The following is a 230,686-nucleotide window of genomic DNA, read 5'->3' on the forward strand; positions in this document are numbered from 1 at the left end:
ATACAGAAAGATTCCAAGAAAAACTTCACGGCCTTTCCCCGATAGAATATCGGGAAAAGGCCGTGGCATAATACTCTTTTTATTACTGTCTACTTGACAGGGAGATGACCACATTATAGATATGATGTGCCTCTTTTTATTTAGAAACATCTTAAAGTTAAAGTTTTTTAGTTAACTACAAATTTTTGCACTTTCGCATTATAGCTTTGTGCAACAGGAGAAAGATAATTATGACAAGAAAAAAACATATAATCATTATTCATGGAAGATCTACAAAACCACAACAATCTATAAAGCAAACTTTAGTTAATAACGCTCTAATAAATGGAATCCAGCGAATAAATAAAAAAATGGCAAAAGCAATTGAAGTTGGTGATGTAAAAGTAACGGTTGTATACTATGGTGATATTTTAAACCAAATATTGATGGAAAATAGACCGGAATTAAAAAAAGAACTCGTTTGGATTTCAGATAATTGGTATGTTCCAGATAATACTTACAACAAACCCTTACAAAAACTAATAAAAAGACCCCTTGAAAAGCACACAATAGAAGATTATGATCGATTAATTGAAAAACAAGAAATTATAAAATTTGGTGATGATTTAGCTACAATTGCGAGCCCCTTCTTATCTTTAATTGGAATAACTCAAAAAGTAATAAATAAACTCCTTCCAGATTTAGGTTCTTATCTAACTAGCAGGGTAGTAGGGTCGCAAATTCGTGAACGTTTGCAACCAATTTTAAGGGAATCTTTATTAGCAAATGATGATATTGCCTTAATATCACATAGCATGGGATGCATGGTATCTTATGACGTTTTATGGAAGTTTTCAAGGATGAGTGAATATAAAGATTTATGGGAGAAAAAAATTTCATTGTGGATGACATTAGGTAATCCATTAGGCGAGCCTGCAGTGAAAAAAAGTCTCTATGATTCAAACGAACCAAATGATGGAATGTACCCAACTAACATTATGAATTGGATTAATATTCGAGCTGTAGATGATTTTGTAGCACATGATGGTGACATAAAGGATGATTTTCATCAAATGCTTGAGAGAAATCTTATTAGAAGTATTACAGATGAGCCTGAAATCTACACATTTTGGGTAGATGAGAAAGGGAAATGTAACCCCCATAAATTATATGGATATTTGAATCATCCTGTTGTATCAGAAAAAATACTTAATTGGTTACAAAATTAATTGCATAAATCTATTTTATAAATTGCTATAAAATACTTATTATAAGAGCCTAAAATCAGTTCACGCCAGCTAAATAATTAGCCCTTGTAAATAAAATTTATTTTTAAATACAAATAAATTACGGAACAAGTAGTTTACTCCTTTCATTTCCTTTTCTTTAAACTTAGTCCCCATAATGTTATAACCAAGAAAGAAATGTTAGTACAAAAATTTAAACAAAAAGGCATACCTCTAGGTGTGCCTTTTTGTAGTGAACCTTTTATGCTTGTAAATACATATTTAGTTTTGAACTAAATAGAACTGAGCCAACACTGTATAGCACAATACTTGATTCCGGATATATTTGATCTTTCACAAAAGGTAGTACTAAAAAAATCCAGCCGAACGATATTTAAAATCTCTATAAATTGTAAGAGAACTTAACTAAATAACTGTAAGATGAATCAATAAAAAAGAATTTTTTAACTAATACTGAAATGCTATTGTCGCATACTGAATTAGATGTGGAACTTTTCAAAGTGTAGAAAAGAACTATTTATCATTATTTTTATTAATATATAAATAAAACTTTATTCAAATTAATATATATTCGTATCTTAATATAAATTGTGTATATGAATTTAATAATAACTTATAGATAGATTTTTTTTCAGAATAAAATTCTGTTATTTAATTCATAATATAAAAGGTAATTTAAATCGTATAATTGGGAGGATTGAATTTGTCAAATAATGAAGCGCTAGATCATTGCGTGCAAATGAACATAAATGATAATCAATTAATTGAAGCATCTCGTTTAGCAATTCAAGAAAATCCGGATAATGCGCTCGACTCCTATGGAGTGTCAAAGGAAGCCATTGATAATAATGAAATGGCTTTAATAACAGCAAAAAAATGGAAGAGTGGTCGAACTCTACGTGTACGTTTTCTTGATGGGAACACAGTAATACAAGAAAAAGTTAAAAAATATGCTAATGAATGGAGCAGATACGCCAATATTAAATTTTTATTTGGTGATGATTCAAATGCAGAAATACGTATTACATTTCGACATAAGGGATTCTGGTCTTATGTAGGTACTGATAATCTAGGAATTCCTATAAATCAACCTACTATGAGCTTAACCGGTTTAACACCTGCAAGCTCAGAATCACAAATTTCTCGTGTTGTTTTGCATGAATTTGGTCATTGTATAGGTATATCACATGAACAAGCTAGTCCAGGAGCAAATATACCTTGGGATAAACCAGCTGTATATCGATATTATGCAGAGAATAGTGGTTGGTCTAAAGAAATGGTTGACCAGAATGTATTAGCTAAACTCAATCCACAAGGAGTTTCATTTACACCACACGATTCTAAATCAATTATGCAATATCCTGTGCCAAATGAATTAACTATCGGTGATTTTGAAATTGGTTGGAATACTTCTTTATCAGAAATAGATAAAATTTTTATAGGGAAGATGTATCCCTTATAAATTGAGCAAATTTTAGAGAAATATATAGTTACTAAGAGAATGTATCTCAAATTACTATATAAACTCTATTTTAAGTATGAAAACCAGGTTAATAATCATTTAATTTCGATATAAAAAGGATTAGATTTTATGCCTAAAACAGTTAAAGTATGCATTGATAAAATACCACCTAATTTTTCTAAGGAAATAAGTCTTATTGATCAGTATAAGTGGGTACCAGGCCAAACAATAAATGTGTGTTTTTTAGAGGGGCTTCCTGAAGTGAAAGAAAAAGTCAAAAAACATGCAAAAAGATGGGAAGAATTTGCAAATATAAAATTGGAATTTGGAAATAATCCTGACGCAGAAATACGTATAGCATTTGACATGAATGACGGTAGTTGGTCATATATTGGAACCTCCTGTAAGGAAGTGGATAAGAAGGAGCCAACAATGAACTATGGTTGGCTTCAACCAGACACTCCTGAAGTTGAATACTCAAGAGTGGTATTACATGAATTTGGAAATGCCCTGGGGTGTATTCACGAGCATCAAAATCCGAGTGCGAAAATACCTTGGGATAAAAAGCTGTATATACGTATTATATGGGCCCACCAAATAACTGGTCAAAAGAAGATGTTGATAACAACATATTTAATCGATACGATAAAAATATAACGAGTTTCACAGAATTTGATCCAACATCAATAATGCTCTATACGATACCCAATGAGCACACAATTGGAGATTTTGAAGCTATTGGAGGAGTGACATTTTCGGAAAAAGATAAGCAATTTATTCAACAAATGTACCCTTTCTACTTTCTAAATACTTTTGAAGTGAGCTACTACTATTATTATAAGAAAATTAAACAGTATTAGAAAAGATACTCATATTCATACAAATGGTATTAAAAAATGTATATTTGGGAGGACTAACTACATGTCTAATATGCAATTCGAAAATGATTTAATTTTCAATCAGAAATTAATGTCTTTACAACAACAAAATGCTCTGAATCGCTTTATTGAACGCTCAAACAAACGTGAACATCTCAAGAGTGAATTACAGCATAAAAATCCATTGGAAGTAAGCAAACCAGAACGGGCTTCTTTTCGAAAAGCAATTATTAATCCACGAGATGGCTTAGCATTAGAGCGCATTATTGAAGGAAATGATTTATTTCCTATCTCTTACTTTGAAGCAGGACTTAAAGCTGCTAAGTCTGTTTGTAGAATTGAGGTTCGCGATCGTATTGGAAGGGTTCGCGGACATGGTACAGGTTTTCTTGTGTCTCCATCTTTACTCCTTACAAATAATCATGTTTTAGCAGATGAAGATGCTGCGCTTTTTAGTCTTGCACAATTCAATTATGAGTTGGGGTTAGATTTAAAAGAAAGAGAAATTAAAAATTTTCGTTTAGCGCCAAATCGTTTTTTTATAACAGATGAGAAACTTGATTTTACATTAGTTGCAGTAGAAGAAACATCTGCTGACGAAGCGAAATTAAGTGATTTTAATTTTTTACCGCTTTTACCGCATAAAGGAAAGATATTAGTTGGTGAGCACGTATCAATAATTCAGCATCCTTCAGGTGCACCTAAGATGGTAGCGAATAGAGAGAATAAAGTTCAAGATATATTTGATGATTTTATTCATTATGAAACGGATACACAGCCAGGTTCATCTGGATCAGCTGTATTTAATGATGAATGGATGGTTATTGCACTTCATCATTCAGGAGTTCCTGATCCAAAAGATAGTACAAAATATATAGCAAACGAAGGAATACGAATTAGTAGTATTGTACAGTTTGTTATGAATCAGTCTCAAAATCTAAGTGATGATAAGAAGAAATTACTTGACGATTTTTCAAAATCGTGGGAATTAGTTGAAAACACAACTGGAGAGTTAATTTCTGAGGAGTTACCTTTAGAGTGGCACAAAGACTCGACAGGTCATGATACTAAATTTTTAGGTGATAATTATGAAGTTTCACATCCTAAATTACGTCCCGATCTTGAATTAGATATAGCGCTTCTCAAGAATGGAGAAAGAATATTAAACTATACACATTTTTCGATTGTTATGAGTAAAAAACGTCGTTTAGCTTACTATACTGTAGTTAATATTGATGGGAATAATTTGAAAAATGTGGGCCGTGAAGATGACTGGAATTTTGACCCTCGTATTGATAAAAAATATCAGTGCGGTGATGAACTATATATAGATAATGATCTTGATAGAGGACATCTTGTTCGTAGAAGGGATCCTGTGTGGGGAAATTCTGCAGAAGAAGCAAACAAAGATACTTTCTATTTTACAAATGCCTCACCACAACATAAAAAATTAAATCAAGAGACATGGTTGGGTCTAGAGGATTATATCTTGAAAAATGCTAAAAACTTTAACCTTAAAGTAACAGTGTTTACCGGACCAGTATTCCGAAGTGATGATTTGATTTATCGAGGAGTACAAATACCAGCAGAATTTTGGAAGGTAGTTGTAATAGTTAAGCAAGATGGTAATTTATCTGCTACAGCTTATTTACAATCTCAAAAAAATTTAATAGATAATCTGGAATTTGCATATGGCGAATATAAAACATATCAAGTAGCCGTTTCGAAAATTGAAAACTTAACAGGTCTTGATTTCGGTGGGTTAAGAAATCATGATCCACTTAATGAAATAGAATCAACAAATGGTCATATTATTGAAACGTATGAAGATATAAACTTTTAAATTAAAGAATACACTAATCAATTAGAAGGAGCATGTTTTTGAAAGGTATGTCGAAATATGCTCCTTCTACTCGGGGTTCAGCCGAGATACGTGTAAAAACGGGTCATATACTGGTTTTTATTTCCATTTTTTGACCCGTTTATCTTTTATACAGGTATATTCTCTTCTATTGGTTGTGGAATGTTTTGTAAATCAATCACATAATCGCCAAAACGTTTTAAATGTTTCGTCATATATGGGCTTAACATAACCAGATCTTCTCGTGAGAATCGATAACCTTCTCTCTTGAGTTGCCATAAAATCATGGTAATATCAACGGCATTTTGAAAAATGACTGCATTGGCAACGAGATCATTATATTTAATACGTTTTTCTTGTTCTACTGGATCATTTTCAGTAATAATTCCATCCCCACCAAAGAATAACCACTTTGAAAAACCATTATATGCTTCCACTTTATTTGTACTAGCTGTAATTTGCTCTCTTAAATTCATATCTGAGATATATCTAAGAAGAAATATCGTTCGAATGACTCTGCCTAGCTCTCGAAATGCTTGGTACAGTCGATTCTTTTTACTATTACTTCTCAGTTTTCTGAGAAGAGTTGAGGGTAGTATCTTTCCAGCTTTTATAGACAAAACAACTTGAAATAAATCTTGCCAATGAGTCTCAATTAACTTCCAATCGATTACATCACTAAATAAAGGACCTATATGTTTATATTGAATATGTTTGCTTGGTCTAAAAAACTTTAAGTCTTTCCAATTCCGAATTCTAGGCATTAAATTGATTCCTAATAGATAAGAAAGTGCAAAGACGGGGGTAGACTGACCTTGTGTATCAGCATGAATCGTATCGGGTTGGATATCTGACTTGTTTTTTAGCAATCCATCAATAATATAAACAGCTTCCCAAACCCCACAGGGGATAAAATGGCTAAATAAAGCAATATAATTATCCGAAACATGATGATAAGCTATTCCTCCATAGCCCCCATATCTGATATGGTATTCTGACAGTAAGTTTTCTTCATATAAATCGTATTTTGTTCCATCAGCGGCGGCTGTTTTTCCACTCCCCCATAGTTTTGGAAGGCTAAAGAGGTTGTATTGATTTAAAATATCTTGAATTGAGGCATCTAATTTTTGGGCACTGATGTGAGTTAGCAGGAAATAAACATCCAGTTACAGGCATTCCGTATGATTTAGATGGTTTCCCTATTTTTAAACCCGTTTCTGAAGTTAAATTAAAAGAAGCTGATTTTAAAAAATCTAGACCAACACATGATAGAATATGTAGTAAAGCATTATACGAACAAATAATGAAAGACCCTAAGCTAGCTGCAAAATTCACAGAAGAAGAAATAGAGTTATTTAAGCTGGGCGAGGTACCAGAAAATTATACATGGCATCATCATCAAGAAGCAGGACGAATGCAACTTGTGGATTATGAAACACATAGGAAAACAGATCACACTGGTGGATATAAAATTTGGGGAAAAGAAAGCGATAAGTAAGGAGGAGTATATATGACAACGTTACTTGGATTGGAGTAAATAAAAAAAATTACAGATGAAAATATTCAGAAAGTAGAACAATATTTCAATATTAAATTCCCTATGGATTTTGTAGAATGTGTAAAAAAATATGATAGTGGTTATCCAAGACCAAAAATATTTGATGTACCCGGACAGGATGAGAATGTATTTAGTAAGCTATTAACTTTTGATTTAGAAAGTAGAAATTCAATCATTCAAGTTTATGATGATATAAAAGATAGATTAGCAAATAAAGTATATCCCTTTGGTAAGGATTCATTTGGGAATCATCTGTGTTTTGATTACCGTAGCAATCCTGAATCACCAACAGTAGTATTTTGGGAGCATGAGGAGGAAAACATAGAGGAAGCAATATACCCTGTTTGCTCAACATTTACAGAATTGCTTGCTAGTCTACGTGATTTCGAAGAAGATTGAGGGAACTAAAAAACGGTCTAGAATTCTAGACCGTTTTTTTTGATTTACTAATTTTCCAACCATCAGCCGTTTTCTCTAGTTCAATTACGTTAACTTCTATTAAAATCTTTTAATAAATTTGGATTGTCTATATCATAAAACACTAAGTTTATTGCTTTTATATTAACAGTAAAATCTCTAATGTCATGGGTGTTTAAAATTTTTATTTCCTCAATATTGGAATTTATTGTTACATCAATTGAAATTGGAACTATTTTCAAGAAAAGATTTTCGTTATTTTCTTGAATTGCTAAAAAAATATGGTAACGATAACTAGTTTGATTATTATCTTTTTGATAATAGAAAAAGTAAGATTCATTTTCTTGATGTGAAAGGTTTAAAAAAGCGTTAGTTATAGTATTTAACACCCTAGAACGAAAAATATTATTATGTTCTGATAATTCTAGGAGGTTGTTAACAGCGAAATAGATAGTGTCAATCATTTTGCCAACACTAACCCCTTCTTTTTTTATAGTATGATTTATACTATTTGTTACAAAAGTATTGTCGTAAAAATCTGTAATCTCGATAGCTTTTTGAAAATCGAAGCTAAAATCCTCAATATTTAAAGATTTTTGAAATTCCTGTGATAAAGTTAAAACCTTATCTAAATATCTTTGGTCTAATTGGTACACCTCTAAATATGAAATAGCATTCAGAGAAGGTAAAGCCATGGTAATCACTCGATTATAAAACATATCATTCACCCTCCTAATTAATTATCCACACTATACACCTATAATATACCAAAAAAAACCATTTGTGGAATGTAAAAAAGCATTAAATCTTAAATTAAATTAATAAACTTGAATTTCTACAAGTTTTTAATGAAATTTTATTAGATTTGTATACGAAATAAACCTTAATGAAGTGAAAGGTTTATTTCGCTAGCTATTTGATAGTATAAGGATGAGAGGAGGGAATACAAAAATATCAAAATGTAATATTCTTTATTAAATTAATAGGAGGTATATTTAAATGGATTTTCTAAATGAAGAAATTTACGATGTTATTGGAATAGGATTTGGGCCGGCAGGTATTGCGCTATCTGTTGCCATGAAGGATTTTGAAGAGGGAAATCCTTCTGATTATTTAAATTTAAAATGTTTATTTGTAGAGCAAGCCAAGGATTCCACTTGGATGCCGGAAATGTTACTACCGGGAACAGATATTCAACATCATTACCTCAGAGACTTGGCTACACCTCGTAATCCAAGAAGTAGGTATACTTTTCCGATGTATTTAAAGGAAAAAGATAGATTATTTACGTTTGGCCAATTTTCAAGTAATCCTGGAAGAATTGAATGGTCGGATTACGTAAAGTGGGTTGCAGATCAAGTATCAGAAAATACTCTTTATAGACATAAATTTTTAAATGTTGAGCCAATTGTATCATCAGAAACTAAAGCGGTAGAAATGGTTCAAGTTTCCACACAAGATTTAAATACTGGGGCTATAAAAAAATTTAAAGCACGAAATATAGTCTTAAGTACAGGTAGAAGAAAAAACATTCCCGAAATTTGTAAAGAATTTGTTGGCCAGAGAGTATTTCACTCAAGTGGTTATAAAAGTCATATTAAAACAGTTCAAGAAAAACAACCTACATTCGCTGTAATTGGGTCAGGACAAAATGCTATTGAAATTGTATTAGATCTTGCGCAACGATTCCCACAATCAAAAATAACTTCTATTCATCGTGGTATGGGATTTCGACTTTATGATTTAGGTCACTTTAGTAATGAAGTATATTTCCCTTATTTTGCTGATTATTTCTATTCTGTACCAAAACAAAAGAAACAATATTTGTTTGAAAAAATAAAACATACAAACTATTCTGCGGTTGATGCTGATGTAAGTCGTTCTTTATATTGGAAAATCTACGAAGAAGGTATTCAGGGAATAAATAGAATTCAAGTTATTAATAATTCGGAGTTAACTACTATAGCTGAAAAAGATAAATCATTTAAACTGAATGTAACTGATATGTACACACAAGAAAAGTTACAACTTGATGTGGATTATATAATCTTATGTACTGGATTTTATGAAGAAAAATTCCCAAATGGATTACAATCATTAAGTAACTATATTGAATTGGATGAAGATGAGGATTTAATTATTAGTCAAAATTATGAAGTTAAGACTTCCGAGAAATTCACACCTAAAATTTATGTAAATGGTTTAACTGAAAGAACGCATGGAATAAGTGATGCAGCTTCCTTTAGTATGATGGCTGTAAAAGCTGGAAAAATCCAAGAAAGTATACAATCACAATTAAAAAATACTCGAATATTACAGGAGGTAGAATAATTGATGGAAGTCTCTTTACTAAATAATTTTGAACATCTATCTCCAGTATGGCCACACTTTACTCAAATACATGTTGATTATGCAAAAGGTCCATATATATATGATATAAATGGAAAAGAATTTTTAGACTTTACTTCAGGTATAGGAGTTACCAATACTGGACATTGTCATCCGAGAATTGTAAATGCTATAAAACATCAAGCTGAAAAAATGCTACATGCACAAGCTACTATTTTTTATAATACACCCATCACAAAATTATCTCATAAACTTTGCGATTTACTTCCTAGTGAGTTAAACTGCTTTTTCTTTAGTAATAGTGGTAGTGAAGCGGTAGAAAGTGCAATAAAGTTAGCTCGTCATGCGACAAAAAAAACTAATATTATTTGTTTCCAAGGCGGATATCATGGGCGGACTGTAGGAGCAATGGCTGTTACTACAGCAAAAAGCATTTATAGGAAATTTTATCAACCATTAATGCCTGGGGTTATTGTTAGTCCATTTCCTTATGAAATTGGAAATAATTTTGACTCAGATGAATTAACAAAACGATGTTTAAAGGAATTAGAACATATTTTATTAACTCAAACTTCTCCAGAGGAAACTGCTGCAATGATTATAGAACCAATATTAGGAGAAGGTGGATATGTTATTCCGCCAAAGTCTTTTATTCAAGGTTTACGAGAAATTTGTGACAAATATGGAATTCTATTAATTTTTGATGAAATTCAAACTGGATTTGGACGAACAGGTAAATTATTTGCAATGGAGCACTTTGAAGTTACACCAGATATTTTAGTAATTGCAAAAGGTTTGGCATCAGGTTTACCTCTTAGTGGAATTGCTGCATCAAAAGAATTAATGAGTAGATGGATAACTGGTTCTCATGGTGGGACTTATGGTGGAAATATATTAGCAGCTGCAGCTGCAATAGAAACTATCAATGTCTTAAAAGAAGAGGACCTAGTGGAAAATTCAAAAAAAACAGGGGAGATTATACTTAATTATTTAAAAGGTCTTCAGGAAATTTATCCGTTCATTTCGGATGTACGAGGACTTGGTCTTATGATAGCATGTGAGTTTCTAGATCATGAAGGTCTTCCAGATTCAAAAACAGCTAAAAGGATTCGTGAGTTATGTGTTGAGAGGGGATTAATACTCTTGACATGCGGAACACAGGATCATGTTATTCGTTGGATTCCTCCATTAATCATAAATAAGTTACACGTACAAGATGCCGTATCAATATTTTCTTCTGCATTATTACAATATAAGGAAGAGAAAAATGAATAGTCATAGTGATATCTTGATAGTAGGTGGGGGCATAATTGGAGCAAGTATTGCATATTATTTATCTCAAAATCATGTAGGGAAAATAACTCTATGTGAACAATCACGACCACCAGGAATAGGGGCTACCAGTAAATCTGGCGGCCTTCTGAGAATGCATCATACAAACTCGTTTCAAAGTAAACTAGCTTGGAAAAGTTTACAAATTTATTCTAAATGGAATGAAAATATAGGTGGAGATTGCGGTTTTAATAAAACTGGTTTTGCAATGATTGTTAGCCCGGAATTTAAAAACGAAATTACACACAATGTAAGTATGATAAGTGAAATAGGCGTACCTATTAAACTGTTGTCTCCAGAAGAATATAAAGAAATACAACCTGAATCCTCTATTGAAGGAATAGGATTAGTAGCATTTGAACCACATAGTGGTTACGCAGATCCAATAAAAACTACTCATTGTTTTATAAGCAAAGCATTGGAAAATGGAGTGTTATTGAGAGAAGGAGTCCGTATAAACAAATTGATTATCCAAAAAGAAAAAGCGATTGGTGTAGAAACTAACATTGGAAGCTTGTATGCAGATAATATAATAATTGCCAACAATGTGTGGGCAACTGAAATATTAGAGAAACACAACATAAACCTACCTTTACGTTCAAAACAAATTGGCATCTGTTTTTTATCAAGAGTAGATTCCAAAGTTTCAACAAAATTATTAACTCATATTGACGATACTATTGGTACTTATTTTCGTCCGATTTCAGAGAAAGAAATATTAATTGGAATGTTTCATAATCAATGGGATGTAGATCCAAATAATAAAAATAGTGTTCCAACTTTAAAAAATATAGCTTATACACAAAATAAAATAAAGAAACGTCTACCTTTTTTAGAAAATTTCTTTCCTATAGGAGGGCGAGTAAGTTTTGATGGTTATACACCTGATAAGCACCCTATTATTGGGAAGTGTCCCCAGATTGAGAATGTATACTTAGCTGTAGGTTTTAGTGGAGGTGGTTTTAAAATTGCTCCTGCAGTTGGTGAGGCTGTTGCAAAGGAAATACTAACAAAAGAAAAACAACCAGAAATACAACCTTATCAATTGGAACGTTTTTTTGAGAGTAAACTAATAAAAGGAAAATATAGGTATGATTATATGTAATTATGTTCTTTAGTATGAGGAGGTATGTAATGCAAAATATTCGACAAGCGCATCCTTATTATATGTACGAAGAAATTTGTGAACAGGTACGTTATTTGAACAATCTTAATAACTGTTTTATTGATAATGAGCAAATCATAGAAATAGTGAATCAAATAAAATATTGTAGGAGAGTATTTATTACAGGTTGTGGAACTTCGTATCACGTAGCCTTGACAAGTGAATATATTTCCAGAATGATTTTTAAAGATGTAAATCTGATTCGTTCTGTTCCTGCGTTTGAATTAATTCATCATCCATGGAATATAAGTTCAGAAGATGTGGTCATAGCGGTATCACATTCTGGTGAAACAACAATGGTTTTAAAAGCATTAGAAAATGTTCGGGCCGTAAAAGCAAAAACTATTTTAATTACAGGATTCCCAGAAAGCAGTGCTGCACAAAAGGCGGATCATGTAATAAGTAATGGATATCCTTTTGAAAAGTCGTTAGCTCATACAATTAGTTATACAGTAAGTATAGGGGCGATATTAAGTTTGTTTTATGAGTTATCTAAATACTATGGAGTAAAAAATATATCATCTAACATCAAACAGGAATTCGAAAAAATCTCTCAGTTGGTTGAGGAAACAATTTTGTCAATTGATAAAAAAGTTTCAATCTTATCGAGGGAACTACAGCCTGCTAACAATTGGATTTTTGCAGGAACTGGAGTAGGCGAATCTTTAGCAAGAGAGGCCGCATTAAAATTTGTAGAAACTAGCTATTCACCTGCAATTGGCATAGATATAGAACAAGTACTACATGGGTATTTACCTATGTGTAATTCAAATACCGTACTCACTATTATATCACCACCTTTACGTGTTATTAATAGAATTAATGATTTAATAAGAGCAGCAGAAAAGGTTAATAGTAAAATAGTAATTTTCGCTTCACAAGATTTTATAGAAACAGATAAAACTAGAGTAATAAAATTACCATATTGTGAAGATTTGACTAGTGCTTTGGTTGGAATAATTCCCCTTCAATTAATGGCTTATTATGTATCTGTTACAAATGGTTATAATCCTGATTTAATACGTCGAGATCAATCTAAATACATGGAAGCAAGGAGAGTCTATGAATAAATGGTAATTGATAATAATGAACCTAATTTTCATAAATTGTTAATTTTGCCAGAACAGGATAAAAGCCTACCGTCTTTCCGACTCGGATTAAGTGGAAATAAAGGTTTCCATACTTATGAATTATGTTTTGGTAGTCTCTTAGCTATACATGACTGGATAAAAGATAATCCATCACACAAGATAGAATTATTCTGGGAAGATGATAGTATTTCAGGGATTAATGATATCTCAGCAGCTGAGCGCTTAGTCAATAAGGGGGTACAAGCTGTAATTGGGCATCTAAGTAGTACAGAAGCTCTAAGAGCAGCACCTATATATAATGTAAATGATATTTTATATTTAGCGCCAGCTTCTACAGAACTTTCCCTAACAGAGAAAGAATACAATAATGTTCTACGGATTTGTGGAAAAGATAATTATTTAGCCGAAAAAGTTGTGGATTTTATTTTAAATTTTAATTGTACAAATAAGTATGTTTCAATAATATGGGAAGACATTATTCATGGGCGCTCTTTATCGAATCAAGTTGAGAAGTATTTATCCAAGAAAAAGGGGTGCACAATACTAAAGCAAAAATGGGATGTACAAATCAATTTTAATGATTTAAATATAAAAAGATCTAATATCATATTTTTTGCTGGTATCTATCAGAGTGCTCTAGAATTTCTAAGGAAACTAAAAGAGGTAGACTATAGAGGGATAATAATTTTGGGAGATGACTGTTTTATAGATGAATTTGCCAAAGAATTAAAAAATAATAATGAAAATTTATATGTAGTTTCAACAGGAAGAAATAATAATCATAGTTATTACGACACTTTTTCTAAGAATTATAAGAATATAAGTGGTACTCAAGTAGGAGCTTATTCCATAACTAGTTATGTAGCAACAAGTTTATTATTGAGTACATTACCAATTTTACAAAGAAAGGGAATAAAAGAATGTATTAATAGAATGAGTTCTTTATTGAGAACGAAATCTACTTTATTAGGTAATATTCAATTAGATGATAGAGGGGATCTGAAAAATTTCCCATGGGATGTTTATCAAATAAAATCATCTGAATTTATTTCTGTTACCTTAAAAGAAGGGAGTTTTTAAAATGCCTTGGTTTTTTGCCTATGGTATTAGTACGAATCCTGAACAAATGGTTAAAGATATTGGTGGATATAAAAATTACAAAAAAGCTGTTTTAGAAAATTACATCTATACTTTTACAGGTTACCATGAGGATTTTAGAGGGGGAACATCTACAATTATCCCACAACAAGGTGGAGGAGTCTATGGTATAGCGTATCAAATAGAAACGGAACAAATAGATGATCTTATAAAAAATGGACATGGGTATATTTTAAAAGAAAATATAGCAAAAATAGATAATGGTTCTATGCCAGTCTATACACTACAACTTGAAAATCATGCCCCCCTTGCAATGCCATCTAAAGAATATCTAGAAATAGTTAAAAATGGATTGTTGAAAAATTATAAGGAAGACTTTGTTGATTTATATTTGGGCAGAGCACTAAAGCGTGTGCAGAATGAGGGATTAATTGACTACCAACCTGTGTCTAAGGATAGTTTTACAAACGAATATAATTCACAATTTCGCAGATTATTTCCATGGCATGTTACAAAACAACAACCTTTCGGTTCAGCTTGGGCAATAGTAGAACCAGGGGAGCAAACTAACCCACATCATCATGATGAAGAGGAAACCTTTATTGTTCTTAGCGGAAAAGGAATAATTAATGTTGATGGACAAGAAAAGATAGTCGGAAAAGGAGATATTATATATTTTGAGCCATTTTCAACTCATACAATAAAAAATATAGGTGACACGTCTTTAGAATTTTTATGTATTTGGTGGGGGGCATTACTAGAGGCACGATAATTAATAGAATAAGATGTTTATTTTAATTTTTTTCAATAATTTATATTGCTTTTTAGTTTTTTAACAAATAAAAAGTGAGGGATTATAAATGAAAACTTTTATTGTAACCGCAACTCCCCCTACGACTAATGGGGATTTACACATTGGACATTTATCTGGACCATATTTAGCAGCAGATGTGTTTAGTAGATTTCAAAAAATGAAAGGAAATAATGTAATTTACTCAACGAGTGGAGATGATCATCAAACTTATATAGCAACAACAGCTAAAAGAAAAGGATGGACTCCCGAGAAATTAGTAGAATATTATACAAAAAAAGTGCAAGATACTTTAGGTGCCGCATTTATAAATCTCAACATTTTTTCCAATTCTTTAAACAATCAAGAGCATATTAAATTTGTCCAAAGTATTTTTAAGAAATTATACAATAAAGGAGTTTTTGTCGAAAAGCAAAAAGAAATACACTTTTGTAATAATTGCGATCAGTATTTATTTGAATCTTTTATAAAGGGTGAATGTCCATTTTGTAACGAAAAAGCTTCAGGAAACCTCTGTGAAGCCTGTGGTAGAATTAATGATCCAATTGAGCTTATTAATCCGGTTTGTGGTCTGTGTGGGGAAACACCAACAATTAGCAGTTACAAAGGGATGTTTTTTCCATTAGAAAATTACCGAGATCAGCTGGTGGAATATTATAATTCAAGAGTTAGTTGGAGGCCTCATCTCAAGGAATTATGCAATTGGATTGTTTCAAAACCTATTCCTGATTATCCTGTAACATATCCCACTAAATGGGGTATACCAGTACCAATTAAGGGATATACAAACCAGTGTATTAATGTTTGGTTTGAAATGTATCCAGGACATATAGCAACTACAAATAAATGGTTACAATTAAATGATAGTAATTTTTCAGTGGAGAACTTGTGTGAAAATAATGCAACACTTGTACAATTTCTTGGTTATGACAACAGTTTCTTTAATGCAGTTTTGCATGTAGCAACATGTTTTGCAATAGACGAAGGTTATTTATTACCTGAGCACATCATTACCAATGAGTTTTATTTATTAGAGCACGCAAAATTCTCTACAAGTAGAGAGCATGCAATATGGGGCAGTGATTTATTAAAAGAAGTACCGGCAGACTCTTTACGCTATTATGTTTGTCGTACAAATCCGGAACACACCCAAACAAACTTCTCATTAAAAGATTTCAATCAAATTAGAAAAAATGAATTGGAAGATACTTGGTTTAATACAATTAGTACCTTTATTGAAATTATAAAGGAAACTTCCATGGATTTAAGCCTATTTAATGATTTCATTGACCTCAAAGCAAAAGCAACTGTGAGTTGGGCAAAAAAATCTCTAGAATCTTTTTATGATATTAATCACTTTAGTCTGCGGCAGGCTAGCCAAGTATTACACGAATATTTACAAATATGTAAGGATTATTTAGACACCCAAGTAATTCCTGTAAAAGATATAAATATGAAAATTTATTTACAAAGATTAGCCTCTTTAGGGTATATGATTCAAGCATTAATTTATTTTGCCCAACCTATACTTCCAAGTTTTTCGATGACCCTTAAGGAAGCGCTAGGAGTAGATGTATCTTCCAATCAAAATCTTAATTGGGAAAATATCGAAAAAATAAAATTTGATAACACTAATATAAACGTCGTAAAAAATTGGTTCTGTGAAACAAAAAAAGTAATGCAATAAACAAATTAATATTACTTTTAAGTGGGTGGGATAATGAACATACGAATCATGAAATTTGGAGGAACCTCTATAAATACCTTTAGAAAAAGGGAATATATAGTTTCTCTAATTAAGGAAACCATTGAACAAGGCTTTAACCCAGTCATCATTGTCTCCGCAATAGGAAGAATAGGAGATCCTTATTCAACTGATACATTGTTAGAATTTTTAAGAAGCAATAGCGTAAATATAAATGAACATGATCAAGCTTTATTGTTATCTTGCGGAGAAATAATTTCAAGTGTCGTAATTAGTAGTATGTTGAATAGTGCAGGTATAAAATCTATAGCTTTAACAGGCACACGAGCAGGAATTCAAACATCCTCTAAAAAATACATTAATAGCTCTATAACAAAAATCCATACATCTTGTCTTTTAGAAAATATAAAAAAAGGTTACATTCCAGTAATTGCAGGGTTTCAGGGGCACACACCAGAAAAGGAAGTAACAATACTGTCCCGTGGTGGAAGTGATACAACCGCAACAGCTTTAGGATATACATTAGATGCACATGAAATAGACATTTTTACTGATGTAGAAGGAATTATGACTACAGATCCAGCTATTATAAATGAAGCTATGGTTATACCACAGATTTCATATAAAAATGCTTATCTAATGGCTAAGTTTGGGGCTAAAATTATAAATGCAGAATCAATAAAATGGGCAGAGAGGAAAGGGATACCTATCAATATCCGGATGACTTTAACTAAGCAGATAGGTACAAAAATTTCAACTTCTACACAAGATAATATGAGTAAAAACAACGTTTTTGCTATTCAATACAATAATAAAAGTAGAAAAACAGTAAATGTAAATATATTAGGTATTTTTGATGGTAATCATTATCATATAGTGGAGGCAATTAAGAAGACATTGTCATCACATCTAATACCTATATTACAAGTGATTCCAAAAGAAAATGTAATATCAATAAAAATTTCAACAAGCTTTCTATTTAAGACTCTACAATTACTGCATCGCGAATTTATTCAGTACACTTATACCGCTGAAGGTACGAAGAATATATATGTATGAATACTTTTGTAAAAGGTTCAATATGGATGTAGTGAGGTGTTAAATGATTAATAAGCAGATAGTTAAAGAAATAAAAAGTGTTATAGATGTATCCGATTCTTCATTAGTTGCAGCAGAAAAAATTATTCAAACTTATTTATTACCTTTATATGAGCAGAAATGCATGCTTGAAGAAAAAAATGTGAAACAACAACAAACTATTGATAAGCTTCAAACCGCTTCCGTAGTAAATAGAAATAAAGACAAACTATATTTCTATAGATAAACTTATTTTATCCAAATAAAGAACTCTTTTACTTCTTATAAGAAGTAAAAGAGTTCTTTATTGTGTAAAGTGTATAAAAAGTTAATGGTGTAATAGAACTAATAATTTTGATTTATACTAGCCAATTTTCGCATGTAATTTATATACATAAAATAAAGAATTACTACTATTAGTGGTACAAAGAAGTATATACCAAAGAAAGGGATTAATGAAAGACATAAAATTAAAGATATTAAAGCAGCTTTTTTTTGTAGTGTACCTTTTTTGAAAAGTTTAATACCAGCTGCTGATGAAAAAATATATACCATTAAGCCTAATGAATTTGGGATAAATAACAGATCCACATAAGATATTTTTAATGTACTTATTGTTATCACACCTATAGATGCAAAGACGAAAATAAATACTACTACACGAGTGGGGGTTTGAGTACGTTGATTTATTTCAGAAAAATAAGTTGGAAATGCTTTATCACGGCTTAAAGCAAAACCTAGTTGTGTTATGCTAGCAATAAATGCGTTGACGGTACCTAAGCAAATAATAAAAGCTAATATAGCAGTTAAATATTTCGCACCGATTCCTATTGAATCTTGCATTAATAGTGCTAAGGGAGAGAGGTTGCTTTCAAGGTTACCATATGTCTTAGTGCCAATAGTGATTAGGCTTAATAAAATAAACAATATGCCTATAATCCCTGCACTAATAATCGTCCCTTTAATAATATCTTTTTCTGGCTTTACAAACTTATCTGCAAGGTTACATATTGCTTCCCAGCCAAAGAAAGACCATAAACACATTGTCATAGCTGTGCCAATTGAAATTATCCCATTAGGTGCAAATGGTTTAAAGTTAGAATACTCAAACTTATCGAAAGAAGAGTATATTGTTACTAGCAATAAAACAATTAATAATGAGCTCAAAATCAAAGATAATTTACCACTTGTTTGTACACCAAAATAGTTAGAAATTGAACCCATTAATAAGATAAATAATGCTAAACAAGTAATCATACCGTTGGATAGGTTAAAAGCGATTCCTACATAAAAAGCACCAGTTAGAGAGACTATGATTTGTCCTACTGCAGCACAGAAGAAATAAAACCAACCTATTAAATTACCCATATGATTTCCATAAGCCATTCTTACAAAAGTAGCTGCACCACCTGCATCAGGATAAGATCGTGATAAGCAAGCAAAGGTATATGCAAGAGGGAAGCTTAAAATAATTATAAATATCCACGAAATGATTGATGCAGGTCCAGCTATATTAGCAGTACTTGCTGATAAAAATAATACCCCAGAACCCAAAATTGCAGCGATATACAGAGCAATTGCTTGATACAGTGTAATTGATTTATTTCCCATAAAATCACTCCTTTTATAAAAGGGTAACATGATTAATATAAAAAATTCTTTTTAAATTTTGCTATTCAATTCTACAAACTGGGGCGGATAGTACATGTAGCCAACTCTGCGAATAGATAAAAGTAATTTAGGATTTTTAAAATCATCTTCGATCCTTTTCCTGAGCCTACATATATATACATACAATTCGTCTTTAGTAATATAATCATTTGTGCCCCAAGCATATTGTATTAATTCTTCACTGGATATAGGAACTTTCTTATTACATACCAAATAAAATAACAACTTAAATTGAATCCTTGAGAGAGATAATTGTAAACCGTTCTTAATGATAGTCTCTTTCTGAATATCTAATTGTAAGTTAACATCAAGAGTTAAAAGTGCATTGTTATTAATCATAATCAACGACCTCCATCTTCAATATATTTAGTTATCACCATCTGCATACTAATATATCTGTTAATGAAACTTGCTAAGATACCAGAGACAATACGAGGAAAATACCTTTTTTTAAAAATTTTATCATTTATATCCAAAATTTGTTCATTTTTTAGAAAATTCTACAAAATATTTATCGACAAAGCTTTGTAATTATGGAATTACGAGTGAAAGTCGATTTTTGAAAAGGGAGTAAAGATTCTGTAGTTGCAAATCAAAATTGAAGGAATTCTTTTTGAAATAAAACGAATGCTCTTATTGGATTTTTTAGTGAACTCTATTTAAAGTCAAAATTATTGATTTTCACTTTTGGTGTAATTTTCTATATTCATTAGGTGTGTATCCAGTTTTCTTTTTGAATAATGTAGAAAAATATGCTGTATTTTGTATACCTACAGTAAGTCCAATTTCTATTATTGAATAATTGGTTTGCTCAAGATAATACTTAGCCTTTGAAGTTCTGATTTGTTGAATATATTCCATAGGAGTTAATCCTTTAATTCTTTTAAAGGTACGTTGTAAATGGAAGGGGCTTCCATGAGATATAGAGGCCAACTTTTCTAATGTCAAAGGTTCATCAAAGTTCTTATCAATGTAATCTGTAACATATTTTATCCATTCCTCATTAGGTAAATTTAATGCATTTGGTTTACAACGTTTACAAGGGCGAAAATTTTGAGATAATGCTTCTTGTGCATTTTTAAAAATCTTCACATTATCTATTTTAGGAATTTTAGATTTGCATGAGGGACGACAAAAAATACCTGTCGTTTTTACTCCATAATAAAACTTATTGTCATAAGAAGAATCATTATATATAATAGCATGCCACTGCTCGTTGGTAATTTTTTGGGATTTATTTTTTTTGCATAATGGGACAGTTTTTTTATTATTTGGCTCATTTTTCATAAACTCACCTCTATAATTAGTATAACTTTAATAGAATTTTGATGTTAGTTGTTTTTATAAATTAAAGTAACAGGAATATTAGGTCAAGATTTAATAAGATGAGTTGTTACAAAAAAGCTAATAATAAAAAAACTGTCTGAGAATAGTTTTTTTGTTTTTATGTATGGTATACAGTATAAGATTTGTAGGATCATAAATTTATTTCAAAACAGACAGTGAGCCTCTAACACACTTTGGTTTGGAAGAAACGTATGATAAATATAATGCCAATTAAAAATAACAGTCTTATATTATTTGAAGTGCAAACCTGGAGAGAGACCCTTATAGTTAACTATCAAAAGAGAGTTTAAATTCTAATTAAAGTATAATTTAAACTATGTATTTATTACATAATAAAGTTCAAAATGAAGTGGATTTAATATAGATTTTAAATCCACTAAGAATAAATAATAAAAGTTCAGCAATACAAAATTGCTGAACTTTTATTATTTATTCTTTCCTATTCTTCCTAAGCTATCTTTGATAGTTGTTTCTCCAAGCTGTGTATATAATAAGGCCGTATCCTGGCTGGTATGTCCAAGTTGTTGCATCACTTGTAACGAGTCTTTTTCTTCCATATATAACTTATTTGCCAATGTATGTCTTAATTTATGAGGAGACATTTTTTTGCCAAAGGCTTTAGTATATTTTTCTACTATATCTTGGATAGCCCTAACAGAAAGAGGCTGTGCAGTATGTTTATACTTAGATAAGAATACATTTTGTAATTCTTTCCCTGGAGCATATTTGTTATCTCTAATCTCCATATATTTTTCAAGATCATTTAATGCAATTGGGGTAATCCAAACGGAATCTTCTTTGTTTCCTTTTCGGATTACATCAATTAGTCTTTCTTTTAAGTTTATATCTTCCATGCGGAGATCGGCCAATTCACTTACACGAATACCACTACCAAGAAAGAGGGAAAGGATAGCGACATCACGCTCCTTATCTCTTAGGAAATAGAATAACTGATGTTTTGTTAAAGCTTTTTCATGTTCGTACTTAACATAATTCAGAAATTCTTGATCATCATCATTATGGAAAATTTTAGATCTCATACGTTTTGCACGAGCATTTAATGTTTCTTTATCTTTATGTATTTCAATTTTAGCCATTACATTTCTATAAAAATAGCATTCTCCATCTTCATTCTCTGATAGGGAGGTGAGGTACTTAAATAAAGACTTTAAGGCCGAAATTTTTCTGTTAACAGAGGAATTCTGCATGTTTTGTTGTAGTTTTAAAAACCTCATAAAGTTCTCAACATCTTTTTTCTTTAAATTCTCCAAATCAGAGAAGGATATGTCTTTAATGGGCTTAAATTCAATAATTTGTTCAGATAATAGCCAATTAAAGAAGACTCTAAAATCATATACATAATTCAGTAGGGTGGAGGGGGAGGCATCATGCAATTCTTTGTACTCCACAAATTCTTCTATGTAAAAGGGCATTTCATTTAAATTCTCGTATAATTTCTTACGATGTACGGATTTTTGACGTTGTTTGCTGTAATCCATAAAAATCACCTCATATATACTATAACAGAAAATAGGTACGAACACAAGTTCGCATTAAATTCAATTTTTACACAAACTTATTTACATAATTAAATTACGGAATACTAAATCATGCTCAATAGTGAATGGAATAATGTAATTACTCAAATAAAAATTATAGATAATCAAGTGAGAAATTTGTATTTGACCATAAAAATTAGAGCAAAAACTACATATAAATGTATGTAAAATAAAACAAATTTGATATATAAATTCATACAAAAGACCAATACATGAATATAGTTTAAAAGTCTTTATAAAAATATAAATCAGTTTATTTAATCATGATTATAGGGAGTTGATTAAATCAACGTGTGAAAAAATCTTATAAAGTAAAATGTAATTTTATATAAAATTTATTAATGAGTAACTCAAAATTTAATAATTTCTATATAAAATATTAATTATATAGGCACATGCAAACATACGAAAATCTATGCAACTAAGCTTGAAATCCCTAGATACCGTTATTAGATTTTTATTTAACTACTTTATTGTTCGTAAAATTGGTATTTCGTGCGAACTTGTTGTTTTTTAGAATAAATAATCACACCCTTCTATTATTAAACTTCATCGGTCCATTTTTATAACTTAAGCTCATCAATTAACCTTTTCTAATATTATTCATACGTTAATTTTGAAGACAAACAGGATCTCCCATAACTACTTTTATACCTTTTCGTTATTTTTGATGTGCATATATGCTATAGAAAGCGATTAAAATGTAATTAACAACCACCCATAAATAAAAACATCTGCTCACTTATTTTAATTATAAGCAAACGGATGTTTAACAATATATTTATACAAACTTATTATTCATAAATAATATACTCGATTTAAATCTTTCAACAATTTTTCATTAGATGCACTACAACCATGACGTTTATAACTATGATCAAGTTGCGAACCATGCGTATTTTCATCCCAATACATTCTGAAACTTTCGCCATCAACATTTTTCCAGGAAGTTGGTGAGAATCTGTATGTATCTACGAAACCTTTCTATTGATACTCTATTAAAATAGGGTCAAAATTAACTTCTCCTGATGTTTCTATACATGCACGGATACACTGAGTGTTGATAAAACAATGCTTACGCATGCTGTAAAAATTGCAAATAGCATCTTCATATTTAAAAACTCTTTTTTATATCTTTTTATTATTGTAACGATAACAATTTATATACTAGCAGCCCTCCATTTTAATATTATTAAGAAACAATATTAAAATGAAAAATATTCACTATACCTTTATTTCATGTATTCTCACCTCATTCATCTAAATAATGCTACAATACTATACTTCTTTGCTCCTACTTTTACTTTATTATCTCAACTTTCATACTGTGGAACCATATATGTCCCTCACCTTTCAGGGTTAATCCTACAGATAGACGTTTTACATCAATAGGGATATCTACAATTATCGAATATTCTTTCCAACTTTCTTTTTCTTTAATTGGCTCACATTCTAATGATTTCATTTCCCATAAATCATTAGGCTTTTCACCCCTTATCCATAAGTCTGCGTACTCCTGAATAGATTTAGTTCTAATCATTCCTGACAATTTAATTCTTTTCCCTAAATATAAATTTTTATTTAGAAAGCAAAATACTACACCATATCCTTCTATCTTTTGTATCGAATGCAAATAATGTACAAATTTATTTATTCCGTTGATATCAAACGTATTATATAAAAAGTAATTACTAGGTGTCTTACCTCCAAGCATCCATTCGGTCAAAAAATTATCATTCATAATCTCTATCCTCCATATCTATTATACTTACTACTACAATACCATTGACTTCATATATTTTTTTGATTTTTTTTGCTAAAAATCTCCCTTTAAATATAAGCACATTTTCTGTAAGGGAATAATGTTAATCTATCATTTAATTACTATAAAATAATGTTAGTTATGGTAATAACGTCGTAAATCCTAATCTCCCTAAGATTCGCAAGTATCCCGTAGAACTATGAATAATTACATATAAGACAGCAAATGCGTTACGATGAATATTTATAATAAAAAGGTGGAATAACTGATATTTTGTATAAAACATTCATGTATATACTAAAATTAAGATAATCTATTTGATATTAATAAGCGCTCAAAATATAATTCAAAATTCCATGCGGCGCCTTGTGGAATAGAGTGAGATGAAGTATATAACTTAGAAGAAAAACAAGCGGCTACGTTATTGAACTAATCTGATAGAAACGGTTCAATTAGAGCTGTTGAAAGACATAGTTGGACAAAAACACTTTTCTATTAACCCAATTGTTGTTACTTTTTTCTTGATCTAAAACTATGTATTCAATTCCCTTCTTCATAACATAATAAGCGATTGAAAACACTTAGACTTATAGATTGATTCTTTACTTCGTCTAAAAAATAAATATTCCCAACTTGCGTCTCGCCCAAAAGACATTCTGCTAATTCAAAATTATGTATCTTATATGTAATAGTAGCAGTAAGATATGTTTATTGGCTGAAAATAGTGTTATATCTGCTCTTCTATACTCTTTAGTGTTATCTCAAAAATATTGTTAACCATATATAGACGCTTCTTTACTATGTTCAAACAAACTATCTACTGTTGTAGTGACGTATGAAGCTGCGGACTTCTCCTAAGATCACCCACCACTTTCTGTACTAGTAGGAAGTAATTTGTTTAATTCCTACTTATGTTAACTAAAATATTTATTGTTTATATTTTTATATTGTTATATAATATTTCATGTCTTTACTTATATGCGATTAAGATATATCAGAATTGGAAAAAGGGATCTTTCGAGATTCCTTTTTCTATTTAAAATAAAAAGCAGCGGATTCGCTACCTATCCATATTTCTCGCCTCACAGTGATTCCTTTATATTATTTTATTATATCCTCTCCTTTTAAATTCATTTATTTATATGTATAATTGTACGACCACTAACATTTTGAATCGAGGTGACAATCATGAGGAGTTTTGGTTCATTATTGATCTCTACTATCTGTTCAACAATCCTTTTAGTTTGGAATGCCTTTTCTTTCTACACTGGATTCACAGCAGGACATACATACTACTGGGTTAATGGAATCATAGCCTTGGTTTTCCTCCTATTTTTTACCCTAAACATGCGAGATATTATCAAGAAAGACTACAGAACATCAGGAAAATAGGAGTTGATACATATTATAAAAAGACAATAAAGTGAGTAAAATTTGAAACCTCAAACATTTTAACCCCGTTCTAAATTTAGGACGGGGTTAAAATGTAGTTGTATAATTTTTAATCTAAGATTTTTGTAATATTAACAACAAAAAAGACGCCTCCCAGATCACGGTAGTGCCTCCGATAATTGCTATAAGCTTGATCAAACTAATTTATCATCACATTATTTATTTCTTTGTTTCCATACCCCATTAGCTTTACGATAAGTATGCTTGCCATCCATGAAATCAGCCGTTTTACCCGGAATACTATATTTCTTATTCTTTTTCTTAGCCTTTTTCTTCAGCCTTTTCTCTTCTTGAATAGCTTGCAAATCCGCCTTCCATTGTTTCAATAAATCCTTTTCACGTCGCATCTAATTTGTACCCCTTGGATTAAAATGTAAACCAAATAATTAAATTCTACCTATTTATATAGATATCCTCTAATCCAATGTACCAAGTTATATTTTTCTTTTTAAATAGGCTAACAAAATATTAAAATATTCAATATATCGAAGGAGGTTTGTCATGGTCAACTTTCATAAAGATTTACCCCTATTAGGGTTCTTTTTGTTTTTATACAGTTTTATTGGGATCATCTTTTTATTACTATTCCTTAGCGTGTAGTAACAATGCAATGCGTATAAATAGTAGCTACATCTTTAGGCTCAACTCTCAAAAGGGTGAGAGTTGAGCTTTTTATTTATAAGGTTATCCCTGCAGTCCTGCTTATCCACTTTCCGCAGCCCTAAGAACAATCCTTAGCTTTGCATTACACGCCATACTGTTATGCCTCTTAATCCAAATTCAGAAACATTTAATATAAGTGCATTATTATATGTGTTTTCTCTAAACCATCTTAAGGATAATACAGTTTTTTATTTTTTCAATAGTACTTACTAAGTATTTCTGTTAATATTTAATTACCGATATGTGTATCAACCTGCCTGTGCTTCTGTACGGGCTTTTTTTGATGCTTTCACGCTTCGTAATCCCCAGGAACCTGCCTATTAGGTGGGGAATTCTACTAGATTCTCGAATATTAATACAAACAAAGCCTGCCCTATTATCTCTATAAAGACATCATTGCAAACATAATCCCTTATAGCTTCTATAGATTATCAACTTTTTCATAATATTTATCAGAGTTTTTTATATTCATATTTCTGTAACATCTCTATATAAAGTTTTAATATTTTATGTGTTAAACTTAAAACATTCCAAGAAGTCCTTTACTTTTAGAATCGACAATTCTTCAATACCCTTAGTCTTGCCCTGCATCCCCTGCAGGGCTTTTATCATTTAGCTAAAGGTTGATATAGGTAAACTTTTTGTACGTTTCTTCAACCTTATCTGTGCTGTTATTTGCACCTTTAACTCCCCTTCATTTTATATAATTTCATTAATAGTATCGGTGGAATTACATTTTATTAACATTACATTTTTGTTATATTGAGTGATACCTCTACATGTAAGTTATCAGAAATAGCTATGGTATTCGTAAGGATTATTCGATGCCTTACTAAAGAGGCAGAAAAATGTAGAGGTATCAACGATAAACCTTATGTAATTAGTGGAAATAAACAAACTAGTTACGGCGTAATAACAGCTCAATTAAAAAAATATAGATTCATATTCACTTCAGAAGAAGATTTTGAAAACAGAAAAGGATTTGACCTTTAATGCCAAATCCTTTTTATTATTTCGCAGCAAGTTTTTCTTTCACTTTTGCAGGAAGCTCGTCCTGCTGCACTTCTTCCCAAGTGGATTTAGTTTTAAATACGGTACATGAAATTACCAATAATAAGAACCCCCCTCAAATAAGAGCATATTACATTTTCTCATTCTGTGAGATTAATTTAATGATAAAATAAAGTACAAGTATCTATTTTAAAGAACTGGAAAACACAATATTCTGGTGCTGTAGTCGTACATAATTCCATTACAGTGTCGATATAAAATAAAGCATTAAAGCTCTGTTCACAATCTAATGATGCAAAAATGATCAAAGATAAACGTCGCCACTTTTTTTATATAACATCTCATTAAATAATACAACCAACAAATCCGCTACATAAAAAAGAGGGGCGTTTGCCCCTCTTAAAATTGAAATCCAACCTCTTTACTATCACCTTTAGCTTTTCCTTTACTTTGAATAGGTTTAAGATGCTTTTTTATATCCCAACTGTATACTATCTATATTATATGACTTCATAATTTCATAATATCTTGTTTCGTTTGTTGTAGAATTGAAAAATGAATCTCTTCCATCCCTAGTAAGCTGATATTTTCCCTTTTCAGTAAACTCAGCTCGTATTTTATATTTGCCTTCTTCTACCTCAAAATAGTAATGAGCTTGCCCATTTTGTAATCTAGAAACTATTTTTTCCTCAACTATTTCTTCATTTTCATTAATTAAATATAACTTTATTTCACCTATTTCTGGTACAATTGTTTGTTCCTGAGGATCAATCCAACCATCCTCATTTTCATCGAACCAGATATAACCAGAAATAGTCCCTTTCTCTGGATCCCAAACCTTATCCATCTCTTCTGCGAATACTAAATTTTTTGGTAAAAACAATGTGAAAATTAATAATAAAATAGACATACATGTCATACATTTAATTGTTTTCATCGATATCGCCACCCAATCTTATAATATTTAACAAGAATATATAAATATTAATACGATATACAATATACTACAAGACCGGTGTTATTACCCAATGTTTATTATAATTGTATTAACATAAGCGATTTATTAATAAGATAAATATCTAATTTAATGAATTACTAGATAAAAATTAATTCTCGTATGGTAATCCAAACTTTTTCCACTCGAGAAATCCGCCTTTTAAATTAACTACTTCCTTTATACCAGCTTTTTGTAAAATGCTAGCTGCTATAGCGGAACGCAAACCAGTTCGACATTGTAAAACTATTGGACAATCTTTCGGTATAGAATCTATCTTCTCAAATAGATTACCTAACGTAATATGTATTGCATTATGAAGGTGTCCTTCCTCCCACTCTTTTTTACTACGCACATCGATAACCTTAACACTTCTATCTTTTATATGCCGATATAATTCAATTGATGTATTTTCCTTGTAACTTTCTAATATATCAAATTTTTTTATTACTTTTAAAGGTGCAAAAGCAATAATATTATCTAGCCCAATAGATTCAAAGTCCCTAATGACTTCCTCCATTTTAACCTTTTCCTCATCTAGAATTATTAAAGTCTCTGTTTTATAACCTAGTAACCATCCACACCAAGTTGTGAAAGAATTGTTATACGGTATGTTAATTGATTTCTCAATGTGACCAGAAGCAAAACTCTCTACATTCCTTATATCAACTATTTGCTGAACACTCCTCATAACTTCTTGAAGCTCTTCTACTGTATCAATATTAGTAATCTTTCTCTTCTTACGAATTGGAGGACCATACTTATTTAAATGCTTCATTAATGAAAAATACTTTGGAGGCTCTGGCTGTCCCGTCAATAAAGTCGATATAAAATCACTTTCTTCATTACACTGAAATGCCCAATTGAACATCTTTTCATAACCTAATGTAGAAGTTGGAATTGCTCCTAATGCTTTTCCACATGGGCTTCCCGCACCATGTGATGGCCATATTTGTAAATAATCAGGGAGTATTTTTACTTTTTGTATAGAATCAAATAATTGTTTCGCTCCTATTTGTGCAGTATCTTTTATACCAACAGCTGTTTCTAATAAATCAGGCCTTCCTATATCTCCTACAAATATAAAGTCACCTGTGAAAATTCCTATCGGTTTATCATTCGTAAAATTATTTTGACTTGTATCAGTTACTAAAAAAGAGATACTTTCAGGCGTATGCCCTGGGGTGTGAATTACATTAAATTTTATATGACCTACTTTAAACTCTGTACCTTCACTTACTAATTGGTATCGACCTTCATTAAGATATTGATACTTCCAATCACAATCTCCTTCATCAGATACATATAAATTTGCATGATAGAGATTAGAAAGTTCTCTAGACCCAGAAAGAAAATCAGCATGAATATGAGTCTCAGCCGCAGCAATTACTTCCATCCCCTCTTTCTTAGCAAATTCTATATATTGTTCTATATAGCGACTAGGATCAATAACAATTGCTACACCTTCTTTCTGACAACCAACTAAATAGGAAGCATGAGCTAATTTTTCATCATAAAAATATTTTAAAAGCATAACTATTCCCTCCGAATACTTATTTCAAATTACTTTTCAATTTTTACAACTACTCTCTATCTTTCCTTACATAATCCCTTTCAACATTAAATTCCAATACATATATGGCAACATATATCTTTTAAGTAAAAACATACTATACCGTTCTTTCGCTTGATTAAATGGAAACGTTTCTTGTGGCTCGTGTTCATAGTTAAATTCAGCGAGTATAAGACTTTTATATCCTGTAACAATCGGACATGATGTATATCCATCATATTTAGCCTGCAAGTCTCTTCCGTTAAGTACGTCCATAATATTTTGTTTTAAGACAGGTATTTGTTTTCGAATTGCCGCTCCAGTTTTAGAGGTAGGTAAATTAGTACAATCTCCAAGTCCAAAAATATTCTTATACTGTACATGCTGCAAAGTATAAGGGCTTATATCTACCCAGCCCTGATGATCACTTATCTTACTTTCTTTAATAAAGTCAGGTGGTCCCATTGGTGGAACAACATGTATCATACTATATGGTACTATTTCTCTTTTCATGGTTTGCATATCTTCAAAAATTGCCTCTCTCTTTTCAGCAATAATTTCTACTAAGTTTTTATTATAGTTCTTTATAATTTGCTTTCTTTCTAGTACTTGTTCTAAAATATTTGCATATCGTGGAACCTGAAAGATGTTAGTGTTTGCAGAATAAAACATTACTTCACTTCTGTTTCTTACACCAATTTTACAAAAATACTCTTCTGCTAAATACATAATTTTTTGTGGAGCGCCACCGCATTTAATAGGAGTATTGGGGTGGGTAAAAATCGCATTTCCTCCTTTGAATTTTTCGATTTCTCTCCAAGTAGAATCAACATATGTATAAGAATAATTGCTACAAACCCCATTAGTCCCAATAGACTCTTTTAAACCTTTAATACCTTCCCAATTTATTTGTATACCAGCTGCTACAATAAGAATTTCATACTCAAGCAGCATTCCATCATCTAAAAGTATCTTATTTTCTTCCGGAAATAACTTAACAACACTTTTCGGAATCCACGTTGCGCCTTTAGGAATAAATGATTCTTGATCACGCACCGTACTTTCCTTTGAAACAATTCCACCCCCCACTAAACTCCATAGTGGTTGAAAGTAATGTTTTTTTGATGGATCAATAATCGCTATACTTTCTTTAAATAGGGATACATTTCGTAATAAATGTGCAGTAGAAGATAGTCCTGCAGTCCCAGCACCAATTACAATAATTTTATAACTATCTCTGGTCTTCATTTTCCTCTTCCTATCTAAAATTGATTTTTAAATTAACTAATTAGTAGCCGTATTTTCATCGTAGTAACATTATTATAAGTTAAAAACACCGTTGCTTTATCTGATTTAAATGAAAATTTTGTTAATTTTACCAGCAATATTACTATATGCGTAAGTCCACTATGTTACTTCCATATTTTATTTTAAATACTAAAACTATATATTTTTCAATAATAGTCTTTACCTTTTCTTACTCTAATTACAGTTTCTCTCTGCTCTCAAAGCTATCTTTATCTTCTTTTTCGAAGAATACTTTGTAACCTGTAATTCAAATTTAGGAGTTCATATAGTTCGTCCCCAATATATGACTTTATATAATTAGATAAGGGAAATGTAATTTAAATATGGTAAGGTTTTAATATCATGCTAGGTATTGATATTAAAATCAAAAAAAGATTTACTCATTATATGGAAATTACCAAAGTTTCGTATTCCATTAAGTGAAATTATTTAGGTAACCGCGGATAATACGTCAGCTGTTTTTGAAAAAGCTGATTATCCATTAAATACACCAAAAGATATTTTGGATTTAATTTAATCAATCTTGTTTCTAATATAATTATAAAACCTAAAAAAGGGACATGAGCATAGCTTTACTCATTTCCCTTTTTTATACACTCTTTTTCTGTTTTCGTAACGCTTTTGGAATGTATACACAGAAAGGTTCACTTTCCATATAATCTCCTGTCATCGCATATGCTCTAGAACGAGATCCCCCACAAACATATCGAAACTCGCAAACACCACACTTTCCTTTATATCTGTCCGGATTACGAAGGTCTTGAAAAACATGGGAATTTCGATAAATTTCAGCTATTGGTGTTGCTCTAATACTCCCAGCCTTAATTGGCAATAGCCCACTAGGATATACATCTCCAATATGTGAAATAAATACAAAACCGTTTCCATCATTCACCCCCTTTGGAGCACGCCCAAGGCCATTAATTTGTCCTGTCCTCCCATTCATTAATACATCCTGATATTGAATAACCTGATTTGTTTTTTTATTTCCTTTCTTTTTTTCTTGAATAACAACACGTCTATAATGTTGACCAGCTGTTGTTTTAATATCATAAGAAACCTTTTTACTAAGTTGATATAGCCAATGAAATACTTTTTCATGTTGGGCTGGTGAAATCATATCTTTTTCCTTACCACGCCCTATTGGAACTAAGAAAAATATACTCCAGATTACACAATCTAATTCTTCTATTAACATTGCCATTTCTTCAAGTACATCCACATTATAATTAGAAATAACAGTGTTAATTTGAATTGGAAGTTTTAATTCATGCAAATAACGAACCGCATTCATCGTTATTTTAAATGAACCTTCTGTCCCCCTAAAATAGTCATGTATTTCAGCTGTTGGTCCATCTAAACTAAATGCCCATCTAGCAAGTCCTACTGCTTTTGCTTTTTGAATTGTTTCTTTTGTAATGTTTGGAGTAGCACTTGGCGTCATGGATACTCGAATACCTTTTTTCACTGCGTATTCTGCTATATCATATACATCCGGATGCATTAATGGATCTCCACCTGTAAATACAAGCATTGGATTGTCCATTTCATATACATCATCAATTAGTTTTTTTCCTTCTTCAAATGTTAACTCTAGAGGATGACGATGATATTGTGCTTCTGCACGACAATGTAGACATTTTAATTGACATGCTCTTGTTAACTCCCATATCACAATAAACGGGTTTTCATTAAAATCACGATTAATCACAATTAACCCTCCCATCAATTGATATTCTAATTGTAAAGTTATTAATGAATTGATGGTGTGAAGTACATCACAATTAAACTACACCGTTTAGAAGTGAAGAATTCCTTACGGTTAGAAACCTTATCGCTTCATTCTTTAGATTGATACTTGCGTTAATGTCCCTATCATATTGTGTACGACAAGTATTACACATCACTTATGTTCCGTTACTTTTTTCTGTATATAATGATAAAAAATTGTGAAGTTTTACTGCATTATGTAAGACATTTAATATCAAATATATTACTTTTTCTATGAACTAAACGTATTTATAGGACTTTTCTTGATAAACAAAGTGCTTAATTGATTCTTAAGAAGTCATTACCATTACATTTATCTAAAAATTGAAAAAATATGTGTAGATAGATATCATCTTAAATACATATATAATTAACTTTAATTTTCTGACACGATTTCACATTATTCTTAAACTGATTTTTACGTACATTATGAAAAAAATTGTACCGTGTCAATCTTTAAAAGATTATATATCATAACTTTAAGAGAGGAAGGAAAACTATGAAGATGAAAAGAAAAAGCATTATGACAACAGCTCTTGCAGCTATATTAGCTACAGGTGCACTACCTACTACTTCGGTGTTTGCTGCAGAAAAAGAGGTTCCTATTCAACAAAACGAGGCACAAATGAGTATTCAACCTTTTGCACAAAACAATTTGGAAACAGCCGTTCAAGCTGCCTTAAACGGTCCAGAAGTCAAAAAAATCAAAGTATTTGAGCATGAATTTAATGTGAAAGAAATAGAAGTAGTAAATCTAGGTGCAGGAAAAAAATATGTTAAGGGGCAAATTTCTCATCATTTAAGTTTTCGTCCAGATGATCAATTTTATTATGAGTTTACCCTACAAGATGGAAAGGTACTAGATAAACCTGTATTTAGTATTGATAGAGGTGGTTGGACACCATTTGCTGCTCCACTTTTATCAATTCTTGCTGCGTATAATGGAATTCCAGTTAATTCAAATGATTTAAATACACTTGGTCAGCAGATTGGTAAAGTTATAGATGGAAGCTGGGAACATGCAGCCCAATCAATTGCAACTGTAGTTAGTCTAAGTTTTAATGAGTAGGATTTCCCAATTTTTATTAGCATTGTAGAGATCCACTTTTCGTAATTAGCCTTGTTATAAGAGATTCTAAAAAAGCTATTAATAATTTTTTACCACTCAGTCACATTATCTTGATTTGTTTACCACCTTATCATTCATTATATGTCACAAAATAGAAGTCTATTTTAGGCTTCTGTTTTGTTTTTATACAATACGATAAACAGTTGTTTTTTGGAGGCTATACTTCGATTTTTCAAGAATCCGTTTGGCTATTAGGTACAATTCTTTAAAATAAATTATTAAAATCTCAAATAACTTACTCCCCCTATTTTTAAATACAAAAATTTATTATCTTAAGAATGAAAAACAATAAATATAGGAAAAAATCATCTAGCAATTGTTTAAAGGTCAGGAGAGATAAAATGAAGAAAATAAAAATGAGAAATTTCATTAAAATTACCATCCTCACTTGTATTACACTAGCAAATTTAAGTACACCATCTACTATTTTAGCTGATAGTCATTCAGGTTATTCCTATGAATCCAATATAGGATATCAAAATCCAGCGTGGATGTCGAAAATAGAAGATTCTACAAAATTAAGTGAAATATCTATTCCAGGGACTCACGGTACAATGGCTTTACATGGAGCAAGCTTTCTTGATGAAAATTTGACAAGAAATCAAACTATGAGTCTATCCCAACAATTAAATTCAGGAATCCGATATGTAGATATGCGTGTTAAACGTGTAAAAGATTCTTTTGCAATGTATCATGGCATTGTAAATCAAAAAGCTGTGTTTGAAGATGTATTAAAAGAGACAATTCAATTTTTAAAAGATCATCCAACAGAAACAATATTAATGCGCCTAAAAGAAGAAACTACTCCTGAAAGTGGATCTCAATCATTTGAGGAGATATTTTTAAAATATAAAAACGTTAATGCTTCATATTTTTGGAATCCTAATTCCGTACCAACTTCAGATAGACATAACCCTGCTTTAGGAGATACCCGCGGGAAAATTGTAATCTTACAAAACTTTACATCCACTCAATTGCAAGGTATTGATTACGAAGGTTTGGATATACAAGATAAATTTGAAATTGGAAGCGGACCAGACGAAGTATATGCAAAATGGATTGCGATAAAAACCCATCTACAAAATGCAAATACTAATTTTAATAATGGAAAAATTCATCTCAACCATTTTAGTGGTACGGGAGGCGCAGCAGCATTTTTAAATAATGTATATCCTTGGTTTGTTTCAAGCGGAAAAGAGAGCAGAAATACTGATAGTAGTCCTAAATTGATTCAAACGAATTCCACAAATGCATGGAGTGATTTCCCTCGCGATAGAAACGGACAAGTATACTATGGGGGAATGAATACACTTGGGACCGAACTCTTACAACAAGGCATAATTAAACATTCTGGTATCATCGCAGCTGATTTTCCTGGTCCAGGTTTAATTGATAGTATCATTAAATTAAATGGTATACATTCTAATGAAAAAGAAATATTAATTTCGCAGATACCATCTGATTCTAGTCCTTTATCCGGGCAACAAAATCGATCCAGTCAAAACTTTAAAATTGATAGTTTACCTGTAGGTACCAAAGAATTAAAATGGGTTATTGAGCCTTCAAAAAAAGATTACCCTTCTACTATCTCTTTCAATGTAATGATTGATGTTTCCCTTGGAATAGATTCTACTCGTTGGAAAAACATTTCACATGGATCTAGGACTGAAGCTTACACAAATACTAAATATTATATTGCAAGTCCAATGGGTGCCACTAACAAATTCACAGTGAAAATATACGCTATTACAAATTAGAAAAAAGAATCCCAATGAAATTCCATTGGGATTCTTTTTTAATTTCATTTCGTAAACATTAGGATGGGGTTTAAATCTTATTGATTTATCATTTAAATCATAAGATAATTCATATTTGGAACAGCCCTTAATTTTTAAAAGAAAACCCAAAAATGTTAACTACCTTTTCCCACCTGTCACTTATTCAAAAATGGCTTCCAAAGCGATAAGGCAAAAATCCAATTTGAGTCGCCATTTCCTTGATGATCTTGAACTGCTTCATACACTTTTCCCTCATGTACTACTCTATCGCCTTTAGTATATGCTTTTCTTGCATCCCATTTTTCATATGTGGAATCCTCTGACTTTGTTGTTACATTCAAAACATCACTTCTACTAGATTCATTTCCAGCTAAATCAACCGCCGTCACTACATATTTATACGATGTATTAGCCTTCAAATCTTTATCCATAAAGGATGTATTAGCCGCTGTCCCAATTTTATTCATAACCCCAGCGCTTTCTCTATATACAATATAATGGTCAACACTTACATTATCTTCAGACGGACTCCACATCAAATCAACAGTTGTCGCTGTTGTACCCATACTATGTAATCCTTTTGGTTGAGTTGGAGCCTCTATATCTGGGATTGCATGTGTTGTCTTAACCTTTAGTTTTTCACTTTCTTTTGATATGTTTCCAGCAGAGTCTAATGCCTTTATTGTATAGGTATATTCCGTATCTGCTTTTAGTTTTTTATCAATAAAAGTTGTACCTGGTACCGTATCAATTACTTCGCCATTACGTAACACTTGATATTCTTTTACACCTATATTATCAGTAGAGGCCTTCCATGTTATTTCAACACTATTGGCAGAAACTTTAGAGGCATTTAATTCAGTTGGTTGACTTGGAGCTACTGTATCGGGAGTTTCATTATTTACTAGATTTACATCAATTACATTATAAAACGCATTTGACGTATCTGCTACATCCCATACAGCTAAAATAACATGATAACCATTGCGATCAGTTGGTACATTAATTGTATGTGTTAAATTATTTGATGCGGCAGAACCATCATGTTTCACAGTTCCAATTGGTTCTAATTCAGCACGTGTTAATGGTTTATTAGGATCCCATCCCTTTTTTGTAATGTAATAATGCCATTTACTTGTAGGATGTGCAGCTGTATATTTCCATGTAAAGGTATTTGCTCCACCCTTAATCGTGTTTTTGAACCAGCGATTTGATGTTTGTTGGTCAAGAATTCCTCCAAACAGTCCTCCTGCCGAAGCGATTTTTCCATCAATCGGTCCCCCATCTGGGAATCCTTTAGGTGCTTCTAGGCTTTGAGGTTCGTACATTATATTTCCACAATTTAAATTCAATGCTCCATAATTCTGACTACATAAAGCAGCACGGCTACTTGGCTTTTCAACAAATCCATGTGCATAAGCACTTTGAGGAATCATAGTAATAGCCGTTACCCCTGCAGCCAGAACACAAGCACCAATTCCTTTTTTACTTTTTCTTAATCTTTCCAATTTAGATGTTAATTTCAAATTCATTCTTGTCCCCCCAATATATTGTTCTCGCTAATATAATAGCAATATAGGGATAAACGAACAAATCACCAATTAATATATTAATATCTCTCATAAATTGGTACATTTATTATTATTTTTAATCTCCTATAAAAATAAAGTAAATATAATTACGCTATTTTGTAACATTATGTATTTAAAGAAGAATAAAAACTTCGTTTAATTTCACAAAAAATTCAAATATTAAAACAGATAATTAAATCCTGTAGGAAAAATAAATTTTTTATATTACAAAAAAGCAAAAAAAAGTCTGGAAGAAACCGATTATATCCGTTTCTTCCAAACTTTCACTTCTTTTATACCACTCACAAGTCCTTTAACCTTTAACATATACACTTGAGGTTAAAACCCACATAACTAATATAACCTATATGTTGACTAGCTTCTAAATATTAAAATTCATAAATTAATAGTAACAGACCAATTAAAACAAGCCATTTAGCAAACACATATAATATTCTTACTAATTCAATCTAACGCTTAATTACTTATAAAATAACTTAAAGTATCTAGCTTAACTGTATTTTCTTTATTAATACCATTGTCTACCCTGCATTTCCTTACTTTAAACAGATCATCAATAGATTGTTAATGTTTAAGAAAAGATTTGAAAACCCATTTTTCATTATCATATTCTAAAATTTATTATGTTATTTTTATCTAATAAGGCACAGAAACAAAGGGTAAACTTCAGTGTGCTTGAGAAACGTTCTTAGGGTGAAACGTTTAAAGGGTACTTTAGTACTGAGTTTTTATTAAATGTTCCTGTACCTAATATTTAAATTAACGTATGTCAAAATATTTTACAATTCGAGTGTTAAACGTTACATATTTCTACGTAAAATGATACATTTCATCAGCAAGCCTCTCCTAATATTTATGCTAAATATAGAAAATTCAGCTCGTTAGGATTTAATTTTAGAATTCGCATAAAAGCATATAATAGATTTGGCACGTAATTGTCACAAATTAATAGTCTATATACTTTTTTAATCACCTATGAAAACTCTATTACCACTTTATTATTTACTCCTAAACTAAGGTACATCTATACCTACAATTTCTTAAAACTCTTTTAGATAATATTTCAAAAGGGTCGATAGTTTTATTTTTTTTATTTTTTTATTGTACATTTGTGCATTTGATGTTAGGATTATGCCTATTAAAATTGAATCCTAACGATTCTTCTTTATAATTTCCATACTTTAATTGTTAAATAAAAATATAGATTCTGATATATATTCAAAATCAGACCTAAAATGTCTTATTTTACAATGATGTCGTGGCATACCTTTAGAATGGAAAGATATATGCAACAACGTGTTAAGGGGTTACAGGAGGAACAAAAATGAGAGACTTTTTTGATGATAAGTACAAAAATATTGAATTAAAAAGGAGGTTAATTAATTTAATAAGTGAAATTAGCGAATTCAAAGGAAAATTAGCTGCTTATCAGGAACAAAACCCTGACATATTTAATAGTTTAGAAAAAACTATACCACTACATTACATAAAAAATTTCACAACTATTTATGAGGATATAAAAGTTCCTAATAAAAGATTAAAAGAACTTATTTTAGATGATATAGTACCTCAAAATATTTCTGAAGATGCTATTTTTTGCTATTATCAAACACTTTCTTTTGTACATAAAAACTCCTGTACTTTATTAATTAATCCAGCAACTATACAGGAATTACATTTTCAACTAATACATTATATTACCTCTGACAGTGCCAAATGGCGTGAAAAGCCTTTTATTATTCCAGGAGTTCCAGAACATGGAATGCACTTGAATAGTTACCGCATTCTTCCGCATGAACTCATTCCACAGTTTATGGAGCAATTATGTGATCAATACAACTCATTAAATACTAGTAAGGGGCTACATTCACTTTTATTAATAGCTCGTTTTATATTAAATTTTTATTGCATAGTCCCTTTCAATCAAGGTAATAACAGGCTGGCATTTATGTTAATGCAATTGCTGTTAATTAAGAGTGGACATACATTTGTAAAATATGTATGTTTGGATAAATATATTAAGAAAAATGAATCTGATTATTACAATTCGATTTATAAATCTTCGGTCAATTGGTACTGCGAGGAACATAATAATAGCTTTTGGTTAAAAACGTTTTTAACAATTATATTAGAGGCTTACAAAGATCTTCATAACACAGTTCTAGATTCTATATGTAAACATACTAAAGTTGAGAGAATTCAAGATTTTATACTTAAACAAAAACAACCTTTTACTAAGGAGAGTATTCGTAACACTTATCCAGACATTGCAGAAAGTACAATCAGTAAGGCTTTAAATTCCTTGCAAGTGTTTGGCCATATTAAGCTAGTTACAAAGGGAAGAAACGCAAAGTGGATTAAAATTTGACCATACTTTCAATACACCTGAGGTTTAAAAATTCAATTATAATCTTATCATTGAATTTCATTTTAATTTTAAGCTAATATTACTTTTTTTGTTATTTCTAATTCCAACAAAACATTTTATAGGAAAAGGTCCGCTTCCCCCGCCTTTTCCTATAATAAAATGAAATATAAACATAAAATAATTGTCGAAAAAAGTCTTATTTTAATATTTTTTCTTTATTTTCTGGTTGTAAACGCTTCTATTTCGTGTTACCATCTTAATCAAACAATAGATGGTCATAAAAATGAAAGTATTTCTTTCCCTTAGAAACATATAAGCGTACGGTAATATCATGAAAATAAGGCCAAAGGAATATTTGATACCTACCAAAATAATTAATAAGAATTTTGCCGCGTTATTTTTCTGATTATTAAGAAAATACATTTTGTCCCTAAACAAAATTTGTTAGTGCGCAAGATTCAAATACACTAGAACACCCAAATAAATGAAATATCCTTTTTCATTGAGCATTAAGGTATGGAAAAAGAATTCTTCCTACAAAATTCAGATGATTAACTTAAAGGCATCTAAATTACTACCTTAATCGCCATCTATTGTTGATAACATATTTACCAACTATGAAAAAGAGCCTATCAATGGTTCTTTTTTGTTATAATCATTGAAATTTTAATTCTATCTTGAAACTTAGATTTTCACACAAATTACCTCTACTTTTTTCCTCTCAATTATTGAATTAATAATATAGCACATCAAATTTATCAATTCTTACATCCAATTCGATTAAATTAATGAATAAAATTCAATTATATAAAAATAATAACTACAACTAATCGGTATATATTAAAGAGGTGTCAATTTTGTCCTTAAATGAAGAGACCTTAGAAACTAAGACATATAAAACCATTGAAAAGATCGAAACAAATAACCTAAAACAACTTAAAAATACACTAGATAATATCTTTGATATTAGTGAAGATTTGATTGAACATCCTTTGCAATTAAAAACAAACACGAATATTTTACTTTATTATTTTGAAGGCCTTACAGATGGTGTTGCATTAAAAGCCAATGTTGTTACACCATTATTACAAGAAGTAAATGAAGACAGTCAAATTTTTAATTCTAATATTATTGCTACTCATACAAAAATCGTATATACATGGAATGAAATTAAAGAAGGATTACTTGAGGGTCAATGTGTACTGTTTATGGAAGGAGAAAATCGGTCACTTCTAATAAATACAAAAGGCTGGGCAGAGAGAGCCATTCAAGAACCAATTTCAGAAGTTACTATTAAAGGCTCACATGATGGTTTTATTGAGAATGTCACAAAAAATATAGGCCTAATTCGTCGATATATTCCTTCTACAGAGTTAAAAATCAAAAAGCTGACGATTGGAGAACGAGCCACTTCTTTAGTCTATTTAATTTACTTAGGTGATGTAGCAAACGCAGATGTAGTCCAAGAAATAGAAACTAGAATCTGCAAAATCAAAACAGATGCGGTATTAAGTATTGGAGAGCTATCTAATTATACAAAAGATCAAAATTGGACTCCTTTTCCACAGGCTTATTTAAGCGAACGTCCAGACGCCATTTCAAACCATATACTTGATGGGAAAGTAGCAGTGTTAATGGATAGATCCCCTGGTGCTATGGTTGTTCCTATGAATTTGATTGGATTTTTTCAAACCCCAGATGACTATAATATTCATTGGCTCATTGCATCTTTTTTTCGCTTATTACGATTTGCAGGATTTATTATAGCTATTTTTTTACCCGCATTTTATATTGCTATAGTATCCTTTCACTTTGAGATCATTCCTATAGATTTATACACTTCTATTGCAACGTCAAGAGTTAAGGTCCCCTTCTCTCCCTTATTGGAAGCTTTTATAATGGAAATTACACTGGAAATGCTACGTGAAGCTGGTATTCGCTTACCACAACCTATTGGACAAACTATTGGTATTGTTGGAGGGATTGTAATTGGACAGGCGGCTGTTCAAGCTGGACTTGTGAGTAACGTTATGGTTATTATCGTATCTATTACAGCCATTGCATCATTTATTGTTTCTAATTATGATTTATCAAGTTCTATACGCCTTATTCGTTTTCCAATGATGTTATTGGCATACTTTTATGGGGTTGTAGGTATTGTTAGTGGATTAATGCTCTTATTTGCTCATTTTGTTTCACTGACTTCCTATGGTTCACCATACGGATTGCCAATCGCGCCATTTCGGCTTCAAGAGTTAAAAGATTCTTTTGTAAGGTTTCCTATTTCGATGATTACCACCCGCTCGAGTACTGGACAGCCGAAACAAGAAAAGAAAAAAGAAGGTGGTCCGCATGGGGAATCTTAAATTCAAAAATATAACTTTATTCGAATTTATTATTTTCATCCATTCGCTGCAACTTGCATCTGGTATGTTAATTATGCCAAGCCCACTTGCTACTACTGCTGGTACAGATGGCTGGATTTCAATCATTCTTGGATGGATGGTTACTTCTATAATCGGTGTATTTATTATATTAATGTTACAAAAAAATCCCAACAAAAATTTCTCGCAAATCTTAAAAACATACTTTGGTAAATGGCTAGGGACGATTCTTTTTCTTTTATATGCCTGTTATCTATTTTTTGCTGGCTTTAATACTTTACTAAAGGCAACTGATATTGTAAAAGTTTGGATATTCCCTTCCACTCCTGCTTATCAAATCACCATATTATTACTATTACCTTTTATTATTTTAGCTCTGAGTGGGTTAAGGGCTCTTACTAGTTATTCTATGCTTGTTTTCTTCTTCACTACTTGGATGCCACTATTTCTTCTTTTTTCACTAAAGACTAACTACAACCCTTTACACCTACTACCTATTTTTAAAGATGGATTATCCCCTATTATAAAGGCAACAAAAGAAACCATTACACCTTATGCTGGCTTAGAAATTGCATATTATATATACCCGTTCTTACAAAAAAAACAAAAAGCCATAAAAGGGCTACTAATAGCGAATACTGGAACTATGCTTTTCTATCTATATGTGACTATTCTTTCTTATATATACTTTAGTCCAGAGGGGATAAAAGACGTAATCTGGCCAGTATTTCATCTGTTAAAAGGGGTTCGTTTTTCTTTCATGGAAAGATTAGAAATTATATATATCGCTTACTACTTGATTGTATTTTCCACTACAATATATCCGTATTTATTTTTCAGTTTTGAATCTGTGACCATTTCACTTCAAAAAAACGTCCGTAATTGGGCGCTACTTGCTTTTATGTTATTTATAGTTGGTCTATTTATTTTCCTAAATCCCGATGTGGATCAATATTTGTTTATATATTCTCTTATGGATATCTTAAATGTCATTTTCTTTATTCTATTACCAATTATTTTTTTCGTTTACAGTATTCTTTTTACTTGGGTTACTAGGAGGAAACAACTTTGATTCGAAAATGGATATGGGTTTTAATTTGTTGTGTATATATAATTGGTTGTAGTCAAAGAATTCCTCTTGAGAAGGTTTCATTAATCCTGTTAATTGGCTTGGATAGAACTGCTAATGGAGACATAAAAGTTGGAACAAGTATACCACTCTTTCATCATAAGCAGCAAAAAAGTACTATAGAACATTGGACAAAAGCATCAACTGTATATACTGGATTCAGTAAGATAGATACGAAGTTAACAGGCTTTATGACAGCTTCCAAAGCTGAAATCATTTTAATTGGGAAAAAATTAGCGCAAGAAGCAAATTGGTTACAGGAGCTTGATTCTTCTTACCGTGATCCTTACGCTACCATTAATGCTAAAGTAGTACTTGTAGATGGGCCTGCAGAAGAAATTTTTAAAATTTATAAGCCTAGTAAACCATCACTATCATCTTATATAAATGGTGTAATCGAATCCTCAATTCAAAATAACCAATCCGTCTCTTCTACAATTCAGCAATTAATGAGAGAACAAAATGAAGATGGAATGACGCAAACTGTTCCAATTATCAAAAAAACAAAGAATGAAATCGACACAGTAGGAATTGCATTTTTAAATCGAAAAGGGAAATATTTAACTTATATCCCTAAAAAAGATGTTAAATTTTTCAATCTTTTAAATAAGTCAAAAAGTAACGGGCGAATGATACTACACCTTGCACTGCCTCCTAAAAATTCCAACAAAAAAACAAATACTTCTATCTTCGTACAGAACGCGACAAGGAAAGTAGATGTTACTTTTCAAAACGGAAAGTTTGTATTTAATCTCGATATATATGCTAATGTAGCTTTAATAGAAAAAACCAATCCGAATTTAATTAAGGGGTACTATGATAATAAAAAAAATATATATCATTTAAAAAGTGCTATTCAAAAAGAAATTAATAATAATTTACAAAATATATTAAATGAAATACAGCAGAATAAAATTGATCCAATCGGATTATCCCTATATGCAAGAGCTTTTCAATATAAAGAATGGAAAAAAGTAAAAGGAGATTGGTTGCAAGCGTTAGCAGAGGCTAAAATAAATGTAAAGACGCACGTCAAAATAAAAGATACTGGGACCATTAGAAATTAAAATAGACTAGTCTATTTTTCTGCTCAAAAGTCTTTCTAAGTGGTTTTTTTCCTCTTCAATATTTATCATGTAAAAGGTGCTAACTCGAAAAAACTCTTTCCGTTCTTTTAAAAGGCAATAATTTAACTACGCAAATCAAGTACCAGTTTCTAATTTAAAGAGCTGAAGAAATTATAACTCTGGTGCAGTAGATATGCCAGATGCCATTCCAATTGCAATTCCATGATATAACGTCAAAGCCAAAATTCCTAAGTTAAGGAATTTTGGCTTTTTGAGTTCACAAGAATATCTTATTTTTAGCTCTATGTACCTAGCTACAATAAATACATATCAACATTGGAAAAATAAAAAGCAAAGCCTTTTGGCTCCACCAAACCAAAATTCATCTCTCACCTATCGTCGTGCTATGTTCTTCACACGCTTGAGGAAGGAGAATTCTTTCGGGAAATACGTTAAATTATAAGTACATTCGACAACAATCAATTATTTTCTAAAAAACAATTCCACATCTTTATCAACTCATTTTAGAATATTTAAACAATAATTATATATACATTCCCTGCATAAATTATTCATTTTCTTTTATATAACACCTATTTTTTTACTTCTGATAAATTATTAAACATTGGATTATTATACACAACCCCTAAAACATGGGGTATTTTGTAGAATTTTGTCTATCAATATGTATGTACACCCTTTTGTAGTGGATATAGACTGTGAGGTGTAAGGAGATACCTTACAAAATAATAAAAAGGAGATTATAGAATGAGTAGATTAACAAAATTCTCAAAGTTAGCATTTGCAACTTTAATCGCGGGAAGTAGTTTAAGTACCTTTGTTTCGTCGCACAGTGTACAAGCTGACACCTTAGATCCTAATTACCAAGACAATGTAAAATTCATACCACCTTCTAGTGCTAGGCCAGCATTGGAACAAAAAAACACTATTGTTCCCGAATCAAAAGTTATTAAAAATCATTATGTAAAGTACTCTAAAGCACATTTCCAAACTAAAGAAAGTATACCAAAAGAGATTTATTATTCTTCAGAAGGCTTTAAGGGCTATATACAGGCAAGTACCGTTTGGGATATGGGAGATCATTTCGCAACACTATATTCCGGAACCGTTATTCGATGTTAGACTTTTAATCCCTTCTCTCTTAATGCTTATAATGATCAATAGCTCACTGCCAATACTGTAATGTCTATTGTTCATAAAATAAACCACAAAATCTTTCGATTTCATGGTTTATCAAATATAAAGATAATGCTAAACGAATACTCTAACATTACCTTCCCCAAAGTTAATTATAGAGTATTTTCAAAAAAAAGACACTCTTGTAGTGTCTTTTTTATAGTATTTTTAAAGAATCACGCCTACTAACACCTTATTGTTGAGGCTATTCATTTATTTCAATATGATACTTTTCCATCTCGTATATGCAATAGACAATGATAGCTAAACTCCAACTGACACCATAATAATCATGTGTGTAGAAGTCATATCCCGCCTTAATACCTTTCTCTATTACAACAAATGTAAATCCTAAAGCCACCCATTTGTTAATTTTCATCTTAATAAACGTTAAAGAGATAATTATTAAAAATAAAATATTTGTAAGATGATTTATCATTAGCTCATATTTTTGAATGTATACTGCCATCATACAAGCAACGATATTAGTCGCAATGCCAAAGGCAATCATCGCTCCCCAAACCCTGTCCGAAAGTCCCACTCCTGAGTCAGTCCCTTCCTAAACAAAATTCCTTTTCCTTAATTAGTTCCTACACCCTATTCAAGATATGCTAAATTATCCTTGTCTGATGAATATCTATTTATCTTTTCATATAGAGCAAACAAAATCTCGACTCATAATTTTTTCTTTATTAGGCAAACTATGTCTAAGCCGTTTGAACTAGCGGCTTCACTCTTCTGGTAATGGGATAGCACAATTTATTGAATTGACTAACTCATTCAACCCACTAGCACCGGCAGGCAACAAAATAGTTGTCTGCCATTTTTATCATTTTAGCCAAGAAGACTCCTTCCTCAAGGAGCGTGTAGGGGCACAGCCCAGTGAGTAGGTGGGAGATGAATTGGCTTCAAACAAGGGATGGCAGGAGGCCATCTTAATTGTTCGACATACAGAAAGTGTTACTCCACTACCTATCGAATGTACGTTCGGTGTATAATAGTCATATACCGAAATGGAGGTGAATCAAATAATGATCAATAAAGCCTATAAGTTTCGTATCTATCCAAATCAGGCACAAGCAATTCTAATCAACAAAACGATTGGATGTTCTCGCTTTGTATTCAATCATTTCCTATCCTTATGGGATCAAGCATACAAAGAGACAGGAAAAGGCTTGACCTATGGTACATGCTCTGCCAAACTACCTGCCATGAAGAAAGAGCTTGTTTGGCTAAAAGAAGTGGATAGTATTGCGATGCAGTCGTCTGTTCGCAACCTTGCGGATGCGTATACACGCTTTTTCAAAAAACAAAACAGCGCACCGCGCTTTAAATCTAAGAAGAACAACGTACAATCTTATACCACAAAACAAACAAATGAAAACATCACCGTTGTAGGGAACAAAATAAAGTTGCCAAAACTAGGCCTTGTTCGATTTGCCAAAAGTCGCGAAGTAGAGGGGCGTATTGTAAATGCTACGGTTAGACGTAACCCTTCTGGCAGATACTTTGTGTCATTGTTAGTTGAAACTGAAGTACAAGAACTTCCGAAAACAAGTTCTTACATTGGAATAGATGTAGGACTAAAAGATTTCGCTATTTTGTCAGACGGAACACACTATGAAAATCCGAAGTTTTTTCGATCATTAGAAGATAAGTTGACGAAAGCACAGCGTGTGCTTTCTAGAAGAATGAAAGGATCCTCTCGCTGGAATAAACAACGAGTAAAGGTAGCTAGAATTCATGAATACATATCAAATACTAGAAAAGATTACTTGGACAAAATTTCAACTGAAATCATCAAAAACCACGATGTTATCGGTATAGAGGATTTGCAAGTATCGAATATGTTAAAGAATCATAAGTTAGCAAAAGCAATTAGTGAGGTATCTTGGTCGCAATTTCGATCCATGTTAGAATACAAAGCAAAATGGTATGGCAAACAAGTCATTGTCGTATCGAAAACATTTGCTTCCAGCCAATTATGTTCTTGTTGTGGATATCAAAATAAAGGCGTTAAAAATCTAAACCTACGTGAATGGGACTGTCCTTCTTGTCGTACACACCATGATAGGGATATTAACGCAAGTATCAATCTAAAGCATGAAGCGATAAGGCTTCTAACCGCAAGGACTGCGGGGTTAGCCTAATCAATTAGAGTTCGATAGAACTCTTTACTTAGGAATCCCTCACTTCTAAACGAAGTGAAAGTGGTGGGAGTTCAAGTATACTTTTTCTAAATTCATTACGAACCAAGTGTGGGCTGTACTGATTTCAAAAAGAACGGAATTTCATTTTTGAAAATGTAAAAAAGATAAGATCCTGTCTACTGTTGGTATAGGACTTTTTCTTTTCACATATACTATTTTTGAACCTGTTTACCAATACGTGTCCTAATGGTGTCTTGAATTCCTCCTAATAAGGGCTGCAGATACGACTGCATGCCCTTTTTATTTACGTTGCTGCTCTATTTTTCATAAAATAATTAAAAACTAAAAATGGATTATTACATATTTTTTTCTGTTCAGATTATGTTAAAATTTACTTCATAGTCGAATTTTGGTTTCATATCTAATTCAGCAATATGTGAACTGTTTGCCTAAAGAAAAGACACCCAAAAGGTGTCTTTTCTTCTTTTCATCTAAAAAACATTTTTCCTTTTCAGTAAGATCCAATTAGCCCTCTAATCTAAACCTCATCTTTAAAGGCAATTTAATCACGGTACTCAAGCCTTTTCACCTATTTCGATATGCCTATAGTTTAATTTGAAATAATATATTTATTACCTTTTTTAACAAATGAAATCTACTATTAGATTTCTAAATGTATACTGTACTAAGTGCCATTTAACATCATATAAATAGTGTTAACCATGTTAATTGAATATTAGTAATTGTAAGTATAAATATTATCAATTTACTATATATTACATATATGTAAAAATGGATGTATGTTAAGCTTTTTCAAAATCTTTCCCCTAATAAAGATTTGAAGTAGCATTTCATGATTCTCCTTACTGTTAATATGCCTTGAAAAAGAACCCTATAGGGTTCTTTTTCTTCTCATTATAACCTCAGTAAGTCCATACAAAAAGGACTGCTAATTACCTGCAGCCCTTTACACATTAATATACACTTGTATTAAATACTTAACACTTTATTGTATTAGGCATAACACTTTAAAGTTTAGAAGTATACAATAACAAATCGTTCCCAGCTTCCAGCTACATAACTAGTAGCTGTTAATTCTCTACCACCATTTGCTGATATATACCTGCCATTACTGAGTGCTTGTAATACATATATCCTATTGTCTCCACCATTATATAAGATAAACTTTTCCCATGCCCCAATTGATGTACGATCTGCTACTACTCTACCATTTGGCTCAAACGAAACATACTTCCCATTACTTTTGGCTTTTAAAGCGTACGTATATAATTCTCCAGTCGGAATTAATTCGAATTTCTCCCATTCATTAACTGCATTACGATTTGCTGTTACATTTCCCAAAGGCTCAGCAGAAACATATTTTAAATTTGCTGCCTGTATAGCAACTGTCCAACTTCCATTAAATAAATTCACGCCTTTTAATGTAGCTGCTTTTGATAGGTTGGCTGCAGATACATCATTGGATGGTGTAATCATAAATATCATTAAAACCATCGACAACACCATTAAAACTAAATTTTTTGAGACTGTATTACCTCTTGCGCGTGTTATAAACCTTTTCATTCCCATTCCTCCCTTAATATACATAAAACTCATATACATCATACCAAATATGTAAAACATTGTAATATTTGAGAAGATTTATCAACAAATACTCTACTATTCTGTTTCTTTTTTCTCAAATCTATTGCACTTAAACATTTATTAATTCAAAAACATATTTATAAAAAAATGTAGCATTTGATGACAACGAGAGTATATAAAAAAGAGAGCGTATTATTAAATAAAAGCCAAATAGCCGTTCATAATGAACGACTATTTGCATCTAACTAATAATTAGAATGTTCTTCATATTAATCTATTTTGTTTAATCCCGTTGAAGTAACTTGATAGATTCTTTTTTTGCCTATATATTCTTGTTTATTATTCTCAAAGTTAATAAGTGTAGCGCGTGTCTTTTCCTTTACTGCTTCCCCTTCTATATGGGTAAACTCAATGTAATCTCCCACTTTTACCGGAACGGTTTGACTTTCAGCAGTTTGTTGACTATTTCCCACTATATCCTTATTGTATACAACACTACCGGTTGAATTCTTTACTGTAATACTTGCATACGTATTATTAAAGTAAGAATGTGGTACGCCTGCTTCTAAATTCACCTGCATTTTCTCTGTTGTCCTATTATAATCTACTTTTGCGATTTCTCTATCACTATATCCTTTTAAAGACCAACCAAAATGATTTCCATCTAAAACTGTTGTTTCTGGCATTTTTTCTACTTTCTTCAAGCCTTCTTTTGTGACTTCATACATTGCTTCTTTTCCAAAGCTTTCCTGTTTACTGTTGCCTACATTTGTTAAAGTAGCTCTATGCACACCTTCTAAATGTGTCAGCTCAATATAATCTCCTACTTTGACTGGAACCTTTTGTGATTCAGCATTTTGTTGTTTGTTCCCATAAATGTCTTTATTGTATACTACTTTACCTGATGCATTTTGCACTTTAATACTCGCATATGTTTCATTAAAATAATGATGTGGTACGCCTGCCTTTAAATCAATTTGCATTTCTTCTGTCGTTTTATTGAAATTGATTTTTGCAAACTCGAAATCACTAATTCCTTTTAGTGACCATGCAAATTGATTTCCATCTAAAATTGTTGCTTCTGGCATTTTTTCAACTTTCTTCAGACCTTCCTTTGTAACTTGGTATATTACTTTTTTTCCAAAGCTTTCTTGTTTACTGTTGCCTACATTTGTTAAAGTAGCTCTATGCACACCTTCTAAATGTGTCAGCTCAATATAATCTCCTACTTTGACTGGAACCTTTTGTGATTCAGCATTTTGTTGTTTGTTCCCATAAATGTCTTTATTGTACATTACTTTACCTGATGCATTTTGTACTTTAATACTCGCATATGTTTCATTAAAATAATGATGTGGTACGCCTGCTTTTAAATCAATTTGCATTTCTTCTGTTGATTTATTGAAATTGATTTTTGCAAACTCGAAATCACTAATTCCTTTTAGTGACCATGCAAACTGGTTTCCTTCTAAAATATTATTTACATTAGGCATATCTGGTTTAATTGGATTAGAATCCGTACCCTTCCAAATCTCTGCTGTTAAAATCGGATATCCTAATGCAGCTACTTTTTGAATTGTATCGTTATTTGGACGTAATCCCCACTTCTCAAAGAAAGGAATTAAATTTTGTTTGGCTACTTTTGATGCTGAAATCATAAATAGTTGTTTTTTATTTTCATCAGTTTGTGGAAGTTCACTTGAAGGCATATCTCTATACAATTGATGTAATTTAGGATAGAAATCCTCTCCATACGCTAACTGTAGTTGCCAAAGCATAACAAGCTTTACAAAAACATCGCTAATTTCATCATAATTTTTATTCACTTGCTCTAGATATTGAAATGCTTTTGGATAAATTCCACTTTTCTCTAAGTTGGATGGTTGATTAAATGCTTTTTCTACAGAAAGGCTGTATATATTATTTTGTACTTCTGTCATATTATAAAACTTCCAGGGCGATTGTTGTCTCAAATGTCCTGCCTCATGCCAAGGGCCCCAGCCATCTGTTATAAATTTATTAATATCTAACACGTATTGGATTGCATCTCCTACATATGCGGTTCGATAAGAAGTTGCATACATATAATAATCAGGAGAATGATTTTCTTCTACGTAATGAACATAATGTTTATCTACTTGTTCTTCGGATAATCCAGCTACTTTGTCTTGAATTCGAGTAGCTTCATCCATCTTTTTTAAGAGTTGTACAGGATCTGTATTAGAACCCAACAAATATTTCTTAACACGTGCAGGGCTAGCCGTAATTAATACACGTTCTCCTTTTAACTCTACTGCATGTGCATTAGGATACTGGTCCAGCATGTTTATTAAATCTTGTTTCGTATGCTTTCCTAGTTCAAAGAAAGGCGTAGTCGTTCCACCTGTTGTAATTGTTGTTCGAATGCTACCACCTTGCTGTTTATTATAAAAATAAATCAGCCCCCCATTTGGAGATTGGATTGTGTTTACACCAGGTTTTAATGTAAATGATTTTATCTTAGAATCTTCTCTCCAAGAAGCATCATACGAATACGTTCCAATATATACCTGAATATCTTGATTACCTTCTACATTAATCGTTATTTGTTCATTTGGCTTTGCATATAAACCAGTTGGTTCATATGGACTAAATGCCATACTTTTTCTTTCCTGTTGTTTCAGTACCTCAACATCCCCTTTTCCTGGGACTATAAATATTCTATTTTCTGATTTAACTGATTTTTCACTTTGCAGTGATGTCGATAAATTTTTTTGCTGCTCCTTTTGCTCCGCAAAGACATCTGATGAAGAAATCATTCCAGTGGCAAGCATAGTTACTGTAGCAGTAGCTGCAAGTATTTTTCTAGTTTTATGTTTTGAATTATTCCCCATATTTTCTCCCTCATTATTCCTTAGTACTCTTAAGGATTTTTTTCTTCTTCATGTTTTTACAATCTAAACTATTCATACTATTTAAGTTGTGTCTATTACTCTATATTTTTTCATAAGTATCTCCTTTATTTATTATTGTATATAAATGTTATTTGATGACACATTAAATAACAACTTTACGACAAACTCACCGATAACAGCCTATTATGTTTTAATTCTGTATTCTAAACTTACATCCAATTAGAGAAATATATCCAATTGCAGAAATAAGTAAATAAATTACAACATTCAAGGATTGGAATCTCACAAAAAATTCATAAAACTTTTTTCGCTTTAAAGTTTTAGACAATTGCGACCACATTTGTTTGAACCTCCACAATTTTTTTCTAAGCTATTCTCTAAAAAGCTTATTTTTCGTTGTAAATAAACCTGATTGGTACTCTTTATGCAAAAGAAAAGATGGAATCTTTAATTCAACTCCACCTTTTTTCGAAATAAAAAGCATCTAATTCTATTTGAATTAGATGCTTACATTTAGTCCTTAAGCCTAATATTCTAAACTATTTACGCGTTTGTAAATCTTTTTTTATTACATCCCAGAGTGAATTATCTTGAGGCATCGGTTTACCCTCTTCATCCCATTTTATTTTTCCTGTTCCCAATTCATAATTCATCCCTGTCCATGTGTCTTCACGGAATGCATAGAATGATTTATGCCATCCTTTTTGGTTAAAGATAGAAATAAGATCTTGCATGTATTGGGTAGCACCTGGAACAGTACGGTTAATTCCAAACTCCTCTGCAATAATTCGATTAGGTGGTACATGATTTTTCTTAGACCATTGTTGGATTGGCTTCAAAAACTTCTCTAATCCCTGCTTATTCCACATTACAGGTTTCTCTAAGTCTCCTACTTTTACTAATCCTGGATATTGATATTCTTTATTTTTCTTTTCACCTTGACTCGTTAATTCATATGGTTCATACATATGAAATGCGTAAAGCGTTTTTTTATCCTTTACTGGCTTTAAGTATTTAAAGGCCCATGGAGTAGCATATAAACCTGAATCTAAAATAACTGGTGTTTCTTGGTCTACTTCACGAATGGAATTGATCACCTTTTGATAAAATCTGTTTAAATCCGCTGTCGTTCCCTCCACTTTTGCATACCATTTCTCGTAATCTTCCGTCCAAAAATCATTATATCTATTATTTTTAGCTGTTTCTGGATGTGGTTCATTTATAATATTATAACCAACCACCGCGGGGTGATCTTTTAGTTCCAGAGCGAGGTCCTTCCAAAATTGACTTGCTTGTTCTTGATACTTCTCTTCTTCCCATATTCTGTCGTCATTCTTATTATTATTAAATTGGCGCCATCGATCACCAGGTAAAGATAACATTGTAACAACGACTTTCATTCCTTGTGATTGTGCGGCATCTAAATCCGCCTTTAATTTTTCTAGATCTTCCTTTACTAATCCCTGATAGTTATCTGAATTACCTATCAGAAAATCCTTTCCAGAAGTATCTGGTTTATCTTCAAATAGAAAATCTTTATCTTTCGCCCATTTATCAGGTGCTAAACGAACATATTCAATATTAGCTTCTTTTGCACTTTTATAGTTTTCAGGTAATGACGTACTATTCATGAAATTAGTACCCTTTCTTTTCGAATCCCAAAAACTAATTTTTGAATCGCTCTTATGATAAGTATCAGCTCTTACATTCATTTCCTGTACTCCAAAACTCATCATGCCTAATAACGCAGCAATTGGCAAAATTTTTTTCACAACTTTTCCTTCTTTCTCTTTATATTTTACACACATAACTTACCTTTGTTTTGTTACAGGAATATGGCAATTTTTCAAAAATACATTTTAAGTTTATAAAAAGAAAGAGTTAATTAGAAAGTTGCTTTATTTGCTGAAAAACAAAAAAGGAATCCTTTTCGGATTCCTTTTTGCCTTGCACTCTTTTTCAAATAGTGCATTTTTGCACCTACTTTTAGTATACATTACAATTCATACAAAGCAAATGAGAATAAACAGAATTCACATCTTTATTTTCATAAAAAGATGTGAGTTTAGAAATTAATTATACTAGACTCACTTTGGAAAGATTTGTGTTCTTCCACCAATAATCATAAGCTTTTGGCTATACCAAACTGAAATGCACCTACCGCTTTATTATCGCTCTTCACACGGTTAAGGAAGGCGAATTCTTTCGGTAAATTCGTTAAAATGAGCAACTGTTTAAATTATTTATTTACTTCATTCCATAATGACAAAGCAAAAATCCAGTTTGGATCTCCATTCCCTTGATAACTTTGAACTGCCTCGTAAACCTTACCCTCATGAACTACTTTATCCCCTTTTTTATACGCTTTATACTCACCCCATTGTTCATAAGTGTTTTCTTGTCCTTTTGTAGCAATTGTTAAGGCATCACTTTTCATTGATTCATTGCCAGCTGAATCAACAGCAGAAACTACATACTTATATATTGTATTCGCTTGCAAATCTTTGTCCATAAATGAAGTTGTATTAGCAGTGCCTAATTCTTTCATAACACCCCCAACTTCTCTGTAGACAATATAATGATTCACATCTATGTTATCTTCAGACGGACTCCACATTAAGTCGATACTATTCGTAGTGGTTCCCATGCTGTGTAATCCTTTAGGCTGAGTTGGTGCTTCTGTATCTGGTTTTTCCACTGTTGTTTTAACAACTAATGCTTCACTTTCCCTTGATATATTCCCTGCAGCGTCTACTGCTTTTACTGTATACGTATACCCAGTGTTCGGGCTTAATTTTTTATCAACTACACTTGTACCCACTATAGTATTAATTAATTGACCATTACGTAATACTTGATATTCTTTGACCCCTACATTATCGATTGCAGGCTTCCAACTAAGTTCTACACTATTTGAAGTAGCTTTTACGACTTGTACTCCAGATGGCTGAGTTGGCGCTTCTGTATCTGTTTTTTCATTATTTATTAGATTCACATCGATCACATTATAGAAAGCATTTACAGTATCAGCTACATCCCAAACTGCTAATATGACATGATATCCACTGCGATCAGTTGGTACATTGATTTTATGTGATAGATTATTAGATGCTGCAGAACCATCGTGTTTTACAGTTCCTATTGGTTCAAAATCCATTCTTGTTAAAGGTTTATTTGGATTCCATCCTTTTTTTGTAATGTAATAGTGCCACTGACTTGTTGAATGAGGAGCAGTATATTTCCAAGTGAATGTATTCTCCCCGCCCTTAATAGTATTCTTAAACCATCGATCAGCTGTTTGTTGATCAAGAATTCCACCAAATAGACCTCCCGCTGAAGCAATTTTCCCATCAGCTGGCCCGCCTTGCGGGAATCCTTTAGGTGCTTCTAAGCTTTGCGGTTCATACATTATATTTCCACAATTTGAATTCAACGCCCCATAATTTTGACTGCATAAAGCAGCACGGCTACCTGGCTTTTCAACGAACCCATGTGCATAGGCATTTTGAGGAATTAAAGTTGTACCCATAATTCCTACTGCTACTGCAGCGGCACTTAATCCTTTTTTATTTGTAGCCATTTTTTTTAACTGCTTAAAGAATTTTTTGTTCATTTTAATAGTCCCCCTTACTAATTTCTTCACTTTATTAAGAGCATGAATGTAAATGAAAGCTAAATATACATAACTTCATACTCAACTATTCATTTATCTTTATAACATTCAAATAACTTTATAATTAAATTATTACATAATAATTTATTAAGCTTACAAAGAAATTGTGACAGTTATTGGACTTTCTTCAACTACCATCCTTTCTTACTTAAAAATTATACGTTCCATAGCTTGAATTAAAAACTTACACTTCAATATAATATTCTGAAATTCACCCTTTCCAAATTTCATTCTTCAAATGATTATACTTTGATCAACATAGAAAAAAGTTTCCCCTATAATAGGAAACTTTTACTTATAATTTACCTATAGCCCTAAAATTTCTACAATCTGACGAGCTTTAGTATTATCAATATAATAATGCATCTCTAGTCCTTTTCTTTCTGCACGGAGTACAATTCCTCTTAACTTTGCTAAGTGTTGTGAAACAGTGGATTGTGGAAGTTTTAATATTTCTGTTAACTGTGTAACATTGCACATTTTATGATGTATTAATTCACTTATGATTTTTAATCGAACCGGATGCGCCATTACCTTCAATACATCTACATCTTCTTCACGGATTTTAGCTAGATCATTATTAGATATTACTGTTAACATTTCGCATTCTCCTTTATTATTAATTTCTACTTTCCTATTATCCTTATAAGTAATACTTATAGATAATTACAATTTTTCCTGTTGAGAAAATACATTCTACTCAATACAAAAAGACACCTATTCCGAAAACAGTTTTTTACCGTTCCAATGAATTGGTGTCTTATAATTTTTTAACTAGACTCTTTTTATTCATATTATAATTTCTACATAACTTTGAATAATGCTTTCTAAGCAAAAACAATACTTCCACTCCTCGTTTCAAGAAAAATTTAATTGAAATATTTACTTTCTCATATTGCTAAACCTATAAGAACCCTCTACTCATCTCACCTTTTACATCATATATTATTTATTTCTCAACACAAAAACATGGAATAAAAATTCCAATAATAGTAATATAATGGTGCCTTCAGTTGTTAACTGTCATCCCTTTTTTTAATCCCTGTCTTTAAAGACAGGGATTTTAAATTTCCTTAACTAAAACTATCTATTAATTATAAACCTAAAACTTCAATAAGCTGCCACTATAGTAGAGATAGGCTTTCATATTTATTCATTCCCCTTTCATGCAAACATGATATTTTCCGACTCACTTCAATCACATCACGTTTGCGTGAATTGTTAATGAGAAAACCATGAATAAAATATAATTGGGTCATCACAATTGATTTATTTTTCTGAATTTTATTGAAAAATAAATATAATACAATTAAACGAACTGGATACTTTGCTATAATGGTAATATATAACATTAGTAGACTTTTATAGGATGGGGGAATATATAATGATGGTTTCAGCTAAGGGGAATAATGAAATTACAAAGCTATTAAGCGATTGGTATGTTGAAATCCGCTCAAGGCGTATAGGTAATGCACATCAATTAAAAGAAATAATTGATTTTAAGATGCATAATATTGAAGAGGATCAAGATTTATTACTCTACTACTCACTACTAGATTTTAGATACCAATTTGTAATTGATAATTTAAGCGTTTCAAAAAGCAGTTTTGACAAAGTTGAGGCTTTTGATATGCCTACAGATAATTTCTTAGCTTATTATTATCACTTTTTCAAAGGGATTCATGCCTCTACTATTGGCGAATATCAAATTGCAAAGGAGAGTTATGAAAAAGCAGAAAAACTTTTAGACTGCATTCCTGATGAATTGGAAAAAGCGGAATTTTATTATAAAGTTGGAGCTTTCCATTATGACATATATCAAGGGCTATTATCTTATAAAAAAGTATCAGAGGCAAGAGAAATCTTTGCTCAACATGCTGGGTATGAGATCAATGTAGCATTCTGTGATAATCTTATAGGCTTAGTTTGTACTCATTTGAGAGAATGGGAGCTCGCTGAAGAATATTTCACGAAAGCAATGGATATGTTCCAAAAAATAGACGAAGAACAATTTATTTTAATGGTGCGTCAAAATTTAGGGTTAATGTATGCTACTCAAAATCTTTCGCCATTAGCCATTAGATATCTTTCAGAAGTAAATCAAAAAATGCCTAACAATTATAAGGCTCTTTTTATTGAGGCAAGGGAACACATGAAGGAAGGAAATCACTCCGTTGCCAAAGATCTCATAGCAAAGGGATATTCCGTTTGTCAAGAGATTGAAAATATAGAGTATCTACACCATTTTAAAATATTAGATGCAATGAATGGAGGTTTTCCTGCCGAAGCACTTGAAATGACAGTGTTAAAAGGCGTATCATATTTTAAAGAGCAAGAACTTTTCGAATTCATTGAGGAATACGAAGAATATCTTGCTACTGCATTTTATAAAGAGAATAACCATATTAAAGCAAGTCATTATTTCTATTCATGTTCTCAAGCAGGAAAAAAAGTTATTGAGAAGGAGGCATTAAAATGAAAAAGACAATTCTCGGTTTAGTTGGTGTAATTACTATTTTTACTTTAATGTTTGGTGCCCAATCCCCTACAGAAACACATAAAGCTATTGATGTTATTCAATATGCACACGGAAATCATGGTGGTTAAGGTCTTAATTAAACGAGCATAAAATCGCACAATACACTCATAGCCATACTGACGGATATTAAATGAATAAAGGTCTTCACTTCATTGTGAGGGCTTTTTTTTATAAGAACCCCACTTATAACATCTTTAAAATCTACTATATTTAAAAACATTATAATTACACCAAGCCTTTTACATCTATAAGAGAAACTTAAAAAGAGTAAGAGAATATAAATGTATACACAAGAAAACTTTTTATAAAAAATTAATAGAGACACAAAAGTAATAACAAATTTTCTAATTAACGGAGTTAGAATACCTGTAATCATTATTACTGTAGATAAATTTTCAGGGCTGATCCCCAGCAATAGAAATCAACAATTCCCTTATAATCAAGCAATTTCAATAGTTGTTGTATAAACTATCTTAAACTTTAGTGGCTCATTATTAATATATGAGGCACTAAAAAAGGAATCCTTATTAAAAGGATTCACCACAGAAAGATATACATCAATAAAAAGAATTAATTATAATATAAAAATAAAAGAAATATATTGAGAAATATATAAAAAAATTGAATATTCTTTCTTTTTATCGTAAAATCAATATGAGTCAAGTGACAACATCTCTCTAACTCTCCTAAAAGAATCCTTTATGACATGGGGATTCTTTTGCTTTGGACAAAGTATTCTTATTTTAACATTTGCAAAAAAACTCTTCTTAACCAACTACTCAACAAATATAAGTAAGGATTTAGTTTTATGAATATTTTTATGATCTAAGCAACAGGTAATAGACTTCAATATTTGTTAGATGTAAAAATATCCTAAAAAATAAAAAGATGCTCTATCAATACTGTAAGAAGATTTGCTGCTAAACATGCATTTTTTCATTGTACCTTTTATAATCTGAGCTTTTTAACACTAAAGAATTAAGTATAGATTTATAGCCATGAATTCTTCTATTTGTACATATAATATTCTTTATATCTCTCAAAATTTGTTTTTTTTGTTCGTGTTGATGTTATGGGTGATTTTAATGATTTAGATACTGCTACCTGCTTTGGTGTTTGTAATGTGCCCCGTTTCTTAAGTTCTCTATACAAACTACTCACATTGCACCTCAGATTTTTTGCAATAGTTGGATATTCCTCTCCTTGATTAAATAATTGTACTGCTTTTTTACATTTTATGTCCCATTTTTCTTCTGACGTTTGAAATTTTTGAGTTCGTTTTTTAACTCTATTTTTTTCTAAATTAATACCCTCTCTTTCTATTTTACATCGCTTGGAAGAATACTGTTCTGCGTCTGCCTTAAGCCCGGAATGCTCCTCCTGTAAACATATCATTTTTACTTTTTTTGCAATTTCTCTCAAGTTAAAGTCACCTCATTTTGTTTGATAAATTCTACCAGTACTTGATCACCCTATTGTCTGTATCCCCAATCATCGTTTATAAACAGCTATAAATACTCACATTCCCCTTATAATAGTTTTCAATCTAATATTTACGGAAAATTATAATCAATTCTATTTTTACATAATTGGAAACTATAGTAAATTGATAATATTGACACAGAATATTCTAAACCTTAATTCATACTATACACATCAATAAACTAATTATCCCCTTTGCTTAAAAAGTCGAAAATATCGTTTTCTCATAGCAAAGCACTGTATCCCCTATTCAGAGTCATACAAAACAAAATACTTTATCTATTATAGCTATGGCACAAAGAAAAAGAATGCAGACATGTACTGCACTCTTTTTTAGTAACCTCTATATCAATTTTTCACCACAGTCAGCTCCTCCATTATTAGAAGGACTAAACTTTAAGCTTGTGAATTTATCATTCTGCAGTACATCATCTTTTGCAGCTATATTTAACAACACTCTTTCTATCATCCTATTTCGATTTAGAATTAAATACCTAATACTCCGACAATCTGACATGCCTTGGAATTCACAATATGATAATACATCTCTAATCCTCTTCTTTCTGAGCGAAGAATTTTTCCACGCATTTTAGATAAATGCTGAGATACGGTAGATTGAGGAACATCTAATAGCTCTGTTAACTGTGTTACATTACAAATTTTGTGGTGTTCTAGCTCCTTCACAATTTGTAATCTAACTGGATGGGCCATGATTTTTAATAGTTCTATATCCGCCTCTGGAATTTTGTACATTTCATTACTTACTTGCATTGTTGTCATTTTTTATTTTTCCTTTTTTAATTTCTTTATATTTTTTATCTATTTATAGGTATTTTTTGTTTATTCGAGCATATTGTTCATAATCGCTGTATGGTTTATTCTTTTGTCTCTCTCATATTTAATATATAGAAGTATTATGATAGCTAAAAATCCAACAAAAGATAGCATAGGTATCGAGATGAAACCGAATAAATTTAAGTAATCTTTTGTGCAAGAAACTCCTACTGAACAAATCTGCATCTCACTATTAGGAAACGCTTGAATTGTAATTTGATATACAGATAACATTAAACCGATACACGCAAATGGAAATGCATACGTGCTTACGTGCGAATCTTTTCTATATATCCCTACCCCCAATATTAATACTAATGGATACATGGCCATTCTTTGGTACCAGCACAAATCACATGGCGGCAGCTTCATCCATTCACTAAAAAACAAACTAATTAACATTGCACTAGTAGCTATCGTCCAAGCAATTACAATGTAATACTTTTGAATGAACAACATCTTATTTTCGCCTCACCTATTTTTTAAAATACAAAACATTTGCTAGTATATGACTAGTTTATTTCCGTGTTTCGAGTACCCTGTTTCAATAGAAAGTATCCAATCATTGATATCTTCTCAGTCGTATCCCCTCTCTTTTAATTCTAGAGGGAAAAGATTTTCAAAATCACCACGCATTTCGTACATGGTTTCTAATGCTTTTTCTAGCGAACCAAATCTATATACGATGTGTGTATGTGCTTTTTTGTATTTCTTTTCTGCTACAACTAAATATACCTACCGTATTTCTTTCGCTAAAACAAACTTTAAAAATCCAGGTACTTGACTCACCTTTCACACTCCTTTTCGGTTTTCCTTACCAAACTTAAAAGAATATGAGTAAGGAAAACTATTTAGCTTTAATTACTAATTTAATAAATGTCCCGTTTTTTTGCTTTGAAAATACAAGAAAACGCTCATCATCACAATATTTATTACACCAGCTGCAGCACCAATTTTTGAGATAACATACACATATTCATTATTACTAACTCGCAATAGACTCGCGAAAATAAATAAAATTGAAATGATAAAGGATAAGAGCATATTTCTTTTGTTTTCATTCATTCAAAAAACCTCCATTTTGCACAAATATTTGTATTGCAATGGGTTAGGGTGTTAATCTGCATCATTACGGTTATAATGCCAGTTCTTTTCATCTACAAAGCCTTTAATGCTCCATACGCCAACCTTTGATTCTTTTGCTTCGTTTTCTGCTTCTTACATTTCAGATAGAAATGTAGTATTAGGTCTAGAAATATAGGCTATAATCCCATAACCCGACTTGACCATTAATTCGTAGATGTGTATTCCATCGCAAAATACATAAGCCAATTTCCTATGGTATTTGTCTTCTTTTGATCCCCGATCATAAACAAATATTACACTTTTCCCTTCTAGCTGTTTCTTTAAAAAGGAAGATGCTTCTTTTCCCATCTTTTGTGGTGAAATTTTTTGAGATACAGACTCAGAGATATCTAATAACAGTAACCTTACCGTCTGTTTCTGCCCCTTTACGTTTACGTCTATTGTATCTCCGTCTTTTATATGTAATACCTCCCCTTTAACGGTCTCTAAGTCTTTTAATTTCCCCTTATAATCCTCTGGAATATCAACAACACCTTTCCCTTCTACGTGCTGTTGTATTCCGTTTTGTACTGCTTGGGCAGGTCTCGAATCATTTTTTGTTTGCGTCGAATTACTACATGCTGTCATTTGAAATACAAATGATGTTATACAAATAGCCTTAATTCATATTTTCATATCGGAATTTCTTCCTCCTAATCAAAATACGTAAATAGCTACATCTAATAAACAAACGGACTCTCTATTGTATTTACTTCTCGATAATTACAACATAGGCAAAACTCTATCCATTTTGGATAATCATTATAAAGTGCTCTAAATGAGCGTTTCTTACAATTCGGACATATTGACACTATGTTTTTTTCATTCTCTTCCTGACTTTTCAATTTTTCAAAAGAAACATTAGTAGATGCTATATTACTGGTACACAATATACATCCCACTTTTGAGTCTTGAAATCTTAAAAACAAATAAAAAAGGACACACCTATCGCATATGTATGCGTAGGTGTGTCCTTTTGCAAGATAGTTTTAGAAGTATTTTGTTACTTTCATCATATCACACTTCTTATTAATTTTATATATGAAATTTAAGATTTTACGATATTATTTCTTTTTCTCATGTATAAACATAATGCGTTGTTTTTGTATAACATAGCTTAATTTTGCATCAAGTTTTTCTTCATTATTCCTATTTTCAAAACTTGAAATTGTATTGGTCATATTCTTTTCTAATAACCTTTTTTATTTCGTGCTAGTTATTTTCTTTTTCAACATAATGTTATTTTTCTTTTATTTTGGGTAAACAAATATTACGGGTAGAAAAACGAAAAACTTCTCTTATTCTAAAATAATTCCCTTGACACAAAGATACTGTCTCGTACAAGCATTCAACTTAATAAATATGTTTTAGGAAGGTTAGAAAAATGGATATTTTATTAGCGATTTTACCAGCCTTATTTTGGGGAAGTATTGTACTCTTCAACGTTAAACTAGGAGGTGGTCCTTACAGTCAAATACTTGGGACTACCCTTGGCGCTTTAGTTTTTTCTATCGGTGTTTATATTTTTATAAAACCCGTTTTGACGCCCGTGGTGATAATTATCGGGATTATATCTGGCCTATTTTGGGCATTAGGACAAGCCAATCAATTGAAAAGTATTGATTTAATTGGGGTTTCTAAAACAATGCCTATTTCAACAGGGATGCAATTAGTTTCGACTACTTTATTTGGGGTCATTGTATTTCATGAATGGTCAACAACAACATCTGTTGTATTAGGTGTTCTGGCACTTCTTTGTATCATAATCGGAATCGTTCTCACATCTCTCCAAAGCAAAGAGGAGAAAAACGATGAACAAACAGGAAATTTCAAAAAAGGGATTGTGATGTTATTAATTTCAACTCTTGGTTACTTAGTATATGTGGTAATTATCCGCCTATTCGGTATAGACGGATGGTCAGCGTTATTACCACAAGCCATTGGTATGGTGTTAGGTGGAATTCTACTAACCTTTAAGAATCAACCACTTAATAAATATGCGATTCGCAATATTATTCCTTGTTTAATTTGGGCAGCAGGAAATATGTTTTTATTTATTTCCCAGCCGCGTGTAGGGGTGGCAACAAGTTTTTCCCTTTCCCAAATGGGGATTGTGATCTCAACTTTAGGTGGAATTTTTATATTAGGTGAAAAGAAAACAAAACGACAATTTATTGCGATTGTCATTGGAATTATCTTCATTATTGCAGCTGGCATTATGTTAGGAATTGCTAAAGGATAAAAAGGAGGAAAAAATTATGTATACAGATTTAAAAGGGAAAGTTGTTGTTATTACAGGTGCATCCACAGGATTAGGAAGAGCGATGGCAATTCGTTTTGGAGAAGAACAAGCCAAAGTTGTAATTAATTACTATTCAAACGAATCAGAAGCAAATGAAGTAGTACAAGTAGTTAAACAAGCAGGTGGAGAAGCGATTGCAATAAAAGGAGATGTAACAGTTGAATCAGATGTTATCAATCTCGTTCAATCTGCTGTGAAAGAATTTGGTACACTGGATGTCATGATTAATAATGCGGGTATTGAAAATTCAGTACCTTCACATGAAATGCCATTAAGTGATTGGAATAAGGTAATTGCTACGAATTTAACAGGGGCTTTCTTAGGGAGCCGGGAAGCAATTAAATATTTTGTTGAGCATGATATTAAAGGTAGTGTTATTAATATGTCAAGCGTTCACGAGCAAATTCCATGGCCATTATTTGTACACTATGCAGCAAGTAAAGGTGGTGTTAAGCTAATGACAGAAACATTAGCACTAGAATATGCACCAAAAGGAATCCGTGTAAATAATATTGGGCCTGGTGCTATGAATACGCCGATTAATGCTGAAAAATTTGCGGATCCAGAAAAACGTGCCGATGTTGAAAGTATGGTTCCTATGGGATATATCGGAGAACCGAAAGAAATTGCAGCGGTAGCAGCATGGCTTGCTTCTTCACAAGCGAGCTATGTAACAGGTATTACACTGTTTGCTGATGGTGGTATGTCGCTATATCCATCTTTCCAAGCTGGACGTGGTTGATTGATATATAACTAAATTAGTTACTTTCAATATGTTTAAATGCGGCAGTTAGCTTTTTTATTGAATAACTTTTTAATTATTCGTGACATCACATACATTTTGTAAAAAATACACTTTTCTTTCTGTAGAATTATAAGAAAGGATAATGTTATTTTAGGTTTACAATTTCGCTTTAGTTAAATGCAGATGGGTAAAGAAGCCCTATTAAATTTAATATTATAATCAAAACAAAGGTATCCTTTATTATAAGGTATTCCTTTGTTCTGATTATATAGTTATCTATTTTCAATTTCCAAGTAGCCCATTTATATAGTATATTTATAGGTTACCTAGGATAAATTATAATATTATTTGAAATTAGTTTTCCTATAGGCTGTGTATGAGCGGCATCTTTGTATAATTGAACTATAATATCTGTAGTTTCTTTTTCGCGAACATTACCTATTTTTAGTTGTTTTATTGGAATTTTCCAAGAAAAACTTCCAACAGTTGTATCATGTGCTACAGACTCTAGGTCTCTATCTGATAAAGCCGTATCATAATACATGTTACTACAATTTCCTTCTGCCTCTAATTGCATGCCTACGGTTTTATTATTGGGCTTATATTCAGTTTGATCAGTATTTACCCTAGCTTTACAATTGTTACCTGCAGCTGTAACTTTATACCATCCTCCCGATGCAGCTTCAGCATTTCCTGATGTAATGAAAATACAACCAAACATAAAACTCAATCCCATTAAAACTTTCATATATTAGATGCCCTATTTAGTCATTCTTGGATCCGACTTTTACTAATAACCTTAACAAGTGGTTATTTGCATAATTAGACTATTGTATCCAAAATAAAAAAACACTATTCTTCCTTTATATTTCTACAGAGAGAAAGGCGTTTTTCTGGCAGATATTTCTCTAAACTTTTGAGAGAGATGTTAATGCAAGATTGTTATTCCCTATGTTCCTCTATCACCTTATAGTAATCAATTTTTTCTTCAATAAACATTATACTACTCGGAGTATACCGAGTGTATTTTTGTAAATAATAAGATTGTTAAATGTTAAATCGAGGAGGGTTTGTATGCAAGATCGTAAAAAATCTATAAAAAGTCCTGGTTCTGTTATGAAACCAGATTTTTCTGAAACAGATGCACAAAAAGTGAAACAAGAAATTCAAAATGATGTAAGAGCAGGACAAGGAGCAATGACTTCCCGAGAGGCAGGGGCAATGCGAGATTAAGAAAACACTCCTTATTGGTTTTTTCTTCTCTAGAACTTTAACCAGTAAGGAGTTATTCCAGAACTATTTTAGCTTTTTACGTTTATCATTTAGAACCATAATGCGTTTCGTTTGTAAATCATAGGTTATTCTTACATCGAATTTCTCTCCATTAAATCTCTTTTTTTAAACTAAGATTATTTTCTTTCAAATAATGTATTGCATCTTTGTTCACCGCTCGTAAATCTATACCTTGTTTCTCTGCTGCAAATGAACATCCACAATAACACTGACGGAAAACATCATATTCATTACACATTTCAATTGAACGTTGATATCCATTACTTTTCTTGAAATCACTTGGTAAATAACGAGAATCATAATTTTTTTGCACACCGATTCCAAGTTCATTTATTAATTGACTATTTTTATTTTTAGAAAGAGTAATAGCACTCCCGAAGTAATCAAAACCTTTTTCTTGTGCTACCTCAGCTGAACGATCCAATCTTATATCAAAACAAGCTGAACAACGAAGTCCACCTTCTGGCTCTTCTGCCAAACCTTCTTCTTTTACCATTTTAAAAAACACATTTGAACGGTAGTCATCCTCAAGAAATCCTACTGTGTGCCCAGTACGATCATTGAACTTTTCTACAAAAATCTTTTGTTCATTAGAGCGTCGCATATACTCACTTTTCGGATGAATATTCGAATTCGAGAAAAAAATCGTAATCTCTGCATGTTCTGCAAGAAATTCCAATGAAGCAGTACTACAAGGAGCACAGCATGAATGAAGTAACACCTTTGGTCTTTCGTTCCTTGCTTCCCAATCATTAATCATTTTTCTTAATACTTTATCATAATTTATTTTCTGATTCTTCATTTTCTTTAAATACGTTTCTACATCTAACACTTCTTTCACAACTAAACCTCCTGTTTATTTTATCACTTAAATTCATTAATAAAATATATTAATGTATTTATTTATCGATCGTAAAACGGTTCTTATGACCTTTGATGATGGCTAAAATAATATATGTATTCTATTACCTCTATTTCTAAAATAAATCCTTAATCCTTCTTTTTCATCACAAAATCTTTTGGGTTACCTTTTAACTGGTAATACTTCACGTTAAGACGAATAACTACTACGATGATTACCAAAAATCCTATTATATATAACATTGTTCCTTTCTCCGTTTCTTATTGTTTAGCGAACTTATTCTGTAAATACTTCACATGTTTATTTTCAGTATCCTTATCAGTAATATTTGCTTGCAAAATAGTCTGGTAAATATGCTCGACCTCGTCTTTTGTTAATTTCACATCAATATAGGATTCGATACATTTTTTTAGATCGTTATAATATAGGACATGTTTATCTTTAGAATGAACATTTACTCTTTTTAGGCTGCATTTTGGATGAAACGCTGCAATAGAAATACACGGCAGCTGTTGTTCCATCACCCATTCAATTGTTTTCATGTGCTTATAATTTTGTCTAAATGGATTCTGAAAAGAGTGTTTCTTTCTAAAAATACCTTGTGTCCATCTTGCTGCCTTCTCACTTCCATAAATCCGGCCCTCGTAGTTCTTCGTCTCTATAACAAATATACCTGTTTCTGCAATAACAATATGGTCAATTTGAGTTGTATCACCATACTCTGTATGAACCGCCACATCATGTAACACCCAATACCTTTCGTGATCTAATTTTCTTAATATACGTTTTACCATCTTTTCTCCAGCTCTTCCTTTCCATTTTGGAGCATGCTTTTTTACCATAATGTTTATCGGTATCAGAAGCACAATTAGAATTAATTCAAATATTAATACTTTCATAATTTAAGTCCCCTTTTCACATTCTTGTGTTTCTACGCATTAAACGATATACATGGGTTTCTAATCCTAAAATATAATATGAGATACATAAACCTTTTATCACCATCTCTATGAATCCTAATGCTAATGAAACAATGAGTCCGCCCCGAAATTGAAACGGTCTTGTCACCCTCCGATTCACTGGTTTTTCAATCACTCCAAAATTAGCCCAGGTTGGCAAACGCTTTTCTACATTCTTTATAGTGCCCATTAATCCATATTTCAATGACAAAATGAAACATCCAATTAGTAAATATATAATAGAAGAAAAATAGATAGATAAGCCCATAACAATAATTGTGAGCAGCCAACCTATCAAGATAGAATTACGTAAAGCGGTATATTCTGGATTTCTTTTCAAAACAAGCACTCCTATCAAAATAAATTAAGTTATTATTAAATACGAGGTATGAATTTCTAATTTAAATATTATTTTAGTTTCTATCTTCCTCGTCTGTTTTGTAGGCATACCAGCTCTACTACGAGGAGTGTTCATTCTACAAATGGAAATCCTTTACAACAAAAAACGATTAAAAATCGAACGAATTATCCCCTATGTCAGAGGAGATATTTGCAGAATATGAAAGGAAAAATCAGATGGGTAGATAAAAGGTACTGAATGAACATTCAGTACCTTTTGCATCTATATATATTTCTTTACATATTCGCAAATAACCATGGAGCCAGTACGGCTAACATACATAGTAAACAAGATCCCGTTATAACGCGATTAGACCAACGATAATACTCAGGTTGTTTTGTACTCTCATGAATTCTTCGTAAACGAATTCCTGCAATTAACATAAAGGGTGTAAAAATAAGTGCTGTTGCTTTAAACAGGTCTAAAAAATCCGTAAAAATGTTCATAAACGAAAATACATCCGAACTAAATAAGAAATATACACTTAATCTCATTGCCATCATACTAACGAACGAGAAAATCATACTCCCTGTTGCCCATTTCATCCATTGACCATTCTTTGTAATTAACGCCATAACCATGACAATAACACCTAATATGAAAGAGATAGAAAAGATATTTACCCCTACTTTAAAAGCTGGTGCATACATACCCTCAACTTTTTGTATAATTGATGACCCAAATGAATCGTCTTTCTCTGTCGTTTTTGTTCGATTGTTTAATCCTTCGTTAAAAGATGAAGAAACATCATTTCCTTTCAATTCATTAAAATCCACTTTTACAGATGCATGAGCTGTATGTAAAGGTATGAGTACTAGGATCATAAAAACAAATGTACATAAAACTCCAATCATCCCTTTTTCTCGCTTCACAACACATCACCCGCTAATTTTGGCTTAATGCTCTTTAATTTGATTTCATTTCCTTCTGCAACATAACGGAGATCTGCGGAATAATAGATATTGGCTTTTGTATATGCCCCCATAATCGCATTTGCAATTTCTTCTTTTTCTACTGCTACATATGTTTCATTTTCATTATAAAACTCTATTTCAATTCGATTAATATTATTATTTAATACTGTTATATGTAACTCTTTTAAGCTATTCAAACGATTTCCTAAACCACACACTAGCTTAAATACCTTACTCGCAAGTGTAGGTGGCTTAACATACGTCGTATTAAAATGAATCGTTTCATCATCTATAACACCATCTTCCTCGACTGCGCATGTCATAATGAAAGAATGATTTTGTTTTTCAATTTCTTGTAGACTTAACTTGCGATCAATGACATATTTCAGACTTGTTGATAGATTTTCTATATATTCATCCAGTTCAGTATTTGAAATTTTAACCTCTGAGAATTCTGGGAAAATCATGTAAGCGTGCATATTAGAACTACTTTTACTTACACGTAATACCTGTACCTGTTTCTTTTCATAGCGCACCGTTTGTTCCAATTTTTTTACTACATTGTTGCTTATATGATCTATTATCATATTTCATCAGCCTCCAGTAATTTTAATAAAATAATTTTTACAATCTCATGTATATAAAGCATTGCAATATTTTGCTGAGGTCTCGAAACTCATATTTTATGACTAATAATCACTTTAATCTTAAAACATCTTAATATTACAATGACGTACAGTGTTTCATTATAGTTGAATATTCTTATATGGTGAATCGTTCTGTTTCACTCATTTGCATAAAAATAAAAGGCTATTTTATCCTTATACAAATGAGTGAGAACATACTGTATTTCATGCTATTTATCTAAGAAAATTTAACTGGGAAATGGATGTTATACACTCCCTAGTCATCTATTGTTTGATTCAACTAATGTATAGAAAATAGGTGGATTCACCTCAAATTTTATATACATTCATATATTTTCTGGTATTATCCCTCCTTCTGTATAAATCCGATAGCACTTCTTATTAGATATCTTTATAAATAATGTTAATCCTTGTTCTCTTTCTGTCACTTTTGCAGTCCACTTTAACGCTTGTGCCTCTTCTACTTCTGATTTTCACTATTAACAAAAAGCACAATTGTTCAAGTTCTAGAAATGTCATTCATGTTCTCACTTAGCATTTACTTCTCCATCCAAATTCTTTTAGACCGATGTAACAAATAAATTGTAAACACTGACAGACCCTTTTCTAATGTAATTTCCTTTGTGAGAGTAGTAATACGCTCTTACTCCTTACTAATCATCCTGCATTCCCTTGGTCAGCAAGAAACAAGACGTTTCACCAATACATTTCCCCTCTCAATTATTCAAATGAATCGTACTTAAACTAGCCCTTTACGAATTTGTTTTTTTCTTTTTCTTCTATGTATTGAAATTAAATAAAATTTTTCCGCTAAATCATTTTTATATGCATAATCATCTACCAGATTTCTAATTGCAATAAAAAAGGAAGCTCCAAGTATTCATATCACTTAGTTCTTCCTTTTCCCCTGTATAAACTACCATCACATGATTTATATCGTAGTTCTTCATTTGCACTCCCTAATAACTTATCTATATCAATCAATATATCATCCGGCTCTTTAGATTACTCTTTTAGATCTACTAATACTATTCAAACATTATTTTATTTCATTTTGTTATGAATCATAAATAATCCCACCTGCAACTTGAAAACAACATAAAAAGGACTTCTTCAAGTCGATTAAAAATGTGCATAACAAAATAAGCTATATATGCACTAATCGGCTCAAAGAAGCCCTTTCAAAATTGAAACAAGAACACAACTTGCTTCTGCAACTCAACCACAACACATAAGGCGTGGGAATAAACGGAATTCAACAAATAACAATATACCTATATATTATACAATTTAGATTTTTGTATCAAGAATTTTTTTATTATCTTTAGTCATTTGTCAGATGTTATACAATCAATAGCATTATCTAATAAGTTAATTCCAAGATCAAATATTATAATATTAATAGTAATCACCAGTGAAGTTTTACTAATAATGATAAATAAAAGACGCCAACTAGCGTCTTTTATTTACTCTTCCATATTTTGATTTTTCAATAATTCAAATTCCTATCCATGAAATATACTTCTCGTACCATTTAGCTTTTTTAGTTTACACTTTACACTCTTTTTCTTCATCTCACTCTTGTATTTCTTCGTACATACGCTGTCTTTCTTTGTTAAGAGCTCTAACTTGATCGTAATCGTAATCAACCGATCCCCTTTCTCCTGTTCTACGTTGTATTTCTTCGTAAATACGCTGTTGCTCCTTGTAAGCTGCATCCCCCTGATCGTAATCAATTAATTCCTGTTCTTCGCCCCTAATTTGTCTTTTTCGCTCTTCTCTCTTTTGTTGTAGTTGATATCTTCTATATGCCTTCTTATCAGTAATTTTTTCACAGTCGTGCGCTAGCTCCTTCGTTTCGTCATGTCCATGTCCGCAAAAATCGTTTGGAATTATAGCACTAGATTTCTTAACAGATTCAGGATTAGGGTCTTCATGTTCTTTGCTAACCTTCTCATCTTTAACTGCAGTATTGCTAAGACCATCTTGCTCTTTGTTCGTTACATTTCTATTAGAATCAAACTTTATAGTCATCGAACCGTGTCCACCGTGACCTAAATATATATAGATAGAGAACAATTTAGTTGTTTCGCTGGATCCAGGCTTTCCTGCTATCTCTATGACTTTGTCCGCAGGCATTCCAACCTTGATTTGATTATACTGTTCTAGTGATACTGTTGATGCGTCCTCATGTACATCTTTATAATGCGGATATTTGTCATTAATTTCCTCATCTTTATTCTTAGATTCCTCCACTTGTTGTAGCTTTTTTTTCTTCTTAGGTTCTTCTGTATCCTCTTTGACCTTAGGCAGAGTGGACTTCTTCTCTACAATCTTAGGGGGATTAGACTTCTCTTCTTCGACCTTTGCGACTTCTATAGAGTCTTGTTCCTTATATGGCTTGTAATCCCCATCTTCCTTTGCAGAGCAGGCACTGAAAATTGATACAGACGTTGCACTTAATACAAGTAATTTCTTTAATAATTTCGTATTAAATTTCATAATATTATTCCCCCGTTACATATATTAAATTGCCTCCTCATGCTTCCTCCTATAAACGTTATCCTTTTCCTTCGCACATAGACTCACATATAACTTTGCGTAAGCCTCTTCGATATTCATTACAGATCACTTTTTGGCTGTAGTACTTGTACACCCCTATAACATTTCAAGTTGATTAGTGTAACCCACAAGTCAGCATCTTTCTCATTATTCGCACTCTATTTCTATCAAATGTCTTAATTACGTATCTTATGCTGCGGAAAGAATTGTATATTAAATGTACTTCGTTATTTACCTTACTCCATTAATCAACGGCTAAGCGTTCAATTAGTGATATGTAAATTTTTTATCTTTCTATTATATAAATTGCTGCATATTGCATTATTATAATATTATTTTAGCAAATATTGTTAATCTATTCAACGTTGATTTAAAGGTGTTAAAAAACGAATAAGTGGAATTCTTAACGAATAGAGATGAAATTTCGTTTGCTAATTCACGTAATTTTCACACATTAAAACGCTGCATGTTAATATTTGTTATATAATGAAACCAAGCCTTAAGTAAGATAGTTTCCCTGTTACGAGTAATGAGATAGTTTGTTTCACCTTTTTATATTATCTAAAAAAGAACTTGTAGTGATGCCTACAAGTTCTTTTTGCATTTTTTATCATTTTAACCAAGGAGACACCTACCAAAATGAAGGTGAATCAAATGATGATTAATAAAGCCTATAAATTTTGAATCTACCCACATCTAGCACGAGCAATTCTAGGCAACAAAGTTAATGTTATCTCTTTTCTATCAAGCGAAGGTTTTATAGTACCCTCAGAACGAAATTTTGTGCTAACTTTTACCCATCCAGCTCATTTTTTCGTTTTAAAATATTTCAAAATATGGGCTGGATGGGTACGTATAGTGACCTCCACTTAATTATCAGAAAAACCTTAGCCTCTAATTGCATACACGCTAATTACGATGATTTCCCAATTCCAGCACCATAATGAATCTCTCCTTCTCCTCTTTTCATCAGTATTGATAGGTAATAGAGGGACCAGTCACAAAAACAGGTTGTGAAGAAAGTCTTCTTCACAACCTGAGAGTAAGTTATATATCCAAATATGACCTGTTCTTTTAAGTAATTAGTCTTTTATAATCTGTTATAATCGATATAACTAGAGTCATAATAAATCCACTGACCTGTTCCAATTCTTAGCCAACCATTCTTTTCTTCATATACTGTAACTTTTTCGCCTTTACTTGTCTTTCTAACAATAGAATAATTTGTACCTGACCCGCTTCGAACATTTACCCCAATACCATTAATTTGAGCCGTTCCAACTACCTTTTCAACACTGCCATTTTCAATTACTTGTAGCATATTTAGAATGAATGTTGCTGTTTCACCACGAGTTGTTGTTCCTTTAGGGTCGTATTGATTTTCACCCTTACCTTTGACAATACCTAAGCCATACAATCTTTGTACATCTTCTTTATAGCTAATTTGGTCTTTGTCTGAGAATGGTAGGTTTACAACTGGTCCCCATATACCTTTATACTGTAAAGCCTTGTTTACAATAATTGCTGATTCTTCTCTTGTAATAGGTGTGTTTGGGTCAAAATAACCATCTCCTCTACCTTGAATGATACCTGCACTTGCAGTACGTTTAATACCATCTCGTAAAGTTGAATTTGCATCGTTTAGGTCTTTAAATGAAGCATCTCCAGCTGGCAGGTTTAGAGATTTAGAGATTAATTGAGCAAATTCGGCTCTTGTTATTGCTCTATTGGGTGCGAAAACTCCGTTTCCTTCCCCTATCATAATACCCCTTCTATTTAACTCTCGAATAGCTTCTTCATACCAACCTCCTGTAATGTCATCTTTTGGTTGATAAAGATTATTATAATATCCCTCAACGCTATTTACGAATACATCCCATTGCCCATTATTAATCATGTTAGCAGGGCAGATTTTACCGCTCCATTTTTGGTGTTTTACAATGTTATTTAACGGTACACCAGTTTCTTTCATTAAATAAGCTACAAGTTTCTTAGCGTTATCTACTGCTTTACTGTAGTTTCCGTCACTGTTAACTGCGATTTCAATTGCAATAGATTCTCTATTACCTGGACCATCACCGTCTCCTGCGTGCCATCCGTTCTCGTTTAATGGTAGATGTTGATAAATCTCTTTATCGTCTACTGTAAAATGCCACGATGCAGCTCGGTCCGTGTTACCTACTGCTTGGTTATATAGGTATTGAGCATGGTTTCTAGCACCTGCTCCTACACTTGTATTATCAGTCTCATGAATTGTAATATACTTTGGACTCATGTAGTTTTGAGGACGAATATTATCGTTACCTGCTGGAACAATCCATTCAGTGAATGGAACACCGTTTATTGTACTAGAGGTGCTAGGTGATATGGGAGACAGACTACGTTTTGTTCTGTTTGAATTGTTAGGAACAGTTAATGTGCCTGTTTCTTCATGAATACCCTCTGAGCGTTGAAGACTATCTGCTTTCTTATTGTCGACAGTACCTCCACCACGTCCGTCTACCTCTTCAAAACTAGCTTCAATACTTTTTAAAGCCTGTTCATCTGTTGTTTGAATTTGGTCTGTGTTCTCTTGCACTTGAAGGCTTGTAGATTGCTTATTGTTTACTGATTGTTGTTCCTCTGCAAACGATACCAATGGTGAAGATAATACCGTTAATCCTGCCGTGAATGCTACTACTTTTTTATTAAATTTAATGTTCATTTCTAATTTGGTATACCTTACTATTTTAATAGATATACCTTCCTCCTTGTACTTCTTTTAGTGTGAATGTTAGTTTAAATAATGGTAGCCTGAACCTTCAAAATGACGGATTGATTTTACATTTCATATGTCAAACCGACATCTATAAGTCCTACATGAAATGTCAGTACTTTAGAATTATAACACAGCACGGTTGCAATAATTCCAAGACTCTTGCAAGTAATCTCCTAATCTTCGACATGCTGATAGGATGACTCTAAAAAAGGGGCATTATCAGTATGGAAAAGGGAAATTTGTTTAAATGGGGCATTATCACAGCGCTATCAAGCTAAAGTTTTATAGCACCCATAAAGCAAAAAAATGTTATCCTTTCTGTAGAATTATAGGAAGGGATAGCATTTCTTTATGAATCTTTAAATGCTTACGTTTACTGAAGAATTACAGCGGCATATGCCTCCCCAGGTTCTACAAAGGACGAAGCACTTGATTATCAACATGATTGATGGCATCTAGTTTCTCAGGATAAGATTTTAAGAGTTCCTATTTCAAATGGTGAAGATTACACTATAGATGATAAATTTACAACTTCACTCTTATTATTCATCTGCATAGTTTATCATAATGGAATAGCATTCAAAAAATTCCCTAACAATATAAATCCCCCTCTCCAATTCCTTGAATCTGAGCAATCGGTACATCCTTACTGATTTTTTTGTTTTTATCGTCATCCTTTCAAATCATCTTCATATGTTGTATATAGATATCTCCTTTCGAATTGACAATGATGCCTCTTTCAAGTCCTTAATGTACGCCTTACAAAGAGCACTTTTGAAAAGTGCTCTTTGTACTTTGTAATACATTCAATCTATAATAAAGTAATTTTAATGTATGAATAATTTACACCTGCCTCTTTGTATGAATTGGAATTATTTGTACACACTATAATTGGAAGGCTTGAATCATTGTCATTGAAAAATGTTCAGCACTTATGTTCAGCACTTCCGCTCCTTAAGAGAACAGTCTACGCAACTGTTCTCTTTCCTTTTTTAACAAATATAACAGGACAAGCATAGTTAACTATCCTACGATCGATTGCATTGCAACAGTCTCAACGTTTCCTCAACAATTTCTCAATATTTTTCATGGACAATAGCACACTTCCTCACCGTTATTAATATCTTAATATTAAATACTGAAAGGAGGTGCTAAAAAATGACTTGGTTCATTATTTTAGGATTTATGCTTATTTTAAGTATAGGCAGCTTTCATACACATAGTATTCATATCATTTTCAAAATAGATTCAGACATAAAAGCTATGCCAAGTTGGTCTTTCATTAATAAAATAAACTTTCGAACATTTAAAGAATTTTTAAAAAACCCAAACAGGAATAAACTCAAAAGCCTTACCATAGGAGAGCTGTTTATCCCTTTAAGTCTATTCAATAAATTATTTGGAAAAACATTAATTTTTCTACTCCTATTCTTCTATTCTCAATACTTCAATTAAATATAATATGAGTTGAGTAAAAGAATAGCAGTCGCCAACCATAACAAACAACAGACCGTTTATTACAGACGGTCTGTTTTAAAACAAATTGACTATATCAACAGAATAAGGACACTTTAAATATTCATTATATTCTTATTATTAACGAAAAAAATGGTAGTAATAGGTGCATTAGCATATAGCACGAATAGTTTACATGCACCTCAACAATCTTCTTCTAATGGTGGAGATACACCAGCACCACCAATTCCTAGTGTCTCTGTAGAAGTATCTATTAATTAATGTAATACATTTTTCTTAGTTATAAAATCAGAAAATTCATTTTTTACAAAAATGTTGCATACACTGGATAGAATATTGAATCCTTAGTCCGAAACAAATTTGTTTTGGACTATTCACGTTACTATAATTGTACGTAGAATGATAGACTAAAACTTCCACTTAGTCTTGTTCTGTAATTTCTTCTCTTTTTGAAGTAAGGCCTTTAACTTTTTTAAATAATCGATTTCCATACGTAAACATTCATTTTCATCTTTTAATGTCTCTATACCCCCTTCAATAGTTGCATTATTTAACTTTGATCTTGCCTTTTCCATAACTGCCCACCTTTCTTCTTTTTATATGAGAATTCCACGCCTTTTAAATCATATATTTCCCTTTACCTACTAACTATTTCAATAAATTCTTTAACACAAGCAATTCATTTATTTCATTTGTTTTTATTTTATTTCTCAGAATTTCAAATATATCTTTTAAAAAACCCTGGTATTCCATTCATATTTATCTCTCCTAAATAAATCGTAATACATATTATACCCAACAAATTTATAAGCTTTAATCTTATTTTTAACAAAACATTCATAATTTTAAATAGACATAACACTTCATGCTGTCAACTCCCCCTATATGGATAAATATGAATCATCTAATTTATTTGACATTTCAATGACTTATGACAGGAAAATATATACATTTAATTAAACCTAATGTATCTTTGGTTTGTAAGTCTTATTTAGTTGGCCAACTTTTAATACAATTTAATAATTAAAAATAAGGGGGATTTAAAAATGAATCAAGTATTAAGGAAAAGTAAGAAAAAAATGATGTATCTAGTCGGTTCACTTCTAATTTCTCTATCAATGTTTTCAACTACAAGTTTTGCAGCTACAGAAGGTGCTGTAAAAAGTGTTACAAATAGTAATTATACTGGAATTGCAGCTGATATAAACCTACCAAAATCAGTTGTTGTTAAGGATGGATATGTGAATTGGTATTTAGGTATTGGAGCATCTAAAGTTGAAGGTGGTATTTCAAAAACACCAAGTGGATATAAAGTATTTCTTAATTCAGGATATAATGAATCAGGTCAAAACAATAAGTATTGGAACACACAATATGATACATCAATTAAAGATGGTGATCGAGTAAACCTTAAAATAATTAATAACGGCAATGGTACGGTTACTATGTATGTAAATGGAATGCCTAGATATACAAATCAGCCTGTATATGGCTCATTTTCTCAATACGAACCAGTAAAAATGGTTCAGGGCGTTGAAGATACTGGACGTAATTCTTTTAGCCAAGCTAGCTTTTCAAACGTACTTCTAAGAGCAGATACATCTGGATCTATCTACAAGAGTTGGAACAGTTCTATTTCTTCCACATTTTCTAAACATGGTACTTATAGTAACAATTTCACAGTTTATTCTCAAGTACCATTAAGCGCAAGTTTACGCTAAGGTTGTTCTTGTATACGAAATTTTTTAAAAAAGGTAGCTGTACTTTTATACAGCTACCTTTTTCATACTTTAATTGCAAAAAGCGTGTCAAAAATAAAAAGATGAAATTGTAAGTATGTTCACTTCTCAATTCCATCTCTTCTAAGAAATTGTATATTACCAATTCTCTTGTTCCTCACTATTCTACCAAATTAATAGCAACACCTTATGTAGGTATAGATTTATACTATTCTACATTTAAATACATATAATATTACCTATACCTTGTTATTTTCATGTGAAACTAATTCACTATATATCTCTTTCTCTATATTTTTTAAGAGATTTTCCAACCTATTTTTTGTAGCTAGATTAAAATGTGGATTTAATTCTTTTATTATAAATTCAAGTATCTCAAAACTTATGTAATCTCCTAATTCAAGTGAATACTGATCACCCAAGAAAGTTTTTAATTTTTTAGAGATCTCCACTTTATCTTTTTTGGTAATATTTACCCCATCCGATAACAAACCTCTCTTAGATTAGTCTTAAATACTAATTCAAACCGTTTTTATAACATAATAAAAATATTTTGGAATTAATATAAGTCATATAATGAAATTTTTACAAATAAATAAAAAATATACATTATAATCATTAAACAATGTATTATGCATCATAAACATATATTGGCTCGTCATAAAGGCGTAAACATTTTGACCAATTTCCACATAACGTTTCCCATTCACCAGCAGGATATACTTCCGTACGCAATATATGAAGTGGTATACGTAAATTCAATAACCGACCACTAAGCGTCGTACGAGTAACTCCCGCTGGCATTAAAAACTTCGCTTCAATTACCTTTTTCAGTTCCATCAATGAGTATTCTGGATAACTCATCAATATTTCATTTGAATGAGGACAGACCTCAGTATCATTTGAATGACGGCGTACCGTATACTCATGTTGATATAAGCCGACAATACGATGCCATATCTCTAAATGGTTAAATAAATCGCTATTTAGATCCCTTGCATATAAAAATTGTTCTTGTTTATTTGCTTCTGTAATTTTTGCAAGCAAACGTTTATTAGCAATAATCTTATCTGACCAAATTATTGTAGGTTCTTTCTTTAAATTATTTACCCATTCCCCCATTGGTAATAAATGATTCCAAGCACGAATTTTTATTTTTTCATCAGGTACTACCTGTACAGCAACGCGTTTACAACCTAATGCCATCATAGCCTTCATACGATGGGCACCATCAAGTAACAGATAATTACCATCACTAAGCTCAGATACTAAGGGAGGATTCCGTAAAACACCTTCGCTTTCCATTACACGACAAATTTGTTCCAATCGTTTGTGTTCATATGATTCATGAAAGCGAATTTGCTTGGGATGTAAGAGATCTAAGGCCGAAATAATTTCACTCATAAAAACAGCTCCTCAAATAATTACATAAATTCTAAGCTTATCAAATAACTAATTTTCTATAATGATTAGTCGTGTTTACCGATATTTAGCAGCTATTAGACAATTATTTCAAACTGCGCTTTAATAATTTTACTAGTCTTCTAATAAAACACCAATTTCCTTTTCCCTAGCCCTTTGATAGTAATAAGCAGCAATGGCTACATCAAAAATGGCCATACCCATTGGATTAAATAATATTGCTTTGTCATAAGGGAAGTTTTGCAGTGCTCCTCGGATTACAACGTCAGCAATTGATACTGTATCTTCTTTTTGCAAACCTCTTTCAAGGTGCATCCTTTCAACATCAGTTTTTTCACGACAGACTTCTTCCCAATTATCAACAACTAGGGATTTTGTATATTCTAAGATATCAGGGTTAAAATCACGAAGAGAAACATTGAGTAGTAGCGCTCCATCTTTAGGTTTCTTATCAATATAACCTTCTGCAGAAACAGTACAAGTAATAAAAATATCAGCATCATTATAGGCTTCTTCATAAGCATTAACCTTTTGAGTTTTAGAATGAATTTCCTCAGGAATTAATTCGTCTTTAATTCCATTGATATCATATAGGTAAACACTTTCGATTTTATCGCCTAATAGGGCAGTTACCATCTTTAAATGCATCTGACCAATAGGTCCAAATCCAATAATTCCAACTTTAACATTATTTAAATCTCTTAACTTGGCAAACTCTCGAATCATTAACCCTGTAACAGAAGCTGTTCGTATTACACTGACCATTGCTGTATTAAGCGTCGCAAATGGTTTTCCAGTCATAGCATCATTTAATATAGTAACTGAATGGGCACGTTGAATACCTTTCTCAATATTCTTCGGAAAACTAGCTATCCATTTGATTCCTGAAACCTTAAATTCTCCTCCAATATAAGCTGGCATAGCAATAATTCTATTAGCCGAATCATCGAAACGTAAGTATGGCTTAATTGGCTGAGAAAAATCTTCTGAATCAAGACTTTTTACTGCCTTTGAAATGACATTTATTGTTTCTTCCCAATTAACACCCATTTCATTGATATGTTTAGTATTTAAATACATCATAATTGCTTCCTCATTTCTATATCATTTTTATAAAGAAACTAATTGGTCTTCTACTGATTTTTGTGTATTAAGCCATTCTACCCATTCTACGTTGTAAATAGTTGATGTGTAAGCTTGTCCATTATCAGGACACAAGAAAACAACATTAGGTGTATTTTGAACATCCTTATTTTCAAAATACTTTTGGATTGCATAATATGAAGTCCCTGATGATCCACCAGCAAATATTGCATGTTTATTAAATAGCTCATAACAACCTGCAACAGTATGAACCTCCGGTACAATCATTACATCATCAATCAATGCTTTTTTAACCATACCAGGCACCATACTGGCACCAATTCCTGGTATGTACCGTTTACGAGGCTTATCACCAAAAATAATGGACCCTTGACTATCTACCGCAATAATTTTAATATTAGGGAATTTTTCTTTTAATCGTGTAGATACCCCAGCGATAGTTCCTCCAGTACTCACTCCAATGAAGGCATAATCTAACTGTTTAAAATCATTAGATATTTCTCCACCAATTCCTTGATAATGGGCTTCAAAGTTATCAGCATTATTATATTGATTTGTCCAGTATGCATTAGGAATAGTATTTAAAAGTTCTTCCACCTTATTTAAACGCGTTAATAAATAGCCACCTGTTTCATCTCGTTCACCCACTTTAGCTACTTGATAGGAAGTTGCTCTCAAAAAATTCTCATAACTATCATTAATATTTGGATCAATAACTGGTATGAATTTCAGACCAATATACCTACAAAGAGTAGCAAGAGCAACCGCAAAGTTACCAGATGAAGATTCAATAATTGTAGAATTTTCAGTCACTTCACCGCGACTTATTGCTGATTCTAAAATATGGTGAGCAGCACGCACTTTAACACTATTCATTAAATTGTGATATTCTAGTTTTGCATACAGATTAATCTTTTCATGCTCTAATTTAATCATAGGTGTGTTGCCGATTACCCTTTCTAAACTCTCTAATTTCTTGAGCATAATTTGCTTCCTTTCTTGGTTAAAATCTAAAAAAATAATTAAAGATAAATAATTGTAAATGTTCTTTCGAATGTATTTCAAATAGAACTTATACCTGAAAGAAAATAAATACTAGATTCTTTAGTATCGATAAGCTAAGCACCATTCAAGTACTGCCATAGCACTATTTAGCTTGTTTTCGGCCTGGGTAAATACAATACTTTTCGGTCCATCAATAACTGTTGCTGCTACTTCTTCCCCCCGGTGTGCTGGGAGGTCATGCATGAAAGCAGCTTCCGGATATAAAGTCAAAATTCTCTCTGTCACTGCAAATGGATTAAATGCATCTTTCCATAAAGGATCTATTTTGCTTGTCCCTGTTGTTTGCCACCTTGTTGTATATACAACATCCACTTCACTAGGTAACATTTTTATATCATGACATTCAATAACTTTAGCACCAGATAATCGTGCATATTCTTTTGATTTTTCAAGCACACTTGGAGACACTCCATAACCAGCAGGTGTAAAAAGATATAACTCCGTACCTGGAAAACGAGATAAAGAAAGAGCTAGAGCTGCAGCACTGTTATTACCTTCTCCCATATATAAAACCCGTAATCCAGCTATTTCACCAAATTTTTGTTTCATTGTTGTTAAGTCTGTTAGCGCTTGTGTTGGATGTTCTTCCGTACTCATTGCATTAATGACTGCCATACGACTTTGAGATGCCATCTTTTCCATTTCCTTTTGACTATCTGCAGTTCTTGCTACTAGTGCATCCAGCATTCGCGAAAGTACTTGAGTAGTGTCTTCTATAGACTCCCCTGTATTTTCTTGCAAATCATTTGGACCATACGTTACAATTTGTGCACCCATCTTTAATGCTGCAACAGAAAATGCCGATCGAGTTCTAGTCGATGTTTTACGGAAGTAAATCCCAATTATATTTCCCGCTAATATTTGATTAGGTTGCGATTTACCTGTGGCAAACTCTACCCCACGAGTTACAATTTGGTTAATATCACTATCAGTAAGATCCTCAAGAGTAATTAAATGTTTTCGAATAGCCATTATTATATTACCTCCCTTTTGAATAATTGCATGTAACAAAAATGTATTTACATATGTATGTAAATACAAACTACTAAACAGCTAAGGTAAAAATAATAGATTGCAAATATAATTCATGTGGATCCATTACCACACTTTTCTATATTTGTTTTTAAACTAATGTATAGCAGTTGATATATAGCCTATATGAACTCGAATACTATTTTTACTCAGAAATACTTACACATAATTCTATTGTTAGTCTATAATCCTATTTTTTATGATATAGCTCTGCTGAATATATTACACACTACAACGCTAAAAATATACTTAAAATACTGAATTTTCAGCTTTCTCAATTCTTTTATCAATTTTCTGTCAATTTATACTATAATTTTCTTTTTTACACATTCTATACATAAAAATATTTTCTATAAAGATTTCATGCTTTCTATTTTTTTAACATCTTTATTACTATAATTGGAGATTTTCTTCATCTTTAAAATAATGCAACCAAGAATAAAAGCAAAAAATGAAAATATCCCAAAGGTAATATTTATAGTATTTAATGATAAGCTCCAACTAATTAGAAAGGAAACTAGAGCTCCTCCCAAACTTGCTGATGCAATAAATAAACTAGTCACTTCATCAATATTATTTTCCATAATACGGGAAGCTAAAATAAGTGTTATCGGAAAAATGCCAGCTATGACTAAACCAATAATGAAGATTACAGATAAATACATACCTGTACTACGAACAAAGGGGAATAGAAATAAGAGAATTACTAATGTGAAGCAACTAGATGAAATATATATCCAATAATTAAACTTATGAACAAGCTTACCTATAAAAATCCTTCCGATAACTATTGCTAGCCAGAAACAAGATATACTTATTGAACTAATTAATTCATTATTAGTAAGAATCATAATTGTAGATAAAAAATTTGCAAGATTGGTTTCTATACCTGCATATAAGAATGCAAAAAGTGATATAAATAATATAATTTTTACTTTTCCATTTTTAAAGCTAACAGTTAATGGGGATAGTGGTACTTCCTTTTCATTCTTTCGTGGAGAAAGATTATTAAATTTAGCACTCCCAAACAAGTACCAAACTAATAGTGTGAAAATAAGAAATAGCAAGATTCCATATAAAATGAAATACCATGTATAAAATTTTATAAAATAATTGACTAATAAAGGAAACCCAAGTGCTCCAATCCCAAACCATACTTCAAGAATGCTGAATTTAGCAGCACTATTCTTTTCTGCTGAAATAACAAAGGAACCCATAGTAGTTTCTAACAAACCCGCTCCATAACCCAATCCAAATGCAATTACTGCTAAATATGCCCATTCTTTAACAAATATAAAACCTCCTAAAACTACTAGCATTGCTAATATCCCAAATGTTAGAGTTTTAAAATAATAATACTTTTTTACTAAAACAGGCGAACTAAGAACACCAAATAAAAATCCAGTAAATTGAAAAAATATTAATATCCCTAGTTGATTAGGTGTTCTTTCATAATATTGTAGTAACGAAGGAATTAAACTGCCCATACAAACATGTATTACTCCTACAATAAAATAGAACAAGCACCCAAAATAAAATATTAACCGCACCTTTTATCAGCTCCAATTCAAAAGAAAAAGGGATTTGTGTTACAAATTATAAATCCCTCTTTTTACAATAAAACTAAATAGTTGTTACAGATAATTCTTTGTTACGTTTGTTTTTATTGAAGAATAAATCTAATATAATTTGTGAACGTAATCCATCTTCAAATGTTGCAAGTGATTTTTTAGAACCCCCTGCTGCATTAACCCAGCTTATAATTTCCTTTCTAAAAGAATCCGCCCATTCAAAAATCTCGTTTTCCGGATCAACTAATAACGGTAAAGGCAAAAAAATTTCTTGTTTTTCCAACCCATCAAAAGTTATATATTTATTAGGTTCTCTAGAAGAATACTTGTATTCTTTCTTAGTACCTATTACCTCAATACTAAAGCCACAATCTTCAGGGAATGAACTTTTAGACGTTGTAATATTAACAAATACTTTATTGGTTAATTGACCATAAACCTCTGCATAATCATCTACAAATACTTTTTGTTTTTCTTTAACATTTGTTTTAATTTTAGTTCGAACAGTATCCTCTCTAAAATCACTTTCAAATAAAAACCAAAGTAAATCTATTAAATGAATGCCTAAATCCCCCAATGCCCCACTAGTTTTATTACTTTGAATGTCATCCCGCCAAGTAAACAGAGTTCTTTGAATGAAAAGCGCTATTCTTTTTAAAATGTAGCCTTATAACTACTGCCTCTCCTAATTCCCCATTTTGAATTAAGCTCTTCAAAGCCTTAATATAGGACAAGTAACGATAGTTAAACCCCATTGCAGCAACTACATTAGTATCCTTTGCTATTTTCATCATATATTTTGCTTCTTCACAAGAAATTACCATCGGTTTTTCAACTAAAACATGTTTGTTTTTTAATAACGCTTGAACAGCTTGAGGCTTATGACAAAAATTAGGGGAAGATATTATTATCCCATCAACAACTTCAAGTAACTCTTCATAACTATTAAAAACTTCTCCATCATAATCTTTTACTAACTCTCGAGCATTCTCGTAATTAACATCATATACTCCAACTAATTTACAATTATCAATTGTTGATAATGCCCTAGAATGAGCTTTTGCAATACTACCTGCACCTATATTTCCAATATTCATTATATGAACATCCCCTTTAATTAATAATGTGCTTTAGAGTATTTAAAATTCCAATTGAGTATTCATCTTGAGCTAGCATTGCGTGTGTATGTTTAGCCTCTTCCGTTGCATTTTCTACTAAGTAACCATGTCTTACAGCTTGTAACATCCTTAAATCATTTCCACTATCTCCAAAAGCAATTGCATTTGCTTTATCTAGTTTGTACTTATCTAACATAAATTTCACAATTTCATCTTTACCTGTTCCAAGTGGAATAAAATCTACATCATAGCAATTTTCTGGATCACCAGCTAATGGATTACATTTGTTAATATTTACCCCCACTTTGTATAACTTCCCCATTTCTTCTATCTGTTCTAAATTTTTTGAATCAATAGCTTCATTTTGCTCTTCATAATAAAAATTAAATTTGTACTTAGAACTTCCTAATTGTGTCTGAGGTCTTAAAAAAATTTCATATTTTGTTTCAAGTGATTCGATAATTCTTTTAATTTTCGCAGAATCAAACCCTCCCTCTACTATTCTCTCTTCCCAAACTTGATCATCCATAGTAGTCCCATTACTATCAAAGTACGTTATTTCCGTACCTAATCCACTCGCCACAAAATGAGGGAAATATTTAATACCACCTTTTTTCATTTTCTCAACAATTGATTCTAAACTACTTCCAGTTACCCAACCAATGATCAAATCTCCTTTACTTGCGTGTTCATACAAGTATTTTTCTAATAATTCCAAATTACTTCTTCTAAAATTATCCATATTATGAGGATAATAAGTTTCATCAAAATCACAGAACACTATATATTTAGGATTTTTAACCTGTGGTAACCTTTCAAAAACTAAAGACTTTAAAACTTCATTACTTATTGACATTAATTAATCCCTCCAAAACAAAATTTTGTTCCTCTAACAACAAGTTTGGATGTAAAGGTAAAGGTAATATTTCCTTATGAACTTGCTCTGTGTTTAATAAAGTATCCTGTATATAATTTTTCTTTACCAGCTTAGTATTATGTTTATGAGATAATACTGGATAATAAATATCTGTTTCAATGTTATACAACTGGTACAATTTATTTTTCACCTCATCTCTTCTTCCATTTATAATTCTAATCGGAAAAAGATGCCAAACATTATCTTCTGTCATCCTAGGTAGCTTTATTAATTCTCTATCCTCTAATTCTTTTAAATTGCGTATATATCGTTGAGCCAAAGATACTCTCTTTAAATTGTTATACGATAGGAACTTAATTCTCTCTAAATCAATAGCTGCTTGAAGGTTATCAATTTTAGAATTAAAGCCAAAATCTAATACTTTTTTATTTTTTTATCAACTTCAAATCCATGATAACTATATTGATTACAACGAATTGCAAGATTTTCATTATTAGTAACTATTGCACCCGCCTTACCACATACACCAAAGTTTTTATATGGATTAAAACTCAGAATAATAATATCTCCATATTCTCCAAGGTTTGAGGAACCAATAGCCTGACATGCATCTTCAATAATTCTCAACTGATAAACATCTGCAATTTCACGAATTCTTTTCATATCACATTGTTTACCATACAAATGAACAGGTAAAATCCATATTGTTTTTTGGGTTATTGCTTCTTCTATTTTAAGTGGATCAATACAATAACTCTTGTGATCAATATCTACAAATACAGGTTTTGCTCCAATTGCTAACACTGCATTTTCAGTAGCAGCAAAACTATTAGCTGGAATAATCACTTCATCGCCTGGCTGAATACCAATAGATAACAAAGACACCATAAGTGCGTCTGTTCCACTACTTGTTGCAATTACAAACTTCTTGTTTAAATAGTCCCCAATTACTTCTTCTAATTTTTTAGAAAATGGTCCACTTGTGAATTGACCTGTCGGTAAAACCTCTTTTAAAGTTCCTATTATTCCGTCAATTTCACTTTGAGAAATCAGCCGATTAACTGGCATAAATTATATTTTCTGTATATTTTTTCTGCTATAATTGAAAATATCTTTTTCTATATCAATATCTATTTTCAATTTATTTTCTCTAAATAATTTCTCTTTCATTTTGTGATTCGGTAATACATTACTAATTTCAAATTCTTTCTCTTTCGTTTCTCCCTGCAGGCACTTTAATAAAGCTAAATTGTCTTTGCTATGGCCAGAAATTGTAGTAAGAGTTTTCACGTTAAATCACCTCTAAGAAATTATTTTGAAAATCATGAGTAGACTATATTTTATGTTATCGATTACATGTCAACATTTTTTTCGGAGGGATTCTTTATGGTAACAATTAATGAAATAGCTAAATTATGCAATGTTTCAAATGCTACTGTTTCAAGAGTTTTAAATAATCATCCTTATGTAAATCCAGAAAAACGCGAGAAAATAATACAAATAATGAAAGAATTAAACTATACTCCTAGTTCTATCGCTAGAAATCTTAGGGTGAATAAGACACAAACCATCGCTCTATCGATTCCAAATATAGATCATCCTTTTTTCGGAAAATTAGCTAGAGAAATTTCTAAAGAACTTCTAAAACACAATTACAAATCACTGATTTATCAGACTTTTTATGAAAAAAAAATAGAGCTTGAATTACTTTCATTACTAAAGAATAAAGCGGTAGATGGTGTAATTCTCGCATCCTTAGAAAATGATTGGGAAAATATAGAGCATTATTTAGCATATGGCCCAATATTACTTTGTAATGAATATGAGGAAAATGCACCTATTCCGATAATTTGCTATGATGAATTTGAAGCCGGATACAAAGCTGTAAAACATTTAATAAGTAAAGGACACAAAAAGATTGGCTTTTGTTTTGATTCCCTTAATAGTCAAGCACAATTAAAACGCAAACAAGGATATCTGCATGCATTAAAAGAACAACAATTATCTTACAAAAAAAGTTGGTTATTTGGAGATGCAATTACTATTAAAGATGGAATTCGAATCTTTGAGAGGTTAGATAAATTAAAAAATAGACCCACTGCGCTCTTTACTGGAAATGATCAAGTTGCTGCTGGAGTAATTAAAGGTGCTTCTTTAAAAGGATATACTATCCCTACTGACCTTGCCGTTTGCGGTTATGATAATCAATTAATTTGCACAGTTACAACTCCAACAATTAGTACAATTGATATTCCAATCGTTGAGCTAAGTAAACGAACTGTTAGTGAGATACTACTATATATAAATGAAAAGGAATCTATTAAGCGTAAAATTATCGAATATCCAGCAACCTTAATTATTCGTGAATCGACATAAGTAAATGAAAAGCGTCATTTCAAAATTAAATGACGCTTTTCTATAATACCCTAAAATTCCTGCGAATATTTTATGTAATTTTCTGATTTTATTTTCTAAAAAGTTCCTTCAACTATGGGAACACGAGCCATTTTAAACTAAGTAGAAGTCTTTATTTTCGATAAAATAATAACACAAATCAACAAAATCAATTTCAATTATTGATTCTGGAAAACTATCTAAAGAAGCACAACAAGAAAGCTTATAATCTTTACCAATAGTAAACTTTTTATAATAAACCTCATTAGATAGCATGTCACCATAAAATATTGTATTTTTATTAATAACAAAAGAGTTTAAAGGTATAGTTAGTCCTTTCCCTATCCATTTAACAAAGCTTTCTTTTATAGTCCATAATTCATAAAACACATCTAATTGTTGTTCTACATTTAATGAATTTAAATAATTAAATTCTTCCTCAGTAAATATATTTTTAATCATTGTAGTATCTATGGGCCGGACTTTTTCTACATCTATTCCTACTTCTTCCTCATGAATAGCTCCAACAACCCAACTTTCGGAATGTGATATATTAAAATGAAAATTATTTAACTCATCAACATAAGGCTTTCCGTACTCATTGTATTCATATTTAATATCTTTATTTTCTTTTGAGAAGTTTGTAGTAATTAAATATCTTATTAAAATGTCTCCAATTAAGGCGCTATATTGATCGGGCTTTCTTTTATATTTCTGTATTTTCATCTGCTTTTCTTTCGAGACCAAACGTATAAGCTTCTGCATAATATCATGTTCTATATTTCCTGGCACACGTACCTTATATATATTCATTATATCCTTACCACCTAATCCCTTATATAGATACAAAAAACTCACAATGAATAATTCCCATTTATTTTCTAACCTCTTTATGTTTATTATTGAATAGGCTCAAAGAAAAAAGCCTCATAATATGTTATACATGAATTTATGAGACTTTTAGAAAACTAATAGTGTACAATTTCAAATAATATTTCACTTATTTACATGTGCTAATAAGAGCATTTGTTTAAAATTCATTTTTATACTCTTTACCAATTCATGAATATGCGGTTTCTCTAACATACTCAGATGGGAACCTGGCACTTGCAAAGCGTATACTTCCCCTGATGTATATTCATTCCATCTGTTATAATCTACTAGTGGGTGAATGTCATTAATAGATGCATTAAATAGAAAGATATCTGCTTTTATTTTTTGTTTACAATTATATTTTAGGTATGCATATCTATTAGCTATCATTACTTTTAACTTATTCATCATTGGATCTTCAAAATTTTGCTGACAACTATTTTCATTCAATGTAAATTTTTTCAGTAAAGATTCTATTAATTGTTCTTCACTCATTTGCTCAAAACTATTTTTCTCAATCCCTAACTGATCATTGAATTTTTCCAATTCTTCAAATGCATTCTTAATATTTAAACTAAGAATCTCCTTACCTTGTTCAATAGGATGAACATCAAGTAAACCTAGAAAACTAACTTTATCACCTAGTTCTTCTAATTTTCTAGCCATTTCAAATGCAACTATTCCTCCAAAAGACCATCCTAATAAGGTATATGGCCCTTCCTTTTTTACTTGTTTAATCTCTTCTATATATCTTACCGCCATTTCCTCTACAGATAAGTTTGGAAATCTACTATCATCATATCCTATAGATTGTAACCCATATACAGTCTTATCCTCTCCTAATTCTCTAGCCAAATCATAATAGTTTAATATACCCCCGCCTTGCCCATGAACAATGAACCATTGACTATCCTTGTTTGTTCCATTTTGAATTGGAATTAAACACTCACTGTCTATTCCTTTATTCCTACTTATTACATCACTTAATTGTTCAATAGTAGCCTTTTGAAATAATAAACTTAATGGCAGCTGCACATTAAACATTCTCTTGATATTTTCGAATAACTTTAATCCCTTAAGAGAATGACCACCTAATTCAAAGAAATTATCATTTATACCAATATTATTTACGCCTAATATACTACTCCAAATATCAATTAAACTACTATCTATTTCATTTCTTGGTGGTACATAATTACTATTGCTCATTGTATTTAGCTTCGGTAACTTGCTTCTATCTATTTTCCCATTTTGTGTTAATGGTATATTGTGAATTGGTATGAGTTGTTGAGGTATCATATAATGTGGTAACTTTGTTGCCAAATATGCTCTTACCTCTGGAATACTAATATCTTTTTCGGTAACTACGTATGCACATAAATACTTTTCTCCAGCTTCATCTTCTTGATCTATTACTACGGCCGTTTTGATTGTCTCATATTTTAACAAACTCGCTTCTATCTCACCTAGTTCTATTCGATAGCCCCTTATTTTCACTTGATGATCCACTCGGCCCAAGTATTCAATGTTACCATCAGGTAGCCACCTTGCTATATCTCCTGTTTTATATAGTTTCTCACCAGGTTCAAATGGATGATCAATAAATTTATCTGCTGTTAATTCTTTTCGATTGATGTATCCTCTAGCTAACCCTATGCCAGAAATACATATTTCTCCTGGAACACCTATAGGTTGTATCCTGTGAAATGAATCCAATATATAAATTTTAGTATTTAACAATGGCGAACCTATCGGTACGTTTTGTGTTGTAATTTCTTTATCACTCTCATATCGATAAGTTGTACAACAGACTGTAGCCTCTGTAGGTCCGTATCCATTTAATATTTGGAGGTTTCCCCTAAATAGATGATCGTATTTTGCGAGTAATTCTGTTTTAATTGGTTCTACTCCTACAAGTAGCTTATTTAACAATATCTTCTGGTTATCTCTAACAAAATAATCATATATTTCATTTAATAAAGTAGGTGGAATATATGATAATGTAACCTGTTCTTCAAGAATGACTTGTACAAGTTTTGATACATCAAACTTCTCACCTTGATAAATAGTCATTCTTGCGCCATATATCAATGGGACAAATATCTCAAAAATAGTAACATCAAAAGAAATACTACTTGAGAATAGAACGTTATCAGTTATCCCTATATCTTGAGAGAAATCTTCATACATTGCACATAAAAAATTAGTCAAGGATCGATGTTCAATCATTACTCCTTTAGGTTGTCCTGTAGAACCTGATGTATAAATAACATACGCTAAGTTGTGAGGTTCTATCATCATTTGCATGTCTTCTCCTGGTTCTTCTTCAAAAGACATATCCATTAGATCTATTACATTACCTTGGAATTCTATTTCCTTTATAATAGAGTTTTGATGTACTAATACATGTGAACACCCACTGTCTGTCAGCATATATTCCACTCTTTGTTTTGGTAAGTCGGTATCAATTGGTAAATACGCCCCACCTGCTTTTAAGACACCTAATATACCTATAACCATCTCGATGGAGCGTTCCATCATCACACCAACAATGGATTCTCTTTTAACTCCTTGGTCTAATAACCTTCTCGCCAACTGATTAGCTTTTATATTTAATTCATTATATGTAATTCCTTTTTTATTACATACAACGGCTATTTGATTAGGGTTCCGTTTTACTTGTTCTTCAAACATTTTATGCACTAATAAATGATTAGAATTTGAATTCTCTTTTTTGTTAAATTCATTCATAATACAATGTTCTTCTTCTATAGATAACATATTAATATTACGCAATCGTACTCTAGGGTTATTAGTTACTTCCTCAACTATATTTGTAAAATGTACCATTAACCTTTCTATTGTCTCCGCTTTAAATAACTTAGTACTATATTCTACTTTTAAATGAATGTTATTATCTATTTCCGTTGCTACTAATGACAAATCAAATTTTGAAACTGACTGCTTAAACGGATACGGTGTAAATTCTAATTCACCAATAGATATTGGATTCATATCCATGTTTTGAAAAACAAACATGGTATCAAATAATGGATTTCTACTTGTATCCCTATGCAAGTCTAAACCTTCTAATAGTTCTTCAAAAGGATAGTCTTGATTTTCATAAGCTTCTAATGTATTGAGTTTTAATCTACTCAAAAACTCAATAAACTCATCGTCATTTTCTAGATAATTTCTCATTACCAAAGTATTAATAAACATACCAATCATATGATTAGTATCAGAATGAGACCTTCCAGCAATAGGCGAACCTACAATAATGTCTTCTTGACCTGTGTATCTAGATAAAAGTATGTTATAAATGGCCAATAAAATCATATATGGCGTGGTACCAGTTTCAGTTGCTAGCTTATTTACTTTAAAAGTTAAATCTGTTCCCAAATTAAAAGAACAAACATTACCTTTAAAGCTTTGTATAGTCGGTCTTTGAAAATCGGTTGGAAAATTTAAAACCGGGAGTTCTCCTTTTAAAGTTGTTAACCAATAATTCTTTTGTTCACTAATTAGATTCTTATAGTAAGTTCCATTTTGCCACATCACATAGTCTTTGTACTGCACTCTCAATTTTGGAAGTTCATTTCCTTTATACAATTCTACAAACTCTTTTATTAATATCCCCATTGATAAACCATCAGAGATTATATGATGCATATCTACTACAAGGATATGTCTTTCTTCTGCTATCCTTAAAAGCAACACCCTTAATAATGGAGCTTTTGATAAATCAAATGGACTTATAAACTCATGTATTAAATAATCCGCATCTTTTTCATTTACATGAACGTATTTAATATTGAATTCTACATTAGGCTCAATTTTCTGCACTAATTCTCCATCTAAAATTTGAAAAGAAGTTCTTAATATTTCATGTCTTTGCATTAAAGATTGAAATATATTTTCAAACTTATCTTTACAAATATCCCCTTCTACTTTAAGTATTGTGGGCATATTATAAGTTGTATTTGTACCATCTTCGAATTGATCTACTATAAACATTCTCTTTTGTGACGTAGAAGCTAAATAATAATCTTGTTGTTTTATAGGTTCTATGGAAATATAATTACTTTTTTCCATTTCTAATATACATTTTGAAAAATCAATCAAAACAGGAAATTTAAATAGGGTTTTAATAGATAATTGCACATCAAATTCTTTATTAACAATAGAAATTAACTTAGCAGCCTTTAATGAATGACCACCTATCTCAAAAAAGTTATCCTGTATTCCTACCCTTTGAATTCCTAAAACATCTTTCCAAATCTCAACTAATTTTCTTTCTGTAGAATTTGTCGGCTCTATATGACTAGATTTTAAATTATAAATAGGTTGAGGTAATTTTTTTCTATCTATTTTTCCGTTTTGTGTTAACGGTATGTTTTGAATGGGTATGATCTGTTGAGGTATCATATAATATGGTAACTTTGTTGCTAAATATGCTTTTACCTCTGGAATAGAAATATCTTTTTCGGTAACTATATACGCACATAAATACTTTTCTCCACTTTCATCTTCTCGCTGTATTACTACGGCGGTTTTGATTGTCTCATATTTTAACAAACTTGCTTCTATTTCACCTAGTTCTATTCGATATCCCCTTATTTTCACTTGATGATCAACTCGTCCCAAGTATTCTATGTTACCATCAGGTAGCCATCTCGCTATATCTCCTGTTTTATATAGTTTTTCACCAAGTTCAAATGGATGATCAATAAATTTATCTGCTGTTAATTCTTTTCGATTGATGTATCCCCTAGCTAACCCTATGCCGGAAATACATATTTCTCCTGGAACACCTATAGGTTGTAGCCTGTGAAATGAATCCAATATATAAATTTTAGTATTTAACAATGGCGAACCTATTGGTACGTTTTGTGTTGTAATTTCTTTATCCCTCTCATATTGATAAGATGTACAACAGACTGTAGCCTCTGTAGGTCCGTATAAATTTAATATTTGGAGGTTCCCCCTAAATAGATGATCGTATTTTGCGAGTAATTCTGTTTTAATTGGTTCTACTCCCACGAAAAGTTTATTTAACGATATCTTCTGATTCCCCCTTACAAAATAATCATATATTTCATTTAATAAGGTAGGTGGAACATATGCTAACGTGACCTGTTCCTCAAGAATGACTTGTACAAGTTTTGGTACATCAAACTTCTCACCTTGATAAATAGTCATTCTTGCTCCATATACCAATGGGACAAATATTTCAAATATAGTAACATCAAAAGAAATACTACTTGAGAATAGAACATTATCAGTTATCCCTATATTTTGAGAGAAGTCCTCATACATTGCACACAAAAAATTAGTTAAGGAACGATGTTCAATCATTACCCCTTTGGGCTGGCCTGTAGAACCTGATGTATAAATAACATATGCCAAATTTTGAGGTTCCATCGTTATCTGCAAATCTTCTACTTGTTCTTCTTCAAAAGGAATATCCATTAGATTTATTACACTACCTTGGAATGCTACTCCCTTTATAATAGAGTTTTGATATGTTAGTACATGTGAACACCCGCTGTCTGTCAGCATATATTCCACTCTTTGTTTTGGTAAATCGGTATCAATCGGTAAATACGCTCCACCTGCTTTTAAGATACCTAATATGCCTACAATCATCTCAATAGAGCGTTCCATCATCACACCAACAATGGATTCTCTTTTAACTCCTTGGTCTAATAACCTCCTCGCCAACTGATTAGCTTTTATATTTAATTTCTTATATGTAATTTCTTTTCCATTACATACAATCGCTATTTGATTAGGATTCTGTTTTACCTGCTCTTCAAATAATTGAGGAGCTGTTACAGTCTCACAAAGTAATGTTTTATGAACTCTAGTCGTATGATTGAAATCATATAATATTTGATTCTTTTCTGTTTTAGACATTACATCTATATCCATTGCAGATTTATTTGGATCTTTCATTAATATATCTAAAATATTATATAAATGATTAACTATTCTACTAACTAATCCTTCACTATATAAAGTAGAATTGTAATCCACTTGAACCTTTAACTGATCTTCATTTTTCATAAACCTAATAACCATATCAGAGTTTATTTTATCTGTACTCTCATAACAATGAATATCATCTAACATTACTATTGTATTTAATACGGGAAGATTATTACTCTCTCCATCTAGACTTAATAATTGAGTAAGTTTATTAAAAGGAAAATGACAATGTTCATTTGACTCTAAAATTGTTTCTTTAATTTTATATATTATTTCTTTGAAATTATCTTCTTGATTTATTTGAGTACGTAATAATAAAAAGTTGTTTTGAAAAACCGTCTCTTCTTGACCTTGCTTAAAAACTGGCATTCCAATTACTACATCATCCCTATCGGTATATCTACTTAAGAGATATTTCACACCTGATAATAAAATAGTGTACAGTAACATATCAGAATTATTGCTAATTGCTACAGCTCTCTTCGCAATATCCGATGGGAATTGACAATAATAACTTTCTTTAGAAGCCTGAATATTACTTAAAGACAGACAATCACAAGGAAATCTACTTAACTCAACATCACCTGATAACTTGTCTAACCAATATTCTTTTTCTTTTTTAAATTTTTCACTAGATAATAAAACCTGCTGGGTAAATTTATCAAGCATTTTTTCTTCCCACCATTCTCTATGATATTGATACTAAATACTACATATTTAGTGGTTATGTTCCCCATAGACCCATCCGTTTTATCATGAGGGGGCACAATCATACTCGTCATTGGGAGTTTTCTTCCTCGGTAATAAAACTCCCAATGACGACCAATTGGATTGCTACTTTAGCGATAGAAGTTTCAACATAAAGCATAGAAATGCACTTTCCTCTTACTCAGATACATCCCCTTAATTTTTTTACTTCACAGATTTTACCTTATCTAATATTTTCATAATTAACTCGCCGACGATGTCAACTTGATGTAGTAAAAACATATGACCACCATTAACTGTTAGAAAATGAACCTCATTGCCCCATCCTACCCACTTCTTAGCCCCTTTTACTGTATAATTGGAGTCTGTTGTTCCACTAATAATGTACAGAGGCGCTTTCAACAATGTTGTGTCATCATTTATATAATTCTCAATGGCACGAAAGTCTGATCGAATAACTGGAAGGATATAGTTTAAAAGCTCCTGATGTTGTAATACTTCATCCGGTAATCCTCCCAAAGACTTTATATAATCTATAAAGTCTTTATCATCTAAATGATTTGTTTTTCTTCTTATTTCCGGTGGATTCATAGCAGAGATAATAACATTTTTAGGATTTATGCCCTTACTTTCTAAAATTTGAGCCATACGGTGAACTATAATTCCTCCCATGCTATGGCCAAATAATGTAACCTCTCCCTCTAAAATTGGTTGCATCTCCATTAAATATAAATTAACAAGATCATCTATGTTATCAACTAGTGGAGAAAGATTAGGACCATGGCCTGGAGGATCAAATGAAATAAGTTTTATATCTTTCGGTAAATAATTCTTTAAAGGTAAAAAAGAATTCGAATAGCCCCCAGCATAAGGAACACAAACCAAATATTTGTTACTATTCAATCCTGGCGATAAATCTTTCATTAATTTTCTCAAGTGACTTCTCCTTTATTAAATAAAATTTTCATCAAATAGTTGTTTAATCAAACAAATTATCAATTTCTTCATCACTAAGGTTTAAGGTTTCAAAATCTGATGAAGTAAATTCTTTTGTTTGCATTTGACAACAGGATTGGATATATGTCTGTAGTCGTTCTAGATAATCTGAAAATAAATTTTCTACAAAATTCTTTTGAAAATGACTTGTACTAAATGTCACATGAATTTCTAAGCTTTTATTCTTAACCATGGCCACAATATCCAATAATGCAGTAATATGATTATCTTTTGATTGTTCACTGCCACTTTGATAATCAACAATAGTAAACCATCCATCCCCGAGAGAATTATCTATCTCTCCTAAATAGTTAAAACGAATTATATTTTGAGCTAAATCTTTGCAAGAAGGAAACTTCTCTTTAAGAATTCCATATCCAATTCCCTTATTAGGTCTTTTACGAACCTCTTCTTTAACACTCTTTATTTGATTAGCAATATTATGCGAAACTTGTAATACAATAGGATACATCGTTGTAAACCACCCTACTGTACGTGAAATATCAAGATGCTCAAATAATTCCTCTCGACCATGACCTTCTAACTCAAATTTAATTTGATCTTGGTTTGTATATTTACCTAAATTTTCTGTCAACACAGCAAGTAACAACTCCATTGGTTGTGTATTGTAAGGCACATTTGCAGTAGTTAATAGTTTTCTTGTATCATCTGCATTCAATGTAAAGGTAAGAGTAGTACAACTATCAACAGTACTATTTTCTTTTTCTCTATTAATTTGAAAATTATTATCTAGCATGTTATCTATGGATTCCCAATAATCTAATTCAGCACGTACTAAATTAACTCCTCGACTATTTAAAGCTTCAGACCAATCTTGGAAAGAGTTAGTTTTTAATGGTAGCGATGGAACTTCTCCTAAATACAAGCTATTCAAACATCGGTTTGCATCTTCAATTAAAATACGCCAGGACACAGCATCAACAATAAGGTGGTGTGCAGTTAATAATAACAACTGTTGATCATTTGAAAGCTGGAATAAGGCCCCTTTAAATAATGGTCCTACATTCAAATTTAAACTTCCTTTTAACTCTTCACCTTTTATATGAACCTGATTCAAAGCCATTTCAATTGGAATTTCAGACAAATCAAACATGGTAACCTTAGAATCAACAATGGACATATCTTCGTCATAATAGAAGTAATCCTGCTTATCCTCATACCTTAACCGTAACAAATCATGATGATGCATGATCGTATTTAACATCTTATTAACATATTCTTCTTTAACCGGCTTCTTCAAAGACAGTAATACCGATTGATTCCAATGATGCGGGTTCTTAAACTGTTGATCAAGGAACCAACGCATAATAGGAGTAGGCTCTACCTTTCCTGTTACCAATGTTTGTGAGACTGTAACATCTTTTTGTTTAACTAACATTGCTGCCAATTCACTTACAACTGGATAATTTAGTACATCTTTAACTCTAACTTTCCATCCCAGTTCTTGTAATCTAGCGCTCACTTGGATCGCTTTAATAGAATCTCCACCTAAATGATAAAAATTACTATGCAATTCGATTCTATCAGTCTGTAATATTTCCTTGAGAACTTCACTAACCATTCCAGTAACATCTTCATCTACTTCTTCTAAATGAGTATGATTAAAACCGTTATTTAACATCGGATCTGGCAACGCTTGACGATCTACCTTTCCATTAATAGTAAGCGGTAGCTGATCCATATAGATAAAAAATGAAGGAATCATATAACTTGGTAGCATATGCGAAATAAAACTGCGTATTTCTATATTTTGAACACTGTCTTTCAAAACAATGTAAGCAACTAGATGATTTGAATTATCCTCACCTTGCCAATTCACCACTACTACATCTTTAACAGACTTGTGTTGTAACAGTGCATTCTCAACTTCCCCTATTTCAATACGATATCCTTTAACTTTCACTTGAGAATCCATCCGTCCTTGATACTCAATTAATCCATTTGGCAACATGACAGCTAAGTCACCACTTCGATACATCTTCTCACTCGAAATAAATGGATTGGATAAAAAACGTTGCGCTGTTAAATCCGGACGATTTAAATAACCTTTAGCTACCCCATCACCCGATATATAAATTTCTCCTTTTACACCAATAGGAACCGGCTGAAGATTCTTATCCAATAAATATATTTGAACATTATCAGCTGGTGTACCAATTGGTACGGATGCTCTTCGATCTAGATCTGGATCATAACGATGAATCATACATCCAACCACAGTTTCAGTTGGTCCATATTCATTAATTATTTCAACTTTACCGCTAAAAAGATCATATATCTTTTCGGCGACTGAGGTTTTCAAATCCTCTCCACCCACAATCAATCTGCGAAGAGATGAAACTCTTGGGGGTGAATAGTTATTTAACAATGCTAAATGTGAAGGCGTAACTTTCAACACTGTTACTACATTTTCCATGAGTATTTTTGACAAAATAAACTCATCTTCATTATCATGATATATTACTAACAATAAACCACTTATTAAAGGAGTGAATATTGAAGTTACTGTTAAATCAAAAGAAACGGATGAATATAATGCAAAAACATCATTATCACTACTAATATAGTTCTTTTTAGCCCAGGAAATATAGTTAACCAATCCACATTGAGTGATTACAGTTCCTTTAGGATTCCCCGTGGTTCCAGAGGTATAAATTATATATATTGGATCATTTGGTGCATTTACTAGGTTTAGATTGGCATTATCTCCTTCATAAAGTTTCTGATCACATATATTAATTTTCTCACCTAAATATTCTAAATTACCCTCATTTGTATAGTCAGTTAAAAGTAATGTTGTGCCGCTATCATTCAAAATATAACGAATTCGGTCCTCTGGGTAGGAAGGATCTATAGGCAAATATGTACCTCCAGCCTTAATAACTCCCCAAATTGCAATTACTATCTCAAGTGAATGTTTAGCTAGTATACCCACGACTTGACCATTTTTGACTCCTTTTTCTCTTAACTTTCTTGCTAACTGATTAGATTTCTTATTTAATTCAAGATAAGTCATTGATCTATCAGCATGTTGAATTGCTATTTTTTCTGGTGTCTGTTTTACTTGTTCTTCAAATAATTCTTGAATAGTTTTTTCTTTCGGATACACAACAGCTGTATTGTTAAATTTCTCTAACATAAACTTTTGCTCATCATCCGATAACAAAGATAATTCTTTTATCGATTGATCTTCATTACGTAAAACTTGTTCTATTAAAGCTAAAAACCTCTCATGCATACAATTGATTTGATCTTCTTCAAAATCCGCGACTTTATAATCATATTGAATTTCTAAACCTTCATCTGCCCATTCCTTAATAACTAACTGCAATGAATAGGCTTGGTAACCACTGTAAAACTCCACGTTTTCTAAAGAAAATCCATCAATAGTATTTTTAAGTTTTGTATTATAGTAATTCACACTATATTGAAATAAACCATTGTATCCTTTACTAGTCAATTGCAAGTCTTTTACCAATAAGTTATAAGGATAACGCTGGTGAAATAGACATTGTTTTATTTCATGATTTACTCTTTTAATGAAAGATAGAACACTCTCATCTTCATCAACATTTAACCGTAACGGCATTGTGCTAGTAAACATACCTACTATTTTCTTTTCTAGTACACCGGAACGATTTAGTACAGGAGATCCAATGATTATGTCTGATTGATCATACATTTTATGAATATAAATAAGCATAAAGGTTGAAAATAATGTATTCATAGATATTCTATGTTTTTGTATAAAAGACTGTAGAGCAACCGATTTTTCTTTTTCAATTAAAAATATCTTTCGTTTCCCTTCTAGAGAATGAGATGTTTTTGATAAAAAGAAATCTGGCAGATTCATAAATTTCTCATTCCAATAATTCTTATTTTTTACGTATCGAGGGGATTCCAGATATTTCTCCTCTGCTTGTAAATAAGACAGATAAGTAGATTCAACCATATCATTTATATGCTCATCATTCTTTAATTTAGAGTAAAAATCGATAATTTGACTCGTCATAAGTTGGATTGTCCAACCATCAGCTATAATATGATGAAACTTAACAAAATAGGAGCTTTCTACATCACTTATTTTCAAGAGCACAAATTCAAACAGAGGGCCTCCTTCAAGTGGAATTTGTTTTTGAAATTCATCCTGGGCCCATTTTCTAGCTTCTAAACTTGGATTATGATGATTAGAAAAATCAATTAAACGTATTGGTGTAGGTTCAAATGGTGATATATATTGGTGCGGTTCTCCATGTTGTTGAAAAATCCGTAGACGTAAACCATCATTTTTCTTAATGAATAATTGAATTGCTTTTTCTAAAATTGTAAAATTAATTTCCCCATTAATAAGAACCATCCCTCCGATGTTATACATAGATGTGTTTGGATAAATTTGTTCATTATACCAAACTCTTTTTTGTGGATGCGTAAGAGAATGCTTTACAATTGTTTGTTGCATATTTCCACTTCCCCTCTATCCACATCCGTTGGTGTTTCCGGAAATTGTATATTAATATAGTGAGGATAAGGATTTATATTCTCAAGATTATGTTCTAAAATTAATATTCCATTTTCGTTGCTAGTTTCCTTAAATCCAGCTAATCGGTACGTAACAAACATCATACGGTTACGGTCAGTCTGTCGAAACTCAGCCAAAAAGCGTTTACCTGCCTGTTTTGTCCTTTCCATTAGATATGTGAGGAGTATAGTACCAACGCCACGGGACATTACACGACAAGACATGAGAAGAAGTTTTAGGCAGTCGGCTTCCTCCGTCCTTTTTACAAGTGTTAAACCAATCTTCCCATAGGAGCCATATTTGTCTGATAACTCACAAACTAATAATAAATAATCTGGATGATTACGATAATAGTTTAATTCATCATAATCATAGGTAATACCAGTCGAATTTAATTGATTCGTACGTACTGTTAACTCCTCTGCACGCTGCAAATCTTCCTCACGAGCCTCACTAATCACAAAATTCATCCCAAGTGAAGCTAAAAATTCTTCTTTTGGGCCTTCATATTCTTCTTCATCCTTCGTTCTCTTAAGATTTTCTAAATACATCAGTCTTCGACGACGTGAATCTTCTGTAATTCTTTTTGGTTGTAGTCGTGGCAAGTCTAATAACGACTTATATTCATTTACATGTATACACAGAATATCATTATGAACACTCTGTACTTCTTCTAATTCAAAAGGTTGGTCATCAATGAAGGCAAAAGTATCAATACCTATGTTTAAATTTTTTCTAATTTTCTCAATGGAACTAGATTTAGAGTTCCAATGAATCTCTGGATATAAAAAATACTCTTCTATTCCAAATTCCCGTAATTTAGCTATTGCATCTTCGTAATTATTTTTACTAGCAACTGATTGCAGTATTCCACGTCGATCTAATTCACATATAATTTCATAAATTCCAGGTTTTAAAGTAACTGTACCACTCTCTAATAAAACACCATCCCAAATTGTACAATCTAAGTCCCAAACAACACATTTAATTTCCTTACTCATGATAATGCCTCCTTTGTTTTATTCATTTTCACAGTTCCCATCTCCATCACTATAAGCTTATCTGCTAAATGAAAATATTGATCGTCGTGAGTAATAGCAATAATACATTTACCCTTCGCTCGCATTTGAGGTAACAATTCTTCATAAAAGAAGCGTCTATAACCAGGATCTTGATCCGCTGCCCATTCATCAAATAAAAGTATAGGTCGATCTTCCAAATACGTAACCAGCAATGCCAACCTTTTCTTTTGTCCAGTTGATAGTTGCGTAGTAGTAAAACGCCCATTATCAATGCCAACCTTGTCACTCAGTTGGAGAAGTTCTAAATAATGATTGATTTCTGCTTTCATTCCTTCTGTATTAATTCCATATAGCCTATCAAAAACATGAAAATCACTAAGGATAGCTGAATAGTATTGATTCAATTCCTCTGGAGCTATTTCTTTTCCATTTAATAAAACGTTACCTTCATTAGGTTCATATAACCCAGTAATCAGTTTTGATAAAGTAGATTTTCCACTCCCATTACCACCAGCAATAAAGACTATTTCTCCAGAATTAAACTCCATGTCTATTGGACCAATACCAAAACCAGTAAAATCTCCATCTTTATTCTTATACTTATAACTTACATTTTGTAGCTGCAAACAAATTGGCACATCTAAGTACTCTTTTGTTGTCGCGATTTGCTCATTTGCCTTTATATGATCTACACTCTTCACCATTTGTTGAATACGTTGCCAAGAAATACGTACATTTACGAGCTGAGGGATACCGCCCAGTATTTCATTAACTGGACCTGTCATATACAGAAAAACAATTACATAGTTACTTATCGTCTCTTTCGGCATATTAACAAAAATTTCTGGAAATACGAAAACTACAATACCAATAACAAAAATGAATAATAGTTCTCCCAGAACAAACACATTTGCAAATTTAATATCTCCTATCGTTCGTTTAACACGATAGTTATTACAGCTTTCATTCATAACTTCTCGAAAATCGTTTCGTTTTCCAGTATGAAGCCTAAGCTCTTTGAAACCATGCCTTAGATCACCAATCAAACGAAAATATACATTCTGAATATCTCTTGTTTCATTCCAAACTTTATCTGCTTGTCGTCCGATCAGAGAATATACCCCTGCAGTAATAAAGATGATACACAAGGATAGTAAAAAGGCATACATATTCATTACACCAAGATAGAGAAAACAAAATAGTAACGTTAATAAACTTGTTCCAGCAGTAACTAATAGATTGAGAGAACGAGAGATTACTTCCGTATCGTTATTTAATGTCGCCTCTATTCGACCCTTCTCAATCAACTCCAATTTGTAATAAGGAGTCTGTAACAACTTATCTGTTAATTCCATCCTTTTTTCATAAACTAGCTCGTTTGTATACGATACAATGCTAGTTCTAATAATACGTTGTGAAAAGACATACATAACGATTCCAAGTACAAAGTAAAATAACAAGCCATTTTCCAAATTATTCGATCTAACAAACGTTTCATTAATCACAAAAATGAGAAAGGCATTACCAAATCCTGATATTAGCCCCAAAACTATTAATGTCAAAAGCGACTTTCCCTTTTGTCTTGGAAAACACAGATTTAAGAATGTATGGATAACATAGGCCAAACCCACCCCCGCAATTGCATATATTGCAAGTACAACAGTTGAAGGAGCCCAAACTTTTATAAATGCCCACGGAAGCCCTCCAAACAAGAGATTTGGTAGTTGATAGAGTGCATAAATCATTAGCCCATATATCGCAACAACTAATACCATATGTAACCATGTTTTTCCCGTTGGTAATATAAATTTTCTTTTTCTAAAAATAATCTCTCTTATTAAATGAAATAACATGACCAATAACGTTAGTAAACACAAAAATGAGATCACAAATAAGGCTGTTCCTATTTGATCTGTTTTCTTATATTCATCATAGAGTAACGGTTTAACTTCTTTATCTATCATCATATTTAAAAGACTGCTACCGATATAGTAAGTGTAATTACTATTCAGATTTGCTAATACTACGACCCCTATCTGTTCCTCATCACGGAAACCAATATACGATGAATAATTTGGGTTACTTCCACCATGTGAAATTTCCCCTCCACCACTTTGATAGACCTCCCATCCAGCTGCATATGAAGCTCCATTGCTATCTGGGGCAACCTTTCTATTCGCTTTATGAGAATCGTTAATCAATTCCTCCGGAAACATCCTAGGCTTTTCAACCCCAAGCTGTAATTTTAACCATCTTTCCATATCATTTATATTTGAAATAAAATATCCAGCCGGTGTATTCCCCCTATAATTAGGAGCGTCATAGGGTAATGATTGTAAGAAATTACGCTTGTAACCTTGGGCCATGTTATCTAATGGGGCCATCTCACGTCCAGCGTATGTACTCAATAAATCCAACTTTGATAGCACATGATCTTGAACATATCTTTCAAATGATTGATTAGTTGCCTTCTCGATTACTAAGCCTAATAGATCGTAGTTAACCGTAGAATATTCAAAACTGCTACCCGGCTCTCGGTTTAGTCCTATTGGCATAACATTCCTAATCGTTTTCTCAATAGAATCTTTGCCATTGGTTATAGGAATATATCCAATGGCCTTTTCCGGTATTCCACTAGTATGGTGTAATAAGTCATAAAGTGTAATTTCATAAGGTTTGCCTTTATACTCCATTTCAAACCATGAAACATATTTAGTTAAAGAATCACTAAGTTTAATTTTCCCTTCTTTTTCTAGCTGCAATACAGCTAATGCCGTAAAAGCTTTTGAAGTAGAACCTAGCTCGAAAAGAGTCTCATTCGTAACTTGACGTTTTTTGTCTGTATCGGCATAGCCATAATTCTTCTTATAAATCGTTTCATTTCCTTTTACAATTACTACTGAAAGTCCAGGAATACCCGCTTGAGATATTTGTTCTTCTATATGCTTCTGTATTTTCTTCTCATTAAACTGTACCGTTTCCTGTGCTTCCACCTGTCGATAAGGGAGTACTATTAAGGTCATTAAAATGATAAACTTCAACCATATGTTTAACTTCATATTTTTAGCCCTCTTTTAGTTAACTTGGATTAACTTTTCAATTTTCTTTTTAAATGGTTGCACAACATTTTGACCAATACGTTCAATTTCATGCTCACTAATCTGAGAAGTAATAAGAAAATAATTTGCCCCTATTTCCCAAAAATCAGTTAACGTCGAGATGACTTCCTCATAGCTACCAACTATAGAAATTGAATTAGATGGGTTAACTAAACTTAGACCTCCCCAAAGATGATCATCTATCCACATACTATCTTTTGTAATTAAATCTTTGTATCGGCGAAGTCCAACAGAATCTGCATTATCTAAAAATAGCTTAGTCATCCTCTTTAAGGCTGCTGGTGTTCTCTCAAGTAATTCATATGCTTCTTTATATGCTTCTTCCGAAGTCTCACGAGCAATGATGTCTACTAAAATAGCACCTGGAATTTTCTCGCGCCCATATTGCTTAGCGTAATTATTAACTGTTTGATAGTGTTCTCTAAGACTTTTGCGGTCTGTTGCATAAAGTATATAAGCATCACCATACTCTGCAGCTACTCTCATTGCCTCCTCGGAGGACCCCGCTACAAAGTAGCGGGCACTTCGAGAGAGATCTTCCTTTGGATAAATATCACTATTTTCTACTTGATAAAACTCACCTTTATAGCTAGTTACTCCTCGTCTTAATTGTTGTAACAGCTCAATATATTCTTTTGTCCTAGCATATCGAACATGGTGCGGTTCTGGTAATCCATCACGCGCAAGGACAAGCGAGGCACTTCCAGTTACAATGTTAATATCTGCACGATTACCAATTAAACTATTTAAAGTATTCAATGCTTTTGCTGTTACGGTAGGAAGCATCTGGTTTGTATTTTGCGCAACCAAAATCTTTACAAACTCCGTATTCATTCCAATCATAGACGCTGCTATCATTGGATCAACAGATGTTGGTGCAATGGAAACCAATACCGAGTCAAAGTTATTCTTCTCAGCTCTTTTAGCTTGATTAACATATTCCTCTAGAAGTTCTTTTGTTTGTGGTGTTGGAATAACAGGTAATCCCCAGCAAAACTCAACTTTTGACGGAACTACTTCTTTATTAATCATGTTGTTCCCCTCCCTTTACTACTTTCTACTTTTTAAAGCAGATAATGTATTTTTCATAACCGATTTCGCTTTCAATAACTCTTTTTTATTTGTTAAATTGTTATTTACTTCTTGATTACTTAAATATTTAGCAAGAGATTTAATTGACGTATGCTCATAAAGAACAACTATAGGTAAGTCTCGTTTAAAGGCCTCTTTTAATTTCACATTAATACGAACAAGATCTAAAGAACTCATTCCTAGATCGAAGAAATTATCGTAAATTCCTATTTCTTCGATTCCAAACATATCTTTTAATAATTCGTATAATTGTTGTTCAATTTCATTAGTTGGTGGTCTATACGTTGTGGAAACATCTGAACGATTCTGCTTTAATCTATTCTTACTTCCTTTTTCCAATAGTTCATTATAATAGTTGGCACCATTTAAAAGTTTCCAATGTAAATCTATTGGAGAAACCACGACTTGTTGTTGATTTCTATTGATGATACTACGGAATACTTTTAAACCCTCTTCTACAGTTACACCATCATGTAATACACTTTCCATATCCATATTAAATTGCTTTGCCCATATTTCAGCCGACTTAAGTGACATACCCACCTCTTGCCAATCTGGCCAATTAATAGCTACAGTGAACACTCCATCATGAGCCCGCTTATAAAACGCAAATGCATCTAAAAATTCATTCGCTGCATTATAACCACTCTGACCAAATTTCATATGATACGCCACATTACCAATTGATGAACATAATACGAAGAAATCAATTGGTTCATCTTTTAATAAAGCATCGAGTACTAGTGTACCTTTAATTTTCGGAGCTAAAATTTTATTATTAGATTCTTTTTCACGATTCATCATAATACCTAGATAATCAGCGACACCTGCTGCATGAATTACGCCATTAATAGAACCAAAACGAGATTTAGCCTTTTCAATTGCCTGTTTCATATCATCTTGATTGGAAACATCAGAACTTAGGATCATGTATTCTGCACCTTGAGACTCCATTGTCAACAAATCAGAAATAACTCGGCTTACACGCTCGCCTTTATTTTCTAAGTACTGTTCCCATTGATTACGAGGTGGGAACTCTGAGCGGCCAATCAATATAAGTTTGACATTTGGTACTCTATTAGCTAAATCTTTTGCAATTTCAAATCCAATTCCACCAAGTCCACCAGTAATTAAATAAACGCCACCCTCTCGTAATCTATCAATTTCTACATCTTCTTCCTCAAAAGGACTTTGAATAATCGTTTGCGCCCATCGATGACGTCCTCGATAAGCTACAACTATATCAGTAGAATCCACAAAACTCTCCATTAAACCCGCTTCTTCAAACATTTGTTGAGAATCTGTATCCATATCAATGGTACGACATTTTATATTTTGAAACTCAAGATTGCATATTTTTGAAAAGCCTAGAATTGTAGCTTGCTCTGGCTTTAAGTTCAGCTCTGTACCTGTAACTTCAAACATACGGTCAGTAAAAATGTTTAACTGTAATGCTCCCTCATAATTAATTTTCCCAATTGCTTGTGCAATATAAAGTAACGAATAATATCCTTCATCCATTGATCGTTCAATTCTCTCTTGATCGAGAATAACCTCATTAACTGGATTAAAGCTCCAAGCATGTATAATCTTATTTGGTAATAAATCTTTTTGTTCTAATTCTGAAAATAGCATTTCATAATGCATTTTTTGAGATGGACATATCGTATATAAACCGTCGGATTTTTCAGAGAAAACACCACCTGTTTTAACTTCAATTACATCATGACCTTCTCTTTTTAATTTTTCTATCAGTCGATTGAATCGATTTAGATGATCATTGAAAATAAGCCATTTATATTTTTGTTCTTTCTTTATTTGTATAGATTTTAATGTTTTGCGTTCCCAAGAAGGCAAATAAAACCAGTCTTTAATATTAGCCTGTTTATTATGGCCTCTTGTTTCCTGAGTTAAACTCTGAGATTGAGTATTAAAAAATGGATCAGCTTTAAATCGTTTTTTCATGAAAGGATACGTTGGTAAATCTAATAACCTTTTATTCTCACTGCTATTAAAAGTATTCCAATTTATAGTTCCACCTTGCATCCATAACCGTCCCATTTGCTTGCATAAATGCTCGAAGTCATTTGATTTATCCAGAGGATGACGTAACATGTTTAAAGCCAATTGATCTTTACTTCTATTTAAATGTTTTAATACAAAAGTTGATAATGCATTACCTGGGCCAATCTCAAGGCAAATTACATTTTTCAAATGAAAAATTTCAGATAATCCCTTTGAAAATTGAACAGTACTTCGTAGATGCTGTGCCCAATAAGAAGGTGATGTGGCTTGATTTGCTGTAATCATTTCACCTGTAACATTAGATATATAAGGTATTTTAGGACTTGATAATTTTATATTTCCTACAGCTTGCTCAAATGAATCTAGAACTTCATCCATCATTCGAGAATGGAAAGCATGCGAAGTAAATAGACGCGTTGTCTTTACTCCATGATTTAAAAGTAATTCCTCAATTTTATTGATTGAAAGTACAGTACCAGAAATTACTGAATGTTGAGAGGAATTTACAGCTGCTATATCTACATCATCTGTTATATAGGTTTGTAATTCTTCAACAGATAAATTTACACTTAGCATAGCGCCTTCTGGTACGCTATTCATTAACTTCCCTCTAATCATTACTAAATGTAATGCATCTTCATAAGACATTACTTCTGCTAAACAAGCTGCTACAAACTCACCAATACTATGGCCAAACATGACCCTTGGATAAACTCCCCAATTCATTAGAAGCTTGGCTAATGCATATTCAATAGTGAATAGTAGAGGTTGCGTCATTGAAGTTCTATTTAACTGTTCAGTTGCTTTATCCTCTGTCTCCTTTGTAGGATATAAAATATTTTTCATGTCTATTTCTAACCAATTTGAGAGTAAGGCTAAACCTTGATCAACGTGTTCACGAAATACAGGTTCATTTTCATATAAATCTCTACCCATATTGATATACTGTAATCCTTGACCTGAAAAAAGAAAGGCTAAAGGTCTACTCTCCATTGCGTTTGTTTTCTCTAGTCCCGTATCACCAAGTTTTTCTATGGCATCCTCTATTCCATTAGCAACTACAGCAGTTCTATATGGAAATTCACGACGACCTTTTTGTAATGTATAAGCTGTATCAGATAGTGATATCTCTGGATTCTCCTTCAAATGCAATAATAGATCGTTAGTAGCTTTATCTAAGGATTCCTCTGTTTTTGCTGAAACAGTTAATAAGTTACAAGATTGTTTTTCAAAATTCTTAGCATTGTCAGGAACAGACTCTAACACTATATGTGCATTAGTTCCACCCATCCCAAACGAACTAACACCCGCTCTTCTTACCTCTTCTTTCCATGGGATAAGTTCCGTATTTACACGAAACGGATTTTTTCCAAAATCAATGCTAGGGTTTGGGTTATTATAATGAAGGCTCGGCGGAATTTTCTTGTTTTTCAAAGCTAAGACCGTCTTTATAAATCCTCCAACTCCTGCTGCAGCATCTAAATGTCCAATGTTCGTCTTCACTGATCCAATTAAAACTCTACCTGGTTCTTGCTTACCAAAAGCTAACTTCAATGCTTCTACTTCTATAGGATCACCTAGTTGCGTACCAGTACCATGAGTTTCTATATATGAGATTTCTTCAGGCTTAACGCCAGCTATTTCATGAGCCGATTTTATAACAGCAGCTTGTCCATCAACCCCTGGCGCTGTAAATCCAGCCTTATTGGACCCATCATTGTTTACTGCAGCCCCCTTAATAACTCCATGTATTAAATTCCCATCTCGAAGAGCGTCCTCTAACCTTTTCAGTACTACAATACCAGCACCATTTCCACCCACTGTTCCTTGAGCATCCTTATCAAAAGCTCGACAATGACCATCTGGTGAGAAAATCATACCATCTTCATATAAATATCCTGTTTTTGTTGGATAAGTTATACTTACTCCCCCGGCCAAGGCTATGTGGCATCGTCCATCGATAAGATCTGCCCATGCGTTTTGAATAGCAACTAAGGAGGTAGAACAAGCTGTTTGTACTGTAATCGCTGGTCCTTTTAGATTTAATTTATAAGCCAATCGAGTAGCAAAGAAATCTTTTTCGTTTAACAACATTGCTTGGAAATCTTCTAATGTATTAGAAGATTCACTAGCAATAGAACGAAGCCAGTGGAAATTTGGTGATCCTCCAACATAAACTCCTGTATCCATATGAGAAGAATTAACCTCACCTGCTTGTTCTAGTGCTTCCCATGCGCATTCATGAAGTATTCGCAGTTGTGGATCCATCATTTCAGCTTCTTTTAGACTGTAATCAAAAAATTCATTATCAAATGCATCTACATCTTCTAAATACCCTTTAGATTTTATATAATTAGGTTTTTGAATCACTTCTTTTGGTATGCCCATCTCACTAAGTTCTTCATCTGTAAATGTACGAATGGATTCTATCCCTTGTTCTAAATTTGACCAGAATTGCTTAAGATTAGAAGCGCCTGGCATACGAACCGCCATACCAACCACTGCTACATCATTTTTATTCATAGATAAAAGATTTTCTTTCTTAACTTCTTCAGGTTGGTGTTCCATAGCATTATCACTTCTAAAGTAGGAAGCTTGATCATGAACCGTTGGGTATCGGAATAACATAGGCATTGTAAGTTCTTTTTCAAACTTGCTTCGTAAACGAGAGAACAATCGAACCATTTTTAAGGAGTTCCCTCCAACATCAAAGAAATTATCATACAACCCTACTTTTTCTACCCCCAAAACTTCCTTCCAAACATCAGCTACCGTTGTTTCAAGCTCATCTAGTAAATCATTTGGTTGTACTAACTTAGTAGGCTTAGGTAAAGCACGACGATTAACTTTTCCATTCGTAGTTAATGGCATTTCACTTAAAAGTACAAAATACATAGGTATCATATACGAAGGTATTTTGTCAGTAAGATAATAACGTAATTCATTTTGAGATATATCTTGATCAGTTAGTATATAAGCACACAGTTCTTGTTCCTCTCCAAAAGCAATAGATAAAACTACCGCTTCCTTCACATCCGCATGCTGTTGTAAATGATGTTCTATTTCTCCTGTTTCAATTCGATAACCACGTATCTTCACTTGATGATCACTACGACCTATATACTCCATTTCGCCATTTTCAAGAATACGGACTAAATCTCCTGATCTATATAATCTTTCACTTGGATTATAAGGATTCTGTATAAAACGTTCACTGTTTAGTTCAGGACGATTTAGATATCCCCGCGCAACTCCATACCCTCCAACATAAAGTTCCCCTTGCATTCCCTTAGGTGTAGGATTCATATGTTTGTCAAATACATAGCACGAATACGTAGGAAGAGGCACGCCTATAGCACTAAGATTACTGTGCATTTCTTTTTCTCCAATTTCCTTATAAGTAACATGTACTGTCGTCTCAGTTATTCCATACATATTTACTATGACCGTATTAGGTGAACGCTTAAACCAACTTTGCAGTAAACCTGGCTTCAGCATTTCCCCTCCAAATGTAATTAACCTAATTTTAAAAGCAAGTTTAGGCATCTCTTCAACTACTTGTTGAAAAACATAGAATGCAGATGGAGTTTGATTCAATACCGTTACTCCCTCATCTGCAATCAACTGGGCAAGTTTATACGTATCACGGATTGTTTCTTTTGTTGCCAGGACAAGACGTCCACCATAAGTAAGTGATCCAAATATCTCCCAAACTGACATATCAAAACAGAAAGAATGAAATAGTAACCACACATCATCACTAGAGAATTTAAAACTATTTGGTTGATGCATGACAAGTTGTATTACATTACTATGTTCAATCATAACCCCTTTAGGACGTCCTGTTGTTCCAGAAGTATAAATGACATATGCTAAATTATTTGGGGCAACATCTACTCTCTCGAAATCTTGCATAGGTGTCTCATTGAGTTCTTCAATAAAAAGCTTTGTGCTATCAAATTTAACTTTATCCTCAAATAAATTTGAGGTTATTATTACATTCGAACCACTATCTTGAAGAATAAAATCAATTCGTTCCTGAGGATAATCAGGATCAATTGGAACATAAGCCCCACCTGCTTTTAAAATACCAAGTAAAGAGATAATCATATTAAATGAGTAATCCAACATTACAGCTACTGGAGAATCTAAAGTTACACCTTCTTTTAGAAGAGCAAATGCCACTTTATCCGCACGCTCATTCAACTCTCCATAAGTCATCTCACTATTCTCAAATGTAAGTGCCACTCTCTTAGGATGCTTTTCAGCTTGCATCTCAATTAATTGATGAAGTGTTGTGTGTGGGAATGTAGCACTTTGATTTTGACCACCTTGAAGCAAAAACTTTTCTTCTGCCTCATCTAACATTTTAAGAGTTTGTATTGGTTGTCCTTCATCTAAAAGCATTGAATCTAATAGCTGTATAAAATGGTTAGTTATACTGGTAATAATGGATTCATCAAATACATCTTCAGGCCACATCATTGCAAGTTTAATAGAATCGAAACACTCTATTGAGACGGTTAAATCATAGTTGGTCATTTCATTTACTTCATAACCTGAAATTCTTACACTTTCATCAATTTCTTTCAGCTTTTCTATATCAAGAGGATAATTCTCAACTACCATAATAGTGTCAAATGACACGTTTAAATCAACAATTGGAGTCGTTTCATATTCAGTTCTTCTTTGGACATCACTTTGAATTCTTTGTAAAAGATCTGAAACAGTCATTCTCCCATCAGCACTTACACGAAGTGGTGGTGTATTTATAAATAAACCTACCATTTCACTCAGACCGTGCATTGGAATTGAACGCCCAGATACTGTTGTACCGAATATTACGTCCTCTGAATTTTTGTACCTTTGTAATAATAGACCCCAGGCTGTATAGAATAATGTAGCCAATGTTACACCTTGATTACTTGCAAAACTTCGAAATCTATCACTTCGCTCTTTATCTATCTCTTTTACATATGTTTTTGCTTTTTTTAGTTGATTAGAATTTTTATTGGATAAATTTATTTGTTCAATTAATTCATTTAAATATTGTTCCCAAAAAAGCTTTTGTTTTGATTTATCTTGTTTTTGTTGCCATAGTATATATTCTTTAAATTTCTTTTTATTTATAGATGATGGTACATCTCCCTTTATTAACTCTCGATATACCTTAATAAACTCTTGTAAAATAATACTATTACTCCAACCATCAAACAAAATATGATGATGACGTAAAACCATTTCATATTCGCCTTCGTTCAAATGGCACAGTTCGATAGAAAAGGGAACTGTTTGTAAATCAAAGCTTTCTGTATCATTAGATACTTTGCCATCACTATAAATAATGTTCGGAGTATGCTCTTTTAGTATAAGTTGTACAGGTTGTTTAACTTTTTCCCATCGAAAAATTGTACGCAGCATTTCATTTTCCCGCGTTACATAATTCCACGCCTCTTCAAACTTTGGAATATTAATTTTTCCAGTTAAGCAAAGTCGAAGTTCTTCATGATATAGCTTTCCTTCGGGTTCTTTCAAATAATGATAAAGAATACCTTCCTGCACTGGTGTAAGGGCGATTACATCTTCAATATCTTCTTTATGAATCTTTACTGCTTTCCTCATTAACAGAACCTCCTACAAGTGTGGTATGGTGTAAATATTTATCGGAACCTAATAAGGCAAGTGCTTTTCTATCTATCTTTCCGCTATCCGTTAATGGCATTTCATTTACACGTACAAAACTGTTAGGTATCATATAATCTGGTAAAAATAAGCGTAGATATTTTTTTAACCTCTCTAACTCAATATCATTTTCTGACTCATAGAAAGCTATTAACTTAACTACCATCTCAGATTCTTGTCTTACAATTACCGCACATTGTAAAACTCCTTCACAAGACATTAAACACGATTCTATTTCCCCTAACTCAATACGAAGGCCATTAACTTTAACTTGAAAATCAATTCTTCCATGAAACTCAATATTCCCATCCGATCTTATTAAAGCTAAGTCACCGGTTTTATATATACGGGTATCAAGGGAATATTGTACAAACTTTTCTGCCGTTAATTGCGGCCTATTTACATATCCACGTGCTAATCCTATACCTGAGATACATAATTCTCCTATATGGCCTTCCGGAAGTTTATTACCATATTTATCAACAACAAACATCTCAATATTCTTAATTGCTCGCCCTATTGGAACGCTCCCTTCTGTAATCTCATGTGTCGGACAATCATAAGCAGTCACATCAATGGTTGCTTCAGTAGGTCCGTACAGATTAGTAAGAAGTGTACCATTAGAGAAATTTAGCAGCTTGTTAAAACGGTTTACATGTTGAGACAGTAGTGCCTCACCACTAACAAATACTTGTTTCAACGATTTTATTCGGTTAGTTTCACCTGTCACATCAAGATAGTGTAAAAATGCACTTAACATAGATGGTACAAAATGCATAATTGTCACGTCATTACTTTCAGTTGTCTCAATAATAGCCTGTGGAAACTTCTCCATCCCCGGCGCAAGAATACATACTCTGGCTCCAACTATGGCCCACCAGAACATCTCCCATACGGACACATCAAATGTATAAGGGGTCTTTTGTAATATAGTATCCTTTGAACTAATTGGATAAGCCTCTTGCATCCACTCAATTCGATTTATTAAGGCCGAATGCTCAATCATAACACCCTTAGGTTTCCCGGTTGAACCGGAAGTGTATATTACATACACAAGATCAGAGGGTTTGTTAATACACTCTAGATTTTCACCCTTTCCTTCATAGGAAATCGAATCTAAAGCCAACATATCAGCTTTCAAACTATCTTGAAAACGATGTAGGATTTGCTTTTGCGTCAGTATTAATTTAGCACCGCTATCTTCTATAATGAATTGTAATCGTGATGATGGATGATTCGGGGAAAGCGGCAGATATGCTCCGCCCGCTTTTAATATCCCGAAAATTCCGACAACCATTTCGATAGATCGCTCTACCATAATACCTACAACTGTATCTGGTCCAACTCCACCTTCACGTAAAAGACGAGCTAATTGGTTACTTTTTTCATTTAATTCCTTATAGGTTAATGTTTCTTTTTTAAAAATAACAGCAACCTCATCTGGCGTACGGACTACTTGTTCTTCAAACAGCTTTTGTATACATGTACTCATCCGGGTTGTATCACTCCTTTAGTTACAGGTATTTTTTCAATGGCACGTTTCGCTTTTTTAGCAAATCCCTTACCAAGTAATAGCTGATGAATTTGATTACTCCCCTCAACGATCTCCATTGTTTTAGAATCTCTAAAGCACCTTGATATTGAATAATTATCATTACAACCAAGTGCTCCCATAATCTGTACAGCATTCGTTGAATGCCTTGTACCCGAGCGCGATGCAAAATATTTTGCAATCATAATCTTTTCAGTAGCATCAGCTCGATGTTCATTTTTGGCCTTACAAGCTTCTAAACTAAGGAGTATAGAAGCTTCTAAATCTACTCCCATATCTGTAACCATATGTGAAATCATGCCATGATCAATTAGAGAGTTACCAAATGCGCTTCTATGTAATACATGATTCCCACAGATTTCTAAACAAGTACGTAATACACCAAGAGCAGCAAAGGCAATTGAAATACGCCCAAATTCTAAAGCATACGGTGCAAGGTAAGTAAAAGCAAATCCTGGTCTACCAATGATATTTTCTAAAGGTATTTCTACATTATTGAATTCAATTTCTGCCAAATATGCAGCTTTAAATCCAAGCATGTCTCTTATATGAGTAACATTTACACCCACACTATCTTTTGGTACTAAACAGGCAATTGGTTGTTCACCATTTAGTTTTCCAAATACCAAAAACACATCAGCAGCTGCACCAAAAGTGATCCACTTCTTCACTCCATTAAGTATTAATTTATCCCCGTGTTGATCGAAGTTCGTTTTAATCATATTTAAATCTGATCCTGCTCCAGGTTCAGTAAGAGCTAATGCAGCTATTTGATTACCAGATGCAAGTAGTGGTAACCACTGATTTTTTTGATTTTCTGTTCCCCATTTTAAAATCGTTTCTGTTACCATCGTATGGACATTAAATAATCCCGAAAGAGAGACACTACCTCTTGCTATGGCTTCAGTAAATAACCCATACGTTATATAATCCCATTCTAATCCACCATACTCCGCTGGAAGCGTTCCACCTAAATAACCATTTTTAGCACAAGTCTTTATTATGTCTGATGGAATGCCTTGTTCAATCTCCCAACTATTAGCATGAGGTTCTATATATTCACAAACAAAATCCAAAAAATTATGATACATTTTATTTTGAGATGGCTCTAAGTATTGTTTCATGTCCATTACCGAACCATTTGCTTATTTCTTATAAAATTACCAATAGAATTTACAGACTTATAGTTATCCATATCTAAGTCATCCATGGTTACCTTTATGGCAAATTCTTTTTCAAGAAAAGTCATCAATTGGATTGCAAATAAAGAATTAACTAATCCTTCTTCAAAAATCTCAGTATCATCATTAAATTCAATACCTACATGATCTTGAATATACATATGAATAATTTGTTCTAAATTTTTATCTTGCATTTTATACACCCCTATTTGTAATTTTTAATTTTAATAAGCGTAAAAACCTTTACCACTCTTTCTACCACATTCACCTGCATCCACCATCTTTTTAAGTAATGGGCAACATCTAAACTTTGGATCTTGATATTCCTCATAAAGTACATTTAATGAATGTAATACTGTATCTAACCCAATTAAATCTGCTGTTTCTAATGGACCCATTGTGTGTCCAAAGCATTTTTTAAATATATCGTCTACCTGTTTAGGTGTTGCTACACCATCCATTACAACCCAAGCCGATTCATTCATGAATAAGTGGGAGATACGGTTAGAAACAAACCCAGTCTGATCATTAACCACAATTGCATCTTTATCTAATTGTTTGAGGAAAGATTGAGCTTTTTCGACCGTTTCATCTGAAGTTAAATACCCTCTAATAACTTCTATAGATGGTTTCATATATACCGGATTCATAAAATGCATTCCTATTATTTTATCTGGACGCTTTGTTACTCCTCCTACTTTTGTTATTGAGATACAAGACGTATTGACTCCAAAAATTGTATCCTTTTTACATATCTCATCTAATCTTCTATAGATCGGCTCTTTAATTTGCCAGTTTTCTGGAACATTTTCTACTATATAATCACATTCAGCCACTTCATCAAGATTAGTAGAGCTACTTATTAACGAAAGTACTTCTTCCTTATGCATTCTAGGAAATGCTTTATTAATTAGAGGAGCAAAGCGAACTGTCTCTAATATTTTCTCTTCCGCTATTTCTAACTGCTCTTCTGTAACATCAATTAATACCGTTTCTAGACCATGCAGCACTAAATCTACTGCCATGCCGATCCCCATTGTTCCAGCACCTACAATACCAATTTTCTTGAACATTTATCCATCATCGCTCCCTTAATATATTAATAATTTATACCTAAAAACTTTTACATTGAAGAACTCTTTGCAGGTAACGTTTTTGTTCTCTCTCTTTAATCTGTTTTTCAGTAAGTGCTGTTTTCATCATTTGGATTGCTTCTTCTACATCACTTTTCTCCACTGAATACCCCGAATTAATTTTTTCTTCCAATTGACTTTGGACCTTTTGAAATGGGAGTACTACCTTTTTCTGATAATCACTTAAATCTGTATTATAATTTTTTGTACTTACAACTACAGTTAAACACCCTGATATAACTTCTTCATAATCAGATTCTTGTAATGTAAAAGAATTTTTTGTATTTAGGATATCTTTCTCCCTTTCATAATTAAATGTCGATATAGCAGGGTTAATAGCTTGCAGAAGATACTTCAAGACTTCCTTTGGTCCCATTTCAATAGCTTTCATAGACCCTTGATTCATTAGATAGTGAATCATGTCCAACCATTTCACAGGCTTTATTAATTGTAAGTAAAGGTTTTCTCTTATATTTTCTACACCTTTATACATTGAACTATCATGATTCGCTATGACAGGTACTAATGGCTGTTTCATATCTATATTTTCTAGTACACTCTTATATTTTTCAGCAGCAGGTTGCATCATAGGAGAATGAAATGGCCCACTTAATTTAAGGGGGATTGCAATTCCCCCATGCTCTACTACCATTTCACAAGCTAACTGAACCGCAGAGTTTGTACCAGAAATTGATGTTTTATTTGGAGTGTCATAAGCCGATATATATACTTCCTGTCCCTTGGTTAACAATTCTGAACAAATACCTTCAACAATTTCTGGAGGAAGATTGTTAACCCATGCCATAGTTCCATCTATAGTCAATGCATAGCTACTCAAAATCGTACTACGTTCTTGTACTAATTTTAAGGTATCTGAAAATGCAATTGCTCCAGAAGCACATAGAGCTGTATATTCTCCCAAAGAATATCCAATCATTGCCTCTGGTTTATTGCCTATTTCCTGTTCAAAAACTCGAAAAGCTGCCATGCTAGTTGTTACTAAAGCAGTCTGTGAATTTTGTAACTTTTCAAGGTCAGCTTTGTATATCTTCTCCATACAAAGGGAAGCCATGTCTATTTTTAGAGTGTCACTTGCTTCTTCAAATATCTCACGTGCTACAGGGAAGTTTTCATAAAGGTACTTACCCATTCCAGAATAATGGGATCCTACGCCAGGAAACATAAATACAATATTCATCTTTTTATCTCCCTTTTTTTCATCTTAAGCTATCTTCAACTCTATCTAATAAAGCTCGTCCCTCTTCAGTTTTTCTTAAATTCACTAAATCAACTACATAGCGAATATCTGATACATCATTCCATCCTAAATCCAGTGCAAGATTCATATGCTTTAACGAAAGATCGATTCTATCAATTAATGAATAACCACATGAAAGTAAAAAGTGATGCCATGCATTTAAATCTCCTATAGTACGAGCTTTTTGTACAAACTCACTAGCTTTATTAAAATCTGAATAGTATCTTAGTTGATGGTATGCGGTAAAAACGAAATTATCTAATTCGTTATAAGGAAACACATAAGCTGTATAGGTTTGAAGATTTGTGAATCCAACTTTTCCCGCTAGTTTAATAGATGGAATACGAAAATCCTCTGTCTTCCAATGTGGTGTTCTTCCTTGTTTTAAACAGTCATCCAAGAATGCTCTTGCAGCCAACCAAGCATACCCTTTACCTCGCTGGAATAAATCATAAGTATTAATTCCAATTTCCACATCAGTATCTGTTGCAAAAACCGATAAGCAACTAGTTACAACTTGTTCATGTACCATAACTACATAACCAAATCCATTTCGGATGAAATCCTGAGTTGACTCCCAAAAATCAACAATATCATCCCGTACCATTGCGAACTTTTTATCTGATAACATGTCGATTGTAATACGTTCCACCGTTACCTCATCAGGCATATTAGGTTTAGATAACTTATTATAAGACTCCGGATCAAAAGTAAATGTTACTCGAGTGTAAGGTTTAGGAATAAACATTTGCAATTGTTCCTCGACAACCTGTTTCCATTTTGATTCGGGTAATAATTCAACCTGAAAAAAGTCATCCCCTATCTGCTGAGCCTCAGGTGCAATTACTTCTTTAATAAAAGTTGGTAGACTTGAAACAAAATTACTTGTAGGATCACCTAATAAATAAAAAATTTCTTGTTCTGCCCATACAAGTGCACATCTAGGGTTATTAGGATTATCCACATAAATATGTCCCTTATTGTAACCATGAGCTACACCATTAAGTATTGGATGGTTCTTATAATCAACGAGAAGTGGAGATATTTGTTTGAATTCATCCTTTTCTTTTACCAATTCATAAATCATATTCTTAAAAGTCCTCCCTTTTGAGAACAAGTGTGAAGTGCATGCTGCGCAATAATTGGCTGAAGTACCTGCGAGGTACCTTCAATAATTTCTAAAACCTTTGCTTCCCTAAATAAACGCTCAACAGGATATTCTCTTGAAAACCCGTTTCCACCAAACACTTGGACAGCGTCTGTGGCTACCTTCATAGCCATCTTTGAGGCAAAATATTTTGCAATGGTTGTTTCAATTACAGCATCAGTATGTCTATCCTGACGCTTTTTCCCAGCCTCTTGGCATAACGAACGAGCTGCTTTTATATTTACACTTGCTTCTGCTAAAATTGTTTGAATTGCTTCATATTCACATATATATTTATTTCCTTGTTTTCTTCTTCTTGAATAAGCTACCATTGCTTCTAGTGCTTCTTGAGCAATGGCTACTCCCGCCCAGGCAATACTATATCTACCATGATCAAGAGCTGTGTTAACTACATAACTCCATCCACCCCCAATTGGTCCTAACAAATTTTCAGCTGGTACCTTTACATCTTGCAAATGAATCTCAGCTATATGCGAGGAATTACTTGCTAACAGTTTACTCATTTTATTTGTAGAAACACCCGTCATTGACCGTTCAACAATAAAAGCGCTAACTTTTCCCTCACTAGACGCAAAAACTAAAAAACAATCCGCAATGTCAGCAAAAGAAATCCATTTTTTGTGCCCATTAAGAATAAAATGATCATTAACTTGTTTATAGGAAGTTCCAACCGCTTTTGCATCAGAACCAACCTCTGGCTCAGTTAGGGCAAATGAAAATAATAGGTTCCCCTTTGCCATCTCAGGTAACCATTTTCTCTTTTGCTCTTCAGTCCCCCACCTTTTAATTGACTCCCCTACTAAAGATACATGAACTGTAAGTAATTCACGAACCGAATTACAAGCTTTACCAATGATTTCAGTAAGACGACCATAATCTAAAGAATCAAGAGAAAGCCCACCATATTCTTTTGGTATCGTTGCACCCAATACACCATAACTTGAGATTTCTTGTATCACATCATAGGGAAGCTCTTCATTACTTTCAAACTCACTTGCTCGAGGCCGAAGCTTCTTTTCCGCAAACTCATCAACTACTCCCAGAATCTCTTCTGCATTACTCATACTGTGAAATTCCCATTCTTCTTTTTGTTAATTAGATCAACCATATTATTAATAGTAGAAAAGTTAATAATATCAAGTTCATCATTATCTACTACTATATCAAACTCCGTTTCTATGAAATTTAACATTTGCATAGCAAAGAGCGAATTTACATAACCTTTTTCAAATATGTTGTCATCATTAGCAACAATAGTTTCCTCTGCATTAAAAATAATAAGATTTTTTTTAATGTATTGACGTATTTTTTCATGATTATCCATGTAATTACTCCTTCTGAGACCTGGGAAATCAATTAACCTATATCCCAATTAAAATCAGTCTCTATTTTTATTTTTTCTTTCTCCTGAGTCGCAGATAAAACAAGTTCTTTTTCCTCACTTGTTAACATTTGAATATCTTTTAGACTAACATTAGGATGAGTTGTTATTTCTTCTAATAGAAGGTTAAATCGCCGTCCAAATTCTACTATTGTTGATTTATCAAATAAAGATGTAGCATATTCAAAAGTGAATTCATATATATCTTTATTTTCTTCAGCAATAAGAGTTAAATCAAACTTACTTGTTAGTGTATCTGTGTTTGTTTCCGTGCTAATTTCTAATCCATCCACAACTGTATGTTTTTCATCCGAATTTTGTAATACAAACATGACATCAAATAAAGCACTTCGGCTTAAGTCTCTAGAAAGATCTAATTTTTCCACTAATTGATCAAATGGATACACCTGATGTTCGAAAGCTTCTAACGTATCGTTTTTCACTTTTTTCAAGTGATTAATAAAAGATTGATCTGGATTTATTTGATAACGTAATGCAATCGTATTTACAAACAGCCCCATAAGAGGTAACAGATCAGCATGCGGCCTACCTGCAACTGGTGATCCTATAATGACATCCTTTTGTTCCCCATGCTTGTACAGAAAAATAGTGAAGGTAGCCATAAGTAACATAAAAGGTGTCGTATCAGTTTCTAGTGCTATTTTTTTTATTTTCCGAGTAATTTCCTTGTTTACTTGGAAATTATATTGTTCACCCTCAAAACTCTTTACAGGTGGCCGACCTCGATCATATGGTAATTCAAGAACTGGTATATCCCCTGAGAATAATTCTTCCCAGTATTTCTCATGGATATCAAATTCTTTAGAAGATAATAATTTTTGTTCCCACACAGCATAATCTTTATATTGCAAACGATTTTCCGGCAATGTTTCCCCAGCATATAAGGCCTTAAAATTATGCATAAAGATACTTAAAGACACGCCATCTGTTATGATGTGATGAAGGTCAATTACAAGTAAATAACTATTATCTTTTAGCTCCTTTAGTCCAGCCCGCATTAACGGAACCTTAGAAAGATTAAATGGTTGCAACCATTCTTTATAATCTCCCTTTATCATTTCTAGCTCAAATGTTACCTGTTCTAATACTCTCTGTACTAATTGATCCCCCTGCCACTCAAACTGTGTTCTGAGTATTTCATGGCGTTTAATAAGCTTTTCAAAGACTAATTCTATTCTTTTCCGATCCACCGTTCCTTTAAGAATAAAACAACTTGGTACATTGTATGTCATCTGTACCCCATCCATCTCTTGTAATAACATCATTCTTTTTTGAGTCGATGAAACCGGGTATACCTCAGATTCCGGTACTATTTCTATCTCTTGCAACCTATTTTCTTTTGAATTTTTAATAAAATGACTTAAAGTTCTTATTGTTGGATACTCAAAAAGATTTGCTAATGATAATTGCACATTAAATTCTTTCCATATTTTAGCGTTGATTACAGTAGCATGAAGGGAATGACCACCAAGTGCGAAAAAATTATCTTCCACACCAATACAAGGATTACCTATAACTTCTTTCCATATATCAACTAGCTTTCTCTCCATATTATCGAGTGGTTTTACATAATTAGTAGTCTCTTCTATCGATGGAGAAGAATCTATGATTACATTCTTTGTATTACCTTTTATAACAGAAAAAAGAAATGTCATTATTTGTTCAGCTAAATTTTGCTCGTATTCTGCAGCATGGTGAATTTTATCTGAAATGTTTACTATTCCTTCTTTAGTTACTGATTTTGTTAAGTGCATTTTTATCAATGATCCACGAATTACTCCCCAATTGGCAGCTGCTGTCTTCATAGATTCAGCGATAGTTTGGAAGTCCGAGTGATAACGCTCACCAAGAAACGAAAGCATTTTTGAAAACTTCACTCGGCCATCTACAACTTGACCTAAATGTGAGAATAACGGAACATCATTAAAGTCTGAATATCCATCTGTCTCTTTATTTAAATCAAACCTACTTATTAGTTTCGTAGCAAAAAGGTGCATTTGTGAAAAAATATGTTTTTCATCTTTTATATGTTTTATCCAATTTGACAAATCGGTTGTAATCGATTGTATGTCTGTGATTTCATCTTCAGTAACTTTTAAAGTACTTACTTTTTGATAACCCTTATGAAAAAGTTCTGTTGAAAGTTGTGCATTTTTAACCATAAAATATGGATCGGTAATAATTAAACAGTCTTCTTCGGGCTCATATCCTACAATAACAAATGAATGAACAATATGATTTTTTAGATAATTTTCATCCCAAGGAAGCCAGTATGCATTCATGGTTACCACCACAGGAAATCCCGAGTATAATTGTTCTAATATAATTTCAAATCCTTCATCGGATGAATCTGTATCAAATATAGTACTTTTTATACCATGATATTTTTCTAAATCACTTACAAAATAACCAGACTCTGTATATAAACCATCCCCTAGATTTCCATTATCGACAGGAGAAAAACCAAAATCCCATAATCTAGCGTACATTAAATAATGTTTACGCTTAAACCAATTAGCTAACGTAGCAATTACATCATCAATACAATTCTGTTCAGAACTTTTACAAGGCTCAACATCATATAAGATTGAAGAAGTATAATTTCCCATTTACTCACCTCTATATTTTTACCAGCAGGAAAAACTATTGTAATTTGGTTATTTCTCTATACTAAGTTGACAGAGATATGTATATCTTCTTTAAAAAGCTATCAATTATTATTAATGCATTTCATATAAATAATCTTATTTCTCTAATCACTTTTTTATTTTAATCATTCTATAATAGGGAGGAGAATTCCCTAACTCATAGTCACCAGAACAAACACTAACATTCCAGAAAGCTAAGAGGGAAAGCTCCTTTAATCCCACAGTATAGCAAGTGTAAATTTAAACTCTTAAAAGTCGTGTTTACAATATGAAGTAATACTAATTATTTTTCTTTTCTGCTATATAAGCAGCTAGTTGTTTAATATTGCGTTTTGTATATGCGACTAAGTCGTCCGTATTAAGATTCTCGTTTTCTAAAGCAAGATCAAGCTCAATAGCTAGTAGAGAATTTCCTCCTAAGTCAAAGAAATCATCCTCTACACCGACAGCTTCAATCTTCAATATACTTTTCCATATTTCAACCAAACGAGATTCTAACTCATTACTAGGAGACATCATACTCTCCTCCTCATTCTTAGGTAAAGATCTAGGTGAAGGTAAGGAATGTCGATCAACCTTTCCACTTGGTGTTAATGGTATGTTTTCAACTTCAACAAAGAAAGTAGGTATCATATAACTCGGAACTAATTTCGCAAGATGCAATTTCAAATCAGAAATGGATACAGGTGATTTTGCTACGAAATAAGCTACAAGTTTTTTCTGCCCATCTTCATCTTGAATGTCTACTATCACTGCTTCTTTAATTGCATGATGTGAAGATAAAGCATCTAAAATTTCCCCTGGCTCAATTCGATATCCTCTAATTTTTAATTGTTCATCATTTCTACCGAGGAATTCTATATTCCCATCAGGTAACCAGCGTGAAAGATCTCCTGTCCTGTACATTTTCTCCCCTTTTACAAATGGGTCTGGTAAAAACTTTTCTTCAGTTAATCTCATTTGATTTACATATCCTCTTGCAAGCCCTTCTCCCGCAATATACAGCTCTCCTACCGCGCCAATAGGCTGAAGTCTCTGTTTTTGATTAAGTATATAAAGCCTTACATTCGGAATAGGCTTTCCAATAGGAATAGTATTATAGTTTTCACTTTCTTGAAGTGAAAATGTACTTGCGATAACCGTCGCCTCAGTAGGACCATACATATTTTCTATTTGAGTCGATAGTCGATGCTTTTTAAATTTATTAACCACCTCATGTGTCAAAGCTTCACCCGCAAGTAATATATACTTTACTTTATTTAAAACCTGGCAATTTTCATTATTAAGTGTATTTACGAATGCTCTAAACATAGACGGTACAAAATTTAATAATTTTACATCATATTTATCTATAGTTCTTAAAATTGCCCTTGGGTTTCGATGTTCCCCATTTTCCATTATTACTAATTTACTACCTACTATGGTCCACCCAAACAACTCTAAAACAGATACATCAAATATATAAGGCGTCTTCAGTAAATACGTATCTGATTCATCCATAGGATATAAATGAGTCATTGAAAATAAGAAATTCACAATACTACAATGTTCAATCATGACTCCTTTTGGTCTACCTGTAGAACCTGAGGTATATAAAATATAAGCTAAGTTATTTGGTTTTCCAGTAACCTCCAGGTTACTTGTATCACCAACGTACAAATTTTCTTGCTTTAAATCAATAATCTCTCCTACAAATGGAATTTCACCTACGTATTTAGATTCTGTAAGTACAAATTGAGGATTACAATCCTCTAAAATATGTTCCATTCGACGCTTTGGATATTCAGGATCAATTGGTACATATGCAGCTCCAGATTTTAGCGCAGCAAATATAGCTATAATCATTTCTACGGATCTTTCCACAACGATACCAATTTTAGTTTCCTGATCTACACCTTTTTGTCTAAGAATACGAGCAAGCTGATTTGCTCGATTATTGATATACGAATAACTGTACGGTATATCATTTGAAATAACTGCGATTTCTTCTGATTTATTTTCAACCTGATCCTCAAAAAATTGATGAACTAATTTACCCTGAGTAAAATCTAATTTTGTATTATTAAGTTCATTTAACATCCTTGTGGATTCACTTTTACTTAAAACATTAACGTCTTCAATTTTCGCTTCAGGATTAGCTACCATCCACTCTAGCGTATTTATAAAATGCATCATAAACCGCTCTATAGTTTGCGGATAATATAATCCTGTCGCGTATTCCAATTCTAATCGCAGACCCTCTTCTTCCGGAAATACTTCTATACTCATATCTACCTTTGAAGCTTGATGCTTAATTTCGTATGATTTAAATGTAATATCTTTTATTTTTTCTGATGTTCTTCCGATATTCTGCATTACTAACATGACATCAAATACAGGATTTCGATTAGTATGATAAGCCATGTCTAACTTATTTACTAACTCATCAAATGGGTATTCTTGATATTGAAATGCTTCTAGCGCATTTTCTTTTACTTCATTTAAGAATTGAATTATCGTCTTTTCCGCTTTAGGATGATTTCTCATAGGTAGAGTATTTACAAACATACCTATGATAGGCTCAAGATCATGATGAATTCTTCCTGCAATTGGAGAACCTACTATAATATCTTCCTGTTGCGTATACACATGCAATACTATATTTAGTGACGAAAGAAGTACCATATATAAAGTAGCTTCTCTTTCATCCGCAAAGGATTTTAATTTATTAGAAAGTTCAGGTGTTAAATGGAATACTAATCTATCACCTTCAAAAGTTTGATTTAGCCCACGTGGCTTATCGGTTGGGAACATAAGAATTGGTAACTCACCTTTAAACTTCTCTACCCAATACTCTTCAATTTCTTTCAGCCCTTCATCATGTAAACGGTTGGTTTGCCAATTGGCATAATCTTTGTATTGTATTTTAATAGGCTCTAAGGCTTTGCCTGAATATAAATCTATAAACTCTTTTTCTAACTTCGCTAAAGATACTCCATCTGCTATTATGTGATGAAGATCAAATAGTAACAGATATTGATTGAATTCTAATTTCATTAAACCGACGCGCATAAGTGGAGCCCTATCTAACTGAAAAGGACGAACAAATTCCTGTATTAGCTCTTCAATTGTTGATCTATCAGATTTATATAAATGTTCAATTCTAATATCTAAACTATCATGAATAAATTGAACTGGTTCACCTTTAATAAATTGGAATGAAGTTCTTAATGATTCATGACGTTCTACTAATTCTTTGACACATTGTTCTGCCTTTATAAAATCAAACTCACCTTCTATTAACATTGCACCTGGTATATTGTAGGCAGTTCCTATTCCAGCAAAGCGGTTTAATATATATAATCTTTTTTGTGAAGAAGAAGCTTGATAAAATTCTCTATCAGGTACGATCTCAATTTGAGAATAATTTTTCTTCCCTTCATATTTCTCTATATACTCCGCTAATAGCATAATTGTAGGCCTTTGAAACATTTCACGTATAGGTACATCTACACCTAAACGTTTATATATGTGTGAAACAACAGAAGTAATTTGTAATGAATTACCTCCTAATTCGAAAAAGTTATCATTCACACCTATTTTCTCTATTCCAAGTACTACTTTCCATATCTCAGAGAGCATTTGTTCAATTTCATTACGTGGTTCAATAAATAAAGCTGTGGATTGCTCCCAAATTGGATCTGGAAGAGCTTTCCGATCTATTTTACCGTTTGATGAGATTGGAAACTGCTCAATCGGGATGATGTATGCAGGAATCATATAAAAAGGTAAATACTCTCTAAGGAATTGGCGTACCTCTTCTACTTTAGCTGAAGAATTCATAACAACATATGCACATAAAACCGGAGCATCTTCTCCCTCTTTTTTACGTGTAATTACAATAGCTTCACCAATTTCAGGATATCGTAATAGTTGCTTTTCTATTTCTCCCAATTCAATTCGTAATCCACGAATTTTGACTTGATCATCCATACGGCCTAAATATTCAAGATTTCCATCTGGTAACCAGCGTGCCAAATCTCCAGTACGATATACCTTGTCATCTATAATAGAAGAACCCTCTTTGTTGATTTGTATAGGAACAAATTTCTCCATAGTTAACTTAGGTTGATTTAAATAACCTCTTGCTAATCCTTCTCCTGAAATACACAATTCCCCAGGAATTCCAACGGGTTGTAATTGTTGATTATCACCCATAATATAAACTTTTTGATTAGCTAGAGGTCTTCCTATTGGTAATTGATTCATAAATTCTAACTCAGCGTGCTGAACATGATAACATGTAGAATCTACAGTTGTCTCTGTAGGTCCATAAGCATTTGTTAAATTTGGTCGGCAGTTTTCATTAAATAAACCAAGGAACTTCCGTGCTAATTTCGGTGGTAATTCCTCTCCAGCAATAATAAAATGTTTAAATGAATATTCTACCTCTTCATCTATAAAATTAGTTAATAATCGAAGATGCATCGGCGTTCCATCAGCAATATTTATTTGCTTTTCTTGATAAAAATTAATTAACTCCTGCCCATCAGTTCTTGCTTCCTCAGGTACTATAAATAAACTATTTCCTAATAGAAGCGCACCAAACATGTTTTGTACTGAAGCGTCAAACTCAAAAGGTGAAACTAACCCGATTCGCATAGAAGAACTATATTTATCATATATTTCATTTTTTAACCCAAATATTAAATTTACAACACTACGATTTTCAACCATAATTCCTTTAGGATTACCTGTAGTTCCAGAGGTGAAAATAACATATGCCAAATCGTAAGGTGTACTTACTGAAGGGAAACTAATCAACTCTGTTTCAAGTAGTTCATTAAAACTCACCATACTACAATCCTGGATTTGTCTTGTAAAATCTTCACTAATAACCTCTGGTTTTACTATACAAAGTGGAGATTTACATTCTTTTAGCATCGCCTCTATCCGTTTATACGGCAAATATATGTTAATAGGTAAATAAGCAGCCCCACTTTTTAAAATACCTAGCATTGCAATGACTGCATCAATGGATCGATCCATCATAAGACCAACAATGTGTCCTTTTCCAATTCCTTTTTTATGTAGAGAACTGGCAACCAGATCTACCTTTTCTTTTAATTGAGCGTATGTTATTTCTCTTTTGTCATCAGAAACAGCAAGTTTATTTGGATTATGCATGACTTGTTCTTCAAATAACTGTATCACCGTTAAATGATGCGGGTAATCTAACTCAGTTTGATTAAATGTCATTAACTCTCTTATATCATTATCACTAACCCAATCTAAATCTATATGCGGCGTATTCGGTTGTAGTAAAGCTTGCTCTAACAAGTCTATAAAATGATGACCAAATCGCATAACAGTAGATGTTTTGTATAGATGCTCATTAAAATACATATCAACTTCTATACACCCATTTACTTGACGGAAAGAGAATATAATCTCAGCATTGCTCTCACTTAAATAATTTAAATCTTGAATTTCCTCTAGCAAAATTGCAGTACGGAACGGATAATTACGCCCCTCTGGAAGGTAGTTACTCAAAACCGGTTGTAAACTTTCCAATGGGAAATTTTGATGTTCTAAAGCATTAACCATTACTGTACTAACATGCTGGAGAATTTGTCTATATGTCATATGTTCCTCAAGACCATGTCTTAAAACTAACAAAGTATTAATAAGGTTAGTATCACTGTCTTGTTTTAAAACAGGTGTACCAATGCATATATCTTGCAATCTAGTATATTTATTTAACAGCAAGGTAAGTCCAGCAGTAAGAATCATGTGCAACTGAAGATCTGATCCATTTGCTAACTTTAAAATCTTCTCGGACAATTCCTCTTTTAGTTTTATGTTAACATTTGATAAATTCACCTGTTTGTTTGATGTCCGGTAATCATAAGGGAAATGGCAGTCAGCCAGTTCCCCTGATAAGTTTTCTAACCAAAATTCTCTTTCCTTTATTCGTTCATTTGCGGCAATTACTTTATCTTTATTTGCTAATCGTTCAACCATAGTTACTCACTCCTGACAATAATCAATTAAAAGTTAAAATCCCCAAAATCTACTGATACCTTAACTGGTTGCAGTTCTTGAATTTCTTGTTTAAATGAAATATCTTTTAATAAAATTTCAGGATGATCTACAATTTGTTCAAAAATCTCAACATAACGCTCACATAACTTTTGAACCGTGTCCCTAGTATATAAAGAGGTTGCATATTCCATAGTCAGTTCAATTGTATCTTCCAATTCAACCACTCTTAGCAATAAATCCATTTGTGCGCGCTTAAAGTCGTGATCATATGTCCTTAGTTCTAAACCATCGATAAACATATGATCTGCATCCATATTTTGCATAACAAATGAAACATCGAAAAGTGGGTTCCTATTATACGTGCCCTGAAGTCCTAATTGATTAACCAGGTCCTCATATTGACATTTTTGATGTTCAAATGCTTGTAAGACCTGCTCTTTTACTTCAAATAGGAATTGAGTAAACCTTTGTTCAGCTCTTGGATAGTTCCTTATTCCTAACATGTTTACAAATACTCCTATAATATCTTGTAAATCCGCATGCGGGCGACCAGTAATTGGTGAACCAATTACAACATCCTCTTGGCCAGTATATTTACCTAGCAAAATATTATATACAGAGAGCATTAGCGTATATAATGTAGTTTCTTCTTTTGCTAATAAACGCTTAATTTTCTTGGTAACATTTGAATCAATAGTAAAGGATATTTTACTACCTTTCAGATCTAATATTTCAGGTCTTGTATAATCAGTAGGCATATTCAAGACAGGTACACCATCTTTAAATTGCTCTAGCCAATACTGTTCATGTTTGAGAGCAATTTCTTTTTCTTTTTCACTCTGCTGCCATTCTGAGTAATCCTTATACTGTATTTTTAAGTTTGGTAATTTCTCTCCTGAGTAAAGCGCAAATAGATCTCTAACAAAAATATCATAGGAAACTCCATCGGTTACTATATGATGTAAATCAATAATTAAAATATGTTTTTGTTCTTCCAATCTAATTAACCCTACACGGAAATATGGAGCATTATTAAAATTAAATGGGCGAATAAATTCATTAATTATTTGTTCCACTTCAGATTCAAAGCCCTCAATTTGAGTAATATGGAAATCAGCATGATCATGAATAATTTGTACCGGTTTATCATTTTTCATTTCAATAGTAGTTCTAAATATCTCATGACGCTTAATTAATTGAGTGAACGCCTTTTCTAAACGTTCAATGTTTAATTTTCCATTTAAAAGAATAACGGAAGTATCATTATAAGCTGTACTTTCTGGATACAATCGGTGTAATACATAAAATCTCTTCTGAGCTGAAGAAAGCTGATAATGAGATTTAGGTTCAGCTGGAACAATAACATCAAATTCACTCTTATCTGCCCTTGAAATATAATTTGCTAGTTTCTCAATATTTGATAGAGTAAAGAGTTCTTTAATAGGAACTTCAACATTAAACTCTTTATGAATTTTTGAAACAATAGTAATAGCCTTAAGTGAATCTCCACCTAGTTCCAGAAGATCATCATGAACACCAACTTCTGAAACTTTAAATATATTTCTCCAAATTTTTGAAAGCTTTTCTTCTACCTCATTGCGAGGTGCTACATATTCATTCAAGAGTTGTGGTCTAGAATGGTATAACGTAGAATCTAATTCTTCTTCCTTCTCATCATTGAAAGAATTTAATAACACCCATTGATCAATACGCGCTTGCAGTTCCCCTGGAGAATGAATCAGTACTTCCCCTTGTTTCCATGACAGTGCTATATTAAAGGCCTGAACTCCCTCTTCAGGTGTCATAGATAATTCATGTACACTTGCACCTATTTGCATATCTTTTTCTTCATCTTCCCAGTATTTCCAGTCACTCCAATTGACACTTATCCAAGGCAGTTTGGAATAACGATTTATATATTGTGCAAAAACATCCATGTATATATTTGAAGCAGCATATGAAACATAACCTAATCCACCTAAGACCGCTGAAATTGAAGACATTAGAACACAAAAATCTAAGTCTTTATTTCGTAAGCACTCTTCTAAATTGAGAAGACCATAAATTTTTGCAGAAAATTGTTCCTCACAGTCCTCTTTTTCAAGTTCCTGAATCAAATTAAAAGTCTTTCCACCGAGAATACCTGCACCATGAATTACACCATTAATCTTTCCAAATTCTTGTTCTGCCTTATGAATTGCTTCGTATAGTTGTGATTGATCTGTAACATCAGCAGCAAGTACATAAACTTTAGATCCCGTTTCTTCTATCTCTAAAACTTTACGAATTCTGTCCGAATACATCGTATTTTCCTTCAAATGCATATCCCACTCATCACGATTTGGCAGACCTGTACGTGTAAGAAGAACTAAGTTGGCTTGTACAGTTTGAGCCAAGTGTTTCGCAAGAATTGTCCCAATACCTCCGAGTCCTCCTGTAATAAGGTAAACTCCATTTTTTCGTAAAGGCAGTTTCTCTTTAGCTGGCTGTTCTAGTTGTAAAGGCTCGTAAGTTTGAACAAATCTTTTATTTCCTCGATAAGCAATCATCTTATCATTCGTATTTGAAAGGCATTCCCCTACTAATTGATTTATTAACCTGCTCTTCCATTCTTTGTTTAGAGGTAAAACAACATCAACACTTGAACAAGAAAGATAAGAATACTCTTGCGGAACAACTAATGACGTTCCAAGTACAGTTGATTTTTCTGGAATTAATTCTTCATCACCAATCACTTGTTGAACACCATTTGTAATGATTCGAATTGAGATTGAATCAGAGATATTCTTGTCTCCTAGTGCCTGAGTTAAGTAAAAAATTGAATAGAATCCTAAGTTTTGTTTACAATTTACATATTCAATTGAGGCTTGTCTTTCCTCATCCGTAATTCCCCACATATGAACTATTCTTGTAGGTAAACCACATATTTCTTGTACTTCATCCAATAACTTAACGTAATCTGTACGTTCTTCAGGATTTATAATGAAGCGATCGTTATTCTCCTTATTAAAAGCAAAGCCAGTTTCTACTGTAACTACTCTCTGCCCTTTATTTAATAAGTCCTTAACTAGTTCATTACCTAACCCTTCTTGATCTACAAAAACAATCCATGTCTCATTCACATCATGATTTGGTTCAAACAATGTAGAACTTTTCCATTGCGGCGTATAGAACCATTCAGAAATGTTGTTATTCTTACTAATTTTAGATTGCTTACTATTAAGCTTTTGACCTAAATCATACGGATTACCTTGTAATTTATAAGATATTTTATTGAAAGAATACATTGGTAATGGGATACGTCTTCTCTTCTCATCTTTATAAAATTGTTCCCAATCTATAGAAATACCTGTTACCCACATTCGAGTGATGTGACTAAATAAGAAATACATATCTGATACATCTTGTTGAACAGATCGAACCGTATTAAATATTCTTTCATTACCATTTTCATAGTCTAAAAGGCGACTAGTAAGCCTACTAAGATCATTTCCAGGACCAATCTCTATGAATAGACTTGTATTGTCCCTATTCAACTCTTGAATTCCATCAGAGAATCGAACAGTTCCACGCATATGTTTTACCCAATAAACTGGGTTTGTTGCTTCTTCAGGTCGTATCCAAGTACCAGTCAAGTTTGACAAATAAGGTATTTTAGGTTCTCTGAGTGTTAATGTACTCACATAGGAAGCATACTCGTCCAGAATTGAATCTAGTTCATGTGAATGTGCTGCTCCTTCTATCGTTACTCGCATACACATTAAACGCTTTTTCTTTAATTCATTTTCAAAATCCACAATTGCTTCTTCTGTCCCAGAAACTATACAAGCTGGACCATTAACTACCGCTAAAGAAATAGTATGTTGATATTCTTTTTCAAAAGAATTAATTAAATGAATCAATTCCTCTTCTGGAAGTGGAACGCTAAGCATTACCCCTGCAGGAAGACTACTCATTAGCTGTCCTCTTTTTACAACCAATTTAAGTGCATCTTCCAAAGTAAATACTTCTGCTAAACAAGCAGCCACATATTCACCAAAAGAATATCCAATCATTGCTTCAGGTTTAATTCCCCAACCCATTAATAATTTCGCAACTGAGTATTCAAACGCGAAAAGAACTGGTTGACTAAATTCCATTCTTTTTAATTTTTCCGTTGCCTCATCAATACTGAAAGTAGTTGGATATAACACTTCTTTCATGTTTACATTCGTAATTGATTGAAGAATTGCAAAGCATTCATCCATAGCTTCACGGAAAATTGCCTCTTGTTCGTATAATTCTAACCCCATGTTTACATATTGCGATCCGTTCCCAGAAAACAGGAAGTTAATTTTAGGATGTTCCTCTTTTACATTTGCATATTGCACTCTTCTTCCTTCTGGCTGGTTTAATTGTTCAATTCCCTCTTGGGTACTGGAACAAACTAAAGCTCTCCTATGCTTGAATTCCTTACGTCCAATTTGCAATGTATAACTAGCGTCTGCCAAATTCACATGAGGATTCTGTTCAAGGTAATTTCCTAAATTCAAAGTCATACGATCCAAAGCATCTTTCGATTTTGCCGAAATCATTAACATCTGGTATGGTCTACTATTTGAGGTTGCTTCAAGCTTTGGTGCCTCCTCCAAAATAATATGTGCATTTGTACCACCAATACCAAATGAACTAACACCTGCACGTAATGGTTTATTATCCTCTTTCCACTCATTTAATTGTTGATTTACATAAAAAGGTGTCTTTTCAAATCCAATTTGCGTGTTTGGTTTTGTAAAATTCACACTTGGCGGAAGAACCTGATCTTTCATCGCAAAGACCGTTTTAATTAGACCAGCAACACCAGACGCTGCATTTAGATGGCCTACATTTGCTTTAACAGATCCAATTGGTACAGATTGTTTTTCATTAGAGTTAAACACTTCACTAAGCGCCTTGATCTCAATGGTATCTCCTAGTTTAGTAGCAGTTCCGTGTGTTTCAATATAGGAAATGGACTCAGGTTCTACATTTGCTTCATGTTGCGCCATTTTAATAACTTCTACTTGGCCCTCTACACTAGGTGCAGTGTAACCAATTTTCCGATTCCCATCATTATTAATCGCCGTTCCTTTTATTACTGCATGTATAGTATCCCCATCATTTATAGCTTCCTGTAAAGGCTTCAGAACAACAATCCCAACACCGTCTCCAAAAAGCATTCCATTTGCATTTTCATCAAAAGGACGACAATGACCATCTGAAGAAAATAGCATTCCTTCTTGGTAGGTATAACCTGCTTTTTCAGGTTGAGTTAATGTAATTCCTCCAGCTATAGCAATATCACAATGCCCCTGTAATAATGCTTGGCATGCATTATGAATAGCCACCAATGATGTTGAACATCCCGTAAAGATATTCATACTTGGTCCTTTTAGGTTAAATTTGTAAGAAATTTGAGTGCTTAGCGAGTCTTTGTCGTTAAGTAATGAAATTAAAAATTGTCCAGCTGGTTCATTTGCCTCTGAAAGAGTAGATAACACTTGCCAATATAAGTTAGGAGATGCCCCACTATATACACCAATTAGACCCGGGTATGTCTCGATATTATATCCAGCATGTTCAAGGGCAGACCACGCACATTCATGAAATACTCGTAGTTGCGGATCCATTAATGATGCATCTTGAGGTGTATAATCAAAGAATGGAGCATCAAAATTATCAGTTCCCTCTAAATACCCTTTCGCTTTAACATAATTAGGGCTTTTTACTTCCATAGGATTCACACCAGATTCAATTAACTCTTCATCTGTAAAAAATTGAATAGACTCTGTTCCAGACTTTATATTATTCCAGAATTCATTTACATTCTGTGCTCCAGGAAAACGTCCATCTATTCCTATAATTGCAATATCGTTATCTTCTTTCGTTTTTCGATTAAAACGTTTTGTATGTTTAACTTGATTCTTTTGCTTATCTCCACTTAAGTATCTCGCTAAAGAACGAATACTTGGATACTCAAACATAACTCCAATTGAAATCTGTTTTTCTAATCTATTAATTAATCTCTCATGAATTTGAATTATATGAAGTGAAGTTGCACCAAGATCAAAGAAATTTTCATTTACATTTACAGTATCAACACTGTAAAACTCTTTCCAAATTCCTATAATTATTTCCTCTACTTCATCTTGATTTCTGAACTTATCTCCCGTTTTCGTTTGAGTTTCCAATTCAGAAATTCGTTTACGAGAATTCAGATTAATCCATTGATCAAAACGTTTATTTAAATCTCCTGAAGAAATAATTACCTGATTTAAACCACTTAAACCAAGCACACATTGGAATGTTTTTTGTCCTTCCTCAGATGTCATTTCAAGCGCTTCTATACTTTGAGCATTGAATATTTTATTAACCTGTTGAGCTCCCGTATACTGCCAATCTCCCCAGTTAATACTGGTCCATCGATTATTAGATGTATTACTCACTTTGTCTGAAAAACTATCTAAGTAAAGGTTTGCTGCTGAATAGGCTACAAAACCTAATCCACCCAAAATAGGTGAAAGTGATGAAACAAGATAACAAAAATCAAGATCATAATTACTCAATAACTTATCAAGAACTAGCACACCATGTACTTTAGGAAGAAATTGCTCTTCACATTCAATCCTACTTATCTTTTCCATTGGACACTGAGCTGATTTAACACGTAAGACACCTGCTGCATGAATTACCCCATTTATGTGACCAAAATTAGCCTCAGCCTGATGAATCACGTTTCTCATCTGCTCTTCATCAGCTACATCTGCAACAGCTGTCATTACTTTTGCTCCCAATGACTCCAACTTCTGAATATGGTTAATACGTTGACATAATTGTTCATTTTCAATCTGTGATTGAAGAATTTCATCCCATACTTCACGATCAGGAAGAGCTGTTCTACTAACTAATATTAGTTTAGCCTTTACTGTACGCGCCAAATATTCTGCTAATTTAAGGCCTACTCCTCCCATTCCACCAGTAATTAAATAAACCCCTTCCGATCGAATATTCGGAATTTTTGAAGCTAATTCATTTTCATTTATTACTAGCATTTCACTTACTTTTTCATCAGGTATAGGCTCATAGATTCGAATGTAACGAGTGTTATTTCGAATTGCTATTACAGTGTCAATAATGTCCGTTTGAATCTCAGAATATAAGTTTGATATTAATGCTTCTTCATTATCAGACAACATAAAATCTACACTACGGCATCTAATATTTGGATACTCTTGCGGAAATACTTTTATAGGAGCCAAAAGAGTAGATTTTTCTGCAATAATAGACTCGTCTCCTACTACCTTTTGCATATTATTCGTCATAACATTTATATTGATAGGATAAAGTAAATTAAATTTACCAATTGTCTTTGCAAGTGATATTAATGAATAGAATCCAGTATCTAAGGTCTCGATACCTAAATCCTTATTATCCACATTCCATAGGTGAACAATCTCCTCTGGTAAACACTCTTGTTTTTGTAGCTCATTAAATAACTGATAATAATCTTCTTGTTTATTAGGGCATATTGTAAATTCATTTAAACTAATCTTTTTATATGAAGGACCCACACCGACTGTTATAACACGATGTCCATCTCTTTCAAGCTTTTCTTTAAGAGCTAAGCCTATATGCTCATTGTCTAAAAATAACAACCAACTTTTAGTAGATTCTTTAGTTACATCTACAATTTCTTTTTCCATCCAACCTGGAGTATAGAACCACTCAGCTATATTAGAACGTTTCTTTATCGATGTTTCTTCACTATTAGTTATATTTTGCTGTTCAGCTGAATCTATCCAATATCGTTTTTTCTCAAAAGGATAAGTTGGTAAGGCAATACGTAATCTATATTCCTCTTCATACAGTTTACTCCAATTAATTTCTACCCCTAACTCCCACGCTTGTCCCAATACCTCTAACAAGTCGTTCTGTAAAATAATCTGATTATTATTAATTTCAGAATTTAATAACTCTCCAATATGTACAATCACAAAATTAGGATCTACATCCTTAACTTGTGTTAGAAATTCTACTTTTTCTCCATGCGTCCATTCTGTCTGTAACTCTATATAGTTCTCAACTAATGGATTCAGGACATCTTCTGGCTTAAGAGATTTATTATAAATATCTGAAACCATTCCAGCTAAGCCTGTACCAATAATGTTAGAAGGACGTACATCACATTCAATTAATACATCAATAATCGATTGCAAGCAGACGAAGAAGGTTAAATCTTCAACCAAGCTATCATCTGTTCCTTTAAAGAATGCTTCTTTCAATGCTTTTCCAGTATACATTTGGGCATCAGTCATATTACGCTCAAATACTTTTAAGAATAATGGTTCCTTTTGGTATAGTTCTTTTACATTCTCAATAATTGATGAGTATTCGCTAGGTAACACAAATACCAAATCTGGATTTTCTTGCGTTTTTACGTGAAAATCTTTAACTGTTTTTAAATTGTCTATGGCGCTATCTATATCCTTACATAAGACCGCTCTTCTATACGGAAATGATCGACGGCCAGTTTGCAATGTGTATGCTACATCTGCTAATTCAACATCTTTATTAGATTCCAGATATTCAACCATATTCACTGTAGCATTATTTAAAGCTTCTTTTGATCTAGCAGAAAGAACCATTAGTTTTTTCTCTCTAGTAGAAGCAGAACTTTTAACTTTAGGGGCTTCTTCTAATACAATATGAACGTTAGTTCCACCATATCCGAAAGCACTTACACCAGCTCGAAGAAGATCATTATCATCACTTTGCCAATTTACCAAATCAGTATTGATATAAAATGGGCTATCTATAAAATCAATTTTCGAGTTAGGGCGCTTCACATTTAAAGTTGGCGGGAGTTGTTTATGTCTCATAGATAAAACTGTCTTTATAAGTCCGGTCACCCCTGCAGCTGTATCTAAATGACCTACATTACTCTTAACAGAACCAATTGCACAAAAAGATTTCTTGTCCACATCTTGAAACGCTCTCCTTAAAGCCTCTACTTCGATAGAGTCCCCTAATGGCGTTGCCGTCCCATGCGTTTCTATATAACTAATTGTAGAAGGATCAACTTCAGCAAAACTATGAGCTGCTTGAATTACTTCAGCCTGTCCCTCAACACTCGGAGCGGTATAGCCTACTTTTCGACCTCCATCATTATTTGCTGCTGATCCCTTAATTACACCATATATCGTATCCCCATCAGCAATCGCATCTTCTAATCTCTTTAGTATTACCATACCTACACCATCACTAAAAACTGCACCCTGGGCTTCTGCATCAAAAGTACGTACTTTGCCATCCGGTGAACTTGTCATTCCTTCATGGTATTTATAACCATTCTTTTTAGGATACGTTATAGATACTCCACCTGCAGCTGCAATAGAGCATTCTCCAGTTAACAATGATCTACATGCAAGATGAATGCTCAAAAGAGATGTAGAGCATGCTGTATATAATGTAAAACTCGGTCCCTTAAGTCCCAGCTTATAGGATGTAAGCGTTGAAATTGCATCTTTATAGGAAAGAGTACCTGCCTCTGAAAACTCAACCACACTATCACTGTTTAATAATGGCGTGTGCTTCATCCAATTAAAATTAGTAGATGCTCCTACATATAATCCTATTAATCCTTCATAATCAAATGGATTATAGCCTGCCATCTCTAATGCTTCCCATGTCGTTTCCTGTAACATACGGATTTGGGGATCCATTATTTTCGCTTCCCTAGGTGTATAAGCAAAAAAGGATTCATCAAAATATTCTACTTCCTCCAAATACCCTTTTGCTTTCACAAAATTAGGATGTTGTAAAACATCTAAATTAACACCTTCTTTAATTAACTCATCTTCAGTAAATGTAGAAATTGAATCAACACCATTTTTTAGGTTATCCCAGAATTGGTTTATTTCATTTGCACCTGGAAATTTACCTGCCATTCCAATAATCGCTATTTCCAAACCAGTTTTACTATCATCTTGATGCTTCATTTTCACTTTCCTCCTATTTTGTTTAATTCGGATTTTCTATGCTTTACATACTCTTAGCTACAATACTTAGAGCTAATACTCCTATTTCATAAACTTAAGCAAAAGAAAAAACACATGCAATTACCCATAAAGTAGCTAAAGTGATTTACATACCTGACAGAAAACAAAAAATTTTAATTACGATTTCTATTCCTGGATTTCAATGATATTTTGAGCATTCATTTTTCATTCTAAAAACCTAATACTTTGGTAATAATTCTGTTAATATTACACTTTATGTAGTTAGTAACATATTCACAAGAAGTTTTCTTTAAGAAATTAATTTGTAGAGTAATAATTTTGTAGGGGATTTATGTTATAAAATTAAGCATACTTTTTCCAATATCATATAGAAAAAAACAAAAAAGTGACATACAGTGAATATTGAGAAATAAAATTCATTTATTCCATATCTAACCAAAATAGAACGAATTTTCAATTTTAAATTAGATTTTCTTGCATTTATAATTGCATTCTCTATAAATCATCTATGGTGAGCTTTTAAACTTTAAACATAAATGAAATTATATGTGAAATTTTTTAATTTAGATGAGGATCTATACGTGAATCCATTCCAGAGGAATTACATATGCTACAGATTTAATATTCTTCATAAAGTTATATACATAAACTAAATTCCTTCAAACGTTTTAAAAAAATATTGAGTATGAACATCGTTAGTGGAACGCTTCCTACCGAAGGCAAACTTATTTCTAGGATTGCTGACTTACAATTATGCATTGTACGACTCCTAAGACAGACCAAATAAGTTCCATATGCTACAGTACTGTTTATCCTTCCGTTATCTTTCGCTATGCACATACAATATTTTCATCTTATACCCATAACTATTGTCCTGCAGACGCTTTATATTATCTTCAAACCCACTATTTCACTAAACTGTAAAATTAAAACCACCAAATTTCCGAATAAACTGAAAACTAATGAGAAATTGACAAGAAATCTCAATAAGATCTTTTCAATATATCTTAACTTCAATCTCATGGAATCAGGACTCAATAATGATGCTATACAGGGAAATATTCTACTAAATAGAATTACTAAAAGAGATATCTATAGAGAACTCAGATGTTAAAGAGAATGCTTTGGATTTTGCTGAAGAAATAGCACAAAATGTAGAACAAAGTGCAGCTGTAAGACCCTCTCTTCTTAGATAAGCACAAGCGGCTTTAACTGATATTAACTCAATGGTTGCTCATGGCTCCCAAGTTGTAGCTAAGATTGGCCAATTCATTAATATAATGATTGGATTTATTTTATAATTTTCGTTTTTTAAATTCTTTTTTATTGCTAAGAATTTAAGAAATGGTTCTAGTACAAACATATATAATTTTAAAAGCATCCATGCTGGGTGCTTTTTGCTTTACTATGAAATAAGTATCCAATTTGAAATATCACTTTTTGAGAAAATTCAACTACAACAGTAAAACTAATTTCGCATTTTTTTCAATATGTAAAACCCGTCATTAAATAACCAAATAAAAATCTAGTGATATTAGTATGTTTACTTAACATTACTAGGTTCTTTGAGTTTAACATTTTGTATGTTTTGTAAAACTGATTTTTTCTTTGCAATCTTTAAATATTAGTTATTATTAAATTGTAATTAAATCTGCATTAGATAGTGGACTTGAACCTGATATTGATTATTACATGATGAACGGATATTAAGAGATAACCGTTACATTTAGGAAATAGAGGTTTTAGTCATGAAAAAAATTAAAGAAATAATCAAAAAGATACGGGAACATTCGGAGGCAACAATTCAGTTTATTAAATTGTTGAACGCAATAATGGATTTGTTAAAACACTTCCTATAACTTATTTTTATCAAGTAAAAAAGCCCTCAATCCAATTTAATAAACTGCAATTTCATTTGGTAGCATGTTCGCTAAAGCGGGAATTTGGGATGTCGCACGATTTTTTAATGATAGATGCTTTATGCGTTCTAGGTGCTCTACACTTTCTGTAGATAGTAGGTCCTTAATTTCATTAAAATGATTTTTAATCGAAAGTAAACTAATGGCTAAAAGTTTACTTTGGAGTTTTGAATCATTTATAACTAATTTTGTAATAAATTTCTCAATATAGATATACTTAGTAATTACGGATTGAATATTCAAAATTAATAAAAATTTAAGTATTATAAAAATATGATGGTTATTCCTTTTGTTTACTCCTTGTGCTAAAGATAAGATTGTGTCCCGATCTTATCTTTTTTCTTTGTAGATTTTTGATACAAAAAAAGGAATCCTTATAATAAGGATTCTGCGACAGAAAAGAACAAATATATAATAATAAAAAGAATTACTTATATTATAATTTAAAAATAAGACAAATATATTGAGAAAATTCAGAACGGATTGAATATTCCTATACGCTTATATATAATTGATTAAGAGTTGGAGTAGTAATCTGTTATCTGTTCCTTTTTTTGAAGAAGATTGATCTCAATCTTCTATTTTTTTGTTTTTTTCCTCTTCCCTCGAAAAAAGGAAAAAGAATTACTTAAGAATTGTGGAAATTGCTTGCTTGTAGACTAGTTGTTGCTTACCATGAGCAATCATAAGAACGGTGAATTTGTCCATTGCAAGGATCTGCCCACGTACTGGAATGCCATTCTTTAAAAACACAGTAACTTCCCCTTTTTTCCCTTTCAATTGTTCATACATATCTTCTTGTAAGTTATACATGAAATGCGCCCCCTAATTTTATCTACTTATCTTCTAATACTTGCTGCCCCTCATTGTTGTCTATATACAACTATCGTATCACATTTAAATTAAAATACGGATCTAGGAAGAAATTGAGCCGATCCTTTTGAAAATAAAGAAAAGACGCGATAAAGCGCCTCCCATTTGGGTAATTAAGAAGTAAGGTTTCCAAGATAACTGAAAAAATAGAACAGGTGCTTAGATTTCACCAGATTTTTCCGCTGAATGAACATGTATTATTGCATGCTAACGAAAATCCTGCTATTTTCCATTTGGAGGCACCATATCATTTCGAGAAAATTGTACGTTTAGTAACATTCTTGTAACAATTAAGCCCTGTGTCTGTGCAACATACTTTTGGTAAAGGTTTATGGTAATCGTTTTGGGGAACAATCAATTTCTTAAGTTGCTGGCGATGCGGCGGTACCCAAGTACTGACATTCTGACCATGCATTTAACGCAAGAGCAGTCTTTCTTCGTGAGGGATGTGCAAAAACACCCTTCTTCAAATGATTTTGTTAGTTATTCTTTTTAGAATCTTTATTATAAATGCGTTGGCTATAAATGTTTATATACGAGTATGAGAACGTCTTTTTTGTTTTGCCAGTCCCTCAATAATGTGAGCAGTCGGCATATATAATAATTGGGCTGCTGTGGAAGAAGTAATGCCAGCAAACGGATAATTATCTTGATAACAAAATGAATCATATACAATCTCATTCAGTTGAATCGCTTGATATTGTCTTGTCCATAGTTTATTAGAGATTTTATTGGTACATGCTGTGATAATATTTGATTGATTCTCCGCCATTAATGTTAAAGCATGCGAAATGAGCATATTGATGGCACTCATGATTCCTTTTCCCATCCATTTTGGATGACAGGCTCCCATATCAAAATAAATTAAATTTCCCTTAGGTAATTGTAAAAATTCTGCAGATTTTTCTTCTAAATCTGCTAATAGTTGTAAAATGGGTGCGACTGGTGGACATATTTGAATTGCTGTTTGTTTATCGATTAACGGTCTCTCCGCTTTTCGGCATAAAATGACTGCCACCATTTCATCGTCCTTCATCGCTACCCATGACATCTTTTGCTGAATAGCTCGGTCCACCATTTCTTCACATATTTTCTTATAGGAAAATAAGGGAACTTGTATATAACTTACTAATGGTTCATTCTGTACAAAGGCTGTTGCAATCAAATCCGTTACCTCTTGTATATGTTTTTTCTCTAACAACTCAATTTTCATATAGGACTCCTCTTTTCTGTATTCAAGTTGGATAACAACCTATTACAACAGGTATTTGAAGTTCCTTAGGCATTAAGAACCCCCATCGATTTTTTGTTTGATATTATTCAAAACACCGCTGTGTAAATAATTATAAAGCTTTACATTATATACCCATATTGAGAAAAAAGATGAACTTAATTTCTTTATAGGGGGCACGACACACATTCATCAACTTAAGGATTCGGTATAGCTTTAAAATAAAGATTGATTAAAATGGAGTTTTCCTTTATGAATATATAAACAATATTTATAAAAAAATTTAATCATTTTGAGATGAATTATGTTAGACATTATAAACTAGCAAAAATAAGAAGTAGATAGTGCCCCTATCTAAAAAAATGTTTAATTGCTTCAAGTCTTATTTTATGACTGCATTCGTCACAGCAATATTTCCCTTTTGGATTTTCCTTGAACTGCTTATATTTTTCAGTTCCTTCATTTACTAGAAATACACTTTTACAGCAAAAACAAATAACCTCATAAAATATCATGACCTTCCCCCTCATCAGGGTGATATGTTACTTTTGAGTTGTTCGCTCAAAGATTGTAATAAGTTCTTTAGTGTAATCTTTAACGTTTAGATCGGGGTTCATCATTAGCTCGAGGCTAAATCCGTCTATGGCATGCCTGATTGTTAACGCCATCACCCGTAAGGCCGTTTCGGAAAATTCTCGAAACACCCCCTCTTGCATCCCTAAACGTAGAATATTTTTAATGGGAAGAAAAATAGTTTCATCATGGTCTGCTGCAAACCGAAGTTTTCCTTCATCTGTTCTTTCATTTGAAACAATTTCTATAACAGCGAATATATGCTTTCGATGTTTATCTATAAATTTCAGATTCGACTCAATATACGTTTGGAGCATTCCTTCTGGGGTCGTTTGAGCTTCAATTTGCGGACAACTAAAGGACTGGCAAGCTATATAATAATCGATTATAACTTGCTCTAGAAGTTCCTCTTTGTTTGTAAAGTAATAAGAAATAACCCCCTTACTTATTTTTGCACGTTTAGCGATTTGTCCTAAAGAGGCTTTTACATAAAATCTTTTTACATATTTTAACAAAACAATCAGGTAACATTAAGGGTTCCAATTTAAAAATCAAGAATTATTAGTATAAGTTGGTATCATAAATTTCTATAAAATATCGCATTATAAATAATGTGGAAATGAACCTAGTGTTTCTTTTTACGATTTTTTATAGGGGGGACAAAATTGAATATAATTAACTTTTTGATGTCATCATTGAATTATGGGGAAATAATCCAACGAATACTTGGGTTATTAGGAAATAAAAAGAAGAACAATAAAGGATGGATTTGGGCTTCTTTACTAGGATTAGGAACAGTTTTAGGGTTATTGGCAACACGTAATTCAAGTATGATGAAATCTATAAAACATACGTTCCAAGGTTTTCAAAATAAAACAAGATCATTTATTCCATCCAAAGTAAATTTAGCAAATATGGAATTTGCTGATGAAATTACGCCTTACAACCAAGAGAGACATGGTAACCAAACTAATAATCACCACCATTACAAGACAAAAACCCCATCAAAACAACATTAAATAGATAGCCGGTTCTTTATCTTACAGGGAACCGGTACATTTATGTCTAAATGTACAAGCTTCTTTTTGAAGTGGTGATACCTAATAAATCTTTAAAGTAATCATTGATTTATATAAAAACTGCAAATTATCATTATATATTTTTATATCTTTTATAAAAATGAGGATACTACATTATGAAGAAATTTTTAAAGTTTAGCTTGATAGGAATATTAAATACACTTATCACAATGATTAGCTACATAACTTTGGTTAAAGTTGGTATTAATTACCTTACCGCTAACTGTTTTGCTTATTTAATTGGTGTTATTAACAGTTATTATTGGAATAAAAATTGGGTTTTTGAATTCAAAAATAAAGAGATATCATTATTTTTGAAATTCCTAACTGTAAATTTAATTGTATTAATTTTTAACACAATTACCTTATTCATATTAGTTGATAAACTTTTTATCAATAAGTTTATCTCACAACTTTTTTCTATCAATGTTGGCATGATAATGAATTTTTTCCTTCATAAACTTTGGACATTCAACAAACAAAATCATTTGCAATAATTCAACCAATCCCTACTACAAGGAGGATAAAAGCTTGGAGAAACTTATTTCAATTATCGTTCCTATGTATTTTGAAGAAGAAGTAGCACAAGAATGCTATAATTGTTTAAAATCTGTTATGCTACAAAATAATATTAATTATGAATTTATCTTTGTAAATGATGGTAGTACCGATCGGACGATGGAAATTTTAAAAGGTATTTCAGCCGGAGATTCTCGTGCTAAAATCATAAACTTTGCTCGTAATTTTGGACATCAAATAGCTGTAACAGCAGGAATTGATGTTGCTAAAGGTGATGCTATCGTAATCATTGATGCTGATTTACAGGATCCACCTGAAGTCATCCCAGAACTTATCGCAAAATGGGAAGAAGGTTATGAGGTTGTTTACGCGAAAAGAAAACGGCGTGATGGTGAAACTTGGTTTAAACTTGTAACAGCTAAATATTTCTACCGTTTCTTAAATTTCATGTCTGATATTAATATTCCTAAAGATACAGGTGACTTCCGTCTTATTGATTGTAAAGTAGCAGATGTATTCAAACAAATGACAGAACGAAATCGTTTCGTACGTGGAATGATGTCTTGGATTGGATTCCGCCAAACATATATTGAATACGTAAGAAATGAACGTTTTGCGGGTGAAACAAAATATCCCTTAAAGAAAATGATGAGATTTGCCTCAGATGGTATTATTGCATTTTCTACAAAGCCACTAAGAATGGTTATGACTTTAGGTTTAATTTCTGTATTAATTTCTATTGCAGTTTTAATATACTCAGTTATTGTTAAATTTATTGGACAAGACATTCAAACTGGATGGGCTTCTCTTATGGTTGCTATCACATTCTTCAGTGGTGTGCAACTTCTTGGTCTTGGTATTGTCAGTCAATATATTGCTCGTATTTATGACGAAAGTAAGAATCGACCAATCTATGTTGTAAAAGAGACTGTAAATATAGAAGAGGATATAGCTGTAGACGATAAAGACAAATTGAATAAATCTTAAATATACTAAAAAGAATTGTAGCACGTGTATTTCACTGCCATAATTCTTTTCTTTATTTAGATTAAATACTGGCTGCAATCTAGTCTTTCAGCCACTTAACTGTTAAGACTTTTCTTTTTTATAAAAATAATCAACATTAAGAAGTAAATCCATTTCCCTCCGGTATTCTTCCCTCTTTCACACTTAAGTTTATACAAGAAGTTTCTTAATTTATATAAATCACAACATCTTATTAACCCAGGAATAATTTCTTTCGTTTAGGAAATTTTATAAATAAACTTTTTGAAATTTTTCGAGGTGTTTTCAATGTTTTTAAAACAGAATAACAAAGAAATAAAGTTACTGGTTTTTGCAGCAATCATACTCTTTCTTTATTTGTCTCCTTTATTTATTCTTGGAGAAAATGCGCATATTCGTGTTCATGATAATCTTGATTCCAATCTGTCTTGGTATAAGGTTTTGGCAAGGAGCGGAGAGATAATAGGTCCGATTGATGCTACCATTCCACAGGTGATAAACAATCAATTGTCAAGAAACGCATTTAGTACGGAATTTAGTGGTATCGTTTGGTTGTATGCTTTTTTTCCAAATATGGTTGCGTATGCATTGAGTCAAACGATTACAAGAGTGGTTGCATTTATAGGGATGTATGTTCTTTTAAAACAACATTTTTTACCTAGAGAGGAATGGAGGGTCATTGCAGTAGGAGTTTCATTAGCTTTTGCTCTTACTCCTTTCTGGCCGTCAGGAATGCTTAGTACTCTCGGAATGCCTCTTGCACTTTGGGCATTTTTAAATATTCGAAAAGGAGAAAGGTCGTGGAAGAACTATTTCGTACTCACTCTTATTCCTCTATACTCGAGTATTGTTTTAGGTTTTTTCTTTTTTTTAAGCGGAATGGGAGTCCTTTGGTTAGTGGACTTAGTAATAAAAAAAGAATGGAACTTTCGTTTTCTTTTTTCAATTATTTATATGACGCTCATTTACATGATTGTAGAATATCGCTTAGTATCTTCCTTCTTTTTATCTACTGCACCTAACAGTAGAGATGAATATTTTCATGCAAGATTATCGTTATGGCGATCTCTCCGCCTCACATTGAAAAATTTCCTTCTAGGACATACCCATGTCATGACAGTCCATACATTTGTTATTTTACCTGTCATACTTATTGCGTTGTATTTTATCATTACTAAGAAACAATGGAAGCAAGAAAAAGTCTTTGTTTTTTTGTTTTTGTTTAACATAGCTTTGTCAATTTGGTATGCTTTTTGGTTTTATAAAGGTTGGCTTCCATTAACAAAACGTTTTCACATTTTAGATACATTTAATTTTGCACGTTATCATTTTTTACGCCCGTTAGTTATTTATGTTTTATTCGCTCTTGGATTAAAATTTTTATGGTTACAAGGGAAAATATGGAGACACGTTGTAACAGGTTTTGTGATTGCTCAAATTATTTTGTTAAGCTTTTATAATGAGGAAATTATTTTTCAAAATAAACCTTCAGTAAAGGAATTTTTTGCAGAAGAACAATTCCAGAAGATAAAAGAGTATATCGATTTACCTTTGGAGCAGTACCGTGTCGCTAATATTGGTTTACATCCTGCTATCGCTCAGTACAATGGATTCTACACACTTGATACATATAATAATTTTTATCCTCTATCATATAAATATGAATTTCGAAAAATAATCGAGAAGGAACTAGCGAAGAATAAAACGATTCGTACGTATTTTGACGAATGGGGTGGCCGCTGTTATATTTTCACCGATGAACTTGGAAAACACTATATGTTTACAAAAAAATCAAACAAACGCTTAAGAAATGTAGAACTAAATATAGAACACTTCAAAAAAATGGATGGTCGTTACATTTTTTCTGCTGTTCCAATTGAAAATGCAGCAGAGAACAATTTATCTCTTGAAAAAATATTTACATCAAACACATCCGCTTGGAAAATTCATTTATATAAAGCAATATAGATACTTGAAATAGATTGCCTCTCTCGATGTAAATGCCCATAGCCAATAAGCTATTTTTTCATAATGTCCCCAAAAACAACAAAGATGTTTTGGGGATGTTTCATTTCACTAGATTGATAAGCTTGTGGCGGTACCCTAAATAACATACCAAAATACACTTAATTTGGTAATAAACATCAGTTTCATTTGAACTAAACTAGCTTGGGTTCCGTACATAAGAAAATATTGTATCATCATATAACTTAATACCGTAATAATCAAAAACAACATATAAACCAAGCGTATTTATTGTTAATTATTCAACTTCTAGTATCCCAAAAATTAACATGATTACAGTAAAACACACGATATAAACGACTAACTGAATAACAATAAGCAATATAAAACTGATAGGTTATTCGATAGAATTTTCATACCAATCACCACATGCTCCACAAATTCTTCAGCCACAATAGTTTTGCTTTATTTAATACCTATTTTAAATTTAAAGGTTTCAATTTTATCGACTGCCTTGTTATATCCTCCAGCATTTTTTAAAGATTCTCCAATTCTATGACTATTTTTTGTATAAATATCATTTGATAACACATGCATCGCTGTATTACGTAATATCTCCGGAGTAAGGAATTTACGATTTAACTGGACTCCGGCTTCTAATTCTTCTATTCTTTGAGCAATTATAGGCTGATCTCCCATAACAGGAATAACTAGCATAGGAACACCAAAATATAAGCTTTCACTGGAACTATTCATTCCCCCATGTGTAATAAATAGATCAGTATGTTGTAGAATGTCTAATTGAGGAACGTAATTATATAGCTTAAAATTAGAAGGAATATTATTTAATTGACTAATATCATTTTGCTTCCCTACAGCTAATATGACAGTAACCGAGCTATTTCGAAATGCTTCAAAACATGTGCGATAAAAATCGGATTGTTGGTTAAATACTGTTCCCATAGAAATAAAAATCAGCTTGTTTCCCTTTTCCTGTTCTAAGCAAAAAGAATCTACATCTTTACGCTGTGCAATAGAGGGCCCAACAAATATATAAGAATCATCAAATTCTTCGACATTTGGTTGATATAATTTTGATGTATATACAATTGTAATATCCCCTGGGCATGTCATCAAATTTTGTTTTTCATTAAGAGTAATTCCATAAATATCTTCCCATTTTTTAAAAATACGCATAACTTTCTGATATAATGGAGATTTTTTATTCTCTTCTTCGTGATCCTTCATAAGAGCAGATGCTATTTTTTTAGTAATGGCAAATGTTGTACATGAAGAAATTTTAGGTATTTGTAGTACTTCAGCTATAATCCATCCAACAGCGAAATTATTATCATATATAACATAATCGTATTCTTCTTTTTTTACTTCTTCTAAAATTATCCCTATTATTTTATCCATGGATTTCACAATGTATAATAATAGTTCTTGAGGATTTATTTGCCCATTCATTCTTTTTACCATGTCTATTTGTGATATGAAATTTTCATATGGTCGAAACAAAGCTCCTGTATTCTCTATTTTACTTCTATACTCTTCTACGCAATAATAAATAACTTCCTCGCCTCTTTTTATTAGTTCTTCAACAACTGCAATTGTCGGATTAATATGTCCTTCTCCTGGAAAATTAAACATTAGAACTTTTGCCATATTATTGTTCCTCCCCTAAAGTTTAAATAGCTATTCCATTATTACTAATATCAATCATGTACCGATATTTGAAGTAAAGATTTTCTCTTTGAATAAATTTTTACTAAATATCCTTTCTATTCAAGAGTTTTTCTCCTCTCATTTTAATAAAATCACGCGTGCTATTAAATGGAAGAAACAATTAAGAAACAAAGTTGATATAAAAAACCACATAATTCCCCCCTCTATTTATCTCATGTATAATAAAAAATAACTAAGAGTAGGAAGGGCTGAATTATGCACAAATATCAATATTTTTCATCTACCCATCACCAATATAATGGAGGTAAAAGTATTGATTACAGAACTATACACACAAAGATTATATTTAAGAAAAACAGAAGAATCTGATTCATTAAGCTTATTTAAAATATGGTCTGATCCAGATGTTACGAAATTCATTAATATTATTAATTTCACTAATGAGGATCAGGCAAAAGATATGATTAAATTTCTAAATGAGCTGGCTCAAAACAATAAAGCAATACGATTTACTGTTATCGAAGCAAAATCTAATCAAATCATTGGCTCATGTGGTTATAATTTCTTAGATTTTGAAAACTCTAAAACTAAGATCGGCTATGATATTTCAAAAGCATTTTGGGGCAAAGGATATGCACCTGAAGCAATCTCCGCTTTAATAGATTGTGCATTTATTGATTTAAAACTAAACCGCATTGAAGCAAAAGTTGAATCTGAAAATCTAAATTCCATAAGCGTGTTAAAAAAATTAAAATTCACATTAGAAGGAAATCTAAGAAAAAGTGAAAAATCAAATGGAAAATTCATCGATTTAAGTATCTATTCAAAATTAATAACTGATTACTTGTAGTCTCTCCCCCTATACTTCAGTGAAGTATAGGCCCTTTTTATTCCTTAATAAAATTCAAATTGTAAGTCAATAGAAAATTGATTTCGTTTCTAGTTACTAACCTACAACTCATAACTGTTTATAAAGGTACACTTTTATAGGTATATCAAATGCTCTCTATATCTTTGAACACGTAATAATAAAAAGCGAACCAAAGGGTGTACCTTTTGATGCGGTAAGAAATGAGAAATATAGGGAAGTGAAGTTTATGGGGAATTAGATATATAAGATAGAAGGAGGTGGAATTTATAAAAAAAGCCAAAAGAAAAAAGCGTATTGAAGGATGTGTGTTATTTGTAAAATATTTAAATTCCGAGGTAAAATTTTATTAAAGAAGTAAGAGTTTCATATAAACTATTTATTTTATGACATAGGAGGGTTATGCTTATTTTCTTTAATCAGTTAAATAATACGGAACTATATATACTAAATTCAAATCACTTTTTAGACTAGAGAGAAAATAATTATCTACACTCCTGATAGCACTACTCAATTTTTTAGTAGATTAATATTTTGAAAGCAACCTTGAAAAATTTGTAATTCAGAATTAGAATAATAAATAAGGGGTTGTTAACTTTGTTAAATAATTTGATTCTATTTTAACATTTTATTGGAATAAATTAAAATATGAAAGGTGATTTTAATGAATTCAGAGTCGTTTGCGTTTGCGTTAGGAATTGCTATAGTGTTTGGATTATTATATTCCAGTGTCGTAGCTGCTATAATTGGAGGAGCAGCAGGATTTGTGGTCGGAAAATATTTTAAAAAATAAAAGTAATTAATAATAAAATAGCCCTAAAGGGCTATTTTATTATTAATTTTTTTGTTGTTCTATAAAGTATTCCTCTAAACTATTCTTTTTAAATAATCCATTTTGTAACCAATATTTATATTCGAAATGTTCATTATTGTAAGTGGAAATAGTTTGTTTAAGGTATTGAAACAAATTTTCTTGTTGCTCGGTAGGGGATAAGAAAACATTTTTTAAAAGGATTTTTTTTGACAGATTTATAATAATATCAACCTTCCCTTTGTATGAATCTTCCACTGTATTTAAAAACGTTTCTTGCCCAATTATTGTAGCTCCCATAGCAGTAAATACTCTGTTCATATAATTAATAACGTATTTTGCCCCGTTACTTTCCGCAGAAGCCAAAAGTATAATTGGTTTGCCAGATAATTTAAAAATATGAGCCCAATAAGAGATTCTGTCAATTAGATTTTTCATGTCTCCAGAAACATTATGTGAATAAACAGGACTAACTAGAAAAATAAGATCTGCTTCTAGTAACTCATTTTTTATTAAATTAGTATCGTCATTTGTTAAAAAATCAGAGGGACAAATCCCTTGATTGAAACAATTTTTACATCCCGTTGGAGGGTGCACATTATGTGTGAGAGGTGTAATGAGTGTTGTATTAATTCGATGATTCAAACTCCTTTTTAGTTCAGTTAATAAGTTTTCTGTAATTGTAACAGAACGACTGCTGTTATTCCTTGAAGCAACGTAAGCTACTACTTTTTTCATAAAATTCCCTCATTTATAGTTGCGATTTGATTGAAAAGGATAAATTTTAATAATCAGTTTTAGGAAGAGTATAGAATATCCAGACAAACAAACAAATACTCAATCCGATAATTACAAATATATCGGTTATGCTTAACGATAAGCTAGCTATCTTTGTAGGCAAGCTATATATGGGCAACGCCATAATTGCCTCTTTTAATATAGAAGACAGGCCAGGAATATTTAAAATCGCTCCTATGATACTTGGTATAAGTACAATTGTAAAGAATGCAATTATAAGAAGATTCATAGGCTTTTTATAGAAAATAGAAATTAATAAAAATAAAAGTGTGTAAAAAATCCCGAATAAAAAATAATGGAATAATGTGTTGCAAACGATTTGAAAATTGAATCCTTGATGATTTAATATATCATTTATCCAGAGCAAGGATATACATCCGATGCCAAATAGAATTGATATAACAGTTATAATGATTAACCTTGTATAAAGGAACAGATGTCTATTCTGTTTATTCGTAAAAATTAATTGTATAGTTCCATAATATAAATCTATAGAAACGATTTTTACACAAAATATAGCTAATGCAAGAACAGCGATGGTTGAGTAGAGACCAGAAACATTATGGGCATGAAATGGACCATCTAAGGAATAAATAGAATAGACTATTCCCCCCCCGAAAATAAAAGATGCAATAATAGCTAGATAAAGGTATACAGTACTTATATTCCTAAGTAGTTCCAGCCTAATATAGCTTGAAAAGTTCATATTACTCAGCTCCTATATTTTTAAAGTAAAAGTCTTCTAAAGTATCTTTTTTTACATTTATACCTTGAGGATAAATGCTTTTTTCTCCTAACTTTTCTAACAATATGTTTAAATCTTTATCGGTAGTCAATGAAACTGTATTTAATGTCTTTTCTACTAATCCGAAATAGGATAAAATCTTATTTGCCTCGATAATTGTTTCTTGATTAAAAGTAAATTTAATAGTCTTTTCAGGAGTAATTGAGCTAGAATATTCATCTATAATCTGCCCCTTGTTAATTAGATAAACCCGATCGCTAATATCCGCTACATCATCTAAAATATGACTAGATAAGAGAACTCCTATATTTTTTTTCTTTGTTACCCCTTTTATATATTTTAAGATACTTTTAATACCATTAGGATCCATTCCATTAGTTGGTTCATCTAATATTAAATAATTTGGATTGTTTAACAATGCTAAAGCAATTCCCAGTCTTTGCTTCATTCCTAAGGAATAATCCTTTACCTTTTTAGATAAATAATTCTCCATTTGAAGAGAATGTATAATTTCTTCAATATTATTATCTTTATCACTATATAGCTCACTAAAGTATTTCAAATTATAGTAACCATTTTTATTAGGAAAATATTTTGGTTTTTCAATTAAGCTACCTAATTGAGTATATTCTTCTTGAGAAAACTTAATTTCACCACTATATTGTACAATGAGCCCTGAGATGATTTTCATTAATGTAGTTTTCCCTGCCCCGTTAGGGCCAACTAACCCAACTATTTCACCATTTTTAATGTTCATGTTTATAGAGTCTAAGACTCTTTCTCTTTTATTAAAGCTTTTTGATAGATTAGTAATTTCAATGCTCACAAGATATCTTCCCTTCATATAATAATTACTTAAATGTCTAAAGATAATATACATGGGATTTTATTATTCTTATATCTGAGTAAAGTATAAGCGATTCCAAATTTCCCGAGCATAAAGTTGTTAATAGGTAAAGAGTTTTTTATCCCAGATTGATATCCAAACTTAGTAAGGTTATCGATATAATTAGAAAATGTGGAATCAATAAAATGTCTTAAAGTTTCGCATTTTTTATATTTGTTGATTTCTATTAAAATATCTAAGTTACCAAATACTCCATGACATAAGCTACTATCATGATAATCAGAAAATCCATCTTGAAGGGTCTTACGAATGCCACATGTTAAATCTTTGTTTAATAAATTATTTATGCCTAGGTATTGTATTGTTTTCATTCTAGCTAATGAAATACCTGGGGCTCCATGACACCAGTATACTGATTCAGTATTAATAAATTCTCTTAAGTCTGTCCAGTTATTATCAGTAGAATTAAAATGAAGATTTTCTTGTTTAAGGACTTTATAAACTTCAGTACTAATTTTGGCATCATTATTTATTTCATATAATGATGCCAAGGATAATGAAATGCCAGCACGCCCGTGAGCAAGGCCATTTAAGAATTCTGTTTTCTCTTTATAAATGGAAATCATTAATTCAGCGAACTCATGTGCTTTTTTATAGAAAATTTCATCCCCATATGCTCTGTAACAATTTGTTAGAAATACTATCATTCCAGATAACCCACCAATAAAATCTATGTTTAGATCTTTTTTGTATGTTATATTTAAATTTTTTACACCATCTAGTAATTTATTGTAGTACTCAGATTTTTGTGTAGTATTATAAAATCTCGCATATAAATAAAGGTAGGATCCAAGTCCATGAAAGATTGAGTAAGAATCTATTTTACTTAGATCTACGTCAGTAACCAATCCTTTAAGGCCCATTTCAGCATATTGTAAATATTTCTTATTATCACTATAAGAAGCTAATTCCAGTAAGAAAATAAGTAATCCTGCACCATCATATAGGGAATAATTAAGAGGACCTATATAAACTTTTTCGTTATCTGTTACTTCATGTATCATCCATGTACAAGTATCTTTATAGATAATGGCTGTATCAATTAATTCATTTCCAACTTCTTTTAAAATACTATCAATTTCTGTATTTTGAAAACCTAGAACTTGATTTCCGTGAATATTTGCAAGACTACCACCTCCATCAGTGACCATTGACATTTTTATGTAGTATACTTGCTTTTCTTTATCTTTTTTATCCATATTTTTCAATCTGTTAAGAACTAAATCGATAGGTCTGTCTTGAAAATAATCTTTTATCACACTCACTTCATTGCAGTGAAGATTTTTACTTATTAGCGGCTGAGTAAAATAAGGAATATCATGGTTAAATAAAGCTAATATTTCTGATTCAGCTTGTTTTATTTCTGTAAAGGAAGTACCTCTTTTGAATTTGTTAAATAGCATATTTACTGTTTCTGTTTTGCGAAGGTAAGTAGGATGCGTAGAAGCATCTAAAAACTTTGCATATACACTTGTAGCCCTTGGGATATGTCTTACATGAATTTTATTTACTAAATTTGAGTGGCATATTTCTGTAATTTTATGTTTGTTTTTTAAAATACTATCATATCCATGTGAAAATCCATTCTCAATACTGTTGAGAAAATCAAAAGGATTAGCTACTTTATTATGTAACATGACTTTATTATTTTTTTTATTTAGTGGAGATGGCTGCTTTATTAGTCGAATATTATCTGTCCCTGCATCTTCTATAACATAAGATAACCAAATGTTTGATTCGGCTTCTTTAGTAGATAATGCAGAAATATCTACGTCAAATGGTGAAAATTTATAGTTTACTGGTAGAATCATTGTTCCTAAGACGGAGTCAGTTATAGATTCTAAGAAAGTATACATTAAAGATTCTTTTTCTTCATCGGAGTGAATTTTTTTATTAGCGACTATAGTTTCCAAATCAAGTATAAAAGGATATTCTCCAGAGGCCATAATATTTTCATAATGGATATCATCAGTTTTAAGAAGATAAAAAACGGATAAGTATATTCCCATTCTATAATAATAATTTGAAATTTCTTCTTTGTTAGTACATGGTTTGTGAGATATGAAACCTTGCCATCCATAATCATCTACAGTAAATAGCGGGATTTCTGGTATATCAATATTAATATCCTCTTTCAAAACGTTTAAAATATCACAAAACCATTGGTCAGTATATAAATTATGAGGTTTATATACTAATTTTCCACTATTAGTTTGAAGAATGGTTACTGATTTACCTTGATTATGCGAATCTCCATGGCTAAACTCAATACCATGTATAGTGTGAATTTGATTGTCTATATGTTGTTGTAATTTAGATTTGTCATTTGAAAAGCTTTCAAAAATATTTTTAATTAATTGTATTTTGAAGTTGATTTTTTTGTTTATTAATTTGTTTAAATGTTCGTATTTATCTAATATCATTGTAATATAATTAGAATCCTTTAATAATTGTATATAATTTTTGAAGTGGTGGTCTTGGGTATTTGTTTCAGTGCTCTCCTTAGTTAAATGGAATTCATATAATAAAGTTCTGAATGAAATTCTATTCAATTCATATAATAAAGATTTTATGATATCGTTTAGAATTATTTCTTTTTCATTTATTTGTTCACTGTATGTATTGAGTAAGTCTTCAATTGTATCTTCGAGATTCAATAATATTGGTCTATAAAAATCTCCAAAAGTAGTCTCGTATTCTTTTATGTGTTTTTCCACGGTTCTTTTGTACACAGTTTTTCCTCCTAATAAATAGATTGTTTCGATTTTTGAATCGAAACAATCTATTTTATTACTTATTACTTATTGCATGATTTTGAACATGCAGATGTTGGACATGGAGATTGAGCAGTTACAGCAGTGACAGCACTGATAGCAGTAACAATTGCTGGAGTTCCTGCACCGCTACTTTCTCCTGAGAGATGTTCTTCAAGTTCTGATTCAGGAATAAGCCCTGTGATTTTTTCTAATTTTTGTTCTTTTAGCATTATTCATCATTTCCTTTCAAAGTTAAAATAGAATAGGTTAATACATAAATTATCGGTACAATTTTTATGTATCTAAGCTATTTATTGCATGATTTTGAACATGCAGATGTTGGACATGGAGATTGAGCAGTTACAGCAGTGACGGCACTGATAGCAGTAACAATTGCTGGAGTTCCTGCACCGCTACTTTCTCCTGAAAGATGTTCTTCAAGTTCTGATTCAGGGATAAGCCCTGTGATTTTTTCTAATTTTTGTTCTTTTAACATATGTTTCACCTCCTTTCAAGTACGAGAGGATTAATTAATCCATAGAATATTAGTTTTTATTTTATTCACTTTATTAATTAAAGCTAGACCAGCACCGGTAATACCAATCATTAAGCTAAATGAATATGAATGCCTAATTGTATTTTTACTAACTATTTCTTTTAGATATTGTTGGTGTAAACATTCAAATGTTAATTCGACCTGTGAAGAGAGAACAGAATCATTTAATTGATTGGCGCATCTCTCAAGTATAGATAAAGTACCCAAATCACCATGACAATAAGTGATGTTATTACCTAAGGCTTTATCTTTTGTACTATTTATAGCAATTCTGACATAAGTATCATCTATTTCTATTCCGCACTCCATACAAATTAAGAAAGAGAGTAGTATACCAGGAGCTCCATGACACCAACCATTACTAATATCATTATTTTGATTGCTGTTATACCAGTTTTGTTGAACTGGAGAATAGAAATTATTTAATTTATCTCTTAATTCTACAGCGATATTTTTGTATATTGGTTTTTTTGTATTCTTGTATAATAATGCATAGCATGACATAATTCCTGCTATGCCATGAGAGAAACCAGCGTAAATTTTCCCTTGATCTTTAAATACGGGATGTTGATGTAAATGTTTTTCTAGTTCGATAGAAAGGCGAATTAAGTGATTTTTATTCTTAGTAACATGACAATTAGCTGCAATATTTAATAACATGTGAATTGTACCTGTTACGCCACCTATAACATCAAAAGTTTTATCCTTTATGACAAAACTTTTCAATTTATCAATATTATCAAAAAATAAATTTTCAAGTTCAGTATTTCCTAGTAAAATACCGGTCTTATAAAGAGCATAAAGATAACCGGAGGTTCCAGAGAATACTCCTAAAGGGAAAGGTAGTTGGCTATTTTCTTCTAATTCTGTTATAAATTTTCTTATGGGTTCAATTGCCTTATAAGCGGCATCCTTGTATTTCATTTCACCTGTACATGAATATAATTGAGCTAGAAATATTGAAATTCCAGCGTTTCCACTATATAAATCTAAACTTACGAGACCTGGAGACCAGATGTTTTCTTGTTCTCCTTCCAGAGAGGGAGCAATCCAATATCCATTTTCATCCGCGGTAATCATTTCATTAATTAAATGATCGCCGATATTCTTAGCACTTTTCAGATAGGAATGATAATTTATCGTATATTTTGGGTGATTAGATTTTTCTTGTACAAATGAGATTTTAGTACAATCTTCGTGCCCTTTACGTTTATTTAAAAATGACGTTTCAATTAATTTTAGTTGTTTGGAAAGATCCGTTAAGGATAAATTGTTTATCTTTGTTAAACAACGTTCTAAAGGAGTATCATTTAATATGTCCCCGATATCATCACCATTAGAATTATAGATGTTTTTTGTGTTAGTTATTGCAGAAAAATATGGAACATCCATATTTAATAAATCATTATATTCGTGTTTTAAGAAAGGGTGTCCCGATTTAAATCCATCTAAACCAACTCTATGGAATAGTAATTTCTTATAAAAAGAATTTTTACTAAAGATAGGGTATGTTGACATGTCTAATAATTTTGAATAAAACATAGTGCTCTTATTGATGAATCGAATTCTTTTACCAGTAAATAATTGTTGAATTTTACTTACTAATTCTTCTTTATTTTCAATAGCCCATTCATACATGCTTTTGAATCCATCTTGAATGTCTTGAATATAATCATAAGCTTCTAATGTTGTACCATTTAAAACAGGATTATTATGTTTTGGTTCTAATTCTAAATTTCTTAAAGAGAAATCCATGCTTTCTAAATTTTTGTTGTTTAATATCACTGATTTATAGGGAGATATTTGTTTCTTATTAAAACTCACACCGCCTAAATCTGCATATAAATCAGTACCATCAATGGATCTGGTTATTTCTGTTGGCAGAAGTGCAATACTATTTACAGATGTGTGTAAAAATTCTTGAGCCTTTTGAAAACTGCTGTCAAATTCCTCAAAATAATGATTAGGTTTTGGAACAAATAAAGACTCTAAATCGATTAATATTGGATTTTCCCTGTGTGCAATAATATTTTCATAATGGATATCATTTGCATTTAAAATATATAGTATGGCTAGGTACTGCCCAGTCTTTTTGTAAAATTCATTAATTTGCTTTTCTTCAGTACATTCTTTTTGTGAAATGAATTCCATCCACCCATCTGAACTACTAGAAAAAAAGTTAACAGTATTAAATTCAGTTATTCTCTTTGTATTTAGAAACTTCAAAAAATCTTGGAATGCTTGATCCACCTCTAAATTTCTTGGCTTATACATAATTCGTGAATCATCTGAAAAATGAAGTGTACAAACTGTTTTTCCATCTTGATGAGTATCTCCCATTCCTACATCAATAAGAGTAAGTTTTGCATCATTATTTATATGAAATTGATTTAATAGGTTATTCCATTCAGCTTGTGTTCTATGTAAAATGGCTAAAATATTTTTTAAAGTTCTGTTTATGATGATACGTAAGGTGCTTGATAATTGTTGATTATCCTCCAATAAATATTCTATATATTCATCATTTTTTAATAAAACATCATGAAAGTATGCGAACCGCGCTTCTTCTGTTTTTCCAATTAATAATTGTTCATTTTTTAATGTTTTTAATTCATCAATTAAAGTTTTATATGACAGTTCCCATATTCTTGAGATTAGCTGATCGGCAACATTTGTTGTGAAATAGGTATAATCATTTATAATCTTAATTTTCTTTAAATCTTTGAAAAAGAGATTTAAAGGATCGATAACGATAGATTTACAAAATGAACCAAAAGGTAAATCTGATGAAATACCTATATCAATTACATCTTCAGTATTTAGTTTATGAGATTTAAATTTAAATTTATTTTCACTATCATTTTTACTTTGCTTATAGAGTTCATCTATAGTAGTAGATGAAACCCTATAAATTAAATCTTCTAGTTCTTCTTTACTTTGTAATTCAGGATACAACTGCATACAATTGTTCAATTCGTTTTGTTTATTGATTATAGGCATAATCACTTACTCCTTTTTTATTATATAAGTGATAATAGAAGCCACCTTGATTCATTAATTCATGATGAGTCCCAGTCTCTATGATATTCCCACCATCAATAACATATATTTTGTCGGCGTCTATAATAGTTGAAAGTCGATGAGCTATAATAATTACTGTACACTTAATCTTTTTAAAATACTCCATAATATTAAACTCATTCTCTTGATCCAATGAGCTTGTTGCCTCATCTAAAATTAATATTCGTGGTTTATTAATGAGAGCTCTAGCTAAAGAAATACGCTGACGTTGACCACCTGATAAGTTCAAGCCCATATCGCTTATTACCGTGTTATACTGCATAGGCATGTTTTCGATTTCTTTATCAATCATTGCAAGTTTTGCTGCCTCTTGCACATCCTCTAATGTGAATTTTTCATTTCCCATTGTTATATTTTCAAAGATGCTTTTATTGAATAACATAATATCTTGTGGAACAATACCTATTTGTTTATGTAATATGCTTTGATCAATGGAATTGATATTCAGACCATCTATGTAGATATTTCCTTTGGTATGTTTATATAGTCCAACTATGATTTTTGCTAATGTACTTTTTCCAGAACCGGATTTCCCAACAATGGCAATTTTTTCACCACTATTAATAGATAAGTTAATATTTTTGATAATATCATTGCTCATATTTGTATATGAAAAATAAACATCTTCTAACTCTATATTTCCATTAACTTCGAAATTTTTAATGAGATTATTAGAAGACTCTATTTTGGTTCCGGTAATGTCACTCACTCTTCTTAAATAAGATGAAGTCAAAATAAGCTGTGTATAGGCAGAAAATACCGAACTAGATTGATTAAATAGCATTGTTGTAATAGTTTGAATAGCCACAATTTCACCTAGTGTCAATGCATTATTTTGGTATAAAATTATACCTGTTACTAAGATTATGACAGGAGCTATAAGTTGAAAGTTACCAGATAAAGAGTTTATTATATTTTGCAACTGAGAACGGTATTTAAATTTCTCTAAACTTTTCTTATAGCTAAGTTCCCACTTAGAAAAAAATTTATTTTCTAACCCTGCAATTTTAATAAATAAACTAGAAAATAGAATTTCAGTCAGGATAGCCTGACTTTTACTTTGCTCAACGAGTTCATTGTCTACTGCTGCAGCAACTTTGGCTCTACTTAAACTTAAAATTAAAAAGTTAAAAAATAATAATCCTAAACTGATAAGTGTAATTGTGTATGATTTTGAAGACAAATAAATTAGAATAACAAACATCATACCTAAATCAACGATTCCTGGTATTAAACTACTAGAAATTAAATCCCTTACTCCAATAAGACTATTCAGTCTATACAATAAATCACCTGGAGACCTTAAATCGAAAAATTTAAATGGTAATCGTAATAAATGACGGAATGTGTTCCCCATAAGCTTTTCACTTAAAAAGATGTTCAGTTTAATAATAAGAGATCCTCTTGTAATTGATAGGGTTAGGTGCAATATAGATATAAGTATGAGACTTAAAATAATCCTAGAAAAATCATTAAATACTGACCCGAGTAAAGCACCATCTATAATTTTTTGCGTGAGGTATGGAATAATTAAATTGAGTAGTAAAACGGTTATTGTTGTTAAAATAATGAATATAGTTAAAGATAGTTTGTTTATGACTAATTGTTTTATTCCCTCCCAAGGCTTTACTTCTTCAGCAAATTGTGGCTTAAAGTCATTACTTGGGACTACCTCTAGAACCAAATGTGAAAAACTATTTAAAAACTCATCGGTGGTAAGTTTTCGTTTACCTTCAGCGGGATCAATAATTTTAATCTTTTTGTCCGAAATCTCTTCTAAAACGACAAAATGTTTGTTTTCCCAAAAGATTATTGCAGGGAGTTGAAGTTTTTTAAGTCCCCTAATATCAGCTTTGTAAATTTTTGAGATAAAACCTTTCTTCAAAAACAAGTGTTTTAATTGACTAAGGCTTAACCCATCTCTTCCAACCTCAAATTCATTTCTTAAGTTGAAAATAGTTTCTCGACTGCCATAATAATTTAATATCATGTTACTACAGCATAATCCACATTCAGTTTGTTGGAGTTGTAAAACAACTGGAATTTTTTTCATTTTATTTTAATAGAAACCTTTCTTAGTAGATAATGAGAGTAATAAAAATTATTACTCTCATTTTTTAATTAACCTCTACAATTATTCACACATTCAACTGTGTAAGTACAAACCTTTCCTTTATTACCAAATGTTTCACTGATAATGATAGAAGTTGAAGTAGCTGTAGTATTCCATGTGTTTATACCACCCATAGCTGAGTGTTCTTCAACTTCTTCTAATAAAGTATCAGGTAATTCTAAGTTTTCTTTAACTTTTTTTCTGTTTTTAATAATATCAAGCACAATAATCCCTCATTTCTTATTTTTATAATATTTATTTGTGTAGATATCCGTATAGCTATATGTAAGAGTGTCAAATGCAGGTTCATACTAAACTATTATTTAACAAATACTGATCGCAAATTAAAAACATGTTTAAAGCATTTTTTATAGTAATATAAAATAAATTGCGCTCTTCGAATATTCATATTAACTAACGTTTATCTACAATTAAATCTTAACATTATTAACCATGGAAAAAAAAGGGTTTTAAAAAATTAATTTTTCTGTTAAACTAGTTTAGTTATATTTATATATTTCGATTTTTTTGAATTTATCGGATTGTGAAAAATACTTTAAATGAGAAGTGGTTAATATATATGACTTTTTAGTTTGTTTTAGTGTTATTTTCCTGAAATTGTATATTAATAATTTCGTGGTTTATGAATTTACTGAAGGGCACTTGGAGCAAAGGGATACAGATTTAAAATATAAACATGATATGACTAAATCATATATGTAGCAAAAAACATAAAGTATTTTTATTTTTTATACTATTTAAATAATACACTGTTCTTATTAACTCAACAATGATACACTTATTTTATACAAAGGAGGGATAATATGCCAAATACAGGAGTGATTAAGGCCGTTTGGAAGTATATATTTAATAGATAAGGTTCTGGTGCAAATATTACATTTATTTGAAAGGGGTATATAGATCCCTAGATGTAGCTATGAACTAATGTGTCAGATATGACGATGAGTCACAGGAATTCATTATTAGATTTATTAAAGTCTTCCTTTTGAAGCATATACAAAAAGGAAACCTTTATGGCTTCCTTTTTGTTTTGTGAATTTATAACACCTATATTTTATTGAATTTTGATATAAAAATATAAGAATATTTTGAGCTAATAATTGTATTTATTAGACACAAAAACACCCTTTAAAGGCGTAGTTTCAAGGTGATTATAATCAATAATTTAAATATTCCACGTTTTATTTATCAATTAAATTGTGAATATAGATATAATTTTAGGTGGTGAGTAGTTAATATTGAATCGATAGATTCATACAAAAATTCCAATTAATTATTTTGCACAATATACTTTTAAACGATATCTATATCATAATAAATTGAGAAAAATTTAAGTATAGGTAAATAAAGAAGAATGTAGGATTCTTATATAAATAGACATATCTATATTTATGAATAATATATACATACAAAATTAAATTGTAGTTCTCTTCAACTATTACACCTAAAAACAGCAACTTATTTACTAGGTCTATTTTTGTTCGTTGTGTTCGTTTGTTTAGCGAAGTCGCAAAACGAGTTCAATAAAGCAATTAATCTAGTTAATTGCTTTTTCGATTCATAACCGTATTTTTATTTTCTGTACAATACTTAGAATCTCGCAAAGATGAATTCGAATAATGCAAGTGGTATATAGATGAACCGTAACTTTAATATCGCTTATCTTTCCTTAACAATAAATAAGACGCTAAACCAATCACAGTAGGCCTACGATAATCGCTATTACATGTTTATAACTACATTCAAGTGTCCAATTTTTTCAATAAAAAGAGAGCATTCATAGCAGGAGATGCCCTTAATGGGAAAAGAAGCGTTAACTGATGATTAAATAGAATACGTTGATTGTCCTAGATTTCAATATATGCTTGTCCTTATCAAAAGGTTCAATAAAATAGGAACCTTATTCAGGTGCCACATAAAGTGTAGGGGTACTAGTTGTATGTCAGAAAAGCCTTTCTGTATAATTATATGATGCTTGGCCTTCATTATGCCTAAATTAACCTCTAAATACGTTTATTGTGTAATTTCTATACAACAAAAAAAAGCAACCGTTTTGGATACTTTACCTTTAAATATAAGTCCCAAACCAATATTTATGGCTCTGTTGCAAAATTTTAAAGAGCAAGCTAAACATTTGCAACAGAACCCTTCGTGTTCAGTAAATGTTGACAAGTCCAATTCTTTTAAGGGTCATCTAACGGTATTGCATTAACAATTTCCTCACTCAAATCAAATATGTTAATTAAAATTCGTTTCTTTTCTAGATTCGTTACTATTTCCTCAACTGTAATATTACCATCTTCATTTAAATGAAAAAGTTTATTTCGACTAAGTGTAACAGCCTTTTTCCCAATGTTTTTACGAATAAATAAACTATTATTAAATGGGCTATAGTTTCGAGTATTTTCCCAACGCTCCTGTAAATATGAAAATTCGACATTATCAATCTCTAACCTACAGGTAAGTTCTTTCTCACTGTGACCCGTTCGAAATACAATATCCCACAAATCATTAAAATTCGGATATATCTTAATTGTAAAAGGTAGAGGTCCTCCGATTGAAGGACGTTCTTGAGATAAAGGGACAATATCTTCAATCATTAAAATACCATCTACCAAATATTGTTGATCTTCAATTGTAACAATGACCGTGCCATGACTTGGACCATTTTCTGGTGGAGTAAGCCCTACCATCGACCCTGCCGCAGCGCGCACATCATATCCTAAAATTTTTATCAGACTGTATAAACCGATTGAATGTCCCCAACATGTCCCTCCCGTTGAATGTTCTAAAAAATTCGAAAAGAATTCTGAAGGATTTCCAATTGGTAATGGACCTGACATTTGATTTCCAAAATAAATCCTTTTATGTATATTATCTTGCGGAACATTTTTGCACCATGACTGATAAAGCATTCTCAGATTATCTTCACTATTTTTAGGCCATTGTTGAAACCCCAATTTACTAATAACAGCTTCTATCAGCTCCAAACTTACACCAAATCCCAAGCATATTTCTTCAACTTTGTGAATATCCTTTTTTAGTAGATTCACTGTATCAACTCCATAATATATTTTGAACATTTTATGAAAATCTATAGTGTAGCTATCCTCTTTTAAATAGAAAATAATGCATTAATTTAACATGTTCATACTATTGGGGACTAATGCTCTTTCTCTAGTATGAAAACATGTTCATTTTATGCAAATATTTTCACGTTAATAAGTAGTTTCCTTAATTTTTTGTATACAGCTATCATAATCGTATTCATATAAAAAATTAGTTTGGATCTATTTTTTGTTTAAAGATGTTCTAATTTCTTTATTTACATTGTTTTGAATGCATACTTTTGTTTTTGGTTCTGAGGGGGTCAGGGGATTTTAGATAAATTCAATATTTTAGAAAAATCGAAATCAAACTAATTGCTAAAAGTTTACTTTCATTATTTATAAAAAAAACGAAGTCTATAAAGAGACTTCGTATCGAAAAATAGATACTTAGGAGACTCGGAGAGTGTCTACACATCTATTGCAACTTATATATTTACAATTTTGTTATTTGATTTGAAAATATGCATATTTTCATTTTTTAGATGCAAAATTTTATAGGTGTTTTAGGAGTCTCGCCACATGCCCATCAAGCTAAGAAATTCATTGTTCCCCAAAACGAAAAAATGAGTTAAAGGCTCATAGATCACTATAGAAAGATAAATATTTCATTTTGGGGATAATCTAAAATTATAGCTTGATGGATGTGTGGTGCTACCCCAATAGAAATTTAATTTTTATCTTTCTTTAACTAGTACATCCCAGTAATACACTTCACCATCAGATTCAACGACCTTTAGACAGCCCTTTCCTGGTTTTTTACCTTCAAGAAGTGCATATCCATCTTTTTCGTATGAACGTAAATAATATATATCTGGATGTCCTTTTATTGCCTCAAATTCCACGCCCTCAAACTCTTCTTTATCACCTACAAATGTACTTATGTAAGATGTAGCTTGAGAACTTTTACAAAAACCACTCGCAAGAGTAGATTTTGCTTCAACCTTCATTTCATGATTTACTCCTAAAAATAATAGAATAGCTAATAATGTTGAAGTCAGTGCAGTAGACATAATTTTCTTTTTCATCTTAAGTTACCTCCTCTAAATTCTAAAATAATACCTGCATATCTACTGTACACTATAAACTAGGAAATATTAACTGTTATTATAATTTTATACATAATATACTTATTGAGAAAAATAAGTTAAATTTTTCTATTTATTATGGTTAGAGATTTTTCTCCATCTGTTTGCAAAGGTATATCTTTACAAACAAAAAGGGTTTATATACGAAACATTGGAATATCCAGTTTATAAAGGTGATTAAGTTTATTTTATAAACGTTTTTTCAATGAATACTTTTACAAACCCTCATCTTTAATTAACTCCAATGTTGTATTCAAAATCTTTTCTTTCGTTGATATGAATACCTATCTTTCAATTTTTATATCCTTACACCATATTTCTAATTCCATAGGAGGCATAATTATATTACAGGTATATAATTTCAAACCCTCTTTTTCTACTTCACCGATTTCAATATCATGAAGAAAATATGGTAACTGTTCATATGTAAATGTTTTTATTGGCTTTTCTTTTACATATCCCATGCTATGTTTGAAATTTATTCTATAGCAACCGCTAAATTGAAAATCTACGTCCTCATTTTCATCCTTATAAGTTAGGTGTACCTCATCACCAAAATAGTCGCATACTAATTTAGTAACCCATGCATCACAATAGTGTAACTTTTCAAATTCTGCTTGTATTCTCTGTACGTTCATTTTCGACCTCAATTCTTACTTTTTATATGGAATATGAGCATCTGGACTTTTAGCATCTACTATACTCCCATTTACATCTAATGGATTTTTATTCTCATCATATAAATGTACATGATCATATTTTGTTACTTTATCTGGTGGATCTATTCTCATCCTTATTGTACCATTACCATCTCGAACATGAACAAACCCATTATTCTCTGTGTATTTCCATCCTTCAGGAAGTTTTTCTAGTATTTCTTTTTTAGACATATTGGGTATATTTCGAGCATTTATTTTACCAAAAGCATTTGTGTACTTTGCAGCCGCCTCTAATGCTTTACCTTTCTTTTCAAGGTCACCAATCTTCCCTACAACTTTACCGATAACCCGTGTTGTACCACCAGATACGACGGCTAATGTGCCCCATGCATAATCGTCTGGACCGTATTTTTGACCTGTTACTAAGTCTTCACCTTTGATAAGTTGTCCAATTTCTTTTCCTGTACCAATTATTGGTGTAATACCCAATACGAATGATAAATCCCCATCATTCGCACGATTATAAATACGAGATGGATCTCCACCTAAATCACGCAATGCGTTATTCAAATTAATATTCCCAATGTTAGCTGCCGCTGCAGGGATATTATACTTATGTTGGGCAATTTTTGAAGCTGTTCCCATAAACGCATTTCCAAAGTCTAATCCTGTATTAACATCATTATAAATACCTGGTACTCTTTCTTGAAATGCTTGTAAATCTTTTGCTATAACTGGAACATTTTTTCTTGTTACTTGTACAAGTTCCTCCATCCCAGGTTTCGCCGCATCTATAGAGTGTTTTAATCGAATCGTACTTGTTGCAATGTTTCCTAAATCCTCAAATGTACCATTGTCGTGTAATACTTGCTGAATACGCTTATGACTCTCTGCTAATTCATGAAACGCATCTGTAGTTTGTTTTAAATACACATTAAATTGATCCTGGAACTTTAATACGTTTTGTGTATCTTCCATGATGACTGCATAAATTTGATTATTAAACTCTACCATTTGATCAAGAGATTTTACCACTTCTTGCTGGAATCGAAGCATTTCCTTAGACCCTCTAAGGATTAATTCTGAAAAATGCTTTGCTCGGTCTTCTGCATATTGTCCAAGATCATCACCATAAATTCCAGCTCTTTTTGCATCAGCCTGAAACATTTCTATCAGCTGTCGCATCTCTTCTTTTGTTAAGTGGTCCCAGTCATTTTTAATTTTTTTTCCCAGGACTTTCATTTTTTGATCAAATTCTAGTATTTGTTTTTTCTGTTCTTCTAGGTCATGTTTCGCATCTTCAGCGTCTTTTGCAACATTATTCATCAATTCAATTGAATCAGTGGTACTATTTTCTAAATCTTGTAGAGTTTTTAATGTATTATTGAGTAAAGGCTCGTCACTTTTGATGTATTTAAAAACACCTTCAAAAATTTTCAATTTACCGTTTAATAAAGATAACGGTGTCTTTGCTTCTTGGTCAAAAATAATGGCATCATGGATACGTACATACCCTTTTTCACCTTTATATTTTACTTCATACCAAGAACCAACTTTTCCTGTTACTTCTATTAATTCTCCAGTATTTACTCGCTTTGCTCGTAAAACTTTCTTTAAGTCTGGTTCTGGATATACTTTTTTTACAAGAGATTCTAACGTGATCCAACCTTTTATCATTTCTCCATCTTTATTAAAAGAGAAAACTTTGTCTTTATAGGTAAAATCTCCAGTTTGTAAGGCACCATTTGGATGTAACAGATACCAATCATATTCTAATTTCATCCAACCACTTTTTGGTTCACTTTCATAACTAAAGTAGTACGGTTTTCCATCTACTTGTTGCATACCTCGGGATAAGATACCACTTTTATCAAAATAATGCATTTTACCATCAATATACTGAATACCTTTTTGTAACGCACCGGATTTATTCGCATAATATTTCGCGCCACCTATATCAACCCAACCGGTTTGCATAAAGCCATCAGGTCCAAAATAGTATTGTTTATTATCAATAGTCTGAAGGCCTGTTACACGACTTCCATTTTTTAAATAATACGTCCATTTCCCCTCTTCTTGCACCCATCCTTTTGCATTATCAAATAACAACATAGATTTTAATTGTTGGAAATCATAATACACATTATTTACGTTCTCAATTAACTCGTGAATTTCTTTCTCCTGGTTTTTAATTACATTTGGAGGAAAGTATTTTTCTGGATCTTTTTTATACTCCGTTAGTATAAATCGCGTGAGGCTTGTTCCTTCTTTTACAACATCCCAAGAACGTGTGGGATTTTCTCCTATGACTACGGATTCAAATATTCTTACATACCCTATTTCTCCTTGGTATTTTACTTGATACCAAATACCTTGTTTACCAATAACCTCTAATATATCTCCGTCTTTTACAGGCTTTGATTCCAATAAAAATTTTGTTTCTGGTTTAGGATACATTCTTTTAATTTTAGAACGTAATGTAATCCATCCTTTTTCCATTTCCCCATATTTATTAATTTCAAATTGTTTCCCTTGATAGGTAATAACACCTGTTGCATATTTCCCATCACGTATATAACTCCAAGCTGTTCCTGAAAAACTCCATCCGGTTTGTAATTTTCCAGGTTCTTTATAATGAAGCCATTCATTTCCGACTTGTTTTTTCCCTTCAAACAACCTACCATCTTTGAAGAATTCATATTCTATTCCATCTAATGTGATTGTTTCTGTTCTTTTACTGCCATCTTTTTCATAATAATACCAATTCTCTTTCTCCTTCACCCAGCCTACTTTATTTAAAACTTCGGCTGCTGCTGTAAATGTTGGTGCATAGGTAGAGAATAATAAAAATAATGATACAATAAGTCCTATGACTTTCTTCATACTCGCATCTCCTTATCAATTCATTAAAAACTTTTTAATTATATATTAGATTTTAATGTTATTAAAAATATTCAATATAAATATGCATAATTGCATATTTATATTCTTGATAGTGCGATCCCAATCATACTGGGAAGGATTTTTTCCGTATCCCTAAGTTATCTTTACCCCCAAAAAAGAACCTGTTTTCCATAGAAAACAGGTTCTTTTTCATTATTACTTCTCCGCTATACAATCTTTTATTTTTTTTACTCAAATAATTAAGATTTTTAAATAAAAAGTTTCGAAGTGAAACCCTTCTTTTGCTCAAAACAGATAGAGTATACTACAACAGTATTGGTTCTTTAATTAATGGTAAATACTCTATACTCATAGCATAATTTAATAACAAATTGATATACTCTTGATTTGGCTCTAAACAATGTACATTCTTCAAATATCCTTGCGTGTATAAACAAGATGGTATAGCTACTGATAGCTCTTCTACAGATTCTAATAAAGGCATTATGAGCTCTAATGCTTTCTGTTCATCAGTAGTTAAATTCGTATTAAAAAACTTCTCTATATATTTTTCTTGTTTCATTAACAGGATATCGTATCCAAAAGCTTGTAAACTATTAATAAATTGTTCCCATTTTAGCTGAATTGGATTACAAATATGCATGGTTTTATTTACTGTATTGGCCTTATAAGATAATTCAGTAATAGCTAAACTCCCATAGTCTACAGGCGTTAAATCTACATACGTATTGACGTCAGGAGCTATGCTAGATAGGCATATCCCTTTTAATAATCTATAAAATGCGTTTTCATTAATATTGTATTGAAATTTACCTGTTTTAGAGTTACCCACTAAATTCCCCACACGGTATATTGTGACACGAACTCCTTTTTCCATTGCTTCTCTGACCATTTTCTCGCCTTGAAACTTACTTTCTAGGTACAGATTATCTAAATTTTGCCCTCTATCAAAATTTGACTCAAAGAATTCAAATTCTTTTGGATCGCTTTCAGCCTGACCTACTACACTTAAAGTCGATATATAATGAAAACGTGCATTTGTGTTCTTAGCTAATTCCAATAAGTATTTTGTAGACTGAACATTTACCTTTTGAAAATGCTCACGTTCTCCATAGTGTCTAACTTCTCCACCACAATGTATGATTGACTCTACCTTATTCTTTAAATGGTCCAATTGCTTTGAATCTAGACCGAGATTCATCAAAGATAAATCTCCTTCAATTAATTCTACTCTCTCCTTCAACTTTTGGAGGATTTCTTTACCGAAATAAAACTCCATTCTTTCTTTTAACTTTGCATCAATTACTTGATCCTTACTTTTTCTTACTAAACAGTAAATAGTCGTAGATGGTAACTGTAATAACCGTTCTAAAATATGTGCTCCTAAATATCCTGTTGCCCCTGTAAGGAAAACTGCCTTTGGATAATTCACCATATCTAACCCACATTCTTCTAATTTAGTTGTTTCATAAACAGGAGTCGTTTTCATTTCATTTTCCATACATGCTACATTCATATTTTTCTCTTTCTTGAACGACATATATTCCATCTCTTCAATATGAGAGGCTAATTTTTCTATTGTTCTATACTTAAAGAAATCTTGAATTTTCAAGTTAGGGTATAACGGTTTTAATTTGACTAATGCTGGCATAACTTTTAAAGAATGTCCACCTAAATTAAAGAAATCATCTTTTAAACCTATAGATTTCACGTTTAGAACTTCAGACCATACCTTTGCAATGTCTTTTTGCACTTTAGTTTGAGGTTTAAGTTTACACTCATCTTTTTGCTCATGACCAAACTCTATTTTTGGCAGCTTTTCAAAATCAATTTTACCGTTCGCCGTTATTGGTATTTCTAACACATGAGAGTAATATTTAGGGACCATATATTCTGGCAATACATTTGATAAATGTAAAGCTAACTTATTTTTCTCTATCCCTATACCGTCCACTGTTTTATAATAAGCTTGCAGTAACATTCCATCTTCCGTTTGTGTTACTACAGCCTGACTAATCCCCTCAAGTTGTAACATTGCATCTTCTATTTCACCTAATTCAATTCTGTGCCCTCTAATTTTAACCTGCTTATCTTTTCTTCCCATAAATTCTATATTTCCATTTGGTAACCACCTTGCTAAATCACCTGTTCGATATAATCTTTTACTATTGTCTTCTGAAAATGGGTTTGAAATAAATGCCTGTTTTGTTTTCTCTTCCTGCTTCCAATACCCTTGGGCCAATCCTAAACTTTCAATATATAATTCACCCATGCACCCTACCGGACAATGTTGCATATATGAATTCAATATATGAACCTTTGTATTAGAAATTGGTATACCAATCGGTACGCTTCCTAAAAGATTATTTTCTTCTTCTAAAACTGGTACGAAATAATACATTGCTGAAACGGTTGCTTCAGTAGGGCCATACTCATTTACCAGCTGTACTTGGTTTTTAAAAGTATTTTGCCAACTTCTAATGGCATTTGTTGATGCAGCTTCCCCTCCCATTATTATAAATCTTAAAGAACGTATCTTTTCGCTATCCAGTTTCGTTAATGAAGTCGATAATTCATTGAAAAAGACTGTTGGTAAGTCGGAAATAGTTGCTTGTGTTTCTTGAATAGCTTGAGCATATGCGACAGTTGAATAGCGCTGTTCATCACTTAATAAATATAGTTCCGCCCCATTTAACAAGGTAGAAAAAATTTCCGATACAGAAGAATCAAAACTATGGGAATAAAACTGTGTTACTTTATCATTTAGAGAAATCTGAAATACTTCATTTCTCCATTCAACTAAATTTAATACTCCTTTATGCGTTAATAATGTACCTTTTGGTTTTCCTGTTGATCCTGAAGTATAAATTACATATGCCAAGTCATCTTGTTTATTTAAAATTTTCACATCATCATTTATAGTCGTACGATATATATCCTCTATTATTGAAACCTTATAATCACTTACATTCAAATGACTTTTGAATTTGTTACTCGTTATAATTCTACATGCCTCACTGTCACGAACTATATAATTTATTCTATCCTCAGGGTATTTTACATCGATTGGTATATAGGCAGCACCGGCTTTTAATATTCCAAGCATAGAAACGATACTATTCATACTTCTATCTAAAAATATGGCTACCTTATCACCTCTTTTTATACCTTTTTCGAGTAAATGTTGAGCTACTTGATTAGAGCCCATATTTAATTGTCTATATGTTAAAGATTCCGTTGCAGTCGCTATAGCAATCCGATCGGGTTGTCTATCTACTTGCATATAGAATTGCTCTTGTATATTTTGAAAATAAGGATATGGTCTTTCTGTATGATTTACGTTTTTATATAAAGATTCTTCTTCCTGTGATAGAAACGAAAGATTTTCATATGCTACTGTTCGTTGATGAATGAAGGCGTCCAGTATATTAAGTAAATTTTGAGTAAACCTATTAATTGACTCTTCCTTGAAAAGATTAATATCATACTCAAATGAAACCCCTACATAATCCAATCCTTCTTCAACAGCTAAAGAAATGTCAAACTTACTAATATCTTGTTTATTAGGTAACAACTGAAGCTTATACGCATCATGTTGCTGCAGAATATCTTTCTGGTAACTAAACATAGTAGAAAAGATCGGGTTATTTCCAAAGCTTCTATCAGGATTTATTTGTTCAATTACTTTATCAAATGGGTACGATTGGTTTTGGAATGAATTCAAACATTTCTCTCTCACTACTTGTAATAGCTGTGTTAAATTTTTCACATCATTTAATTGTGTTCTAATCGCTAAGGTATTTACAAAAAAACCTTGTATTATTTCAAATTCTTGATGATTCCTTCCAACAACCGGTGTACCTACAATAATATCTTTTTGATCCGTTAGATAATGTAACAATTGAATATACGCTGCTAAAAATAGCATATACATAGAAACATTCTCTTGTTCACATACTTGTTTCAAAGACTCTTTCATTTCATTATCTAACTTCATTTCAAATACTGTACCCTTATTTGTACTTTGACGATTCCTATTAAAATCTAAAGGAAGATTTAGTATAGGAAGAGGTGCTGCAAGTTCGGCCATCCAATAAGATTTTTCTGTATCCCATCGACCTAAATTTAACTGCGCCTGTTCCCACTCAGCATAATCTACATATCGATTAGAGATAGTTGGCAACTCAGGATTTCTACGTTTTGCAAAGGCACTATATACCTTCAATAATTCATCTAATAAATTCCTTACACTCCACTCATCTGTAATAATGTGATGTAAATTGATATATAAATAAGACTTTTTCTTATTCAGATTAAAAATTCTAATCCTAAAAAGAGGACCATTTTCTAAATCAAATGGTGTATGATCCGTTTGATTTATTGTTGTACGTATATATTCTTGTTGTTCTTTTTTAGACAGGTGTTCAATCTCATCGTGAATCAGGTCAATCGCTATTGAGTTTAAGATGACTTGTCTAGGCTCCCCATTTCTTTCAATAAAGACTGTTCGTAGCATCTCGTGTCGTTCAACTAAAAATCTTATGGTGTCTTGTAAGATATCTTTTTTCAAACTCGGCTCAATATATATGTGTAGTGGTGTATCATATACTCTATTAATGGCGTTATACTTATTTAAAAACCAGATTCTTTTTTGAGCACTTGATAACTGATAACTTTCCTTATCTATAACTTTTAATACTTGAATCTCCTGTTCTTCCCTATCATGATTTACTGCCATTAATTTATCGATGTAAGCAGACAGACTAGCAATCGTTGTATGCTCAAAAATATCTCTAATTTCAATTTTTAGATGAAACTCTTTTTGAATTTGATTTAACACTTGCACAGCAATTAATGAATGTCCCCCAAGTTTAAAAAAGTCATCATCTCTGCCGATTCTATATTTCCCTAAATTTAAAATCTCTGCCCATGTTTTTGCCAATCTTTTTTCTGTTTCACTTATCGGTGAAACATATTGCTTCTGCATGTTTTCAAGTAAAGATGGGATTTGTAATTCTAATTTTTTTCTATCAAGTTTCCCGCTTGGTGATACAGGAAAACTTTTAAGGTGAAATACATAATTTGGCATCATAAAATCTGGTAAACTTTCACTTAAGAATGTTTTTAATGCCTCTTGTTTTAGTTCTGTATTGTCTTTTGATAAATAAAAGCTAACGATTTTGTCGTTTTGATAAGTGAATACTACAGCATCTCTCACTTCTGGATGTTTAAATAACGTTCCTTCAATTTCATCCAGCTCAATTCGATACCCACGTATTTTTACTTGATTATCTTTCCTTCCGATAAATTCTAAATTTCCATTCGATAAAAGACGTACTAAATCTCCAGTACGATACATCTTTTTATCATGATTATAGGATTTATTGAAAGAAATAAACGCCTCTTTTGTTTTTTCCTTTTGATTTAAATATCCGTTGGCAACTCCATCACCGCCAATAAATAACTCACCTACTACACCTGACGGACATAACGTATTAAACGGACTAACCACGAAAACTTCACTATTAGCAATTGGTTTACCTATTGGGATATTAGAGATTTCTTTTTGTATCTCACCATTTACTTCATACATCGTTGCACATACAGTAGTTTCAGTAGGACCATATGCATTAAGAACTGGAATCTTTAACCCTAATTTACTTTGCCATTTACGAACTGATTCAGCAGGTAAAGTTTCCCCTCCCACAAATACACGTTTTACAGAATTTAATTTAAGTAACATTTCTTTTGGCATATCAGCTATTAATTTAAAAAACGCAGTTGGTAAAACCACATTTGTAATACCATTCTTTTGACTTACATTTATAAATTCCTCTGCTGAACGTTTTTCGATTTCAGAAATTAAATGCATTCTTCCTCCACATAGCAAAATCGGAAATATTTCCATAATGGAGGCGTCAAAAATGATCGTTGCAAATTGTAAAAATACATCTTCTTTGCCTAAATGAAATGTATTGATTACTGAATATGATAAATTAATTACGCCTTTATGTGGTACTACGACTCCTTTTGGTAAACCTGTTGAACCTGACGTGTAGATAATATAAGCTGCATCTTCTATGGTATGTGTAGGCGCAATATTTTCTATGGAATTAGCGTAATGAAAATCTTCTAGATAAATTGTATGAATCGCAAAACTTTCAACCAATCCCCTGTATTCTTTCTTCGTAATAATCATTTGACTTTCGCTATCTTTTAAGATGTATTCTATTCTTTTTTCAGGAAACTTTGGATCAATTGGTACATAAACTCCACCTGATTTTAAGATGCCTAGAATCCATACAATGGTATCAATCTCTCTCTCCATTGTAATACTTACACGTTGTCCCTTTTTCAAATCATTTTCACGTAAATAATTCGCTATTTGATTTGACCTTTGCTGCAATTCATAATAGGTAATGGATTTATCCCCCATAGAAATTGCTATTTGATTTGGCGATTTTAATGTTTGTAGATCGATTAATTGATCTAGTGTTTTTGAATTAGGATACGTAAGAGCGTTTGAATTCATTTCTTTGTATAGACGATGATCTTTCTCTAAAAGCAAATCCAGTGAATGAATAGGTTCATTCACATTCTTCATTAGTTTTTGCAACAAATATATATATCTTTCAACTAAATCACTAATACTCTCTGGTTTATATAATGCTGAGTTATAGTCAACCTCAATTTTATTCTCTGTTTCCCCTTCATACCTCATTATTCTCCAAGTCATATTAAAAGGATTTACTCTTTTACAATCTGTTAAAACTGTTGACTCAATATCAGGAATTTTTAATTCCGGTATCTTCATCGTATTAAATGCTGTGGAATATACCATATTATGATTTGTATCTAGATTTAAATCTTTTACTATATGTGAGTAAGGATTATGTTTATACGTAATAGCTAGATGAATAAATTTATTAACTTTATTAAGTATTCCCTTAAATGTCTCTCCCTTTTCTATTGTTATACGTATAGGTACTGTATTAACAAAATAGCCAAAAGTATCTCGTTCTTCTGTATGTGGTCTAGTATTAATTGGAATACCAACAATTATCTCTTCAGCATTTGTCATTTGATGAAGTAATGTACAATAAGTACTTAACATTACTCGATAAATACTTATATTATTTTTTTTAGCAAAACATTGTATTTGATAAAATAGATCCGAATTAATATTCTTGCTTATATTTTTATCTGTATACCTCTTTTCATTCATTTTATTAAAATCAATAGGAAACTCTGTAGGAGTTAATTCACCTTGTAAATAATCTTTCCAATACGATGATCCTTCTTTATATATTGCACTATCAATAAAACCCTCCTCATACTCTACGAGGTTCTTATAAGGAGATTCAAATTCTACATTCGTATTCCCTTGAAGTAATTCACCATACGTATTGGATAATTGTCGGATGAAAACTCCTAAACTCCATCCATCGTAAATAATGTGATGAAACATTAAATGTAAAACAAATGTATCTTCACTGAATTTAATAATGTGGAATTTAAACAAAGGCCCCTCTTCTAAACTAAATTTCTCATTCACTATAGATTCTAAGAAATTTTTTAAAATAGATTTTTGTTCTGTGTTTTTAAAAGCAGTTAAATCTTTAATTGGTATATCAAATTCTACATTCTTTTGAATTAATTGCTTTATTTTTTCATCCCTCTTCTTAAATATTGTACGTAGCGCCGGATGTGATTGCACTATTATAGTAAGCGCTTTCTCCAAAGCCTTTATCTGAAGTTTTCCTTTTAACTTTATTATAATCGGTTCATTGTTCATTCCTTTTTCTATTTCCATTTGATGAGCTATCCATAATGCTTCTTGGCCTACCGTTGCATCCAATTCTTCTACAATTTCATATTTCTCTTGTATTTCTTTCATATGAATTTCTCCTTTTATAAATATTTAAAAACGGATAATATTTACAGTTACAACTATATGTACATATTCTGCAATTTGTAAATCTATATTTTCCGACTAAATTCAACATTTATTTCACTTATTGCATAGTTATTAAAATAATGAATAAAACTCATATTTATACTGTAACAGTTCATACTTTTATTCAATTTAAGCATAAAAAACCATTTCACTAATAATTCTAATTTCTTTTTATACAGCAATCTTACATATTTTATTAAAGAAAATAGTCTAATTTATACTCCGAAAATAAATTCAAGAATATTCCAACTGGTCACTATATATACTTCTAATAACATAAACTGTAAAGGAGGAGTCCGTACATAATGGAATATAGATTATTAGGTAACACGGGTTTAATAGTTTCAGAGATAGGATTCGGATCTTGGGCAATTGGTGGAGATGAATGGGGAGCAGTAAAAGATAATGAATCACTTGATGCAATTGAGAAAGCAATTGATCTAGGGGTCAATTTTATTGACACTGCTGATGTTTATGGATTAGGTCATAGTGAAACACTCGTTGCAAAAGCTATAAATAATCGCAGGCAAGATATAATCCTTTCTACAAAAGGTGGTTTAATTGGTCATCATTATGACCCCAATCAACCAGCCGTTTATGGAGATCCTCAAAAGATCATTGATGCGTTTGAGGCTAGTTTACTACGGCTTAAAACGGATTATATAGATGTGTACTTTTGTCATATTTGGTGGGATAAACATGAAGAAACAGAAGCCTTTCTACAAGCTTTCCAAACCTTAAAAAAATCTGGCAAAGTGAGAGCCGTTGGTGTTTCTACTAATGATTTAGATTATATAAAACATTTTAATCAAGATAATGATTTAGATGTCGTACAATTCGATTATAGTATTTTGAATAAAGAACCTGAAAAAGACATCCTTCCTTATATTGAAAAACATAATTTAGGTGCTGTGATAAGAGGGCCACTTAAGATGGGAATTTTAACTGGAAAATTTAATCATGAAACTCAATTTCCAGACGATGATTTAAGAAAAGATTGGCCAAAAGAAAAGTGGTTTAAAGAAAGCTTAAACAAAGTAGAGAAATTACGTACACTTGTACGATCAAATCGAAGTTTAGCGCAAGTTGCTTTACGTTATGTTTTAAGTCACCCTGCCGTTTCAGTTGCTATTCCTGGTGCAAAAAATTCTACCCAGGTTGAAGAGAACTCTTCCCACTTAACTCGTCCATTATTATTAGATAATGAAATTGAATTCATTAAACAACTTTGATCAAATAATTATTCTTCCATAAAAAATTATGCTGATTTTTCTACCAAATCCATACTACTACTTCTTCTCCACTAGAACATATCTTTAGCACTTCCACCCTATTTTTTTATCTTTTCCCAACAATATCTACAGTTTATAAGGTAGTTGAACCCTTTTATTCAACTACCTTATAATACGTTCTACATTATATTAAAATATCTACTACACTAGTTGAATACATACTAAGGCAACATGCAAACCGAATAAACAATTAATTCAGAAATATTTTTAGAAACTTCATTATCTCACAATTACTTTTTTTAAAATAAATCAAAAAAAATTTCTTTACTTTAAATTCCATAATTCATATAATCTTCTATGGAATTACATTTTTTTCTAAATAGCTCCTCATTTCTAAGTATTCAAAAGGGCAATTACAAATTATTATACCCTTATGCTTAACCAAGTAAAATAAAAATCCAGTTTTTCACAAGGAGAAGTGACTGCATGCAAGATATTTTAAAACTATTTCCGAGCGTTGACGGAAATGAAGAAAAACAACAACTTTTATTAGAATCTATGCAGAAAATAATTAAAAATCTTGACCAATTAAAAAATGAAGAGCGAGCTACTTTAGGTAAATGTGAGGAAAAATCAGAAGGATACTACAATGGCTTAATTCACCAAAGTCATATTCCACTAGCTGGAATCACTATGTCTGAGGTTATAGAAGAGCTAAACCAATTTATGAATGGACATCCGTATCCAAATAAATATTACTTGTCTAACGCTGTACCACTACCAAGTATACCTTCACTATTAGGGGTAATGACAATGGCACTTTTAAATGGTAATGGTGTTTGGGATGTATATGGTCCAGGGGCAGCTGAAGCAGAAGTAAAAGTGGTATCCATGCTTTCAAAACTGATAGGTTATAATCCACATAATAGCGGTGGATATACCACATGGGGTGGACAAGGTTGTGTATTTTCGAGCTTACGCTTAGCAATTTCCAAACAATTCCCATTAGCAAAAGAACATGGCGCTCCACAAAATGTATATTGCTTTGCTTCTGAAAATGCACATTATAGTTTATTAAAATCAGCTGAAGCAACTGGTATTGGGTCAAATCACTTAATAAAAGTGAAAACTGATCCTTATTCAAATTCTATGGATATAGATGATTTAGAGGCAAAGATGATACAAGTTATTAATAATGGTGGTATCCCCCTTTATATTCTAGCTACTATGGGGTCAACAGATACTTTTACCATTGATGATATAAAGAAAATTAAAGAGAGCGCTGAAGCAATACAAAAAAAATATAAATTAAAACCTATTTATATCCATGCGGATTCTGCAATGGGTGGATTCTATAGTTTCTTTAATAATTATAATTTCGAAGAAAATCCACTTTCATTTGAACCTAACTTAAAAAATGCTTTACTATACGTACAAGATAAAATGCAATACATGGCACTTGCTGATAGTGTATGTTTTGATTTTCATAAATTAGGACAAACACCTTATGCTTCAAGTATTTTAATCGTAAAAAATCATACTGATTTACAACTGATGGACATTGAACAAGATGACACACCTTATCTTGGTAATAGGTCATATGGAAGTTATCATACAGGCTATACCTTAGAATGTTCACGATCTGGTAGTGCTATTCCCATGTATATCAATCTATTAGCCTTTGGAATTGAAGGATATCAAAAATTATTAGCAAATTATATTCGTGTAAATCTATTATTTAGAGAGAAGTTGCGCAAGGCCCTCCCTCAAGTCGCAATCACAAATGATTTTACATATGGACCAATTACAACTTTTCGGTTCTATATGAATGGAGATGGCCAAGAGAATTGGGAAAAAGAACGAATAGGTCTTGCAACAAAAGAAGAAATTGAGGATACAAATCGGTTAAATATAGAACTATTTAATTATCTAGGAAAAAATCGCGATCAAATATTTTTAGGCGATACAACTCGTTCATGTGTAGTAGACGCAATAAACAGTTGTGATAGAAATCCGATTTCTACTTTAAAATTCTTTTCTATCTCCCCATATACAACTGTTGAATGTTTAGATGAGGTCATAGCATTTCTTTATGAATATATTTCGATTGCTACTAAACAGATCTATTCATATGTTTAATAATCATATTTGTTAGCGCTTTAATAGTTAAACTTAACTAAATGAAATAAAATTTTTAATCCTTTTAATTACTATTAACTATATCAGGAAAGAGGAAAAACATATGAATATAGAGCTACTTGATACACACCATGTGAAAGATGCAGCACATTTACTTGCACATTCTTTTGTGAATAATGAACCTCTTGTAAGCAGTTTACAAATTCCTTTTGCTCCTTTTCACAAAATGTGCGAAGAAATGATGAAACAAGCTGTATCTCAAGCTATGTCATTTGTAGCAATAGAAAATTTTCAAATTGTTGGAGTTCTTTTAACAAAAAAATTAACCCAGCCACTAATAGATACAGAGAAAGCGATTGAACTATGCCCGCAAATGGAACCTATTTTTCAACTTTTAGATACATTAGAGACAGAATCTATTGAGTTTTCTCATTTAGATAAAGAAAAATTGGTTTATTTAGATATGGGCGCTTGTCATCCAGATTGGATGGGAAGTGGTATAGTCACTACCCTTCTTTCACATGCCATTCAAGAAATAAGTAAAAGAGATTATGATTTTATTGCTGCTTGTACAAATAAAATTTCTCAAAAAATCCTAAAAAAACTGTGTACGACCTATGAAATGAATGAAATAGTGTATAGTAATTTTCTTTATAAGGAAGCATACCCATTTGCTAATACAACAACTTCCTTAACAGCTCAATTACTATATATACCTCAATCTCAATTCGTCATTAAAGTCATATAAATTTGTAAAGAAAACTAGCTGTACTTTTGTGCAGCTGCTTTTTTATATAGAGTAAATAAGTAGTAGATATTCAAGTTAACATAAGTGACACCTTTCACACTTTAACTTCTTCGAATTCAATAGCTACTTTCTCAGCATACCTTATTTCTCTGCTTAACCTACCTAGAGATCCCCATCTATTTATTTCAACATGTTTCATCATGCTTTAATTTCATATGCTCCCTTATTTCATCTATACAAGTAACTTAGACACTTCTCTCCATTTAATGACTAATCTTTTACTTTTTAAGTAACGATTGATACACATCTTCTCACTCTTAAATACTTTAAAATTTATTACCTAATAACCACTTAACAATTCCAGTAATTCTTTCATTTCTCTTTCATTTTGTTTATCTATTCATTCATCCTCCATATCCTATATCTACCTAATCTTCCTCAAAGAATCCAATGTAAAATTTATGATAAAAGGAAACAACCGTATCATATGTAGATTATTTAAGAAAAAAGAGTGAGAATTACTGGATTCCCTTTTCTTTTAATCTTTTTTAGAAGCTCTGTAAAGTCTAATTCTATTACATTCCTGTTAGGTAACATGTCTACTAATCATTAACAATTTGTATAGCTATTTAAAGACTCTACTAATTCATTAAAGGAATCTCCTTCCCCCTATCGAATTATTGTAGAGGAAAGGAGAGGAATACATGGAAATTCTAGGATTAGATCCTCGCGCATTAGCCACCTTAGGTGCACTTGAATACACCAATCGTCGTAATAAATTAATCGAAGACTCGGAGAATAATATATACGAGTGTAAAGAAATAAAAGAAATCCTTCAATCACTCCCTAAAGAGAAGCAGATTGAGGTTCTTGAGAATCAAGCTCACTTCGAAGCAGTGGCAAAGATGATTGAACAAAACAATTTAATTCTTTTAGAACAAATGAAAGCTCTACAGCTAATTCAAAAATAAGAAACTTAAGATTAATTAATTCTACATACGCTTCCACAAATAATGTATCTTTATTTATACCATTAGCCTCTGTTTTTACAGAGGCTTTTGTTATGCGTTGATTCATAATTTGAATAGTTTCTTTCACATATATGAATAGGTCTTCTAATAAATCTAGTATAGACTCTAATTCTTGCTTTTTAATTCTCTCTATTACTGCACTTATACATTCCCATAGTACCTTTGCACCTAATAGTTCTGCTAATCGTTTTTCACGCATTTCAAATATTTTTATATCCATATATGGTACTATCTTCCCGCCTTTCCCGACTTATTTATTCTACAAAAACCATAATTATCCTCTTATTTGAACTACCCCCACTTTCACTTCGTTTAGAAGTGGGGGGATTCCTAAGTAAAGAGTTCTATCGAACTCTAATTGATTAGGCTATCTCCGCAGTCCTTGCGGTTAGAAGCCTTATCGCTTCATTCTTTAGATTGATACTTGCGTTAATATCCCTATCATGATGTGTTTGACATGAAAGGCAAACCCATTTACGTAGGTTTAGATCTTTAACGTCTTTATTTTGATACCCACAACAAGAACATAATTGGCTGGAAGCAAATGTTTTCGATACGACAATGACTTGTTTGCCATACCATTTTGCTTTGTATTCTAACATGGATCGAAATTGCGACCAAGATACCTCAATAATTGCTTTTGCTAACTTATGATTCTTTAACATATTCGATACTTGCAAATCCTCTATACCGATAACATCGTGGTTTTTGATGATTTCGGTTGAAATTTTGTCCAAGTAATCTTTTCTAGCATTTGATATGTATTCATGAATTCTAGCTACCTTTACTCGTTGTTTATTCCAGCGAGAAGATCCTCTCATTCTTCTAGAAAGAACACGCTATGCTTTCGCCAACTTATCTTCTAATGATCGGAAAAACTTCGGATTTTCATAGTGTGTTCCATCTGACAAAATAGCGAAATCTTTTAGTCCTACATCTATTCCAATGTAAGAATGTGTTTTCGGAAGTTCTTGTACTTCTGTTTCAACTAATAGTGACACAAAATATCTACCAGAAGGGTTCCGTCTAACTGTAGCATTTACAATACGCCCCTCTACTTCGCGACTTTTGGCAAATCGAACGAGGCCTAGTTTCGGCAACTTTATTTTGTTCCCTACAACGGCAATGTTTTCATTTGTTTGTTTTGTGGTATAAGATTGTACGTTGTTCTTCTTAGATTTAAAGCGCGGTGCGCTGTTTTGTTTTTTGAAAAAGCGCGTATAAGCATCCGCAAGGTTGCGAACAGACGACTGCATCGCAATACTATCCACTTCTTTTAACCAAACAAGCTCTTTCTTCATGGCAGGTAGTTTGGCAGAGCATGTACCATAGGTCAAGCCTTTTCCTGTCTCTTTGTATGCTTGATCCCATAAGGATAGGAAATGATTGAATACAAAGCGAGAACACCCAATCGTTTTATTGATTAGAATTGCTTGTGCCTGATTTGGATAGATACGAAACTTATAGGCTTTATTCATCATTATTTGATTCACCTCCATTTCGGTATATGACTATTATACACCAAACGTACATTCGATAGGTAGTGGAGTAACACTTTCTGTATGTCGAACAATTAAGATGGCTTCCTGCCATCCCTTATTCGAAGCCAATTCATCTCCTACCTTTCATTTCCGAATAATATTTTTAACCCTGTTGATACTATTTCTACAACTTAAAGTTACAAACTATTTCTGTAAGCGTAGCGTTTCTTTTATACAACGAGCAGTTAGTTTTATTAACTAGCTGCTTTGGTGTGCAAAATGAAGTTTTTGTCCAAGTTTTTCACCATTTGATAAAATAAACATAATAATAGTTAATGAACAGACATTTATAATCAATCTCCTAAGGAGCACTTTAATTAGGTGCTCCTTTCTACATATACAATTTAGATATCGTTGCGATATATAACTTTGAAGTTATCTCCATCTTTTCCCCGGCTTAACACTGTACGTGCGACTTTCATTGCATACAGCGTCCCATCTTATCCTTTTATACTAGAGCAACTAGATTACGAACAATATTGTACTCACCGATGTATTCATTCCCTTTTCTTACGAAAGGTCCCATCATCTTACTCGATCCTGTGAGTTACATATAGTTGATTTAGTTTTCAACGAATAAGACTAGGGACTATCCCTCCACATTTGTTACATGCTTCGTTGATACGTGTCCCCACCTTCACAAGAACAAATCAATTTCGGTTCGTTAGAACCGTATATGCACCTGTCTTCTAGTAGGATTTGGTGACATTTTCTTGCTTACCACGTTCCGATTGACTTAGCTATACATATATCCTTAGGTGCTTGCTGTAAGCCTGTTATCTTTACATCCTCATCGTTAGATGTTCCGAATTTCATATCATTTACTCTTACTTTTCGGTAGATAACATCGTCATTAACGACATACACATTTCTAATGTATTAATCCTTTAGAGCCGTACATTCTCACCATAGATATTTTGTAGCATCCCGACCTATCCATTACCATATGATTTCTCACTTAGGTTTTGTTCAGCTAACTTCACCTAGCTTCATACAATTTGTGACTATTATCATGCCTTGCATGTAGGAGTATTAGATAAGTAGTTTAAGCTCAACCTGGCGGTGTTTCCATTCCTACCTTCAGTCAAACAGTTGTTGTCATCAAATTAATAACCCTCCTATTTCGTGTTTGCACACTTATAAGGAAACGTGTCGTGCAAATAAGAATTTTATTTAGTTTTCTAGTTACTCTGGATTCCCATAAATGCTACCAAAAACTTAAGCCTTCTATCTCATCCTAATCAAATACCATATAGCATAGCTCGATATACTCGTTATCTCCCACCCCATAATTCCGATCCATATCATTTGGAACTTTGAATAACTGATTACTAAATCATACAATATCTCCTTCATAAACCTCCTTACCATTTTTATCTTTTAAACGTGTGTATAGTAGTATTTCACAGTGATTCTGTTGATCATGAACGAATATCCAAGCACTTTATACTGCTACCACATACACTATAAGATGTTTGGAATTTACTACATTATTTGAAATTAGAGTTAGGAGGATTTAATATGGCAAATTGTAAAGGTTTAGCTTGTTTTTTATTCTCTTCATGGCCAACAGGTACAGTTGTTACAGTTACTACTAGATCAGGTCAAATTATTGGACCTGCTACTTTTTCACTGTTCTTTCCAAATCTTTGTGCGGTGGTATTGGTAGAAGAAGATGTGCTGACCCCCTCTTCAACCAATACTATATTCATAAGTTGTGAAGATATAGAAAGCGTTACTTTAACCACACCTTAAGATGATTTAAATGGTTCTAGTTCAATCTATAAAAAAGACATTCTAATGAATGTCTTTTTTATGAAAAAATCTAATCAGAATAATCACAAATGTATTATTTTATCTATCACTTCAATAATTTTCTTTAATTTAATTTTTTCCCCTTCTAAGGGTTACTTGTCTACACATCCTTCTACATACTTTCATATGATACAGTATATTGTTTAAAGGAGGGACAAATTTGTTCTTATGTAATTTATTTCGTTGTTCAGGTGGAGTATGTAGTATTTTTAAAAATTTACAACCAGGCGAAGTCGTTACTGTGACTGGTAAATCTGGAAATATTATTGGACCTGCTATTTTTACAAATTTTAACCCTAATACTTGTATCGTCACATTAGAAGAGGAAAATTCACTTACTCCTCCTACTATAAGTATTACTAAGATCAGTTGTAAAGAAATAGAAAGTGTTACGTTTAGCTCATAATATATTTTATACCTAAAGCAGGGATTGAAATATGAAACTCTTATACATTACTTCTGGTTACTCAAAAATCTATCAATATCTAGATCAAAGCATACAGAGAACACTTATCAATCAAAATTTCGAATGGTTAGCAGTACAGCCGAGTGAATTAATAGAGCAATTAGATTTCATTACAACAACGTTTCATCCTGATATTGTTTTCACCTTATTAGGTAATCATCTACCGCAAATAGCCATTCAATATTTTAAAAAAAGGAACATTAAATTAGCTGTCTGGTTAACTGAGGACCCATTTTATATAGACACTTCTCTTCTTCTATTAAATAACTTTGATTTTATATTTACTATCGATAGTGAAGCACTTAAATATTACACAAGTTTAGGATATACCAATGTATATCACTTACCATTAGCAACTAATATAGATGTATTTAAACCTGGTCTAAAAAATTCAAAATATAAAAGTGAAGTATTGTTCATTGGATACCCTTATCCAACCCGAGTAAAATTGATACAGTTTCTTTTGGAAAAAACTCCTTATCACTATACTGTTATTGGTCAACATTGGAGAAATAAGTTAATTAAAAAATGGAAAAATCACCGAAGAATTAAGATTATAGAAGAATGGATTCCACCTCAAGAAGTTGCGTTCTATTATAATAACGCTAGTCTCATATTAAATCCTCATCGTAGTTATATGTTTCCACAGAATAAAAATAAAAATAGAGTAAAAAGTAATACCATTAATAATCGTACATTTGATATCGCCGCTTGCCAAGGCTTTCAAATTATAGAAGAAAAATCTGATCTTTCATCTTTCTTCAATAAAGATGAAATTATATCCTATAACAGCTTTAATGATTGTTTAAATAAGATATCTCTTCATTTGAATGATACGATTTCAAAAGGATTAATGATCGAAAAAATTCACACAAAAGTTATTACACAACATACTTTTCATGAGAGAATCAATTTTATAACGACTATATTACGATCACAACTTAATTGATTTATTAAATTAAAAATTTCTTTTCTTTTATAATCATTCTGAATAAATTAAAATGCCTTTTCAATTTTATGAAAAGGCATTTTAATTTATCTTTTCCCGTCAGAAGACTCCCTCCTTACTTTTCCTGAAGGTGTGCTAGCACTAACAAATAGGTAGGAGATGCATGTCGGTTAGCGTAAGCTAACTTGTTTGCTACTATATACTTGAAATGAATTTTTATTAGCATTTCAGTATACTCTATCAAATTAAATCCCATGAAATAGGTGTTCCTTTTTTGATATCCTTACTCGCTTTCTTTCCGAGAATTTTGGATAAGTGTTTTGGCAATAAACCATTACCTGGTCTGATAGCTTTAATATTTTCATTCGTGAATACTTCTCCCGCTTTTATGTCTTCTACAACATATAATGACCTTCTAAACTTTAAAGAGTCTTTTTCTAAATTAGTTGGTCCATAATATACATTACCTAAAGATTCCCATGCTTTTTCAGTTTCACTTACTAATAATTTAAATTCAGCAGGTTCCATTGAAAATTCAGCGTCTACACCTCCGTCAGACCTCGAGAGTGTTAAATGTTTCTCAATTACTGTGGCCCCCAAAGCAACACTTGCTACAGATACCCCTACTCCAAGTGTATGATCAGATAAACCTATTTCACATTTAAATAACTCCTTCATATGAGGTATGGTAGCTATGTTTGTAGATTTTGGTGATGCAGGATACGTACTTGTACATTTTAATAGAATTAATTCTTTACATCCCTCTTCTCTCGCAGCCCTTACTGTTTCATCTAATTCAGCAACTGAAGCCATACCTGTCGAAATGATTATTGGTTTTCCTGTTGCGGCTACTTTACGTATGAGGGGAATATCAGTATTTTCAAAAGATGCGATTTTATAACAAGAAACATTTAATGACTCTAGAAAATCTACAGCAGTTTCATCAAATGGCGTACTAAATGGTATCATTCCTAATTCTGTACAGCGATCAAAAATTGGTTTATGCCACTCCCATGGTGTATATGCTTCTTTATATAAATGATAAAGTGATTTACCTTTCCATAAGCTGTTCGTATCCTGAATTAAAAAATCACCATTTTCTATATTTAAAGTCATTGTATCAGGTGTATATGTTTGAATTTTAAATCCCTGTGCTCCAGCCTCTGCAGCTGCTTCTACAATTTGCAATGCTCTACCTAATGATTGATTATGATTCCCTGACATTTCTGCAATAATAAATGGTGGCGAGTTATTGCCAATCTCTCTACCGCCGATATATACATTACTCATGTTTTTCACCTTCAAGTTCTTTTTTTATAGCTTTTTTTCTTTCCATCCATTGCTCATAAAATAGTGTCATTTTAATGACATCGATATATTCATTACCCTTGCAAATATGGTTCACATATCTTCCATTTTCTACAAACCCAAGTTTCTGATGAAAGTTTAAACTAATACGATTTAATTCTAATATTTCTGCACACACTTTTTGTATGCCTTTTGTTTCAAAAATAAAATCTAATGCTAATAAACCTAATACAGTTCCAGCACGCCTTACGCTTTGTTTGTCGCCTATATAAAATCCCCAATAACAAGTCCGATTCATTTTGTCTATTTTTGTAAAATTAACAAATCCAATTGGTTTTTCTTTATATATTAATAATCTTGCAATCTTTGTATCATCCATTTCTAGTTTTTTATACCATTTTAAATGTTCGTCTATTGTAATTTCATGATCTTCATACATAACCGTACGTATTTCTTTTGTATTCCTCCACTTTAAAATCAGTTCTAAATCTTTCTTTTCTAAACTTTTCAATTGAAAATCCCCTATATCTAACATGCTATCCTCCTAAAATAATTTTTGCTATTTCATCTGAATTACTGGCACACTGTATAGAAAGAGCCTTATTAGACATTTCTTTCACTATTTTAGAATTTGATAAAAGCTTGCTTAGACATTTCATAATCGTTTCATCCGAAACACTTTCAGCTGTACCAATATTCCATGTAGCTCCAGCTTTCGACACAGCCTGGGTTACTTCAATTTGATTTGGAGCAGTTGTAATTGTTATAGAAGGTAATCCAAGAAAGCAGCGTTCCCATGTGGTTGTGCCACCAGCTCCTATCCCTAAATCCGCTCGTACGATAAACTCTTCCATATTCTCTATTTGACAATAGAACGAGGCATTAGAAATACTCCTGCAATAAGATTCAATCTCTTCTTTATGGGGATTTTGACTTCCTACTACTACATCTACTTTTAAAGTATCGCTACTTATATTTTGTATAGCTCTTAATGTTTTTAATGTTTCATTCGTTGCATCATGCCCCCCAAAAAATACAAAAATGCGTTCAATCTCGCCTGTTCTTTTTCTTAAAAATTTTTTAGCAGCATGAAACTCTGGTCGTAATATGGCATATTTAGGTCCTAATTTCACTAATGATTGCTCTGGTAATAAATCTTTATAGCGACCATTAAGGTTATCATATAAATTTTGGTCTAGTAATAAATCACAGTCATGCATTCGATTTGCAAGATCATCAATTACCATAATCTTTCTTACAGTTTTTCTTAAAGCAGTCTCCCACTTATTATCTAATCCATAATGATCAACAATTAACCAATCAAACTTGGGAAGTTGCGACAAAATATCATTGGTCTGTTGTGCATCAACAAACCAATGATATTTTAACCAATTCAAATAACTCCCGTGTACTGTACTTGAAAAATTCGTATTTTCACCATCTGCATCTAATAAAAACACATGAAATCCCTTATTTAAAATATATTGCTGCAGATCACCTTGCAGCTTACGGCAAATGAAATAAATCTGAGCACCTTTATTCCGTAACTCATGGGCAAGTGTTAAACAACGCATAATATGGCCGGTCCCTATTTCAATAGATGCGTCGGCGCGAAAGGCAATTTTTTTCTCAAGCAAGTTACTCCCTCCTCACTAAAAGCGCTACAATTTATTAATTTATAATTTTGTTTCTCTATTTAACTCATCTACTAACGATTTTTGATTTATATATTTTAATTTCACATGACTATTGATTTGAATAAGTTCAGGATTTCCTAGGATGTAATCTTTTATTTGATGAAAAAATAAAGGTTTAGATTTTACATTCAGACTTTTATAAAGTTCATTGAACATATCTAAATCTGGTTGTTCATCTAATGTTAGCCTCCAAGTAGGGTAACGAAATGGAGGAGGGAGTTTTACTATATTGACTTGGAATAAATGGGGATTATTCACAAAATATAACGGAAGGTATTCTGCATAGGTTAAAGTTTTTTGGGTTTGTAGCAATCTTTCGATTGCCTCTAATGTAAAAATATCGCCTGCTGTTCCAACAGGTAACGTACTTAACTCTGCCTGTGTATAATCTGCACCGCTTTTCAAATGTTCATCTAGTAAAAAAGTATTGATTTCTGGTGACACAACTGGGCAATCTCCTGTAATCCGCATTACAATATTTGCATTTTCTTGTTTGGCAGCTTGGAATATGCGATCAGCAGTATTTTCTGGATCACCTCTGAAAATTTTAACCTTCCCGTCTAAATCAAATTTTTCCAAAGGATCATCTTGTGCTATATCTGAAGTAGCAAGTATGACCTGATGTTTTCCTGGAATAGCTAATGTATTTATAAGACATCTTTCAATGGAAGGAATTCCGTGTATTGGTAATAATGCCTTTAAAGGTAACCTAGTAGATTTTAACCGGCAAAGTACAATTATTACTACTTTTGGAGGTTCAATAACCTCTTTTGATAATGGGGCACCTGCAGACAAATTATATAAAGCTATCTGAGGTAATAATTCCTCTGCTTCAAGCTGGTTCAGTGCATTTTCAACAACATCTAGTTCCATAGCTATTTTATTAGCTGTAATAATCTCTCCTTTTTTAATATCGATTTTTGTAACAGCTCTTAACAATTTTTGATTTTGCAATCTTAATAACACCCCTTTCATTTAATGTTTAGTAACTCTATAAAACGAAAGAACTTTTCTCACCGCTTTTATTACATCCCATACATCAGCTTCTGTCATTTTCGGAAATAGAGGCAGTGTAATAATTTCCTCATATACATTTTCTGCTTGTGGACAAATACCTTTTTCATAACCTAATTTTTGATAAAACGGTTGTAAATGTACGGGTATATAGTGCACATTCACACCGATATTTTCTCTTTGTAATGCCTCGTAAATTTCTTTTCGATTGCCCTTTAATAATTTAGTATTTAAACGAATAATGTAAAGATGCCAACTTGAATCGGTTTGGGGCAATTGCTTTGGTATGATGATTTCAGATAGACAACTAAATTCTTTATTATAGATGTCTACATATTTCTTTCTAATCTTAATAAAAGAGTCTAATTTATTTAACTGTGATAAGCCCAGAGCAGCCTGTATATCCGTTAATCTGTAGTTGTAACCTAAGAATTGCATTTCATAATACCAAGGCCCATGATTTTCAAGAAGTTTTTGAGGATTCCTTTCAATTCCATGCGTACGGAATTGAACAAGTTTTTCATAAAACAGTGGATTATTTGTAGTAATTACTCCGCCCTCTCCGGTAGTAATATGTTTCACCGGATGGAAACTAAACATTGTCATATCACCAATAGAACCAATCTTTTTATTTTTATATGTGGCTCCTAATGCGTGGGCTGCATCTTCAATGATAATCAAATTATTTTCTTTTGCGATTTTCTTTATTGCCTCTAACTCTACAGGCTGCCCAGTAAAATGTACGGGAATGATGGCTTTTGTTTTGTTTGTAATCTTTTCCTCTATAGATTTAGGACTAATGTTATATGTTTCATTGTCAATATCTGCGAATACTGGCTTTCCACCCTGGTATAAAATACAATTTGCACTTGCTACAAATGTCATTGGAGTTGTAATTACCTCATCTCCCTCAGTTATGCCAGCTGCATAGCAAGCAGCATGCAGAGCAGCTGTACCATTTGAAAAAGAAACAGCGTATTTTGCTCCCACATATTTCGCTATAGCCTCCTCAAACTGTTGAATCGTTGGCCCTGTCGTTAAAAAATCCCCTTTTAATACATCTACAACCGCCTGAATGTCATGTTCATCAATTTGTTGTTGACCATATGGCAAATTTGTTTCTCTAACAGGCTTTCCTCCATGTATACCGAGAATTTCCCTTACCATTATTCTTTCTCCTTAGGGTTACTTTTTAAAGATTTAATCCACTCTTCTGTTTTAATAACTCCATCTTCTAAAGAAACTTTTGGTTTCCAACTCAATATTGTTTTTGCTTTTTCATAGTTACATAATAATTTTTGAATTTCACTTTGTGGATGGATATGAGTTACATGTTGAATACTAACTTTATTTCCTGAAATCAATTCTGCTAATTTATTAATGGATATATCTTGTCCTGTTCCTGCGTTAATAATATGACCATTTGCTTTTGAAGAGTATCCTGCCGCCACAACAAAATCCGCACAATCTTCAACATATAAAAGATCTCTCGTTTGTTTCCCATCTCCATAAATATTTAGTGGTACATTATCTAATTTATTATTTATAAAAATAGCAACAACCCCACCTTCACCACCAGTTTTCTGGAATGGGCCATACGTATTAAATGGACGAATAACCACAACTGGCAGCTTGTAAGCATAATAGTAAGATAAAACCATGTTTTCAGCAGCAATTTTTGATCCAGCATATGGAGAAGCTGGTTTAATCGGGTCTAATTCTGATATTCCTTGTATATTAGTAGCTTTATCGTATACCATACACGTACTCATAAAGACCATTTTGACATTATGCTTATGACATTGTTCTAACAAATTAAAAGTACCTACTGTATCATTTTCAAAAGTTGTTCTAGCATCGTCTATACTATCTTGAACATTAATACTCGCTGCTAAATGATAACAAAGATCAAATGAATTATTTTCAAATAATTGAGCAACTAATTTTTTATCTTTAATATCTCCTTGAATGCATTGTTTTAAATTTAGATCGTGTGCAAACTCGGTAATATTTGCAGTAGTTGAATTTGCTAAGTTGTCTAATATCCATACTTCATGCTTATCCTGCAATAATCTCTTTACAACCCACCTACCAATAAAACCTGCACCACCAGTTACTAATATTTTCATAGTTTCTCCCCTCCTGTTAATAGTTTCTGGTTTAATATTAAATTTCTAAGCTCTTCTTTTGAAATAGCATTTTGATTATCAGAACGGTAAAACCCTGCCTTCGCCCTTTTTGCATTTTCATATTGAGCACCCTTTTTTAATGGGCTAGGAATGATAAACATATCTGGTAATTCAAAAGCCTGTAAAGATTCATCATGTGTCATAAGTTCTTCATACATTTTTTCACCAGGTTTTAACCCAATTTCTTCAATTTTAATATTCTCCTTGGGCAATCCATATAACTTTGTAACTTCTTCTATCATCACTTCACTTAAATCGTTTAATGAAATAACTGGCATTTTTAATATAAAAGTTTCACCACCCTTTGCTATTTTCATTGCTTCAATTGTTAACATAGTTGCTTGGGTCAGTGTCATCATAAATCTACTCATACTAAGATCCGTTACAGTTATTTTTTGGTTTTCTTTAATTTGTTTTTCAAATAAGGGAATAACAGAACCTCTTGACCCCATAACATTTCCAAAACGAACACTTGCGAATATCGTTTCACTTGAACCTTTTGAATATTCCGCTGACGTAATCAATCTTTCAGCAGTCAATTTTGTTGCACCGTAATTATTTGTTGGTGAAATCGCTTTATCAGAACTTGTAAAAACTACCTTTTTTACTTTCTGAGCAATTGCCGCTTTTATTACATTTTGTGTTCCAAAAATATTGGTCAAAACAGCTTCAAACGGATTATATTCACAAAAAGAAACATGCTTCATCGCTGCCACATGGAACACATAATCAATATTTTCCATCGCACTAAATAATCGATCATAATTGCGAATATCCCCGATTAAATAGCGAATATTTCGATTTTTTTCCCTGAATTCTTCTTGTAATAAAAATTGATTATATTCACTTCTACTAAAAACCCTTACAACTTTTGGCTTTTCTTCTAGAATATTAGAAAGAATGCTCTTTCCAATTGTTCCTGTTCCACCAATAATTAAAATGTTTTTATCTTTAAAAAACATATAAATGCATACCTCCTCTGATTGAAATAATTTTTAGTCAAGAAAACTCCCTTCTCAATTTGTATGTAGTGCTATTGCACCAACAAATAGGTAGGAGAAAAATTAGCTTTTTGAATAGCAAAACATACGATGCTGTTTTAAATTTTTGGTACAGGTTGCTCATTGAAAACTGAAAATATAAGGTTGTTTAAGGAGTTATCTTTGGTTGAAATAAAGATATTTTTTTCAAACTCTAACTACAACTGCGTTTCTTCTATTAGCTCAATGGACAGTTGTTTATAAAAATTATTTACTTTCATATTATTTTTTACATCATCGTCTAAATATTGATAAAAATTACTCAGTAATGGCAAACGGATATTATAATGGTTTAGCTCAGAAAAAACATTTATATATTCTGGATTTATCGCCCAGTAATTTGCAAATAGATATCACTCAACATTTCACCCTCTTTTTCTTCTTAAGTCTTCTCTTAATTCTTTACATGTTCTTTGTAGTGGTAATAATTGTACAAATTCATTTTTTTCTTCTGCAAATAACTGCGCATGTATTGAATGTGAAGTAATATAATTGATATCTAAAATTTCATCTAAAGGATGAAAATCCCAATAATGATTTAATCTCCAAAAAAAGCGTGCATCTCCTATACGATAAAATTGAGGATCTTCATCCCAGTAAGAATTCCACCTTTTTTCAAGAATCGGTAAAACAGAGGCTCTATGCATAATAGAACAATGATCAATTGTACATGGAGCATTATTAGTAATTTTTTTGGCAGCTCTTTCAACAGTTTTAATAGGCAAATCTGATTCATCTAGATGAATCGTTTTTGATGCAGAATAAATAATTTGAACATCTTTATTCACATCAAGATAACTAGACATCTTTTTGAGTCGTTCTTTTTCATATTGATTATCATCAGTAATATAAGTAATATACTCCCCCTTCGCATGCTTAAGAGCCTCATTAATTAGAGCCGCATATCTGACTTTTTTTGTCCGTTCAGAAATATGGGCCACATTACTTTTATAAAAATGTATATTTTCCTTATTTATAAATGGTTGAATTACCTTCTGGGTCATTTCATTAGAATTATCATCCATGATAAAAAGCTCAAAATCTTGAAAAGTTTGGTTTAATACACTTAATATCGATTTTTCAACAAACGTAGGCTTATTGTAACTTGTCATTATAACTGAAATTTTAGGCAAATATTCCTCTCCTCCTTATAACCAAATACAAAAACAGTTACGTTATTATATAAACAGAAAGGACAATCCGTTCCGATAATTTTTAAAAAAATTTATATATATATTAAAGTCTATAGCAGCGTTTATATTTATCTATATATCTCTTTTTACTCCACTATAGTCCATACCATTTCTATGAAAAGGTAATAAACTATCCAAGTACAAAAAAGAATGTATCAATAAAGGTTTATTATTATCTATTAGACTTCGCTAGAAAAAACATTCAATATTCTCAGAAGAGGTGACGATTTTGCAACCCCTAATTTCAATTATCCTTACTAGCTATAATAAGCCATCATTAATTAATCAAGTTATTGAAAGTGTTCTAATGCAAACTTATAAAGAATGGGAACTTTTTATTATGGATGATAACTCTTGTCCAGAAACTATAAATATTATAAAAAATTATTTAGATGACCCTCGAATTTATTATGAAAATAGTTTTATACAAGATAATGAGAGATATAAAACCACAAGATATGCAACTCTCATCAATAAGGCACTTCCATTAACACGTGGGGAGTATATTTGCTATTTAACGGACGATACTATGTACGTTCCAAACAGATTAGCTGAAATGTTATCTTTCTTAGAAAAACAACCTGAAATAGATATAGTGTACTCTTCTCAATACGTAAAATATGTTGATTATAATCTACAACCTATTCATGAATATGTAAGAGAAGCTTCAAAAATTTTATATACAGCTGCAAATGTTGTGGATCACTGTTCAGTTATGCATACTAGAAGAATATTATTAAAGGTTTATGAAAAATACTGTGAATATTGGGATACAAATCCTTTATATTGGTTTGTTGGAGATGCGATGTTTTGGAAACGCCTAAATACATTCCAGCCTTTTTATCCCATTAACAAAGTGCTCGATATTACTTTTAAAACACCATTTTCCTTCCAAAATTTATATGCTAACCTCCCTTCCAAAGATTTAAATGGTATTTTGTTTAGCAATTCACAAGGTGAAGTATTTTTAATTGATAATTATAAACGTAGGCTTATATCGAAAGAAATGCTTTCCTACTTCAAATATAATCAAAATGAAATTGTCTCAATCCCTGATCCCTTTATCTACAAATATACTGAAGGTCCTCCCATAACCCTTACTGAATCAATCCCAAATCTACGGGTTGTGCAAAACGAAAAAGAAGAATTATTTTATATAGAAAATAATCAAAAACGTCCATTCATTAACACCATAGCATTTCGCAAATTAAAATTTTCAAATCAAGAAATTATTAAAGTTTCACAAAGTAGTTTAGATAAATTTTCAGATGGACCACCTATTTATCCGAATTTATCTCATTACACGATTCTACCCGAAGGAAAAGTATTTATCTATCATCACAATTATTTCATAATGACAGATTACATGCTTCATCCAATAGATAAAGACATATTGCAAAAACTATATTTATTAAAGAACTGTATATCGATTTCAAAAACTAGTTTATCCTTCTTTAAGATTGGTCCTCCTATTTCATCATACCCCTCTCACTTAGCTAAAGAATACCAAGAAGAATGATATAAGAGGATAGTACCAATAAGAGATATTGCTTCAAAAAATAAAAATGATACAAATTGTATTTTTTCATTTTCCATTAAAATTATGGTACTATTTTGGAAATAACCTTCTTAAAATACCTAAATCATATTAACAAAGGTTTTCAATGAGTTGCACTAACTCAAAAATAAAAGTCAGTCTCAATAAAGAGAAATGACTTCTATCTATATCAAATACTTCCTTAAAATTAGGGAATTTTACAGAATAACAAAGTATTTGTAACGATAAATTTATCAATATAATATAACATTATTAACGAAGGCTCTTTTCACTTCTAGATTGTCAAATTCTCACTATAACTAAAAAATCTTCTCATCTTATATAAAATGAGAAGATTTTTTCAGTGGAAAGGTTTCTTGTTACATCCTTGACTTTCTAGCGATGTTTTACCACGATGTCCAGCCACCATCAATGCAAATATTTTGCCCCGTTACATAGCTTGAAGCATTAGATGCAAGAAAAACAATCAACCCTTGTAATTCCTGGGGATTTCCAATACGACCTAGCGCTGTTTTTTTCTTTAAATTTCGAATAAATTCTTTATTTTTCTGAACTTCTGTATTAGGAAATGGACCTGGAGAGATAGAATTAGCTCTAATTCCTTTTAAACCATAGTGACACGCAAGATACCGAGTAAACTGTATGATAGCAGCTTTTCCTGCTCCATAATTCGAAGGATTATTAAAGCCTGAATCGCCATAAATAGAAGGGTCTGGGGAAACAACACCATACATTGAAGAGATATTAATAATATTTCCTTTATTCTTCGGTAGCATATATTGTAATGCCTTTTTAGTAACCCGAAACACATTATTTATAGAACCATCAATTCCTGTTTCCCACTCCGATTCTGTCATTTCTTCAATAGTCTTTCCTGCTCCAAAGTAAGCATTATTAATAAGAATGTCTATCTTATTATCTGAATTATAAATCTCCTCAAATGTATGGTTTATTGATTTACTATCTGAAACATCTAGAGCATATCCCTGACATTTCACATTATATTTTTGATTTAACTGATCAGCTAAATTCATACATTTTTCTTTGCTTCTACTAACTATCATAACGTTTGCACCATACTTAGCCAGCCCTTCAGAAATTGCAGAACCAAGATAACCAGATCCACCAGTAACAATTGCATTCTGGCCTTTTAAACTAAATAATTCATGTTGATTCATTATTCACCCTCCATAAGTTCGGATTAATAATTATCTCAGGTATATCCTTAAATAATTTCTTTGCAGTATTAAGAACTTTCTCTTCTAATAAAGGTGAATTACAGATTTGAATATTTTCTTTTAATTGATCTACTGTTTCACATCCAATAATAATCTTATCAACTTCTTTCAATTCTCGAACAAATAATAAAGCCAATTGCGCTCTACTTAAATTGAATTCCTGAGCTAAAAACTCAAATTCTTTTATTGGTTTTTTAGCGATTTGTAAATAATCGGGAATTTTTTCCGTATCCATTAATAGCAACCCTTGAAGATATGGGCTTCTAGCATGTATTTCTATTCCTTTTGTTTTCAGCTTTTGTAGTAGGCCTGAACAAATTAGACGTTGATCAAATATATTTAAAGGAACTTGAATCATATCAAAACAATCAAATTCCAAAAACCGCTTAACTTCATCAGGTGTATAAACGGATACACCAATCTTTTTGATTACTCCCCCTAATTTCAATGTATTTAATTTTTGAATGATATATCCATTATGTGAAACCATATTTTTAGAATCATGTAACAGGCAACAGTCTATAATATTTGTTTTCAAATTCATCATAGATTGTTTAATATATTTATCAATTAAGCTATCTAAATGCTCAATACCAATATTTTCAGAATCAATCATAGGTATTTTAGTTACAACCTGAAAATTTTTTTCTGTTGTTTTGCTTGAGACATATTCACCTATAATAACTTCACTATTTCCATAAGAAGACGCTGTATCTAACACATCTATACCATTATTTATAGCATATTTGATGATATTTAAAGCCTCTTCCCTATCAGGTTTACCCATTATATTTCCTATTCCATAATGAAGACCCAGCTGAACAGTACCTAATGCTAATTTCATAGAGCACCTCCATAATAACCACTTAGGCTAGTTAGATATTTTAAACAGAATGACAATATATATTTACATTGAACTGCCCCTACCTTCACTCCGTTTAAAGGAGGAGCTCTTCTCCTTCACATGATAAAGATTTCTTATTTATTTTTAGTTATCAAGATTGCGTATAAAAATGTTGATGTAAAGAGAATAAAGCCTGAAATTTTTGGGCCGAATGTATATAGAATTTGTGGCATTTTCTATACGTACGATACGACAAAGAAAAAATGGATTTATCTTTTATATCCTTATGAAATCGAAAATCAAATTCGTTCCTATAGGCTCCTTCGTACAACACGGCAGACCTTACTGACCGCAAATAGCGGGATAAAGCAGGTAAATAGTATCCTGCCCAGTATATGAAAGTGACTGCTATTTGGTACAAATGATTTTAGATCTCGAATAATTAAAAGCTCACTTAAAGAATGCTACGGTGATGCGATTGCACACTCTAATACATTAATGGAAAACTACTACTTGATATTTCTCTGATGGAAATCAAAACAAATATTTCCCATTTTCCCAATAATAATTTTAAAAAATAATTATTTCACGTTCTAAATTCGTTTCTTGGTTCATACGTTATTAAAGTTGTTGAAAAATAAAAAAGCGAAAGATTTAAAATATGATCCAAATGGTCCAGATGATGTTTAAGAGAGGTAGGTATATCTTCTCCTAAATAAACACTGCAGCTGCTTTAGCATGTGATTATTTACACTTCACTTCTGTTTAAACATTTCTAAATAAAAAATCTTGCTAACAATTCCTTACAAATACAATTAAGAAATTACATTCTATACAACTGCTGCAATTTTGTAGTTACCTTGAGAAAGGACAGATTGCTGATGCAGAAATTTAATATTAATAGGAAGCTAATTGGTGATGATTCATCAGTTTTTGTAATTGCCGAGGCCGGAATTAATCATGCAGGTTCATTTATTGAGGCGAAAAAAATGGTCGATGTTGCCAACTCAAGTATGGCTGATGCAGTTACTTTTCAGCATATAGCCTATAATGACATTGATTGTAGAAAATCTTCTAAGACCAAATTAGATTGGGATAAATGGAGATTATCAGACGAACAGATTATCGAATTGTTTGATACTGCACATAGATTGGGATTATCTACGACGGCTTGTGTAGTAGATTTTAAGTCTCTTGAGTTTATTGTCAAGTCAGGTGCTGACTTTCTTAAAATAGTTAGCGGGGATATTACATGCCATCCCTTTTTGGCTGAATGTGCAAAAACTGGTTTACCTATATTTCTTTCTACTGGAAGTGCATTGTTATCTGAAATAGAAGCTGCTTTAGAAGTGATTGAAAAATCAGGTGGAAAAAATGTCGTTGTATATCAAACTAATACTAAATATCCGACTCCACCTAATGAAGTTGATCTTAGAGTAATGGAGACACTAAAAAAATTTAATTATCCAGTAGGCTTCTGTGATCACACTGCAGGAACAGCTATCTCCTTAGCAGCAGTGACGTTAGGTGCTCACGTTATAGAAAAGCACTTCAGTTTAGACGCTACAATAAAAAGACCTGACTATGAAGTTTCTATTAATCCTCATGAACTAAATCAATTTGTAACTGATATACGTAATATTAAAAAAGCAATGGGTGTGCCGATAAAGCGCCGGCATACGGATGATGCAAATTTTATATTAACTCGTAGGTCCTTGGTAGCTTGTAGTGATATGACTAAAGGTACAAAAATCCAATGGAGTGATTTAACATATAAGCGCCCTGGAACAGGTACCCAACCTTCAGAAGCTAAGAATTTTATAGGTAGAACTTTAAAATATGATGTAAGTAAAGATGATCAATTATATGAAGATATGTTGGAGGAGATTTAATGAATAAAATTGAAAGACGTACCGCATTAGTGTTAGCTAGTTCTGATGGACTTGGCTTAGCAGTTGCTAAAAGATTATACTTTGATGGACATAATGTAATTATTACAAGTAGAAGTGAAAAATTAGAAAAAGCTAAAAAAGAAATTTGTGATATTGGTAGTAAAGGAGAAGTTCTAGCAATCCCATCCGACGTAACTAGCATCGAGGATTTAAATAAACTTATTATGCAAGGAAAAAAGCAACTGGGGAATATTGATATTTTATTTACAAATGTGGCTGGTCCTAAAGCTGGAACGATAGAGGATTTAACTATTGAAGATTTCTGTAAAGCACACAATGATCTGTTATTGCCCGTCATTTATTTAACTAAACAATTAATTCCTGATATGTCTTCTCGTAAGTGGGGAAGAATTATTATAAATTCTTCTCTTACTGCAAAAGAGCCTTCAAAAATGCTTACCTTATCAAACATATATAGGGCTGGACTAGCTTCTCTTTCTAAAACTCTTTCTCATCAATACGCTAGTTATGGAGTTACAGTTAATACTGTTGGACCTGGTTCTTTCAAAACTGCTCGCGCATTAGAATTATTAAATGAAATGTCTAAAACACAAAAGCGAAATGTTGAAGATATCGAATTAGAAATCACAAAAAATTTACCAATGAAGAGATATAATGACCCAATAGAATTTGGTAATGTTGTAGCTTTTTTAGCTAGTGATGCTGCAAGTGCTATTACAGGTACTTTTATTCCAATTGATGGTGGAATTTCTCATGGGATATTCTAGATAAGTAGATATTTTACTATTATCCCAAAGTACTAAATGCTGAGATCGAGGTTTTTTTATATTGTGATCTCTTCTATTGGTAAAGCAAGTTTTTTATAAAATTCAACTGGAACCATTCGATCAGGTGTTAAACCCATCTAAAAAGAAAAATAACGATAAAAAATTGCTGTTTTTTCATAAGAATACTTAATCATTTAACCATTTTGATATAATTATCTAATTGTATCAAAGCCAAAAAACTACTTACTTAACAAATATTAATGCACTTTTAACTTCAAGACCAAAAGAAGAGCGAACTGTATTGCCATTCCCATCAGAAAAAAATTAGGAAACGCACTGATTTCATAATAACAAACTTCTCCCACACATCTTGGCCCACAAGAAATTTCATATTGTAGTGAAATTTCAATCCAGACGAAGTTCTAGATTGGAAATATTAGTTCTGTTGCAAAATTAACTAAAATGTAAAAGATCTGTGGTTGAAGAAAATAAATTTTATACAGGCAGCAATAATTTCTATAATTCATTGCATATCGAAAAAACGGAGTTTGGTTGAAGACTCCGTTTTTTTATATAAGGAATGAATGGCTTCAATTCCTTTTATTGTACTTGAGGCTTGAAGAGAATTTTGAAATCTTGAGGATCTAGCAAGACGACGTTTTACGTGTCTATGATCTTATTCCATACGATTATTTAGATGTTTAGCTGTAGAATTCATTGCGTTTTATAAAGTTTTTTTACTTTTACATACCTCGAGATAAATCTTGTAATTTTTGAGTAACTGTAGTTTGAGGGTAATTTTTCTGTATGAAATAATCTCTTAATTGTTTAGCAGTTGTAGAATAGGAAGAATCATATAAAACCTTTTCAATTGTCTGTATCATATTTTCAATAGAATGAGTTACAAGCCAGCTTAATTCATCGTAATATTTATAATCTCTCTCCTCTGACTTAGATTTATAAACGACTACTGGTTTATCCAATAACATAGCCTCTAATCCTACTGTTGAATTAGAGATAACTACAAGATCTGAATTAGAAATGACATCATAAATACTTACTTCTGTTGTAATATACTTGACATTAGGGTATACCTTACTTAAATGAATATATTCGCTCACTAAATTACGACCTTTTTCCCAAGGGTGAGGCTTTATAATAACTGTAATATTTTTGTCTTTCATCAATTGTTTTGTTAGTTCAACATAAACTTGGGTTTTAAATGGTTGCGTTGCTATAAAGATTATTTTCTTAGAGGTATCTATATTTAGTTTCTTACAAAGTACTTTTTTTTCTAAATGCTTCTTTTCAAAGATATCATCATATCTTGGGTGTCCCAGTATCTCGATTTGAGAATCCGCTCCACCTCTTCGAAAATACCACTCTCGTTCATACTCTCCATATACAATCTGTTTCGTAGCGAAAATTGGAAAAAACGCTTCTTCTCCCATTATGGCCCCATGCTGAAGACAATAACTTGGAATCCCCTTACTTTTAGAGATAAGAGTAAGTACTCGGTTCGTTATATCTTCTGTTGTACCAACAATCACACTCGAGATATCATGTTCTTCAAAAATAAAATATGCCATATTAATTTTTTCAATCATGATAGGAAGATCATTGAGTAGTTTTGTTTGAAAAAATTTATTAGAAAATAACGGATGTTCTTTACATGTTGAAAAAATTTTTTGAGCTTTTTCAATGAAAATATGAGAACTATCAGGAACTTTATTTGTATAATCCAGTGTGCAAATCGTAGGGAGACCATAAAGCTCGCTTTTTTTTGCTCTTGTTAATATTTTTGTATACTTAGGGTTAAAATGCGAAAAATTACCTGCTGAAAAACGAAGATAATCAGTATTAAGCAATACGACTCCATCTGATCCTCTTTTCTTTGTCGTTTGCTCAAGCAGAGGCAACCATTTTTCAAATTCTGACTGCAATTGTTTTTCTTCTATTGGTGCAACAGACAAATATTTATAAAAATCCTTACTTTTCATCTTACTTTTAACATCTTCTTCTAAATATTGATAAAAATTACTTAATAAAGGTAAAGAAATGTTATGATGTACTAATTCAGAAAACACCTTTATATACTCTAAATTTAATAACCAATAATTTTTCAAATAGACTTCACTCAAGGTCTCACCCTCTTTTTCTTCTTAAGTCTTCTCTTAATTCCTTACATGTTCTTTATGGTTTAATAATTGTATAAATTCATTTTTTTCTTCCGCGAATAACTAAAAATATATTGAATTTAAATTAATATATTTTTTATCTAAAATCTTATCTATCGGATAAAAACCCAAAAATGATTCAATCTCAAAAAAATAGCATACCTCATGCAATAAAATTCGGTTTCTTATCCCAGTAAGAAACCTATTTTTTGAACGATTGGCAAAATAGAAGCCCAATACATGTCGAACAATGATCCATTATATATGGATCATTGTTTGTAATCTTTTGTGCAGGTCTTTTTACACCTTTAATTGGCTGAGATGCTTCGTTAATTAAAACTGCGGAACGTTGACAATTCTAATTTAATACGCTCCGTATCGATTTCTCTACAAACAATGGCTTGTAATAACTAGTCATAATAACTATAATTTTAGGCAGCTATTATCCCACTCCTTATCAATAAATAAAGTTCAGTTATATTATTATATAAACAAAAAGAACGAACTGTTCCGGTAATTACGATTTTCTTTTTGTATACACTAAAAGATAAAGGCGATATCTTGTTTGTCCATGAATTTTTATTATTTTCCGTAAAAATCTATTCCATAAGTAATTTCAATCACAATATGACTTGCTAACTAGAAAATCTTCTAATGTGAAAAATAAACCAGGAAACTCTAATCGCTTTCTAGACTTACTCCCCCTCACTCTTAAGCGTCACAATCCTTATTAGTGGTACATATGCAATTTCCGTTTCTGCCATAGCGCTGTGTCACCTTTCATGCTTTGACTTCTTTGAATTCAATAGCGCTTTATCAGCATTAACCTATCGAGATCAATTTTATATTTACCTCAACGTGTTTTACTATTATTGGATCAAATATTATCCCGATTAAAATAACCACGATATGTACAAGCATTAGAAAATAGGAAGCATAATATAGAGCATTGCCACCTATTGGCATGTCATATCAACAAGTAAATGCCTTTCAAACATGATTATTTCATAAAAAGGCATAAGTTCTAAAATTATTTTTCTTAATACGGTATGTAATCAACTTTATATACCACATGAAATAACACATAATTTTTGATAAAGGAAGTGAAGTACATGTTACCTTGCCAAGGTACGTGCAATCAATATGTAGATTTTGAGGCTTTAATTACAGCTCCTGAAGGATATATAATTAATGATACGAATTATACCGGTGCTGTCACCTGGAATACAAACCGATTAAAATGTGCATTTGAACCATGTACGCTGCAAGCACCGAACCCTTGCCTTCTTCAAACTGATCTACCAGATGGTTCCTATCCAGTACACAGTGTTCGCATATATGGAGTACTTACAATGCTTGTTAGTATTTCCCCTGTTCAAAATCAATATGGACAAGGAGATGCAGCTTTTTCTAAATGGCATAAATTCTCTATCAATCAGATTGTTTATTATACAATTGATTCGAATTGCTGCTTTGATTTTAGTAGCTTTAAACTTAAGAGTTTAACAGTTACGCCACAAGATAAAAATACATTTATCTTAAATGGCACCCTCTCTGTTTTACCAGTGCCACCAAGTCCTCCTATTTATGCTTTTACAGCAAATAGAGATGATAATACTCTTTCAGTAATTAATACAGCAACAAAGACTGTCCAGCATGTAATCAATCTTCCATATCAGCCAATTAAAGTTGCTGTTAGTCCAAACAAAACATACACTTTAGTTTTGCACTCAAATGATAATAGTGTTTCTACAATTAATAATGAAACACTTACCATTATCTCTACTTTCTCGATAAACGACCCAATTGATATTGGGTTTTCTCCGGATAACCAGTTTGCGTATATACTAAATTTTTTAACTGGTTCAATGGGCATTACTGTTATTAACCTCTTAACTCAAACCATCTCTAATACTATCTCGCTTGGAGGTTATGGATTTTCAAGTATAGCAATTGATCCGAATGGACAATACGCCTACGTCGTAAATTATACGACTTGGAGTATTGTAAAGGTTGATCTAAACACAGGAGAAATTGTAGCAGAACGTCCTACTTCAAACGATTATCCAAATCTCATAGAAATCAGCTTGCTTGACGGATTCGCTTATGTTACAGAAGAGTTGGTGGCGTCTGGGACCACCCTTACAGTTATTGACTTGTCCACTTTCCAAGAGATTGGGGATATTCTTACTGGAGCATATTACTACTCGTTCCTTGCTCTTTCACCTAATCAACCTTTAGCATTGCTAGGAGAAGAAACTACAGATGAAATCAATATTATTGATACAGCACAACATCAATCCACAGGCACTATTTCCATAAATGGCCCAAAAAGCGCTGCGTTTACCCCTGATGGAAAATTCATCTATATTGCACAGCCAGAACAAAACACAGTTACTATTCTTAACTCCGTTGACTATACCGTAAATACAGTAGTAACAGTTGGAGCATCACCTGTAAGTGTTGCAATATAAAGTTTAATGCTTATTAACATTCAAGAAATACTGAGGATTGCACTCTCTACTTATATTAATTTCCTACTCTCCGGTATTCCATTTATACAAATAACTAGTGTCCTTCTCTCTATTTAATGACTAATCGTTTATTTTTATATGTAATAATTTATACATGGGACTCTTCTTAAATACTAAAAAACATATTATCTAATAACTCCTTAAATATTTCCTATAGTTCTTTCCATTACAATTCTCTTTAATTTTGTTTATCTATCCATTCCCTCCGTCGATCAAATCTCCCTCAAGGAATCCAATTTAAAATTCATTTTACAAGTAAACAACCGTTCCATAAGTAGATTATTTAAGGGAAAGGAGTCAGACTTACTGGATTCCCCTTTCTTCTCATCCTTTTTTGAAGCTCTTTTAAGTCTAATTCTATTGTATTCCAGCTAAATAACATTCCCACTAATAAATAACATGTTATATAACTATATAAAAACTCTAGCAAATCATTAAAGGAATCTCCTTCCCCCTATCGAATTATTGTAGAGGAAAGGAGAGGAATACATGGAAATTCTAGGATTAGATCCTCGCGCATTAGCGACTCTAGGTGCACTTGAATACACCAATCGTCGCAATAAATTAATTGAAGACTCGGAGAATAACATATACGAGTGTAAAGAAATAAAAGAAATACTTCAATCACTCCCTAAAGAGAAGCAGATTGAGGTTCTTGAGAATCAAGCTCACTTTGAAGCTGTGGCAAAGATGATTGAACAAAACAATTTAATTCTTTTAGAACAGATGAAAGCTCTACAACTAGCTCAGAAATAAGAAACTTATGATTGATTAATTCTACATACGATTCCATAAATAATGTATCTTTATCTATACCATCAGCCTCTGTTTTTATAGGAGCTTTTGTTATGCGTTGATTCATATTTTGAATTTGAATGGTTTCTTTTACATGTATGAATAGATCTTCTAACAAACCTGGTGTAGACTCTAATTCCTGCTTTTCAATTTCCTCTGTTACAACACTGATAAATTCCCATAGTACCTTTGCACCTAGTAGTTCTGCTAAGCGTTTTTCACGCATTTCAAATGTTTTCATGTTCATGCAAACACACTCCTATAATTTATATATAATGATAAAAGCATTATTTTTTATGTAAAATTGCCTAAAACACTTTCTAAACTTACATTTCTAAAAAATCACCACATCATCTTAAAGATATATTATTATTCAACACACTTCGTGTTGTTCTGAATCAAAAAAAATTGTTTGAACTGTAACACCATAAAAATTCGCTAATTTTATTTTTATATTATCTCGTGGGATTCTCTGTCCATTTTCATACATCTGCAATGTACTAATACTGATTCCTACTGCTTTTGCCACCTCTTCTCTAGATCTCCCATTTCTTAAATTAATTAGATTTTCAGCTACTCTTTCATAATTCATACATTCTCACCCCTAAAACCACATTTCGTGTTGTTAATTAAAATATAAACCGCACAAAATGTGTTGTCAATAGATTTCAATTATCAATTTTTAAAAGTTTTAATATATTAACACATATTGTGTTAATATATTATCAGGTGATAGAATGAAAACGTTTGGAAATATAATTCGTGATTTAAGAAAACAAAAAGGAATTACGCAAAAAGAACTGGCTCAATCCCTTCAACTTAGTGAAAGTACAATTGGTATGTATGAACGTAATGAACGTCAACCTGATTACAATACCTTGATACGTATAGCAGATTACTTTAAAGTATCTACTGATTTTCTTCTAGGGAGAGATTTTGATGTTGAAAGGAAAAGAAATGATTCAGAACTAGATCAATGGTTAAATGATATAAAACTTGCTCCATCCCAAAAACGTGAAGAATTAAAACGTTTTTGGAAATTTATAATGCAGGAAGAAAAGTAATAAAATAACCCCCCACCTTTACAGTGTGGAGGTCTTGAGTTCGAGCCCTTTCCGGGCCATATATTACGGTAAAATGGCGTTCTATTCAAAGTTAGAGCGCTTATTTTTGTCCGATAATTTACTCATTGATTTAGCCTAAATATTTGCGTTACGCCGTCAAACTGTATGAAATGGAAGTCTCCTATTTCATACATTCAACGTAAATCATAGCTTTAATAATACTGGGGTTTAGTCTGCCTTTAGACATGAGAGTGTTAACTAGTGAGTATTAATACACACGAGCATTTAGTGCGTAATATCTACTAGAAAAGAACGCCTTACACCACTTCGCAAAACTATCTCTTCCATAATATCTGATTTTTTTAAAGTATAATCGATAAAAACTACTTTTATTTGCATGTATTCGACTCTTTTTATTTATAAATACGAAGGAGCATTATAAAGTTTGCTTATCCATCTCATTTATTTCTCTAATTCCTATAAATAAACAAAAAGGGAAAAAATAATTGATAACAGATTAAAATGTAAAGTAATAATAAAATTATTTAATTTTATTATTAAAAATATAAGAGCCTTGCTACATTTTATTGTAGTAAGGCTCTTTAAAGTTGTTTAATTTCTATTCATTTAAATACATTTAAACTCAAAGTTCAATAATATAGTTGTTTAATCTTGTTCAACTAAAGCACCTGTTTGTTAAACAAGGGGCGCTTTAATTATAGAGCCGTTGACTTTTTAAACAAAGGTATGTAACCTCCACTAGGTCCATAAGCAACCCCAATCTTTTCCCATCCGTATTTTTCATAATATTCTTTAAGATCTGAAGTAAGATAAAGAAATTTGTAACCTCTTTTTGCCGCTTCTAGAAGTCCATGATTCAACATTTTTTCTCCTAGAGAGTTGCCCCTAAATTTTTCATCTACAAACAAACATGCTAGCCAGGGGCTCAAATCCTGACGACTATTTAGATCATTACGAATTAATGCATAAATTCCGATAATCTTATCATCTACTTTTGCAACGTAAAAACTGGGTATGTCATTTGGATTATTTAAAGCATTAATCATACAATCTTCATAAAAAGCACGCCCTCCTTCTTCACCCCATTCTTTCCAGAAAACATCTATAGCCTTATTAAATAAGTGATCCTTCTTTAGTAATTGAATTATTTCCATAAAGCTATCATCCCCAGAGTATTATTTAATAATTGTAGAACAAAACAAAATTAATATTTTTCAATTATCTATATTTTATCTATGTAATCAGCTATAATTTCCTCACCCTAGAAATATAGAGTTTTAAATATTTATTCTCTTAATTTATAAAAATTCCTTCTTAACCGAACCTGCCTCGTTAGTGACATAGGCAATGGTTTTCATTTTTAAACAACTTTATTATTTTTTAAATGACTTTATTCTCAATTTAACAACTTTATTGTCATTAAACATAAAACATGTGAGATAGCTTGAAATTTACATTTGTTTTATAGTTAAAATATTTATCCATTTTTAATGAACCACTTTTTCCAATCTCTAATGCTTTTTCAAAATTCATCTTAATCCATAATAAGTTGTTTAATATGGAATTGCTATCTTCTTCTATCTTTAGATAGTCTTCACCATGTTTAAGTATACGATCATCGTTTCGGTGATTCGTTGAAACTAAGATACACCCTGTCGCCATTGCATCAGCTGCAGCAGTAGTTGGAAATCCATCAATAGCAAAGTTATCTTTTGTACTACAACAGATAACTATATGAGATTTTACATATAAGTGTTTTAGTTTTTCGAAATCTAATATGCCCCAAAAAGTATAATTCTTGTTTGTTAACAGATGTAAGCTACCTTCCCAGTTTCCTACAATATGTAAATGAAATTGATCATCAAGTTTATTAAATGCTTGCGCTAATAAAGGAAATCCTTTTCTTTCTGCATTGTGAGCCACAAATATTATCTGTATTGGCTTAGAATTAACCTTTTGATTATAATGATAAAAATCTGTATTAATCACTCCTGGAACATAAATACTATTTTGGATAGTATTTAATACTTCATTTGCATTAGAGAATACTGTTTTACAATGCTTAGATACTATATTTAAAAATTCAACAGAAGTATAAGGATCTAATCCCCCACCTGGATATAATGTAGTATGAATGTTAATATGATTTTTCTTTAAAAAAGTAGCTATATTATGTTGGGGATTTGCTCCTGGCATTTGTGTCCCGTCAGGAAGATAACAAGTGCCTAATAAACTCAACACGAAATTTAAAAAAACACAATATATATCGGTAATTCCTTCTTCTTTCGCTATCTTATTGAATAATTGAAAATCATGTACTTTGGTTGGGAAATCATCTGTATATACCTCAGTAGCAAAGTAAAGAGTATCGGGTCGTTCTTTATAGATTTGGTAATTCTCCCAATAACGAAATCCACTTAACTTCCAAGGGAATTTGGTATCAATTACCGCAAGGCGTCTTTGAGATTTATTCTTCATTTTTAACCACTCACTTCCATCTTCTCTCTTGCAACCGCAAATAAAATTGTTTCTTGAGCATAGATAGTATAGTGGCCTAAATAAAATTGATATCCCAATTTTAAATCATTAATAAATTTCATAACATTAACAAAATCACTGATTTGATGATAAATCGCAATAGCAAGCGTAGGGCGGAATGTAGTTATAGAATGGATAGCGCCTTTTAATGCATTGATTTCAGCACCTTCAATATCCATTTTAATAAAATCCAATTTATGAATTTTTTGTTCTATTACTAAATTATCTATGGTGATGGTACTAACTTTATCTGTAACGCCTGATTCTTCAGAAATTGAAACAAAACTCGCAGCACCTTGATCTTTATAATATAACGAAGTATTTGAATCATTCCAAAGAGGATGTTTAACAATTGTAATATGCTTTTGAAGTGTTTCATTTAAATTGATGTTTTTAGACATAATTTCTAAATTGCTTGGGATAAATTCAATTGTATAAACATGGCCCGTTTCTCCTACTTCATGAGCGAAATAAAGCGCAGTATCCCCAAAACATCCACCTGCGTCAATAACGATGTCTCCTTCTTTTACTTTTATTGCCGGTGAAATTTTATTATATTCATACTGCTTATCTAAAAAAGTCGCACTAATTCCCATCGGAACATAAAATAATTGCAACTTATACTTTAAGGGAGTTAACTCAAACAATTGTAGCGTCCAGTTATGATAATTAGTTTGAAGTGTTTCTGTAGAATGGATGAGGTTTTGAATAGATTTTCTCTGATTCCAATAATCAAGAGTATTTAAAGGCAACTTGACTTTATGATTTCCTAATAATCGAAATGCCAAAAGTTTGATTAATAACTCTTTGGAAAAGGGGTCGCTCAAATTGAAGTATAGTTCTTCAAGTCCTTGAAGGTGCTTCATAATTTCTTCTTTTTCATTATGGATATTTACAACAATTGAATCAATGGTGGGACGAACATGCATAAGTTCAAATAACTCCATATCGATATTATAGTAATAATGGTTCTTTAAGCAATTAAGAAGTTCCATTATAAGTGTATCTAAAAATCCAGAAGTAGACTGCATATTATCGTTATTGTTAATCTGGATTGCACGTTCTGCTAAAAACAATAATTGATTTACTTTGTTGGATAAATCAATATTGTTAGTCATTTTCATAACATAGGATAAATAATTTGCTGCTAAATATATTCGACCACTAGAGTAGTAAATCTCACCTAGCTTTAATAGTGTCTCAGGATCATTTATATTTGCAATTAAAAGTTTTTTTAACTCTAACTCCAGTAAATTTGTTTCATGTTCCATTTTTAAAGTTACCACCCTTCTTTTAACATAAATTATATTTTACTTTTTCCAGATACTTAAATATGTGTAAATTGAATTCACTTCTTATGGCTGTTGTTATTTGAGACACCGTTATAAGATATTATCTGCAACTAAAAAATAGAAGCTTATATTACAGAAATTTATATCATCTCGCTAGAAAGAACGTCTGTACAAAGGTAAATTTCAACTCTTTACATATCAAAATAAATTCGAGTAACAAACAATTTTTTGTTACTCGAACTTTATAAGATGTTACGATCGAGAAATTTATAAAAAAGCTCCCTCCCTTTCTATTTAGCCTATATAGAAAAAATAACGTTTTTTACTTTATAATAATGGAAATGTTTAAGAGGATAGCAAATATATTCTAGCTCTCTTAATAACAAAAAAGATTACATATAAACTTGCCAGAAATTAAAGCCTAACCTTGCTGGGAATCACATGTTATTAAGAAGATTTCGTTGATAATTTAAACGAAAAGGAAAAATAGCTTTGCCTCAAGTACAAAAATACTAATAGTCTATCTCAGATTTTTAGAATTAGATAGAAGCACCACCACTGCCTATCAACTGAATGTTTTGAAAGTACCTCCAAACTTTATCGACATTTAGTTACTTATGTAGATAAAGCTCATTTTGTACATCTAGTAGTTTATTTTTTAATCTATGTCGGACTTTTACTTGAATATAAATTCAATAAGTCACATTCATTAAAAAAACTCTGATTTCCATAATGTATATGAAATCAGAGCGTTTTTTCGGTAGATCAAACTTCAATATTTTCAATAGGTCTTTTTTTTAAATACAAATGGCCAAATACATGAAAAAACTCCGCTTTTAATGTCATCCCTTATTTTCTATATAGAGGTGCTATTTTATCAATGCGATTTGTCCAAATTCCACCTGTATAATCATCTGGAAGGCGTTTTATATCTTCAGATGAATCAAATCCACTTGAAAATCCAAGCCCATTTCCTCCTACAACGATAATTCGAGTATCTGCTTTATCCATTCGATTAAGAAAACGATTAGGCCATCCCCAAAGCAAAGGAGCTACTTTATCTGGTATATGTAACTCTCCATGCTTCATGCTTGAAGGTATGTAACCAGTCCACCCTAACGCCATATAAGTAAGAAGATCCTTTTTCATGGTTGCTTTTGACATCGTTCGTAAACTAGGGATGTGCTCTCTTATCGCAGCAATCGGCTTATCACCACCATATACTGTTAGTTGAGCAAGGCGTTTCGCTGGTAGTTTCTTGAGGTAAGTAGCCAATTGGATTCCTTCATTTTCATCATCACTTTTAATATGAATAAGAAAAGAACGATCTGGAAAATGGTTAAGTACTTCATCAAGTGTTGGCATAAGATTAATCCCTTTTCCACGAAACGGGAATGTTTTTCCCCCGTCAGCTGTATACCCGTAACCAATATCAAGTGCTTGTAATTCTTTTGTTGTAAAATCTCTTGTAACACCTTTACCATTAGTACGGCAATCAAGAGTCCAATCATGAAAAATGACAAAATTATTATCTTTAGTTGGTTGAACATCAAACTCTACTAGGTCAGCTCCAGCTTTAAATGCCGCTTCCATAGATGGAATTGTATTTTCTAAATAAGAATGTTCAGGTTCATGTATACGTTCTGCTGTACACGTATCCCCCTCAATTCCCTCCATGCTAAATGTTTGCGAAAGTCCTCGATGAGCAAGAAGAAGAGGATTTCCCTCGTCCCTCTTCACAAAAAAAGAACTGTTATTTACATAAACAAGTACGAAAAGAATAAAAATTATCCAAGTCGTTTTACGTTTAAGTAACTTTTTTATTTTATTCATTGTATTCTCCTCTTAAATATTAGTTAAAATGATTTAAACAATATCCGGCATTTAAATACTTTTAAATTCTATAGCTTATCCTATTCCTTTGCAATGGAGATTATAAACAATTGCATGTTGCTATTTTTATATAAAGCAGGAGCGATTCAAAGGTATTTTTTAACTATTATGTAGTATCATTTTTAAGAAATTATGTCTACTTTAAGGCTATCTTAGTGGCGATGGACATGTAGTGCTCTCAATAATAAGTTTTCTTCCACAAACAAAAAGAACCATAACCTTACCGAAACGGCAAATTTATGGTTTAAATCACAATTTTATCCGCACAATTCTATAACTTTTTGCAACCTACTAGTAATCGTATAATATCCCCTTACACACACATGTCTTTGTTTATTTTTTTGAGATAATTTGCAGCGAAATCTTTTAAAGACTCAGGAATTAATGTTTTTTAAAAATTCATTTTCTAATTCCACTATCTTTCTTTTACGAGCTTTTATTTTTCTTACGGGCACCCCGACATACACATACCAATCATCTAAACTTTCTTTTACCATACTCATCGCGCCGACTGCCGCTCCTTCTCCTATTACTACATTTGGAAAGATAATAGAATGCGCACCAACAATGGCATGCTTTTTTAAGATAACTTTTCCAGCTTTCACATTTTTATATTGATGTGGAACAGTCGGTCCCATTAATGTATTTCCGCTAAAATCATCAATTGCTGCATATACAATTGTTTTTGATGAAATATTTGCAAAATCATGCATTTCAATCCCCATTTCTCCTCCATATAACGCTGTGTATGCCGCTATATGCGAATAACTTCCAATTGTAATTTTGCCACTTAAAATGCAAAAGTCATCGATTCTTACATTATTTCCAACAGATATAGCACCTGGATTATATATACTGGTTTTTTTACTTATTAATACATTTTCCCCGACAGATAGAAAGCCAATTTCGCTCAACTCTTCTTGACTATAAAAACTATTCATCTGTGGACACCACCTTCTGCATTAAACACATTATAATTTGCTCCACGATTTCTTTCGTCATTCCTTCCCATAAAGGTAGACTAATTATTCGTTTTGCTATCTTATTTGTATTTGTTAAATCTGTAGACTTGTAGTTTTTAAAGAAATCTTGTTGGTGACAAGATGGTGAAAAATATGATCTAGCTTCTATCTTTTGCTTTTTCAACACTTCTATTACTTGCATATTGTTAATTTTTTCTGGACAGAGAATAGGCATAAATTGATGAATAACTGCTTCTGTCTTTTGAACTTGCCAACCTTTTTTCATTAATCCCGTACTTTGTAATAACTGTTTATACCATTCAGAGATACGATTTCGTTCTTGCATTTTTTGATTCCATGTATTTATCGTTGCAATCCCAATAGCTGCTGCATATTCAGTCATTTTACAGTTAAACCCCATCATCGTACATTCACGATTATGATCAAATCCAAAATTCCCCATTCTTTTAATTTGATTTATCTCTTCCTCATTATGGCTATATATCATACCACCTTCACCAATTCCGAAAGGCTTTGTTGCATGAAAGCTATATACAATCATACCACTAAAATTCTGACCATAATGTATACCCTCATGCATTAATCCAAACCCTGGTGCCGCATCTACAACAACCGGAACACCCTTTTTCTCTAATTCTTCATAGTCTTTCAAGTCCATCCATGATCCGAATGTTGCATATGGAACAACAATTGCAACCTCTTCTTTTAATTCATCAATCTTATCCAAAAGTACCGTTTTATCCATACACCAATCATCTAATGAAATATCAATAAAATAAGGCTCCAAGCCACACCAAATAGCTGCCAATGGAGTAGCAGGGAATGTAAAACTAGGCATAAGAGCATACTTTCCTTTTTTTCTTTTCTTAAATTGAATTGCCGCCATTAACCCTAGTGTTGCGTTTGCTACTGTTGTAACAGCTCCCCTGTTCTGAAAAAATTCCGACATAATCGTTTCTTCAAAACGTTGATTTATAGGTCCATAATTTGTATATATATGGGATATATCAATTCGCTCTAATTCATCTAAGTACTCGTTTACAGGTACAATTGACGCACGTAAAAAAGGAATATTCTCCATATTCATCTATTCCTTTCTATCATTTTCGGACAATATAGAGCATATCCGTTTCAGATAATCCGAATTTCCTAGCAATGTCTATTCCTTGTTTCTCAGCTATGTTATACAATTCCAACTTAAAGCCTGCATCAGTTAATCGTTGAATAAATCCTGATCGATTATAAATTCTTACATGATCTTCTTGACCAAAGGCTATTTTTCTCAATAATGGCGTTACAATAGATTTATCCTCTATAATAAAATCTACATTCATTACGATTGGCACTTGAATAATTCCCCATCCATTTGGCTTTAGTACCCTATATAATTCTCGCATTGCTTTTTCATCGTCAGGCACGTGTTCTAATACATGACTACATAAAATAACATCAAAGGTATTATTTTCGTATGCAATTCTCGTAATATCAATTTCCTCCATTAAAGAATCCTTTGGTACTAAATCCCCACATATATAAGTAATGTTTTTAAACTGGCTAAGCCATCCTCTTACCTTCACTTCAGGTGCAATATGAAGCATAGTATAACTCCTACTTAACAAATCCGTTTCCGTTTCAATGTACGCACGATACAACCTGTCACGATCCATCGAATAGCAAACTGGACAGATACCTGTATCTTTATTCCACATCTCAAATTCATATTTTAGAAAATCATAATGTGCTGGCCAAGGAGAAAAACTTTTAAATTCTTGATTGCAATATTGGCAATAACAAATATCTTTCTCGAATATATGAGTAACTAGTTTATTTAACCCGCTTTTTATCTTTTCATTATAAATTTGATTTAGTTCTCCACTTCTTACTGCATCCTTCAGTATAAATCCCGCATTCTCCAAACAATAAGATAAGCTCTCTTTATAATCTCGTTCAGCACTTAAAAACCCACTATTATGTGCATCTGTAATTAATTCAATCCATTCTTCAATTGTCATTAATATAAAGTGCATTTGTTTTTGATTTTGTCCACTATGTTGTCTAAAGTAGCTAAGAGGTTCCTGTATATAAACTACTTTTCCTTTCCTCATCATATCTAACCAAGTTGCAATGTCATTAATAGAAGAATACGCTTTCCCCTTAAAATAACCAAATTTCCCTCCAAAAAAATTACGATTAAACAAAACCGTTGTAGGTTCTCCAACTACGTTTTTCAAGTTTTTCAACATATAATTCCCTAGTGTTTTCCCTTCAAAAATTGTAGTTTCTGTGGCAATTTTTACATTCAATGTTGAGGGTGGTAATATCTCTCCATTCTCATCAATCAGTTCACGATACGACGTCACAAATGCAATGTTTTCTAATTCAGAAAAGTATTTCATCATTCTCTCAATCTTTTCATGATGAAATAAATCATCATCTAATAAAAAATTTATATATTCACCAGTAGCAAGCTCTATACATTGATTAAAATTTTCAGCCACCAATGGATTTTCATTTTTAACATATGTTATATATTCATATTCTTTTAAGTATGGTTGGATCATTGCTTTTACTTCATCATTTGTACTATCGTCAGAAATTATAATTTCTATATTTTCATAGGTTTGATTCAAAGCACTTTTGAGGGCTAATTCTAAGTAATGAGGTCTATTGTAGGCAGGAATTAGTATACTGACTTTTGGAAGGTGCGAGTTGATATTCATACGCTGTTTTTTCTTTTCAATATTTATTTTCTTTAGCTTGATTTGTTGATAGTAGTCCAATGAATATAATATGGATGATGGAACAATTCTTCTTGCATAGTCTAGAAAATTAGTAATAGCTTTATCTAACTCCTCTTCGGAAGATAAGAAACCATATTTTTCTCCAGCAATAATACTATGCGAAAAATCTTCTAAGCCATCCATCATTTTATTAGATTCATTTAACTGCTGATTTGAATGTAATCGAAAGTAACTGAGTGTCTCCGCTATATATACTGCTTTCCCTTTACTTAATAAGGATAACCATGAAGCTACATCTACGTTGCAAAGATACCGCCTTTTATCAAACACACCATACGGTTCTGTTAAATCACTTTTACGAAATAAAACCGTTGTCGGTTCTCCTATATAATTCTTTTGATTCATAATCACCATATTTCCTAATTGTGGCCCATCTATAATCGTATCTGTATAAAATAAACGCATCGTTGAATAAACATCTGGTGATAGGTTTCCTTCTGCATCCATTACTTGGCGATGGGATGTTACAAGCTTAATTTCATTATCTAGATCATTTAAAAAGTATTTCATCATTTTTTCAATTTTATTTATATGGAATAAATCATCATCCATTAAGAAATTTATATACTCACCTTTCGCTTTATGAAATAACATAAGTGAGTTTTCAAACTGTCCAAGAGTTGACCTATTTTTTATATAAATAATATTTGAATGATCATACAAGTACTTTTGTAACACTTTCTCTGTTTCGTCGTTTGTACTATCATCTCCTATTATAATTTCTATATTAGGATACGTTTGTTCTAATACACTACATAAAGCTTTTTCAAAGTAGTGTGGACGATTATACGTAGGAATTAATACACTTACTAAAGGCGTGTGATTTATTTCCTTTTCATTTGTACCATTTTCCATTCTATTCCTCCGCTTTTTTATTTATTTTCACTTTTGAAATATACATGCTACTACAAATCTATTTATTAGACGAACTAGATCTGAAAGGTGTTGCGAAAAACAAATAAATAGCTTTAAAAACAGCATCTATATTGACATAGTGTAGAATAAACCTGGATAACTTTTTTCGTCCCATTCTATTTATTTGTAAAATGCGGCATTCTTTTTTCAATAAATGCCTTTACCCCCTCCTTCACATCCTCTGTTTGAAATACTTTTCCAAAGTAACGCGCTTCAATCTCAAGCCCTTCTTGTAAAGGTACTGCTGCCCCTTCGCGAATTGCCAACTTCATATAGGCGAGAGCCGGAAGAGAAAATTTACTTATATCCCTTGCAATCTCTTTTGCTTTATTTAACGCCTCTCCTCGAGGGGTAATGTAGTTAACCAAGCCTATTTCTTTTGCTTCTTTAGCTGTAATCGATTTCCCTGTGAACATCATCTCTTTTGCTTTCCCTTCTCCAATTAATCTAGGTAAGCGTTGGGTTCCTCCAGCCCCAGGAAATAAACCTAACGTAATTTCCGGTAATCCAATTAAAGATTGTTCTTCTATTATCCTTAAGTCACAAGCAAGTGCTAATTCACATCCACCACCTAGTGCTAACCCATTAACAGCAGCTATAGTCGGTTTAGACAGATTCTCTAGTTGCTTAAGAGGTTGTTGCAATTCTAATGATTTCATCTCGGCATATTTTTCACCTTTGCCCATCCAATCTGGAAATTCTTTTATATTCCCTCCTGCTACAAAGGCCTTTTCTCCACTTCCAGTTATAATTACGACTGAAATATCATTATCAATTTCTAATTCCTCTAATACATCTACTAATTGTTGAACTACTTCTAAACTTAAAGTGTTGACTGGTGGATTTTGAATTGTAACAACTGCAATACTTCCTTTTTTATTACAAGTTACTACTCGTTCATTCTTCATAAAAAATCCCCTTTTAAACTACCTAATTTTTCACAACACCAAGCATCTTTACTTCACTCACCATCAGCCTAAATTTCCGAATATGGTTCCGCTTTTAGAAATTCATCAATTTATTGTATGAACTGTAGAAGCATAAAATGAGCAATCCTTTCTTGGCACCATTTTATAATCTCAACATATTTTTAATTTGTTCTTTTACTGTATTAATTGGCTTCATGTTTCTTTGGTTTCCTTTACACAGTTTCTAAAGCTGGGATGACTCTTAGAAAAAATGAGATAAAGAGACTGATGCATCAGATACATTAAAGATGAACAATTTCAGAAAGATAGCATTTTAGTAACCACGTGTTTTTAAACCTTTCTTAACTATCAGTACCACCGATTTAGGCAACTACCTATTTATGAATAGACAATCATCTAATTTATGTTAAATTCAATTAACTGTATGGAAACGAATATCAAAACAAGGAGTGAAACGTATGTTTCGTCGTCCAACTTGTATGCAAGCTTGTTTAGATAGTGGGCATGATTACGATTATTGCCGTATATGGTGTGAACCTATTTACATGGTTCCTACTTATTCCTACTTAGTACAACCATCGTATACAGCACCTATAGTAACACCTTATAGTTCACAGCAATATCAGACTTATGCCTTTGGACAACAAACCGACACGCGTTGGGAATGTTACCGTCAATGTATAAGAAGTGGCGGAAGTGCTGCAAGTTGTTGTTATTATTGCGAACTGTGCTAACAACAACTCTTAATTATGTGGAGTCCCACAACTGTAGTGCACAAACAGATTACAAATCATGAAAAGCATCCGTCATAATTTTAAGGAAACTAGCGATTTGCACTCCGATCTCTCGTTATTTCCATCTTTCTTCGTAACCATTCTTTTATAGGACTTGATCGGTGTAATAATAAAGAGATTCCTCAATTACTTGCTCCCCACTGTACACTTAACTATCACTTCCTTTAGATGACATATCATTTTTTCGTATTTTGTTTCGACTTGGATTTTTCCTGTGGTTTGTTTATCTACCTCTCTCAAAAATGACAATCTCTCGCTTTTTCACAATTTTTTTATGACCTTTAACCTCTACACCCTATATGAAACAAGACTCACTCAGCTTGCGCAGAAATCATGAATTTTTTACTCATACTTACTAAGTCGCATGAGCTATCATACCTGCGTACACTTTCCAATAAAATTATCGTTTATACTAACTAAGCCGTACAAGATGTCCTTTCCACTCATTTTCCATGTAAATATACGCAATAAAAGCACGTGTATAGGCCACACGTGCTTTATTCCTTCTATATAAAGTTGATGTCGTCGTTTTCCATCTTGCCTTGCCGAAGTTATTTTTGTTGGCTCCTAATTGCTGCTAGGTAAATTTTGCTCTTCCATTACCTCTTCAATAAATTCAATAGGGCTCCTCTCATTTATATTTCACATTCAAAACTAAATAACAGTCATTCCGTACATTCAGCACCTCCATTATAATTTTTAAAAAATATAATATGAGAATTTTAGTTTCTGATTGTCTTTTTTACGCTAGTGTACAGAGATTTCCGAACGTGAGAATGATCTAACAGCACACTAAACACTTGAACAGGTTAGCTAAGCCAATTTCTATAAAATTAAGTATCATAACGTATAACATTTCCTTGTTTGCGTTGTTAAGAATCTAGGTGTGAAAGGTTAATGTTTTGATTCTTTATGGACAATTTTCTTAAAGTTATATATCTACATACAATATTGAGATTATTTTTAACTATAAGGAAGTGATACTATGGCTTGGCGTTCTTTTCAATCTTTTAACTTTCAAGATAGATTTATTCGTCACCAAAACTTTCTTGGTGAACTTACTCCAATCCAGGAGAATAGCAATTTAGATAGAATGGATGCTACGTTTAATTTGGAATGGGTAGATGAAAGTAGAAATTTAGTAAGATTCCGTTCCTATAATTATCCGAATTCTTTCTTACGACATCAAGATTTCCGTATTAAACTTCATGCAGAGAATCCAGCAGACCCACTAATGCAAGCAGACTCAACGTTTGTTATAGAACCAGGACTTGCATATCCATATGGTTGGGAATTTGTATCATTTCGTTGTACCAATCCCAATCTTTCTAACTGGTACATTCGTCACGCAAATTTTCATCTTTATATCTCTTCCATAAATCCAAATGATGAATTAGGCCGTAAAGATGCTACGTTTAGGATAACTAACCCAGCAATTTTATGGCCGAGATAGCGTGATATATAGCCATAAAAAACTTTATAAAAATATATAATGATAATTTGCAGTTTTTTGTATAAATCAGTAATTACTTTAAGGATTTATTTGGGATCACCATTTCCAAAAACAAGAGCGTACGTTTAGACATAAATTAACCGGTTCCCTGTAAGATAAAGAACCGGCTATCTATTTAATGTTGTTTTGATGGGATTTTTGTCTTGTAATGGTGGTGATTATTTGTTTGGTTACCATGTCTCTCTTGGTTGTTAGGCGTAATTTCATCAGCAAATTCCATATTTGCTAAATTTACTTTGGATGGAATAAATGATCTTGTTTTATTTTGAAAACCTTGAAACGTATGTTTTATAGGTTTCATCATGCTTGAATTACGTGTTGCTAATACACCTAAAACGGTTCCTAATCCTAGTAAAGAAACCCAAATCCATCCTTTATTGTTCTTCTTTTTATTTCCGAATAACTCAAACATTTGTTGAGTTATTTTTTTTGAATTGAATGATGACATCAAAAAATTAAGGATATTCATTTTTGTCCCCCCTGTAAAAAAATCGTAAAAGAAACACTAGGTTCAATTTCACATATTTTATGATGCGCTATTTTATAGGGATTTATGATGCCAACTTATACTAATAGTTCTTGATTTTCAAGCCGGAACTTCCTAATATTACTCAAGTGGTTTTTACTGAAATACAAAAAATAATTTTATAAAAAAATCAAAAAGGAACTGAAAAGTTATGTATTATTAGATTGGAAATTTATCAATTCTTTTTCAATTGTCGGTTATGTAATGTCGAAAGGATGAGTAACGCAAGAATCGATCCTACTAAGGCAAGTGACATATCCCATTGTGCATCCCATATATCGCCTTGCATACCTAAAAAGTCTTTTGCTGTTGTTCCTCCCTTTGCTATTTTAAAAGCTAACCATTCGATGATTTCGTATAGTGCAGCAATAGCAAGCGAAACACTTATACAAATCGTAACTAACCAAGGACCTTCGGTGAGTTGAGTTTTCCGTAATAATATTTCTCTTATCACAATTGTAAACAAGCCTTTTATCAAATGTCCAAATCGATCGTAGTGATTTCGATTTAAATCAAAGACATCTTTTATCCAATTAAAAAGAGGAACCTTTGAGTATGTGTAATGACCGCCGATGAACATTATGATGGCTAGTATTGCAATAATGATATAAGAGAGAGTAGTAAAGCGAAACTTATTGTATATTGCAATTATAATGATTAGACCGAGAACGGCAGGAATAGCTTCCGCTGCCCATGACGAGTATCTTGCAGGCTTAATAACAGACCATATAAAAACTGCAGTAACAATTAATAATAAAAATAGATGAATCATTTTACTTTTGTCCCTTATCACTTTTTTCACTCCTATTGAAAGGCTTTCTGCTTAAAGTATTTGAAAAAATACAATTTCGTATACAAAGTACTTGGTACTGTTTGCCTTAATTTACACTTAAGAACAGCTCTTTTAATGGGGAAATTGTTTTTTGTCTAGTAGATATTCACAATGAAAATAGACATATTCACTGCCTTCGGCAACTGCTCTAAAAGGTGTAGCTCTATATCAATGTCAAGTTGATAATGCCAAGAGAATATAAGGGAGTGTGCTTTCTATAAATTTTTGTTACTAAACTAAAAATGTATATAACCTGTAGGAAGAGCATTATCAAGTTAAACATGTTCAATTTTTAACTATATATTATTTATATATTTAAATGAAGTAGAATAATAAGAAAGGACATGCACACTACATATTTCTCTTTCGTGAGGGAATGGTATGTATATAACAATTCAAAAATAAAGGAGAGCATCTGCATGAATAATAAGATGTTTAAGGCTATCAATCGTCTAGCTGGTCGTAACTCAACATTGGATACATTTATGATATTTATTTCACAAAAGACTCGATTCCTGTACATTTTCTTATTAGCCTTAATGTGGTTTAGAAACAATTCCTACAAAAAAATTATTTTATTTGCAGGGGTATCAGTAGGGTTCGCATTATTTATAAACCGCTTTATCCAGCTCTTTTATTTTAAGCCTCGTCCATTTGTTATACATCGTGTGCGTTTACTTATCCCATCAAAGAATAATTCCTCATTTCCTAGTAAACATACAGTCGTAGCATTTGCCTTAGCAACCTCCGTCTTACTTCGTGAACGTTTATTCGGCTCAATCATGTGGTTCTTAGCAATTTTGACAGGTTTTTCACGTATCTGGCTAGGACATCATTATCCATTTGATATCATAGGAAGTGCCTTCATAGGAATCTTAACCAGTATAGCTATTGGCAATACTACATATTTATTTAATTCTTTTGTTACCTGGATTATAAATGTATATAGAAAATTAATTTTTTGGGATTTGAAACATTCCTGACGATATCTTTGATAAATCACAGCACATAATTTTGTACATTTTTTACTAAAGTTACTCTTCTTTGAAATACATTTTGCGGTAAACTCACAAATATCTAGGAAATCCCTTAATAATTGAATTTGATTCTAATTTGATACAAAGGAAAAAATGTTAGCATATTCTTTTTCTTTAAGTAGAAGATAATAGCATAAATATTTCTCTGAAAGGAGCAATAATCACTTGAAGAAAAGAAAATATTTACTTGCTATCATGTCTACTATTTTATCTGTAGGTTTCTTGTGCGGTTGCAATGGCGTTGATGAGAATGAGCCAGATCCAACTGAAGAACCTTCTGAAGAAATTCAAGAAAAGAATAATCAATAACAGGTTAATGTTAAGATTATCATTGGATTAGAGCAGATTCTTACATTTAAGAGAACCTAATTAAAGTAGAACAACATAAGGTAATCCAATAGAATAAAACAAGAAAAAACCTCTTATACCTTATTTTATTAGATATGGTACAAGAGGTATTTTCTGTTTATAGGTACATTTCAGAAATTTATACAGTTACTTCTTATTCCCTAAAAATTGTCACTGTAACCAGGTCACTTGCCTTTTCAAAATACTCATGCTAAGCATCCTGATTTTAAAACAAAAAGTTTACTTTCTATATAAACTAATCCCGTAACCAACTAGGAAATCAAAATCTAACCGTTGTCTTCATTAGTCAAGTAACCGTAATTAAAACTAGCTCCCTGCTTACTTATTATTGAGTAATAAGAATACTTAAGTAGTTTGAAGTAAATATTATAACTGTTACAAATCAAAAGGAGGTCATTATAATGAACAAACAAAGAGCAAAAGAGATTGCCGCTTCACCAGTCATGGCTAATGTAACGTATAATGGAGTTCCAATTTATATTCAAAATGTGACTGAAAATAATGAAACAGCCAGAATTTATCCTCTTAATGAACCAGAGAATGAACAAGAAATTCCTTTATCCAACTTAATAGAACATTAATTGGTTACATGTTACCTCAATAAATAATTACTCAAACATACAAACATCATTGTAAGTGGTGCTTGTATGTTTGAGTAATCTTATTTTCTATTTTCTTCTAGCTAATTAGGTTAATAAGGATAAAAAACATTTTTGATTGGTGGTTACAATCCTCTTTAATAAAGCAGCAAAAAACTACCAAAATTATAGTGGCATTTACTACATAAATGACTTATTTAAATTAGTGATAACAATGGACCTCCAACGGCACCAGTAAAAAGGCAAAAACATGCCTCACTAGTTTATGAAGCGCTCAAGCAAGCTTAAATTCCCTTTCATTAAATTCAAAAGATGAAGAAGTAAAACGTGTATGTCATGTATGTTAGAAATGAACAGCGTCACTGCTGATTTAAAGGATAGAGTTTCCGTATTAGAACGTGAAGAACCTTAATATAAAGAGCTTTAAGTAAACTGGAGGAAATTACCATGTCTCACCTACCCGAATGGACACTTGTCATTCTCCGCTCTGTATTCATATTAATTGTTTTATTTACTATCACAAAATGGTTAGGAAAAAGGCAAATCTCTCAGCTTTCCTTTTTCGAGTACATAGCTGGAATGACAATAGGTGGTATCGCCGCTCAAATATCTACAGGGCTAGACCAAAAATTTTTCCATGGCGTCTTTGCAATACTTATTTTCGCTTCGGTACCTTTTTTCGTAGGAATTCTTTCCTTAAAAAACAAAGCCGCGAGAGATTTCTTTGAAGGTAAGTCTACAGTTTTAATAAAGGATGGCAAAATACTTGAGGATAATTTAAAGAAAGAAAAGTATACCAGTGATGAATTACTTGAACTTCTCAGAGGAAACGGGGCCTTTAGTATATCCGAAGTAGAATTTGCCGTCTTAGAACCAAGCGGAGGATTAAATGTATTATTAAAGAAAGAATCTCAACCACTTACAGCAAAAGATATTGGCTTGAAAGTACCAAATAAAAAGGAACCACAAACTGTTATTATGGATGGAAATGTATTAGATGAACCTCTTTCAGCTAGTGGGCATAACCGCGCTTGGTTACATTCTGAACTAGAAAAAATGGGTGTTGTCATTGAAAATGTCTTTCTCGGTCAAGTTGATTCATACGGACAACTTACTATCGACATTTATAATGATAAACTCCAAATGCCTTCTCCTCAAAACAAACCTTTATTACTAGCATCTTTAAAAAAATGCCATGCTGATCTTGAACTATTTTCTTTAGAAACGAAATCAAAAACGGCAAGTGAAATGTATAGTAAAAATGCACAGCAAATTGAAGTTATTTTAAACAAGGTAACCTACCTTCTAAAGGAATAAAAAAGGACGTTCTCACAAGCGTCCTTTTCTCAGAGCGTCGGAAAACCCTTTAGGGGTTTCCCAACACTCTGACATCTTTGTAGATTTTAGCGAAT

General features: G+C 31.9%; 157 protein-coding genes and 13 pseudogenes. 59 read left to right on the forward strand and 111 right to left on the reverse strand.

Going from position 1 to position 230,686, the window contains the following annotated elements; genetic code table 11:
• From ACTFRH_RS21135 to ACTFRH_RS21155, 5 genes are all read left to right on the forward strand, one after another.
• Positions 1-71, forward strand: a 71-nt coding sequence (locus ACTFRH_RS21135) for an IS3 family transposase (protein ID WP_325782447.1), incomplete at its 5' end; no start/stop codon positions are given.
• Between the two features lie 159 nt (positions 72-230).
• Complete coding sequence (locus tag ACTFRH_RS21140; protein WP_000197076.1) at positions 231-1,208, forward strand: hypothetical protein; 978 nt, start codon at positions 231-233, stop codon at positions 1,206-1,208.
• 721 nt (positions 1,209-1,929) lie between these two features.
• Entirely contained in the window at positions 1,930-2,688 is a 759-nt protein-coding gene (locus tag ACTFRH_RS21145; RefSeq protein WP_000069205.1) for a M12 family metallopeptidase, read from the forward strand.
• Between the two features lie 129 nt (positions 2,689-2,817).
• A complete protein-coding gene (locus ACTFRH_RS21150) occupies positions 2,818-3,345 on the forward strand; it encodes a M12 family metallopeptidase (RefSeq protein ID WP_003304220.1) in 528 nt (175 codons plus the stop codon).
• Positions 3,346-3,609: 264 nt separating this feature from the next.
• On the forward strand, positions 3,610-5,409 hold the full coding sequence (locus tag ACTFRH_RS21155; protein WP_000069116.1) for a DNA/RNA non-specific endonuclease: 1,800 nt from the start codon (positions 3,610-3,612) through the stop codon (positions 5,407-5,409).
• Between the two features lie 146 nt (positions 5,410-5,555).
• Here ACTFRH_RS21155 and ACTFRH_RS21160 read toward each other — a convergent pair.
• Positions 5,556-6,569 (reverse strand): annotated as a pseudogene (locus ACTFRH_RS21160) (transposase); the annotation flags it as partial.
• On the opposite strand from ACTFRH_RS21160, the pseudogene ACTFRH_RS21165 reads away from it, so the two are divergent.
• Both ACTFRH_RS21165 and ACTFRH_RS21170 read left to right on the forward strand, forming a co-directional pair.
• A pseudogene (locus tag ACTFRH_RS21165) lies at positions 6,569-6,925 on the forward strand (HNH endonuclease); the annotation flags it as partial. The pseudogenes ACTFRH_RS21160 and ACTFRH_RS21165 sit on opposite strands and share 1 nt — an antisense overlap.
• 8 nt (positions 6,926-6,933) lie before the next feature.
• A pseudogene (locus tag ACTFRH_RS21170) lies at positions 6,934-7,384 on the forward strand (SMI1/KNR4 family protein).
• 89 nt (positions 7,385-7,473) lie between these two features.
• Here the strand turns inward: ACTFRH_RS21170 and ACTFRH_RS21175 are convergent.
• Positions 7,474-8,121, reverse strand: a complete 648-nt coding sequence (locus ACTFRH_RS21175; RefSeq protein ID WP_000499738.1) for a hypothetical protein — start codon at positions 8,119-8,121, stop codon at positions 7,474-7,476.
• 280 nt (positions 8,122-8,401) lie between these two features.
• Between ACTFRH_RS21175 and ACTFRH_RS21180 the strand changes: the two genes are divergently transcribed.
• The 9 genes from ACTFRH_RS21180 to ACTFRH_RS21220 all read left to right on the forward strand — a co-directional run bounded on the left by ACTFRH_RS21180 (position 8,402) and on the right by ACTFRH_RS21220 (position 18,277).
• Complete coding sequence (locus ACTFRH_RS21180) at positions 8,402-9,733, forward strand: SidA/IucD/PvdA family monooxygenase (RefSeq protein WP_000346903.1); 1,332 nt, start codon at positions 8,402-8,404, stop codon at positions 9,731-9,733.
• Between the two features lie 3 nt (positions 9,734-9,736).
• Entirely contained in the window at positions 9,737-11,026 is a 1,290-nt protein-coding gene (locus ACTFRH_RS21185; RefSeq protein WP_061885017.1) for an aspartate aminotransferase family protein, read from the forward strand.
• Positions 11,019-12,188, forward strand: a complete 1,170-nt coding sequence (locus ACTFRH_RS21190) for an NAD(P)/FAD-dependent oxidoreductase (RefSeq protein ID WP_001084263.1) — start codon at positions 11,019-11,021, stop codon at positions 12,186-12,188. Before ACTFRH_RS21185 ends, ACTFRH_RS21190 begins: the two co-directional genes overlap by 8 nt.
• 29 nt (positions 12,189-12,217) lie before the next feature.
• Complete coding sequence (locus ACTFRH_RS21195) at positions 12,218-13,318, forward strand: SIS domain-containing protein (protein WP_033703451.1); 1,101 nt, start codon at positions 12,218-12,220, stop codon at positions 13,316-13,318.
• Positions 13,319-14,419: a branched-chain amino acid ABC transporter substrate-binding protein gene (locus ACTFRH_RS21200; RefSeq protein ID WP_000234107.1), complete on the forward strand. Its 1,101-nt coding sequence runs from the start codon at positions 13,319-13,321 to the stop codon at positions 14,417-14,419.
• Position 14,420: 1 nt separating this feature from the next.
• On the forward strand, positions 14,421-15,209 hold the full coding sequence (locus ACTFRH_RS21205) for a cupin domain-containing protein (RefSeq protein WP_001145763.1): 789 nt from the start codon (positions 14,421-14,423) through the stop codon (positions 15,207-15,209).
• Between the two features lie 88 nt (positions 15,210-15,297).
• The gene (locus ACTFRH_RS21210; protein WP_000846733.1) at positions 15,298-16,935 is read left to right on the forward strand and encodes a methionine--tRNA ligase; all 1,638 of its coding nucleotides are present in this window, start codon (positions 15,298-15,300) and stop codon (positions 16,933-16,935) included.
• 33 nt (positions 16,936-16,968) lie between these two features.
• Positions 16,969-18,012 (forward strand): amino acid kinase family protein, encoded by a 1,044-nt coding sequence (locus tag ACTFRH_RS21215; RefSeq protein ID WP_001026146.1) that lies wholly within the window; start codon positions 16,969-16,971, stop codon positions 18,010-18,012.
• A 43-nt stretch (positions 18,013-18,055) separates the two neighbouring features.
• Positions 18,056-18,277 carry a hypothetical protein gene (locus ACTFRH_RS21220; protein ID WP_000608855.1) on the forward strand — a complete coding sequence of 74 codons (222 nt, stop codon included), beginning with the start codon at positions 18,056-18,058 and terminating at the stop codon, positions 18,275-18,277.
• A gap of 98 nt (positions 18,278-18,375) precedes the next feature.
• Here ACTFRH_RS21220 and ACTFRH_RS21225 read toward each other — a convergent pair whose 3' ends face one another.
• The 5 genes from ACTFRH_RS21225 to ACTFRH_RS21245 all read right to left on the reverse strand — a co-directional run bounded on the left by ACTFRH_RS21225 (position 18,376) and on the right by ACTFRH_RS21245 (position 24,348).
• A complete protein-coding gene (locus tag ACTFRH_RS21225) occupies positions 18,376-19,641 on the reverse strand; it encodes an APC family permease (protein WP_000527239.1) in 1,266 nt (421 codons plus the stop codon).
• Between the two features lie 51 nt (positions 19,642-19,692).
• The gene (locus tag ACTFRH_RS21230) at positions 19,693-20,040 is read right to left on the reverse strand and encodes a winged helix-turn-helix domain-containing protein (RefSeq protein ID WP_050426822.1); all 348 of its coding nucleotides are present in this window, start codon (positions 20,038-20,040) and stop codon (positions 19,693-19,695) included.
• A 342-nt stretch (positions 20,041-20,382) separates the two neighbouring features.
• A complete protein-coding gene (locus ACTFRH_RS21235) occupies positions 20,383-20,988 on the reverse strand; it encodes a bifunctional transcriptional activator/DNA repair enzyme AdaA (RefSeq protein ID WP_000787313.1) in 606 nt (201 codons plus the stop codon).
• 485 nt (positions 20,989-21,473) lie between these two features.
• The gene (gene xerS, locus ACTFRH_RS21240) at positions 21,474-22,547 is read right to left on the reverse strand and encodes a tyrosine recombinase XerS (RefSeq protein WP_000386599.1); all 1,074 of its coding nucleotides are present in this window, start codon (positions 22,545-22,547) and stop codon (positions 21,474-21,476) included.
• Positions 22,548-23,907: 1,360 nt separating this feature from the next.
• Positions 23,908-24,348 (reverse strand): hypothetical protein, encoded by a 441-nt coding sequence (locus ACTFRH_RS21245; protein WP_000999354.1) that lies wholly within the window; start codon positions 24,346-24,348, stop codon positions 23,908-23,910.
• A 1,209-nt stretch (positions 24,349-25,557) separates the two neighbouring features.
• Between ACTFRH_RS21245 and ACTFRH_RS21250 the strand changes: the two genes are divergently transcribed.
• Entirely contained in the window at positions 25,558-25,761 is a 204-nt protein-coding gene (locus tag ACTFRH_RS21250; RefSeq protein WP_074625306.1) for a hypothetical protein, read from the forward strand.
• A 215-nt stretch (positions 25,762-25,976) separates the two neighbouring features.
• Here ACTFRH_RS21250 and ACTFRH_RS21255 read toward each other — a convergent pair whose 3' ends face one another.
• The 5 genes from ACTFRH_RS21255 to ACTFRH_RS21275 all read right to left on the reverse strand — a co-directional run bounded on the left by ACTFRH_RS21255 (position 25,977) and on the right by ACTFRH_RS21275 (position 33,060).
• On the reverse strand, positions 25,977-26,168 hold the full coding sequence (locus tag ACTFRH_RS21255) for a hypothetical protein (protein ID WP_001250593.1): 192 nt from the start codon (positions 26,166-26,168) through the stop codon (positions 25,977-25,979).
• Between the two features lie 1,787 nt (positions 26,169-27,955).
• Positions 27,956-28,432 carry an SdrD B-like domain-containing protein gene (locus ACTFRH_RS21260; RefSeq protein WP_000848913.1) on the reverse strand — a complete coding sequence of 159 codons (477 nt, stop codon included), beginning with the start codon at positions 28,430-28,432 and terminating at the stop codon, positions 27,956-27,958.
• 169 nt (positions 28,433-28,601) lie between these two features.
• Positions 28,602-30,023 (reverse strand): MBL fold metallo-hydrolase, encoded by a 1,422-nt coding sequence (locus ACTFRH_RS21265; RefSeq protein WP_000925323.1) that lies wholly within the window; start codon positions 30,021-30,023, stop codon positions 28,602-28,604.
• A gap of 66 nt (positions 30,024-30,089) precedes the next feature.
• A complete protein-coding gene (locus ACTFRH_RS21270) occupies positions 30,090-31,289 on the reverse strand; it encodes an FAD/NAD(P)-binding oxidoreductase (RefSeq protein WP_000857319.1) in 1,200 nt (399 codons plus the stop codon).
• A gap of 649 nt (positions 31,290-31,938) precedes the next feature.
• Entirely contained in the window at positions 31,939-33,060 is a 1,122-nt protein-coding gene (locus tag ACTFRH_RS21275; RefSeq protein ID WP_000610222.1) for a TIGR04053 family radical SAM/SPASM domain-containing protein, read from the reverse strand.
• Between the two features lie 558 nt (positions 33,061-33,618).
• Between ACTFRH_RS21275 and ACTFRH_RS21280 the strand changes: the two genes are divergently transcribed.
• Together ACTFRH_RS21280 and ACTFRH_RS21285 are read left to right on the forward strand one after the other, a co-directional pair.
• A complete protein-coding gene (locus tag ACTFRH_RS21280) occupies positions 33,619-34,188 on the forward strand; it encodes a hypothetical protein (protein WP_000782806.1) in 570 nt (189 codons plus the stop codon).
• A gap of 401 nt (positions 34,189-34,589) precedes the next feature.
• A complete protein-coding gene (locus ACTFRH_RS21285) occupies positions 34,590-36,005 on the forward strand; it encodes a phosphatidylinositol-specific phospholipase C (RefSeq protein WP_000721445.1) in 1,416 nt (471 codons plus the stop codon).
• A 176-nt stretch (positions 36,006-36,181) separates the two neighbouring features.
• On the opposite strand, the gene ACTFRH_RS21290 is transcribed toward ACTFRH_RS21285, so the two are convergent.
• Positions 36,182-37,558 carry a lytic polysaccharide monooxygenase gene (locus tag ACTFRH_RS21290; RefSeq protein WP_001049838.1) on the reverse strand — a complete coding sequence of 459 codons (1,377 nt, stop codon included), beginning with the start codon at positions 37,556-37,558 and terminating at the stop codon, positions 36,182-36,184.
• A 1,384-nt stretch (positions 37,559-38,942) separates the two neighbouring features.
• Between ACTFRH_RS21290 and ACTFRH_RS21295 the strand changes: the two genes are divergently transcribed.
• The 5 genes from ACTFRH_RS21295 (at position 38,943) to ACTFRH_RS21315 (ending at position 45,709) form a co-directional block, all read left to right on the forward strand.
• Positions 38,943-39,986 (forward strand): Fic family protein, encoded by a 1,044-nt coding sequence (locus ACTFRH_RS21295; protein WP_001204214.1) that lies wholly within the window; start codon positions 38,943-38,945, stop codon positions 39,984-39,986.
• Between the two features lie 857 nt (positions 39,987-40,843).
• The gene (locus ACTFRH_RS21300; protein ID WP_000055714.1) at positions 40,844-42,352 is read left to right on the forward strand and encodes a spore germination protein; all 1,509 of its coding nucleotides are present in this window, start codon (positions 40,844-40,846) and stop codon (positions 42,350-42,352) included.
• A complete protein-coding gene (locus ACTFRH_RS21305) occupies positions 42,339-43,442 on the forward strand; it encodes a GerAB/ArcD/ProY family transporter (RefSeq protein WP_000527365.1) in 1,104 nt (367 codons plus the stop codon). Before ACTFRH_RS21300 ends, ACTFRH_RS21305 begins: the two co-directional genes overlap by 14 nt.
• On the forward strand, positions 43,439-44,566 hold the full coding sequence (locus ACTFRH_RS21310) for a Ger(x)C family spore germination protein (protein WP_000619992.1): 1,128 nt from the start codon (positions 43,439-43,441) through the stop codon (positions 44,564-44,566). Before ACTFRH_RS21305 ends, ACTFRH_RS21310 begins: the two co-directional genes overlap by 4 nt.
• Before the next feature lie 768 nt (positions 44,567-45,334).
• The gene (locus ACTFRH_RS21315; protein ID WP_000088950.1) at positions 45,335-45,709 is read left to right on the forward strand and encodes a hypothetical protein; all 375 of its coding nucleotides are present in this window, start codon (positions 45,335-45,337) and stop codon (positions 45,707-45,709) included.
• 259 nt (positions 45,710-45,968) lie between these two features.
• On the opposite strand, the gene ACTFRH_RS21320 is transcribed toward ACTFRH_RS21315, so the two are convergent.
• On the reverse strand, positions 45,969-46,304 hold the full coding sequence (locus tag ACTFRH_RS21320) for a hypothetical protein (RefSeq protein ID WP_000524427.1): 336 nt from the start codon (positions 46,302-46,304) through the stop codon (positions 45,969-45,971).
• Between the two features lie 490 nt (positions 46,305-46,794).
• Between ACTFRH_RS21320 and tnpB (ACTFRH_RS21325) the strand changes: the two genes are divergently transcribed.
• Positions 46,795-47,913 (forward strand): IS200/IS605 family element RNA-guided endonuclease TnpB, encoded by a 1,119-nt coding sequence (gene tnpB, locus ACTFRH_RS21325; RefSeq protein ID WP_440048813.1) that lies wholly within the window; start codon positions 46,795-46,797, stop codon positions 47,911-47,913.
• Positions 47,914-48,948: 1,035 nt separating this feature from the next.
• Here tnpB (ACTFRH_RS21325) and ACTFRH_RS21330 read toward each other — a convergent pair.
• From ACTFRH_RS21330 to ACTFRH_RS21350, 5 genes are all read right to left on the reverse strand, one after another.
• Positions 48,949-49,497, reverse strand: a complete 549-nt coding sequence (locus tag ACTFRH_RS21330) for a fascin domain-containing protein (protein WP_000819426.1) — start codon at positions 49,495-49,497, stop codon at positions 48,949-48,951.
• A 290-nt stretch (positions 49,498-49,787) separates the two neighbouring features.
• A complete protein-coding gene (locus ACTFRH_RS21335) occupies positions 49,788-52,391 on the reverse strand; it encodes a putative mucin/carbohydrate-binding domain-containing protein (RefSeq protein WP_000527912.1) in 2,604 nt (867 codons plus the stop codon).
• A gap of 560 nt (positions 52,392-52,951) precedes the next feature.
• Positions 52,952-54,220: a glycoside hydrolase family 5 protein gene (locus ACTFRH_RS21340; protein ID WP_440048812.1), complete on the reverse strand. Its 1,269-nt coding sequence runs from the start codon at positions 54,218-54,220 to the stop codon at positions 52,952-52,954.
• A gap of 431 nt (positions 54,221-54,651) precedes the next feature.
• Positions 54,652-56,025 carry a lytic polysaccharide monooxygenase gene (locus tag ACTFRH_RS21345; protein ID WP_001034448.1) on the reverse strand — a complete coding sequence of 458 codons (1,374 nt, stop codon included), beginning with the start codon at positions 56,023-56,025 and terminating at the stop codon, positions 54,652-54,654.
• 366 nt (positions 56,026-56,391) lie between these two features.
• A complete protein-coding gene (locus ACTFRH_RS21350; RefSeq protein WP_000958631.1) occupies positions 56,392-56,685 on the reverse strand; it encodes an ArsR/SmtB family transcription factor in 294 nt (97 codons plus the stop codon).
• Positions 56,686-57,469: 784 nt separating this feature from the next.
• On the opposite strand from ACTFRH_RS21350, the gene ACTFRH_RS21355 reads away from it, so the two are divergent.
• The gene (locus ACTFRH_RS21355) at positions 57,470-58,564 is read left to right on the forward strand and encodes a tetratricopeptide repeat protein (protein ID WP_000989771.1); all 1,095 of its coding nucleotides are present in this window, start codon (positions 57,470-57,472) and stop codon (positions 58,562-58,564) included.
• On the forward strand, positions 58,561-58,692 hold the full coding sequence (locus tag ACTFRH_RS21360) for a hypothetical protein (protein ID WP_000751016.1): 132 nt from the start codon (positions 58,561-58,563) through the stop codon (positions 58,690-58,692). Before ACTFRH_RS21355 ends, ACTFRH_RS21360 begins: the two co-directional genes overlap by 4 nt.
• 940 nt (positions 58,693-59,632) lie before the next feature.
• Here ACTFRH_RS21360 and ACTFRH_RS21365 read toward each other — a convergent pair.
• The 7 genes and pseudogenes from ACTFRH_RS21365 to ACTFRH_RS21395 all read right to left on the reverse strand — a co-directional run bounded on the left by ACTFRH_RS21365 (position 59,633) and on the right by ACTFRH_RS21395 (position 62,955).
• Complete coding sequence (locus ACTFRH_RS21365) at positions 59,633-60,046, reverse strand: hypothetical protein (RefSeq protein ID WP_001206758.1); 414 nt, start codon at positions 60,044-60,046, stop codon at positions 59,633-59,635.
• Positions 60,047-60,592: 546 nt separating this feature from the next.
• Positions 60,593-60,886, reverse strand: a complete 294-nt coding sequence (locus ACTFRH_RS21370) for an ArsR/SmtB family transcription factor (protein ID WP_000210390.1) — start codon at positions 60,884-60,886, stop codon at positions 60,593-60,595.
• Positions 60,887-60,946: 60 nt separating this feature from the next.
• The gene (locus ACTFRH_RS21375; protein ID WP_000897431.1) at positions 60,947-61,399 is read right to left on the reverse strand and encodes a disulfide oxidoreductase; all 453 of its coding nucleotides are present in this window, start codon (positions 61,397-61,399) and stop codon (positions 60,947-60,949) included.
• Positions 61,400-61,441: 42 nt separating this feature from the next.
• A pseudogene (locus ACTFRH_RS21380) lies at positions 61,442-61,729 on the reverse strand (hypothetical protein).
• A 75-nt stretch (positions 61,730-61,804) separates the two neighbouring features.
• On the reverse strand, positions 61,805-62,005 hold the full coding sequence (locus ACTFRH_RS21385; protein ID WP_001004898.1) for a hypothetical protein: 201 nt from the start codon (positions 62,003-62,005) through the stop codon (positions 61,805-61,807).
• A gap of 51 nt (positions 62,006-62,056) precedes the next feature.
• Positions 62,057-62,653: pseudogene (locus tag ACTFRH_RS21390) on the reverse strand (thermonuclease family protein).
• A 92-nt stretch (positions 62,654-62,745) separates the two neighbouring features.
• The gene (locus tag ACTFRH_RS21395; RefSeq protein WP_074625805.1) at positions 62,746-62,955 is read right to left on the reverse strand and encodes a hypothetical protein; all 210 of its coding nucleotides are present in this window, start codon (positions 62,953-62,955) and stop codon (positions 62,746-62,748) included.
• A gap of 494 nt (positions 62,956-63,449) precedes the next feature.
• Between ACTFRH_RS21395 and ACTFRH_RS21400 the strand changes: the two genes are divergently transcribed.
• Together ACTFRH_RS21400 and gdh are read left to right on the forward strand one after the other, a co-directional pair.
• Positions 63,450-64,307 carry a RhaT/GlcU family sugar-proton symporter gene (locus ACTFRH_RS21400; protein ID WP_440048811.1) on the forward strand — a complete coding sequence of 286 codons (858 nt, stop codon included), beginning with the start codon at positions 63,450-63,452 and terminating at the stop codon, positions 64,305-64,307.
• 16 nt (positions 64,308-64,323) lie between these two features.
• A complete protein-coding gene (gdh, locus tag ACTFRH_RS21405) occupies positions 64,324-65,109 on the forward strand; it encodes a glucose 1-dehydrogenase (protein ID WP_000287795.1) in 786 nt (261 codons plus the stop codon).
• A gap of 325 nt (positions 65,110-65,434) precedes the next feature.
• Here the strand turns inward: gdh and ACTFRH_RS21410 are convergent, their stop codons facing one another.
• Complete coding sequence (locus ACTFRH_RS21410) at positions 65,435-65,860, reverse strand: hypothetical protein (protein ID WP_000866354.1); 426 nt, start codon at positions 65,858-65,860, stop codon at positions 65,435-65,437.
• A 326-nt stretch (positions 65,861-66,186) separates the two neighbouring features.
• Between ACTFRH_RS21410 and ACTFRH_RS21415 the strand changes: the two genes are divergently transcribed.
• Positions 66,187-66,345: a hypothetical protein gene (locus tag ACTFRH_RS21415; RefSeq protein WP_001154001.1), complete on the forward strand. Its 159-nt coding sequence runs from the start codon at positions 66,187-66,189 to the stop codon at positions 66,343-66,345.
• Positions 66,346-66,496: 151 nt separating this feature from the next.
• Here the strand turns inward: ACTFRH_RS21415 and ACTFRH_RS21420 are convergent, their stop codons facing one another.
• The 7 genes from ACTFRH_RS21420 to ACTFRH_RS21450 form a co-directional block, all read right to left on the reverse strand.
• Positions 66,497-67,237: an epoxyqueuosine reductase QueH gene (locus ACTFRH_RS21420; protein ID WP_033673528.1), complete on the reverse strand. Its 741-nt coding sequence runs from the start codon at positions 67,235-67,237 to the stop codon at positions 66,497-66,499.
• A gap of 290 nt (positions 67,238-67,527) precedes the next feature.
• Positions 67,528-68,166: a nuclease-related domain-containing protein gene (locus tag ACTFRH_RS21425; RefSeq protein WP_000866025.1), complete on the reverse strand. Its 639-nt coding sequence runs from the start codon at positions 68,164-68,166 to the stop codon at positions 67,528-67,530.
• Between the two features lie 16 nt (positions 68,167-68,182).
• Positions 68,183-68,566: a hypothetical protein gene (locus ACTFRH_RS21430; protein WP_000828138.1), complete on the reverse strand. Its 384-nt coding sequence runs from the start codon at positions 68,564-68,566 to the stop codon at positions 68,183-68,185.
• 296 nt (positions 68,567-68,862) lie between these two features.
• Positions 68,863-69,498, reverse strand: a complete 636-nt coding sequence (locus ACTFRH_RS21435) for a hypothetical protein (RefSeq protein WP_000817900.1) — start codon at positions 69,496-69,498, stop codon at positions 68,863-68,865.
• Positions 69,495-70,127, reverse strand: a complete 633-nt coding sequence (locus ACTFRH_RS21440) for a hypothetical protein (protein WP_000582601.1) — start codon at positions 70,125-70,127, stop codon at positions 69,495-69,497. The genes ACTFRH_RS21435 and ACTFRH_RS21440 overlap by 4 nt, the downstream gene beginning before the upstream one ends.
• A gap of 1,635 nt (positions 70,128-71,762) precedes the next feature.
• Positions 71,763-72,689 carry a hypothetical protein gene (locus ACTFRH_RS21445; RefSeq protein ID WP_000671510.1) on the reverse strand — a complete coding sequence of 309 codons (927 nt, stop codon included), beginning with the start codon at positions 72,687-72,689 and terminating at the stop codon, positions 71,763-71,765.
• A gap of 1,150 nt (positions 72,690-73,839) precedes the next feature.
• Entirely contained in the window at positions 73,840-75,453 is a 1,614-nt protein-coding gene (locus tag ACTFRH_RS21450; RefSeq protein ID WP_001021943.1) for an S-layer homology domain-containing protein, read from the reverse strand.
• A 464-nt stretch (positions 75,454-75,917) separates the two neighbouring features.
• Between ACTFRH_RS21450 and ACTFRH_RS21455 the strand changes: the two are divergent.
• The 3 genes and pseudogenes from ACTFRH_RS21455 to ACTFRH_RS21465 all read left to right on the forward strand — a co-directional run.
• Positions 75,918-76,031, forward strand: a pseudogene (locus ACTFRH_RS21455) (DUF3221 domain-containing protein); the annotation flags it as partial.
• 634 nt (positions 76,032-76,665) lie between these two features.
• Positions 76,666-76,962: a hypothetical protein gene (locus tag ACTFRH_RS21460; RefSeq protein ID WP_000219743.1), complete on the forward strand. Its 297-nt coding sequence runs from the start codon at positions 76,666-76,668 to the stop codon at positions 76,960-76,962.
• A 153-nt stretch (positions 76,963-77,115) separates the two neighbouring features.
• Complete coding sequence (locus tag ACTFRH_RS21465; protein WP_003301906.1) at positions 77,116-77,244, forward strand: hypothetical protein; 129 nt, start codon at positions 77,116-77,118, stop codon at positions 77,242-77,244.
• A gap of 146 nt (positions 77,245-77,390) precedes the next feature.
• Here the strand turns inward: ACTFRH_RS21465 and ACTFRH_RS21470 are convergent, their stop codons facing one another.
• Positions 77,391-77,558 (reverse strand): hypothetical protein, encoded by a 168-nt coding sequence (locus ACTFRH_RS21470; protein WP_000409540.1) that lies wholly within the window; start codon positions 77,556-77,558, stop codon positions 77,391-77,393.
• A gap of 471 nt (positions 77,559-78,029) precedes the next feature.
• Here ACTFRH_RS21470 and ACTFRH_RS21475 point away from each other — a divergent pair, with 471 nt between their 5' ends.
• A complete protein-coding gene (locus ACTFRH_RS21475) occupies positions 78,030-78,704 on the forward strand; it encodes a hypothetical protein (RefSeq protein ID WP_001077591.1) in 675 nt (224 codons plus the stop codon).
• A 257-nt stretch (positions 78,705-78,961) separates the two neighbouring features.
• Here the strand turns inward: ACTFRH_RS21475 and ACTFRH_RS21480 are convergent, their stop codons facing one another.
• From ACTFRH_RS21480 to ACTFRH_RS21520, 9 genes and pseudogenes are all read right to left on the reverse strand, one after another.
• Positions 78,962-79,213 carry a DUF2164 family protein gene (locus ACTFRH_RS21480; protein ID WP_000947507.1) on the reverse strand — a complete coding sequence of 84 codons (252 nt, stop codon included), beginning with the start codon at positions 79,211-79,213 and terminating at the stop codon, positions 78,962-78,964.
• Between the two features lie 139 nt (positions 79,214-79,352).
• Positions 79,353-80,126, reverse strand: coding sequence for a ParB N-terminal domain-containing protein (locus tag ACTFRH_RS21485; RefSeq protein WP_001289602.1), 774 nt, complete (start codon positions 80,124-80,126; stop codon positions 79,353-79,355).
• 132 nt (positions 80,127-80,258) lie between these two features.
• Positions 80,259-81,227: a 2,3-diaminopropionate biosynthesis protein SbnB gene (sbnB, locus tag ACTFRH_RS21490; RefSeq protein ID WP_033703050.1), complete on the reverse strand. Its 969-nt coding sequence runs from the start codon at positions 81,225-81,227 to the stop codon at positions 80,259-80,261.
• 27 nt (positions 81,228-81,254) lie between these two features.
• Positions 81,255-82,232, reverse strand: a complete 978-nt coding sequence (gene sbnA, locus ACTFRH_RS21495) for a 2,3-diaminopropionate biosynthesis protein SbnA (protein WP_000914205.1) — start codon at positions 82,230-82,232, stop codon at positions 81,255-81,257.
• Positions 82,233-82,352: 120 nt separating this feature from the next.
• Complete coding sequence (locus ACTFRH_RS21500) at positions 82,353-83,285, reverse strand: ornithine carbamoyltransferase (RefSeq protein WP_001007709.1); 933 nt, start codon at positions 83,283-83,285, stop codon at positions 82,353-82,355.
• A gap of 410 nt (positions 83,286-83,695) precedes the next feature.
• Entirely contained in the window at positions 83,696-84,895 is a 1,200-nt protein-coding gene (locus tag ACTFRH_RS21505) for an MFS transporter (protein ID WP_002164344.1), read from the reverse strand.
• A gap of 73 nt (positions 84,896-84,968) precedes the next feature.
• A pseudogene (locus ACTFRH_RS21510) lies at positions 84,969-86,013 on the reverse strand (Gfo/Idh/MocA family protein).
• A 16-nt stretch (positions 86,014-86,029) separates the two neighbouring features.
• Entirely contained in the window at positions 86,030-86,890 is an 861-nt protein-coding gene (locus ACTFRH_RS21515) for an HAD-IIB family hydrolase (RefSeq protein ID WP_000028131.1), read from the reverse strand.
• Positions 86,877-88,201, reverse strand: a pseudogene (locus ACTFRH_RS21520) (DegT/DnrJ/EryC1/StrS aminotransferase family protein). Before ACTFRH_RS21520 ends, ACTFRH_RS21515 begins: the two are co-directional and overlap by 14 nt.
• Before the next feature lie 96 nt (positions 88,202-88,297).
• On the opposite strand from ACTFRH_RS21520, the gene ACTFRH_RS21525 reads away from it, so the two are divergent.
• Complete coding sequence (locus tag ACTFRH_RS21525) at positions 88,298-89,287, forward strand: LacI family DNA-binding transcriptional regulator (RefSeq protein ID WP_000256369.1); 990 nt, start codon at positions 88,298-88,300, stop codon at positions 89,285-89,287.
• A gap of 132 nt (positions 89,288-89,419) precedes the next feature.
• Here the strand turns inward: ACTFRH_RS21525 and ACTFRH_RS21530 are convergent, their stop codons facing one another.
• The 23 genes from ACTFRH_RS21530 to ACTFRH_RS21640 all read right to left on the reverse strand — a co-directional run bounded on the left by ACTFRH_RS21530 (position 89,420) and on the right by ACTFRH_RS21640 (position 146,867).
• Positions 89,420-90,118, reverse strand: a complete 699-nt coding sequence (locus tag ACTFRH_RS21530; protein ID WP_001028930.1) for a 4'-phosphopantetheinyl transferase family protein — start codon at positions 90,116-90,118, stop codon at positions 89,420-89,422.
• Between the two features lie 183 nt (positions 90,119-90,301).
• The gene (locus ACTFRH_RS21535; RefSeq protein ID WP_000884579.1) at positions 90,302-96,838 is read right to left on the reverse strand and encodes an amino acid adenylation domain-containing protein; all 6,537 of its coding nucleotides are present in this window, start codon (positions 96,836-96,838) and stop codon (positions 90,302-90,304) included.
• A 243-nt stretch (positions 96,839-97,081) separates the two neighbouring features.
• Positions 97,082-97,813 (reverse strand): thioesterase II family protein, encoded by a 732-nt coding sequence (locus ACTFRH_RS21540; protein ID WP_001228850.1) that lies wholly within the window; start codon positions 97,811-97,813, stop codon positions 97,082-97,084.
• A 43-nt stretch (positions 97,814-97,856) separates the two neighbouring features.
• Positions 97,857-102,353, reverse strand: a complete 4,497-nt coding sequence (locus ACTFRH_RS21545; RefSeq protein WP_001187884.1) for a non-ribosomal peptide synthetase — start codon at positions 102,351-102,353, stop codon at positions 97,857-97,859.
• Positions 102,335-103,414 (reverse strand): HAD-IIIC family phosphatase, encoded by a 1,080-nt coding sequence (locus ACTFRH_RS21550; protein WP_000031545.1) that lies wholly within the window; start codon positions 103,412-103,414, stop codon positions 102,335-102,337. Before ACTFRH_RS21550 ends, ACTFRH_RS21545 begins: the two co-directional genes overlap by 19 nt.
• Positions 103,411-106,494 (reverse strand): cyclic peptide export ABC transporter, encoded by a 3,084-nt coding sequence (locus ACTFRH_RS21555; protein WP_000773398.1) that lies wholly within the window; start codon positions 106,492-106,494, stop codon positions 103,411-103,413. Before ACTFRH_RS21555 ends, ACTFRH_RS21550 begins: the two co-directional genes overlap by 4 nt.
• A gap of 15 nt (positions 106,495-106,509) precedes the next feature.
• Positions 106,510-107,586: an LLM class flavin-dependent oxidoreductase gene (locus tag ACTFRH_RS21560; protein ID WP_000608549.1), complete on the reverse strand. Its 1,077-nt coding sequence runs from the start codon at positions 107,584-107,586 to the stop codon at positions 106,510-106,512.
• Positions 107,587-107,604: 18 nt separating this feature from the next.
• On the reverse strand, positions 107,605-115,293 hold the full coding sequence (locus tag ACTFRH_RS21565) for an amino acid adenylation domain-containing protein (protein ID WP_440048810.1): 7,689 nt from the start codon (positions 115,291-115,293) through the stop codon (positions 107,605-107,607).
• On the reverse strand, positions 115,268-116,845 hold the full coding sequence (gene zmaJ / locus ACTFRH_RS21570; protein ID WP_033703046.1) for a zwittermicin A synthase ZmaJ: 1,578 nt from the start codon (positions 116,843-116,845) through the stop codon (positions 115,268-115,270). Before zmaJ ends, ACTFRH_RS21565 begins: the two co-directional genes overlap by 26 nt.
• A complete protein-coding gene (locus ACTFRH_RS21575; protein WP_000367328.1) occupies positions 116,842-118,035 on the reverse strand; it encodes an acyl-CoA dehydrogenase family protein in 1,194 nt (397 codons plus the stop codon). The genes zmaJ and ACTFRH_RS21575 overlap by 4 nt, the downstream gene beginning before the upstream one ends.
• The gene (locus ACTFRH_RS21580; RefSeq protein ID WP_001152970.1) at positions 118,035-118,280 is read right to left on the reverse strand and encodes an acyl carrier protein; all 246 of its coding nucleotides are present in this window, start codon (positions 118,278-118,280) and stop codon (positions 118,035-118,037) included. Before ACTFRH_RS21580 ends, ACTFRH_RS21575 begins: the two co-directional genes overlap by 1 nt.
• Positions 118,281-118,310: 30 nt before the next feature.
• Positions 118,311-119,159, reverse strand: a complete 849-nt coding sequence (locus ACTFRH_RS21585; protein WP_000473347.1) for a 3-hydroxyacyl-CoA dehydrogenase family protein — start codon at positions 119,157-119,159, stop codon at positions 118,311-118,313.
• A gap of 40 nt (positions 119,160-119,199) precedes the next feature.
• The gene (locus ACTFRH_RS21590) at positions 119,200-120,417 is read right to left on the reverse strand and encodes an ACP S-malonyltransferase (protein WP_001028184.1); all 1,218 of its coding nucleotides are present in this window, start codon (positions 120,415-120,417) and stop codon (positions 119,200-119,202) included.
• Positions 120,418-120,436: 19 nt separating this feature from the next.
• Positions 120,437-121,564: a GNAT family N-acetyltransferase gene (locus ACTFRH_RS21595; protein WP_000638857.1), complete on the reverse strand. Its 1,128-nt coding sequence runs from the start codon at positions 121,562-121,564 to the stop codon at positions 120,437-120,439.
• Entirely contained in the window at positions 121,561-122,709 is a 1,149-nt protein-coding gene (locus ACTFRH_RS21600) for an acyl-CoA dehydrogenase family protein (protein WP_000063355.1), read from the reverse strand. Before ACTFRH_RS21600 ends, ACTFRH_RS21595 begins: the two co-directional genes overlap by 4 nt.
• Complete coding sequence (locus tag ACTFRH_RS21605) at positions 122,706-122,969, reverse strand: acyl carrier protein (protein WP_000368639.1); 264 nt, start codon at positions 122,967-122,969, stop codon at positions 122,706-122,708. Before ACTFRH_RS21605 ends, ACTFRH_RS21600 begins: the two co-directional genes overlap by 4 nt.
• A gap of 32 nt (positions 122,970-123,001) precedes the next feature.
• Positions 123,002-125,656, reverse strand: a complete 2,655-nt coding sequence (locus tag ACTFRH_RS21610) for a condensation domain-containing protein (protein WP_003301874.1) — start codon at positions 125,654-125,656, stop codon at positions 123,002-123,004.
• A gap of 318 nt (positions 125,657-125,974) precedes the next feature.
• The gene (locus ACTFRH_RS21615; RefSeq protein ID WP_003301872.1) at positions 125,975-131,698 is read right to left on the reverse strand and encodes a non-ribosomal peptide synthetase; all 5,724 of its coding nucleotides are present in this window, start codon (positions 131,696-131,698) and stop codon (positions 125,975-125,977) included.
• Positions 131,699-131,724: 26 nt separating this feature from the next.
• Positions 131,725-141,735 (reverse strand): type I polyketide synthase, encoded by a 10,011-nt coding sequence (locus ACTFRH_RS21620; RefSeq protein ID WP_000682572.1) that lies wholly within the window; start codon positions 141,733-141,735, stop codon positions 131,725-131,727.
• 2,564 nt (positions 141,736-144,299) lie between these two features.
• On the reverse strand, positions 144,300-144,488 hold the full coding sequence (gene hfq, locus ACTFRH_RS21625; RefSeq protein WP_000282540.1) for an RNA chaperone Hfq: 189 nt from the start codon (positions 144,486-144,488) through the stop codon (positions 144,300-144,302).
• 589 nt (positions 144,489-145,077) lie between these two features.
• Positions 145,078-145,761 (reverse strand): hypothetical protein, encoded by a 684-nt coding sequence (locus ACTFRH_RS21630; RefSeq protein ID WP_000687687.1) that lies wholly within the window; start codon positions 145,759-145,761, stop codon positions 145,078-145,080.
• Positions 145,762-146,129: 368 nt separating this feature from the next.
• The gene (locus tag ACTFRH_RS21635) at positions 146,130-146,294 is read right to left on the reverse strand and encodes a DUF2197 domain-containing protein (RefSeq protein ID WP_000578501.1); all 165 of its coding nucleotides are present in this window, start codon (positions 146,292-146,294) and stop codon (positions 146,130-146,132) included.
• A gap of 27 nt (positions 146,295-146,321) precedes the next feature.
• Positions 146,322-146,867 carry a TetR/AcrR family transcriptional regulator gene (locus ACTFRH_RS21640; RefSeq protein WP_000922556.1) on the reverse strand — a complete coding sequence of 182 codons (546 nt, stop codon included), beginning with the start codon at positions 146,865-146,867 and terminating at the stop codon, positions 146,322-146,324.
• Positions 146,868-147,017: 150 nt separating this feature from the next.
• On the opposite strand from ACTFRH_RS21640, the gene ACTFRH_RS21645 reads away from it, so the two are divergent.
• From ACTFRH_RS21645 to ACTFRH_RS21660, 4 genes are all read left to right on the forward strand, one after another.
• The gene (locus tag ACTFRH_RS21645) at positions 147,018-147,371 is read left to right on the forward strand and encodes a hypothetical protein (RefSeq protein WP_001021512.1); all 354 of its coding nucleotides are present in this window, start codon (positions 147,018-147,020) and stop codon (positions 147,369-147,371) included.
• Positions 147,372-147,547: 176 nt separating this feature from the next.
• Complete coding sequence (locus ACTFRH_RS21650; protein WP_000714040.1) at positions 147,548-147,928, forward strand: GtrA family protein; 381 nt, start codon at positions 147,548-147,550, stop codon at positions 147,926-147,928.
• 34 nt (positions 147,929-147,962) lie between these two features.
• Positions 147,963-148,937: a glycosyltransferase family 2 protein gene (locus tag ACTFRH_RS21655; RefSeq protein WP_000413112.1), complete on the forward strand. Its 975-nt coding sequence runs from the start codon at positions 147,963-147,965 to the stop codon at positions 148,935-148,937.
• 306 nt (positions 148,938-149,243) lie between these two features.
• Positions 149,244-150,923, forward strand: coding sequence for a DUF6044 family protein (locus tag ACTFRH_RS21660; RefSeq protein WP_000478940.1), 1,680 nt, complete (start codon positions 149,244-149,246; stop codon positions 150,921-150,923).
• 462 nt (positions 150,924-151,385) lie between these two features.
• Here ACTFRH_RS21660 and ACTFRH_RS21665 read toward each other — a convergent pair whose 3' ends face one another.
• The gene (locus ACTFRH_RS21665) at positions 151,386-152,588 is read right to left on the reverse strand and encodes a macrolide family glycosyltransferase (protein ID WP_001151405.1); all 1,203 of its coding nucleotides are present in this window, start codon (positions 152,586-152,588) and stop codon (positions 151,386-151,388) included.
• A 334-nt stretch (positions 152,589-152,922) separates the two neighbouring features.
• Here ACTFRH_RS21665 and ACTFRH_RS21670 point away from each other — a divergent pair, with 334 nt between their 5' ends.
• Together ACTFRH_RS21670 and ACTFRH_RS21675 are read left to right on the forward strand one after the other, a co-directional pair.
• Positions 152,923-153,459: a GNAT family N-acetyltransferase gene (locus tag ACTFRH_RS21670; RefSeq protein WP_000627288.1), complete on the forward strand. Its 537-nt coding sequence runs from the start codon at positions 152,923-152,925 to the stop codon at positions 153,457-153,459.
• A gap of 682 nt (positions 153,460-154,141) precedes the next feature.
• A complete protein-coding gene (locus ACTFRH_RS21675; protein WP_269724306.1) occupies positions 154,142-154,270 on the forward strand; it encodes a hypothetical protein in 129 nt (42 codons plus the stop codon).
• A 42-nt stretch (positions 154,271-154,312) separates the two neighbouring features.
• Here the strand turns inward: ACTFRH_RS21675 and ACTFRH_RS21680 are convergent, their stop codons facing one another.
• The 14 genes from ACTFRH_RS21680 to ACTFRH_RS21745 all read right to left on the reverse strand — a co-directional run bounded on the left by ACTFRH_RS21680 (position 154,313) and on the right by ACTFRH_RS21745 (position 180,920).
• Positions 154,313-155,026 carry a flavodoxin family protein gene (locus ACTFRH_RS21680; RefSeq protein WP_000758153.1) on the reverse strand — a complete coding sequence of 238 codons (714 nt, stop codon included), beginning with the start codon at positions 155,024-155,026 and terminating at the stop codon, positions 154,313-154,315.
• 46 nt (positions 155,027-155,072) lie between these two features.
• Positions 155,073-155,792, reverse strand: coding sequence for an ABC transporter permease (locus ACTFRH_RS21685; protein ID WP_001011814.1), 720 nt, complete (start codon positions 155,790-155,792; stop codon positions 155,073-155,075).
• 1 nt (position 155,793) lies between these two features.
• Complete coding sequence (locus ACTFRH_RS21690) at positions 155,794-156,657, reverse strand: ABC transporter ATP-binding protein (protein WP_157464238.1); 864 nt, start codon at positions 156,655-156,657, stop codon at positions 155,794-155,796.
• Between the two features lie 29 nt (positions 156,658-156,686).
• Positions 156,687-159,470: a type 2 lanthipeptide synthetase LanM family protein gene (locus ACTFRH_RS21695; RefSeq protein ID WP_003301854.1), complete on the reverse strand. Its 2,784-nt coding sequence runs from the start codon at positions 159,468-159,470 to the stop codon at positions 156,687-156,689.
• Between the two features lie 65 nt (positions 159,471-159,535).
• Positions 159,536-159,724: a class II lanthipeptide, LchA2/BrtA2 family gene (locus ACTFRH_RS21700; RefSeq protein WP_000910756.1), complete on the reverse strand. Its 189-nt coding sequence runs from the start codon at positions 159,722-159,724 to the stop codon at positions 159,536-159,538.
• Between the two features lie 77 nt (positions 159,725-159,801).
• Positions 159,802-159,990 carry a class II lanthipeptide, LchA2/BrtA2 family gene (locus tag ACTFRH_RS21705; RefSeq protein WP_000910756.1) on the reverse strand — a complete coding sequence of 63 codons (189 nt, stop codon included), beginning with the start codon at positions 159,988-159,990 and terminating at the stop codon, positions 159,802-159,804.
• A 30-nt stretch (positions 159,991-160,020) separates the two neighbouring features.
• Positions 160,021-163,050 (reverse strand): type 2 lanthipeptide synthetase LanM family protein, encoded by a 3,030-nt coding sequence (locus ACTFRH_RS21710; RefSeq protein WP_001121607.1) that lies wholly within the window; start codon positions 163,048-163,050, stop codon positions 160,021-160,023.
• Complete coding sequence (locus ACTFRH_RS21715; protein WP_000723763.1) at positions 163,034-165,184, reverse strand: peptidase domain-containing ABC transporter; 2,151 nt, start codon at positions 165,182-165,184, stop codon at positions 163,034-163,036. The genes ACTFRH_RS21710 and ACTFRH_RS21715 overlap by 17 nt, the downstream gene beginning before the upstream one ends.
• 68 nt (positions 165,185-165,252) lie before the next feature.
• Positions 165,253-165,468 carry a plantaricin C family lantibiotic gene (locus tag ACTFRH_RS21720; protein ID WP_000884148.1) on the reverse strand — a complete coding sequence of 72 codons (216 nt, stop codon included), beginning with the start codon at positions 165,466-165,468 and terminating at the stop codon, positions 165,253-165,255.
• A gap of 1,980 nt (positions 165,469-167,448) precedes the next feature.
• On the reverse strand, positions 167,449-168,318 hold the full coding sequence (locus ACTFRH_RS21725) for an arylamine N-acetyltransferase (RefSeq protein ID WP_137026973.1): 870 nt from the start codon (positions 168,316-168,318) through the stop codon (positions 167,449-167,451).
• A gap of 731 nt (positions 168,319-169,049) precedes the next feature.
• Positions 169,050-169,400, reverse strand: a complete 351-nt coding sequence (locus ACTFRH_RS21730; protein WP_000727173.1) for a hypothetical protein — start codon at positions 169,398-169,400, stop codon at positions 169,050-169,052.
• Between the two features lie 344 nt (positions 169,401-169,744).
• Positions 169,745-170,098: a hypothetical protein gene (locus tag ACTFRH_RS21735; RefSeq protein ID WP_001102755.1), complete on the reverse strand. Its 354-nt coding sequence runs from the start codon at positions 170,096-170,098 to the stop codon at positions 169,745-169,747.
• Positions 170,099-170,113: 15 nt separating this feature from the next.
• Entirely contained in the window at positions 170,114-173,002 is a 2,889-nt protein-coding gene (locus tag ACTFRH_RS21740; protein WP_000755706.1) for a pre-toxin TG domain-containing protein, read from the reverse strand.
• Between the two features lie 325 nt (positions 173,003-173,327).
• A complete protein-coding gene (locus tag ACTFRH_RS21745) occupies positions 173,328-180,920 on the reverse strand; it encodes a non-ribosomal peptide synthetase (RefSeq protein WP_000659068.1) in 7,593 nt (2,530 codons plus the stop codon).
• Between the two features lie 365 nt (positions 180,921-181,285).
• On the opposite strand from ACTFRH_RS21745, the gene ACTFRH_RS21750 reads away from it, so the two are divergent.
• From ACTFRH_RS21750 to ACTFRH_RS21765, 4 genes are all read left to right on the forward strand, one after another.
• Positions 181,286-182,212: an aldo/keto reductase gene (locus tag ACTFRH_RS21750; RefSeq protein WP_000456659.1), complete on the forward strand. Its 927-nt coding sequence runs from the start codon at positions 181,286-181,288 to the stop codon at positions 182,210-182,212.
• Between the two features lie 486 nt (positions 182,213-182,698).
• Positions 182,699-184,351 carry a pyridoxal phosphate-dependent decarboxylase family protein gene (locus ACTFRH_RS21755; protein ID WP_001152301.1) on the forward strand — a complete coding sequence of 551 codons (1,653 nt, stop codon included), beginning with the start codon at positions 182,699-182,701 and terminating at the stop codon, positions 184,349-184,351.
• Positions 184,352-184,454: 103 nt separating this feature from the next.
• The gene (locus ACTFRH_RS21760) at positions 184,455-185,099 is read left to right on the forward strand and encodes a hypothetical protein (RefSeq protein WP_001019435.1); all 645 of its coding nucleotides are present in this window, start codon (positions 184,455-184,457) and stop codon (positions 185,097-185,099) included.
• A gap of 704 nt (positions 185,100-185,803) precedes the next feature.
• Positions 185,804-186,070: a hypothetical protein gene (locus ACTFRH_RS21765; RefSeq protein WP_000404243.1), complete on the forward strand. Its 267-nt coding sequence runs from the start codon at positions 185,804-185,806 to the stop codon at positions 186,068-186,070.
• Between the two features lie 422 nt (positions 186,071-186,492).
• On the opposite strand, the pseudogene tnpB (ACTFRH_RS21770) reads toward ACTFRH_RS21765, so the two are convergent.
• From tnpB (ACTFRH_RS21770) to ACTFRH_RS21780, 3 genes and pseudogenes are all read right to left on the reverse strand, one after another.
• Positions 186,493-187,614: pseudogene (gene tnpB, locus ACTFRH_RS21770) on the reverse strand (IS200/IS605 family element RNA-guided endonuclease TnpB).
• A gap of 774 nt (positions 187,615-188,388) precedes the next feature.
• Positions 188,389-188,538: a hypothetical protein gene (locus tag ACTFRH_RS21775; RefSeq protein WP_157405361.1), complete on the reverse strand. Its 150-nt coding sequence runs from the start codon at positions 188,536-188,538 to the stop codon at positions 188,389-188,391.
• A gap of 469 nt (positions 188,539-189,007) precedes the next feature.
• Positions 189,008-189,106 carry a YopX family protein gene (locus ACTFRH_RS21780; RefSeq protein ID WP_142386006.1) on the reverse strand — a complete coding sequence of 33 codons (99 nt, stop codon included), beginning with the start codon at positions 189,104-189,106 and terminating at the stop codon, positions 189,008-189,010.
• A gap of 86 nt (positions 189,107-189,192) precedes the next feature.
• On the opposite strand from ACTFRH_RS21780, the gene ACTFRH_RS21785 reads away from it, so the two are divergent.
• The 3 genes from ACTFRH_RS21785 (at position 189,193) to ACTFRH_RS21795 (ending at position 190,901) form a co-directional block, all read left to right on the forward strand.
• Positions 189,193-189,426, forward strand: coding sequence for a hypothetical protein (locus ACTFRH_RS21785; RefSeq protein WP_001262458.1), 234 nt, complete (start codon positions 189,193-189,195; stop codon positions 189,424-189,426).
• A 220-nt stretch (positions 189,427-189,646) separates the two neighbouring features.
• On the forward strand, positions 189,647-189,892 hold the full coding sequence (locus tag ACTFRH_RS21790; RefSeq protein WP_000477974.1) for a hypothetical protein: 246 nt from the start codon (positions 189,647-189,649) through the stop codon (positions 189,890-189,892).
• A gap of 31 nt (positions 189,893-189,923) precedes the next feature.
• Positions 189,924-190,901 (forward strand): CgeB family protein, encoded by a 978-nt coding sequence (locus ACTFRH_RS21795; RefSeq protein ID WP_000772277.1) that lies wholly within the window; start codon positions 189,924-189,926, stop codon positions 190,899-190,901.
• 240 nt (positions 190,902-191,141) lie between these two features.
• Here ACTFRH_RS21795 and pseI read toward each other — a convergent pair whose 3' ends face one another.
• From pseI to ACTFRH_RS21840, 9 genes and pseudogenes are all read right to left on the reverse strand, one after another.
• The gene (gene pseI / locus ACTFRH_RS21800) at positions 191,142-192,191 is read right to left on the reverse strand and encodes a pseudaminic acid synthase (protein ID WP_000073378.1); all 1,050 of its coding nucleotides are present in this window, start codon (positions 192,189-192,191) and stop codon (positions 191,142-191,144) included.
• Entirely contained in the window at positions 192,184-192,744 is a 561-nt protein-coding gene (gene pseH / locus ACTFRH_RS21805) for a UDP-4-amino-4,6-dideoxy-N-acetyl-beta-L-altrosamine N-acetyltransferase (RefSeq protein WP_000884114.1), read from the reverse strand. Before pseH ends, pseI begins: the two co-directional genes overlap by 8 nt.
• A 1-nt stretch (position 192,745) precedes the next feature.
• The gene (pseG, locus tag ACTFRH_RS21810) at positions 192,746-193,846 is read right to left on the reverse strand and encodes a UDP-2,4-diacetamido-2,4,6-trideoxy-beta-L-altropyranose hydrolase (protein WP_000890378.1); all 1,101 of its coding nucleotides are present in this window, start codon (positions 193,844-193,846) and stop codon (positions 192,746-192,748) included.
• Between the two features lie 39 nt (positions 193,847-193,885).
• Positions 193,886-194,881: a cytidylyltransferase domain-containing protein gene (locus tag ACTFRH_RS21815; protein WP_003303624.1), complete on the reverse strand. Its 996-nt coding sequence runs from the start codon at positions 194,879-194,881 to the stop codon at positions 193,886-193,888.
• Positions 194,882-196,087: a UDP-4-amino-4,6-dideoxy-N-acetyl-beta-L-altrosamine transaminase gene (pseC, locus tag ACTFRH_RS21820; protein WP_000251217.1), complete on the reverse strand. Its 1,206-nt coding sequence runs from the start codon at positions 196,085-196,087 to the stop codon at positions 194,882-194,884.
• On the reverse strand, positions 196,087-197,049 hold the full coding sequence (locus ACTFRH_RS21825) for a dTDP-glucose 4,6-dehydratase (protein ID WP_000699380.1): 963 nt from the start codon (positions 197,047-197,049) through the stop codon (positions 196,087-196,089). The genes pseC and ACTFRH_RS21825 overlap by 1 nt, the downstream gene beginning before the upstream one ends.
• Positions 197,046-198,071: an SDR family NAD(P)-dependent oxidoreductase gene (locus tag ACTFRH_RS21830; RefSeq protein ID WP_000465152.1), complete on the reverse strand. Its 1,026-nt coding sequence runs from the start codon at positions 198,069-198,071 to the stop codon at positions 197,046-197,048. Before ACTFRH_RS21830 ends, ACTFRH_RS21825 begins: the two co-directional genes overlap by 4 nt.
• A 239-nt stretch (positions 198,072-198,310) precedes the next feature.
• Positions 198,311-198,510, reverse strand: a pseudogene (locus ACTFRH_RS21835) (CDP-glycerol glycerophosphotransferase family protein); the annotation flags it as partial.
• A gap of 4 nt (positions 198,511-198,514) precedes the next feature.
• Positions 198,515-199,282 (reverse strand): glycosyltransferase family 2 protein, encoded by a 768-nt coding sequence (locus tag ACTFRH_RS21840; RefSeq protein ID WP_001124413.1) that lies wholly within the window; start codon positions 199,280-199,282, stop codon positions 198,515-198,517.
• Positions 199,283-199,571: 289 nt separating this feature from the next.
• On the opposite strand from ACTFRH_RS21840, the gene ACTFRH_RS21845 reads away from it, so the two are divergent.
• Positions 199,572-200,861 (forward strand): glycosyltransferase family 2 protein, encoded by a 1,290-nt coding sequence (locus tag ACTFRH_RS21845; protein WP_001182748.1) that lies wholly within the window; start codon positions 199,572-199,574, stop codon positions 200,859-200,861.
• 425 nt (positions 200,862-201,286) lie between these two features.
• Here the strand turns inward: ACTFRH_RS21845 and ACTFRH_RS21850 are convergent, their stop codons facing one another.
• Positions 201,287-202,078 carry an SDR family oxidoreductase gene (locus tag ACTFRH_RS21850; protein ID WP_001071531.1) on the reverse strand — a complete coding sequence of 264 codons (792 nt, stop codon included), beginning with the start codon at positions 202,076-202,078 and terminating at the stop codon, positions 201,287-201,289.
• Positions 202,065-202,982 (reverse strand): aldo/keto reductase, encoded by a 918-nt coding sequence (locus ACTFRH_RS21855; RefSeq protein ID WP_000761598.1) that lies wholly within the window; start codon positions 202,980-202,982, stop codon positions 202,065-202,067. The genes ACTFRH_RS21850 and ACTFRH_RS21855 overlap by 14 nt, the downstream gene beginning before the upstream one ends.
• An 881-nt stretch (positions 202,983-203,863) precedes the next feature.
• Here ACTFRH_RS21855 and ACTFRH_RS21860 point away from each other — a divergent pair.
• Positions 203,864-204,874 (forward strand): N-acetylneuraminate synthase family protein, encoded by a 1,011-nt coding sequence (locus ACTFRH_RS21860; protein ID WP_001168998.1) that lies wholly within the window; start codon positions 203,864-203,866, stop codon positions 204,872-204,874.
• Complete coding sequence (locus ACTFRH_RS21865; protein WP_001033154.1) at positions 204,874-205,662, forward strand: SDR family oxidoreductase; 789 nt, start codon at positions 204,874-204,876, stop codon at positions 205,660-205,662. The genes ACTFRH_RS21860 and ACTFRH_RS21865 overlap by 1 nt, the downstream gene beginning before the upstream one ends.
• Before the next feature lie 516 nt (positions 205,663-206,178).
• On the opposite strand, the pseudogene ACTFRH_RS21870 reads toward ACTFRH_RS21865, so the two are convergent.
• The 3 genes and pseudogenes from ACTFRH_RS21870 to ACTFRH_RS21880 form a co-directional block, all read right to left on the reverse strand.
• Positions 206,179-206,371 (reverse strand): annotated as a pseudogene (locus ACTFRH_RS21870) (DDE-type integrase/transposase/recombinase); the annotation flags it as partial.
• 34 nt (positions 206,372-206,405) lie between these two features.
• Positions 206,406-207,803 carry a CDP-glycerol glycerophosphotransferase family protein gene (locus ACTFRH_RS21875; protein ID WP_000005859.1) on the reverse strand — a complete coding sequence of 466 codons (1,398 nt, stop codon included), beginning with the start codon at positions 207,801-207,803 and terminating at the stop codon, positions 206,406-206,408.
• Between the two features lie 4 nt (positions 207,804-207,807).
• Positions 207,808-208,173: pseudogene (locus ACTFRH_RS21880) on the reverse strand (glycosyltransferase family 2 protein); the annotation flags it as partial.
• 778 nt (positions 208,174-208,951) lie between these two features.
• Between ACTFRH_RS21880 and ACTFRH_RS21885 the strand changes: the two are divergent.
• A complete protein-coding gene (locus ACTFRH_RS21885; RefSeq protein ID WP_000936210.1) occupies positions 208,952-210,313 on the forward strand; it encodes a YncE family protein in 1,362 nt (453 codons plus the stop codon).
• Positions 210,314-211,004: 691 nt separating this feature from the next.
• On the opposite strand, the gene ACTFRH_RS21890 is transcribed toward ACTFRH_RS21885, so the two are convergent.
• On the reverse strand, positions 211,005-211,415 hold the full coding sequence (locus ACTFRH_RS21890; RefSeq protein ID WP_001056479.1) for a hypothetical protein: 411 nt from the start codon (positions 211,413-211,415) through the stop codon (positions 211,005-211,007).
• A gap of 126 nt (positions 211,416-211,541) precedes the next feature.
• Complete coding sequence (locus ACTFRH_RS21895) at positions 211,542-211,760, reverse strand: helix-turn-helix transcriptional regulator (RefSeq protein WP_001105580.1); 219 nt, start codon at positions 211,758-211,760, stop codon at positions 211,542-211,544.
• 145 nt (positions 211,761-211,905) lie between these two features.
• Here ACTFRH_RS21895 and ACTFRH_RS21900 point away from each other — a divergent pair, with 145 nt between their 5' ends.
• The gene (locus tag ACTFRH_RS21900; RefSeq protein ID WP_000846664.1) at positions 211,906-212,232 is read left to right on the forward strand and encodes a helix-turn-helix domain-containing protein; all 327 of its coding nucleotides are present in this window, start codon (positions 211,906-211,908) and stop codon (positions 212,230-212,232) included.
• 716 nt (positions 212,233-212,948) lie between these two features.
• Here the strand turns inward: ACTFRH_RS21900 and ACTFRH_RS21905 are convergent.
• The 8 genes from ACTFRH_RS21905 to ACTFRH_RS21940 form a co-directional block, all read right to left on the reverse strand.
• Positions 212,949-213,407 carry a GNAT family N-acetyltransferase gene (locus ACTFRH_RS21905; protein WP_000402858.1) on the reverse strand — a complete coding sequence of 153 codons (459 nt, stop codon included), beginning with the start codon at positions 213,405-213,407 and terminating at the stop codon, positions 212,949-212,951.
• A gap of 265 nt (positions 213,408-213,672) precedes the next feature.
• Entirely contained in the window at positions 213,673-214,491 is an 819-nt protein-coding gene (locus ACTFRH_RS21910) for a glycosyltransferase (RefSeq protein ID WP_033690397.1), read from the reverse strand.
• A 242-nt stretch (positions 214,492-214,733) separates the two neighbouring features.
• Positions 214,734-216,062, reverse strand: coding sequence for an FkbM family methyltransferase (locus tag ACTFRH_RS21915; protein WP_000399733.1), 1,329 nt, complete (start codon positions 216,060-216,062; stop codon positions 214,734-214,736).
• A gap of 870 nt (positions 216,063-216,932) precedes the next feature.
• The gene (locus ACTFRH_RS21920) at positions 216,933-217,916 is read right to left on the reverse strand and encodes a glycerophosphodiester phosphodiesterase family protein (protein WP_046946523.1); all 984 of its coding nucleotides are present in this window, start codon (positions 217,914-217,916) and stop codon (positions 216,933-216,935) included.
• 434 nt (positions 217,917-218,350) lie between these two features.
• On the reverse strand, positions 218,351-218,917 hold the full coding sequence (locus ACTFRH_RS21925; RefSeq protein ID WP_001084202.1) for an acyltransferase: 567 nt from the start codon (positions 218,915-218,917) through the stop codon (positions 218,351-218,353).
• Entirely contained in the window at positions 218,910-220,040 is a 1,131-nt protein-coding gene (locus tag ACTFRH_RS21930) for an aminotransferase class I/II-fold pyridoxal phosphate-dependent enzyme (protein ID WP_000427940.1), read from the reverse strand. Before ACTFRH_RS21930 ends, ACTFRH_RS21925 begins: the two co-directional genes overlap by 8 nt.
• 19 nt (positions 220,041-220,059) lie before the next feature.
• The gene (locus ACTFRH_RS21935) at positions 220,060-222,615 is read right to left on the reverse strand and encodes a glycosyltransferase (RefSeq protein ID WP_000427372.1); all 2,556 of its coding nucleotides are present in this window, start codon (positions 222,613-222,615) and stop codon (positions 220,060-220,062) included.
• A gap of 176 nt (positions 222,616-222,791) precedes the next feature.
• A complete protein-coding gene (locus ACTFRH_RS21940) occupies positions 222,792-223,583 on the reverse strand; it encodes an enoyl-CoA hydratase (protein WP_000787398.1) in 792 nt (263 codons plus the stop codon).
• Between the two features lie 479 nt (positions 223,584-224,062).
• On the opposite strand from ACTFRH_RS21940, the gene ACTFRH_RS21945 reads away from it, so the two are divergent.
• Positions 224,063-224,338 (forward strand): hypothetical protein, encoded by a 276-nt coding sequence (locus ACTFRH_RS21945; RefSeq protein WP_157464245.1) that lies wholly within the window; start codon positions 224,063-224,065, stop codon positions 224,336-224,338.
• A gap of 1,045 nt (positions 224,339-225,383) precedes the next feature.
• The gene (locus ACTFRH_RS21950) at positions 225,384-225,851 is read left to right on the forward strand and encodes an AbfB domain-containing protein (protein WP_000312558.1); all 468 of its coding nucleotides are present in this window, start codon (positions 225,384-225,386) and stop codon (positions 225,849-225,851) included.
• Positions 225,852-226,026: 175 nt separating this feature from the next.
• Here the strand turns inward: ACTFRH_RS21950 and ACTFRH_RS21955 are convergent, their stop codons facing one another.
• Both ACTFRH_RS21955 and ACTFRH_RS21960 read right to left on the reverse strand, forming a co-directional pair.
• On the reverse strand, positions 226,027-226,380 hold the full coding sequence (locus ACTFRH_RS21955; protein ID WP_001023788.1) for a hypothetical protein: 354 nt from the start codon (positions 226,378-226,380) through the stop codon (positions 226,027-226,029).
• Between the two features lie 232 nt (positions 226,381-226,612).
• Complete coding sequence (locus ACTFRH_RS21960) at positions 226,613-227,230, reverse strand: DUF2238 domain-containing protein (protein ID WP_000617404.1); 618 nt, start codon at positions 227,228-227,230, stop codon at positions 226,613-226,615.
• Positions 227,231-227,688: 458 nt separating this feature from the next.
• Here ACTFRH_RS21960 and ACTFRH_RS21965 point away from each other — a divergent pair, with 458 nt between their 5' ends.
• The 4 genes and pseudogenes from ACTFRH_RS21965 to ACTFRH_RS21980 all read left to right on the forward strand — a co-directional run bounded on the left by ACTFRH_RS21965 (position 227,689) and on the right by ACTFRH_RS21980 (position 230,591).
• Positions 227,689-228,252, forward strand: coding sequence for an undecaprenyl-diphosphatase (locus tag ACTFRH_RS21965; RefSeq protein ID WP_001060581.1), 564 nt, complete (start codon positions 227,689-227,691; stop codon positions 228,250-228,252).
• A gap of 824 nt (positions 228,253-229,076) precedes the next feature.
• The gene (locus ACTFRH_RS21970) at positions 229,077-229,256 is read left to right on the forward strand and encodes a small acid-soluble spore protein H (RefSeq protein ID WP_001041679.1); all 180 of its coding nucleotides are present in this window, start codon (positions 229,077-229,079) and stop codon (positions 229,254-229,256) included.
• A gap of 263 nt (positions 229,257-229,519) precedes the next feature.
• A pseudogene (locus ACTFRH_RS21975) lies at positions 229,520-229,686 on the forward strand (DUF1657 domain-containing protein); the annotation flags it as partial.
• Positions 229,687-229,721: 35 nt separating this feature from the next.
• Positions 229,722-230,591, forward strand: a complete 870-nt coding sequence (locus ACTFRH_RS21980) for a DUF421 domain-containing protein (RefSeq protein WP_414835622.1) — start codon at positions 229,722-229,724, stop codon at positions 230,589-230,591.
• The last annotated feature ends 95 nt before the right edge of the window (positions 230,592-230,686 follow it).

Origin of the sequence: Bacillus cereus group sp. MYBK216-1, from assembly GCF_051916495.1 — a bacterium.
GTDB classification, from domain to species: domain Bacteria; phylum Bacillota; class Bacilli; order Bacillales; family Bacillaceae_G; genus Bacillus_A; species Bacillus_A thuringiensis_K.

Excerpts from the sequence above, each read along its gene's own strand:
- ACTFRH_RS21140 (WP_000197076.1), top strand. The coding sequence starts at position 231 with ATGACAAGAAAAAAACATATAATCATTATTCATGGAAGATCTACAAAA.
- ACTFRH_RS21150 (WP_003304220.1), top strand. The coding sequence starts at position 2,818 with ATGCCTAAAACAGTTAAAGTATGCATTGATAAAATACCACCTAATTTT.
- ACTFRH_RS21155 (WP_000069116.1), top strand. The coding sequence starts at position 3,610 with ATGTCTAATATGCAATTCGAAAATGATTTAATTTTCAATCAGAAATTA.
- ACTFRH_RS21175 (WP_000499738.1), bottom strand. The coding sequence starts at position 8,121 with ATGTTTTATAATCGAGTGATTACCATGGCTTTACCTTCTCTGAATGCT.
- ACTFRH_RS21180 (WP_000346903.1), top strand. The coding sequence starts at position 8,402 with ATGGATTTTCTAAATGAAGAAATTTACGATGTTATTGGAATAGGATTT.
- ACTFRH_RS21185 (WP_061885017.1), top strand. The coding sequence starts at position 9,737 with ATGGAAGTCTCTTTACTAAATAATTTTGAACATCTATCTCCAGTATGG.
- ACTFRH_RS21190 (WP_001084263.1), top strand. The coding sequence starts at position 11,019 with ATGAATAGTCATAGTGATATCTTGATAGTAGGTGGGGGCATAATTGGA.
- ACTFRH_RS21195 (WP_033703451.1), top strand. The coding sequence starts at position 12,218 with ATGCAAAATATTCGACAAGCGCATCCTTATTATATGTACGAAGAAATT.
- ACTFRH_RS21200 (WP_000234107.1), top strand. The coding sequence starts at position 13,319 with ATGGTAATTGATAATAATGAACCTAATTTTCATAAATTGTTAATTTTG.
- ACTFRH_RS21205 (WP_001145763.1), top strand. The coding sequence starts at position 14,421 with ATGCCTTGGTTTTTTGCCTATGGTATTAGTACGAATCCTGAACAAATG.
- ACTFRH_RS21210 (WP_000846733.1), top strand. The coding sequence starts at position 15,298 with ATGAAAACTTTTATTGTAACCGCAACTCCCCCTACGACTAATGGGGAT.
- ACTFRH_RS21215 (WP_001026146.1), top strand. The coding sequence starts at position 16,969 with ATGAACATACGAATCATGAAATTTGGAGGAACCTCTATAAATACCTTT.
- ACTFRH_RS21220 (WP_000608855.1), top strand. The coding sequence starts at position 18,056 with ATGATTAATAAGCAGATAGTTAAAGAAATAAAAAGTGTTATAGATGTA.
- ACTFRH_RS21225 (WP_000527239.1), bottom strand. The coding sequence starts at position 19,641 with ATGGGAAATAAATCAATTACACTGTATCAAGCAATTGCTCTGTATATC.
- ACTFRH_RS21230 (WP_050426822.1), bottom strand. The coding sequence starts at position 20,040 with ATGATTAATAACAATGCACTTTTAACTCTTGATGTTAACTTACAATTA.
- ACTFRH_RS21235 (WP_000787313.1), bottom strand. The coding sequence starts at position 20,988 with ATGAAAAATGAGCCAAATAATAAAAAAACTGTCCCATTATGCAAAAAA.
- xerS (WP_000386599.1), bottom strand. The coding sequence starts at position 22,547 with ATGGATTACAGCAAACAACGTCAAAAATCCGTACATCGTAAGAAATTA.
- ACTFRH_RS21245 (WP_000999354.1), bottom strand. The coding sequence starts at position 24,348 with ATGAATGATAATTTTTTGACCGAATGGATGCTTGGAGGTAAGACACCT.
- ACTFRH_RS21250 (WP_074625306.1), top strand. The coding sequence starts at position 25,558 with ATGAGGAGTTTTGGTTCATTATTGATCTCTACTATCTGTTCAACAATC.
- ACTFRH_RS21255 (WP_001250593.1), bottom strand. The coding sequence starts at position 26,168 with ATGCGACGTGAAAAGGATTTATTGAAACAATGGAAGGCGGATTTGCAA.
- ACTFRH_RS21260 (WP_000848913.1), bottom strand. The coding sequence starts at position 28,432 with ATGAAAACAATTAAATGTATGACATGTATGTCTATTTTATTATTAATT.
- ACTFRH_RS21265 (WP_000925323.1), bottom strand. The coding sequence starts at position 30,023 with ATGCTTTTAAAATATTTTTATGATGAAAAATTAGCTCATGCTTCCTAT.
- ACTFRH_RS21270 (WP_000857319.1), bottom strand. The coding sequence starts at position 31,289 with ATGAAGACCAGAGATAGTTATAAAATTATTGTAATTGGTGCTGGGACT.
- ACTFRH_RS21280 (WP_000782806.1), top strand. The coding sequence starts at position 33,619 with ATGAAGATGAAAAGAAAAAGCATTATGACAACAGCTCTTGCAGCTATA.
- ACTFRH_RS21285 (WP_000721445.1), top strand. The coding sequence starts at position 34,590 with ATGAAGAAAATAAAAATGAGAAATTTCATTAAAATTACCATCCTCACT.
- ACTFRH_RS21290 (WP_001049838.1), bottom strand. The coding sequence starts at position 37,558 with ATGAATTTGAAATTAACATCTAAATTGGAAAGATTAAGAAAAAGTAAA.
- ACTFRH_RS21295 (WP_001204214.1), top strand. The coding sequence starts at position 38,943 with ATGAGAGACTTTTTTGATGATAAGTACAAAAATATTGAATTAAAAAGG.
- ACTFRH_RS21305 (WP_000527365.1), top strand. The coding sequence starts at position 42,339 with ATGGGGAATCTTAAATTCAAAAATATAACTTTATTCGAATTTATTATT.
- ACTFRH_RS21315 (WP_000088950.1), top strand. The coding sequence starts at position 45,335 with ATGAGTAGATTAACAAAATTCTCAAAGTTAGCATTTGCAACTTTAATC.
- tnpB (WP_440048813.1), top strand. The coding sequence starts at position 46,795 with ATGATCAATAAAGCCTATAAGTTTCGTATCTATCCAAATCAGGCACAA.
- ACTFRH_RS21330 (WP_000819426.1), bottom strand. The coding sequence starts at position 49,497 with ATGAAAAGGTTTATAACACGCGCAAGAGGTAATACAGTCTCAAAAAAT.
- ACTFRH_RS21335 (WP_000527912.1), bottom strand. The coding sequence starts at position 52,391 with ATGGGGAATAATTCAAAACATAAAACTAGAAAAATACTTGCAGCTACT.
- ACTFRH_RS21340 (WP_440048812.1), bottom strand. The coding sequence starts at position 54,220 with ATGTGTGTAAAATATAAAGAGAAAGAAGGAAAAGTTGTGAAAAAAATT.
- ACTFRH_RS21345 (WP_001034448.1), bottom strand. The coding sequence starts at position 56,025 with ATGAACAAAAAATTCTTTAAGCAGTTAAAAAAAATGGCTACAAATAAA.
- ACTFRH_RS21350 (WP_000958631.1), bottom strand. The coding sequence starts at position 56,685 with ATGTTAACAGTAATATCTAATAATGATCTAGCTAAAATCCGTGAAGAA.
- ACTFRH_RS21355 (WP_000989771.1), top strand. The coding sequence starts at position 57,470 with ATGATGGTTTCAGCTAAGGGGAATAATGAAATTACAAAGCTATTAAGC.
- ACTFRH_RS21360 (WP_000751016.1), top strand. The coding sequence starts at position 58,561 with ATGAAAAAGACAATTCTCGGTTTAGTTGGTGTAATTACTATTTTTACT.
- ACTFRH_RS21370 (WP_000210390.1), bottom strand. The coding sequence starts at position 60,886 with ATGACAACAATGCAAGTAAGTAATGAAATGTACAAAATTCCAGAGGCG.
- ACTFRH_RS21375 (WP_000897431.1), bottom strand. The coding sequence starts at position 61,399 with ATGTTGTTCATTCAAAAGTATTACATTGTAATTGCTTGGACGATAGCT.
- ACTFRH_RS21385 (WP_001004898.1), bottom strand. The coding sequence starts at position 62,005 with ATGAATGAAAACAAAAGAAATATGCTCTTATCCTTTATCATTTCAATT.
- ACTFRH_RS21400 (WP_440048811.1), top strand. The coding sequence starts at position 63,450 with ATGGATATTTTATTAGCGATTTTACCAGCCTTATTTTGGGGAAGTATT.
- gdh (WP_000287795.1), top strand. The coding sequence starts at position 64,324 with ATGTATACAGATTTAAAAGGGAAAGTTGTTGTTATTACAGGTGCATCC.
- ACTFRH_RS21410 (WP_000866354.1), bottom strand. The coding sequence starts at position 65,860 with ATGAAAGTTTTAATGGGATTGAGTTTTATGTTTGGTTGTATTTTCATT.
- ACTFRH_RS21415 (WP_001154001.1), top strand. The coding sequence starts at position 66,187 with ATGCAAGATCGTAAAAAATCTATAAAAAGTCCTGGTTCTGTTATGAAA.
- ACTFRH_RS21425 (WP_000866025.1), bottom strand. The coding sequence starts at position 68,166 with ATGAAAGTATTAATATTTGAATTAATTCTAATTGTGCTTCTGATACCG.
- ACTFRH_RS21440 (WP_000582601.1), bottom strand. The coding sequence starts at position 70,127 with ATGATAATAGATCATATAAGCAACAATGTAGTAAAAAAATTGGAACAA.
- ACTFRH_RS21445 (WP_000671510.1), bottom strand. The coding sequence starts at position 72,689 with ATGAAATTTAATACGAAATTATTAAAGAAATTACTTGTATTAAGTGCA.
- ACTFRH_RS21450 (WP_001021943.1), bottom strand. The coding sequence starts at position 75,453 with ATGAACATTAAATTTAATAAAAAAGTAGTAGCATTCACGGCAGGATTA.
- ACTFRH_RS21460 (WP_000219743.1), top strand. The coding sequence starts at position 76,666 with ATGACTTGGTTCATTATTTTAGGATTTATGCTTATTTTAAGTATAGGC.
- ACTFRH_RS21465 (WP_003301906.1), top strand. The coding sequence starts at position 77,116 with ATGGTAGTAATAGGTGCATTAGCATATAGCACGAATAGTTTACATGCA.
- ACTFRH_RS21470 (WP_000409540.1), bottom strand. The coding sequence starts at position 77,558 with ATGGAAAAGGCAAGATCAAAGTTAAATAATGCAACTATTGAAGGGGGT.
- ACTFRH_RS21475 (WP_001077591.1), top strand. The coding sequence starts at position 78,030 with ATGAATCAAGTATTAAGGAAAAGTAAGAAAAAAATGATGTATCTAGTC.
- ACTFRH_RS21485 (WP_001289602.1), bottom strand. The coding sequence starts at position 80,126 with ATGAGTGAAATTATTTCGGCCTTAGATCTCTTACATCCCAAGCAAATT.
- sbnB (WP_033703050.1), bottom strand. The coding sequence starts at position 81,227 with ATGATGTATTTAAATACTAAACATATCAATGAAATGGGTGTTAATTGG.
- sbnA (WP_000914205.1), bottom strand. The coding sequence starts at position 82,232 with ATGCTCAAGAAATTAGAGAGTTTAGAAAGGGTAATCGGCAACACACCT.
- ACTFRH_RS21500 (WP_001007709.1), bottom strand. The coding sequence starts at position 83,285 with ATGGCTATTCGAAAACATTTAATTACTCTTGAGGATCTTACTGATAGT.
- ACTFRH_RS21515 (WP_000028131.1), bottom strand. The coding sequence starts at position 86,890 with ATGTCAATAAGTAATGAAGTTTTAAAGTCTTTAGTTTTTGAAAGGTTA.
- ACTFRH_RS21525 (WP_000256369.1), top strand. The coding sequence starts at position 88,298 with ATGGTAACAATTAATGAAATAGCTAAATTATGCAATGTTTCAAATGCT.
- ACTFRH_RS21530 (WP_001028930.1), bottom strand. The coding sequence starts at position 90,118 with ATGAATATATATAAGGTACGTGTGCCAGGAAATATAGAACATGATATT.
- ACTFRH_RS21535 (WP_000884579.1), bottom strand. The coding sequence starts at position 96,838 with ATGCTTGATAAATTTACCCAGCAGGTTTTATTATCTAGTGAAAAATTT.
- ACTFRH_RS21545 (WP_001187884.1), bottom strand. The coding sequence starts at position 102,353 with ATGCAACAAACAATTGTAAAGCATTCTCTTACGCATCCACAAAAAAGA.
- ACTFRH_RS21550 (WP_000031545.1), bottom strand. The coding sequence starts at position 103,414 with ATGAGTAAGGAAATTAAATGTGTTGTTTGGGACTTAGATTGTACAATT.
- ACTFRH_RS21555 (WP_000773398.1), bottom strand. The coding sequence starts at position 106,494 with ATGAAGTTAAACATATGGTTGAAGTTTATCATTTTAATGACCTTAATA.
- ACTFRH_RS21560 (WP_000608549.1), bottom strand. The coding sequence starts at position 107,586 with ATGATTAATAAAGAAGTAGTTCCGTCAAAAGTTGAGTTTTGCTGGGGA.
- ACTFRH_RS21565 (WP_440048810.1), bottom strand. The coding sequence starts at position 115,293 with ATGAGGAAAGCAGTAAAGATTCATAAAGAAGATATTGAAGATGTAATC.
- zmaJ (WP_033703046.1), bottom strand. The coding sequence starts at position 116,845 with ATGAGTACATGTATACAAAAGCTGTTTGAAGAACAAGTAGTCCGTACG.
- ACTFRH_RS21575 (WP_000367328.1), bottom strand. The coding sequence starts at position 118,035 with ATGGACATGAAACAATACTTAGAGCCATCTCAAAATAAAATGTATCAT.
- ACTFRH_RS21580 (WP_001152970.1), bottom strand. The coding sequence starts at position 118,280 with ATGCAAGATAAAAATTTAGAACAAATTATTCATATGTATATTCAAGAT.
- ACTFRH_RS21585 (WP_000473347.1), bottom strand. The coding sequence starts at position 119,159 with ATGTTCAAGAAAATTGGTATTGTAGGTGCTGGAACAATGGGGATCGGC.
- ACTFRH_RS21590 (WP_001028184.1), bottom strand. The coding sequence starts at position 120,417 with ATGAATATTGTATTTATGTTTCCTGGCGTAGGATCCCATTATTCTGGA.
- ACTFRH_RS21595 (WP_000638857.1), bottom strand. The coding sequence starts at position 121,564 with ATGATTTATGAATTGGTAAAAGAAAAGGATGAATTCAAACAAATATCT.
- ACTFRH_RS21600 (WP_000063355.1), bottom strand. The coding sequence starts at position 122,709 with ATGAGTAATGCAGAAGAGATTCTGGGAGTAGTTGATGAGTTTGCGGAA.
- ACTFRH_RS21605 (WP_000368639.1), bottom strand. The coding sequence starts at position 122,969 with ATGGATAATCATGAAAAAATACGTCAATACATTAAAAAAAATCTTATT.
- ACTFRH_RS21610 (WP_003301874.1), bottom strand. The coding sequence starts at position 125,656 with ATGGGAAATTATACTTCTTCAATCTTATATGATGTTGAGCCTTGTAAA.
- ACTFRH_RS21615 (WP_003301872.1), bottom strand. The coding sequence starts at position 131,698 with ATGGTTGAACGATTAGCAAATAAAGATAAAGTAATTGCCGCAAATGAA.
- ACTFRH_RS21620 (WP_000682572.1), bottom strand. The coding sequence starts at position 141,735 with ATGAAGCATCAAGATGATAGTAAAACTGGTTTGGAAATAGCGATTATT.
- hfq (WP_000282540.1), bottom strand. The coding sequence starts at position 144,488 with ATGTATAACTTACAAGAAGATATGTATGAACAATTGAAAGGGAAAAAA.
- ACTFRH_RS21630 (WP_000687687.1), bottom strand. The coding sequence starts at position 145,761 with ATGAAAATTGAGTTGTTAGAGAAAAAACATATACAAGAGGTAACGGAT.
- ACTFRH_RS21635 (WP_000578501.1), bottom strand. The coding sequence starts at position 146,294 with ATGATATTTTATGAGGTTATTTGTTTTTGCTGTAAAAGTGTATTTCTA.
- ACTFRH_RS21650 (WP_000714040.1), top strand. The coding sequence starts at position 147,548 with ATGAAGAAATTTTTAAAGTTTAGCTTGATAGGAATATTAAATACACTT.
- ACTFRH_RS21660 (WP_000478940.1), top strand. The coding sequence starts at position 149,244 with ATGTTTTTAAAACAGAATAACAAAGAAATAAAGTTACTGGTTTTTGCA.
- ACTFRH_RS21665 (WP_001151405.1), bottom strand. The coding sequence starts at position 152,588 with ATGGCAAAAGTTCTAATGTTTAATTTTCCAGGAGAAGGACATATTAAT.
- ACTFRH_RS21675 (WP_269724306.1), top strand. The coding sequence starts at position 154,142 with ATGAATTCAGAGTCGTTTGCGTTTGCGTTAGGAATTGCTATAGTGTTT.
- ACTFRH_RS21680 (WP_000758153.1), bottom strand. The coding sequence starts at position 155,026 with ATGAAAAAAGTAGTAGCTTACGTTGCTTCAAGGAATAACAGCAGTCGT.
- ACTFRH_RS21685 (WP_001011814.1), bottom strand. The coding sequence starts at position 155,792 with ATGAACTTTTCAAGCTATATTAGGCTGGAACTACTTAGGAATATAAGT.
- ACTFRH_RS21700 (WP_000910756.1), bottom strand. The coding sequence starts at position 159,724 with ATGCTAAAAGAACAAAAATTAGAAAAAATCACAGGGCTTATTCCTGAA.
- ACTFRH_RS21705 (WP_000910756.1), bottom strand. The coding sequence starts at position 159,990 with ATGTTAAAAGAACAAAAATTAGAAAAAATCACAGGGCTTATCCCTGAA.
- ACTFRH_RS21710 (WP_001121607.1), bottom strand. The coding sequence starts at position 163,050 with ATGCCTATAATCAATAAACAAAACGAATTGAACAATTGTATGCAGTTG.
- ACTFRH_RS21715 (WP_000723763.1), bottom strand. The coding sequence starts at position 165,184 with ATGAAAAAAATTCCAGTTGTTTTACAACTCCAACAAACTGAATGTGGA.
- ACTFRH_RS21730 (WP_000727173.1), bottom strand. The coding sequence starts at position 169,400 with ATGAAAAAGAAAATTATGTCTACTGCACTGACTTCAACATTATTAGCT.
- ACTFRH_RS21735 (WP_001102755.1), bottom strand. The coding sequence starts at position 170,098 with ATGAACGTACAGAGAATACAAGCAGAATTTGAAAAGTTACACTATTGT.
- ACTFRH_RS21740 (WP_000755706.1), bottom strand. The coding sequence starts at position 173,002 with ATGAAGAAAGTCATAGGACTTATTGTATCATTATTTTTATTATTCTCT.
- ACTFRH_RS21745 (WP_000659068.1), bottom strand. The coding sequence starts at position 180,920 with ATGAAAGAAATACAAGAGAAATATGAAATTGTAGAAGAATTGGATGCA.
- ACTFRH_RS21750 (WP_000456659.1), top strand. The coding sequence starts at position 181,286 with ATGGAATATAGATTATTAGGTAACACGGGTTTAATAGTTTCAGAGATA.
- ACTFRH_RS21755 (WP_001152301.1), top strand. The coding sequence starts at position 182,699 with ATGCAAGATATTTTAAAACTATTTCCGAGCGTTGACGGAAATGAAGAA.
- ACTFRH_RS21760 (WP_001019435.1), top strand. The coding sequence starts at position 184,455 with ATGAATATAGAGCTACTTGATACACACCATGTGAAAGATGCAGCACAT.
- ACTFRH_RS21765 (WP_000404243.1), top strand. The coding sequence starts at position 185,804 with ATGGAAATTCTAGGATTAGATCCTCGCGCATTAGCCACCTTAGGTGCA.
- ACTFRH_RS21785 (WP_001262458.1), top strand. The coding sequence starts at position 189,193 with ATGGCAAATTGTAAAGGTTTAGCTTGTTTTTTATTCTCTTCATGGCCA.
- ACTFRH_RS21795 (WP_000772277.1), top strand. The coding sequence starts at position 189,924 with ATGAAACTCTTATACATTACTTCTGGTTACTCAAAAATCTATCAATAT.
- pseI (WP_000073378.1), bottom strand. The coding sequence starts at position 192,191 with ATGAGTAATGTATATATCGGCGGTAGAGAGATTGGCAATAACTCGCCA.
- pseH (WP_000884114.1), bottom strand. The coding sequence starts at position 192,744 with ATGTTAGATATAGGGGATTTTCAATTGAAAAGTTTAGAAAAGAAAGAT.
- ACTFRH_RS21815 (WP_003303624.1), bottom strand. The coding sequence starts at position 194,881 with ATGAAAGGGGTGTTATTAAGATTGCAAAATCAAAAATTGTTAAGAGCT.
- pseC (WP_000251217.1), bottom strand. The coding sequence starts at position 196,087 with ATGGTAAGGGAAATTCTCGGTATACATGGAGGAAAGCCTGTTAGAGAA.
- ACTFRH_RS21825 (WP_000699380.1), bottom strand. The coding sequence starts at position 197,049 with ATGAAAATATTAGTAACTGGTGGTGCAGGTTTTATTGGTAGGTGGGTT.
- ACTFRH_RS21830 (WP_000465152.1), bottom strand. The coding sequence starts at position 198,071 with ATGTTTTTTAAAGATAAAAACATTTTAATTATTGGTGGAACAGGAACA.
- ACTFRH_RS21850 (WP_001071531.1), bottom strand. The coding sequence starts at position 202,078 with ATGAATCAACATGAATTATTTAGTTTAAAAGGCCAGAATGCAATTGTT.
- ACTFRH_RS21855 (WP_000761598.1), bottom strand. The coding sequence starts at position 202,982 with ATGAAATTAGCATTAGGTACTGTTCAGCTGGGTCTTCATTATGGAATA.
- ACTFRH_RS21860 (WP_001168998.1), top strand. The coding sequence starts at position 203,864 with ATGCAGAAATTTAATATTAATAGGAAGCTAATTGGTGATGATTCATCA.
- ACTFRH_RS21865 (WP_001033154.1), top strand. The coding sequence starts at position 204,874 with ATGAATAAAATTGAAAGACGTACCGCATTAGTGTTAGCTAGTTCTGAT.
- ACTFRH_RS21885 (WP_000936210.1), top strand. The coding sequence starts at position 208,952 with ATGTTACCTTGCCAAGGTACGTGCAATCAATATGTAGATTTTGAGGCT.
- ACTFRH_RS21890 (WP_001056479.1), bottom strand. The coding sequence starts at position 211,415 with ATGAACATGAAAACATTTGAAATGCGTGAAAAACGCTTAGCAGAACTA.
- ACTFRH_RS21895 (WP_001105580.1), bottom strand. The coding sequence starts at position 211,760 with ATGAATTATGAAAGAGTAGCTGAAAATCTAATTAATTTAAGAAATGGG.
- ACTFRH_RS21900 (WP_000846664.1), top strand. The coding sequence starts at position 211,906 with ATGAAAACGTTTGGAAATATAATTCGTGATTTAAGAAAACAAAAAGGA.
- ACTFRH_RS21905 (WP_000402858.1), bottom strand. The coding sequence starts at position 213,407 with ATGGAAATAATTCAATTACTAAAGAAGGATCACTTATTTAATAAGGCT.
- ACTFRH_RS21915 (WP_000399733.1), bottom strand. The coding sequence starts at position 216,062 with ATGGAACATGAAACAAATTTACTGGAGTTAGAGTTAAAAAAACTTTTA.
- ACTFRH_RS21920 (WP_046946523.1), bottom strand. The coding sequence starts at position 217,916 with ATGAATAAAATAAAAAAGTTACTTAAACGTAAAACGACTTGGATAATT.
- ACTFRH_RS21925 (WP_001084202.1), bottom strand. The coding sequence starts at position 218,917 with ATGAATAGTTTTTATAGTCAAGAAGAGTTGAGCGAAATTGGCTTTCTA.
- ACTFRH_RS21930 (WP_000427940.1), bottom strand. The coding sequence starts at position 220,040 with ATGGAGAATATTCCTTTTTTACGTGCGTCAATTGTACCTGTAAACGAG.
- ACTFRH_RS21935 (WP_000427372.1), bottom strand. The coding sequence starts at position 222,615 with ATGGAAAATGGTACAAATGAAAAGGAAATAAATCACACGCCTTTAGTA.
- ACTFRH_RS21940 (WP_000787398.1), bottom strand. The coding sequence starts at position 223,583 with ATGAAGAATGAACGAGTAGTAACTTGTAATAAAAAAGGAAGTATTGCA.
- ACTFRH_RS21945 (WP_157464245.1), top strand. The coding sequence starts at position 224,063 with ATGTTTCGTCGTCCAACTTGTATGCAAGCTTGTTTAGATAGTGGGCAT.
- ACTFRH_RS21950 (WP_000312558.1), top strand. The coding sequence starts at position 225,384 with ATGGCTTGGCGTTCTTTTCAATCTTTTAACTTTCAAGATAGATTTATT.
- ACTFRH_RS21955 (WP_001023788.1), bottom strand. The coding sequence starts at position 226,380 with ATGAATATCCTTAATTTTTTGATGTCATCATTCAATTCAAAAAAAATA.
- ACTFRH_RS21965 (WP_001060581.1), top strand. The coding sequence starts at position 227,689 with ATGAATAATAAGATGTTTAAGGCTATCAATCGTCTAGCTGGTCGTAAC.
- ACTFRH_RS21970 (WP_001041679.1), top strand. The coding sequence starts at position 229,077 with ATGAACAAACAAAGAGCAAAAGAGATTGCCGCTTCACCAGTCATGGCT.
- ACTFRH_RS21980 (WP_414835622.1), top strand. The coding sequence starts at position 229,722 with ATGTCTCACCTACCCGAATGGACACTTGTCATTCTCCGCTCTGTATTC.